The following is a 230,686-nucleotide window of genomic DNA, read 5'->3' on the forward strand; positions in this document are numbered from 1 at the left end:
GCCCGCTGTTCAGCTGAATGGTTTTGGTCCGGTTAAACGCTATATTAAAGTTGGTACGCCACACGAAGTCACTTTTCCGGATGTTCTGCGACTCAAAGGTAAATTCTATTCCCCGGTTGGAAACCTCCCCTACGTTTTGCTGCACACGGTCAAACCCGGTGCTGAGCGCCATATCTGCGCCAAGTAAGAGATCTTTTGTGTTTTTTTGGTAAACGTCAACGGTTAAATTGAATTTCCGCATCAGTTCAAGATCCAGACCAATATTGCTCTGGGCGGTTTTCTCCCAGCGCAGATCGGGTACTGCCATGTTACTTTGGAAAGCGCCCGGCGAATAAGTCTGGCCAGTCCCCAATATATAGCCACTATTGGCATTCACGCTGAATAGGTTATACGCAACGAAATCACCGATCCGATTATTACCTGTTACGCCCCAGCCGCCACGCAGCTTTAAGTCAGAAATCGCCTCAATCGGCTTGATAAACTGTTCCTCCGAAAGTCGCCATGCCAAAGAAAACGAGGGGAAATAACCCCACCTATTGGCTTTCCTGAACTTTGAAGAACCGTCCGTGCGGAAATTAATGGTAGCCAGATAACGGTTGTCATACGCATAATTCGCTCTTCCGAAGAAAGAAAGCAAAGCGCTTCTAGAATAATCGGTCCGAGAAATAGTGGGGGTCGTTGCGATGCCGAGGTTGTGGATACCGAACTCATCCGTCGGCAGGTTCGTATTTTGCAGGAAAGAATATTCGGAGGTATTGTACTGTGCCTCCACGCCCGCCAGCATACCATACGTATGCTTATTCTTCTGATCCTTAAACCGGAGGAGATTCGACGTGGACAGGATGTCCCACCGGTTGTCCGTAATCGACCCGTTTATTCCCCGGCTGGTCCGTGATGCTTCATACGTGTCCCTTTTATGGAATATCGTGGTCTCCCGAAGTGTGGTTCTATAATTGCCCATCGTGCTCCATTCAAACTTCTTCAGGAACTTGAAGTTGAATCCCAATGTCCCTGAAAGCACATCATCCACGCGCGTACGCTCCGTATTGTTCAGTATCTTGACCGGATCGAAAAGATAGGGATCCATATCTTCAACGCTACTTTCATCATCTGATGTCCAATTAACCGGATTTATCGGTCTGAACGAAATAGCATCGCGGATCACACTGTTTCTCGAATTGCCTGAAACAATGTGCCCATCGTGGTTATTCCGGCTGTACTCAACCTGTCCGTTTATTTCAAAATCAGGAGCTATTTTATGGGTGACCTTCAGCCTATTGTTGATTTTTCGGAAACCGGTATTAATCAACGTTCCGTCCTGGTTCAGGTAATTTCCGCTATACAGCAGGGTCGTCTTGACATTCCCGCCCCTCAGCGAAACGGTATGATTGGTCGACCGTGCGGTCCGGAAAATCTCCTCCTGCCAGTCGGTACCGGCCGCATTCCGGTACAGTTCAGGATCTACCCATCGGCGCAAAAAGAGCTGCACGTTTTCTCCGGGAACATAATTGTCATTGGCGTAGGCCAGTTTTTCCTGATATTTTACATATTCATAGGGACTGAGTACTTCCATCCTGTTGGGTATCGTTTCAAACCACGAAGACGAGCTTACATCAACATCGGTCCGGCCATCGCTCCGCCCCGAATGTGTGGTAATGACAACCACGCCGTTCGCTCCGCGCGAACCGTAGATGGCCGTCGCAGACGCGTCCTTCAAAATGTCAAAGCTCTTGATGTCCCGGGTGTTGATTGTCGAGGGGTCAAACCCTTCCAGGGGAACCCCATCTACGACATACAGCGGAGAATTGTCGCCCGTAATGGAGTTGCCTCCCCTGATCACGATATTAAGCGGAGCTCCCGGTGTCCCGTCCCGTGAGGTAACCTGCACTCCGGCTACACGGCCAGCCAACGCCTGGTCAAAATTCGCTGCGGGCGCCGCAGCCAGTTCCCTCGCATTAACGGTGCCCACAGCACCCGTGAGGTCTTCTTTCCTGACCACGTCGTACCCTACCACCACTTCTTCAAGCGTAATCTCGTCTGCGGTCAATATAATATCGATAATCTGCCGATCGGTTACCGGCTGTTCCTGACGCTGGAACCCTACGGCCGAAAACACCAGAATATCCGAAGGTCGGACACTATTGATCACATAGGCTCCCTCATCATTCGTCATTGTTCCCCTGGGTGCACCCTTCACGGCAACACTAACTCCCGAAATCGGTGTCCCGTCTGTTCCCCTCACGGTACCCTTGATGCTCCGCTGCGCGAACGTCGGCAATGCTGCTATACAAAGCAAAAACAATAATAGTAAGCTGATTGGTTTCATCTTTTTCTGTTAAGAGAGTGTCGTCCTCGGCACTCCGTTTAATATTGGTTATCCATGCTGTCGTCTCACTTCCGTTAACCGGGCTGTCAGACGGTTTCGGTGAGCCGGAGATGATTAGTCCGTCGGCTCCACCGCCTTGTAGTGAAAATCGGTCAGGAAATAGATCCCTCCTCTCCCCGGCGCACTGGCGTTGTTCTGCAGCGCCCCGTCAAAATAGGATGCTATCTTAAATGCAACCGTAACGTTGGGAGAAATTTGACTAACCGGGATATCATACGTGCACTTCACCCATATGTTATAAAATGTGCCTAACGACGGCCGCTTTCTGCCGTCCGGATCCGGCCCGCTCTGATTCCCCGGATAGGGCGTCCCGATAAACTCTGGACCCCAGGGAGCACCCGAAGACTGTCCTGTGCTTACGGTCCCCTGTGCACGCTGGCATCGCATAACGTCGTTGACCTGCGTCCAAGTGCCATTCAACCAGTTCCCTTCAGCATCCTGGATGTCCCCTCCTGTATAATCGGTCGAAATATAGACCTCCAGATCAGTGGGGGTGCGGCCATCCGCCATATAGGTTTGGAATGCCGGCATATAATAATAGTGGAATGACAGCTTATATCCATATTGAAAAGGCGTTAAATCCTGGGTCGTGGTCACCATCCATGAGGTTGTGGGCAGCGTTACCTGTGATGAATTGTGGGTTTCAGTCTCTAATACCGTTTGTGCCGTATTCTCCTTTGGTCTTTCTGGCGGAGCCGTGAAATACCTGCCGTTACTGTTATTCATCACTCCCCATATATCCGGCCCTACCCCGGGCTCAACAACCTGCACGGTGAAGCCTTCGCCGCCGGTCGGGCGCGACCCCGAGGTTCGCAAGGTCGGGTAAAAGAAATAGATAGTCTCTACCGGCATTTCCTCCGGTTTGTCCGTAACGATGGTCGTCAGCCTGTTCTCGAACAATGTAACTTCACCGCTGATGTTGCTAACCACTCGGATTACCGGCGTTAACGTATCATACCCCGAATATGCATAACCCGGCGCAAGAGAAACAGCACCAGTCTCTTGATCAATGACCAGCTTGTCGGAATGGGTGCCCAGCTCAAAGGAGACATCCGGATTGGCGTTTGGCATAAGCGGGGCCGTTGTCTTACTCCCCGGATTGCCGTACACCAGGTTCTGGTTCTTCGGTGTATAAACCAGGTTCGTCGGCAACCGCGGCCCGATATTCAGATGAAACGCATTTTCGAATACGGTTTCATTGCTCACACCTCCCGATTCGGTGCTGACTTTAATGTGGAAATAGTAATCGCCGGCCGTGAAATTGTGGCCACTGGCGATGGTGATGATGCCATTGCGAGCGGTATTGGTCGCACTCACAACAGTAAGCGGATCCCCGTTTTCGTCCACGTATCCCAAATCCGGGTCTATCGGAATATCCTGTATGCTGCTTCCGCCGATATTAACGTACGCCAGATAGGAAGCGTCCAACGGTGTGCCGTCACCCCTGTCAATGCCAATGAGCTCAAATTTCGGTACAAGTCCGCCCGTCTGAACTGTAGGCGGAGCCGTAACGACAGCGGCACCTTCCCTTGCGTTCGCAATACTGACGTACCTTAAGTCAGTAGGCTTGCCGGCAGTTAAATCGGGCTTCAGGGAATCCTTGCATGAAACGCCAGCCAGACAGCAAAACAGTAATAAAAGCGATGTTTTATTTTCCATGGCCTAGTCATTATAAAAAAAGCAAAAGTACGTGACTGAAGCTTTCTTGGTTTTATAATTGTATTTAACGGTTTTTAATAATTGCGCTGTGGCAAATATCTAAAGGCAGAGGCGTCCGGCAAGGGGGATAAGTGTCTTAATTACGGGGGCATTTTGGACAGCACGTAGATAAACGCGTCCACGTTTCTATCCCCCACCCAGAGAGCCTTCCCGTGCCAGCCTTGCAGCTTTTACTCACATACCTTATTCGCCTACTTTCAAAAAAAGCCATTTTATACCTCTTTTTAAGATAATGTGCCCCCGTTGTGAAAACCGCAAACGTAATACATTGCGACACGTTAAGGATACTTTTTTAACCTATTTTAAACGATTATATGAAACTTCTGGGCATAAGGTGTCTCTTGACCGGTTTTCCGGGGCTTGCACGCATTGAATGCCTGGGCTGGTAAGCGCCATATACGGCACTATAACCGCACTGTCTGGTGCCTCTGAGCAGCAAGAACAGCGAGATCACATCAATTCAGAAATAAATTATAGTATATCAAACATGAATCTTTTAAAAACCACATTCCTATTGCTCCTTTGTACCATTCTAAGCTGCACTACGCAAAACGAAACGGAAACGCGGCTTAAAAATATCGAACAGCAACTTGCCGGGTTACGCTCCCGGTCTTTACAAGAAAACAATATTCCGCGAAGCATTAACAAAGAGGGAGAAATCCGCTGGATAGAGAAACCCTATGATTGGACGGAAGGCTTTTGGCCGGGAACCTGCTGGATGATGTATGAGCGAACAAAAGATGAACAATGGAAGGAAGCGGCCATTGCAGCACAAAAAATGTTTGAACACCATAAGGATCTCACCACCGACCATGATCTTGGCTTCATATTCAATAATTCATTTGGAAAGGCCTATAGAATAACCGGTCAAGCACAATACAAACAAGTCTTGATAGATGCTGCGAATGCGTTGATTACACGGTTCAACGAAAATGTAGGGTGCATTCAAAGCTGGGATGTGGTAAATAACTGGCAAAGTGAGCGGGGATGGATGTTTCCTGTAATCATTGATAACCTGATGAACCTAGAACTACTGTTTGAAGTAGCCGAAATAACCGGCGACAGTACCTACAAAACCATTGCCATCACACACGCCAACACGACCATGAGAAACCACTTCAGACCCGATGGCAGCTCCTACCACGTGTTGGACTACAACCCTGAAACAGGGGAAATCAACAGCAAGGTTACCGCCCAGGGCTATGCCAACGAAAGCGCTTGGTCCCGTGGTCAAGCTTGGGCACTGTATGGATATACTATGTGCTATCGATACACCCAAGACATAAAATATCGCGACTTCGCAGAGAAAATCGCAAACTTTATCCTGAATCATCCCAACTATCCCGCAGATGGCGTGCCTTATTGGGATTTCAATGCACCCAATATTCCTAATGAACAACGCGATGCGTCTTCGGCAGCCATCATCGCATCGGCTTTGCTCGAACTCAGCAACTATACGGAAAACCGGTATTTGAAAAATGCCGAACACATCGTTAATTCATTGGCGAGCGATGCTTACACAGCGGAATTGGGAGAAAACGGACATTTTGTGCTGATGCACAGCGTAGGAAGCATTCCTCATGGCAACGAAATAGATGTACCGCTCAATTATGCCGACTATTATTACATTGAAGCATTGGCCCGCCAAAGCGAAAAACGTTTGTAATCGTGCTTTAAATCTGGCTGACATAACGCCTGAAAATATCCTCACCAAGGTACGGACGCTTTTTTATCCCCTCGTACAGGGGATAATTTTTGTTAATTTTGGTCGCTAACCGATTGACTGATGAAAGCGTGTTTTTCTGCTATTTTGCTGTTTTCTGGCCTGTATGCAAAGATTGCGCTCGCACAGCATTCGGAAGGTATACCCGATGACTTTAAATTCAAACACTTCACCTCCGCCAATGGACTCTCCCAGCGGTCGGTAATGGCCATTTTGCAAGATAAGAAGGGATATTTATGGTTTGGCACAAGAGACGGCCTAAATCGATTTGATGGCAACAAGTTCATCGTATACCGGCATTATTCAACCGATTCCACAAGTTTAAGCAACAATAACATCCACGTCATCTACGAAGACAGCTATGGAAACCTCTGGGTTGGCACCCACATCGGATTAAACAAATATAACCCTAAAACTGACAACTTCATTCGTTACGGAAACACTGACCTGCAGCCCCGCCCCGCGGATCACATCATACGTGGTATTGCACAGGTGAGTACAGACCTGCTGTGGGCCGCCACCGACAATGGCATCCTCCAGATTAACCTGAAAACAGATGAGACCAAACGGATCAAGAAACTGGACGATAATCCGCAGTCGTTGAGCGACAACAAAACACGCTATTTTCTGAAGACGGACAACGACAACGTCTGGATCTGCAACACGCGGTATATTGATGTTTATAACCTGAGGCAAAAGACTTTCCGGCGCATTGATTATCCCAAAAAGAATAGCAGCGAAATTCACCTGAACGACCTTCCAACGCTTTATGTCGACCAGAAAAAGACGATGTGGCTCGGCTACGAAAAAGGTTTGGCCGTTTTTGATTCCGAAACCGGGAGCTTTGTCGACTTTGAGTTTCAAAACAAAAAGCCGATTACCAGTGCCGTCCGGAGCATCTGCGAAGACCTCGACGGCAATTTGTGGATAGGTAGCTACTCCGGATTATATATTCTGAACGCCGAGCGCGCCGAGCTGAGGCATATCGTACACGATGAAGACAATTCAGCCAGCTTAAGCCAAAACTCTATTTATAAAATTATACGGGATTCCAGGGGCGACATGTGGCTCGGAACCTGGGCCGACGGCCTTAATTACTACAATAGGGATAACGGTGCGTTCAAACAGTTTTCGTTTGGCAATACCCACAACAAACTAAACTACCGGGTGGTAAGCGGCATCGCCGAGGACGCAAATGGAAATCTATGGATTGGCACCGAAGGCGGAGGGCTGAACTTCTATGACAAAAAGACAAAAAAATTTACCTATTACAAAAATGACCCCGCCGATAAATACAGCTTAAGTGCAAACAACGTAAAGTCGGTAATTATAGACCACAACCAGCACATCTGGATAGGAATCCATGATGGCGGGCTGAACTTCCTGGATCCCTCCCGAAAGCCTTTCAAATTCCAGCGAATAGATTTTTCCGATGAAAATAATCTCTCGCTTAAGGCTTACAAGGTCCTGACACTTTTGGAAGACCGACAGGGAAATATTTGGATAGGGACATTGACAGGAGGACTTATCTTTTACGATGTACATACCAAGCAATTGTCGAAAATTGATAAGGATATCAAAAGCATTATGAGCATTGAGCAGTCAGAAAATCCCGACGTATTGCTCCTTGGCGGCGACAATGGCCTCGAAACGATTAATATCCTAACCAAAGAACGGAATCAGCTTCCGCTTAAAACCGATCTGCACACCCCCCCACTTAATGTCAACTGTATCTTTGTCGATAACTTCAACAATTACTGGATAGGAACGGAAGGGCAAGGCGTGTTTATGTATGATCCCAAAAGAAAAAAAACCGTCGCCTATGGCGTTAAAGAAGGGTTGCCAAACGATATCATATATGGCATCTTATCGGATAACAACGGAAATATTTGGATGAGCACAAATAACGGGCTTAGCCGCTTGAACATCACGTCCAACGACATAAAAAACTACAACCAGGCAGATGGACTGCAAGGAAATGAGTTCAACTACGGCTCTTTTTATAAAACCAAAGACAACAGGCTGTTGTTCGGCGGAACCAACGGACTCACCTATTTTGATCCAAACGACATCCGGAAGAATAGTTTTACGCCGACCATCGACATCACCCGCATTGCGGTGAATAACGCACCCTATGCCAAAATCACGGATGCCGTATCCCGTATCGCTCTTAAACACAACGAAAATAATTTCAGCATAGACTTTACCGCATTAAGCTACATGCAACCCGAAAAAAACGAGTTCGCTTATATGCTGGAAGGCTATGACCGAAAATGGAACTATGTGGGTAATCAGCGGACAGCGATATACACAAACATTGAAGCCGGCAACTATGTATTCAGGGTACGGGGAGCAAACAATGATGGTGTATGGAATGAGACGGGCGACTCGATAGCCATCCGCGTATTACCCGCACCTTGGCGAACTTGGTGGGCATATTGTTTCTACTTGGTAACATTGGGCGGCGTATTTCTATATATCCGGAAGTTAATGCTACTGCGAATAAAAGAGCGTAAAGAAAAAGAAAAGTCAGATCAGATCAACCAACTGCGGCTAAGCCTGTTTACGGACGTTTCCCATGAATTTCGCACACCACTAACATTGATCGTCGGCCCCCTTGAAAAAATGGTGGGCCAACGCCTGGGCGACGGTTACATTCGCCAGCAGCATGAAATCATGCTGAAAAACGCCAAAATGCTGCTCCAGCTTATCAACCAGATCTTGGATTTCCGAAAAAGCGAAGTCGGAAAGCTTGCGCTCCGGGCGTCCAAAAACAACATTGTCCCTTTTGTCGCTGATATCAAAAAGTCCTTTGATGCATTAGCAGAAAAAAAGGGCATCAATTACCAGTTAATTACGGGCGACAGCGATATCCAGGTATGGTTTGACAAATCCAAATTAAAGAATATTCTGTTCAACCTGTTGGCTAATGCATTCAAGTTCAGCGACGACCACAGCGAAGTCACGATACACCTGTCAACGACTTCCAAGAAACGGGATTCGCATCCCGCAACTTATGTAGAAATCGGTGTCACCAATTTTGGCCCTGTTATCCCCGAAGGGCAGATCCGCCGTATTTTTGACCCGTTTCACCAGCTGGATCATGGCAAAATGAATCTGGGTTCAGGAATTGGATTGACTTTAACAAAAAGGCTGGTAGAACTCCATAAGGGCGAGATAACGGTGAAAAGCTCCATAACAGGAGGTACACGTTTTGATGTTTTGCTCCCGTTGGGTCGAGACCATCTTTCGAAAAATGAGTGTTTTGAGGATTCCGAAGACAGCTTCGACGGAGACAGCTTTATATTCGATGCACCAATCGAAAAGCCGGAAAATCCGCCAGCGGCAACAAGCCATGATGAGGCGCTACAAAATCTACTCATCGTAGAAGACAACGTAGACCTGCTCAATTTCATCAAGGAAATTTTCATCAACAAATACAACATCTTCATCGCCCAAAACGGAGAGCAGGCGATCGCCATCGCCCGGGAACAGGGCATTGATCTGATTATAAGCGACATTCAAATGCCCGTTATGAATGGCTTTGAACTATGCCACAACATCAAGACAACCTTGTTGACCAGCCACATTCCCGTTATTCTGCTTACCGCAAAAACATCTCCGGTACATCAGGAAAAAGGTTACCTCGTAGGAGCAGACGCCTATATTACCAAACCTTTCGATGCAAACATCTTGGCTATCAGGGCCACCAATTTATTAAACACACGGGCCAACCTGATTCGCAAGTTTAAACAAGACGTCATCCTGGAGCCCAAAAACCTGACCATAACATCCCCTGATGAACAATTTCTGAAAAATGCCATAGCTATCGTTGAACAGCACATAACAGACCCCGATTTCAATGCAAGCGTGTTTATCGATCAAATGAACATGAGCCGCACGGTAATCTATACCAAGCTAAAGGCCTTGACCGGGCAGAATATTTCAACCTTTATCAGAACCATCCGACTGAAGAAAGCGGGGCTGATGATTGTTCAAACGGATTTGAATATCTCCCAGATCGCCTATGAAGTAGGTTTCAATGACCTTAAGTATTTTAGAGACAGTTTTAAGGAATTATTCAAAATGACGCCCACTGAATATAAAAAAAGGAGTGTTAAGGAAAAACGTCCCTAACCTCCTCTATTACACTTGTGATAATTCAATGCTTACCGTCCCATCCATCCGCCGTCGACGGTCAGGATGGTTCCATGCACGTAGTTAGATGCATCAGACGCCAAAAACACCGCCGGCCCTTTGAAATCTTCCGGTTCGCCCCATCGTCCGGCGGGGATGCGCTCAAGAATCGATCGGCTTCGATCCGGATCATTGCGCAGCGCCTCGGTATTATCCGTGGAAATATAGCCCGGCGCAATGGCGTTAACATTTACCCCTTTAGACGCCCACTCATTGGCAAAGGCCTTGGTAAGCTGGCCCACGGCGCCTTTGGAAGCCGCGTAACCCGGCACATTGATACCCCCTTGGAAGGTAAGCAGCGATGCCGTGAAAACAATTTTCCCGTAGCCCCGGGCCACCATGTCTTTGCCGATTTCGCGCGTCAGTATAAACTGGGCATTTTGGTTGATTTCAATAACCTTGTCCCAATACTCGTCAGGATGTTCCACAGCCGGTTTACGCAATATCGTTCCCGCGTTGTTAAACAGGATATCTATCCGCGGATGGTCCGCCTTGACCTGTTCAATAAACGCGTATACCGCCCGGCGATCGCCGAAATCGGCTTGATAGGCATAAAATTTACGCCCTGTCGCCTCCACGGCCTTCGCCACCTCGCTACCCTCCAGTTCGAGGGAAGCCGACACACCGATAATATCTGCCCCTGCTGTTGCCAGCGCCTCCGCAATGGCCATGCCGATACCGCGTTTGCAACCGGTAACAAGGGCCACTTTTCCGCTCAAATCAAATAATTGTTCGTTTGCCATCTCTTATCTTAGTTTATCAGTTTATGGTTACCATTAACGGAGCTGCCAGCTTTTCCCTATGCGTTTTAAGATAATCAAACCATTCGTCCGCCGTCGAGAACCGGCCGGCCCGATTCCAGGCTCCACCATTATAGTAAACAATAGGCTGTTCATTTTCCGCGGTCAGCACCGCCAGGTATTGCGTCGGCTCGTCAATATCGCTTTCAAAGGTATCGTCTTCCAGTACTATCCCCACGCCCGTAACCCCGTGTTCAGGGTGTTCAGGCTCCCAATAGCCGCGCACTCCCGTTCCCGGATCCTTTAAAAGCGCTCCCTCGCCGTTACGGCGCGCGATACCGACAGCCACCGGCACCCTGCCATCCCCGTCAACCTTGTACGTCACCTCCACCCGGTTCAGCTGCGCGCCCGCATCCAAACTATACAACTTGCTTACAGACACCGTCTTGTCGCCAGCCTTCCAAGGCTCATAATCCAGCCGGAAGGTAGTACGCAACGGGCCATTGTCGAGAATTTCATATGTCCGGTAATGTTTAGCGTAAGCGAGTTGTCCGTCAACCAACGGAGCGATGTCGCCTGCCCCCAGCGTCTGTCCTACGGAGTAATAATCCATTCCCTCACCATGATCCGTATGATAATCGCCATGTGCATACCATTTATCAATGACCAAGTCTGCGGTGCGTTTCGACCAGAGATCCAGTCCCTGCGCATCATCGGGCCTCCCCTCCAAGGCCTTGCCATACATCCGGAAGGCAACCATGTCATTTTCCCAGGCGAAATCGTCAAACCGCTCCGGCACATACCGGGCAAACGTACGCGCCTTTACCGGAGCAGGTTCTCCCGGCTCCACGGCCAGGGTTACCTCACCAGACGCCGGAACGTGCACATACAGCAATACCGCCTGTGCTTCCCCTGAACCCCGCGTTTCCAGTTGATAAGGAATTTCCTCCCCGCTGGCCTGATCAACCACCCTAAAAGCACTGTCATTTCCAAACGCGTCGGTAAACTCGGCATAAGGAATGCTCACCAACTCCTCCCTATCGGCACCGGCCGGATTGCTGATGACGATCTTAGGTGCTTGTTGCTGGTTACCACATGCCAACCACAAAACGGTACATAAAAGAAAAAAAGCGTTTTTCCTGCTCATTATCCTTAAATTTCAGTGATTACTTCAATTCGGTAATGGCCCGTTTGTCCATGTCATCATAATCCAGGTTTTCGCCGGCCATGCCCCAGATAAACGTATAGTTGCTCGTCCCCGCCCCGGCATGGATAGACCACGGCGGGGATATCACCGCCTGTTCGTTATGCATCCAGATATGACGGGTTTCATCCGGCTGCCCCATAAAATGGCACACCGCCTGGCCCTCCGGTACCTCAAAGTAAAAATAAACCTCCATCCGCCTGTCATGCGTGTGGGCGGGCATGGTGTTCCACACGCTGCCGGTTTTCAGTTCGGTCATTCCCATTTGCAACTGGCAGGTTTCCACAACGCTGTTGACCAACAGTTTATTGATTGTCCGGTGATTAGCCGTCTCCAGACTACCCAGCACAACGATTTCCGCATCGGCCTTGGTCACTTTTTTGATCGGATATGCCCGGTGTGCCGGGGCAGAATTAAGGTAAAAACTGGCCGGCGCGGCCGCATCGTCGCTGGAAAACACCACCTCCCTATTGCCCTTCCCCACATACAAGGCTTCCTTGAAGCCAAGTTCAAATACCTGGCCGTCCACGGTCACCTTTCCAGCCCCGCCCACATTGATAATGCCCAGTTCGCGCCGCTCGAGGAAAAATTCCGCTTTCAGCGGATCGATGGCCTCCAACGTCAATGCCTTACCCACAGGTCTGGCCCCACCGGCGATATAGCGGTCATAATGCGTATATACCAACCGGATTTCATCGTCCGTAAAAACATCCGCTATTAAAAACTGTTCACGCAACGCCTCGGTATCCAGCGTCTTGGCCTCCCGCGGCCCGATGGCATAACGGGATTCGTAATGTACACTCATGATAAACTTTTTAAGTTAACTGATTGCTGTTACTGTTTTATATGATTGCTATTAATTAATCCGTTTACTATTGGAGCGCCTAAAGATAACCACATTCCCTAAACGATGCAAACGTTTACGCATTTACTCACCGATCACCCACCACCCATCACCCACCACAGACCACCGATCACCTCACCCACCACCGATCACAAATCAAACCGTATTCCCTGGGCCAGGGGCAGCTTCGTTGAATAATTGATGGTGTTCGTTTGCCGCCTCATATAAGCCTTCCAGGCGTCAGAGCCCGATTCCCTTCCCCCTCCGGTTTCCTTCTCACCGCCGAAAGCACCGCCGATTTCTGCACCCGAAGTACCGATATTCACGTTAGCGATGCCGCAGTCTGATCCGCTCGCCGAAAGGAACCGCTCCGCTTCCCGCAGGTTAAGCGTCATAATTGCCGATGAAAGCCCTTGCGGTACTTCGTTCTGGATACGGATGGCCTCGTCCAATGTACCATACTTCATGAGGTATAAAATCGGCGCGAACGTTTCCGTTTTAACAATAGTCATATCCGGCGATACCTCAGCGATACACGGATACACATAACATCCGGAGCCGTAGTCGGCCCCTTCCAGCACGCCGCCTTCCACGATAAACTGGCCGCCTTCGCGCTCGCACTGCTCAATGGCCGCCAGATAACCCGTTACGGCATCCCGGTCGATCAACGGTCCCACATGGTTTCGTTCGTCCAGCGGATTGCCGATACGCAATTGTTTATACGCCTTTACCAGCCGTTCTTTGAATGCTTCGTACACCGATTCATGGATGATCAGCCTCCGGGTACTGGTACACCGTTGCCCCGCCGTACCCACTGCGCCGAATACCGCTGCGGGCAATGCAATGTCAAGGTCGGCATGTTCCGTAATAATAATCGCATTGTTGCCACCCAGTTCGAGGATGCTTTTGCCCAGACGGGCCGCTACTGTCGCCGCCACCGATTTACCCATGCGCGTCGATCCGGTGGCCGACACAAGGGCTATCCGGTTATCGCCCGCCAGCCGCTCGCCAAGCGCCCGGCCCCCCTGCACCAAGCAGGAAATTCCTTCCGGCAGCTCGTTGGCCGCCAATACGTCGGCGATAATCGCTTGGCAAGCTGTTGCGGTAAGCGGTGTTTTCTCCGACGGCTTCCACACACACACGTTGCCGCACACCCACGCGATGGCCGCATTCCAGCTCCAAACAGCCACAGGAAAGTTAAAAGCCGAAATGATGCCCACCACGCCCAAGGGATGCCATTGCTCATACATCCGGTGCCCCGGCCGCTCAGACTGCATCGTCAGGCCGTAGAGCTGCCTGCTCAACCCCGTGGCAAAATCACAGATATCAATCATCTCCTGCACCTCGCCCAGTCCTTCCTGCAAACTTTTGCCCATTTCATACGACACCAGTGTGCCCAGATCTTGCTTATGCCTGCGGAGCGCCTCACCGAACTGCCGGACGATTTCGCCACGCAACGGCGCAGGCAGCTCCCGCCATACCGGAAAAGCTTCCTCCGCTTTAGCAACTACCCGGTCATAATCGACCGCCGCAGCCTCCCTCACCGCCGCTATCGGGCGGCCGTCTACCGGGGAGATACTCGTTATGGCAGTACCTGTATCCGTGCTTCCGTGGGTAACACCCGTGCTCCAACCCGGGTTTTCGGATTGTATGGCCAATCGGCCAAGAATAGCTGTTATATCCATAATCCCAAAGGTACGTTTTCCGTCACAAAAATCAGTCATTCCCCTTCTTTTATGGCCGGATCATACAGGTTTCGTCCATAATGCGTATCTTTGCAAACGATTTGATTAAAAAGAATGGGGCCACGTCGGGTGATTATCTACAATCGCAACTTTTATAATCCGTTGATTATCTAAAGGTTTTACTCATCCTTATCAAATTGTTGAAAACTTATGTTAAGAATATCTTCCAACAAGTCCTATTTTGTTATCATCAAAATCACGGAAGGTGAATGCAGTGGGGGTGGAAGCCTAAGTGTCAGTTCTTAAAAATAAAGGAGTATAGATGGAAGACGATTTCGAATATGGGCCTGCCGAAGATCCTAAGTTTTCGGTAGCACGTTACGAAGAAATGATTCGCAATAAGGATCAATACTTTTTTGATACACAGGCTTTTGAAGGGATTATTGACTACTATATGGACAAGAATGATCCCATCAAAGCCTTGCAGGTTGTAGACTATGCCGTCAGCCAACATCCGTTTGCTGCAATTTTTTATCTCAAGCAAGCCCAGTTGTTTGCCGTTACCAACCAGTTCTCGCGCGCGTTGGAGTCATTGGACAAAGCCGAAACACTGGAACCCTCTGAGGGCGATATATACCTGATCAAAGGGGGTATACTGGGCAACCTGGAGCGTTACGATGAGGCGTTCCAGAGCTTCAAAAAAGCACTGGATTTTGCCGAAAATCCAGACGAGATATACCTGCAGATAGCCTTGCTCTACCAGAACAAGGGCGACTATGAAAAGGCTGCCCAGTACCTTAAGCGGAGCCTGGAACTGAACATGGAAAATCAGGACGCCCTGTATGAACTGGCGTTCTGCTACGATGTGCTGGACAAACAAGAAGAAAGCATCACGTTTTACAAGCAGTATATCGACAACGACCCGTATTCCTATGCGGGTTGGTATAACCTCGGAAACGCCTACCACAAATTAGGGCGCTATGAAGAGGCTATAGACGCGTATGACTATGCCATCCTGATCAAGGATAACTTCGCTTCGGCCTACTTCAATAAAGGCAATGCCCTGGTAAACCTCGAAAAATACAGCGATGCCATCGAGGTGTACAAGCAAACGTTCGAATACGAGCCTCCCGGAGCCGAAACCTATTGCGCCATCGGCGAGTGCTATGAAAAACTGGAACAGATGGACGAGGCCCGGTCATACTATAAAAAGGCCGTGAAAATCGACGCCAACCTGGCAGACGCCTGGTTCGGCATCGGCGTTACGCTCGACTACGAGGAGCGCTACTTTGAGTCGCTGCATTTTTACAAGAAAGCCCTCGATATTGAGTCGGACAATCCTGATTACTGGTTCGCTATCGCCGACGCCCGGTACAAGCTCAAGCAGTGGGATGAGGCCGAGGCAGCCTACGAAAAGGTAGTCGAACTTAATCCTATCGATCAGGAGGCGTGGCTCGATTATTCATCTATTCTATATGAACGCAATAAGCTCGATCGCGCCATTGAAACGATTGCCGAAGCCATCAAAAACAACCCGGATGGTGCAGAGCTATATTACCGGATGGTAGCTTACCTGATCGCCGCCGGAAAATACAGCGAAGCGCTGAATTATCTGGAGCTTGGGCTGGCCACCGATCCGATTAAGCACACTGTTTTATTTGAATACCTCCCGCAATTGCGAAACAATACCGCTATTGCTGAAGTCATTAAACGGTACATGCCCTAACGCTTCATCCGGGCTGAGGCCGGCTGCTCGATTAGTCTTTAAATTTTAAATGCTGTTACTTCATCGATGAATTTTGAATTGGACAATGTCCCTGAGCGGACAAAAAAACCCCGCACCAATGGGTTAACCATGGTTATGGACAAAGGGTTAAGCGTGCGCCAAGCGGAAGATCTGGTGGCCGTGGGTGCGGATTATATGGATTTTATAAAACTGGGATGGACCACCGCCTATATCGTTCCTCAATTGAACGAAAAACTTGCGGTTTATCGCGACGCAGGCGTACACCCTTATTTCGGCGGAACGTTGTTTGAGGCGTTTGTCATCCGCAACCAGTTTGACGACTTCCTGCGCGTCATTGAAAAATACGGCCTGGAATACGCCGAAGTATCCGACGGGTCCATTGCCCTGCCCCATGAAGAAAAATGCCGCTACATCGAAAAAGTTGCCCAATATGCCACGGTAATCTCCGAAGTCGGCTCCAAAGACAATACCAAAATCATGGCGCCCTATAAGTGGATTTCGCTCATGAAAGCCGAACTGGAAGCCGGCACATGGCGATTGATCGCCGAGTCGCGCGAAAGCGGCAATGTGGGCCTTTATCGTGAATCGGGCGAAGTAAGGCAAGGGCTTGTAGATGAAATCCTCAACGAAATCCCGAGCGAAAAGATTATCTGGGAAGCCCCCCTCAAATCACAGCAAGTTTACTTCATCCACCTGATCGGCAGCAACGTCAACCTGGGGAACATCAACCCCAACGAGATCATTGCATTGGAAACCACCCGGCTGGGGTTGCGCGGAGATACTTTCCATAATTTTATTTAATGATGAAGCGATTCGGTCTGATCGGGTTTCCGCTTACGCACTCCTTCTCCAAGAAATATTATGATAGCAAAATAGCGGAAGAGCAGATTCCAGATGTGCAGTACGAACTGTTTCCTATCCCCGCGATCGAAGCATTTCCCCGTCTGGTGGCGGACGATTCGTTGCTGATGGGAGTCAATGTGACCATCCCCTACAAGATTGCCGTGATGGATTACCTCGACCATCTGTCGCCCGAGGCTCGTGCCATTGATGCCGTTAACTGCATCCGTATCGAACGGCCGCACCGCGGCAATACCGTGCTTACCGGTTACAATACCGACGTATTCGGTTTCATGGAGTCGCTTAAGCCCCTGCTCCGCTCGTCGCACCGCAAGGCCTTGGTGTTGGGCAACGGCGGCGCAGCCAAGGCGGTCACTTACGCACTTACCCTGCTGGGCATACCCTATACCACCGTTTCGCGCAAACCCGCAGAAGGGCAATACAGTTACAACCAGCTCGATAGTATCATCATGGCCAGTCATACGCTTATCATCAACACCACACCCCTGGGCACATACCCAGCCGTGGAAGGCTGCCCCGATATTCCCTACCAGCATATCGGTAGCGAACACCTGCTCTACGATCTCGTGTATAACCCGGCCGAAACAACGTTCCTCAAGCGTGGAGCTGCCCGTGGGGCCTCCGTGAAAAACGGCTTGGAAATGCTGGAGCTGCAAGCCGAAAGGAACTGGGAAATCTGGAACGGACACTGATGCGGAAATCACTCCATTTAACCGTTGCTTGCGGCTTCATCGCACTTATCGCGTGGACCTGTACATCGCATTACTCTCCCAAACCGCGAGGCTATCATCGCATCGTTTTTCCTGAAAAAACCTACCGGGCTTATACTTCAGCATGCCCTTTTACATTCGATATCCCGGTATATGCCGAAATGAAACCTGACCATACGGCAGACGCTCAGCCCTGCTGGATGGACTTGGTGTTCCCCCAGTTCAATGCCCGTATCCACCTAAGCTACATGCCGGTCAACGGAAAGGACAACTTCAATAACCTGGTGGAAGATGCCCGCACTTTCGCTTTTAACCACACCATTAAAGCCACAGCCATCGATCAATCGCGGATCCGCCGGTCCGATGACCGCGTGTATGGCCTGAAATATGAAATAAAGGGAAACGCTGCCTCGGGCGTCCAGTTTTTCGTCACCGACAGCACCAGCCACTACCTGCGGGGCGCCCTCTATTTCCATGAAAAGCCGCGGCTGGATTCCATTCAGCCCGTGCTGGACTTCCTCAAAGCGGATATAGACACGCTCATCCATTCCTTGCGCTGGAAATAAGCTGGCTAATTCAGCCCATCGGTTGTTCCGCCAAAAACCCTACCTTTGTAAGTATGATCCACGTGAAGTCTTTCGTTTGCAATCCGTATCAGGAAAACACTTACGTGCTGTATGACGATACAGGCAGCGCGGCCATCATCGACCCCGGGATGTACGGCCCCCAGGAGGAAGAGCTACTCAAGGCGTTTATTGATGCCGAAGGGCTCAAGCCTGAATTGCTGCTTAACACCCATTGCCATATCGACCACGTGTTGGGCAACCGCTATAGCTACGAAACATTCGGTCTGCTTCCCCAATTCCATGAGGGGGAGCTTCCCCTGCTGGTGGAAGTCCAGAATTACGCGCCCCAGATGGGCATCCGTTATGAAGTATCGCCCATTGCCGAAACGTTCTTGCCTGCCGAGGGCACCGTCGGTTTCGGGGAAAGCCAGCTCTCCCTCATCTTCGCACCCGGCCACTCCCCGGCACATCTGTGCTTTTACAGCCCGCAAGATGGCTTTCTGATCGGGGGTGATGTTCTTTTCCGCAACAGTATCGGACGTACCGATCTGCCCGGCGGAAACCACCAGCAACTGCTGGCCAGTATTGCCGGCAAACTCTATACACTTCCTGACAGCACCGTCGTCTATCCGGGCCATGGCCCGGAAACCAACATAGGCCATGAAAAAAAGACAAACCCATTTATCCGGGGCTAACGCATGAACATCGCGCTGTATTTCGCCAAACGCTACCTGTTCTCCAAAAAGACGGTCAACGCCATCAACATCATCTCAGGCATCAGCGTGGTGGGCGTTCTGGTAAGCAGCGCATCGCTCATCGTTATCCTTTCATTCTATAATGGGCTGGAAAACCTTATTTTTTCCCTTTACAGCACCTTCGCTCCCGAACTGCGGGTAGAACCCCGGCAGGGCAAGAGTTTCGTTATGGACTCCACCCTCACCGCGGCCCTGAGGAACCATCCGGGGGTAAGCACCTACCGGGAGGTGTTGCAAGAGCGGGTGTTGCTGCGCTATGGCGAAGCACAGCACATTGCCACCATCAAGGGTACCACCGGCGGAGAGAACGGGCAGCGCCCGATGGATTCCCTGCTTCAAGACGGGCGCTTTGTGCTGCGGCAAGGCAACGAACATTATGCCGTGCTCGGCGCCAGGGTACAGGGCATGCTGGGCGTGTCGCTCCCGGATGAGTCTCGCCGCATTGAGGTATTTTCACCCCGAAAAGGAGTGGTAAACAGCCTTAATCCAGCAGAAGAATTTATTATGCGGACCATCCGCCCCGCAGGTGTGCTGGAATACCAGCAGGAGTATGACGACTTTCTCATCGTGTCGATGGATTTTGCGCGCGATGTTCTCAGCGAGTATGAAGAGGTGTCCGCCGTAGAAATCGATCTAACGCCCGGAAACGCCGTGTCAAACGTACAGCGTGAACTCCAGGCACAGCTGGGTAGTTCTTTTGTCGTTAAAAACCGCGAGCAGCAAAACCCCTCGCTGTATAAGATCGTCCGCACGGAAAAATGGGCTGTATTCTTCATCATTGCTTTTACGGGAATCATTGCCATCTTCAACATCGTGGGGTCGCTCACTATGCTTGTTATCGACAAAAAGAAAGACATTTCCGTATTGATGGGGCTCGGTGCCGGAAACCGGCTAATCCGCCGCATTTTTTTCTACGAAGGCTTACTTATTTCCCTGATGGGGTGTGTGGCCGGCTTGATTCTCGGCCTGTTGTTCTGCCTCTCCCAGCAGGCGTTTGGGTGGATCCGCTTCGGCCAGCAGGAGAATATGATAACCGACATCTATCCCGTGGATATCCGCGTCGGCGATTTCATCCTGGTTTTCCTCACGGTATTCATTATTTCCGCACTTATTTCGTCTATGGCTTCCCGTCTTAGTGTCAAGCAGACCGTGAGGCTGTCGTGATAAGGTCGCCGGCGTTAACCACTATTGGTTGCTGCGGTTCCGGCTCTTATTTCCTTCTGTGATTTGGCGGATAAGATTACCCCATGCAAAGGGGCTTAGCAAGGGGTTGGCCATACGTTGGTTTACGGCCTTGTTCGTCAGTCCGATATGGCGTTGAGTCGCGTCAAAAGATTGGATTTCCGAGGCACTCCGGGGCGTCACCGCCGCCAATGCAGCCAGTGATTCCGGCGACAGGTTTTTCCTGGCAACCACGATATCGTCATCCGCTATTTCGAGCGACATGAAGGCAAGATTGAATTCATCGATGCTGGCCCACGGATAAGGGGTTACCAAAGGAAGCTCCTTAATCTCGGCTTTCATCTTTATCATCGCCGTGTATTTGTCTTCACTCACACGGGGGATAACCAATTGGGTCGAAAGATAGCCCACGGAGCTGAATGAGATGGTGTCGCCTTCATGGGCGACGAATGAAAAGTATCCCTGATGATTGGCGGTATATGTTTGTCCCTTGAACGATTCATTCTTCACCGTCACATAGGGCACCACCACGTTGGTATCCGCATTATGGATCACCCCGCTGAACTGTACCAGCTTCCGCTCTTGGGCAACAGCAGGCGCAACCGCTCCTGCAGCAAAGCAAAGTATCAATATGTAGCGGAATATCCTCATATCCAATTCAACAAAACTACGTGTTCGGAAGTTTAGCCGCCAGTTAAATAATGTTAAATCCTCGGTGGAGGCATAGTCGCGTTGGGATCATCCATATCCGTGATATTGATGGCCTCCACCGCCGTAATCTCCGGAACAGCCTTTTTGATAGCCTGTTCCAGCCCTGCCTTAAACGTCATGATGCTCATCGCGCATGAAGCACAGGACCCCAAAAGCTTCAGCCTCACCACATTGTCTGCCGTAATCTCATCGATACGCACATTGCCCCCATCTGTTTCGAGATACGGCCGGATCGAATCCAAAGCCTGTTCTACTCTTTCCTGTATATTCATAACCTACTATGATTATTCAAGGTGTAAAGTTACGGATTTTTTCGCAAATAAGCCAGCATCACCGCGGCGAACGACTGATTCGGTTCGTTCCAGCCATGTCACTGCCCCACCATAAACAACGCGTTGCTCATCACCAGCTTCCCGTATTCCCAAAATCCGCGGAATAAGGGGTTGTCTACCAAGTAAACCACCTGCCCCCGGCCCCGGTGCTCCACACCGAAAACCAGCGATGATGCCAGGCGCTCTTTGGCCTTTGCCCCCACGAACCCCGACCGGTGGTAGCTCATGTCAGGGATAATACCGGCGTTGATGCCGTCCTTGAGATAAGCAAAGCGCTGTCCGCTATTTTTGAGTGTGTAATACGTACCGCCCGTGCCAAATCCCAGTGGGTACGATGCGTCCATACGCACTTCAAATACGGCACCCAACACCGCGTCTGATATCCTCGCACGTTCCCTGCTTTTGAAATCTATTGTACGTTCCGCGGCCTTTTCTACCTCCTGCGCCTTCTCCGCTGCCTGTTTCTCCGTCTGGGTCAGGTATGGCGACACGCCGAATCCGCTTTTCCCCGAAAGGTATTCCACAGCCCCTTCAATGACAATCAGCTTGCCTCCGGCGGCTACCCACGCGCTCAGCTTGGCCAACGTTTCTTCGCCCCAATTCCGGTAGTTGCCCGGCGGAAGAATGATGACGGTATACCTGCTGAGGTCTGCTGACGCCACCATGTCCGGCTCCAATACCGACAGCGGATAGTCAAGCTCCTGCTCCAAAAAGTGCCACACCTCACCCACATGGAGGGAGGCTGTGCCATTTCCACCAATGAGCGCAATCTCCGGTGCGCGGATAGCCCTCACCTCGGCAGAACCGAAATCCTTGCCGCTATCCACAAAGCCGGTAGTCACCGGCTCCAACGGCACCTCATGCGCACCGGCCAGCGCCGCCACCCTGCCGTGAAAGTCGCCCTGCTCGTTACCCGCGCGGCCGATGATCAGCGACCCTGCCGGGTAAGTCCGTCCACTTACCGAAAACGGGCGTCCGGCAAAACGCACGCGGATACCGGCATTAAGCAACGCCGCCAGAAACCGCGCGTGCTGCACCGACGTCCACGGAACAATATAGGCCACAGGATTCGCTGTAACCGGTAGTTGCCGGAATACCGTATCGGGCACCGCATCGGCTTCCAGCCGGGTTTCCAGCGCATACGCCTGCAGCCCGTAGGTATAAGGCAGCGCCCAGCTGGTTATATCGTAGGTCAGGCTGTCGGAAAGTGCCGGGTTGGGCTCGAACAGCGCCTGCGCCAGCACTCCTTTGGGCTGGTAAGTGCTAACAATCAGGTCGCCCTCCTCCAGCGTGAATGCGGCAGCCTTGCCCGTAAAATAGTCGAACCCCCTTTGCTTGGTGTGGTTCCCCCCTGCTTGGCCATAACGGATACCGTTACGGTCAAGCAGGCGCTTAAGCGCCGACAGCCGTTCCGGACTCGCCCCGGGTTTAACCACAAATGACCGGTACTTTCCCCCGGGGTGAGCACCGCCCTCACCGAAATACCGGGTGAATTCATCCAGCAACCGATCGGCATGGCCCGCCACGGTTTCAATGGTGGCCATCCCCGAAGTATAGTGGTGCCGTATCCTATCGGCCAGTGTCAGCGTATCGCCCAGGGCGGTCAATATACCCAACCCCGCCCGGCCGGAGCCACCCTGCTCGTAGGTCATCCCGATAGCGCCATTGAACATAGGCCAGCTATCGCCATAGCTGGGATAAAACAGATCAAACACTTCCCGGGTGAAATATAGCCAAGCCTGCTCATCGAAGTAGCGTGCGTTGTTCCGCCCCACCACTTCCTGGAATTCACGCTGGAAATCCGAAACCAGCGCATGTACAGGTTCGGCTGCTGGAGCAAAATAGTACGGGGCATCCACACCCTGCTCATGGAAATCCACATGCACCTGTGGCATCCATCGGTGGTAAAGATTAACGCGCGCCCGCGACTCCTGCTGCACCTGCCACGCCCAGTCACGGTTAAGGTCAAACAGGTAATGGTTAGGCCGCCCACCCGGCCAGGGCTCGGCGTGTTCAGCCGATTGCGGATCAGGCTGCATCCGCTTATTAGCCTTCTGAGTATACCAGCTGACATAGCGCTCATGTCCATCAGGATTGAGGCAGGGGTCAATGATCACTACCGTATTTTCCAGCCATTTCCGGGCAGTGGCATTCGCCGGATTCACCAGCTCCCAAAGGGTCTTCAGGGCAACCTCCGAAGACACTGCCTCATTGCCGTGTACATTATAACTTAGCCAGATAATAGGAATGCGTGTAGTGGGATCCCCCGGTTCCAGGCCAGCACGCCGCAGGTTATCCCGCCGGATGTTTTCAAGGTTAGCCATGTTTTCCGGTGAAGAAACAACCGCAACAAGAAGCGGGCGCTGTTCATAGGTAGTACCGTAAGGCACCATCTCCACGTTGCCGTTCGTCGAAGCCACATGCGCTACATAACTCACCAACCGGTGGTGCGGCGTAAACCGCTCGCCCAACGCATAGCCGAGAAATTCATCAGGCGCCAGGGTCTGCGCCGCCAAGGGGGTCAGGTGGCATAAAAAAAACAGGGCCGATCCGCAGGCAAGTCTGCTAAAAAATGTGCTTTTCATCATCAGGAAGCGTTAGCATCAGACAAAGAACGTAAATATCTGTTAAACTCTGTTAAACCGTTTGCCCTTTGCACATTTTCACCCTATCTTGCCCCTAAAAATTTAATTGACAGGTATTTTAAATTCACTTATCTTTGCAAAATGTTTATAAATAGGCGAATAGTGGCATGGGCTGCCGGGATGTTTTTAGTGGTGGTGGTTGCGGGGTGCAAAAGCAAGTTCGAGAAGCTACGTGCCAGCAACAACGTCGCGCAGAAATATCAAGAGGCCATCAAGCTTTACAACAGCAAAAAATACAGCAAAGCCCTGATACTATTTGAAGACCTGACCAACCGCTACCGCGGGCAGGCAGAAGCGGAAGACCTCTATTACTATACCGCCTATACCAACTACTACCTGCGCGACTACACGTCGGCACGGTATCATTTCAAGCAATTTACAGATATTTATCCCAACAGCGCACGGGCAGAAGAATGCCGCTACATGGGCGCCTATTGTTATTTCCTTGAATCACCCAAGGTAGGCTTAGATCAAGACTATACGTACCGGGCCATCGAAGCGCTGCAATTGTTTATCAACCTGTATCCCAACAGCGAACGGGCAGAAGAAGCGGCGGGCCTTATCCAGCAACTTCGCGATAAGCTGGAGACCAAGGCCTTCAACAATGCCAAGCTCTACCTCGACATGGGGTTGCAAGACGATTACCGCGCTGCCGTCATTGCTTTTGACAACGTGCTTCGGGAGTTTCCGGACACCAAATATGCCGAAGAAATGGAATTCCTGAGCATCAAGGCCCAATACCTTTATGCCAACCAAAGCCGGCCACACAGGCAGGAGGAACGCTTCGACGAAATGATCGACATGTATAATAACTTTGTGACGGCTTATCCCGAGAGCAAATTCCGTAAAGACGCCGATCAATTGAAGCGGGATGCCGAAAAGGGCATCACCGAAGCAAAAAAATACATGGACGAAGTGAGCAGAATGGCAACTGCACAAGCGAGAGAAGAAGAATCATCGGATAAAACCACAATACAACAATAACACGTAATTCGCAGCAACTATGAGTATACAGATAAGCAAAACCGTTCCCAATAGCACGGTAACCCGTGATCTCCGGGAGTTGGACGGCAAAACGGACAATATCTATGAATCCATCGTGATCATCAGCAAACGGGCCAACCAGATCGCTGTGGACATGAAAGAGGAACTGAACGCCAAGCTGGCCGAGTTCGCTACCACAAATGACAACCTGGAAGAGGTGTTCGAAAACCGGGAACAGATTGAAATTTCAAAGCATTACGAGCGGCTGCCCAAACCTTCACTGGTGGCCATTGACGAGTTCCTGAACGACAAGGTTTATTTCAGGAATCCGGCCAGGGAAAATGATAATGAGTAGTGGCCATCCGTGGGAAGCATATCCTGCTGGGCGTCTGCGGCGGCATCGCCGCCTATAAGTCGGCCTACCTGACGCGCTTGCTGGTGAAAGCAGGAGCCCGGGTACAGGTAGTCATGACGCCCGATGCCACGCATTTCATCACACCACTTACGCTTTCCACCCTATCGGGAAACCCCGTATTGGTCGATTATTTCGACACCGCTACAGGCACATGGAACAACCATGTGCACCTCGCGCTCGGTGCCGACGCCATCGTAGTCGCCCCGGCAAGCGCCAATACGTTGGCCAAATTTGCACATGGCCTGTGCGACAACCTGCTATGTGCCATATACCTGTCGGCCAAAAGTCCTGTCTTCATCGCTCCCGCGATGGATCTAGACATGTGGGCCCATGGAAGCACGCAGTCCAATATCAAACAACTGCAATCCTTCGGCAACCGCATCATCCCTCCGGGAACGGGCGAACTGGCAAGTGGCCTGAGCGGCGAAGGCCGGCTGGCCGAGCCGGACGACATCCTCCAGGCGCTGACATCCTTTTTTTCCGCGGACCTTCCCCTGTCGGGCAAGAAAGCGCTCGTCACAGCCGGTCCCACGTGGGAAGCCATTGACCCGGTGAGGTATATCGGTAACCATTCCAGCGGCAAGATGGGCTATGCCCTCGCTGCGCAGCTCCACCGGTTGGGCGCCGACGTAACGCTGGTAAGCGGCCCCACGAACCTGGATGCACCCCATGGTGTTCACTTCGTAGGAGTCACTTCGGCCGCTGAAATGCTGGATGCCTGCCTGGCATATTTCGACCATTCAGACATCACGGTGATGAGTGCTGCCGTGGCTGACTATACTCCCAACGCCGTGGCTGACCGCAAAATCAAGAAAACCGGCGATGGCCTTACCTTGGAACTCGTGAAAACCAAGGATATCCTGGCAACCCTCGGATCACGCAAACGCGCGGGGCAGCTGCTCATCGGCTTTGCCCTGGAAACACATGACGAACAATCCCATGCCCGAGCCAAGCTCCAGCAGAAAAACTTGGATTTCATCGTCCTCAACTCCATGCGCGACGAAGGCGCCGGATTTGCGGGCGATACCAATAAAATAACGATTATCGACCGCCAGAATCAGGCGGAGACCTTCACCCTCAAATCAAAAACGGAAGTCGCTGCGGATATTTGCGACCGCATCATGCGGATGCTGAAGCCTTCCGGCGGCTAGACTCCCGCACATCCAGCCGTATAGGTAACATCACCGTTTCATAATGGTCGGGGTGCTCCTTTCCCGTAATCAAGCCGATGAGTTTCTCTGCCGCTATACGGCCGATTTCAAACGCCGGTTGATAAACCGTAGAGAGCGGCGGGGTGAGTATCGGCGCCAATTCGGTATTGCAGAATCCTATTAGTGCCATATCCTCCGGTATGCGGCAGCCCCGCTCATGGAGCGCCCGCAGGCTAAACGTAGAAAGCTGGTCCGTCGCCGTAAAAAGCGCATCCGGCGGTTCCGGCAACGCCAGCAGGGAGCGGATGGCATCCGTTACAGCTCCTTTCAGCGCCTCCCCGGCTAATGGTCCGCACACATGTACATATTCATCCCGGTAAGGGATTCCGTGTTCCTCCAGCGCGTCGGCATAACCGCGGCTGCGCTGCATGGCGAAATGGATGCCCGGGCCGATATTCAGCATAGCTATGCGCTTATACCCGTTGGCTATCAGGTGCTGGGTAGCCCGGAATGCCCCATCGCGGTTGTCTATGCCCACCTGATACGAACCGAACCGATCACCGATACGGTCGAATAACACGACGGGCATGCCCATGGCCCTGACGTCAGACAGGTGCGCAAAATCCACGGTTTCGGACGATGGCGAAATAAGCACTCCTTCCACGCCCCGGGCTTCCAGCTGTCTTATGCATGATTTTTCCTGACTCAAAGACTCCTTGCTCTGCATGATAATCAAATCATAGCCCGCCTTGGTACAGGCACTGTCAATGCCATCCAGCATACGGGACACGAAATTATTATCGATCGAGCAGATAACAACCCCTACCGAGCCGCTTTTGCCTTCCTTGAGGCTCTTAGCCATCCTGTTCGGGAAATAATGGTTTGCCTGCGCATAATCCAATACGCGTTTCTTCGTCTCGGCACCTATCTCGTAACTGTCGCGTAGCGCTTTGGAGACGGTGGAGACGGACAAACCCAATGCCTTGGCCATATCACGTAAAGTCAGATTGGGCATGACGTTTAAATAAATGCTAAAGATAAGCATTCCTGAGATATCTGCATCCATAACGAAACCTTATCTTTGTTTGATTGTCTTTATTCTTAAGATTACCACTATGAATAAATACTTGCGCAGAGGATTACTGTATACCATGGCAGGGCTGGCGCTGTGTGCCTTGGGATACTATTTCATGGACTTGGAGGCCGGCGTATACAAATGGTTTATGGTCGTTGGCGTGGTCTTCTTCGGCTTGGGCTTTTTAACCGTATTTTACAGTTTTATCCGGAAAATCGAACGCCAAAGCCTGCTGGAAGAGCGTAAGGGGCGGCAAAACCAATGAAAAAGCGCCCATCTAATCCATTTGCCCATGCCTTCCGGGGGTTGCAGGCAGCCTATCTCAGCGAACGCAATGTCAAAATCCACCTCGCTGCCGCCGCGCTGTCGGTGGCGCTGGGCGTATGGCTGGAGTTATCAATGTACGAGTGGCTATGGATTTCGTTATCCATTGCGCTTGTATTCCTTTCAGAGTTATTGAATACCGCCATGGAAGCATTGGTGGATATGGTATCGCCAACCTACCATCCGCTGGCCCGAAAGGCAAAGGATACCGCCGCGGCGGCGGTACTGGTTGCTGCCGCATTCTCCCTGTTGGTTGGCGGAATAATATTTATTCCGAAATTTTGGTCTATTTTTGCCCTGTAGGTTATCATCATGTTGCACAAAACCCGGGGTGTTGTACTCAAGGTAACCCCATATTCCGAAAGCAGTGTCGTAGCTCAGATCTTCACCGAAAAGTTCGGGTTGCAATCCTTTATCGTTAACGGTGCGCGCAAACCGAAGGCCAAAATCGGGATAACCCTTCTTCAGCCCCTGCACTTACTGGATATGGTGGTATACCACCGCGAACACGCCTCCTTGCAACGCATCGCCGAAGCGCGGCAGCAACCCCATTTCCAGACCATCCCCTACGATATCATGAAAAGCTCCGTCGTGCTGTTCCTTAATGAGATGCTCTACAAAAGCCTCCGCCAGCAATCCGCCGATGAGCCGTTGTTCAATTTCCTATTCAATGCCATTTCCTGGCTGGACTCCACCGCCAGCATGCCTCCGGATTTTCATTTGTTTTTTCTCCTCAAACTTTCTCGCTACCTGGGGTTCGGACCGGCGGCCGCCAGAGCAGGACAGGCCTTCTTTGACCTGAAAGATGGGGTCTTCTGCGATCGGCTGCCGGCCCATGCGCTGGTATTGCAGCATCCCCATACCACGCAATTGGCCGCGTTGATGGCTTCTTCCGTAGAAAACCTCGCCACGTTGCAAATACCCTTGGCCGATCGCCGTTTCCTGATCGGTAAAATCATTGACTTTTACCGCCTGCATATCGACGGCATGGGCGAGATCAAATCGCATGAAGTGCTCGAAGCGGTCATGGAATAAAGCCGGTTTTGCCAAACAAAATTGCTGCCCGCTTGTTTCACCACTAATCAAATCCCTATACAATGTGGCAGAAAAAAGATAACACCCTCTACCGCTCTTTTACCTTCGCTGATTTCGCCGAAGCGTTTGGTTTTATGGTCAAGGTAGCGCTGTTGGCAGAAAAACAAAACCACCACCCCACATGGTCCAATTCCTGGAACAAGGTCGAAATTTGGTTAAGCACGCACGATGCGGGCAACACGGTAACCGAAAAGGACCGTAAGCTCGCCGAAGCAATTGACAAGCTGGTCGGATAACCGTATACACCCACTTCCAGCAACCTACCGTTACGGTAATGTTCGACTAAGAAACTACCTTTATGCTTCGAAACGGAATCGCCGACTTGAAATTTATTTTCCCATTCCCCTTCAACTTCGAATATCCAAGACTCCGCTTTTAATGTCATTATATTATGATTACGTGTCTGCCTATAAATGGAATCGACAGTACCATGAAATTCTTCCTTCATCCGGCTTTCTAAAAAGTACTCTCTATTCCAATTCCCAAGGACGAAGCCAGGTTTGTATATTCACATCTCGGCGGCAATATTATCTTTCAGATCCGCTTGATTTCTTCTGTCCATTTGAAATACAGGACTGTAAGCATATCACAAATAAAGGGCATATTATAATCTACTCATCTTTTTAACCCAATAGGAATATTTATGGATGACTTGCAAAATATCGATATCAAACTGCGCCGTAGTCGTGCACTACATTCCATTATAAAAAATAAGGGCGCTTGTTACATCACCCTTTTTTTACCACGAAAAAAGCCGGCCATCAAAAGATAGCCGGCTACGCAATACAATAAATATAATTTTCAGGTATCCTTAGATAACCCTAACATTTACCGCATTTAGACCTTTTCTGCCTTGCTCAACCTCGTAAGAAACGTTGTCGTTCTCCCGGATTTTGTCGATAAGGCCCGATGAATGAACAAAAATGTCACGCTCACCGGAATTGGGAACGATAAAACCAAAACCTTTGGTTTCGTTGAAGAATTTAACTACTCCTTCTGCCATTGTAATAGAAATTAAAAATATAATAAAACTCAAAGGTATGGATAATTATTTGTAAACCAGTCAAAAAATTAATAAATTAATTGCCGTACAGCTGTGTCCGGAAATGAAATGGACAGCGCGGTTGATTTCTTTTTTCAAGGACAATCGGAAAAACATTATCTTATTTCAGGAGTATTATTATAAGGCACCTTTTTTATTTTGACCTTTTTATTACTTTTTTTACTTTGGAAAGGTTTTCTGTGGATGATGGATTTGTTTTAACTTTATCTGGCTACTAAATGCTGACAACTATGCAACATCAGATCGCTTCCTTGAGAAAATTGGAAAATGAAGGTAAACGGATAAGCAGGCTTCCGTTTTCCATCCGCATCCTACTGGAAAATGTGATGCGAAATCATGATAACTTCGCCATTACCGATGAGCACATGGATACGTTGGTCAACTGGAATCCAGCTGGCACCGATAGGGAGGTCCCTTTTAAACCTGCCCGCGTGCTCATGCAAGATTTTACCGGTGTACCTGCCGTGGTAGATATGGCTTCCATTCGCGCGGAAGTAATCCGCAAGGGTGGCGACGGCAGCAAAATCAATCCAGCCATTCCCGTCGATCTGGTTATCGACCACTCCGTACAGGTGGATTATTTCGGCACAAACTATGCCTATCAGAGCAACGTCAATCTGGAATACGAACGGAATGCAGAGCGTTATGAACTACTCAAATGGGGCCAACAGGCCCTTGACAATTTCACGGTGGTGCCGCCGGGCATGGGCATCTGCCATCAGGTAAACCTGGAGTACTTAGCCAAAGGGGTTATTTCCCGCGACGGTTGGATATTTCCTGATACGCTGGTAGGCACAGACTCACATACCCCGATGGTCAACGGTATCGGCGTGGTGGGCTGGGGTGTTGGCGGCATCGAGGCGGAAGCGGCTATGCTGGGCCAACCCATCTATTTCACCTGCCCGCAGGTAATCGGCTTGAAATTAACCGGAAAGATTCCCCCGGGATGCACAGCCACGGATATGGTGCTTACCATCACCAAACTGCTGCGTGACTACGGTGTGGTAGGTAAATTCGTGGAGGTATTCGGGGATGGACTGGACCACCTGAGTGTGACCGACCGCGCTACCATCTCCAACATGTCGCCAGAATTCGGCTGCACCATCACCTATTTTCCCATAGATGACCAAACGCTCGACTACATGCGGCGAACCAACCGCGCTGAATCGCATATTGCGATGGTCGAGGATTACTGCAAGAATAACCTGCTGTGGCGCACGGGTAAGGAAGAAATTGAATATACCCATGTGCTGGAGCTTGACCTGGATACGCTGGAACCCACCGTGTCCGGCCCGAAGCGGCCCCAGGATAAAATTCTGGTGAAGGATCTGCCTTCACAGTTCAGTTACCTGATGGAAAAGGAATACCAACGCAGTTATGTGCCCGTGAAGGACAGGCACGAGCAAGCGTGGCTTTCGGAAGGCGGCTCCGGTAGCGCATTTACGTTTGAAGAACGCAGTGTGGCCAAAGAAATCGCCGTGGAAACCGAAGAACTCCACTCCGTACGGATTAAAATCAAAAATCAGGAATACGTGCTCAGCGATGGCAGCATTGTAATTGCTGCCATTACCAGTTGTACCAACACTTCCAACCCGGCTGTTATGGTAGGCGCCGGTCTTGTGGCGCGCAAGGCGGTTGCCCGTGGATTACGCACTAAATCTTGGGTGAAAACCAGCCTGGCGCCAGGTTCCAAGGTGGTTACGGAATACCTGCACCGCGCCAACCTGCTGGAAGATCTGGAAGCGCTGCGGTTCCATACCGTGGGTTATGGCTGTACGTCATGCATCGGCAACAGCGGCCCGCTACCGCCCCATATTGCCGAAGCGGTAGACAAGGGAGAACTGGTGGTTGCCTCTGTGCTTTCCGGAAACCGGAATTTTGAGGCGCGTGTACATCCGCAGGTGCGGATGAATTTCCTGATGTCACCCATGCTCGTCGTGGTTTATGCCCTTGTGGGACGCGTGGATATCAACCTGCTGGAAGAACCGGTGGGCTACGACCCCAACGGCAGTCCGGTATACTTGCGGGATATCTGGCCTACCCAGGAAGAAATTGTAGAAACCATCAACGAGTGCCTTCGCGTCGAAGATTTTAAGAATGTTTATGATGTGATTTTTGATGGAGGAGACGACTGGAAACAGCTGGTGGCACCCGAAGGAAAAAATTTCGTGTGGAACGAACAGTCTACCTATGTTCAGGAAGCGCCGTTCTTCAAAAACATCTCTCCGGAACCGCTGCCCACGGAGGATATCCATGATGCCCGGGTATTGCTTTACCTGGGTGATTCGGTAACGACCGACCATATCTCCCCTGCCGGTTCCTTCAAAGCTGATTCGGCGGCAGGGCAATACCTGATGTCCAAAGGGGTTGAATCGAAAGACTTTAATTCCTACGGCTCGCGCCGCGGGAACCATGAAGTGATGATGCGCGGCACGTTTGCCAATGTGCGTATCCGGAATAGAATCACAGACAAAGAAGGAGGATATACCACTTATTTCCCCACGGGCGAAACGCTATCGGTATACGATGCGGCCATGGAATACGCCAAAGCGCATACGCCCCTTGTTATCCTCGCCGGCAAGGAGTACGGCAGCGGCTCCTCGCGCGACTGGGCGGCAAAGGGCACCAACCTGCTGGGTGTAAAGGCGGTAATCGCGGAAAGTTTTGAGCGTATTCACCGGAGCAATCTGGTGGGTATGGGCGTTATGCCGCTTGAATTTCCGGAAGGCCAAAATGCGGAAAGCCTGGGCCTGGACGGTACGGAAACGTTCACCATCACGGGTATCGCTGAAAACCTTACTCCTTATAAGCTGCTGGACGTGGTGGCCACCAGAAAGAATGGCGAAACCGTCACCTTTCAATGCAAAGCCCGTCTGGATTCGGCCATAGAAATAGAATATTACCGCCACGGCGGCATCCTGCACTATGTGCTGAGGGGGTTCCTGAACTAAATTAACGGCTTGTGAATGCATTCCATCCCTGCGCGGTGATGGGATGCACATTGCCTGATTTCGAGATAAGCTCATAGCCGCCGTCAGCATCGGTGACATGGCCGATAACGCTGATATCGGGCTGGCCTTTCACCTGTTCGTAATCTGCCTGCCGGATGGTGAACAGCAATTCGTAGTCCTCACCGCCATTGAGGGCGCAGACCGTAGGATCTATGCCAAACTCCCTTGCCGTTTCGTACGTCATTGGATCGATGGGGATTTTATCTTCATAAAGCTTGCACCCCTTGCCCGAAGCTCTGCAGATATGCAGGATTTCCGATGCCAGGCCGTCCGATATATCTATCATGGCCGTGGGTTTGATGCCCAACCGGGCAAGCAGTTCCACCACGTCTTTTCGGGCTTCCGGCTTCAGTTGCCGCTCCACGATATAATCTTTCCCTTCCAGGTCGGGCTGGATATTCGGGTTTTCCAGAAATATGCGCTTTTCACGTTCCAGCAGTTGGAGTCCCACATAAGCACCGCCCAAATCGCCTGAAACACATATCAGATCGCCCACCTGTGCGCCACTGCGGTACACAACAGCCTCACCGTCGGCATGGCCGATACTGGTAACGCTGATAACCAATCCCTGCACCGATGCAGACGTGTCTCCGCCCACGAGGTCAACGCCATACTTTTGGCAAGCCAGCAATGCCCCGGCATAGATTTCTTCTACGGCCTCCAGCGGAAATTTGCTGGATAGACCAATGGAAAAAGTAATCTGTGATGCGATGCCGTTCATCGCATAGATGTCACTCAGATTTACCTGAACCGCCTTATAGCCTAAATGCTTGAGCGGCACGTAGCGCAAATCGAAATGGATGCCCTCCAGCAACAGGTCTGTAGAAACCAGCATCTTCTTACCGGAAAAATCCAATACTGCCGCATCATCGCCAATCCCTTTCACGGTGGATGGTTCCTTCAGTTCCACCGCTTTGGTGATATGGTCTATCAATCCGAACTCACCCAATTGTTCAAGGTTCGTCCTCTCCGGGTTATCAAACATACGCCATTCCTCCTGTTCTGTTATCCGTTGTTCAAGTTACAAACCCAATCGCTCCGAAATTTCAAGCATCCGTTCAATCGGCTTCCTGGCGCGGGCTATGACGTCTGCCGGTAGATCCACCTCGGGCAGATCAAACCGCATGCAGTTGTATACTTTCTCCAGGGTATTGAGCTTCATATAGGGGCAGTCGTTGCACGCGCAAGCATTGTTCGGCGGCGCGGGTATGAACGTTTTATGCGGACTTGCCAGCTGCATCTGGTGAATAATGCCGCTTTCCGTGGCCACGATAAATGTATCCGCGGGATTTTCCTTGGTGTATTTCAGCAATCCCGAAGTGGAACCGATATAATCGGCCTGATCAAGGATCTCCCGTTCGCATTCAGGGTGTGCGATGAATTTCGCCTGAGGATGTTCCCGCCTTAGCTGGTCTATGCGCTCCTGTGAGAAAATTTCATGCACCATGCAGGCCCCGTTCCAAAGCACCAGGTCACGCCCTGTCTTCCTCCGCACGTAATCTCCCAGGTTTTTGTCGGGCCCGAAAATGATTTTTTCGTCGGCAGGCAAACTTTCCACTATCTGGACAGCGTTGCTGGATGTGCATACGATGTCGCTCAACGCTTTCAGCTCTGCCGTACAGTTGACGTAGGTGATGACGGTATGATTCGGATATTGTTCCTTGAACTTCGCGAACAGGTGGGGCGGACAGCTGTCTGAAAGCGAACAGCCCGCCTTCAGGTCGGGCAGCAGTACTTTCTTTTCCGGTGAAAGGATTTTGGCCGTCTCAGCCATGAAATGCACCCCGGCAAAGACTATCACATCTGCTTCCGTCCTGGCCGCCTGCTGTGAAAGGCCCAGGCTGTCGCCGATATAGTCGGCAATATCCTGTATCTCCGCTTCCTGGTAGTAGTGCGCCAGCAGCACCGCATTTTTTTCTTTCTTGAGCCGCTGGATTTCCGCAACTAAATCCAACTGCGGATCTATCGGCTCATCGATGTATCCTTTGTCGTTCAGTTCAGTCAGGTATGTGTTCATTCGTTTCAAGATTATACAAAGGTAACTAAAGAATTTGATTTGATTTCCACGGTTCCACCCCGGCAATAAGTAATAATCTTTTTTTTATAAAAAGAAGTCTTATTGTTTGTTAGCGTGTTGGTATTGTGAAAAAAATGCGTCCGCTTTTGTTTGGATATCTGGATAAGAGTTTTTTTTAACAGATTATTAACATTAATTTAATCGGTTTACCCTGGTTTACAGTCGCTTCAATTTATCCGGAATATGTTTTCCATAGCGGGGTGTATAGTATTTATTGGATGATATTTGTTAATATTGTGAGGTTTTTATGGGGATTTTTCGCCCCGTTGTTGTGTATAAATTAATCGTAGGCCGCGTTTGAACCTATTTTTAATTTTTATTCAACGGTAGTTTACACGTTATTCACAGGGTTAGGCACATGGGTGGTAGCCGGTTGTATTCAGCAAGTGTTTAGATGATGCATGATGTTGATTTTTTAGTCATCGGCTCGGGTATCGCCGGACTAAGTTTTGCGTTAAAAGCCGCGGAACACGGTAAAGTGATGATTATCACGAAAGCCAACGAGGATGAATCCAACACTAAATACGCGCAGGGTGGTGTGGCCGTGGTTGTGGATAAATCAGATTCCTTTGAGAAGCATATTGCTGATACACTGGTAGCTGGCGACGGGCTTTGCGATGTGAATATTGTGGAAAACGTCGTTCGGGAAGGGCCTTCGCGCATCCAGGAAATCATTGATTGGGGCACACATTTCGATAAAACAACCAACGGTATGTATGATCTGGCCAAGGAGGGCGGCCATTCCGAACACCGTGTACTTCATTATAAGGATATTACAGGGTTTGAAATAGAGCGTGCATTGTTAAAAAAGGTACACGAAAACCCGAATATAACGCTATTTACGCATTATTTCGCGGTTGACCTGATCACTCAGCATCACCTTGGGGAGTTTGTGGATAAAAGCACGCCAGACATTACTTGCTACGGTGTATACGTGTTGAATACCGTGGATAATCGTGTGGAAAAGGTGTTGAGTAAGGTTACCGTTATGGCTTCGGGCGGAGCAGGGCATATTTATTCAAGCACCACAAATCCTGTAATCGCCACGGGTGATGGCATCGCCATGGTTTACCGGGCGAAGGGGAAAGTGAGAAACATGGAGTTTATCCAATTCCATCCCACAGCGTTGTATAACCCCGGTGAGTATCCGGCATTCCTGATATCGGAAGCGGTCAGGGGCTTTGGAGGCGTATTGCGCAGACGGAATGGGGAGGCATTTATGGAGGAGTACGACCATCGGGGTTCCCTCGCTCCGCGGGATATCGTGGCCAGGGCCATCGATGCGGAGATGAAAAAGTCGGGCGATGATTTTGTGTTTCTTGACATTAGGCATCGTAGTAAAAGCGAATTGTTGAAACACTTTCCGAATATTTACGCCAAGTGCTTGTCCATCGGCATTGATATGGCGCGCGACTACATACCGGTAACTCCTGCGGCGCATTACCTTTGCGGCGGGATATTGGTGGATGCCCACGGACGGTCGTCTATTCGTAACCTTTATGCCTGCGGAGAATGTGCTTCTACCGGGCTTCACGGTGCTAACCGATTGGCATCCAACTCTTTGCTGGAGGCAACGGTATTTGCGCACCGGATTTATGAGGATGCGGTGAGGCAAGTTGGCCAGACAGTGTTACCGGCGGATATACCGGACTGGGATGACTCTGATACGGTGCTTTCCAACGAAGATATCCTGGTAACACATAACCTGCGGGAGACACAGAAGGTCATGAGCGACTATGTTGGCATTGTACGGTCCGATTTCCGGCTGGAGCGCGCAATGCGCCGGTTGGGCCTGCTGTATGACGAGACGGAAGCATTTTATAAGAATACCCGGCTGTCCGTAAAGCTCTGCGAATTGCGGAACGTCATCCAGGTGGCTTATTTGGTTATCAAATCGGCCATGGCCCGCAAGGAAAGCCGCGGATTGCATTATACCACTGACTATCCGGAGCGGTCGGACAAGTTGGTGGATACCGTTTTCTAACCCATTTTGATGTTAACAGACAAAGTATGGCATTGATTCTTCCCGTAAAAGGTATATCTCCCATAGTAGGTGATAACTGTTTCCTTGCAGCGAACGCTACACTGGCAGGAGATGTGGAAATCGGCGATCACAGTTCGGTTTGGTTCAACGCCGTGCTCCGCGGTGATGTAAACAGCATTAGAATAGGCAGGTATACCAATATTCAGGACGGTGCGGTGGTGCACTGTACTTACCAGACCGCGGCGACCCGGATAGGCAGTTATGTGAATATCGGTCACAACGCATTGGTGCACGGGTGTACGCTGAAAGACAGGGTACTGGTAGGCATGGGAGCCATCGTGATGGATCACGCCGTTGTAGAGGAGTATGTAATCATTGCCGCGGGAGCCGTCGTGCTGGAAAATACGGTGTGTGAGAGCGGCCACCTTTATGCAGGTGTTCCTGCGCGAAAAATCAAGCCGATTACCGCCGAGCAACGCCGGCTGCTCGATGAGCTTCCCGACCGCTATGTCATGTATTCCGGATGGTTTGACTGAGGTTATTCCGGCACATTGACAGTCTCTTCCTGCTCCCAGTTGGCCCGGATCATAAAGGTTTTGCCAATATACCAGATCCGTTCGGGCTGCCGTTTTTCATAGACATCTCCCGTATCCCATTTTCCGTTATTATTTGTATCGTAGACTACCCTTAGCGTGTACTTTCCTCCTGGAAATTGCCGGAAAGGAATGCTTTGCGACGCGGTTATCGGAACACTTCGATGCACCACGTCCATTTTTTCATTGATAAGCTGTACAAGGTATTGGTGGGAAGTATCCGGAAGGTTAACTTTCAGTATGATGTCGCCAAAGTTGGCCGCATCGTCCATCGTGAAGGTTTTCGATAGCTCTTTGTTTTTGTCGCCAAAGTATCCGGAAAATGCACCTTCTTCGATGGTGAGCTGGTAATCCCGCTTAGGGCGCCAGTTGTAACGAAGTACATAGCGGCGGTTGGCGGACGTGTCTTTTGCCAGCTGGTAATTGGTGCGGGGAACGGAATCTTCCATCAGCACGATTTTAGACCGGTCGATGGATTGTACCGGTGATCCGGCGGTCAGTTGGAGGTGGTTTACACGGGTAACCTTATTGCCGGTCAGGTTATCGGCGATATTGAAATCGCGGTCGTATTTGTCGTTTCTACCCCGGCGCAGGGTTACCGAATCCAGCAGGGTATCGGCGTTTAAAATAGAAACCTTGAGCGAGTCGAACGTGAGGTTGTTCAGCCAGACGGTTGCAGAATCCCTGGTGGCGGTATATTCCACTATTTTGTCTTCATCGAGCGCGGCCGGGTGGGTGATGGTAATTCCCGGGCGATCCAACGGCTTGTTGAATGCCAGGATTAGTTTTCCGTTCGGTTCAATTTTTCTGTCCATCAACCGGAATTCCCTGGGGATACCCACAAATGTTTCAAGAAGGATACCCGAGGTATCTTTGTTCAGCACGATGGAGTCGTTAAGAAATCCGATGGATTCGGTAGGTGAATTATAGATGCGATCGTTATTTTCTTCTTTAAGTGCGTAGATACGGTAAACGTCTTCGCGGAGGTTTCTCAGCATAAAAGTTCCGGCGGTATCCGTGCGGGTAAAGATATTGGCTTTCCGTTTGCCGAAGATGGAATCCTGGCGGGTGGGGATAAGCATAACGGTGATGTCCTTTTCAGGCAGTTTGGTCAACGCATTGATTACGCTGCCCGATACCGTGAGCGAATCGATGATGTCGCCCGTGGAGAACACATAGCTGTAATTGATAAGAGGATTCCCTTCATTGAAATCGCCGATGGCTTTTCCGAAATTGATGGTATATGTTGTGTTCTCTTCCAATGAATCCGGCACGGTAATTTCAATGGTCTTGCGTCTTACCCGTGGATTGACAGGTTGCTCCGTATCCGGGGATACGCTGATTTCTTTAAACTGATCTTTCAGCTTGATGTACTCGTCGAATTCGATGACAATTTTTTCCGCATCGAAATTGCGCGTCAGGTTTGGCGGAGTTTCCTTCAGTACTTTCGGCGGGATGCTATCTTTCGGTCCTCCCGTGGGCCGTTGTATGCTCGCACACTGCCAACTGAGCGAAAAAAGAACAGCAAAGGTCAGCAAAAACAGCCATTTTGTATTTAAGGCTATTTTTAAGCGATTTAAGCGATTTTTTGTTTTGGACGAGTCTTGCATCGGCGTTGAGCGAGAAAGTGTGTTACAGCTAATATATTGAAGTCGATGTTTAAAATATTTAATTGTTTGAAACACAATTAATTAGCCCATATGTATCATTAAAACCGATATATCTGAGGGCGAAACACCCGAAATACGTGACGCCTGGCCTAACGTGCGGGGTTTAACCTTGATTAGCTTTTCACGGGCTTCTTTTGACAACGATACCAAAGCAGTGTAGTCAAAATCCGGATTGATTTCCTGGTCTTCCATTTTACGCATCTTGTTTACGATTTCCATTTCCTTTTCAAAGTAGCTATCGTATTTTACCTTGATTTCCGCCTGTTCAACAACCTCCCTGTCAGACCGGTTAATCAAATCGGCTAAGGCAGTATCAGCCATAGCCAGGTCATAGATGCCTACCTGCGGCCGGGTGAGGATCTGGAACAGCCGGGTTTTCTGTGTAACCGGACTGGATTGCACTCGATGAAGAATTGGATTCAACGTATCCGGTCCGATGGCATTGTCGCGCATATATGCCACCAGTTTATCAGCCGCTTCCACCTTCTGTTTCACCCGGTCGAGCCGTTCGTCGGATACCAGCCCCAGCTTATGCGCGATGGGTGTAAGCCGGGCGTCCGCGTTATCCTGCCTTAGCAAGAGGCGGTGTTCTGCGCGGGATGTGAACATCCGGTAGGGCTCTTCCGTACCCTTGGTAACCAAGTCGTCAATAAGTACACCGATATACGATTCGGATCGTTTAAGGATAAGTTCATGTCCATCATTAATCCGCTGGTGGGCATTTATACCCGCGATGAGTCCCTGGCTTGCCGCTTCTTCATAACCGGTTGTCCCATTGATTTGCCCGGCAAAAAAGAGGTGCTTGATGCGGTGTGTCTCCAGCGTTAGATCCAGCTGCATCGGCGGGAAATAATCATACTCGATAGCGTATCCCGGACGGTACATCTTCGCATTCTCGAATCCGGGTATTTGGCGGAGTGCACGCTGCTGTACGTCTTCCGGTAGGGACGTCGAAAAACCGTTCACATAGATTTCCACGGTTTTCCATCCTTCGGGTTCAACGAATATCTGATGCCTGTCCCGTTCGGCAAAGCGGTTGATTTTGTCTTCTATGGAAGGACAGTAACGGGGCCCCAGCCCTTTTATGCGACCGGTGAACATCGGCGATTTCTCAAAGCCTTCTTTCAACGTTTCATGCACCTGTTCGTTGGTATAGGTAATCCAGCAGCACCGTTGTTCCGTAGGTAACGGCACATCGGTAAAGGAGAAACGCCCCCGTTCGCTATCACCCCATTGTTCCTCCATTTTGCTGTAGTCGAGCGACCGGCCATCCACCCTCGGCGGCGTACCCGTTTTCATGCGGCCCGCTTCAAATCCAAGGGTAATGAGTTGCTCGGTGAGGCCTGTGGCAGCCTTCTCCCCCGTCCGTCCGCCTCCGAACCGTTTTTCGCCGATATGGATAATTCCGTTAAGAAAAGTACCGTTGGTAAGCACTACCGCGTCGCTTTCGATGGACATTCCAAGCGAGGTTACCACGCCGGCGGCGCGGCCGTTTTTGACGATGATTTCCCTTACGGTGTCTTGCCACATGTCTACATTGGGCAGCGCCTCCAATTGCAGACGCCATTCCTCGGCGAAGCGCATACGGTCGTTCTGCGTACGTGGACTCCACATTGCCGGTCCTTTGGAACGGTTGAGCATGCGGAATTGGATGGTGGTCTTGTCCGCGATGATGCCCGAATAACCCCCCATGGCGTCAATTTCCCGCACAATCTGGCCTTTGGCAACACCCCCCATGGCAGGGTTGCAACTCATCTGAGCAATGGTGCCCATGTTCATGGTAACCAGTAAGACGGAAGAGCCCAAATTGGCCGCAGCCGCAGCCGCTTCGCAACCTGCATGCCCTCCCCCTACAACGATGATATTATATTTTTTAAACATGTTTCTTTTATAATATGTTCCACGTGGAACACGTAGATTCGATACTACGTTCCACGTGGAACGTTTAAGCGAATTCGCTTAATTCCATCCAGCGTTCTGTTTTACGATCGAGTTCGTCGTTTAATTTACTGATATCTGAAGCTATTTTAGCCAGCTCCATCTGGTCGGTGGTAGTGGAGAGGGCTTCGGTGCATTCCTGTATGCGTTGTTCGAGTTGGGGTATTTCCCTGTCCAAGGTTTCGTATTCTTGGAGTTCTTTATAGCTGAGTTTGTTTTTTTTCTCCGCTACTGGTTTAACCGGTGCTTTCTGACGCTCGGCAGGTTTTTCTTTACTTTGTTTTTCTTCCTGCTCTTGTTTGTAGGCGGCGTAGTTACCGTTGTATACGGTTATGGTTCCGCTTCCATCGAAAATAAAAAGCTGATCGGTAAGTCGGTCGAGTAAATACCGATCGTGTGAAACCAATATCAGTACACCGCTGTAATTCGCCAGAAAGGCTTCCAGCACATTTAGGGTATCGATGTCCAAATCATTGGCCGGCTCGTCCAGAATCAGAAAGTTCGGGTTCTGCATCAAGACGCGCATCAGCTGAAGGCGCTTGCGTTCGCCACCGCTCAGTTTGTCTACCAACCCGAACTGTTTCTCGGGCGGAAACAGAAACTGCGTAAGCAGTTGGGATGCCGATAGCGAATCCCCGTTGGCCATCTGGATGTATTCCGCTACGTCTTTAACCACATCAATAACACGCTCACTGCCCTGTAATGCTAATCCGCCCTGCCGGTTATAGCCGAATACGGTGGTTTCCCCTGCCGTGATGGTACCCTTATCGGGTTGTTCGGAACCGGTTATCAGGTTCAGAAACGTCGATTTTCCGGTACCGTTGCGTCCGGCAAGCCCGATGCGATCTCCTTTTTTGAATACATACGAGAAGCCGTTGATAAGCTGGCGCCCGTGATAGCCTTTAAATACCTGGTCAATTTCCAGGATTTTGCTGCCCTGACGGCTCACTTTGACGCTGAGCTGCACCGTTTGGTTTGCCTGGTACCCTTTGGTTTTTTCCTCCAGATCATAAAACGCATCGATGCGGGCTTTCGACTTCGTTCCCCGGGCCTGCGGTTGCCTGCGCATCCATTCCAGTTCCTTCCGTAGGAGGTTCCGGTTCCGTTCAAGCTCAACCCCAGCTATTGCTTCTGCTTCGGTTTTCCGTTCCAGGTAATAACCATAGTTTCCCATATAGGTGGTTAACTTTCCATGATCCAGTTCGCGTATCTGGGTACATACCGCATCCAGAAAGTACCGATCGTGCGTTACCAGCAATACGGTCTTCTGCCCTCCTGTGAGCAGCTTCTCCAACCACTCGATGGTTTCGATATCCAGGTGGTTTGTCGGCTCATCGAGGATATAGACATCCGGTTCGTCAATCAGCAGCTTAGCCAAGGCGAGGCGTTTTCGCTGTCCGCCGGACAAGTTAGCAATGGCTTGGGAAAAGTCGGTTATCTGCAGGCGTGTAAGGATGCTTTTGATGTGGTGTTCATATTCCCAGGCATTCAACGCACTGAGCTGTTCGGTCAGCGCCGATAACCGTGCCGTATCGGCATCCGGTTCGGCCAGCAACTCTTCGTAGGCCCGGATAAGCCGTTGCTGTTCATTATCGGCATGATAAATGAAATCATTGACCGTTGCGTATTCATGGAACGTAGGGTCCTGCGGAAGGAATCCGATGCGTATTCCCCGTTCGCGCACGACAGTGCCTTCCAGCGGATCCAGCTCCCCCGCCAAAATGCGTAGCAAGGACGACTTCCCCGTTCCATTGACACCCACAAGCGCCACCCGTTCGCCTTTCTGCAAGCCGAAGTGCAGGTTTCTGAATAACCACCGGTCGTGGTAGCTATGGCCCAATTGTTCAGTTGATAAAATACTCACACCAGTTGCTTGATATCCTTCCAATAATATACCCGTACACCCCCCTTGGTCTGCCCGGCCGCCCGGTTCATCGCCCTGGCCACCCATGCGGCCGGAACGCTCCGGTAGTTGGCTAATCCACCGACTAACAATGCATCAACCACAGTGAAAACACCCTTGGCGAAGGATTCTGCCCAACGCTTTTCAGACCGTTCGCCCCTAAGCAGCGACGGACGGAAGATGTGCGTGCGCTCCATTCCCACGGCCACGACATCGCGTTCGGTTTGGCCTTTCATCCGCAAGTAAAAGTTGCCCGAATCCGCATCGGCACCGACGGCCGAGACCAGGAAGAAAGCCTTGGCACCATTGGCTTTGGTAAGCCTTGCCGCATTCACCGGATAGTCGTGATCAATACGGTAATAGTCCTTCAAGTCGGGCGTTTTCTTCCTCGTCGTACCCAGACAGCAAAACACATCATCCGCTACAAGCTGATCTTTTATGTTTTCAACCGACTGTAAATCAGCCACTAACTGAATGAGTTTCGCATGCCTAACATCCATCTCCCGCCGTACTACAGCGATGACCTTCCCGTACTCCGGGTTGTCCAGCAGTTCCCGGAGGAGGTGCCCACCGATTAATCCGGTGGCTCCGAATATGATAGCCGATTTCTTCACTGCCATTTTATTTGTGCAAAAATACGGAAAATATATTGGTTCATTATTGATGACCTGTTCATGCGCCGTTTAATAATACCCCGCTTTAAATCGGTCGCGTAGCCGTTGTGGAGCTTTGGAGAACAAAAACAGAATAAAACTAATATAACGCCTATATATCTTTAACAATTTATCGTATTTCTATCGTATCTTCATCGTATTTCTATCGTATAAATACGATGAGAATACGATAATTTATGCAAAAACATACGTAGAATCGCTGAACTTGTATTGGTGTTGTTTTGGGTTATTCCAAATACTGTATCAGATAACTGCAGAAAAGGGTTACTACGGGGTGCTATACCCTACCGGATAGGAGCGCCTCTCAATACCAGCATCTGGCCCGAAGCCGAGGCCGGCAGCCATGAACGCATCGACAAAAAAAACAAAGCTAATTCAGGCGGTGGGGAGCAATCAAGTCAAACTTGGGGATTTCCACCTCAAAGATATAGCCATCAAACTCGCGCAGCATCTGGTAACTGCCCTTCATTGTACCCATGTCACTCTTGAGGTTGCAGCCCGAGACGTACTCATGCTGTTCGCCCGGCTCGATGACGGGTTGCTGGCCGACTACCCCTTCCCCTTCCACCTCCCGGCGGGTGCCGTTGGAGTCGAAGATATACCAATGCCTGCGCAGCAACTGCACGCTGTAATCGCCCAGATTTTCAATGGTGATTCGGTATGCAAACATGTAATGCTCATTTTCCGGATTCGAGTATTCCGGCTGGTACACCGTTTCGACAGAAACCTTTACGCCATCGGTAATTTGCGTAGCCATGTTTGCGTCCTAATTTCCGGCCAAATTAGTAAATGTGTTTCAATAAACGAAATCCTCCGCCCTGAAATGCCGGGCTTTTATTGGCGCGGAGACTTTGGTCGGCCAACATTCGGACGCGGGTTCTTCCATGCTCAGCGATCGATGTCACTAAAGAACGGCTATCGCGGGCGGCACAACTATTTTAATGCTGGGTACATTTCGTAGGCGTTTGTCTTCGATTGGGCGATTCATTCGGATCATTTACCGCGGGTCTCCTTTTTTACCTCCTATTATGTCAGAAATAGACCTTGCCGTGGCTACTCCCACAGGTAGGTAACCCCCGAACCGAACCGCAATAATTTCCTACCTTTGTGCATGCCCTACGGAACACTGTACCTCCTTCCGGTGCCATTGGCGGATGATGCCGCTCAGGCTTCCTATACGCCCTACCTCACGCAGGTGATCAACACGATTGACGAGTATATTGTGGAAAACGAAAAAACCGCGCGGAAATTCCTGAAACTGGCGGGACTTCAACGGCCTCAGGGAGAGCTGGTTTTGCACGATTACGGCAAACACGTGCGTGACACGACCGACATGGCGGGGTTTTTCGCGGGCTTGCTGGCGGGCAAGGACGTGGGCCTCATGAGTGAGGCGGGATGCCCGGGGGTGGCAGACCCGGGGGCAGCGATTGTGGCTGAGGCCCACCGCAGGGGTATCCGCGTGGTGCCGCTGGTGGGGCCGAGCGCCATCCTACTGGCGCTGATGGCCTCGGGTTTCAATGGCCAGAGTTTTGCCTTCCACGGCTACCTGCCTATAGATAAGGGCGCAAGGGCCAAGAAGATTAAGTTGCTGGAACAGGTGGCCCAACGCGAGAAGCAGACACAGGTTTTCATTGAAACGCCGTTCCGCAATAATCAGCTGCTGGCCGAAATTGTGCGCGTGGGCAGCCCGCAGACACGCTTGTGCGTGGCTTGCAACCTGACGGCAGCCGATGAGCGGATCATCTGCATGCCCTTGCGCCAATGGAAAACGGGTCAGTATGATTTCCACAAAAAGCCGGCGGTGTTCCTTATCTTCTGATGCCGTGGAGTCTACCAAACATAGGGATGTGCTCATCGTGGGCGCCGGACCTTCGGGCCTGATGATGGCGGCGCAATTGCTCCGCTTCGGCGTGCAACCGAAAATCATTGATGCGAAGCGGGGGCCCGACAGGGCGTCGAAGGCCATTGCGGTGCAGGCTCGCTCGTTGGAGCTGTTCCGGCAGATGGGCCTGGCCGACCGGCTGCTGGAGGCGGGGATGCCGTGTTATGGCATACAGGTGCAGGGACAGCGGCGGCCCCTGGGAAAGGTGGATTTCGCCCGGATGGAAAACCCGGACACGGCGTTCCCTTTTTTGCATATCGTGGGCCAAGATCGGACGGAAAAGCTGCTGCTGGCCAGACTTACCGAGAAGGCTTGTCCGGTTGATTGGGAAACGCGTTTGGTCTCGCTCCGCCAGGATGATAATGGGGTGCAGGTTGTGCTGGAGCATGAAGGGGCTGCCGAACGGTGGGCTTGCCGCTGGCTGATTGGTGCGGATGGTGCCGGCAGCATGGTGCGGGAATGCTTGGGGATACGGTTTGAAGGCAGGAGGTATGACGGGCGGTTTTTCTTGGCCGACGTGGTTATCCGTGACGGGCATCACCGCCACGTGCATTTCTTCGTGCGGGAAAGGGCGTTATTGGGGATTTTCCCGTTTAATGGGCAGGGCCGTTACCGGATTGTAGGTGAACTTCCGGATGATTTGGCGCAGCAACGGCAACTGGCGTATGGAGATGTCAAGCTGGTGGTTGACCGCGCGCTTGGGTTTGAGCTTCCGGTCACGCAATGCTTGTGGATAAGTGGTTTTTCCATGCACCGGCGCACGGCCGAGCAGTTTTCACGGCAACGGTGCTTTTTGGTCGGCGATGCGGCCCACGTGCACTCGCCTGTAGGCGGGCAGGGCATGAATACGGGGTTGCAGGATGCGGCAAACCTGGCGTGGAAGCTGGCGGGGGTGCTGCAGGGACGTATGGCGACCAAGGTGCTGCATTCTTACCAGCTGGAACGAATGCCGGTGGCCCGCGAGGTCAGTGAAACGACCGATAGGGCGCTGAGGCTACTTACAGGGGTACCGCGGTGGCTGCGGCCGCTGCGGGAGGTGCTGCTGGCCAAAGGCTTGGGCTTTTTGGCGGCGAAGACAGGGCGGCTGCGTAAAGTTTTCGGCCGGATGGCTCAATTGGATGTGCACTACCGCAGATCGGCATTGACCGTGCACCATGCGACGGACAGCGGTGTCCGGGCGGGCGACAGGTTGCCGTTCATCGCCGTGTTTGACGAAAAAACCAAGACGCATACCGACCTGCACCGCTGGTGTGAAAAGCCGGGGTTTATCCTGCTCGTGCTGGGCACCATAAGCCATCATCAACTGAACGTCATCGGGCAGTGGGTGCGGCAGCGGTATCCGCGGCAGATGCACTTGTATTACCTGCCTTTTTCTGCCAATAACCAGCGGGTATTTGATATTTTTGCGGTAAAGCCGACGGGTACCAAGACGGTGCTCATCCGGCCGGACATGTATATTGCTTACATTAATGATATGCTGAACATGGGCTTGATAGATACGTATATGGAGGGGGTGCTGGGATGGCAAGGGGGGCCGATGGATGGATAAACAGGAGCTGGTATGGGAAGTTAAGCCTTTTGAGGCACTTTCGTTGCAGGAACTTTATAAGGTTCTCCAGCTGCGGCAGGAAGTTTTCGTGCTGGAGCAGGCCTGCGTGTACAGTGATTTGGACAACAAAGATCAGGTGTCGTTTCATGTGATGGGGTGGCATGGCAGCACGCTGGCGGCATACACGAGACTGATTCCCTATGGGGTTTCGTATCCGGATGCCGTCAGTATCGGCCGCGTGGTTATTCCCAAGGGATTCCGCGGCAAAGGGCTCGGTGAGGAGCTTATGCAACGGAGCATTGCTGCAATACGCGAACGGTATGGCCTGCAAACCATAAAAATCAGTGCCCAGCATCACCTCAGGGAGTTTTATGGCCAACTGGGGTTTAGGCAAACCAGTGAACCGTATCTGGACGCGGGTATCCTCCATATCGAGATGACGCGCTGATAGTACAAGCCCAGCGAATTCTTTTAAGCCTGCTGCCCCCAAGCCTTGCCGAGACGCAAGCGGAGCGCACCGATCCCGCTTGCGGGCAGCAGGCAGCGATGGCCCATGCCAAAGGTAAATGCACCCCTGATTGGGTTTTGTGCGCAAATCGCCGTAATTTAGTGCCCGATGAATCGTACACAAAGAAAGCAAGAGTATAGCTGCGGATGAATATCGATTACGAAAATATTACGCCCCAAATGATACAGCTGGCCGTGGCCGTGCTGCTGGTGAGGCTGGTTGTCTGGGCATTCTACGCCAACACCATCCGGAAGACGCTGCTGCTTATTGCCCCCGAGAACCGGCTGATGACACCCCGGATGGCGTGGCTGGTCATCATCCCGATATTCAATATCTATTGGAATTTCGAAGTCGCTTCCCGTATGGCCGACTCGCTTACCAACGAGTTTTACGATCGCAAAATCGCGGAGGAGGAAAACCCCGGCAGGGCTACCGGCCGCTGGTATGCCTGGCTCTTCTTGGCGTCCAATATTCCGCTGTCGCCATTCATCGTCTTCCTCTCCGCCCTGGGAAGCTTGGCCTATTTTATCGTTTATTGGGTGAAGATTAATAATTTCAGAAACCTGTTGGTGGAACACAACAAGTTCAGAAGCCAACAACAAACAGATTGATTATGCTGCTCCGGGAACTGACGGCTTATCTTGAATCGGTGGCTCCCCCGGCCTACCAGGAATCTTATGATAATTCGGGCCTGCTGGTGGGCGACCCAAGCCGCGAGGTACACCGGGCGCTGATTTCGCTCGACTGTACGGAGGCGGTAGTGGATGAGGCGATCGCCCTGGGGTGCGATGTGATTGTCTCGCACCACCCCATCGTGTTTAAGGGCCTGAAGCGCTTCAATGGCAATACCTATGTGGAGCGTGTGGTGATGAAGGCCATCAAGCACGATATCGCGCTGTATGCCATCCATACCAACCTCGATAATGTGATGGGGGGCGTGAACGGCAAGATTGCCGAGCGGCTGGGCCTGCAACATACGGCCATCCTGAGCCCCAAGGAGGGCCTGCTGAATAAGCTGGTGGTCTTTGTGCCGGAAAGCCATGCCGAACAGGTGCGCGATGCGCTGTTTGCGGCGGGCGCGGGCCATATCGGCAATTACGATGAATGCAGCTTCAACGTGCAGGGCTTCGGCACGTTCCGGGCGGGCGACGGCGCGAACCCCTTTGTGGGCAGCCGCGGAGAACGGCACCGCGAACCGGAAGTACGCGTTGAGGTGGTTTATCCGGCGGCGCACGAACGGGCAGTGTTGCTGGGGCTTTTTGAGGCGCACCCGTATGAGGAAGTGGCGTATGACATCTTCCGGCTCCAGAACCCGTATGCGCAGGTGGGCAGCGGCCTTATCGGACAGTTGGAAACGCCGATGGCCGAAACGGATTTTCTGCGGCTGCTGAAGGAACGGCTGGGTGCCCGCGTTATCCGGCATACTGCATTCCGCGGCCGGGAGGTGGCCCGTGTGGCGGTGTGCGGCGGGGCGGGCGGCTTCCTGCTGGGGCAGGCTATCCGCTCGGGAGCGGATGTGTTCGTGACGGCCGATTATAAGTACCATGAGTTTTTTGATGCGGAAGGAAAAATAGTGATTGCGGATGTGGGACATTTTGAAAGCGAACAGTTTACGCAGCAATTATTGTTGGAGATTATTCAGAAAAAATTTCCTACCTTTGCAGTCCGTTTGACGGGAATAGACACAAACCCAATAAAATACTACAGTTAAATGGAACAGACGGTAGAACAAAAGCTGAGAGCCCTTTGGCGGCTGCAGACCATACACACGAAGATAGACCGGATTCGCCAGATAAGAGGCGAGCTGCCGATGGAGGTGAGCGACCTGGAGGATGAAATCGCCGGGTTGGAAACCCGCATCGAGAAGATCCGCAGCGAACTGGACGAACTGGAGGATGCTATCGTCACCCGCCGCAACATGATTAAGGATGCGCAGGCCGCAATCAAAAAATATGAGGGGCAGCTTAACGAGGTAAAGAACAACCGGGAATATGATGCCATCACCAAGGAGATTGAAATCCAGGGGCTGGATATCCAGGTAAGCGAAAAGAAAATCCGGGAGTTTGAGTTCGAGATCCGTAACAAGACCGATGTATACGAGAGCACTCAGGAAGCGCTGGAGACCGCAAGAAAGGATCTTGAAGTGAAGAAGGGTGAGCTGGACACCATCACCGCTGAAACGCAGAAAGAAGAAGACGAGCTGCTCAAGCAGACCGACGAAGCAGAACAGGATATCGAAGAACGGCTGATCAGGGTATACCGCAGGCTGCGGACGTCTTATAAGAACGGCTTGGCCGTGGTTTCCATCGATCGCGATAGCTGCTCGGGCTGCCATAATAAAATTCCGCCCCAGATGCAGCTGGAAATCCGCCAGCGGAAAAAAATCATCGTATGCGAACATTGCGGACGTGTATTGGTGGATGAAGGGCTGGTACAGGAAGCTGAAGTTCCGCCGGTGGCTTAACACCGAATGATTTAACGATATAAAAACGCCCGGCAACCGATTGCCGGGCGTTTTTTTGTCGAATATTTTTAGTATTTTTGCCTTTACCGCAGGTTATTATTATATCGTAAATGACGAAGCTCAAAACGCCCGATCCGGGCGAATCCCGCGAGGGCGGGCAGGTACAGGTGTTCGGCGCGCGTGTACACAACCTCAGAGATATTGACGTAAGTTTTCCCCGGAATGAACTGGTGGTCATCACCGGGCTGAGCGGCAGCGGCAAATCGTCGTTGGCCTTCGATACCATCTATGCCGAGGGACAGCGCCGCTATATGGAAACGTTCAGTGCCTATAGCCGCCAGTTTCTGGGAGGCATGGAACGGCCCGATGTGGATAAAATTTCGGGGCTTAGCCCGGTCATCTCCATTGAACAGAAAACCACAAGCAAGAACCCACGCTCTACCGTGGGCACCATTACGGAGATCTACGACTTCCTTCGCCTGCTCTATGCGCGGGCAGGAGAGGCATATTCGTATGTGACGGGCAAAAAGATGGAACGCATGTCGGAAGAACAGGTGGTCGACCGCATCATCCGGCAGTTCGACGGGCAGGCCATCAACGTGCTGGCCCCGGTGGTGAAGGGACGCAAGGGCCATTATCGCGAACTATTTGAGCAAATCCGTAAACAGGGCTATGTGAAGGTGCGGGTAGACGGGGAACTGCTGGACCTGGTGCCTAAGATGCAGGTGGATAGGTACAAAATCCACGACATCGAGATGGTTGTTGATCGGCTCATGGTGTCGGAAAAAGACCGTAAACGGCTCTACGCGTCGGTGATGCAGGCAATGAAGGCGGCCAAAGGCATCATCAAGATAAGCGACCGCGACAACCGGGAGTATTTCTACAGCCGCTACCTGATGGATGCCGAATCGGGTATCTCCTACGACGAACCCCAGCCCAACACGTTTTCATTCAACTCGCCCTATGGGGCCTGTGAGCAGTGCGACGGACTGGGCTATGTGTACGAGATTGACCGCCACGTGGTGATTCCCGACCCCCGCCTGAGCATCATGAAGGGCGGATTGGCGCCGCTGGGCGAATACCGGGATACCTGGAACTTCCAGGTGCTGAAGGCGGTGGCCAAGAAATTTGATTTTTCGCTCTCCTCCCCCATCGAGAAGCTTACGGAGAAGCAACTGGATATTCTGCTGAACGGTGCGGAAGAGGAAGTGGTGGTGCCTGTGACGTACAGCAGCTGGAATACGAAGGATTACCGGATTACGTTTGAAGGGTTGTTCAAGATGCTGGAAGACCAAAGTGAGCGGCTTGGCGGGCCGGGCCTCGATGAATACCGGACGCAGCGGGTATGTCCGGCTTGCGGGGGCGCCCGCCTCAAGCGGGAATCGCTCCACTTCAAAATAGACGGAAAAAACATCCATGAGTTGTCGGTGATGGACATTTCCGCGCTGGCTGCCTGGTTTGAAGGCATCGAACAACGGCTGGATGAACGACAGAACGTCATCGCCACGGAAATCCTGAAGGAAATCCGGGCTCGCTTGGGCTTTCTCCTCGACGTGGGCCTCAATTACCTGACGCTGGATCGCACCGCCAAGACGCTCTCCGGAGGCGAGGCACAGCGCATCCGCTTGGCCACACAGATTGGATCACAGCTGGTTAACGTGCTATATATCCTGGATGAGCCCAGCATTGGGCTGCACCAGCGCGACAATGAACGCTTGATACATGCACTCAAGAACCTCCGCGATATCGGCAATTCGGTATTGGTGGTAGAGCATGACAAGGATATGATTCTCCATGCCGATTATGTGATTGACATGGGGCCTGCGGCAGGTGCCCATGGCGGTCTGGTGGTGGCGCAGGGCCGGCCGGAAGAGTTGAGGCAGGCCGACACGTTGACGGCGGCGTACCTCAACGGCACTAAGGAAATCCGCGTGCCGGAAAAGCGGCGCGAGGGCAACGGCCACGTGTTGCGCCTGGAAGGGGCTTCGGGCAACAACTTGCGTAACGTGACGGCGGAACTTCCGTTGGGTAAACTGATTCTGGTTACCGGCGTGTCGGGCAGTGGCAAGTCCAGCCTGATTACCGAAACCCTCTACCCGATACTGAACCACCATTTCTTCCGCGCCAGGAAGCAGCCGCTCCCTTACAGGAAGATAACGGGGCTGGAGCATATCGACAAGGTTATCGAAATCGATCAAAGCCCCATCGGCCGCACGCCCCGGTCTAACCCGTCGACCTATACAGGGGTGTTTTCGGATATACGTGCACTGTTTGTGCAGCTGCCGGAGTCCAAAATCCGGGGATATAAGCCCGGCCGGTTTTCTTTCAACGTGAAAGGCGGGCGCTGCGAGACCTGCCAGGGCGCGGGAATGAAAGTTATTGAGATGAACTTCCTGCCGGATGTGCAGGTACCGTGCGAAACGTGCAATGGCAAGCGGTACAACCGAGAAACGCTGGAAGTGCGTTACCGGGGCAAATCGATTAGCGACGTGCTGGACATGCGTATCGATGATGCCGTAACCTTCTTTGAGAATATCCCCGCCATTTACCGCAAGATAAAAACCCTGCAAGACGTGGGGCTGGGATACCTCACGCTGGGACAGTCGTCCGTAACGTTATCGGGCGGCGAAGCACAGCGGGTGAAACTGGCCACGGAACTTTCCAAAAAGGATACGGGCAAGACGTTCTACATCCTGGATGAGCCCACCACGGGCCTTCATTTTGAGGATGTGAATGTATTGCTGGGGGTGCTTAACCGGCTGGTAGATCGGGGGAATACCGTGCTGGTGATTGAACATAACCTCGACGTCATTAAGGTGGCCGACTGGGTAATAGACCTGGGTCCTGAAGGTGGCGCCGGCGGAGGGGAAATTCTGTTCAGCGGCACGCCGGAAGATCTGGTAAAATGCACCAACAGCCAGACCGGCCGTTTCCTTGCTCTGGAAATGCCCGGTGTGGGGATGATTTCGTAACTTCGCAGACGTATGTCAGACATTATCCAACTGCTGCCGGATGCCGTGGCCAACCAGATTGCCGCGGGAGAGGTGGTACAGCGCCCGGCATCGGCGGTGAAGGAATTGATTGAAAATGCGATAGACGCGGGGGCCGACAGGATAAGGCTGATCGTAAGGGACGGCGGGAAATCATTGCTCCAGGTCATCGACAACGGCTGTGGCATGAGCGTGACGGATGCCCGGCTGTGTTTTGAACGCCATGCCACGTCGAAAATTCGGAAGGCGGACGACCTGTTTGCTATCCGGACGATGGGTTTCCGGGGGGAAGCGCTGGCTTCCATCGCGGCCATTGCACACGTGGAACTTAAAACCCGGCGCGTGGAAGACGAGCTGGGCACCCTGGTGGAAATCGAGGGATCGGAGGTGGTACGGCAGGAGCCGGCCGCCGTACCGGCCGGTACGAGCATCGCCGTAAAGAATCTGTTTTACAATATCCCGGCGCGGCGTAACTTTTTGAAAAGCAATGCTGTGGAGATGAGGCATATCGTCGATGAGTTCCAGCGGCTGGCGTTGGCCCACCCCGGCATCGCCTTCGGCCTCCATAGTGATGGGCAGGAATTGTTCCAGCTACCGGCAGAAAGCCTGAAGCAGCGCATTGTTCACCTCTTCGGTAATGCGTACAACCAGCGGTTGGTGCCGGTAGAAGAGGAAACCACCATCATCAACCTCAGCGGGTTTATCGGCAAACCCGAATATGCGAAAAAGACCAGAGGGGAGCAGTTTTTCTTTGTCAACAACCGCTTTGTGAAAGACCCCTACCTTAACCATGCGATCATCAAGGCTTATGAGGGCATACTGCAGCCGGAGAGCTTTCCACTCTATGTGCTGTTTATCGAGATTGATCCCGCAAAGATAGATATCAACGTACATCCAACGAAAACGGAGATCAAATATGAAGATGAACGGGCCATCTATGCTATCCTTCAGTCGGCCGTGAAGCGTTCGCTGGGCCGGTACAACATTACCCCCACGCTGGACTTCAATCAGGAAACGGGGTTCAGCCACATGATTAGCCCCAAGCCGCTGGAGGAGATAACCCCGCCGACTATCACGTTTAATCCGCACTTCAATCCGTTTGACAGCCCCAAGCCCGCGGCGGGGGGGCGGACAGTGCCCGAACGCGAAAAACGCCCGGAAGGGATCCCGCAGAACTGGGATACGCTCTACCGGATTACGCAGCAGGTGGAACCTGCGCAGCTGAATCTCCACGGAAATGGGGCCGATGAACAGCCACGGACAGCCAAGCAGGGAAACAAACAACCTTTCCAGCTGCATAACCGTTACATTGTGTCGCAGATACACTCGGGCTTCATGCTGATCGACCAGCAGGCGGCGCACGAACGCATCCTGTTTGAGCAGTTTTTGCAGCAGCTGGAAAGCCGCCAGGGAGCGAGCCAGCAGAGCCTTTTTCCGCAGACCGTAACCTTTAATGCGGCAGATTTCCAATTGGTGGAGGAACTATTGCCGGATATCCAGGCATTGGGGTTCCGTGTGCGGGAGTTCGGCAAACACACGTTCGTGGTGGAAGGTATACCGGCCGACCTGACGGCGGGGATCAGTGAACGGCAGGTGCTTGAGCAGCTCCTGGAAGATTACAAGAACAATCAGGCGGCACTGAAGCTGCCCAAGCGTGAGAAGCTGGCCAGGAGCCTGGCCCGCCATGCTGCCATCAAGCCGGGGATCGCCCTGGCTACTGAAGACATGACCGAATTGATTGATCGCCTGTTTGCCTGCGAGCAGCCCAATGTGTCGCTGAACGGCAAGCCCGTGGTCGTTACGTTTACTTTGCAAGAACTGTCTGAGCGGTTTGAGCGTTAACTACTATATACGAATAAATAATAAAAAGCAAGATGTACAGTAACACCTCCCCTTTTTCCGGAATGCCGCCCGTGGTTAAAAACCTATTGATTATCAATATTATCTGCTTCGTGGGCAGTGCGTTGATTTTCCCGGGGGCAAACCGCCTGTTTGGCGTGTATTACCCGGACTCCCCGTTCTTCAAGGTCTGGCAGGTGATTACTTACATGTTCATGCACGGTGGGTTCACGCACATTTTTTTCAATATGTTCGCCCTGTTTATGTTCGGCCCGGTGCTGGAGCAGATATTGGGATCCAAGCGGTTCCTGAATTTCTACCTGATTACCGGACTGGGCGCGTTGCTGCTGCAGTTTATCGTGCAGGGCATTGAGGTATATGAAATTACGGGAACGGTGGCGGCAAGCCAGTGGTTGCGGTTTGATATGTTAGCGGGGGTTGTGAAGGGAAACCACCCCGGCTTGTCGCAAGACGATTTTCGGAAGCTGGTTTCCATCTATAATACGCCCATGGTTGGTGCATCCGGAGCCATTTACGGGTTGCTCATCGCGTTTGGTTACTTGTTTCCGAATACACCGCTGATGCTGATTTTCTTTCCGGTGCCGATTAAAGCGAAGTACTTTATTCCGGTGATGATTGTCATTGAGCTGTTTCTGGGCGTGTCAAGGGCAGGTACGTCTATCGCGCATTTTGCTCATATCGGAGGCGCATTATTCGGGTTTTTGCTGATCAAGCTGTGGGGTATCCGGCGGCCGAATTATTGGTAAAGGGGTGGTTTCAAACCTGGGGCAGGTAAATGCACCGGCAAAGAAGGTGAAAAATGATTCAAAAATTTTTTTCATATATTAGCAACGGCTAACAGCAACTTATACAGGGGGCATGGCGATGAAAAGGTCATTAATGAGCGATTTGTGGCATAAAGCTTTCCGTTCAGGAAATGCACTGTACTTATTTATCGCCATCAATATCTTGGTGTTCATCGGGATAAATCTGCTTTCGTTGATCTCCGTGCTGGGCATTACTGCGATGCCGCTGTCCGGTTACGCACTGAGCTGGCTGCATCTTCCCGCCCCAGTCATGGAGTGGGTGTATAAACCGTGGACAGCCGTTACCTATATGTTTACGCAGGAAGGATTGTTCCACCTGCTGTTCAATATGCTTTGGCTGTTCTGGCTGGGCATGATTTTCCTTGACTTCCTCAAGAAAAGGCAGTTTGTTTTCGTATACCTGGCCGGTGGCCTGGTGGGGGCTGCATTGTTTCTGCTGGTCTACAATCTTGTGCCGGTATTCCGGGCGGCTGCACCGGGAACGGCTATGATTGGCTCTTCGGCCAGCGTTAGCGCAATCGTATTTTCAGCCGCAACGCTGTTGCCGGATTATACCATCAGGATGCTGTTTTTCGGCAATGTCCGGCTCAAATACCTGGCGCTCGCCTTTCTGGTCATTGACGTGCTGGCCATTGCAGGCCTGAACGCCGGAGGAAGCATCGCCCATATCGGCGGAGCACTGTTCGGATTTATTTACATCAAACAGCTGCAGAGCGGGCACGACTGGAGCCGCATTTTGGGCCGCAGCAGTAAGAAGCGCCGGTTGCGGGTAATCCGCAACGAAGTTACACCGCAGGAAGAACCGCTGGTGCCCAATCAGGAAGTAATCGACAGGATATTGGATAAGATTTCCCAATCGGGCTACGACAGCCTGACAAAGGCGGAAAAGGAAACCCTGTTCAAAGCCAGCAAGCAAGGGCAAAACGAATATTGATTGATGGCACGGAAATCCGGACGAATGAAACGGCTGGGCTTCATCAGTAAGGTAGTCCTGGCGGCGAATGTGTGTGTCGTTGCCGCGCTGCTCCTTAGCTACCTGGCTCCGGTTATCGATCCCAGGAAGTTTTGGCCCATCGCGTTTTTCGGCATTGCTTATCTGCCGCTTTTGGTTATAAATCTCCTGTTTGTTGTTTACTGGCTGCTGCGGGATGCACGCTTTGCTGCCATCTCGTTGCTGTCCATTCTGCTCGGCTGGGGCACCCTGAACAAGCACATCGGGTTTAGCGGTAAGGTTCCCGAAGGGATTGTGGGTTCGCCCGACACCAGCCACATCCGCCTGCTTACCTATAATGTGCATTTTTTCCGGGAATTTGAACAGGAGGATAATGAATTGACTATCCGGGCGGAGGCCATGCAGTTAATGGACAGCCTTTCACCGGATGTTATCTGTATCCAGGAGTATTACACCCGAAAAAAAGGACGGCATAAGATGGCCAAAGCGTTTGAGGAAAAGGTCGGCACGCGCTACCACGTGATTTCACCTACGGCCCAAAACGAATATGAGGCCTATGGCATGGCGATTTTTTCGCGTTATCCCATCGTCGCATCCGGTCGCCTGCCCGCCCATGAATACGGCGTGAACCGGGTAATCTATGCTGATATTGACAAAGGGGGAAAGCGGTTCAGGGTATACAACGTGCACCTGCGTTCCATAGGTTTCCAGAAAGAGGATTATGACTTTATTAAGAGCCCGGCCAAGACCATCGAGAAAGATGCTGCTTCTACAAGGCGCATCGGGTCGCGTCTGAAACAGGCGTTCGCGGCACGAAGTGCACAAGCCGCTGCCCTCCGTAAACACAGCGAGCAATGCAGCACGCCATACATCATTGCGGGCGACTTTAACGACACGCCGCTATCGTATGCGGTAAACAAGGTTGCCGCCGGGCTGCAGAATGCCTTCCGGGAAAAAGGCCGGGGCTGGGGCGTAACGTATAATGGCGACTTTCCCAATTTCCAGATAGATTATATACTGGCAACCAAGGATTTCAAGGTGCATCATTACCAGATCATCAAAGAAAAGCTGTCGGATCACTATCCGGTGTGGGCGGATTTGCAGCTGTAACGTGCAGCCATAAAAAAACGGAGATCCGCCTCTTTCGATTTGGTATCTCCGCTTTAACCTTAATTACAACCGTGGTTGTAATCAAGGCATCAAGTCCGTTTCTTTGTCGGCATTCGTTCAACGCTTTCACCATAAAGGTAAAGCCTTTTTCATGCATTTGGCGCTTGCCGTCTTCTGCCATAGCAGACGGATGGTAGCATCCAAATCCCATTTCGATGTTTTGATTGAGCCTACCCTTTCTGGGAGTTCTGCAACTCCCATTCGGTATTATACCTATGGAGCCAATCCATCGCTTTAAAAGCTATCCCGGAATACTGCCTTCAGGCATGTTTCCATTTGCGGATGCTTACTGGGACGAATCAAAGAAAGAACGATTACTTGATATATACTAAGTTAGTAACAAAAGCCTTCTTTGTCAAGTAGAAAATGATATATTTTATTAACAGGTTTTCCACTTTCAGATGTTGGTTTATTTGTTGCGCATTTGCCATTTGAATAAGGTTTTTAGGCATGTTCAAGGGTTGGGTTAGGCTTTTCCACACCTGGCCGTCAGCAGGTTATCCACAATTCCGAAGGAAATGGGTTGTTGCAGGGGCACTAACGGTATATGCCCAAAATGTGAATATGGGCTGAAGCGAATGAAAAAAATGGTAATTTTATGCCATGGCGTCATCCCGTAAAATTTTCGTTTTGGACACGTCGGTGATCTTATACGATCACAATGCGCTCCACAATTTCCAAGAGCATGACGTGGCTATTCCCATACAAGTACTGGAAGAATTGGACAACCTGAAGGGAGGTAACGAAACCCGGAATTTCGAAGCGCGTAGTTTTATCAGGCTGATTGACGGCCTTGCCCGGAAGAAGCTGATTAACCAGTGGGTGCACCTGAATGGCCGTACCAGCGGTAAGTTCAGGGTGATCCTCTCCGACAGGCCGCAGCGGGCTGACGCCGTGCGCATCTTCGGGAACGAGAAATACGACCATCACATTATCAATGCGGCGCTGGTGCTGATGGAGGAAAATCCCGACAAAAAAGTTATCCTGGTATCAAAAGATATCTGCCTACGCCTTAAAGCGAAGGCGCTGAACCTGCTGGCAGAAGATTACGAGACGGGCAAAATCAAGAATGTGGATGAGCTTTATACCGGAAAGACCACGCAACGCGATGTGCCCGCCGAACTGATGGACGCTCTGCGGGAAAAAAACACCGCGCCGGCGGAAAGCTTGGCCTTGAATCACACGGGTGCTAACCAGTTTTATGTGCTGAAACATCACCGGCGTATCGTCCATGCTTTTTACGATAAACGTTCGCATACACTGACCACGGTACCCACGGCCCCGGTTTTCCGTATCAAACCGCGGAATCCGGAGCAGGCGTTTGCGCTCCATGCCCTGTTGAATCCCGATATCCGTCTGGTGAGCATACAGGGCAATGCCGGCACCGGAAAAACGCTGCTTGCGTTGGCCAGTGCGCTGGAACAGCGGAAAAGCTACCGGCAGATTTACATCACTCGCCCCGTCATCCCGCTGAGCAACCGTGAAATCGGCTTTTTGCCGGGCGATGCCAAATCAAAGACAGATCCGTTTCTGGCTCCGATATGGGACAACATCCGGTTTATCAAGGAGCAGTATGCCGATGACGATAAAATGCTCGAAAAGATTGACGAGCTTATCGCAACGGAGAAAATTGCCATTGCTCCGCTTGCATTTATCCGGGGGCGTACGCTGACCAAGATTTTCTTTATCGTAGACGAGGCCCAGAACCTGACGCCCCATGAAATCAAAACCATCATTTCCCGGGCAGGCGAGCACACTAAGATCGTGTTTACGGGCGATATCTACCAGATTGACACCCCATATTTGGATGCGGAAAGCAACGGCCTCTCCTACCTGATTGAAAATGTGAAGAACCATCCCCTATATGCCCATATCACCCTGCAAAAAGGCGAACGCAGTGAGCTGGCCAACCTCGCCAATGACTTGCTGTAACCCCCGATCACCGTCCACCGATCACCGACCCCCGATCACCGTCCACCGACCCCCATCACATCGTAGCAATCCGCCACTCTTTGGGATAATAATTGTTAATGCGGTTAGGCAGCAGTTTCATCCAGCCCAGTGCCGCCCCCCGGTAGGTGGCCAGCGTCCAGCCGCTGAGCTTCTGTGTATTGACCGACGGTGGAACATTGCCCTTGCGCAGGTATTCCAGCGCCATTTCTTTGTCGAGCGCGACTGTGGGCAGCCCCTGATGCCGGGCGTTGCTCAGGGCCAGGTGATGACTTGGGATGATGTCGCCCTTGGCAAGCCGCCCTACTCGGGTGCCCGCGTTTCGCAGGTAGAGCACACGTTGCAGGATACGTAGATCGGCTTCCCGGCCTTTGGGCAGCACGCATAGTTCATCGCCCACGGAAAAGGTGAAGTAGCGATGGCTGTCGGCAACCCAGCGCTGCAGTTCTTTGGGAGGGCGTGGGATATCGGCCTTGATATGGCGATCAAAAGATGGCTGGTCAGCGGTTTTACGGAACGCTGCCAGGAAAAAACCTTCGCCCCGAAGCTTGTGTGGATAAAAGCGGTACCCGGGGCATGCATGTTTATCCGAGGCGGTCTGCTCGATTCCCCAGTCGGCATCGATGGGTATGGCCACAGGTTCCACCCCCTGCGTTTCGCAGAGCCAGTCGGCAATCTGCTCATTTTCTTCCACGGAATATGAACAGGTGGAATACAGCAGGAATCCTCCCGCGCGGAGGGCCGGAAGGCTATCGGCCAGAATTCGCCGCTGCCGTTCGCTGCATAGCTGCACGGCGGCTTCCGACCACTCATTGATCGACGCGGCATCCTTGCGGAACATCCCTGAGCCGGAGCAGGGGGCATCCACCAGCATAAGGTCGACATAGCCCGGCAGATGGCGGAAAGCAGACGGGTCGTTATTGGTAACGACGGTGTTGGCATGCCCCCAACGCACCATGTTGTCCACCAAAATGTTTACGCGGCTTTTAATAAGTTCATTGGCAATAAGCAGGCTGTCGGCATGTAGGTAAGTGCTGAGCAAGGTGCTTTTACCCCCCGGCGCGGCACACAGGTCGAGTGCCACCAACGGTTGTCCGTCCAGCGCCAGTGCTTTGACCGCATGGGCGATGAACATCGAAGAGGCTTCCTGCACGTAGTAACAGCCGGCATGGAAGAGCGGATCCAGCGTAAACACCGGGCGCTCCGGCAAGTAAAAGCCGGTATCGCACCACGGTACGTGCTCAAGGGCCGTTGTGTCCGGCCCTTGGTTTTTCGCTGGGTTTATACGGATGGAGGTGACGCCTTCTTCCTGCCTGTGGGCAGTTTCAAAGGCGGCGGTATCAAATCCGGCGAACGTACCCAGTCGGCGAACAAGTTCAGGGGGGATAATATTGCTCATAGATTACAAAGCTACGGATTTAATGGAAGCGCAATATAACCATTGTGTATGTGCGCGGAAAACGATATTTTCGGCGCGGAAAATAAACAATAATGGAAGAGCCGCTTTACCAGGTGCCCGCCCGTTTCCGTTTTTCGGAAAACCTACATATTGTATTTTGGCTGATTAAAGACATCAGTTGGGCGATGCTGTGGCAGCCATTGGGTATGGTAATGGTTATCCCTACCGTGGCGCTTGCTGTCAAAATCACCATCCAGACCCGTTACATCAAAAGTGAGCTGTACCACAACCTGGCCGTGTTATGCTGGATATGCGCTAACTGTACGTGGATGACGTTTGAGTTTTTCTGGCCGGAATACGATCACCTGCGGTACTTCACGGCGATACCGTTCTGCTGTGGTCTCGCCTTTATCATTTATTATTACACGGTGTTGTTGCCCGCCGCACGGAAGCGGATTCCGGCTACAACGGCGGCGGCTGACGGCGTTCCGCAGCATCCGCTTACGTAATAATAAAGGGGGAAAGCCACTAAGGGGCGTCAACATTGCGGGAGCCGGCCTATTCAACTCAATTAACTTAATCGTAACCTGTATTGCCAAAAGAACAGAAGCATCGGGATGATTCGTTACATTCGTGGGTACAAACAATTATAGGACCATGAAACCTTTATTTGCAAGTCTGTTAGCTTTTCTCATTGTGGCCGAGCTGGCGGCTCAGCCTTATCAGGCCAACTGGGAGTCGTTGGATCAGCGGGAGGTACCACAATGGTGGCGTGATGCCAAGTTCGGGATTTTCATCCACTGGGGCCCCTACTCCGTTCCGGCGTATGCGCCCGTGGATGAGGTTGAAGGGATTTACGAAAAGTATGCCGAACATTACGAAAACCGCCTTAAGGGGGGCAATAAGCTGTTTACGGATTATCACCGGGCAACCTATGGGGAGCACTTTACGTATAGTGATTTTGCGCCGATGTTCAATGCGGAACATTTTGATGCGGCGAAGTGGGCCGACCTATTCAAGCGTGCCGGCGCCAGGTATGTGGTGCTTACGTCTAAGCACCACGATGGCTTCTGCCTATGGCCCAGCCGGTACAGCCCCAAGTGGAACAGCATGGAGATAGGCGCCAACCGCGATTTGGCCGGAGAACTTACGCAGGCGGTGCGCGATGCAGGCCTGCACATGGGCTTTTATTATTCCCTGCTGGAATGGAGCCACCCGTTATACAAAAAAGAAACCATCGAACAATGGGTGGATACCTACATGATTCCGCAGATGAAGGAGCTGGTTAATGCTTACCGGCCGGAAGTGCTTTTTTCTGACGGTGAATGGGATTACACCAGCGAAACCTTGAAGAGCGCCGACTTTCTCGCGTGGCTGTATAATGAGTCGCCGGTAAAGGAAACCGTTGTGGTGAATGACCGATGGGGCAAGGAGACGCGCAGCAAGCACGGCGGGTATTATACGACGGAGTACGATTTGGTGCATAACGATAAAGGTATTGGCGATAAGGCCACACATCCCTGGGAAGAGAGCCGCGGTATCGGCACGTCGTATGGTTACAACCAGTTTGAAACCACGGCGCATTATTTCTCTTCCAAGCAGCTGGTGGATTTGCTGATCGACAAGGTAAGCAATGGCGGCAACCTGCTGCTCAATGTGGGCCCCAGGGCCAACGGGCTTATCCCCGTGATTATGGAACAGCGTTTGCTTGACATCGGGCGCTGGCTCCAGGTAAACGGCGAGGCAATTTATGGTACCCGGGCGTGGCTGGAACGACCGGCTGCTGAAGCGCAGCCGGATGTGTACTATACCCGTAAGGGCAACGACCTGTATGTCATCTGCAAGCAGTGGCCCACGGCTCCCCTGAGGGTGCCCGGCGTTAAGCGGCCCCTGTCTGTTTCCCTGCTGGGATCGCCCGTTGCGGTAAAGGCGAAGGCCGGCGGCGGTGGACTGACCATCACGCCTCCGGCGGTAACGCCGGCGACGATGCCCTGCGAACACGCGTGGGTGTTCAAGCTGGAAGCTGTATTGGAATGATAACATGAACGAAAAGAAACACCTTAACATCACGGTGCACGGCAAGGTGCAAGGGGTATTTTTCCGGTTGACCACCAAGGCGGTGGCCGACCAGCTGGGCGTAAAGGGCACGGCACAGAACCGGCCGGACGGCACGGTGTATATCGAAGCGGAGGGCGACGACTTTGCGCTGGAGGAGTTTCTGGACTGGTGCCGCGAAGGGCCTGAGAAGGCTGAGGTGGAAAAAGTAGACCACGTGGAGGGCGAAATGAAAAACTATCGTAACTTTGAGGTCATCAGGAAAACGCAGGGCTGACCTTAATGTTTTAACGCTTGTCTGTACTCAGGAACTTCGCCGGACAAACCGCCATATACGGGCTGAGCACCATCGTTGCCCGGTTAATCAACTTTGTGCTTACGCCATTGTTCGTGGACCGATTCTCGCCCGCTGTATACGGTATTTTCAACAATATGTACAGCTGGGCGGCGATGCTCAGCGCGGTGCTTGCTTTCGGCATGGAAACCACGTATTTCCGGTACCTGCAAAAGCATGAAGGAAACCGGGCTCAGGTATATAACAATAGTTTTGTCATTATCCTGTTTACCTCGGCGGTGTTTATCATTACGGTGCACCTGTTTTCAGGTGGCATCGCCACATGGCTAAATAATGGGTATTACGATGCGGACTATAACCGTTATGTCCGCTATTTTGCGTGGATTCTCGTGGCAGACGCGTTGGCTGTTATTCCGTTTGCCCGCCTGCGGGCTGAAGGGCGCCCGGTGCGCTTTGCTCTGCTTAAATTGGTTAATATCCTGACGTTCGTTGGCCTTAATCTGTTGTTCATTGTGGCTATTCCCTGGCTGTTGGAACAAGGAGCGGTCGGCTCGGCGGGCATAGCCACCTGGTACCGTGAGGGCTGGGTGGGGTATGTTTTTCTGTCAAACCTGGCAGCCAGCGGGCTGACGCTGTTGCTGCTGCTGCCGGAAATCGCCAAACTGAAACTGCGCCTCGACCGGAAGTTGGCCAAGGATATGATTACCTATAGTTTTCCGGTGCTGGTGGCCAATATCTCGTTCATCATCAATGAACACGTTGACAAAATATTGATTCCCAAGTTGCTTCCCGGAGGGGTGGGCGCCAGGGATCTGGGAATTTATGGTGCGGTGTCCAAAATTGCGGTTTTCCTCAGCATCGGCGTGCAGGCGTTCCGGCTGGGTGCCGAACCTTTTTTCTTTAGTTATGCAAAAAATGAAAACGCACGCACGATCTATGCGCTGATCATGGACTACTTTGTCATCGCCATGGTGCTGGTGATGGTGGGCATCACGGTCAATATCGAATGGCTGAAGTACTTCATCGAGGGCGGCAGCCCCGCTGAGCAGGCCGCATACTGGTCTGGCCTCCCAATCGTTCCGGTACTGCTGTTGAACTATGTGCTGCTGGGCATTTACATGAATCTGTCTATCTGGTACAAGCTGTCTGACCAGACGCGGTTTGCACTTTACATCTCGGGCATCGGAGCGGTTATTACATTGGTGTTGAATGTCGTTTTTATCCCGCAGTACAGTTATGTGGCTTCGGCGTGGGCGACCTTGCTGGCTTATGGTAGCATGGTGCTTATCTCTTACCTATGGGGACAGCGCCATTACCCCATCCCCTACCGCGTCGGCAAGAACGGTGGCTATATCCTCGCAGGCATAGTGGTTTGCTGGTTGGCGTTTGACGTGTTTGACCGCCACCTCATCATCGGCAACCTGTTGTTTGTGGTTTTTGCTGGGGCAACGCTGCTCATCGAGCGGAAAACCCTGTTGGCGTTGCTACGGAAGGATTAAGCGACTTCTTCCATGGCAAATTGTTCGCCGATCTCGTCGAGCACGGCGTGGATCTCGGCGACATCGGTGAGCGATACCAGCCGGGTGCGGTATTCCTTGAAATGGGGGATGCCCTTGAAGTAGTTGGCATAATGGCGGCGCATTTCAAAGACACCGGTTTTTTCCCCTTTCCATTGGATGGACTTTTCGAAATGCGTCCGGCAGACGGATACCCGTTCGGCGATGGTGGGGCCGGGCAGGTATTCGCCCGTTTGGAAGAAGTGCTTGATTTCGCGGAATATCCACGGGTAACCGATGGAGGCGCGCCCAATCATGATGCCGTCCACCTCGTATTCCATCCGCCATGCGGCGGCTTTTTCCACACTGTCCACGTCGCCATTGCCAAAAATGGGTATGCGGATGCGCGGATTGCGCCGGACCTCACGGATAAGCCGCCAGTCGGCCTGGCCTTTATACATCTGGGACCGTGTACGGCCGTGGATGCTCAATGCCTGGATGCCCACGTCCTGCAGGCGCTCGGCTACTTCATAAATGTTCTTGGTATTGTCGTCCCACCCGAGGCGGGTTTTCACGGTGACGGGCAGGTGGGTGGCTTCCACGACGGCTTTCGTCATGGCGGTCATTTTGTCAATGTCCTGTAACAAACTTGCACCTGCCCCGCGGCACGCTACATTCTTGACGGGGCAACCATAGTTGATATCGATCAGATCGGGCCCGGCCTGTGAGGCGATTTGCGTGGCCTCGCGCATGGTATCAATGTCGCTGCCGAAAATCTGGATGCCGATGGGCCGTTCATACTCAAAAATGTCCAGCTTTTGGCGGCTCTTGGCGGCATCACGGATGAGGCCTTCGGAGGATATAAATTCGGTATACATGAGATCCACTCCGTTTTGCTTGCACACAAAACGGAACGGTGGGTCGCTCACATCCTCCATCGGCGCGAGAAGCAGCGGGAATTCCCCTAAATCGATATTTCCAATGCGTACGGCCATATCCGATTATCAATATCCGCCGCAAAGATACGGAAAATCAACCATATGGATTTATTGCAGTTTCTGGTGGGTCTTCCACCATAGATCGGGCATCTCGCCCGACACGGCGGTCTGATAGTCTTCGTAGCGGCAGGGAACCAGGTAATAGCGTTCGTTAACGGATTTGGACCCCCAATAGGGTACTTGCATCCACCAGCGATCGGATTTCTTGCTCTTGATGAACACCAGCTCGTAAGCATCGTCATGCAATGTGGTTCGGTAGGTGATGTAGGCCGACTTGGGCACCAGCGGCGCATCGTGCTTGCGGTTATAGAATCCGTCGATGAAGTACCAAACCATTTCGGCCATAAGCAGGGCGGTTTGCCCGCGTTGATCAAGCGAAGGGTTGTATTCGTAAAAGCCGATGGAGGTGAGCTTGTCACTCATGCCGGCATAGCGGCAAATCTGGCAGGCCTCATGGCCGAACAGACCATTCGGTGTGGTGTGGGCACTTCCAGGGGCATCGGAAAAACGCAGGGCACCCATGTCGAAACTCACCATATCGGCCGCCCGGATAATGGGTTCGATGTGATCGAGCTTGCCAGCAATAGCCCCCAGCCGCATCGTGTTGAAATACAGCTTATCATACATGGCGATGGATTCTTTGCTGACGAAATAGGTTTGATAAGCGAGGCTGTTTAAGTTGAACAGGTAGTCCGGTTGGTGCAGGATAATATGGTTGAGATAGGTCTGCGAATTAAGCGGAGCGCTTTCGGTTTGCTCCTGATCCAAGTCAAACCGGGAATCTATAACGGATACTTCTACCTTTTGCTCCAGCGGCTCGTATCCAAGGTATTGGGCATAAGTAATGTCTTGCCCGCCCCCCAGGATGATGGGCACGATGCCGTCCCTGATCAGTTCGCTGACGACCGTCTTTACCGCGGCATAGGTATCTGTTACCGTTTCTCCGGCCCGGATATTGCCCAAATCGGCAAGGCGCACGTTGTAATCGCCCTGGTATAGGGTATATAGATAGTTACGCACGGCGTGGGCCGCTTCGGCACACCCCCTATTGCCAATCGCCATGCGGTCGTCCAGCACCCCAAAGATGGCCAAATCCGGCTTGTCGTCTTCCAAATCCGGAAAGTTCTGCTCATAGGCGCGTACTACGGCACCCAGCTGTGAGCGGAAAAACCCAGTATCGGGCGTAAAGTCCGCCAGGGAAACAGGCGAAAAGAAAACGGATAGGGACATGGTGCAAATATCCATTTATTACCTTACTTTTGAAAGCGTTATTGTCAACTATTCTACGGCGGTGGTTTTAGTAACTGGAGGAACAGGTTTTCTGGGTTCGATATTGATTAAGCGGCTGATAGCGTCAGGCGTGCGGGTACGTGCCACGAAACGGGAATCATCGTTGGTGCCGGCCGATTTGGTGGGGGCAGCGGGGCTGGAGTGGGTAAACGCGGATATCAATGACTTTTTTGCCTTGGAGGATGTGTTTGAGGGCATCACCAAGGTATACCACTGCGCGGCCAAAATCTCCTACCATGCGGCTGATCGGGAACTGCTGATGAAGGTAAATGTAGAGGGGACGGCCAACGTGGTGACGCTCGCGCTGGAGCGCGGTGCACGGCTGCTGCACGTGAGCTCCATTGCTGCGCTGGGCAGGGCCAAGGACGGTCAGGAAACCACGGAAAGCGACCTTTGGGAATTCCATGCAAGGCAACCGGGCTATGCCATATCGAAATACGAGGCCGAGATGGAAGTTTGGCGCGGCATTGCCGAGGGACTGGATGCCGTTATCGTCAATCCCTCATTGGTGATCGGCGCTTCGGCACGGATGGAGGGTGGTGACAGCGGCGGCGCGATCTTTTCCTTGCTTCACAGGGGCCTTAGGTTTTACGCGACCGGCTGGGTGGGGCTCATCGATGTGGAGGATGTGGCCAAGGCCATGGTGCTGCTGATGGAAAATCCGTCGGTCAGTGGAGAGCGTTTTCTGCTGAACAACGTTAATATGAGCAGCAAAGAGCTGCTGGAGCGATGCAGCAGGTACCTTGGACGACCGGCGCCGCAATACCGGGCGACACCTTTTCTGTTGGGTATTGCGTGGCGTGCCGCCTACCTGGCATCACTCCTTTCGGGCAAGCGTCCCCTGCTGACCCGTGAGACGGCTCATTCAGCCAGTAGCAGGGTCCGTTTTTCGAACAAAAAGCTGATTGAGGTAACCGGCATGGCGCTCAAACCGATAGACGAAACGCTGCGCGAAATCTGTATTACACTGAAAAAAACAGCATAAATTGAAGAACTATTACATCATTGACTTTGACAGTACCTTCACGCAGGTGGAGGCGCTGGATGAGCTGGCCCGCATTTCGCTGGCCGACCATCCGGCAAAAGAATTGATTTATGAAGAGATCAGCAAGCTTACCGACTTGTCGATGAACGGAGAGCTCTCGTTCCGCGAAAGCCTATCCAGGCGGGTACGGCTGCTGGAGGCCAACCGTGAGCACCTGAAAAAGCTGGTGTCTATCCTGCGGAGGAGGGTTTCCACTTCGTTTTCGCGTAACCGGGAGTTTTTCAAGAAGCATAGCGACAGTGCGCTGATTGTTTCCGGGGGGTTCAAGGAGTTCATCGTGCCCGTGGTAAGCCGTTATCACATTAAACCGGAAAACGTGTATGCCAACACCTTCACGTTTGATGAAGCGGGTAACATCACCGGCTATGACGAGGGCAACCCGCTGTCAGAAGAAGGCGGGAAGGTGAAGCTGCTCCGGCAGCTGCAGCTGCCGGGAAGGATATATGGCATCGGCGATGGTTACTCTGACTTCCAGCTAAAGGAATCGGGGCTAATAGCGCGTTTTTTTGCGTTTACGGAGAACATTGAGCGAAAGAGCGTGTCAGAGAAAGCCGACCACGTGACGCCCAGCTTCGATGAATTTCTGTATGTAAACGACCTGCCGCGTGCCATCTCCTATCCGAAGAACCGCATCCTGTGCCTGATTGTAGGCGATGTACCGGAAATAGCCGCGCATATCCTTAAGCGCGACGGGTTCTCTATCCGCGTGAAAGCCACTTTTGAAGAGAAGTACGTGAAAGACGTGGGCATGCTGCTGCTCGGCAAAGGGGAGCAGCTGGCCGATGAGCAGCTGGCGCGGGCGGATAAACTGAAAACCATCGGCTACCTCGGCGATAGCAAACACCGCGTAAACCGGGAAATCTGCAATGAGAAGGGCATCGTGCTGTTTGACGACAAGAAAGAGAAAAAACGGAACAGCGAGTTCATTCCCCGGCGGATGGCCGACTTCATCAATAAGGGGGATACGTATATGAGCCGTAATTTCCCGAACCTGCAGCTGCCGAAAATTGAAAAAGCCCACCGCCTGCTCCACATACACAGGAATGTGCCCGGCGTGATGGCGCAGATTAACCAGGTGTTTGCCGACAACAGCATCAATATTGTGGCTCAATTCCTGATGACGAAGGGGAACATTGGCTATGCGGTGACCGACGTTGACACGCAATACGACAAACAGCTGCTCAAACAGCTCCGGCAAATCGATAATACGGTTAAATTCAGGGTGCTGTATTAGCGTCGAATTGCCAGATGCGATAAGGGGTGACGCAGCGGTCGAGGCGGACGTCAAATGCGTTCACGTCGCTGATGCGGGGTGTCGCATCGAACAGCGAAAGGCCGATTTTTTGTGTATCGGCCCGGCAGGCCCGGAGGAAGCGGTCGTAAAACCCTTTGCCATAGCCTACGCGGTTGCCATGGGTATCAAAAGCCAGGAGCGGCACCAGCACGGCGTCTATCGCTGCCGGCTCAATGGGCGTGCCGTTTTGCGGCTCGGGGATACCCCATCGGTTAGGTGTCAAAACCGTAGCCTCATCCCACAGAACATGTTGCATCCCGGCAGTGGCGCTATCGCTCCTCGATATGGCCAGACGGATTGCCGGATATTGCTGTTTTAACCAGGCGGCAACGGCAAAAGTGTCCGGCTCACGGTTACCCAGTATGGGCAGGAAGAGGTGAACGAGGGCATATCCGGAGAAATCCAGCTGCTTCAATTGTGTTAATAACTGCCCGTTCAGTCGTACAAACTCGGTGTCTGACAAGTTTATCCGCTTTTCGCGATACTGTTTGCGGAGCTCAGACTTGGTTGCTGGGAGCGTCATGTACTGCAAATGTACACAACGGGTGTTATACAAAAAAATCGGCCTCGAGGCGGGGAGCCCCAAGACCGAATAATCAACCTAAACCTAAAAATTTGAACTCTTATTTCACGCGCTCGATGTAGTCACCGGAGCGGGTATCAACTTTTACTTTATCTCCCTGGTTGACAAACAGCGGAACCTTGATTTCCACGCCTGTCTCCACGGTAGCACTTTTCAGTGCATTGGTGGATGTGTCACCTTTCACGGCCGGTTCGGTATACGTCACTTCCAGCTCCACCGTCGTTGGCGCCTGCGCCATGATGGGTTCTTCACTTTCCATGGCTACCAGCACCTGCATACCTTCTTTCAAAAAGCGTGCCGAATCCCCAAAAAGATGTTTCGGTATGTTAAATTGATCAAAGGTATTGTTGTCCATTACCACAAAGAAATCTCCGTCTTCATAGAGGTATTGGTAGTCGTTGGTTTCTACACGTGCAATTTCGACTTCTTCGTCGGTACGGAAGCGGTATTCCACGAGCTTCCCGGTTTTTACGTTGCGCATTTTGGCTTGGTAAAACGCCCGCAGGTTTCCGGGAGTGCGGTGTATGTATTCCTCTACAGCTACCAGTTCACCGTTGAAGCGCAAGATGTTACCGGTTTTTACGTCTGAAGCTTTGGCCATATTAGTACGATAATTTAATTGGCCACAAAGATACGAAAGCGGCGGTCAATCACCAAATGCGGCTGGGCACATTTACCTGCTTACTTTTCGGCAAGGCTCGCTGTGCAACAGGCGTGAAACCATGCAGCGAAGCGCTTTTGGGCGCCAATAAACAGCCACGTGGCGCACCGAAAGGTGTTACGCCGCGGGCGCTTTCGCATTTGGCTAGGTTTTATAGTCTGTTATGTACAAATGATGATCGCAAAAACTGTATTCCCTTTCCTGATTAGAACAGATGATCAGCAGCCGGCCGTGCGCAGTACGTTCCACCAGGCGCAGGTACCAATTCACGCCCGGCTCATCGAGGTTGCTGGTAGGCTCATCAAGCAGAATCAGGGGAGTGTCTGCACAGCAGGCCAGCACCAGTTTAACCCGCTGTTTCATTCCGGAAGAAAAATGCCTTAGCTGTTTGTCTTTTGCGGCGTGCAGCTCCAAAAAGTCAATAATCGCCTGTTCGTTGAACCCTGCAAGGTAGTTTTTGTGGCTGAAATGGAAGCGGAGCTGCTCCCGGAGCGAAAACTCTTCGATGAGTTCGATGTATGGTGCGGCCAATGCAAGATAACGGTACATCTCATCCGGTTCAACGGCCTTACCTGCCAGCCGGTAGGTGATATGCCCGGCTGAGGGGGTAAGGCTGGATGCGACGACCTGGAGCAGCGTAGACTTTCCTGAGCCGTTCGGCCCAAGGATGGCATAGCGCTGCCCAGCCGTAAAGCGGTAGTCCAGGTGCCGGAAAATCCAGTCCCGGTTGAAGCGCCTGCCGATGCCCTCGAGGATGATTTCCATCGTCTAAAGCAGCCCCTTGCTTTGACCGAACCCTTTCATGACGCCCCGGTTGGAGTTGCGTACGAAATCCAGTATTTCATCACGTATTTCCGTAGGTTTGTATTCAGCCTCGATAACATCGAGTGCTTTGGCCAGGTTGTTATTTTTTACGAACAGCACCCGGTAAATGTCTTGAATCTCGTTGATCTGGCCGGACGAGAATCCCCGCCGCCGTAAGCCTACGGAGTTGATGCCTGCATAGGACAAAGGTTCACGGGCGGCTTTAACGAAGGGGGGCACGTCTTTGCGAACCAGCGATCCGCCGGCAATGAAGGCGTGCGAGCCGATATGGCAGAACTGGTGAACAGCCACGAGGCCTGCCAGTACGACATAGTCGCCCACGGTAATGTGGCCCGCCAGCGTGCTGCTGTTGGAAAAAATACAGTTATCGCCTACGATGCAATCGTGGGCGATATGGCTATAGGCTTGGATAAGGCAATTTTTACCGATAACGGTTTTCCAACGGTCCTTGGTGCCCCGGTTTACGGTAACGCATTCCCTGATGGTGGTATTATCGCCGATTTCTGCGGTGGTGTCTTCCCCTTCAAACTTGAGATCCTGCGGAATGCCTGAAATGACAGCCCCCGGGAATATGCGGCAGTTTTTGCCGATGCGTGCACCGTTCATGATGGTGACGTTAGAGCCAATCCACGTGCCTTCTTCGATAATGACGTCTTTGTGGATGGTTACAAACGGCTCGATGACCACATTGCCGGCAATTTTTGCTTGAGGATGTATATATGCTAAGGGCTGTATCATGCTTGACCTTCTTTACCTTCTTTAACTTTTACGATTTGTGCCATCAGCTCGGCCTCAACAACAATTTTTTCACCGACCATTCCCACGCCTTTCATCTGTGCGATGCCCCGGCGTATTGGCTCCAGCAGGTCACAGCGGAAGATGATGGTATCTCCCGGGTTTACCTGCGCTTTGAACCTTGCGTTTTCGATTTTGAGGAACAGGGTGAGGTAATTCTCCGGGTCGGGCACGGTGCTGAGTACCAGGATGCCGCCGGTTTGGGCCATGGCTTCGATTTGCAATACTCCGGGGAATACGGGTGCACCGGGGAAGTGGCCCATGAACAAATCTTCGTTCATGGTTACGTTTTTCAGGCCCACCACATGGGATTTGGTGAGTTCCAGGATTTTGTCGATCATGAGGAAAGGTTGCCTGTGCGGCAATATTTTCATGATCTGCACCGTATCGTACAGGGGAGGCATGTTTGGGTCGTAAACCTTCACGTACTTGCGGCTTTTCTCGCGTTTGATCTGTGCGCGGATTTTTTTGGCGAAAGCAACGTTGGCGGCGTGTCCCGGCCTTGCGGCCATAATATGACCCTTGATGGGGCGCCCCACGAGCGCCAAGTCGCCGATCATGTCCAGCAGTTTATGCCGCGCGGGCTCGTTTTGGTGGCGGAGTTCGATATTGTCCAATATCCCTTCTTTGGCCACGTCAATGTCTTCGCGGTTGAACAGCTTGGCAAGGTGCCGCAGCTGTTCTTTGCTCACTTCTTTATCGACCACAACAATGGCATTATTGAGGTCGCCCCCTTTGATGAGGTTGTGCTGGAGCAGCATCTCCAGTTCGTGCAAAAAGCAGAACGTGCGGGAAGAAGCAATGTCTTTCGAAAACTCGTCAATGTTGCTGATGGAGGCATGCTGGCTGCCCAATACGGGCGAATTGAAGTCGATCATGCAGGTAAAGCGGTATCCATCCAGCGGCATGGCCACCATTTCCACTTTTCTTTCGGGTTCGGTATGGTGGATGTTATGGGGTATTTCGTAATAGTCACGATCAGCCCCCTGGTCGACATAGCCGGTTTGCTCGAGGGCTTTGACGAAGGGTGCCGAGCTGCCGTCCATGATGGGCACTTCGGGGCCGTCAATATCGATAAGCACATTGTCGATTTGCAGGCCTACCAAAGCGGCCATGAGGTGCTCAATGGTGCTCACGCTGGCTCCGTTTTGGGAAATGGTTGTGCCGCGGGATGTGTCTGAAACGTTGTCGGCATCTACCAATACGGTGGGTTGATCGGGCAGGTCAATGCGCCGGAATTTGTACCAATGGTGTTCCGGCGCTGGTTTCAAGGTCATGGTTACGGGCTTGCCGGTATGTAGCCCTACTCCCGAGATGGTAATTTCTGATTTGATGGTTCGTTGTTTTACATTCATTAGCGCGATAGCTTATCCTATTTCAAGAGTTCTTTGGTTAATAATAGTTGTTCGAGTTCTTCAAGGCGGCGTTCGAGTTCGGGCAGGCGGGAGTATACGACCTGTGAGCGCATCTGTGCGCTGTAAGGCGCTGCGGGGGTGCCCGACCATTTTTTGCCGGTTTCGGCGATGGTACGGTTTACGCCCGACTGGGCCTGAATCTGGCTGCCATTGGCGATGGAAATGTGTCCGACAATGCCTACTTGCCCGCCGATAACCGCATGTTCGCCGATTTTGGTGCTGCCTGAAATACCGGATTGGGCAGCGATGACCGTATTCTTGCCGATTTCGACGTTGTGGGCTACCTGGATGAGGTTGTCCAGCTTCACCCCTTTGCGAATAATGGTTGAGCCCATGGTGGCACGGTCAATAACCGTATTGGCGCCGATTTCGACATCGTCTTCAATCAGCACGTTGCCGATCTGGCTGATTTTGGTGTAGGTACCGTCTTCCTGGGGCGCAAACCCGAAGCCGTCACTGCCGATAACGGTTCCGGAGTGGATGACCGCTCGCTGGCCAATGACACAATCAAAATAAACGGTCACCCCCGAAAACAGGGTGGTATCATCGCCGATTTGGGCATTTTCGCCGATGTATACATGGGGATAGATTTTGCAGTTATCGCCGATGACGACGTCCTTATCGATGTAAGCAAAGGCGCCGATATAAGCGTTTTTGCCAATTTTAGCGCTCGGATGGATGAATACAGGCTCCTCAATGCCGACCCGTTGAAGGCGCATTTGGTTATAAAGCTCCAGCAATGTGGAAAATGCGGTATACGCATTCTTGGCACGGATGATGGTGGCCTGTACCGGCCGATCTATTTTTAGATCCTCATTGACAATGACAATAGATGCCTTTGTGGTGTAAAGGTATTGTTCGTATTTCGGGTTGGATAAAAAAGAAAGGCTGCCACTTGAGGCTTCCTCGATTTTAGCAAGCTGGTCGACCATCACATCGGGATCCCCTTCTACGGAACCGTTGACGAGCGTTGCTATTTGATGTGCGGAAAATTGCATCTGCAAATGTATAAGTTTATAAAAGTATATTCAAATTTTTTGCTCTTGGCTATCAATCGATTGAGGATCCGGCAGAAGCCAGTAGCTCCTTGGGGAAGGAAATGGCAAATTTCTGCACTTTCCTGGACAATGTTTCCAAGTTGGAAAGGTCTGATGCCTCGGCGATATCCTGTATGCTCCCGTTTTTCATGAGTATTTTGATGGTACTGGTGTTGGGCTCGTAAGCACTGTTCTCAATCGATTGCGTCCATACATAATAATCCACGTCGGCTGCGCTGATACCGAAGTATGCGATCGCCCGTTGTTTCAGTTCCTGGAGCAACGTATCGTCCGGCACCGAGTTATGCAGCTCCGTGCGGTATAGCGACCGGGCCATCAGCCGTGAGCATAACATCGAAAGGATGGGATCATCATGGTGAGCCCATGTCTTTACCGCCGACAGGATGTCTGTATCGTCAAGACGTGAAAAGTGCATCAAATGCGACCCGCTTTCTGTGAAATTTTCGCGTGTGATGGTGTTTCGCAAAAAATGTTCCAACGATGGGGAGGCGAAGAGCGATACGCCCGACTCATAGAGGGCTTTTGCGCGTTGGAGGATTTTGAGCAGCATCTGTTCGGCGCTGAGCACGGTTTTATGGAGGTATACCTGCCAATACATCAGCCGACGAGCAATCAAAAATTTTTCTACCGAATAAATGCCTTTTTGCTCAACCACAAGTTCATTGTCGACCACGTGGAGCATCTTAATGATGCGATCAAAGCTGATAACGCCTTCGGCAACTCCGGTGAAGAAGCTGTCGCGGCTGAGGTAATCCATGCGGTCGATATCCAGTTGCCCGGAAACCAGCTGGTGCAGGAACCTGCGGGGGTAGCGATCATTGAAAATCGTGATGGCCAGCTCGAGCTTCCCCTCGAATGTCCGGTTTAGCTCATCCATCATAAGCGCGGAAAGCATTTCGTGAGAAACGCCCTCAACAAGGGTATGCTCCAGTGAATGGGAGAACGGGCCATGACCGATATCGTGCAGCAGGATGGCAGCCAACACGGCCTCTTCCTCTTCCGCCGTGATGGGCACGCCTTTACTGCGCAACGTTTCTATGGCCAGTACCATAAGGTGCATGGCTCCCAGGGCATGCTGGAAACGGGTGTGCAATGCACCGGGGTAAACCAGGTGGGTCATGCTCACCTGCTTGATGTACCGGAGCCGTTGGAAATACGGATGCTGTACCAGGTCGAAAATGAAACCCGATGGGATGGCTATGAATCCGTAAACGGGGTCGTTGATGATCTTCTTTTTATTCAATTTCAGTAGCTGTTCATGCAAAGGGCAACACCCTTGTATGCCACGTTGCAAAGATACGGCTCTGCCCTGTTAATTTTTGTTAAAAATGACATCTTCAGCCAAACTTTTCGCTATGTTCGCACTTAATCTGATTAAAGAAGCATGCAAGAAACCAACATATTATGGGCAGATGATGAGATCGATTTGCTGAAACCGCACATCATGCTGCTGAATGAAAAAGGGTATGGCGTGAAAACGGTGACCAACGGGAATGATGCCGTGGAGGCTTTCAAAAAGGGTTTTTATGACCTGGTGTTCCTGGATGAGAACATGCCGGGCCTTACGGGACTTGAAACACTGTTCGAGCTGAAAAACATCAACCCTGCCGTTCCGATGGTGTTGGTAACCAAAAATGAAGAAGAACACCTCATGGAGGACGCCATCGGCTCAAAGATAGACGATTACCTGATAAAGCCCGTTAACCCCAAGCAGATCCTGCTCACGATCAAGAAGCTCACCGAAAATAAGCGGCTGATCAGCGAAAAGACCTCTATGGCTTATCAACAGGATTTCCGTAACCTGGGCATGATCCTGAATGACAACCTGGATTATGAGCAGTGGGCGGATGTTTACAAAAAGCTGATATACTGGGAGCTTTCGTTGGAAAAGTTGGAAGATGCGGGCATGCATGAGGTGCTGACGCTGCAGAAAGCGGAGGCGAACATGCAGTTTTCCAAATTTATGGAAAAGCAGTACCTGACTTGGGTGAAGGAGCCGGACAAAGGGCCTATCATGTCACATCAGTTATTCCGAAAGAAGGTGTTTCCGGCTTTGCAGGATAACAGGCCCACGTTTTTTTTCCTCATCGATAACCTGCGTTACGACCAATGGAAGGTTATCAATGATGTAATTACCAACTACTTCCGGCTGGAAGAGGAAGACAGCTATTACAGCATCCTGCCCACGGCGACGCAATATGCCCGTAATGCGATATTCAGTGGGCTAATGCCCTTGGAGATGGAACGGCGCTACCCGGATCTCTGGCAGAACGATGAAGATGAGGGAGGCAAGAACCTGCATGAAGACGCATTTTTAGCTGACCAAATTAAGCGTCTTTACCGAAAGGAATGCAAACATACCTATACCAAGGTACTGACGCTTGAACAGGGACGCGATGTGGCTGACAACCTGAGCAACCTGATGGGCAATGATTTGAATGTGCTGGTGTACAACTTCGTGGATATGCTTTCCCATGCGCGCACCGATATGGCCATGATTCGCGAGCTGGCTAATGATGAAGCGGCTTACCGCTCCCTCACCCTTTCATGGTTTGAGCATTCGCCGTTGCTGGATGCGCTGAAATGGTTATCGCAGAAGCAAGTGCGCGTGGTGATTACCACCGATCACGGCACCATCCGCGTGAAGCATGCCAGCAAGGTCATTGGCGATCGGAATACCAATACCAACCTGCGTTATAAGCAGGGTAAAAATTTGAACTTCATCGCTAAAGACGTGCTGCACATCAAGAATCCGCATGACGCCATGCTGCCGAAGCTGCATGTGAGTTCCAGCTTCATCTTCGCAAAAGAAGATACTTATTTTGTTTACCCGAACAATTACAACCACTTCGTTAACTATTTCAATGAAACATTCCAGCATGGCGGCATATCGCTGGAGGAAGTGATAATCCCCTACGCAACCTATACCACCAAATAAGGAAAAACGTATTTTTGCCGCTATGGACATAGCGATAGCAGACATAGCGGCATTGCCGTCGGCTGCGGCGCAGGTGCTGGCTGCAGCCGGCGAACGCCGCGTTTTCCTGTTCTATGGAGAGATGGGCGCCGGAAAGACCACCTTCATCAAGGCGATTTGCAAGGAGTTGGGGGTGACGGACGCCGTTTCAAGTCCCACCTTTGCTATCGTGAACGAGTATGTTTCGCCACATGGGCCGGTGTACCATTTCGATTTCTACCGTATCAAGTCTGAACAGGAGGCCATGGATATGGGCTATGAGGAGTATTTTTACTCCGGCCGGTATTGCTTGGTAGAGTGGCCCGAGAAAATCGCCGGCCTCCTTCCTTCCGGTGCCGTAGCGCTCCACCTTACGGTTTCGGCCGACGGGGGGCGGAACGTCAAGCTGGATATCCGGTAAAAAAAAATTTCCATACTCATGCAACCTTTCGGCGATGAGAATCATCATAGCCATAAATACACGCAAAATTGGAGCGAACGGTTACCATTGATAAACTGTATGAGGGCTGCAGGGCGGGCAGCCGCCAAGCGCAGGAGGAGCTATACCGTGCCCTGGCCCCCAAGATGATGGGCGTGTGCATGCGCTATGCCAAAAGTACGTTTGAAGCGGAAGACATGCTGCAAGCCGGATTTATCAAAGTGTTCACCCACGTGGGGAGCTACCGGGGCGAGGGCTCGTTTGAAGGCTGGATACACCGGATTATGGTTAATACGGCGATAGAAGCTTATCGGCGGAATGTGCGTGGCGGGCCGCACATTGCCATCGACGAAGTGTATGATGATGTCCAGCATACGTTTTCTATGGACAGGCTGGAATGCGAGGATTTGATTCAGGTTATACGGGAATTACCCGATGGCTACCGCATGGTGTTTAACATGTATGCCCTGGAAGGGTATTCGCACAAAGAGATTGCCGAGGCCCTGAACATCAGCGAAGGGGCATCCAAGTCGCAATTGTCGCGGGCGCGGGCTTGGCTTAAGGAAAAGATAAAACAACTGGAAGGAGGAGCGTATGAAACGAGATAAAGAAGACAAGTTTGACCGCCAGCTGCGGGAGAAATTTGACGGCTTCACGCCAGAAGTTCCGCCGGGGCTCTGGGGTAAGATCGCGGAGCAGTTGGGGGAGGAAAAACAACAGCCGTTAAGGGGAAAGAAGCGCCGGATATCCACGTGGTGGATGGCGGTGGCAGCCACACTGGTGGTGGTCTGCGGATTGACCTATTGGTTCAACCGCCCGGTGGAGGTTACCTACCTGCACGGCGGGGCCGCGTTGCCGGAGATGGAGGGCCCGAAACCCGCGCCGGTGAGCGAGCCGGAGAAGGAAATTTCCCCCGCACCCGAACCCTTGGACGCGGAGCGGGTAAAGCGGCTGTTTGCCAAACGCACGGATAAGGCAGGCAATAGGCTTGCGAAAATAACTGCTGCCAACACTGACGAAGGAACAGCCGCGCGGGGAGTGGCGGTAACGGCATCCGCGGGGTCTGGCAGCGCCAAGGAAGAGGAGATCCTGCCCGTGGAACAGCCAGCCGGGAGATCGGCCCGCCTGGAGGAGGCCGCGGTGGCGTTGGAAGAACCTGTATTGGCAGGTGTTCCCGATATACAGCCGCCCGTGGTGCTGGACGACGTGGAGGATACGATGCTGGCGGTGGCGCCCAGCGAAAAGCCGTCGTTTGGTGTGAGCAGTATACTCAACTACGTGGTGGGGGCGGTAGACCAGCGCGAGGAAAAACTGGTTACCTTCTCCAATGACGAAGAGGGTTCACTGAAGCTGGATTTCAACTTTAGCTTGGCGAGAAACAAAAAGAAAAAAATAAAATAACGACTAAATAAACAAGCAGAAATGAAACAGATAAGCCTTACCTTATTATGCTGTGCCGCCACGTTGGCAGCAGCGGCACAGGAAGTCCGCACGATTACCGCAGACACGGTGATTATGGAGGATGTAAAAACAGGAGAAAAGCGGAAAGTACGTATCATCATCCCCGGCAAGGATGAAGGCGTTATCACCATTGAGACGGATAAAACTTACCGGATTGACAGTACGGAAGCCAAAACGGAGAAGCGCGAGGAGGCCGCTGAACGGAAAGGAGGGCGCCCCATTTATGGTATCACGTTTTCACGGATAGATCTTGGCTTGGCTAAACTGATGGACAACGGCAGCTTTACGTTATCGGACAATAACCGGGATTTTAGGTACCGCCCCGGGAAGACGGTAAATTTTGGGTTTGACGTACTGCAGGCAGGCTACCGTTTCAACAACCATTTCCGTGTTTTCCTTTCGGGCGGCTTTGACTGGACGTATATCCGTTTGCGGGAAGACATCGACTTTCTGGAAAACACCACGCCGCTAACGTGGGAGCGCTCTGGCGTGGATTACGACAAAAACCGGCTCACATCTACCTATCTGCGCCTGCCGCTGACGTTTGAATGGCGCAGCAAGCGTTATAGCGGTTTGGGCCGCGTTCGGTTTGCCGCGGGGCCGGAAGGAGGCTTTCTGCTGAAGGGCACCCAGCGGTTCAAAAGCGACGAGCTGGGTAAGCAGAAGTTTAAAGATGACTATAACTTCACGCAGTTCCGCTATGGGGCCTTTGCACGGTTCGGTGTGGGGGGATTGGGCATCTACGCCAAATATTATTTCAACGATATCTTTGAAAACAGTCCTGCTCAGGCAGGGCTGCAGAACTTTACCTTCGGGCTCATGCTGGGCTTTTAATCGCCATACCGATATATTTTTTGTAATTTCGCACCGTCCCGATACTTCCGGGACGGTTTTTTATGGCATTAACCCATACCCATCCGCCGTCATGCTCGGTGCCCCACGACGTGCATCGGGAAGGCCTGCCCTTAATCCATGGGGAGGGCCTGAGCCGTGCGTTTGGTGAGGGGAAAGAACCGGTTGCGGCGGTCAGCGACCTCACCTTTGGCATCAATGAGGGGAAAATTACGGCCATTATCGGTGAAAGCGGCAGCGGGAAAAGCACGTTGCTGCGCCTTATCTATGGCCTGCTGGAACCCGACAGCGGAGCCGTACGTTACCGGGGGTGGCGGGTGCCGACCCCCCGGGAGAAACTGATTCCCGGCCATGATGCCATGCGCATGGTATCACAAGGGTTTGACGACCTGAATACCTATGCCAATGTATGGGACAATGTAGCGTCACAGCTGCCCAATACGGATTTGGACTCCAAATACGGCAAAACGACGGAAACCTTACAGCGTTTGCGGATTGACCACTTGGCGAAGCAGCGTATTGCCGATTTGAGTGGCGGGGAAAAGCAGCGGGTGGCGATATCGCGGGCGCTGGTGAACGAGCCGGAGGTATTGCTGCTGGACGAGCCGTTCAATCAGGTAGACGCTTCGTTTAGGGAGGCGTTGCAGGAAGACATCCGCGGCATCGTGGAAAAAACCGGACTGACGGTAGTGCTGGTTTCGCATGATCCGGCAGAGGTACTTTCCATGGCCGATGAATTGATTGTGTTGAAACAGGGACGCCTGGTGGCCTCGGCAAAACCCACCCTGCTTTACCGGTTTCCTCCTAATGCCTATACCGCCCGACTCTTAGCCAAGAGTAATATCTTCAGTGCCGCTGATGCGGGTACGTTGGGCATCAACAGCCGTGTCGCTTTGGCCGTGCATCCCGAGTGGCTGGAGCTCAATGCCCGTCCGGAGGCCGGGTTTATGGTGCAGGACGTGCGGTTTAAAGGTTTTTACGAAGAATTGCTGGTTAGCAACGGCACGTTGCGGGTGATTGCCATCAACCCGCAACCCGGCGCATTTCCCATGGGTACGCGCGTGGATGTGAAGGTCAGGCAGTATCATCCGTTGCGCTAACATCAAGGCTATAAGCGGATTGTAAGATGCCGGACAGCTACCGAGCCACCCGGTGTTTAAGCGTATCGGCATAAGAGGCCCCGATGGGCAGAAAACTTCCGTTGACGGTCAGTTGATGCCGCTCCATCTTCTCGATTTTGGCGATGGATACAATAAATGAGCGATGAATGCGCGCGAAACGCTCGGCGGGCAGGAGCGTTTCGCATTCGGTAATCGTCATCCGGCTGAGGATATGGCGATGACCCAAAACAAAGTTTACGTAGTTGCCCGTGGCTTCAAGGTAATCGATATCGTCGAAAACCACTTTTACCTGTTCATATCCCGTTTTGATGAATACGTATTGGGGTTTCGTTTCGCTGCTGCGTAACTGGAGCCATTCTTGCGCTTTATTGCAAGCCTTGAGGAAGCGGGCTAACGAAAACGGTTTAAGTAGGTAATCCACGGCATCAAGCTCAAAACCGGCTACGGCGTGTTCGGAATAGGCGGTGGTAAAAATAACCAGCGGCTTTTTGCTGAGACTCCGGAAAAATTCGATGCCCGAAATGTCGGGCATCTTGATATCAAGGAATAATAAATCCACCGGATGCTGCCGCAAGTAGTCCATCGCTTCAAATGCATTAGTGAAGGTAGCCTTTAATTCCAAAAAAGGCACTTTGGCCGCGTGGTTTGCTACTACATCAAGCGCTATGGGTTCGTCGTCTATGGCTATGGCGGTAATCATCTCCCTAAGGTACCAAGTTTACAGGAGTTGGTCAAGTAGTTGGCGTACCTCATCGGCAGTGGGGTTGATTGCCAGAATTTCACCCTGTTGGTCAATCAGCAACATCAGACCCGCCGCGTTGCTCATGCCATACTTCTTCCAGATGCCCTGTTGATCATCCAACTCGACCAGATTAACCCACGTAAATGCCTCCTGCTCCAAACGCGCACGCAGTGCATGAGTATCTCCAAATTCCCTTGCAATGCCAACGATGCCGAAACCCTTGCCGTGATATGCTTCGTACACGGGTACCATCGTCCGGGTTTTGGCAATGCATGGGCCACACCATGAACCCCAGAAATCGATCAGCAGCACTTTCTCGGTCAGCAAGTCGGAAAGCCGATGATATGCGTCTGCCAAATCGGGTGCTTCGAAGTCAATGATGTGACCACCTACGACGACGCCCAGCACACCCCTCAACATCTCTTCCAGCGCTGACGTATAGGGATGGTTTGGAAAATGTGCCGCATAATCGGGATAAATGGCGGCGATAGCCTGTACGATGGCAGGATTCTCTCGTTGGTAATAAAGGTCGGTCACCAAAAGAAATAGCGATACCGGCGATGGTCTTTCGGCGATATAATCATATCTCCAGGTAACCGTTTCCTGCTGCAAGGCCGCTATCACATCACGCAACCGGTTGCCATCCTCGGTAAGATCGAGCTTTGCGTTCTCCAGGGAATCCCGCTGGCGAAACAGCACCACCCGCCGGTCGCTATCCGCACTGTTCAGCTCTTCCATCATTGCGCTGTATCGCTCAGTGTAGAAGTTGCCTGCTTTATAGAGTGAATCCCGGGTAGCGTACAATAAGCTGAAACGAGCGTCAAATGCGTTGACAAAAGACGTATTGAACGCCCACAATTCGTCATTCAATTGTCCTCCCGAAATGCGGTTTTCATTAAACCGTTCTGTCGGATAAAGCAGAAAGTCTATGGTGTCCCGGTCAAGGAAAAAGTCAATCGACCGGAACGCACCCCGCGCCAACTCACTTCCAAAGATTAGTTTACGAACGGATTCGGGTTCTCCTTCAAACGTATGCTCAAAAGCCCCATCCCTAATTCGGACGGAGTCGTGTTGCTTGTCGAAGCGCCCGAAAGGTTCCGCCAATAGCAGTTCGCTATCATCGCGGTCAATAACTTGCCCTCTAATCACGAACTGTCGATGCTGCTGGGCATGAGCAGCGTGCTGAAAAACAAGGGCAATAACAAAAAGCAATGTCTTCTGTATGATCTTCTTCATATATGAAATGTTAATGTTAGTCGAACTTTTTGTAATACCATCACCAAGCCTACAGATATTCCTCCAGTTGTTTCACCAAATCCTTCCCGTCACTTGGTCGTTTGATCTCGCCAGCCACTAAACTTCCGTGCCTGTCGAATATAAAATAGGTCGGATAACGGCCGTGTTTGGAAGGGTCATCGGGCAGCAATTCGTTCCAGATGGCTTGTATATCTTCATTGTTTTTCCTCAGGTGCACACCGGTAACCGCATTTGCCTGGATATATTCCCGCCACTTACCGTCATCGGCATCGTCGTCCATATCCAGGTACAGGAATACGATATCCTGTCCCTCCATTTGTTCTTTGATCGCCGGTACATATTGCATCTCTACTTTGCACGGACCACACCACGTGCCCCAGATATCCAGGTATATTACTTTGCCTTTAAATTGCTGTATGAATGCTTTAATGCTGGTAAAAGTCCGGTAGTCTTCAGGAACAATGATATCGTTATTCACGGTTGCCATTCGCTTCATCAGCGATGCGCGCATACTTGCCAACGTGTCCAGGTAGGCACTGTTCCGATTATGCCGTTCAAGAGCGTCAAGCAGACGGTTACCGGTAGAAACTTCCCCGTCGCGGTATTTTACCTTGACCTGCTGAGCCAGATAACGCTCGGTTGTGCTCGCATCAAATGCCCGCTTCACCGCCATGCAGTTGAGGAATGTTTCACCATGTGCACGAGCTATAGCCATCAGGCTATCAAAACTGCCCACACCGTATACCGATTCCAATGATTCGGCAAATTTTGTCGGGTCATCGCGGTTGGAAAACGCACGGCTTGCTAAAAAACCAACGTATGCATCGATAAATGCATAGTACATCGGCCCCTGTAATGCCGATTTGGGTTGAGGGGATTCCCTTTGCATAAATGCGATGATAAAATTTGACCACACATCCCGCGGCCAACGGGCGGTACGCACATACAGGTCAACGTAGGCAACGAAATGATAGTGGAGCTCGGCTTTCAGAAATTCCTTTTCCGAAGGTGTGAGCGGGCTGGCATCAATCTGGGCCATTTTAGCGGCCAGCTGTTTCAGGCAGGGTTGGATAATAGCGGCTTCCATTTCGTTGGCTGCTACCCGCTTGCTGTCGGTAAAGAACGGCGGGGCTTTCCGCAATTCCAGTTTGTGAAGCAGCGCATTCGCTTCAGCCATACCACCGCCGAAAGCGATTTGGCCGTAGGAGCCGTCCAGTTCCACGGTCAAGTCCGTGCGGGGCCTCATCCATAGGAAAGCCTCGTGATCTCCCCAACGCAGGTAGCCAATCTTCTCTTCGTCCAAAGCTAATGTAATGCTGAAATTCCCGTATTCGTCGGTGGTCAATGACGTATTCATGTCATCAAAATACCCATATACAAAAGGCACATTCACCATCACGGCCTCCCCTGTGGGGAGGTTTTTGATATGCCCCTTCAGGTCAAATTGCGCGCACGAAAATAAGTAGCCACACACGGCCACAACGGTCAGTATGATTCTTTTCATATCGGTTAGCATACGATGGTCAAATGCACAAAATACTCCTGCGTGGTTTCCCGGATCACCAAGTCATATTTGCCGGGATACAGCATCGCCAGGCGCTGCTTCACATTTTCCAGGCCGACGCCCGGATGGCCGCGCTCCGGATCGGCTTCGGGCTTCCGGTGTATGCTGTTATGAACATCGAAATACACCTTCCCTTCCGATTCGTAAAGGCTGACATTTATCCATGATTTTTCCCGCAGGCTGATGCCGTGTTTGAACGCGTTCTCCACAAATGGGATGAGGAGCATCGGCGCAATGTAGGTGCTTTCCAACGCGTCCGCGATATCGCATTCCACAATAATCCCTTTGGAAGTAGCGGTTCGCAACAGCTGCAGGTCGATGTAATTGCGGAGATACTCGATTTCGCGAGCCAGCAGAATGCGATCCTGGTTATTTTCATGCAGCATGAAACGCATCATATCCCCCAATTTTTGGATGCCGGAAGCTGTGCGCTCAGCATGTTCCTGCAGCGCCGTACCATAAAGCGTGTTGAGGATATTGAACAGGAAATGGGGGTTGATCTGCGACCGGAGGAAACTTAAATTCGCTGACGCTTGGCCTAGTTCCATCTTAAGGTTGACCAATTGCGCTATGCGCTCTTTTTGGCGTTGATATATATAGTGAGACAAGGGTAAGATGACCAATGTGATAGCGAACCAGATGATGAAGAACACCAGTCCATCGGATTTGGTGACACCCAGGAAAAGAGCACCGAAAGGAATAAATGCTACAAAGGAAACGGGAATAGCCATCAGGAGATATTTTCCCAAATCGTCGTGGCGTTTCTCTGAAAAAGGTGTGAGCCAATAAGTGTTTAATGCAAATAGCAAATAAGCGTAAGGAATGGAGACCAACCAAAGGGCTGACAGGTCCCGATCAACACTTAGTAAGGGAAGTAATATAAGCAAACCGACGCCCAACACAATGAGGCTCTCTTGAAAGATGCGGGACGCAAGGCCGTTGTTTTTGGCCTGTACGTAGCGGACAAGACGCTTGATTCCCTCATAGGCAAAGATGAGCAGAAATACCAAAGCGGTTACACCCAGCGCCTGCCCGTGGGTGAGATAATGCTGGAAATCGTTGCCCCTATAGGAATGATAGCCTTGTATCCAAAGGCAGGCTGCCAATCCCATCCAAGCAGCAAAAAACAGCAGCAAGGTCAGCGCTATGCCAGTATCTACTTTTCGCTTGATAAAAAATGCAGGTGATATCCATTGTATAAACACCAAAACGGTGCCGTAAATGACGGTGCTGTAAGCCATCCAGGACGCCAATGCGCGTTTGCTTTCATGCGGTGCGCCAGTGCTATACAAGACTATCAAGATAAAAATGAAAATGGCTGTCGCCAAGATAAATTCGATACGTCTGAACTTCATAACCGTTTATTTTGTCGTGGCAATGTTAGGCAATCCACGACCATAGTCCAACCGTACGGGACGAAAACAGGAATATATGTGATGAACAAGTATTGAGTCTTTATTCGCTATAAAGCAGTGCCTTTTGCCTTTCGATGCCCTGCCGCACCTTAGTGTCGCTTATGCCGTCCATGATGGCTATTTCTGCATCGCGGTCTTTACCGGAGCGGTGATTATCAACTGTTTGCTGATTTTGCAGGGCAATGTCATAAGCATCCCTGGCACTCATCAGCTTCACGAACACCGGCAGGCATTCAAAGAAAATAAACAGGAGCATAATAAACATGATGGACCAATAGTTGGCCTCATTTACGGTGCCGTCGGGATGATACTTCAGGTCACCGAGCGCGGCGTTCCGGTCGGCAAAACCGGCATTGTTTACGGCACTGTCGAGCTGCGCACCGGTTAGTAATTGTTCATCCAGCAGGCCTTCAAATTGCTTGCGTTGCGCAATAAAGGCTTCCTGTTGCCGGATAGATGCCCTGAGTGTATCCAAATACCGCTCCTGCTTTTCCAGATCGGCTTGCCGCTGCTTGGCGTAAGGGCCATAACCGACGATGCCGGAGGTTTCGACGGTTTTTTCGCCGAAGGTTTCCATCTTCAGCTTGATGCGGTCGGTCTTGATGGACGCTTCCAAGGAGTCCCGCTCCGATTTCAATTCGGCCAGCTTTCCGAGTTCGATTGCATACTTGCTGTCAAATGCTTTGTTAAGTGTGTCGATATTGGCCCGTTGGCGGTCGAGGTACGTAACCCGCAGTTGGTCGCGGATTTCCTTATCAAACACCTTAAGTTCCAGGGGGCGGGCAATAACAATGCCGATGAGAACGGCCAGCAGGATACGGGGCGTTGCCTGGAGGAATTGCCTGAAGCCCGGTGCATTTTTATTGATGCTGGATACGATATACCTATCCATGTTGAAGATGGCCAGGCCCCACAGCAGGCCGAACAGCACCGCATATAAAGGCGCGAAAAGGCTGCCGCTGAAGACGAAATAAAGGGCATATCCGCCTGATAACGCCGCAAAAAGGCCGGTGAAAAAGATGGTTGCACCAATGCCCACATATTTGCTATGCTCAGCGGGGTATTTTTCCAAGGTTTCCCGGTGTGCCCCGCTGCACCACCAAAAGAACCGCGTAAGTTGCTCCATCACGTTTGATATCCATGGATAAGACGGACTGTGTCCCAATTTGTTACATGCTTTCTTGTTCGTCGCTGGCAAAAGTAATGCTTGTGTGATTAATAGAATGATGGTTGGGATGAAACTGCTGAAATATGGGATGAAACCATTGTTCGATCCATAGTGCGGCATTGCGCCCAGCAGGGATATCCGGTTCTCACCAGCAGCGCAAGCAGGAGGTAAAAGACGGTGTTCACGCTTTTCATGCCGCAAAGATGAACACCGCGGATAGCCCGTTAAAGGAATCTCCGACGAGTGGTAGGAATTGTCGGACGAATGGGGTATTTTAGCCGGATACATGAACGAGTACACCCAACCACCGATTATCAGCATGTCGGGCCTGGAGAAATGGTACGGCAGCAAGCACATCCTGAAAGGCATTGATCTGGATATCTATCCGGGGCAGATCATCGGCTACATCGGCCCGAATGGAGCAGGCAAATCCACGACGGTAAAAATCCTCTGCGGGCTTGTGGGCGACTTCAAGGGGGCGGTAACGGTAGACGGGATCGATCTGCGCCAAAATCCATTGGCCGTAAAGGCCAAGATAGGCTACGTGCCCGAGAATGCCGAACTGTACGATGTACTGACCCCTATGGAGTACCTTGACTTTGTCGGCAAACTTTATGGCATGCAAGAGGAAACCATCCGCACAAGGGCTGAACGGCTGCTCACCAGCTTTGGGTTGGGTGACAATAAGAACAAACGCATGGACACCTTTTCCAAAGGTATGCGGCAAAAGGTATTGCTGATAGCCGGCATTATCCACAACCCCAGCATTATCGTATTGGACGAGCCGTTGTCGGGACTGGACGCCAATGCTGTCATCACCGTCAAAGAACTGATTTCCCTGCTGGCCCAAGAGGGCAAAACCATCTTCTATTGCTCGCATATGATGGACGTGGTGGAGAAAATTTCGGACCGTATCCTCCTGATCAACGAAGGCAGTATCGTAGCGGATGGCACATTCGAATCGCTGAAGAATGAACATGGCGACACATTGGAGCGTATTTTCGCGCGGCTTACCGGAGGGACTGACGCAGGAACGGGTGCAGCGCAGATCTTATCGGCCCTGGATTGATACCATCGCACATGAACCGACTCATTCTCAAACTGCTGCTCGCGCCCACCTTTCTCTGGAAGCGCATGGGCGTTGATCCGGAAAAGCTACGCCTCATCCTTAGTGTCAAGTTGACCATCGACGACCGCAGGCCGCTTACCGCTTTTCGCAATAGCCAAAAGAAGAAGGAGTCCTCCGGAAGCAACATTTGGCAATTCATCATTATGGCCATCATGGGCTCGGTTTTCCTGATCTACTTCCTGTTTTTGAACGACCCGTATGTAGCGTATTCCTTCTATTTTTTTTCGTTAATGTGCGTGCTTGGCCTGATGCTTATCGCAGATTTGTCGACCATTCTTATCGATACCCGGGACCACTACATTATTCTTCCCCGCCCGGTGGATGACCGCACGTTTGCAGTAAGCCGTGTCTTGCATATCGGGATATTGCTGTTGGGATTGCTGGTGGCTCTTGCGCTGCCGGGATTGATCTATACCGGCATTAAGTATGGTATCGGCTTGGCCATCCTTTTTCTGTTACAGGCGTTGATAACGGGTATATTGACCCTGTTGCTGGTCAACCAGTTTTACCTGATGATGATCAGGTGGCTGCCTGCACAGCGGTTGAAAGACCTGATAGCGATGGTCCAGGTTGTATTTTCTGTCGCGGTTTTCGCCTCTTACTACTTCGGCCCGGTTGTATTGCGTACCTCTTGGGCGCAGCAGCTTCACATCGAAAGCGCCCCTTGGTCATGGGTATTTCCCCCGGTCTGGGTAGCGTCGCTTCAGCAGCTTGCTACACAATCATTGACGTGGCTGGTCATCGTCTTGAGCCTTTTGGGGCTTATCGCACCCTTGGTGGCGCTGTGGCTGGTCATCCGCATCTTTTCAGCGGGATTCAACGATAAACTGGCTGCCTTGGCTGGTGGGGATGAGTCTACTTCAACCCGGAATTCCGCGGCCGGCATTAAACGGACCTGGGGCGACCGCCTGTCTTCCGCACTCACACGCCATCCATTGGAAAGCGCGGGGTTCCGTATTGTATGGCTGATCACCGGACGCTCGCGCGAGTTTAAGCAAAAGCTGTACCCCACGATGGCTTATATTCCGGTGTATTTCGTGTTTTTCTTTTTTTTCGGGTTCGGCAACCGTGAGTCGCCCAGGTCATTTGGCGACAGGTTGGAGCAAATGCGGGAAGGCGGAGCATTTATCGTTCTGTTTTACCTGTCTTTGTTTACGCTCATGACCGTCTTTCAGTTCATTGCGCAAAACGATCGGTTTAAAGCAGCCTGGATATATAAAGCAGCGCCCATAGCCGCTCCGGGGATGTTGATGGCCGGTGTATTGAAGGCTGCACTGACCAAATTTTTCTTTCCGTTTATCATCGTGCTGGCTTTGGTGGGGATTCCCGTCGTCGGCCCGGAGGTTGTCAATGACGCCTTGCTGGCTGCGGCCATCGGTAGTATTGAAGCTGTGCTGATTGCGCTATTCATGATGAAAGCCTACCCATTTTCACAGCCGGTGAAACAGACCGGCGGCAACTTGGTCACCACGCTGTTGGTTATGAGTTTTGTCGGCTTACTGGGATACGGCCACTACTTCATCATGTCGTATGAGCTTTTCGTGTGGGCAGCATGCCTGGCGGCCTGGGGTGCTTTTGCCGTCATGCTCCACTATTTCCGCAAGGATAGCTGGCAAGTGCTGCAAACCCAAGACTAAAAATCGGAATAGGCCGTGGGCTACAATAACACTCATATTTCAACAGTTATTGCCATAAACATAATGAATGCCTTACTTTGTAGGGCGATGCTAAAAAGAATCAAAAGCGGTTACAAATAAACGTTGACACTATGCGATATAGAACATTAGCAGGAACCGACTTAAGCCTACCGGTCATCACGTTTGGGGCATGGGCTGCCGGTGGATGGATGTGGGGCGGAACCGAACGTAAAGACGCGGTGGAGGCCATGCGGGCATCCTTTGATTTAGGGGTAAATGCGATTGATACGGCTCCTATCTACGGACAGGGAACCAGTGAGGAACTGGTGGGCGAAGCCATCCGCGGTATTCCACGCGACAAGGTGTACATTTTGACCAAGTTTGGTATGCGGTGGGACTTGGCAAAGGGGGATTTCGCTTTCCATAGTAAAGACAATATGGGCAAGGCTATTGATATTTATCGGTATGCCGGTAAGGAAAGCATCATAAAGGAGTGCGAAGATAGCCTACGCCGTTTGGGCACCGATTACATCGACCTTTATCAAATTCACTGGCCTGATAGTACCACACCCATTCAGGAATCTATGGAAGCGGTTGCCCAGCTTATTCAGCAGGGTAAGGTGCGGTATGCCGGGGTATGCAATTACAGCGCGGCCCAGTTGGAAGAAGCCAACAGGTACGTAGACGTAGTCTCCAACCAGGTGCCGTATAGCATGGTGAAACGGGGCATAGAGGCGGAATTGGTGCCCTATTGCCTGGAGCAGGGAAAATCCATTCTCGCATACAGCCCTATGGAGCGCGGACTGCTCACCGGAAAGCTAAAGCCCGGACACCGGTTTGGGGAGGGTGACCATCGGGCCAATCTTTATTTTTTCAGTGATGAAAATTTGCGGCGGACGAATGCCTTTCTGGAAAAGGTTAAACCCATCGCCGATGGAAAAGGGATTTCGTTAGGGCAGCTGGTGTTGCTATGGACATTGGAGCAGCCGGGCATCACCGTTGCCTTGGCGGGTGCACGGAATACGGAGCAGGCCATACAGAACGCCAAAGCGACCGATGCTGAACTGAGTTCAGAAGAGGTTGCTTTCATTACGGCTGAGCTGAATGAGCTGGAGCTGGTCAAGTAAGATTACTGCTTACGGTACAGGTTATATAGCACCCGAAGGTCATGCTCCGTCAGCTCGGGTGTGATGTCCTGCTGGATGTAATGCAACTTGAACGCCCTGATGGCTGCTTGCAGGTTACTTGTGTCATAGCCGATGATGCGCAAAGCATCCTCCGGGTTGAAGTTCTCCGGCGGATCGACCAGTACTTCGTCCGGCCAAAGGCCGAAACCGTGTTCGGCCAGCCGTTTCCAAGGGAAGAGCGCACTCGGATCCACTTTGCGGGCAGGAGCGATATCTGCATGGGCAATGAAATTGGCCGTGGGGATGTTGTATTTCTTTTTAAGGGAGTCCAGTAGTTTCAGCAGGCTGTGGAGCTGTGCTTCGGGAAACGGTTCACGGCCGTTATTGTCCAGCTCAATGCCTAACGACACGGAGTTGAGGTCGGTAATACTCCCCCACTTGCCTGCACCGGCATGCCATCCACGGAGATAGTCGTTCAGCATCTGGTACACTTCGCCATCCCGGCCGATGACATAGTGGGCGCTTACCTGTGCATGTGGTACGGTGAAGGTACGCAGCGTTTGCTCCACGCTGTCCTGCGCGGTATGGTGGATGATAACGTAGTTGGGCTTGCGGAGGTTGAAATGGATAGCGCCTACCCAATGGGCGTCTCGGCTGGTTTGCGGGATCTCCGACACGATGGCATTGCCGGCCGTATCATAGGTGGTGACCAAACGTGGCGTAGCGTAGGGTAACGGTTGGCGGATTTCGTCTGTAACGGCTTTTACCTGCCGTTTATACTGTTTATTGGTCTTCGCATAGCGGTTCGTGGAACACCCTCCGCCAATGAAGGAAGCCAATATCAGCAGGACTGTGGTATGCCTTAGCGAAATGTTGACACTTGCCATGTTATTTTGGAAGTTGGTAACGGAGGCCCAATGCCAGTGTTTGGCTGATCTGAACATCGTCGTGCTGACGGCTATCGTACAATAGGATGCCGCTCAACGTGACGTTCACTAAGCGGGTGACCGAAGCGGTGAGGGTAGCATCCAGCCGGTGGGCAGGGTCGCTAAGCTCTTCGTAATTGGCAAATAGGTTATACCGGCTTTTCAGGTTGAGGTTCGGCGCAAGGTTACGATCCAGATTGGCCGTGAGCTGGAACGCCAGATCATTGCGGAAATGCTTCCCATCGTCCACGCCGAACCGCTGGCCATCCCGATTGAGGGGAATGCGGTCGTCAAAGACCAATGTTTGCCGGGCGGTGCCGGTACCGAAGCGCACGGAGAAGGTGTTATCCGGCTTATACTCGATACCGAGGGATTCCGTCAGGTAGCCCGGGGCCATAAAGTTGGAGATGATGCCGGTAATGCTGTCTCTCCCTTCGCTGTCTCTGCCATAGCTGTAGCCGACATCGAATTGGCTTTCAAAGGTAAACGACGTAAACAGCGACCAGTTCTTTGATATTTTCAAGGACAGCTTGTTATCCCAGAAAATCCGGTCGCGGTTTTTGCGCGGCAATTGTTCCTTGTTTTTGACCTTGCCGTATTCTAAGCCGACCTCTGTGACGAAATTGAAATTATTGCGTGTATAGTCTGATTTATGGGTGATAAGAGCGCTCCCGGAAATGGAATTCACCCCCCCGCCCTGCCAGTTCTCGCTAAAAGAGGCCTGATTGGCATTGATGCCGAATGACGACCAGTGCCGCCAGTAAATTACCCGTAAATCCAATGCCGACAGGGGGATGGTGACCGGCCGTATGTCGGCCTCAGGTTTTTCGACCTTCAGGCTGTTGGGGTCCGGCTTCCGGCGTAATTCATCCAAGTCATAGATTTGGGCTTGTGCGATGGAAACCCCGCATAGCAGGGTGGCAAGCAAAAAGTAAAACCGTTGTCTCATATCTGCGGCTAAATTAGCAAATATCGTGCTGTTTTTCTATTTCTCTGTTGTGGGGAAGGGCGGTTGCCTTCGCGCACCGGGGTTTTGCCTGTACTGGATAAGCGCCGAACGGATGTAAAAGGCCAGGTTATAGTCGTTGGCGCCGAGGATAAAATAATAAGACGGGCGGTACTGGCGCATAAAGTCTACCAGCGTGGGGCCAGTGAGCCCGGTTACCCTGCTGACCAGTTCGGGGGTGAAGCGGTAATCGATGACCGATTCACGGTAATCCCGTTCGATGATTTCCTGTAGTTTACGGGCGTTTTTACCTTCGCGGCTGATGAGTTTGTATAGGGCATCGATACTGAGTCCTGCGCCTGATGGCCCTACGGAAAAGATGGATCCTGCGTTGCCCTTGGTGTAGGCGGTGCTGTATTCCTTTTTGTTTTCCAGCAGTTGCTCTTCAGGGCTGCGCCGGGCAATGACAGAGACCTCGTCCAGCCATATGGTGGATCGCTCCATGTTGAATAACACTACTTTTTGGTTGGATACGATCAGCGTATCGGGGTGATACCCTTTGGCGGCTGCTATCAGGATGTCGCCCGGACTGGCCTGGATACTGAATTCGCCCCGTGTATTGTTGTAGCCGCCCTGATCATTGGCGGTGTTATAGACATATACCTGAGAAATGCGCTGCTTGGTGTGGTTGTCAAATACGATGCCCTGGATGGCCGTTTGAGCCACCGCGAAACCGACGGTCAGGCTGCCGGAAAACAGCCACAGAAAAAAACGGCCAACTTGTTTCACTGTCGTAAAACTACGGTTAAGTTTGCAGTTGGCGAAAAATTTAACATCATTTTACAGTTATTTCGGGACCAGGATAAGCTGTCCGATAAAAAGCGATTCTGTCTTCAGGCCGTTTAAATCTTTCAATTCTGTGGTAGAGAGGCCGTATTTCCGGGCGATGGCGGATAGCGTTTCTCCCTGCCGTACTTCGTGGATATCAATGCTGACGGGTGCCTTGGCCTGGGCGATCTGCTGCTCCTGCGGTTTGTTTTCAACAATCTCTTCCTGCACAACCGCTTCGCGCCGGATTTTGGCTTGCCGGCTTTCGGGGCGGTCATATTGATGCAGTTCATACCGTTCAATCAGATCGATCAACAGATCGGCATACCGCGGATTGGTGGCATATCCCGCAGCCTTCAGACCCCTCGCCCACCCTTTATAATCGTCTTTATCCAGCTCAAAGAGTGCGGCGTAACGTTTACGCAACAAGAATTGCGAGTGATCTTTGAAGGAGTCTTCCGGCTGTGCGTAAACCCGGAAGCAGTCGTCGCGCCGATCGTCGTCTTTGTATGTTTTGCCCCCTACCCACTCGGGCGTACATTTGATGCCGAAGTGGTTGTTTGCCTCGCGGGCGAGCGAGCTGTTGCCGTTTCCAGACTCCAGTAGGGCTTGGGCGAGCTTAATGCTTGCAGGAATGCCGTACCGCTCCATCTCGGTGATGGCAATGTCTTTATAACGTTCGATATACTGATGGCCCGAAAGGCTGGTAGCGGCCGGGCGCTTGTTTTCGCCGGTTGAGGACGGCGGCACGGATGAAGGTGTACGTACCGGGCCGGGTCGTGTGTGAACACGCGGATTTTGCAGCACCTCGTGTTTAGAGAGGCAGGAAGCACATGTGAAGAGCGCGATTAGCGCGTATAGCGTTCTCATCTACAGGATAAGTTGTTGTCCGATGCGTAACCGGGCATCGGTAAGTCCGTTGATACGTTGTATGGCCTTAACCGTGGTGCCGTGTTTGCGGGCCAGGTCGTATAATGTGTCGCCCTTTTTTACCGTGTACTGGGTGGCCGGTGCGGACTCGGATTCCGCCGCTGCCGCCGCGGTGACCTCGGGTTGTTTATCCAGCTCGTGCAGGCTGTATTTTTCAATCGTACCGATTACTTTCGATGCCCAGGATGTACTATGTGCGTAGCCCGAACGTGCAATACCCTGCACCCATCGTTTATATTCGTGGGGTTGACAGAGATCAAACAACCGCTGCGTACTTTTGCGCCGCTTTAACAGGGCAATAAAATCTTCATATGATTGTTCTACGGAAGCATATCCCTTATATGCCGAACGGATTTCCTTGCTGTTGTTCGGGCCTTTGATGCCGAAATGGTTGTTAAGGTAGCGGGCCACCTTGCTGCTTCCGTATGCGCTCTCGTGGATGGCAACGGCCAGGATAAGGCTCGCCGGGCATCCATGAGTTTCCATGTACTGGACGGCCATGTCTTTATACGTTTCGATATAGTGTTGGGGGGAACTGTATTGAGCGAAAACTTGTCCCACTGGGGTCAACGTGAAGCTTAGGCATGAAACGATTAACCAAGTTCTTTTCATGATGTTACAGTTGGGGGTGATGTCGCTTGCGGAGCAGGAATAGTCCGTCGCGGACGGGAAGGATTAATTTGTCTACGCGTTCATCAGCGGCGAGCCGCTCGTTCAATGCGGCCACTTGCTGCGTTTGCGCGTCAGTAGCTCCTGCTACGACTTTACCTTTCCATAATACATTATCTATCAGAATCAAGCTCCCGGCGCGGCTCTTCTCCAGCGCCAGTTCGTAATAGCGTAGGTTGCTCTTTTTGTCGGCGTCAATAAAAACAAGGTCAAACGGGCCGGGCAAATCCGGCATAATGGCAGCTGCATCGCCGATATGGCAATGAATGCTTCCTGCCAGTCCGGCCTCTTGGAAATATTGGCGAACGCGGTCTTCCCGCTCGGCATTGTTGTCGATGGTGTGGATTTCCCCGCCAGGCTGCAGTCCCTCGGCAAGGCACAGTGTGGCATAACCGGTAAATGTGCCCACTTCGAGGATCTTCTGTGGGCCAACCAGCTTGCTCAGCATAGCCAACAGCCTTCCCTGATAGTGGCCCGACAGCATGTGGGGCATCGTTTCTTTCAGGTAAGTCTCCCTGTTGATGTGCCGCAGCAATGGCGGCTCAGTATCACAGGCCTTTTCCAGATAGCTCGTCAGCATGTCATCGAACATATCCATTGCACGCAAATGTAAGGAAGATGGTTGAAAGTGCAAAAATGTCGCGGATTTTCAATACCTTTGCGCCCTTAAATTACACAAAATATCCTGAAGGGATGCAGAAAATCAGAAACATAGCAATCATTGCGCACGTAGACCATGGCAAAACCACCTTGGTAGACAAAATCCTTCACTTCACCAATCTTTTCCGTGACCATGAAGAGGTGGGTGAGTTGATATTGGACAACAACGATCTGGAACGTGAGCGGGGTATTACCATTGTCTCCAAGAACGTTTCAGTACGGTATAAAGACGTTAAAATCAATATTATCGATACCCCGGGGCACGCCGATTTCGGCGGAGAGGTGGAGCGGGTGCTTAAAATGGCTGACGGCGTAATCTTGTTGGTAGACGCTTTTGAAGGGCCTATGCCGCAGACCCGCTTTGTTACCCAAAAGGCGCTTGGTCTGGGGCTTAAGCCGATTGTGGTGGTTAATAAGGTGGATAAGGAAAACTGTCGACCGGATGAGGTTTACGAAGCAGTGTTCGAGTTGTTTTTCAACCTTGATGCGACCGAGGAACAACTGGATTTTCCGGTGCTGTACGGCTCATCCAAACAGGGATGGATGTCGACCGACTGGAAACAGCCGGCCCAGGATTTCACGGCCCTGCTGGATGCTATATTGGAACATATCCCTGCTGCGCCGTATGTGGATGGCACGTTACAGATGCAGGTAACATCATTAGACTATTCTTCTTTTGTGGGCCGTATCGCCATCGGCCGCGTAGCACGAGGCACCATCAAGGAGAGCCAGCCCGTATCCCTGGTGAAGCGCGACGGCAAAGTGGTGAAAGCGCGGGTGAAAGAACTCCATACCTTCGAAGGGCTGGGCCGCGTGAAGGTACAAGAAGTAAAGGCTGGCGACATCTGCGCCGTGGTGGGCATCGATGGGTTCGACATCGGCGATACGATTGCCGATTTTGATAATCCGGAACAGCTGGAGGTCATCAAAATCGATGAACCGACGATGAACATGCTGTTTACGATCAACAACTCTCCATTCTTCGGCAAGGAAGGTAAATTCGTAACGTCGCGTCACCTGCACGACCGCCTGCATAAGGAGATGGAGAAAAACCTGGCATTGAAGGTCGTTCCCACGGAGTCGCCTGACGCATTCCTTGTGTATGGCCGGGGCATCCTTCACCTGTCGGTTCTTATTGAAACCATGCGGCGGGAAGGTTATGAATTGCAGGTGGGCCAGCCGCAGGTTATCATCAAAGAGATAGATGGCGTGAAGTGCGAGCCTATTGAGACGCTGGTGGTAGACGTACCAGCAGAAGTATCGGGCAAGGTTATTGAACTGGTGACCCAGCGGAAAGGCGAATTGTTGGTGATGGAAACCAAGGGCGATATGCAGCACCTGGAGTTTGACATCCCATCGCGCGGGATCATCGGCCTACGAAACAACGTGCTCACCGCCACGGCCGGCGAAGCGGTGATGGCCCACCGGTTCAAGGCCTATGAGCCTTGGAAAGGAACCATACCGGGCCGTTTGGCTGGTGTGCTGGTGTCTATGGAAAAAGGCCAGACGACGGCCTATGCCATCGACAAGTTACAGGACCGGGGCCGTTTCTTCGTGGAACCCGGCGTGGAGATTTACGAAGGGCAGATCGTGGGCGAACATATCCGCGATAACGACTTGGTGGTTAATCTGGTGAAGGGCAAGCAGCTGACCAACATGCGGGCATCGGGCAGTGATGACAACATGCGTATCGCACCGGCGATTAAGTTTTCACTGGAGGAATCCATGGAGTATATCCAGGCGGATGAATATATTGAGGTGACGCCCAAAAGCATCCGTTTACGTAAGATTTACCTTACGGAAAACGAGCGGAAAATTAACGCCAAGAAGTTCCAGTAGGCATCTGCCTGCTGGCTCAGTAGCCAGGGTTCGGCTCCAGCATCGGGTTGGTTCTCCGTTCGCTTTCGGGGATGGGCATCAATAAGTACTTGGTATCGAACCTCAAAGCACCTCCGCCCTCTTCGGGGCGGGCCAGAAAGGTGTTCATGATTGCCGTTGCCTTTTCGGGTCCCTGGCGTACAATATCAAACCAACGCAACGCTTCGCAGGCAAATTCCAGCCTGCGTTCGGTGAACAGCGCCTCGCGGAACGCGGCCTGGTCTGGCGCGTCTGCGGCCTTCAGGCTGTCCACCCCGGCGCGTGTGCGCACCGCATTGAGCAAATCAAACGCTTCGCCATCGGCGACATAACCTTGTTCGTTGAGTACTTCGGCATACATGAGCTGTACGTCTGTGATGCGCACGATCGGGAAGTTTACATCGTTGTCCACGGCATTGGCCGGCACGGTGCCGTGCGAAAACTTAACGAAGAGCAGTGTAAGGCTGTCTACCACATTGTTGCTGGTGGTAAATCCTTTCTGGACGGCGACATCGCGGCGTAGATCGCCCTCTTCATAGGCTTCATATAAGTCGTTAGACACCGCGACCCAAGTGGAGCGTCCGCCCTGCGGAAACTGTTCGGAACGTAGGTTTTCTGGCACAAGTGAATAAACTAAGGGGTTGCCTTGGCTGTTCAACCCCGAGGTATACTGGATTTGGAAAACGTGTTCGGAGCCATTATCCCTGGTGTTCAGGAAGCAGTCGGCAAACGTTTCGTAAGGCCGGAACCCCTCATAGGCCAATATTTCTTCCAGCAGCGGACTGGCCGCTTCGAAGTCTTTCATGAACAGGTGCAGGCGTGCCAGGATGGCCAGCGCGGCATACCGCGTGGCACGGCCCAGGTTATCGCCTCCATGCTGGTCGGGCAGTGCGGTTGCAGCGGCATGCAGGTCGGTCATGGCAAAGGCGAACGTCTCCTGTTGGGTACTTCGGGGTATCGTAACCAGTTCCTCGGCGCTCATTACCCGGTCTATCAGCGGCATACCGCCGAATATCCATCCCAGCTGGAAATAGCAATAACCCCGGATGAACTGCGCTTCGCCCCGCATGATGTTCCGGGTTTCCTCGCTGGGAAATTCGCCGGCATCGATTTGGTCAAGGATGTTGTTAGTCCGGTTAATCACGCTCCAGTACGCGGCCCAAACCCCCAGTATGCGGTCGTCGCCGGGCGTAAACCCGAAGCGGGCCAAAGGGTTGTTGGTGGTATTCTGTAAGGTGTTGACATTGTCACTCAGGCTTTCCATCATCATGGGATAGTCAAAGCCATGCACCGCGCGGAGCCCCCCATAAGCACCGAACAAAGCCTGACGGAAGTCGTTTACCGACTTATAAAAATCTTCGGTATTGTATGCCGACTCCGGCGTGAGCTCCAGATTTTTATTGCAGGCCGAGCAAAGCAAAGCGACAGCTGTGCCGAGGATGTGTAGAAAAGGGTATGTTTTCATCGTTTTTGCAAGTTTTGTCCCATTAAAAAGAAGCCATCACCCCCATGGTAAATCGCTTAGACAGCGGGTAACCACCATAGTCGGTGCCCGGCTGCGTGTTTTCTCCCGTTCCTGATCCGCCTGCGTTGTTAGCTTCGGGGTTCGCTCCCGGATACCGCGTGAAGGTATGTAGGTTATCGGCCATGACGTACAGCCGGACAGTGCTTACCCCCCACCGCTTCAGCGCCGCGTGGGCGAAATTATAGCCCAGCGTTACGTTGCGAATGCGCACGAAGGTGGCGTCGTATATCCAGGTGTCGTTATAGACCGGGTTGACGCCCACTACGCTTGGTGTTTCGCCGTCCCAGTCCATCGCTATACCTTCAGGGATATTGGCCGCAAACCGCGCTGGCTTATAGGCATGCAGCCAATCGCGGTATTGATTGGTGCCTTCGCCCAATCCATTGTTGAAGCCCCGCCTGCCCAGGTAAAACAACTGGCCCCCTTGCTGTCCTTGGATATCAAAGCTGAAATCGAATCCGCTATACGTCAGCCTGTTGGACAGTCCCCAGAGAAAGTTGGGCTGCGCATTGCCAACAACGGTGTGATCCTGTTCGTTGATTTCTCCGTCGTTGTTGAGGTCGACGATTTTTACATTACCCTCCAGTTGCCCATTGATGACAGGCACCAGCGGGTTGCCCGCGGCATCGAAGTCTTCCGGCATGAGCAGGCCATCGGTTTTGTACATGTAGAAGCTGCCGATGGGCTCGCCCACGATGGTGGCGTATGCATTGAAGTCATTCAGCGTGGTGAGCATGATCAGTTGGTTAATGCCGGGTGCGAGAGCTGACACCTTGTTGCGGTTTCTGGAGAAGTTCACGGAGGTGGTCCAACTAAAAGATTCCGTCTGAATGTTCTGTGTGGTGAGCTCCAGCTCTATCCCTCTGTTTTCCACCTCACCCACGTTCCGCCTGATGGACGAGAAGCCGCTTACCCGCGTTACGGGCACATTGAGCAGCAGGTCGGTTGTTTTATTGAAATATACATCGGCGGTAAGCCGGATACGGTCGTCCAGCAGCCAGAAGTCCAGTCCGATATCCCGCGACAGCGTGGTTTCCCAGCTCAGGTTCCGGTTAGCGATATTGGTGGGGACAAGCCCGTTGACTAGCTTACCGTTCAGGTTGTAGTCTTGCCTGCCTAACAGCGAGATATGCTCGTAGTTTCCGATCCGGTCGTTACCCGCCTTACCGATGGCTGCCCGTATTTTCAGCAGTGATAGCCACTCAACATCCCGGAGGAACGGCTCTTCATTCAGTTTCCATCCCGCCGAAACCGCCGGAAACAGGCCCCACTTATTGTTCGGGCCGAAACGGGAAGACCCGTCATACCGTGCGCTGACGGACAGCAGGTATTTATCGCGGAACTGATATTGCGCCCTACCGAAGAAGGAGGTAACGGCACTCTCACCGATGGTGGTGCTTGCGAGCGTGGGGTTGTTGGCGTTGTTTAACGTGGGTAGCAGGTCATTGGGATAACCATCCCCAGCCGCCGCGAGGATTTCTTGCCGCGTATGCTCATAGCTTTGGCCCAGTAACAGTTCCAACGCATGATCCTCACCCAGAATCGGCCGGTATGTGGCTGTATTCTGCAAGCTGAAGACGTAGTTGTCTGTACTGGATGCATAGCCGTTGGCTTGTGCGCCCCGGTTTACGTTGGCGGGAGTAAATTCGTTGTAAGCAGCATGGGCTGATATATACCCCAGTTGGGTGCGCAATGTTAACCCCTCTGTAGGAACATACTCGGCGAAACTATTGATTTGCAATTCACTCGCTTTGGCGCGGGCGGTCATTTCGCGGAGGCGGGCCAAGGGATTCACATACGTCTGGGCCGGTGAATAGCCGGTGGCTTCGGTATTCTGGTCGATGCCGACCACCGGCGGCATCGCTAATGCATAGTGTGCATTGCTCTCCTTGCCATCGGTTTCGGGGTCGTCCATGCGATTGAATGATGCGGCCACATTGGTACCCAGCCTTATCCTTTCACCGACATTGAAGCTGGTGTTGGCCCGCAGGTTATATCGCTCAAAGCCTGTATAACGCATGACTCCGTCCTGCTTGAGGTAGGAGCCGGACAGCAGGAAGGTGCCCACGTCGCCACCCCCCGATACGGTGAGCGCATAATTCTGCATGGGGGCCCGTTGGTAAACCACGTCCTGCCAGTTGTTGTTGGGTAAGGAGGCCGGATTAAGGTAGCTTTCGGGGTACTGGTATTCCGCCGGGCGACTGGATAAGGGGGCCGACAGGTCGCCTCCGATTTGTTGGAACCGCGAATCGCGCAGATAGCGGATGTAAGCGGTGTACTCATAAGTATCCATCATCGGCAGGAAGCGATCCACCTGCTGGAAACCGGCATAACTGCTGAAATCGACTTTGGTGGTACCGGCCGTTCCGGATTTGGTGGTGATGACGATTACGCCGTTACCGCCCCGTGCGCCGTAGATAGCGGCGGAAGAAGCGTCTTTCAACACCTCGATTGACGCAATATCGCGAGGGTTTACATTGCGCATGTGGTCTTGTGGAATACCGTCGATGACGTACAGCGGATTGCTTGAGGCGGTGATGGAATTGAGCCCGCGGATTTTGATGTTTGCTGCCCTGCCCGGGGCGCCGGAGGTCTGGCTTACGCGTACCCCCGCAATTTTGCCGGCAATGCCCTCTTCGGTATTGGTGATGGCATTGTTCTGAAAGGCACTGCCCTGCAACGAGCTTACAGCGCCCGTAAGGTTTTCGCGCTGCACCGTACCATAACCGATAACCACTACCTCGTCAAGCGTTTGTGCCGCCGCAGGGGTTAATACGATGGTCTGCCCGTTGGCAATACTCACGGGGATTTCAAAAGGTTCGAACCCCAGCATGGAGAACTCCAGCATGGCCGATGTGTCTGCCGGCACCTGAACTTCAAATCCGCCGTCGCTACCCGTCTGCGTAAGGGGCTGCTGCCCTTTTAATTGGACGGTGACACCGGTAAGCGGCCGTTCTTGCGGGTCGGTTACTTTCCCACGGATGACTTTCAGGCTATCCTGTTGGTTAGATGGAGCCTGCTGGGGGTCGGCCGCTTGCGTGGTGGTGTCCTGTTGGAAAGATGACCCATATGCGTATAAAGGAGCGCCGGCTGGCGGGAGCAGAACATAGAGGCCAATGCTGATGAGTGTGAAGAGCAGCTGCTTTTTTGGGGTGTCCATGATGATGATCCTTAAAGACAGTTATGTGAAATGGCGATATAAAACCTGCTTATTTTTTTAAGGTATCCGGACATCGTTATATACACACCATCTGACGATTTGTTTGCTATACTGTTTTGTTCTGCAAAAGATAGTGGGTTAGCGATTTCCTGCATGCTCGGGCGACCAAGCCTCTGGATAGCGGCATATAGCCAGCGCCCGGGATCAGTTGTTTTTTGCTGAAATTAGTTGTAGGTTTGAGTTCGGGACTTTAAAATCATGCAACGCTTTTGGGGAATATCGTTGGTTATGTGCTGTTGGCTGCGGTGTATTCCGTTGCCGGCCCAGTCCATACAATTTCAGCAATTGAGCATCGCCGAAGGATTGTCTCACAACCATGTAACGGCAATTGTGAAAGATTTTCAGGGGTTTATGTGGTTTGGAACCCCGGCGGGCCTTAATCGCTATGACGGGCACGAAATCAAAATTTACCGGCACGCCCGCGGGGATGAAAACAGCCTGATGGATAACAGTATCAACCAGCTCTTCCTCGGGCCGGGCGGCAGGCTATGGGTGGGCACCGGATCGGGTTTCTGCGTTTATGACCCGAACACCGATCAATTTATCCGGCAGGCAGACAGCTTATTATCCGCAATGGGGATACCGGGGGGCGAGTTGCTGTCAATAGCACATGACGAAGCGGGTAGGTTTTATTTTTTGCATCATAACGGAACGTTATATCAGTATGATACGCGCCGGAAAAAACTGAGTGGATATACGGACAGCCTGTCGGCTCCGTTTAGCGGAATGGCGCTGGACAAGAACGGAGAAGTGTGGTTGGCCAATGCGTCTGGACACGTCAGACGGATTGAACCGGAAGGACTTACGATCCGATGGTCGGCGTCCATTCATGCGCCCGGCGAGGAGGTGTTGGCGCACTATCAGATTTTTGTTGACGGGGCTTTCCGGCCGTGGGTGTATGCCAAAAACCTGCCGATCGGAGTATATTGGTGGGCAGATACGCTAAAACGTCCTCGGCATATACACACGGGGTCCGGTAATATGAGGCTTAACAATAATCTTGTGTTCAATATTGCGGAAGACCAAGAAGGCCGCGTTTGGCTGGCCACAGACCACGGAGGCATAAACCTGCTTGTGCCTGATACGGATGGTGCCGATTACTTGGTAAACGATGAATTTAACGACCGTAGTTTGGCGCACAACAGTGTGACGGCGCTTTATCATGACCGCGAAGGAGGGATGTGGGTTGGCACGTTTAAGGGCGGCTTAAGCTATCATCACCCGCATCAGATCCAGTTTGCGTTGTACAAACATCAACGGGGGGCTCCAAGGAGCATTCCCTTTGATGACATTAATCGCTTTGTTGAAGACGAGAAAGGCAATATCTGGATAGGTACCAATGGCGGCGGGTTGATTTACTTTGACCGGGCGGCAAACCAGTTTTCGCAGTACCGCCATAATCCGGCGGATCCGCGTAGCCTAGGCAGCGATGTGATAGTTAGTCTTTACATTGACCGTGAGCACACGTTGTGGGTGGGCACCTACCATGGCGGGCTCAACCGCTTTGACGGGAAGGGGTTTGTCCGGTATACATACCAACCGCATGATTCGGGAAGTATCAGTGATAACAGTGTCTGGGAAATCTATGAAGACAGCGAGGGCCGGTTTTGGGTGGGGACGTTGGCCGGCGGACTTAACTTGCTGGATAGGCAACGGGGAATATTCACCCGGTTAGCTTACGGGCCGGACCAACGGTTCCGTTCTTCTTATATCTCTGCCATCATGGAAGATCATCTCGGGCATATCTGGATAGGTACGGCAACGGGGATTGAAGTCTGGGAACCTAAATCGGGCCGCTGCCGTTATTACTCCTACGACCGAAACAATCCAAATAGCCTGAGTAATGACTATGTGACGGCCATCTGCCAGGATAGGCAACAACGGATATGGGTGGCCACACGGGAAGGGCTTAACCGCTATTTGCCAGATACAGACAGTTTTGAGGTATTCACGGAGGAAGACGGCCTGCCCGAAAATACCGTGCTTACCATTGTGGAAGACTTGGAGGGAACCCTTTGGTTGAGTACATCGCGGGGGCTTTCAGCACTCACGGAAAAAGCGGGAAAGGTGCCGGCATGGCGTATTCGGAATTATAACCGGAATAACGGCTTGCAGCATGCAGTGTTCAATGAGAATGCGGCGCTTTGTCTTTCCAGCGGAGAGGTGGTCTTCGGAGGGCCAACCGGGTTCAATATCATTAACCCTTACCATATTGTTGAGGCCGCGTTGACTGCGAGACCCAAGTTGACAGACTTTCAACTGTTTAACAGCAGTACGCCAAGCGCCTTATGGGTAGGAAAAGACGAGATAGCCCTTTCGCATGATCAGGACGTGCTCAGTTTTGTGGTGGCTTCCTTGCAGTTCGTGCAGACCGACAGGGTGTATTTCCAGTATAAGCTGGAGGGGTTTGACGAACAGTGGCTGGTGATGGACAGGCATACCCGGAAAGCCACCTACACCAACCTGGATCCCGGGGGCTATCGTTTTCAAATGCGTGTATCGCTGGATAATGAAACGTGGAGCGAGCCCTATGCATTGGCCAATATAACCATAGCGCCACCTTTTTGGAAAACAACATGGGCATATTCTCTTTACTGTGGCTTGTTTCTGCTGGTTCTTTGGTCCGTTCGGCATATCGAGCGGAGACGTGAGAAAACCCGGTTTGCGCTGCAACGCGAACGGGAAGAGGCCCGCCGCATCCGGGAGCTGGACCAGTTGAAAACGCGGTTTTTTACCAATGTGAGCCATGAATTCCGCACCCCGATAAACCTGATACTGACGCCCTTGGACAAACTGGAACAGTGTTTACCGGACCTGGCCATGAAAAGGCACCTTGACGTGGTGCGGCGCAATACGAAGCGGTTGCTTAACCTGGTTAATCAGCTGCTGGATTTCCGGAAGATGGATACCGGGGCGCTGAAGCCGAACATGGCTGCGGGCGATGTCGCCGAGGCGATCCGTGAGCATTTCAACTCGTTTATCGATCTGGCCGAGAGCAAGCAAATAGCCTATCACCTCACGATGACGGAAGACCGGGTGGACGCCTGGTTTGATCCGGATAAGCTGGAACGTATCCTGTTCAACTTGCTTTCGAACGCCTTTAAATTCACGCCGGTAAGTGGCGCGGTTTATTTGGATGTTTCATTTATGCCCGCGAACGGGAACCCCAAGCGGGAGGTAACCATCGTGGTGCGGGATACCGGTATAGGCATACCTGCTGAAGACCAGTCCAGGATATTTGCCCCGTACTTCCAGCATTCAACACCAACGGATCTGCTCAATCAGGGCAGCGGTATCGGGCTAGCTATTGTGAAGGAATATGTGCAGTTGTTAGGGGGACGCATCGCTGTGGCCAGTGCTGCGGGCTCGGGCAGTACCTTTACCGTGGTGCTGCCCCTGGATTCGCCGGCCCAGGGCCAGCCTGCAGAGGATGTGCCCAAGCAACCGGAGCGAAAGATTGTGGCAGCGCACCAGCGCAAACGCGTATTGCTGGTGGAAGACGATTGCGATTTCCGGTTTTACCTCAAAGACAACCTGCGTGAGTTTGCCACGATACAGGAAGCCTCGGATGCCCGGGAGGGGTGGGCGCAGGCATTGGCCTTCCGCCCGGATATTATTATCGCGGATGTGAGCATGCCCGGTGATGACGGCGTTTCCCTGTGCCGGCGGCTGAAAGGCGACAGCCGGACCAAGCATATACCGGTGATACTGGTTACGGCTATGGTTGATGAAAGCACGCAGTTAGCGGGCATCAATGCTGGTGCTGCCGATTGCATAACCAAACCGTTCAGCTTTGAATTGCTGCGCTCAAAAATAGACAGCCTGCTCCGGCAGAAGGATACCATGGAACAGACGTTCAAAAAGCGCCTGGAGGTACGGCCGGCAGATGTCGCAACGGAATCTATGGACGAGCGGTTCATGCGTAAAGCCCTTGATTTGGTGGAGCAGCATATGGGCGATCCGGATTTCTCCGTGGAGCGCCTATCATCGTTGCTGAACATGAGCCGGGTAGCATTGTATAAAAAAATATTAGCCCTTACGGGACATACTCCTTCTGAATTTATCCGGAATGTGCGGCTGCGGCGGGCTGCAACTTTGCTGGAGCACTCGGGCATGAATGTGGCCGAAGCGGCTTATGAAGTAGGCTTTAGCAGTCCCAAGCAGTTTAGCCGTTATTTTAAGGCGCTTTACAACACGCTTCCATCTAATTTTCGCAAAGAGGCATAGCAAAATTGGGCTTGTTGTTAACGAAACAACCCGATATTGTAAACATAACACACCCCCGTGAGGAAGGGCGGGTCGCTACTTTTGTGCTTAAGCTAACCGTTGCCGGTATCAATGACGCCGGACGGATGGACCAATTGTTACCGCGGATACAAGCCGAGACTATATTGATTAGAAACCATGAAGCTGACACTTATTGCATTATTATTGCTTTTCAATGTCGTTATGCCATCGTTGGCAAACGATGAAATCGCCGCGTTCAGGCGCACGGACACTGGGGTGTCTATCGTATATCAGGGATTACCAACATCGATTGACCAGCGCGTATCGCTTGAAGTTATTGCCGACGGCATTATCCACGTTGCTTCGGCACCACTGAACAGCCAAGCCCCTGTCCGGAAGTCGCTGATTACGGTAGACACACTACGCAGCATGGCCAGCGACTGGACCATGGAAGCAATCGGCGATACGCTCATATTGCGTACGGCAACACTGCTGGCGAAGGTGTCTTTGCGTACGGGCGTCGTGGATTTCCGCGACCGGCATGACCGCCCGATAGTGGCCGAACAACGGCGCGACAGCCGGACGTTTGCAGCGGATGCTTATGACGGTGATGCCTTTTACCGGATCCGCCAGGGATTCCGCGTATCGGAAAACGAAGGGCTGTACGGGCTGGGCCAGCACCAGAACGGCGTGATGAACTATCAGGGGCGCCAGGTAACCCTGCTCCAGTACAATACCATGATAGCCATTCCGTTTTTGCTATCTACCAAAAACTACGGTATTCTGTGGCATAATTATTCAATTACGAAAGCCGGCGACATCCGGCCTCTAATGCCGCTTTCGGCATTTAAACTGCACGCCGCCGATGGGCAGCAGGGCTGGTTAACCGCTACATACCGTGACAGGCGCGAGCCGGAGAAGCTGTGGTTAACCCGTCCGGAATCGGATATTGCATACCTGTATCTGAGCGACCAGCATAAGTTACCCCAGGAGGTAGACTTGGCGAATGCGCTGGTTGAATACGAAGGCAAAATCGAATCACCTTATACCGGTTTGCATCGCCTGCATTTTACATACTCGGGATATGTCAGCGTGTGGGTGAACGGCGAACTCAAGGAAGATCGCTGGCGCGAATCCTGGAACGCGGGCTCTTTTGAAATCGATATGCCCATGGTTGCGGGCGAACAACACTCCGTGCGCATTGAATGGCGGCCGGATGGCGGACAGGCCTATTTGGGCGTCCAATGGCAACGGCCCATCAGTGAGTCCGATAAGACGCTGTTTTCATTCGGTTCAGAGGCGGGGGATGCCGTGGATTATTATTTCATAGCAGGCAATGACATGGATGAGGTGATTGGTGGATACCGTCAACTTACCGGCCGTGCGCCCATCATGCCCCGGTGGTCGTTCGGGTTTTGGCAGAGCCGTGAGCGCTATAAGACCCAGCAAGAACTGGAAGACGTGGCCGCGGAGTTCCGTAAGCGGCGCATCCCTATTGATAACATGGTTCAGGATTGGTCGTACTGGCGCGAACACGATTGGGGAAGCCACGACTTCGATCCCGAGCGTTTCCCCGATCCGGAAGGCATGGTAAAGCGCCTACACCGCAATAATTTCAGGGTAATGATTTCGGTATGGCCTAAAATCAACGAAGCGTCCAGTGTATACCAGCGGTTCAAAGATAAGGGGTGGCTGTATATGCGAAACATTTATGACGGGCGCAAAGACTGGATAGGCAAGGGATATACATCCACGTTTTATGATCCGTTCAACCCCGAAGCGCGGCAGGGATTTTGGGAACTGATGAATGAGAAATTGTATAAGAAAGGCTTCGATGCCTGGTGGATGGATGCGAGCGAGCCGGATATCCATTCTAACATCAACATCAACGAGCGCAAATCGGTGATGCAGCCGGCCATCGGCTCGTCGGTTCGGTACTACAATGCCTACCCCCTGGAGAATGCGCGAAGTATTTATGAGGGCCAGCGGCAGACGGATCCTAACAGGCGGGTATTCATTCTCACTCGTTCGTATTTTGCCGGTCAGCAGCGTTATGCCGCTGCGGCGTGGAGCGGTGATATTTCTTCCCGTTGGCACGATATGAGCGATCAGATTGCGGCCGGTGTCAATTTTTCAATGTCTGGCGCGCCGTACTGGACAATGGATGCTGGCGGATTTTTGGTTGAAAAGCGGTTTCACCGGCCGAACACGGACGATCTGGAGGAGTGGCGTGAGCTGAACGCGCGATGGTACCAATTCGGAGCGTTCTTGCCTGTGTTCAGGGCGCATGGGCAGTTTCCGTTCCGTGAACCGTTCAACATTGCTCCTGAAGGGCATCCCGCTTATAACAGCATGCTGTACTATATCAGCCTGCGCTACCGTTTGCTGCCCTATATTTATTCCCTGGCGGGGAAAACATACGTTGACAATTATACCATGATCAGGGGGTTGGCCATGGATTTTGGCGATGACGAGCGCGTCTTGGATATCAATGACCAATATCTGTTCGGCGCTTCGTTACTCGTCAACCCGGTTACCGAAAAAGGGGCTACATCCCGGACGGTGTATCTGCCTAAAGGGCCGGGCTGGTATGATTTCCATGGCGGCGGTTATCATGCCGGGGGCCAAACAATAACTGCCGCTGCACCGTATGAGCGTATGCCGCTTTTTGTAAAGGCCGGCAGCATTATTCCGGTGGGTCCTCCGTTGCAGTATACCGATGAGAAGCCGCCCAAAGAAATTACGCTGCTGGTTTATGCAGGAGCCGACGCCTCCTTTACGCTTTATGAAGATGAAGGCACCAATTACGATTATGAGCGTGGGCAGTACAGCACCATATCGTTTACTTACGACGATGAGGGACGGCAGCTCGTGATTAGCGACCGCAAGGGAAACTATAAGGGCATGTTGAAGAACCGGAGGTTCAATGTGGTATATGTGGATGCGCGGCAAGCGCAAGGGTTTGACAATGCCCCCCGGAAGGCCAAAGCCATCACATACAGTGGAAAGGAGAAACGAATAGCATTATAAACCGTAATAAACCATTACCCGGAGCCACCGGCGGCAACGGACAAATAACCAATATTAACTGATAATGATATGATAACAAAAGAACGACTAAAAAGGAAGCTATGGCTTGCTGTATTGCTTTCTGTTGCCGGCACCGCTGTATTCGCTCAGTCGATTACCGGCAGCGTATTATCCTCGGACGATGGCAGCCCCATTGCGGGGGCGAGTGTGCAGGTGAAGGAGGGGGCAGACGCGGCAATGACCGATGAGCGCGGGCGGTTCATCATCACCGCACAGCCCGGTGACCCGCTTATCGTAAGTTTTGTAGGCTACATCACACAGGAGCTGGCTGCGCGGGACGGGATGGTTGTTCGCCTGGAGCCATCGGTGTCAGACCTGGAGGAAGTGGTGGTGGTTGGTTATGGTGTGCAGAAGAAGAAGTTGCTTACCGGAGCCAACTTTCAGGTGTCTGGCGAAGACATCCAGCAACGAAACCAGTTGAATCCGCTACAGGCGCTGCAAGGGCAGTCGCCGGGTGTAACCATCCTCTCCACCTCCGGTCAGCCCGGAGCCGATATGAAGGTTACCATCCGCGGGCTGGGGACCATCGGAGACGCTAGTCCGCTTTACATCATTGACGGGGTGCCCGGTGATATCAACATTCTGAACCCGGCGGATATTGAATCCATCGACGTATTGAAAGATGCAGCGTCGGCGGCGATTTACGGTGCCCAAGCCGCCAATGGCGTGGTGTTGGTTACCACCAAATCCGGTGCAAGCGGCCGTGGGCAGGTTTCGTTTGATGCCTTCAAAGGGGCGCAACAGATAGCCCGGTATGCCCGGCTGTTGAATGCTGAGCAATATAAGGTCATCATGAACGAGCAGGCGGTCAATTCCGGCGTGGCGCCATACGACTTCAACGCGATGGAAGGGCTTGGCGACACTGACTGGCTGAGCCATATGTTTAAAGACAACGCCAATATGGAAAACTATTCATTGAACATTGGTGGTGGATCTGAAACGTCAACCTATGCCCTGTCATTGAACTATATTACCCAGGAAGGGATTGTGGGTGGCAAAGATGTATCGAACTACGATCGCTACGGTTTTCGTATCAACAGCGAACATAAGTTGTATAAAGACGTGCTGAAGGTTGGCCAGCACCTGAACCTCAACTTTATCCGGAATACAGGCATTGCCGTGGGCAACCAATATAACAACACGTTGAGAGGTGCATTTTCTACTTCGCCACTTACCCCCGTTTATGGCGATAATAACCGCTTCGGCAGCCCCTATTATGATTCCAGTTTTTCACCGTGGTACAAGTCTGATGGCAACCCTTACGGCATGATGATGACCACCACGAACAACATCAACGATGCTCAACGGCTAATGGCCGACGTGTACGCCGAATTGCAGCCTATTGAAAGGCTTCGTATCCGATCAGTGCTGGGCATTAATTATTACGCCAATGAGTACCGGAACTTTACGCCGTTGTATCAGTTTTCTGAACTTAGTTATAATGTAGACCACACCACCGCTTTGCAGAACATAGGCAAAGGCCATACCATTACTGCCATCAATACGGCAAGTTATGATTTCCTTTTGGATGGTGGGCATACTTTCGGCGCATTGATAGGTATGGAAGCACAGCGCTACCAGGGCACGTTTCTACAAGGGTCGAATTGGAACCTGCTCTCACAGTTCAATGATTTTGCCCACGCTTACCTGGATAACACCACGGGGCAGGCTCATTTAGACGATGAGGGTAATATTGTGGAGACCCGGCAGGTAAGCGGTCGGCCGGAAAACCTTTACCGCAGGGTATCCTATTTCGGGCGTCTGGATTACAATTATCAGGAAAAATACCTGTTCAATGCAACGTTACGGGCCGACGGCTCATCCCGGTTTTCCAGGGGCAACCGGTGGGGATACTTCCCTTCGTTTGCCGTGGGCTGGGTGGTCACCAACGAGGCGTTTTTCAATGAAGCGGGATTAGGGTGGCTTGATTTCCTGAAATTCCGCGGAAGTTGGGGGCAGGTAGGTAATCAAAACGTGGGAGATTTCCAGTTTGCCGCGCCCATCAATACCTCAACGGGCTATTCCGCAGATAATCCGGCGGCATTCTATGTCTTTGGTACGGGCAATGTCAATGTGCCTGGGGCATACCCCAGCCGCCTCTCCAATCCGGGACTACGGTGGGAAACATCTGAACAGACCAACGTGGGCCTGGATGCTCGTTTGTTCAATAACCGGTTAGGTGTGGTGGCCGATTACTACGTGAAGCACACCAAGGATTGGCTCGTACAGGCTCCCGTCTTGGCCACTGCCGGGGCGCTGCCTCCTTTCATCAACGGCGGAAGCGTGAAGAACACGGGCGTGGAACTCGCACTGAATTGGAACGACCGGCAGGGTGAGGTGGGATACAGCCTGGGTATCAATGGCGCTTATAATAAGAATACTGTGGGCCAGATACCTACCCAGGACGGGATCATCCATGGGCAGACCAATATGCTTTATGCGAATGCTGATGAATTTTACCGTGCAGAAAACGGCCATCCCATTGGCTATTTCTGGGGCTTCAAGACCGACGGTATCTTCCAGAATCAGGCAGAAATTGATGCATGGCGTGATGCAGGCTATGGCATCCTGCAGAGCGATGTGCGGCCGGGCGATGTCAGGTATGTAGACGTAAACCACGATGGGGTGATCAACCAGTACGACAAAGTGAATTTGGGCAAGGGAATGCCGGATTTTACCTATGGCATCAACTTGGGGTTGAGTTACAAAGGAGCGGATTTTTCGGTCAATGCCTACGGTGTGGCCGGCAATGAACTGGTACAAGCCTATCGGGATCCGGGAACGCGGCAGGCCAATTATACTACTGCCATCCTGGAGCGGTGGACCGGCGAGGGAACCTCGAACCGGATACCGCGCGTGACTGAAACCAACATCAATTGGCGCTTTTCTGACCTGTATCTTCAGGACGGCAGTTTCCTGCGGGTGAGCAACATCACCCTCGGATATGATATTTCAAAGCTCGTTCGGTGGTCTTATCTCGGACAAGCCAGGATTTATTTCCAGGCCCAGAATCCGTTTACGTTTACCAAATACGACGGTATGGATCCCGAAATCGGATATGGCACGGATGGCTGGGCGCCGGGCATCGATCTGGGCTACTACCCGCGGCCACGGGTGCTGATGATAGGGACAAACATCAAATTCTAACCGAAAACAATGAAGATTATGAAACCTTTATTTTTCCATATAGCCGCATTTTTCGGGCTTGCCTTTGGGTCGGGCTGTTCAGGCAGCTTTCTGGACATCGATCCGATGACGAGCATCCTTGACCAGAATTTCTATAAAGATATCAACGATGCCGAAATGGCCCTGATAGGGTGTTACGACGGCTATCAACGGACCGCTTCAAATGGGAGTTTTGCCTTTCCTGTGGTTTCTGAGGTGCTGTCTGACAACTGTTTCGGGGGCACTGGCCATGGCGACGGTCGCAATTATCAAGTGTTGGATCGCTTTGACCAAGCACAGTCTTCGGCAGATGAGAACATTTTCAATGGCACATGGACCGATTACTACGCCGGTATCTTCCGATGCAACACGCTGCTATCGAAATTGGACGGTACGGACTTCAGTGGCAATCAGGCCGCGCGCAACCGTATTGAGGGGGAAACCAGGTTTTTGCGGGCCTTGATGTATTTCGATATGGTGCGTCTTTTTGAACGTATTCCGCTGCTCACCGAGCCTACCACGGAAAACCTGCCGCAAGCTGACCCTACAGATACGTATAAGCTCATTGTGGAGGATTTGCTGTTTGCTGCGGACAATATTCCGGCGGACGCTTATCCAAAGGCCAGTGCGGCGCAAAATGACGGACGCGTAACACCTTACGCCGCCAAAGCACTGCTGGCGAGGGTATACCTGTTTTACACTGGCTATTACGGGCGGGATGACCTGGGCGTTAGCAAGGCTCAGGTGTTGCAGGGCGTTGAAGATATCATTACCAGCAACGAATATAGGCTGGTGGACGACTTTAAGTCGCTCTGGCCGGCAGCCAGCTATGTGCCGGAGCCAGAAACGAACACCCTAGATCGTTCTGGCTATGCCGGCAAGGGAAACAGTGAAGTGGTGTTTGCCCAAAAATTCAACAACACCCAGAATTACAGCGGCATGGTAGACGGAAATGCGTGGCTCGTTTTGCTGGGGCTGCGGCAGACCCGCTTTTCGCCCTATGGGATTGGCTGGGGGGCCTGCACGGTCAATCCCCGGTTGGTCAACGCGTTTTCTGCCAACGATCCTCGCCGGAACGCTTCCATCTTGGATATCGTTGCGGAAGGGGTGCCTACACGGGATTTGTTGCCTGAGCAGCGGGAATATACCGGTTATATGAACAAAAAATATATGCCCACGGCCTTGCCGGACGGCACCGACGATGTGGGCGGCGAAGGCGACTTCATGATTTCACAGGATCAAGACTACATCGTAATCCGCTATGCCGATGTGCTGCTGATGGCCGCGGAATTGGGGTCACACAATGCCCAGGAGTATTTTGACCAAGTGCGTGGACGCTTGGGGCTGGGAAGCAGGCCCGTATCGCAGGAAGCGATTATGGAAGAGCGGCGGCTGGAGTTTGCGTTTGAAGGTATCCGGTACTGGGATTTGTTAAGACAGGGGCTGAACACCGCCGCGGCCACCATTGCGCAAACTCAGCATGTGTTGAGCGGCAATGCTCCTGATCAGGTGGTTATAGAGGGCGCGAAAATCCAGCAAAAGCGCGGATTTATGCAGATTCCGATGACGCAGATTACGCTGTCTAAAGGCGTGCTGACACAAAACGAAGGATGGAATTAATCATAAATGGACATACATTATGAAAAAGTTAATAAAGAGATCTGCCGGGTTGCTACTTCTGGCGATGGCAGTTTTTGGCTGTTCGCCCGAGGACTTCGACCTCGGTGCGGTGGACGTGAAGCCCGAAGATCTGGTGCCGGGCCTCGCCTTTACCATAGAGCACGATTCGGAAAACCCGAATATCGTATACTTGACCTCGTTGATGGACAAACGGTATACGCCACTGTGGGAACATCCGCAAGGACGGAGCCAGGATGCCCGGGTAACCCTGCGCATTCCATTCGAAGGTATTTATGAAGTGAGGTTTGGTGTGCAAACGCGGGGAGGTGCCGTTTACGGCGAGCCGGTGACGTTTACGATAGATGAGTTTTATGCTGGGTTTGTGGAGCATGAACTATGGACCCTACTCACCGGGGGCATCGGGCAATCCAAAACGTGGATACATGACAATGGGCAGTATGGCCTCGCCAGCGGAGAATTGGATTATGCCGATCCATCTACCACGGTGGAGTGGAACAACTTTACCCCAAACTGGTCGCCCGGCCGCGGCCATACCGGCGATCCCAACATCTGGGAAAGCTCGATGACCTTTTCGCTGAAGGACGGCGCTTTTTACAATGTAACCAATAAAACGGCCGATGGCGCCGTAGAACAGTCGGGCACGTTCATGCTGGATATGGATAACCATACGCTCACCATTACCGGAGCGGACCTTATGCATACACAGGGGTGGCACAACAAAACGACGAATTGGTCCAGAGGCCTGAAGCTGCTGACGTTGACCGAAAACCAACTGCGGGTAGCTGTGCTCCGGGAAGAGATATCCGGTGAAAGCGAGTGGTGGTTAATCTGGAATTTTGTAGCCAAGGAGTACGCCGATAATTATGTGCCGGAGGAACGGCCGGATCCTGTGCCCCCCATTGATGGCAACGGGCAGGATGTTATTTCAACCACCCGGACGAAAACATGGGTGCTCTCTCCGGAAACGCCCTATGACTGGGCGGATCTGGAGGGCAACCTGCTGAATAATTTCTCTGGGCCGGAAGCTTACCTCTCTTCCGAATGGGCAGCTTACAACTTAGACATGATAAACGCCACCAAGCTCACGTTTAGTGCGCTGTCTGCCACCACCGGTAGATTCGTGTTCACGTCGTATGACGGTGAGCCGGTGGAAGGCGAATATACCGTCGACCAGAATAACGATATCGATTTTGGCCAGCCATTGAATGCGGTGATCAGCGAATCCGATTTTGGCTGGATAAGCACGATGAGACTGGGAACCTCTGCCGAGAACAAATTACGTATCGTTAAGACGAAGGCCGATGCATTTGGCAACGTTACCGACATGTGGCTGGGGCAGCGGTCGGCTGAAAAAGAGGAATACATGGTTTTTCACTTTGTGATAGGCAGCGGCGGCGGATCTACGGATCCCTTGCAGGGCTGGAAGAGCGCGCTGGCAGGAAAAACCTTTAAGCCAGACGTCAACTGGTTTGTGGATTGGGTGGGATTCCCCCCCGGCTTTGAAGGCGGGTGGACATCCGCTAGCACGTTCGGCAACGACTTTACGTCGAATTCCTGGGTCTGGGATGCTAATGTCCGGGCCGTAGCTGAAAGCGCGTCTCTACGCTTTTTCATGGCAGGTGACCAGATGAAAGTAGAGCTGATACAGACCAAGGCGGGTCAGCCGCATAGCGCTGTTGGCAGCGTTAACATTGATACGGAAAACAATATACTGAACATCGATATCCCGTTGGTAGACTATGCCGGCACGGTGGCCGGCTGGTTGGGTACGACCAATGATAAATCGATTACCGGGAGCACGAACGACTGGTATTTTGTGCCGCACGGTGGGTCTAACCTGAGTAATATTGCCACCAATGGTTTTTGGTTGGGACGTGTGGCCAACTCCACAGCAGCGGGGGATGATAACGACGAAATTTTAATTTTCCATTATGTGCTGGTCAATTAAACAAACCGGCCTGTCGGTCTGGCGCCCCCGCTATCCGGCATGGGCGCCGGCCTGGATTTTCGGATTGGTGTTTATACTTCTTAGTGCGAGCTGCTCCAAAAAGGCGGATGTTCCCGAGCCGGAGCTTAAAGTTTCTACGGATGCCCTCCATCTGGATGCCGACGGAGGCGAAACTTTCTTTCATGTAGCGGTCAATATGAACTGGAGCGCTTCCAGTTCGGACCTTTGGTGCATATTACCTGTCACGGCGGGCGATGCGGGGACCACGAAGGTGGCGGTGCAGATTGCCCCGAACGCCGGCGTGGAGCCACGGAATGCGACCATCACCGTGAATGCCGGCGCGCTCAGCCAGCAGATTAAGGTTACGCAGGAGGGCGCGATTACGCTGGATGTTGAGCAAGATGAATATGAAATAGGAGCAGCCGGCGGAGCGATAGCCGTTGGTGTAATGGCTTCGGAGGCTTTTCAAGTGGAAGCGGATTCCGACTGGATTGAGAAGGCGGCCGAGCCGGATGCTGCCGGCACGGCGAAATTCATCATTAAACCGAATCCCTCCGTGCTGGAGCGCCAAGGTCTAATCCGCTTTGTACTGGCAGGGCTTATTCGAAATGTAACGGTACGTCAATCGGGACAGGAAGCCGAAATTCCTGCAGACAAAAGCGGGGTGGAGCGTGACGCCCCGGCGCTGGTGCGACAGATGACGGTAGGCTGGAACCTCGGCAACGCGCTGGAGGCTGGCAGCAGCCCCCTTGTGGCCGATGAAACGCTCTGGGGTAACCCCAGGACTACCAAAGCCCTGATTGACGCGGTTAAGCACGCCGGATTCAATGCCGTGCGCATCCCCTGCGCTTGGAGCGGTTACATGGAAGACCAGGCCAGCTACCGGATAAGAGAGGACTGGCTGGCGCGGGTTAAGGAAGTGGTGGATTATTGCCTGGATAACGACATGTATGCCATTATCAACACCCATTGGGACGGTGGGTGGCTGGAAGAACACCCGCTGTATGCGCACCAGGAAGCGGTGAACCGAAAGTTCGGTGCCCTGTGGAAGCAGGTTGCGGTTTACTTCAGGGATTACGACGAGCGACTGCTTTTTGCCGGAACGAACGAAGTGCGAGCTAATTATGACGCGCCTACGGCCGAGCACATCGCCGTGCAGCTTTCTTATAACCAGACGTTTGTGAATACGGTGCGGGCCACCGGCGGAAGAAACGCCTACCGCAACCTCGTTGTACAGGCATACAACACGAATATTGAACACGCTGTTAACCACCTGCGGTTGCCTGACGATAGCGAACCCGACCGGCTGATTGTGGAAGTGCACTATTACGATCCCTACGACTTCACATTAGACCAGAATAGTGACAAGTACCTTTGGGGCAGCGAATACCGGGGGCATGCACAGGTTTCGTCCTGGGGCCAGGAAGAGTGGGTGGATCAGACGTTCGCTAAGATGAAAACTCACTTTATCGACAAAGGTGTCCCGGTTATTCTCGGCGAATACGGTGTGATGCGGCGCGCGGCGCCTGCGGGCATACTGGCGGACCATGTGCGGTCCAGAAACAGTTATCTGCGGTATGTGACGAGGGCGGCCCGGCTAAGCGGAATGGTTCCGTTTTACTGGGATAGTGGCCATACCGGCAACAACGCCTCGGGACTGTTTAACCGTGGTGCAGCTACCCCTGTTCATCAGGATGCCATTTCGGCCATTGTGGGCGCGGTACCTTAGGCGGTTGGTGTCCCGCCTACTTTTCGCCAGATGGGTTTGTTTTTATAGCCTACTTTGGCTAAGTTTGCGCTAAATGCATAGAAAGACAACCGCATGATTCAGCGCATCCAAAGTATCTGGCTTTTTTTAGCGTCGGCAACGATTTTTGCCTTGTTCCTCTTCCCCTATCTGCAATATGCCGATTTCGGAGGTATGGGTAAGGCATTGAAGGTTACGGGCGTGTACTATGGCCTGGAAGGGCAGGCCATCCGCGAAAAGTTTTTTATCCTGCAAACGGTAGCGACGGTACTGCTCGGCGCTTTTCCACTCTTTATCCTCTTCAGGTTCCGTAACCGCAAGCAGCAGATCCAGTTGGTTCTATTGGAAATTGTGCTTTTGCTGCTGTTTGGCGTATGGCTTTATGTTACAGCGAGCACGGTCTTGACGGGAGCTAACCAGTTCCTTTCGGCGAGGAACATCGGGGTAGGCTTTTTCTTGCTGCCCATCAGCATCATTTTCTTGTTGATGGCCCTGGGTGGTATCCGTAAAGATGAACGGCTTATCAAGTCGGCAGACCGGCTGCGATAATTTTTTACCGATACCTGATCTGTTGGCGATCCATCAGGCCCATCTGGTCTTTCATCAGCTTGATTTGGTCAGCCAATAATTTGTTTTTATCCGCCCGTTTCGCCTCCTGCAAATATTTGGTAGCCTCCCGTTTGTTCCGTTTTGCCATGGCGATGCCGGCAAGGCTGAGCTTCGCCAGCGCTACGTTATGGCTCATGTGCAGGCCGAGAGAAAGGGCTTTCTTGAAGTATTTTTCCGATTGCATGGGCGACTTCTGCGATTCCATAAGCCCCAGGAGCAGGTGGTAATACCCGTGCTGGGCCCGGATAAGTTGCTTTTCATAATTCGTGATCCGCGCTAACCACTGGGCCGCTTTGGCCATGTTTTCTTTGCGGAGATAGAACTGCGCAATCAGCATATTTTCGTTGAAGAAAACGGTCAGAAACGCGATGAGTGTAAGTAGAATCCCAAGAATGCCCCAGCCCCATTCACCATAGAAAAACAGGGCGACAGTGCCGATAAGGATTAGCGAAGATATGATGATTCGAACCAGGTTAGACATGCGATATGATTTAATTCCCGATGTGTTAAATAACCGTGCAAATATCCGTTAATTTGAGCGCTTTAACAACTGGTAAGGCTATATTTTACAATAAAGTGTACTTTTGTGATATGAGCATACAAATGGAAAGCGGCTGGAAGACGATTCTGGAACCTGAATTTGAAAAACCCTATATGCAGGCGCTCAAACGTTTTCTCCAGACTGAAAAAAAACAACATGCTGTATTTCCTCCGGGAAGCCTCATTTTCAATGCCTTTAATCATACCCCTTTTGATCAGGTGAAGGTGGTAATCCTGGGGCAGGATCCCTACCATAACGTGGGGCAGGCACACGGGCTGTCCTTTTCGGTGCCCCGGGGCGTAGCCATTCCGCCGTCGCTGCGTAATATGTATGTTGAATTGCACGCGGACATTCCCCGATTCCGGATTCCGGACCATGGCGATCTGACCGAGTGGGCGAACCGTGGGGTGTTATTGCTTAACGCGACGCTAACGGTGAGGGCACATGAGGCGGGTTCGCATCAGGGCAAAGGCTGGGAAGTGTTTACCGACAAGGCTATCGCGGAGCTATCTGCTCGAAGAACCGGCATAGTATTCTTGCTTTGGGGCCGGTATGCTAAAAACAAGGCGGCCCTTATCGACCATCGTAAGCATCACATTCTTACCGCTGCGCATCCCTCGCCCCTCTCGGCACACAATGGCTTTTTCGGGTGCAAGCACTTTTCCAGGGCCAATGGCTTTCTGGAGGCACAGCGGCAGAACCCGATTGACTGGCAGGTATAGGGTCAGTATTCCATCGGAACGATGGGTTCCTTTTTGCTGGTAGACATGATCATCATGGTCTGGAATGTTTTCACGTAAGGGATTTTACTGATTTTCTCCATGATGACAGCCTCATAGGCTTTGATGTCTTTCACATATACTTTCAGGATAAAATCACATTGCCCCGTTACATGGTGGCATTCCGTTACCTCTTTGATGTTTTTTACCGCTTCTACAAACGCCGGGATGGCGTTGTGTGTGTGGAAATCGAGCGATACCTGAATAAACGACTTGATGCCCAAACCGAGCTTCTCTTCATCAACAAATGCATGATAGCTTTTGATATAGCCCGAGTTTTCGAGCTTTCGCACCCGCTCTAATGTGGGTGCAGGCGAAAGTCCGATACTGGACGCCAGTTGCAGATTGGTAATTCGACCATTTTCCTGCAATAACTTAAGGATTTTAAAGTCTGTCTTGTCGGGTTGGAACGGCATGTGTTATCGTATTTTAACCAAATTATATTTGGCAATAATACGATTTATTTTCCAAATAATTTGTGCCAAGGCGTTGTTTGGCGGACCGCTTTTGGCGGGTATTTGCATTGCAGACCGCAGCGACCTCATTATCACTACTTTGTAAAAATATGAAAGGAAATACCTTTCAACCAAAGGAATAGCCGAAATATGCGAGGTTTATTGCCACTTAAATCGTACCTTTGCAGTTCTAAAGTTCGAAGGTAGCTTGTCTACTTGGTTTTACACGTTGTGAAGGTGTGTTATGAGTACAAAAGACGATGAATTGCTAAGAGAGCTGGCGCTCGAAGAATATAAATACGGATTCACCACGGATATTGAAATGGATATAGCCCCAAAGGGGCTTACTGAAGATACCGTGCGGTTGATTTCGGCCAAGAAAAATGAACCGGAGTGGTTGCTGGAATGGCGGTTGAAAGCCCTGCGGCACTTTTTCAAGATGGAGATGCCTGCCTGGCAGAATTTTGAGCATCCTGAAGTGGATTTCCAGGACATTTCCTATTACGCCGCGCCGAAGGCTAAGCCAAAGCTGAACAGCCTTGATGAAGTGGATCCTGAATTGCTTTCTACTTTTGAGAAGCTGGGCATTCCGTTGGATGAGCAGAAAGTGTTGGCCGGTGTGGTGGCAGTAGATGCGGTGTTTGATAGTGTGTCGGTAAAAACCACATTCAGAGAAAAGCTGAAAGAGCAAGGTGTTATTTTCTGCTCGTTCGGCGAAGCTGTACAAGAGCACCCGGAGTTGGTAAAGCAGTACCTGGGCACGGTGGTGCCGCAGACCGATAATATTTATGCGGCACTGAATTCGGCGGTGTTTTCAGACGGTTCGTTTGTGTATATACCGAAGGGAGTGCGCTGCCCGATGGAGCTTTCGACCTATTTCCGCATCAATGCAGAAAATACCGGGCAGTTTGAGCGCACACTGATTATTGCCGATGAAGGCGCTTATGTAAGTTATCTTGAGGGGTGTACCGCGCCCATGCGTGACGAGAACCAGCTACACGCCGCCGTGGTGGAACTGGTGGCGCTTAAAGATGCTGAAATCAAATACTCTACCGTACAGAACTGGTATCCCGGCGACAAAGATGGCAAAGGCGGTATTTATAATTTCGTGACCAAGCGCGGCTTGTGCAAAGGCGATAACAGCAAGATATCCTGGACACAGGTAGAAACCGGTTCGGCCATTACGTGGAAGTATCCGGGCGTTATCCTGAAGGGTGATCACTCCGTCGGCGAGTTTTATTCGGTAGCGCTTACCCGCAACCGGCAGTTGGCCGATACGGGCACCAAGATGGTTCACCTGGGAAAAAACACACGCAGCAAAATCGTGTCCAAAGGGATTTCAGCCGGGGTAAGCCACAACAGTTACCGGGGGCTGGTCAAAATCGGGCCGGGTGCAGAAAATGCACGTAATTTCACGCAGTGCGATTCATTGCTGATTGGCGATCGCTGCGGCGCCCATACGTTTCCGTATATCGAGAGCCGGAACAAGACCGCCACGTTGGAGCATGAAGCGACCACGTCCAAAATCGGTGAAGACCAACTGTTTTACCTGACGCAGCGCGGCATTGACCCAGAAAAAGCGGTAGGTCTTATTGTCAATGGCTACGCGAAGGAAGTATTGAATCAACTGCCCATGGAGTTTGCCGTGGAAGCACAGAAACTATTGGCCATATCCCTCGAAGGCAGCGTGGGGTAACGGATAAGTATATAAAAGAGTAAAGTAACCATGTTAAGTATACGGAATTTACACGCATCAGTAGAAGATAAAGCAATATTAAAAGGCTTAGACCTGGAGGTGAAGGCGGGCGAAGTGCACGCCATCATGGGGCCCAATGGCTCCGGAAAAAGCACGTTGGGAAACGTGCTGGCTGGCAGGGAATCGTACGAGGTTACCGAAGGAGAGGTACTGCTGGATGGGAAAGATCTGTTGGATTTGGCACCCGAAGACCGGGCACGGGAAGGTGTTTTCTTGGCGTTCCAGTATCCGGTGGAAATACCGGGGGTGTCCAACATCAACTTCCTTAAAACGGCGCTGAATGAAATACGGGAATATAAAGGTTTGCCGCCTATGGAAGCCCGGGATTTTCTGAATAGGGTCAAGGAAAAGCAGAAATTAGTGGAGTTTGATGCTAAGCTGGCTAACCGTTCGTTGAACGAAGGCTTTTCCGGCGGTGAGAAGAAGCGTAACGAGATTTTTCAGCTGGCTATGCTGGATCCTAAGTTGGCTATTCTTGACGAGACGGATTCAGGGCTGGATATCGATGCGCTGCGCATTGTAGCCCGGGGCGTCAACCAATTGCGGTCCAAAGACAACGCGTTTATCGTGATTACCCACTACCAACGGCTACTGGAGTATATCGTGCCCGATTTCGTGCATGTCTTGTACAACGGCCGTATCGTGCGGTCCGGTACCAAAGAGCTGGCATTGGAGCTGGAAGAGAAGGGATACGATTGGATTAAGGAAACGGTTGATGCCGAAGGAGCGGTTTGAACAACCAAACAGACATCATGATTACACAAGTAAGCGACTCACTATATACTCAGTTAGTAAAAACCTACGAAGGAAACCTGCCTACATCGGAGCCGCATTCGCTCGATGAAATCCGTCGGCAGGCTTTTGATCGGTTCAAAAGCCAGGGATTCCCCACAGTGAAGCGAGAAGACTGGAAATACACCAACGTGCAGCCGCTGGTAGGGCGGGGTTACGCCTTTGAAGCTGAGCCTGCTGCGCTTGATGAAGCAACCATCGAAGCGGCGGCAATTCCCGGTCTCGACGCCTACCGCGTGGTGCTGGTGGACGGTATATACCGGGCCGATCTGTCTACCGCGAAAGACGTGCCGGGCTTATCCGTTATGCCTATCACGGAAGCGTTTGAGCGGCTCTGTTTTGCCAAGTATTTCTCAGAATACGCCGATAAAACAGACAACCCTTTCGTAGCGCTTAACACAGCGCTGTTCACCCAAGGTTTATTTATTGAAGTGGGCAAGAACCAGCAGCTGGACAAGCCCATACACATCATACACGTGGCGGTTACTGATCGACCGCTGTTTACCCAGGTGCGCAACCTGTATGTGATGAGTACGTTTGCAGAAGCAGAGATTATTGAGTCATTCGTCACCCAAACCGGGGCCGATCATAATCTCAACAACGTGGTCAGCGAGCTGGTGGTGCGTGAGAATGCCAAATTGCAGCATTACTACCTTCAACTTGGTAGCGCACAGAGCCACTACCTGACACATACGGAAATTTATCAGGAAAAGCACAGTTTATATAACCATTACAACTGCACATTTCCCGGGGCCACTTTTGTGCGCAACAATATCAATGTGCGTTTAGGCGATAGCGAGGTGGAGAGCCATCTGTATGGTGTGACGCTGACAGCCGAAAACCAGTTTGTAGACAACCATACCATCGTTGACCACCTTAAACCCCATTGCGAGAGCTACGAATGGTATAAAAACATTACACAGGATACCTCTACCGCTGTGTTCAACGGTAAGATCTTCGTGCGCCAAGATGCACAGAAGACCAATGCCTTTCAGCAGAACAATAATATGCTTATCGGCGAGAAATCGGCGGTGTACACCAAGCCGCAGTTGGAGATTTTCGCTGACGATGTAAAATGCAGTCATGGATGTACCATTGGCCAGTTTGACAACGAAGCGCTGTTCTACTTGCGCGCCCGGGGTATCAGCGAAGCCCAGGCACGTGTACTGCTGGTGCATGCATTTGCGTTTGACGTTACAAGCCGCTTCGCCAATACCACGGTGAGGGCATACGTAGAGCACCTTGTTGAAAAGGGGTTGAAGGTCGGTTAAAAAAACAGAGCGAAAGACGAGGCTCGAACTCGCGACCCTCAGCTTGGGAAGCTGATGCTCTACCAACTGAGCTACTTTCGCTTGGTAAACACAAAGTAAAGTGATCCTTTTGAATTTTCAAAGCGGTATTGCGTCGGCGCAATTCATCCCATCAATGGCGGCCGATACGATGCCTCCGGCATATCCAGCCCCTTCGCCACAGGGATAAAGGCCTGTTAGTTGGGGGTGCTGCAGGGTCAGCTTATCGCGGGGAATGCGGATGGGCGACGACGTGCGCGACTCCACCCCTACCAGGATAGCTTCATTGGTAAAATACCCTTTCATCTTTTTACCGAACAACGGCAACGCCTGTTTCAGGGCGTCGTGTATAAACGGGGGCAAGACCTCTGAAAGCGGTGCGCTGCGGGTGCCCGGCTTATAGGAGTTGATGGGCAGGGTGTCTGACAGCTTGCCGTGGACGAAATCTACCATCCGCTGGGCCGGAGCCACCAAGCGCCCCCCGCCTATCACATCAGCGCGCTCCTCCACTTCATGCTGAAAGTCTAACATGGCAAAGGGATAACGGGCGGTTTGCGGTACATCGGAAAGATTAACCTGCACCACTGTTCCGGAATTGGCAAACGGGTTATTGCGCTTGGAGGGAGACCAGCCATTGACCACCACTTCGCCTTTATCTGTGGCACAGGGGGCAATGATGCCGCCGGGGCACATGCAGAATGAGAATACACCCCGGGCGCCTACCTGTTCTACCAGGCTGTAATAAGCTGGCGGAAGGTGCGGATCCCGCACGGCACAGTGGTATTGGGCCTGGTCGATGATTTCCTGTGGATGCTCAATGCGTACACCCAGCGCAAAAGGCTTTGGCTCCACCAGCCAGCCTTTGCGGTGAAACAGCTCAAAGAGATCCCGGGCAGAATGCCCCGTAGCGAGGATCACATCATCCGCGGTGATAGAGGCGCCGTTGGCCAGTTTAACGCCGCGGACACGCCCGAAGCTTTCGAGGATATCTATTACCCGGCTGTTAAAATGGATTTCACCGCCCTGATTAAGAATGGTGTGGCGGATGGCCTGGATGATATGCGGTAGTTTGTTGGTGCCGATGTGTGGCCTTGCATCCACGAGGATATCTTCCGTGGCACCGTGAGCAACCAGTACCTGCAGCACGTGCTGTACATCACCCCGCTTGTTGGAGCGGGTATATAACTTGCCATCGGAATAGGTGCCTGCTCCACCTTCACCAAAGCAATAGTTGGAGTCCGGATTTACGATGCCTTCTTTATTCAGCCGGGCCAGGTCGCGGCGCCTTTCCTGCACGTTTTTTCCGCGCTCCACGATGATGGGGCGCAGTCCTTTTTCGAGGCAGCGTAGTGCGGCAAAGAGACCTGCCGGGCCGGCGCCAACGATAACGACGGGCTTGCCGCCTGCAACATTGGCATAGCGTACATTGTAGATATCAGGCGTTGGAGCTTCATCGATGAAGAAGATGACACGAATACGGAACACCACCTGTTTCTTGCTCCGCGCATCGATAGATCGCTTGCGTATTTTCAGTCCTTTGACGCGGGAGGGCGCGATTTTCAGCTGCTCGGCTCCCTTATGGATAATATGGGCTTCATCGGCAATGTGCTCGGGAAGGACGCTTAATTCAATCTCGTGTTGCATGAAATTATGTCGGGTTTTTATCCCGAAGTGTAACAAAGGTATGAATTTTGCCATCAAAGTGCTACATTAGTCGCAACAATGCATTTAAACTCAATCATCATGAAAAGAAGATTATTCGTTGCAGTGGTGGGCCTGCTTGCCGCCTTTTCGTTCAGTTCGTGCGGTTACAACACCATGGTTGACCTCGAGGAAAACGTTAAAAGCAAATGGGCGCAGGTAGAAAATGCCTACCAACGGCGTGCGGATTTGATACCTAACTTGGTCAATACGGTGAAAGGCGCTGCCAATTTCGAGCAGGAGACGCTTACGCAGGTTATCGAGGCCAGGGCCAAAGCAACGTCGGTGACGGTCGACCCGGAAAATTTAACACCGGAAGCTATACAGCAGTTCCAGCAGTCGCAAGATGCTTTGTCGCAATCGCTGGGCCGCTTGTTGGTCAGTGTTGAGCGTTACCCTGAGCTGAAAGCCAATCAGAATTTCCTGGAACTGCAAGCGCAATTGGAAGGTACGGAAAACCGTATCAGCACAGAACGGCGGGCTTTCAATGAGGCTACGCAGCAATACAATTCGGCGGTTCGGCGGTTCCCGAACAACATTATGGCTGGCATCTTCGGATTCAAGCAAAAGGGATACTTTACGGCCGAAGCAGGAGCAGAGCGCGCGCCTGAAGTGCAGTTTTAATAAGAGGTGAATGGTATCAGGTATGCGTGAGAGACGGTAACTATGGAGCAATTTACAGAAGAACAACAGGAGCGGATTGTGCTGGCTATCCAGGCGGCGGAAGCCCGTACTTCGGGCGAGATCCGCTTGGTAGTGGAGCTACGGTGTAAGGGTGAACCGCTGGACAGGGCGGCGGAGTATTTCCGGCAGTTGGGCATGGATCAAACTGCTCAGCATAATGGCGTGCTCATTTATATCGCAACGGAAGATCATCAATTCGCTATCATCGGCGACCAAGGCATCAATGCCCGAGTTCCCGGCGATTTTTGGGAAGAAACCAAGGAACTGATGGTGCAGCATTTTAAGCGGGGCGATCTGGTGCAAGGGCTCATAGAAGGGATAAACCATGCCGGAGAACAACTTCATCAGCTTTTCCCGAGGGAAGCGGATGATGTGAATGAATTACCCAATGATATTGTCTTCGGTAATGATAAAGACTAAATTTTCACTCCTGATAACCTTTTTGTTGCTGTGCGTGTCGTTTGGGCGGGCACAGGATTTCCCACCTACACCGAACCGATTGGTCAACGACTATACCAACACGCTGACAACCGCGGAGGTGGAACGCCTGGAGCGAAAGCTGGTGGCCTTTGATGACAGTACCTCCACTCAGATTGCGGTGGTACTGATGCAATCGACCGGCTCCTATGACATTGCGGACTACGGCGTGCGGCTGGCACAGCGATGGGGCATCGGCGGCAAGGAAAACGACAACGGCATCTTACTGCTCGTGGCGCTGGGCGACAGGGCAGTGACCATCCAAACCGGCTATGGGGTGGAAGGCGCCGTGCCCGACGCTATTGCGTACCGTATCATTGAGAATGAAATAAAACCGCCTTTCCGGCAGGGCGACTACTTTTCCGGCATTGACAGGGCTACGGACGCGCTGATAGCTTATACCAAAGGGGAGTATAAAGCTGCCCCGAGGAGAAAGGGCGAAGGTGGCGGTGGTATTGTGCTGCTCATTATCATCATCTTCATTATTATAGCCCTCTTCAGCCGTGGAGGGGGGCGCGGCGGCGGTAAGGTGCTGGGTGGCCGGGGTGCTTCCGACGTGTTTTGGTGGACGCTTCTCAGCGGTATGGGCCGAGGTGGCCGTGGCGGCGGTTTTGGTGGTGGCTTTGGCGGCGGCAGCGGCGGTTTCGGTGGTGGTTTCGGCGGTTTCGGCGGTTTCGGCGGAGGCGGTTTCGGTGGCGGGGGTGCCAGCGGCCGGTGGTAATGGCATAGAAAATTAGACCGTCTGGCTGGCGGGTACGTTGCCCGGGCTGTGTTTACCGCAACGGCGCTGGTCTGCTGCGACTTCCGTAAAAATGTGTTTATAAATGACCCCGTTCCATAAAAATATGGCATATTTGCGGTTACAGCAAATTTGCACAAACCGGATGTGAACCCGTCGTAAGTGACGGTTTCATGCCGGCAAATAAATTACAGATGAAGAAAGCGGTTTTGATAGTGATGGCGGCGTTGCCTGTTGTGGGTTTCGGCCAAGAGGATTTTACGATTACAGGCAAGGTTGGGGCACTCAATGCGCCGGCCATGGCTTACCTGAGTTATCGCACGGAGGCGGGGGCGGTATTGGACTCTGCAACGGTATCCCGCGGGGCGTTTAAGTTTAATGGCAGTGTGGCCACGCCATCCCGCGCGCTGGTACTGCTCGCCCATAAAGGCGAAGACGTGCGGGGGATGGAAGATCCCGACCGGGTGGAGATTTACCTGGAGAAAGGAGCTATCCGGATTTCGGCGAAGGATTCTTTAGTGAACGCTACCGTAAAGGGAAGAAAGGTGAATAAAGACTTTGCCGTTTACCAGAAGCAACGGAGCGCCCCGCTCGCAAAGATGGAACAGCTCATGTCCCGCTATGCCGGTGCTACCGATGAGCAAAAGCAGGATCCGGATTTTATAGGGGGCCTGCAAACCGAAGCCATGGCAATACAGAGCGAACAGAAAGCTATTGATTTTGCCTTTATCCGAGACAATCCCGGCAGTGTGGTGAGCCTTGATCTGCTTATGCCTTATGTTGGATCGGAACCCACGGCAGACGTGGTGGAACCTGCGTTTAACCGTTTGTCAGCTGCCCTGAAGAATTCAGAAAAAGGGAAAGCCATCAGTGCGCAGCTGGAGCAGCTTAAGCGAATCGATATCGGCGCCGTAGCCCCTGATTTTACACAGCCTGACACGGCGGGCAATCCAATAGCGTTGTCGTCGTTGCGAGGCAAATATGTATTGATCGATTTCTGGGCAAGCTGGTGTGGTCCATGCCGGCAAGAAAACCCTAATGTCGTAGCGGCTTACCATACGTTCAAAGACAAGAATTTTACGGTTTTCGGTGTGTCGCTGGACCGTCCGGGGCAGAAAGAGAATTGGTTGAAGGCTATTTACAACGACGGCCTGGAAGATTGGCCGCATGTGTCCGAACTGAAGTGGTGGCAGTCTGATGTGGTTAAGCTCTACGCCATCCAGGGCATTCCGGCAAATTTCCTGTTGGATCCGGAGGGGCGCATCATTGCCAAAAACCTCCGTGGCGAGGAACTGCATGCCAAATTAGCCGAAGTACTGGATTAGCGCCCACTAAGTGCGCACAAAAAGGCAGGAGCCTACTTGTGACCCAGTAGTAGGCTCCTGTTGTATTTCAGGGATTATAACGATAGGATATCCACTATCCGGAGCAGGTTTTCATTGATGGCACCGATGTGTTTGATGGCCTTGTTGAAAGGCGTGAATGTCACTTCGCCGTGGATTAAGCCCAGCATTTCGCCGCGACGTCCTTTCAGCAGCGCTTCCACGGCGGCTACGCCGAGGCGGCTGGCCAGCACCCGATCCATACACGTGGGGCTGCCCCCCCGCTGAATATGGCCCAGAATAGACACACGCATATCATAGTGCGGGAAACGCTCCTTGATGCGTTCGGCCACGGCGAAGGCGCCTCCTGCATCGTCCCCTTCAGCTACGATGATAACCCGCGACGCTTTGTTTTTACGGGTGCGGTCAAGCCTGTCCATCATGGCTTCGTAATCTACCTTGATTTCGGGAATGAGCACACACTCTGCGCCCACGCTGATGCCCGAACGCAGGGCAATCAAACCTGAGTCGCGCCCCATCACTTCCACAACAAATACCCGGTCGTGCGACTCCGCTGTGTCGCGTATCTTATCCACCGCGTCGATAACAGTATTGATGGCAGTATCGTAGCCGATGGTAAAGTCGGTTCCCGCCAAGTCGTTGTCGATGGTTCCCGGGAGGCCTACCACGGGAATATTATGTTCTTCGATGAATTTGGCTGCCCCTGTGAACGTGCCGTCGCCACCGATGGCTACCAGCCCTTCTATGCCATGCTTCCGTAAGTTTTCGAATGCACGCTGCCGGCCTTCTACCGTACGGAACTCTTCGCTGCGTGCGGTTTTGAGGATAGTGCCACCGCGTTGGATGATGTTGGCTACGGATTTAGCGTCCATAGGGAAGATATCGCCCTGCACCATGCCGTCGTAGCCCCGGCCTATGCCGAACACGTTCAGGTTGTAGTACAGTCCGGTACGCACTACCGCACGTATAGCTGCATTCATGCCCGGGGCGTCGCCACCGGAAGTAAATACTGCGATGTTTTTGATGTTGCTCATTATATTATAAATGTTTTGCGCTAATTTGCTGATTTTTTTCCGTGGAACACGGTCAATCCGCTATCCAGGAAATCGACATAGTTTTGGATATCCTCGTTATAGGCTTGCGCCGGAACCAGCTGCCGCCCATCCCCGTCAACAATAACATAGTAGGGCTGTGCATTGACGCCGAACCGTGATTGTTGGAGATCAGACCATTTCTGGCCCACCCGGCGGATCTTCTTGCCGCTGAATTCCGAAACGTATTGTTCGTGTGGCTCAAGTGCTGTTCGGTCGTCTACATACAAGGATGCCAGGATATAGTCTTCTTTGAGGCGTTTCAGCACCCGGGGGTCCGGCCAAACGGACTCTTCCATTTTTCTGCAATTTACGCAGCTCCAACCGGTGAAGTCGAGCAGCACCGGCTTGTTTACCTGCCGGGAATAGGCCAAGGCTTGATCATAGTCGTAAAAAGCATCGATGCCATGGGGAGCGTGGAACACATCGGCATATTTCTTGACGATATCTGCGCTGGCTTGCGGTACGGCGGTCGAGTAGCTGGCTTGGTGCAAATTGAAATCCTGTGTAGGCGAGGGCGGCAACCAAGCACTGAGTGCTTTGAGCGGCGCCCCCCACATTCCCGGAACCATGTATACAGTGAAAGACAGCACGGCTATGGCGAAAAACAACCGCGGGATGGAAAGGTAGGGCACATCGCTGTCGTGCGCGAACCGGAGCTTACCCAACAGATATAAGCCAAATAGCCCGAAAATCACAATCCAGATAGCAAGGAACACCTCCCGATCAAGAAGGCCCCAATGGTAGGCCAAATCCACGTTAGAGAGGAATTTAAATGCAAGCGCCAGCTCCAGGAAGCCCAGCGATACTTTTACGGTATTCAGCCATCCGCCTGACTTTGGCATTTCTTTAAGCCACGAAGGGAAAAAGGCAAACAGCATAAAAGGGACGGCAAGTGCCGCTGAAAACCCGAGCATGCCCATTGCGGGACCCATAAGCGTTCCTTTGGATACCGCCTCCACCAGCAGGTAGCCGATGATGGGGCCGGTACACGAAAACGACACAAGGGCCAATGTAAATGCCATGAAAAACAACCCAACCAGTCCGCCCCTATTGGATTTTGCGTCCATTTTGTTGACAAACCGGGAAGGAAGGGTAATTTCGAAGGCACCCAGAAAAGAAATGGCAAAGATGACGATAATGGCAAAGAACAACAGGTTGAACCAGGCGCTGCTTGCCGCCTCGTTGAGCGCAGACGCCCCGAAGACGAGCGTAACCAACATGCCCAGGGCCACATAAATGACGATGATGAACAAGCCGTATAGGAGTGCGTTGATTATCCCTTTGGTCCGTGTGCCGCTTTGCTTGGTAAAAAAGGAAACGGTAAGCGGCACCATCGGATAAATACAGGGCATCAGAAAGGCAGCGAAACCACCGATAAGGCCCGCGATGAAAATTCCCCACAGCGTTCGCTCTTCTTCCGGCGGCATTGTATCGCCTTCCGAGCGTGTTGCGGAATCTTGCGTTACGGAGGTGTCCTGCCCATCGGTGAACACGACGTCGTCGGGCACTTCTATATATTCAGCGGTGGATGTATCCTGCCCGTCGGTAAATTCAACATCATCAAAGCTGAACAAGGTGTCTTGTCCAAAGGCGGTCGGTTCCGCGGCCAAGAATATACCCGTCAATACAAAAACGGCAAGAAAAATGTGCTTCATTGAATCCAATGAGTTAAGGCGAAGCGGCGGTTATTTTATCGCCACCGCAAATGGAACTTCATCCGGTGGCAAACACTGCGTGGCGTCACAGGCCATGAATTCCACCGCGCCCCTAACGGTGGTTGTCCCTTTTTTCAGCTTCACTTTTTGCTGGAATACCACTTCTTTGTCGAAATAAGCCACATCCATGTCAAAAACATCTTCGCGCTTGACTTTGGGTTTCGGTTCGGCGGGTTTACCCACCAAGGCATAGTCAGCCGAAGGGCTGAAGGTAAAGGAGGTCTTTATCGGCCCCCCCTCCTCAACGTGCTGGGAATAAATATGCCAGCCATTGGCAATGGTGGCTTTCATAAATATTACGGCTTCTTCGTTGTTGATTTTCTTGGCTCCGAACTGCCACGTCACAGGCTTTAGAATCTGCGCTGAAACACCGGTGGCTGCCAGAAACAGCATGATTAATGCTAAGGTGATTTTCTTCATGATCATTCTATGTGTTAAGATTAAGACTTTCTGTACGGGCGGGGGTTTAATTCCGGCCGTGCTTGCTCGGTGTTTGCGCAGCAAAGGTACGGAAAAGCGGGTTAAATAACAAACGCCACTTCCTTGATGTCAAAGTCGGCAACATGCCCGCCGAAGTCGATTTGCAGCCTGCCCGTCTCTGTAATATCGAGCAATATGCCGTCTACCTTTACCCCTGATACCAGGAAGGGGTGCCGTTCGCCCAGGCGGTAAAGGCGCTGTTTATAACTTGCCAGCTGCGCCTCGGTTTGCCCCTGTTTGAGGGCAAGGTACTCGCGCTCGATTGACCGGCAAAGAGCGGTGAGTAACTCGCCGATATCGCTGTCTTCCCGCAGGTAATCTTTTATGGAAGTGATACGCCGGCGGATGGCCGCAGGAAAATCCGTTTGGTTAACGTTTATGCCAATGCCCACGATGGCTGATTTCCAAGCCTTTCCCTTTAGGATGTTTTCAATAAGTACGCCGCCTATTTTCCGGTCGCCCACGTAAATGTCATTTGGCCATTTTATCTTTACCCCAACGCTGAGCAGTTGTTCCAGCCAGCGGGCAATGGCCAGACTAATGGCCACCGTGAGCCGGAATTGGTGTTTCGGGTTCAGGAAAGTGGGCATCAGCAACAAACTGAAGGTAAGGTTTCTGCCGGGTTCGCTAAACCATGTGGCGCCCTGCTGCCCCCTGCCAGCAAACTGATGAACTGCCAATATTACAGTACCTTCTGTCAATGGCCTGGATTTTGACAATTCTTTTTTAAGGTATTCATTGGTAGAATCTACCTGCTGTAATGTAATAACATTTTGTCCTTCGAATAATCCCGAAAATGTGTTACTTTGCAATATGATTAATTTAAGGGGTAATATTGCCCAAAACTATAACTATTTTTAATGGTAAAAAATAAAAAATCAGGCTTATCTGCTCACTTATCCGAGATTGTGGTGCAGGGAATGATAGAGAAAAAAGGGAATGAAATTGTGCGGCTTGATTTAAGGAACATTCACAGTTCAGTATCCGATTATTTCGTAATTTGCCACGCAGACTCTTCCATACAGGTCAACGCATTGGCCAAAAGCGTGGAAGAAGAGGTTTACAAAGCATTAAAGCAAGAGCCTTGGCGGAAAGAGGGGTTGGAACATGGGGAGTGGGTATTGCTGGACTTCATAGACGTGGTTGTCCACATATTTAAAACTGATAAACGAAGATTTTACGGCATCGAAGACCTTTGGGGCGATGCCGAGCTAGAATACTATCAAAGTGCGTAATTTAAGAGAAACTAAACAAAAGCATAGTAAAGGTATGCCGAATGGACCCGATAGCATGAAGAGAGTACCCAGTAAGAAAGTGACACCGAAACCGCCGCGATTTAACATCATGTGGCTTTGGGTGGCCATGATCTTTGGATTTTTTGCGTTGCAATACCTATTCAGCGACAGTCGCCCAAAGCAGATAACATACCAGGAGTTTGAACAGAATATGCTCAAGGCGGGCGATGTTGACCGGCTGGTGGCCTATAAACAGAACGATCTGTTTTTTGTAGAAGTGTTTATCAAGAAAGACCGGCTGACAGATCCGAAATACAAGAATGTGAGGCCCAACGATAACAGCCTTACGCTTACGCCAGCGGCTGGTCCGCAGTATATGTTTACAGACGGTTCTTACGATGCACTGGAACGCAAACTGACGGAGGCACAAGCGGAGATGGATCCGAATGATCGCGTATCGCTCCGGTTGGAAGACCGCACCAATGCATGGACGGGCTGGATCTTTTCCCTCATGTTGCCCTTGGTGTTGATTATCGTGTTCTGGATTTTCATCATGCGGCGTATGGGCGGCGGCGGAGCCGGTCCGGGCGGGCAGATTTTCAATATCGGAAAGTCGAAGGCTACGTTGTTTGACAAGGAGTCGCAGGTGGCCGTTACGTTCAGCGACGTGGCAGGGTTGGAAGAAGCCAAGCAGGAAGTGATGGAAATCGTGGATTTTCTGAAGAATCCGAAGAAATATACGAACCTCGGCGGAAAGATTCCGAAGGGAGCCCTTTTGGTGGGGTCACCCGGAACGGGTAAAACGTTGCTGGCTAAAGCAGTGGCGGGAGAAGCACAGGTGCCCTTCTTCTCGCTTTCCGGTTCTGATTTCGTAGAAATGTTCGTTGGGGTGGGCGCTTCCCGTGTGCGCGACCTGTTCCGCCAGGCCAAAGATAAGGCACCCTGCATCATCTTTATTGACGAGATTGACGCCATCGGGCGCGCACGCGGTAAAAACAGTGTCATGGGCGGCAATGACGAACGGGAGAACACATTAAACCAGCTGCTGGTAGAGATGGATGGCTTCGGTACGGATTCGGGCATCATCATCATGGCTGCCACCAACCGGCCGGATGTGCTGGATTCCGCCTTGTTGAGGCCGGGCCGGTTCGACAGGCAGATTTCCATAGATAAGCCAGACCTGGTGGGCCGTGAACAGATTTTCAAGGTGCACCTTAAGCCACTGAAGCTGGCTGCTGAGGTAGACGCCAAAAAGCTTTCGGCACAGACTCCCGGTTTTGCCGGAGCCGAAATTGCTAACGTCTGTAACGAGGCGGCGCTCATTGCCGCAAGGCGCAATAAATCGTCGATCGATATGCATGACTTCCAGGATGCTATTGATCGGGTAATCGGTGGTCTGGAGAAGAAAAATAAAATCATTTCACCCGAAGAGAAACGTATTGTAGCGTACCACGAAGCGGGCCACGCCATTGCAGGGTGGTTCTTGGAGCATGCCGACCCCTTGGTTAAGGTTTCTATCGTGCCACGCGGCGTAGCGGCGCTGGGCTATGCGCAATACTTGCCTAAAGAGCAGTTTCTGTACACCACGGAGCAGCTGCTGGATGGCCTGTGTATGACTATGGGTGGGCGTGTGGCAGAAGACATCACATTCGGCAAAATTTCAACAGGCGCGCAGAATGACCTGGAGCGCATCACGAAACTGGCTTATGCCATGGTGGCGGTGTACGGCATGAACCCGCGTATCGGCAATGTGTCGTTCAACGACAGCCAGGAAAACCAGTTCCATAAGCCGTACTCTGAAAAGACAGCAGAACTTATCGACGAAGAAGTACGGTCGCTGATTGCTGACATCTACCAGAAGACTAAGCAACTCCTCCTTGAAAAACAGGAGGGCCTGGTGGCCCTGGCCGAAAAATTGCTCGAAAGGGAAATTTTGTTCCAGGCGGATCTGGAAGAGATATTAGGAAAGCGCCCGTTTGACCACCGCACCACGTATGATGAGTTTGTAAACGGTAATCAGGAGGGCGACCAGGGCAAAGCTGCCGAGGGATTGGTGCATGACGGTGTAGGTGATAACTCTGGTACGTTCGATAATAAGCCCGCAGAAGAAGATACGCGCCGGCGCTCGGAGGACTGATGCAGAAAAACGTCAAGATGACCACGGCCAAGGAGCGGATGCTGAAGAAGATAAGGCATGCCCTGCTGCAGAAGCGTGAACATCCATATCCTGCCTTTGAGGAGACACCGTTATTCGGCGATGAGCACGACCCCTTGGATGTGCTTTTCGCCCAGCGGCTTACAGCGGTGGCCGGCAAGTTCGTCTACTGTGAGGATGAGGTGGCTTTTGTAGAGGGCCTGCTTGCCTTGGCGGAGCAGGAAAAGTTGCATCGCATGTATGTATGGGAACCGGCATTACAGCAGCTGCTTGACCATTACGGCTTTCCCTTTTTCCGGACGGATCAGGATTTTGCACAGGCCGATGCGGGTATAACCTCTTGTGAGGCGCTTATCGCACGCTCCGGGAGTATTCTGGTAAGCAACGGGAGTGCAGCCGGAAGGAGGCTTAGCATTTATCCGCACACGCATGTGGTGGTGGCCCGCACTTCACAACTGGTCATGGATATCAAAGACGGGCTTGACCTGATGCGGAAGCGGTACGGTACGGCGCTGCCTTCCTTAATCAGCCTTATCACGGGGCCCAGCCGGACGGCGGATATCGAAAAAACCCTTGTGCTGGGGGCTCACGGCCCTAAAGAGGTTTACGTGTTTCTGCTCGAAGACCGGTTGGGGTAATCGTAGCGTTCTCTGGCGTCGGCAAATCCGAATCATACGGTGAAAGTGCATCGCAAACACATCATGGCCAAGTCGGATTGCGCCAACGTGGCTGAACTAGCGGCACGGAGTGTCAGCGAAGGATGGGTTTAGTGGATTTTTTACAGTCCGCGCATTAAACTTACTAATTATTTTAGTAAGTTTGTGGTGTGGACACCATACAGCATAACGAATACTTCAAAGGCCGGGGCGCGCAGGTCAATACCCATAATAAATTCGCCGCACAACGTTATGTGGCGGAACACGTTGAAGGGTTGGACGAGGAATTCCTGGAAAATTCAGGAACCCAACTCATTGACGAGCATCCCAAAAAGATTATCAGCACCAACGACAGTCCGGATTTATCGATGGGCTATTCAGCAAACCCTTACCAAGGGTGTGAGCATGGTTGTATTTATTGCTATGCACGCAATGCACATGAATACTGGGGGTACAGCGCCGGGCTTGACTTCGAGCGTAAAATCATCGTAAAGCGGAATGCTGCTGAACTGCTTGAACGCCAGTTCAACGCCAAGGGATATAAACCGCAGGTGATTATGCTCTCCGGCAATACAGACTGCTACCAGCCGGTGGAGCGGAAGCTTAAAATTACACGGGCGATGCTGGAGGTCATGCGTGTTTACCGCCATCCGGTATCGATTATCAGTAAAAACTCCTTGATACTTCGGGACCTGGACATTCTATCGGAGATGGCACCGTTGGGGCTCGTGCAGGTGGCCATCTCCATCAATTGCCTGAACGAGGAATTGCGGCAGAAGATGGAGCCGCGCACGGTAACCGCAAAAGGCCGGCTAAAGGTTATCCAGCAGCTTACCGAAGCAGGTATCCCGGTAATGGTGATGTGCGCCCCCATCATTCCCGGCCTCAACAGCGATGAGGTGCCGGAGGTTATCAAGGCTGCGGCAGCGCACGGTGCCAAAGGGGCTGGCTATACCATCGTCCGCCTGAATGGGGCAATAGGCGAGCTGTTTACCGACTGGGTGCATAAGGCATTTCCCGACCGCGCCGAAAAGGTATTGCACAGCATTGCCGCATGCCATGGCGGAAAATTGAACGACAGCCGCTGGGGGGTGCGGATGCGGGGCGAGGGTAAGCTGGCCGAAAGTATCCACCAGCTCTTTAAGGTAAGTGTAAAGCGGTATATGGGAGAGCGTAAGCTCCCCGAGCTGCGGCTGGATCTATTCGCCCCTAAACGGGGAAGGCAGCTGGATTTATTTTGACAGCAGATAATTTTTCTTACTTTAGGCCAATTAACCACATAACATGAAAGAATACCTCACCCAAACACCGGTAGCCAGTATCATTTTCGCCTTTACCATCGTGACCAGTATTTATACTTTTTCAAACCACTATCTCTTCGGCAAGTTCATGCTACACCCCTATAGCGTAAGCCGGGGCCAGCGTCTGCATACACTGCTGACCAGCGGGCTTATCCACCGGGACTGGGGCCACCTGCTGTTCAACATGCTTACCTTTTACTTTTTTGGTTTTTCGTTAGAAGCATTGCTTGTACAGTTAAGCTCTTGGGGGCATGTGCAGTTCGCCATGATTTATGTGCTCGGTTTGATATTGAGCGACGTGGGCACTGTGTTTAAGCAGAAGAATAACCTGTCGTATTATAGCTTGGGGGCTTCCGGGGCCATCTGCGCCGTGCTTTTCAGTTTTATCCTTTTTGATCCGAAGATGATGCTGGGTATTTTCTTCATCATTCCGATGCCTGCATGGTTATTCGGTATGCTTTTCCTGGGCTACTGTGTCTGGGCTTCCAAAAACGCCCGCGATGGAATCAACCACGATGCCCATTTTTACGGCGCTATTTTGGGCGTCATCCTCACCATCGTATTTTATCCCTGGGTTATCCCACATTTTATCCAACAGTTTACAGGTTGATGCTTAGTGTTTTTTGAACACTATTTTAACACGCTTATTGCCATGCAGATAAGCTTTGTTTTGCGTTGTTCAGCCGTAAATGTAATTGCCGGGTATTGATATGTTACGATTAATTTTTACTTTAGCTGCATTATAAACTTAATCGTATACAGGCAACAAACAAAGCATGGAGTTCGCATTACTTGATAAACTGATTTTCATTGGGTATGGCCTACTGATCATCGGTATTGGGCTGTGGGTGTCAAGAGGAAAAGGGAAGTCTTCTGAAGATTATTTCTTGGCGAGCAAGTCGTTGCCTTGGTGGGCTATCGGCGCATCGCTGATTGCGGCTAACATTTCTGCCGAGCAGTTCATCGGGATGTCCGGATCAGGGTTTGCCATCGGGCTGGCTATCGCATCGTATGAATGGATGGCGGCGCTTACCCTATTGATCGTGGGTAAATTCTTCCTCCCTATTTTTATCGAGAAAAAGCTGTATACGATTCCCCAATTTATCGAAGTCCGGTATGGAACGAATTTAAAAACCATTTTAGCGGTATTTTGGGTTTGCTTGTTTGTGTTCGTAAACCTGACCTCGGTTTTATACTTGGGGGCTACCGCGCTTGACACCATCCTCGGCACCGGCGATGGTTCGATCTTTATGTATGCCATATTTGGGCTGGCCTTGTTTGCGGCCGCTTATTCCTTATACGGCGGCTTGTCAGCCGTGGCGTGGACAGACGTGGTGCAGGTGGTGCTGCTTGTGGTGGGCGGGCTTATCACTACGTTCATGGCGTTGTCCCATATTTCGGACGATGGCGGAGTCATTTCGGGCATGGTGAAGGTATATGAGGCGGTGCCCGAAAAATTTTCGATGATCCTTGAAAAAGGCGAAGTGATTTCGCCGGGGGGGCGTGATGCGTGGTGGGATTTGCCGGGTTTGGCCGTGATTGTCGGAGGGATGTGGGTGGCTAACCTGTACTATTGGGGCTTTAACCAATACATTATCCAGCGCACCTTGGCCGCCAAGAGCCTGAAGGAATCGCAGAAAGGAATTATCCTGGCCGGATTTATAAAGTTGCTGATGCCTTTGTTGGTGGTGGTGCCGGGTATCGTGGCGTATGTAATGAACATGGATCCCAATGGGCAGATCACGGCTGGGCATGCCGATCCTTCCTTTTTTTCGCGGGCGGGCAATGTCATCAATGACAACGCTTCGCCGTGGCTTATCAAAGAATTTGTGCCTACCGGGGCAAAGGGCCTGGTGGTGTCGGCACTGGCGGCGGCCATTGTGTCATCATTGGCGTCAATGCTGAATTCCACTGCCACCATTTTTACGATGGATATCTATAAGCCCTATTTCCAGAAAAAGGCATCTGAGCGGGGCTTGGTGCGTGTGGGCCGTGTTTCCGCATCCCTTGCGCTGGTAGTGGCTATTCTGCTGGCTCCGCAGCTGGCTAATCTTGGCCAGGTGTTCCAGTATATACAGGAATACACGGGCGTGGTGAGCCCGGGTATCCTCGCGGTATTCATGCTGGGATTGTTCTGGAAGAAAACGACGAACAACGCTGCGATATGGGGAATACTGGCCTCTATTCCCATTGCTTTTTACTTTAAAGTGGCCCCTAACGGCTGGTCTACCAGTCCCATGTTCTTAAACCTGCCGTTCATGCACCAAATGATGATCACCTGGATCCTGGTCATGCTCGTTATGGTAGTCATCAGCTACGTAGAAGGCAAAGGCAGGGATTACGATAAAGGAATCGTGCTGGAAAAATCCATGTTCCGGACATCTCCGGCATTCAACATCGGCGGCTTTCTCATCTGCTTAATTCTGGTGGCCCTCTACGCCATATTTTGGTAGAAAAACCGGTATTTACTTCAGTAGCTGCCGGAAAGATAGTAGATTAGCCGTCGGTTTGACAGCCACATGTAAACAGCAAGCCGATGCATAAGATATTGTTTACCCTCGCTTTTATTGGCGTTCACCTGCTCTATGCGCAGCAACCTGTACTGACAGTTGAACAAATCATGCGCGATCCCAAGTGGATGGGTACACCGCCTGATGGAATCCGCTGGGGCGCCGACGGCAACCTCTATTTCTCCTGGAACCCTGATGCGCAGCCGAGTGCATCGCTGTACCGTATCACTACATCAGACTATACCCCGCAAAAGGTAGACGAGGCGGATGAAGAGACCGTTGTGAGCCACTATGTATTTGATAGCGCGCGGCGCCGTATTGTCTTTGAACGGCAGGGAGATATTTACGTGCGCGAATGGAGATCGGGCAAAGAAACACGGCTTACCCATACGGCGGCGCAGGAGCGCAATCCACGGTTCAGCCGCGATGGGCAGAGCGTTATTTTCCAACAAGGCGATGATTTGTTCAAATTATCGCTGTTGGGGCATGAGTGGGTACAGCTCACCCACTTCAGCCGAGAAGGGGGGCGTAGCGAAAAACGGCAAGGGACCACGGCAGCACAGGAACGTTGGCTGGAAAACGATCAGCTGCAACTCTTTCAGGTATTGCGGGAGCGTAAGCAGCAAGACTCGCTCCGCAAGGTACGGCAGGATAAAGCGGGGCCGTCTTCCCTCAAAACCATCGCTATTGGCGATGCGATATTGTCCATGCAGCAGCTGAGCCCTGATGAACGTTTCGTCACCTACCGGCTTACCCGGCGCGTTAACGGCAATAGAAACACCGCCGTACCCAACTACGTGACGGAATCGGGTTACACGGAGCATATTCCAGCCCGCACAAAGGTCGGCAACCCGTTGCCGGTATCGCATACGTACATTTACGACCGCCACCGCGATACGGTGTACGAGGTGGTTACGGCCAACATTCCCGGAATCAAAGACCTCCCTGATTTCTGGGATGATTATCCCGAAGAGAGGGCCAAGCGGCTGGAAGCGGACGCCGATAGGCAAGTGCAGGTAGGGCAGGTGGCTTGGAATGATGCCGGTACTGCGGCCTGCGTGGTGGTTACCGCCACGGATAATAAAGATCGCTGGATTATGCGGCTTGACGCCGAAACAGGTGGACTCCATTTGATCAATCGCCAGCGTGACGAAGCGTGGATTGCGGGCCCGGGTATTGGCGGGTCATGGGGTGGAGGCAGCTTGGGCTGGGTAGACCAGAAGACCGTGTACTTCCAGAGCGAAGCTTCGGGGTATTCGCATATTTATGTGGCCGATGTCTACAGCGGCGAAACGAGGCAGCTTACCACCGGGCGCTGGGAGGTGAGCAATCTGCAGCTGGCTGCCGACGGGCGGCATTTTTACTTCACGGCAAACAAGGTTCATCCCGGCATCACGCATTTCTACGGAATGCCGGTTACCGGCGGCGATCCGGTGCAGCTTACCCAGCTGGATGGGGGCAATGAGGTGGCGCTGTCGCCTGACGAGCAATGGCTGGCCATCCGTTACGCTTATTCCAACAAACCTTGGGAACTGTACATGCAGCCCAACAAACCAGGAGCAAAGGCCATACAGGTTACCGAGTCGGTTACGGCTGCGTTCAAAGCGTATCCATGGCGCGAACCGGAAGTGATTTCATTCAGCAATCGGTCCGGCGACGAGGTATACGCTCGGTTGTACCGGCCAACTGCCCCAAAGGCCGGCAGGCCGGCGGTCATCTTTGTGCATGGAGCCGGTTACCTGCAGAACGCGCATTACTGGTGGAGCCAGTATTTCCGCGAATATTTTTTCCATAACCTGCTGGCTGACCTCGGCTATACGGTGCTGGATATCGACTATACCGGAAGCGCCGGCTATGGACGTGATCACCGGACGGGTATTTACCGCCACATGGGGGGCAAAGATTTGAGCGATCAGGTAGACGGGGCCCGGTTGCTGGTGGAGCAATATGGCGTGAATCCCAAGAATATCGGTATCTATGGCGGATCCTATGGCGGCTTCATCACGCTCATGGCCATGTTTAACGAACCAGATGTTTTTTCTGCGGGGGCGGCGTTGCGGTCGGTTACCGACTGGGCGCACTATAATCACGGCTACACTTCCAATATCCTTAACGAACCGTTTACGGATCCGATAGCATATAAGCGTTCTTCACCGATTTACTTTGCCGAGGGGTTGCGGGGCCACTTGCTCATGTGCCACGGTATGGTTGATGTAAACGTGCATTTCCAGGATATTGTGCGCCTGAGCCAGCGGCTTATTGAGCTGGGCAAAGAAAACTGGGAGCTGGCCGTATACCCCGTGGAAGATCACGGTTTCGTGGAGCCGAGCAGCTGGACGGATGAATATAAGCGTATTCTGAAATTGTTTGAGCAACATCTCGACAACTGACGCGTTTATCCCGCCCAGTTGCTGCGGTCAAGGCTACGGAACTGGATGGCCTCGGCCAGGTGTTCGGTCCGGATAGTGGCGCTGCCATCCAGATCAGCGATGGTCCTGGAGACCTTGAGGATGCGGTCATACGCCCTTGCCGAAAGCCCAAGGCGGGCCATGGCAGCTTTGAGCAGCGCCCGGCCGGTCTCATCTGTGGTGCAAATCTCACGCAGTCCGCGGGTGTTCATCTGTGCGTTGCAATGGATGCCGGTGTGTTTGCTGAACCGTTGTGCCTGCATGTTCCGGGCAGCGGCCACGCGCCTCCGGATGTCGGCGCTCCGCTCGGTAGCCCGTACTGCGGTCAGCTCGTCTGAGGTAACAGGGGTAACCTCCACGTGCAGATCAATGCGGTCCAGCAGCGGTCCGGATATTTTGCTCAGGTATTTTTGCACTTTCCCGGGGTTACACTGGCACTCCTGCTGCGGGTGGTTATAAAATCCACACGGGCAAGGGTTCATGGCTGCCACTAAAATGAAACTGGCCGGATATTGTACCGAAAAACGGGCACGCGCTATCATGATGTGGCGCGACTCCAACGGTTGCCGCATCACTTCCAGCACTGATCGTTTAAACTCCGGCAGTTCATCCAAAAACAACACCCCGTTGTGCGCCAGCGAAATTTCGCCGGGCTGCGGGTAGCTGCCACCGCCCACGAGGGCTACATCGCTGATGGTATGATGCGGAGCCCGGAATGGGCGAGACGTGATAAGCGATGCCGTTACCCCCAGCTTACCCGCTACAGAGTGTATTTTGGTTGTTTCCAACGATTCTTCGAGCGTTAACGGTGGCAGTATGGTGGGCAGCCGTTTGGCCAGCATCGTCTTGCCCGCCCCCGGAGGGCCTATCAACAACACGTTGTGCCCCCCAGCAGCGGCAATTTCCATCGCCCGTTTAATGTTTTCCTGGCCATGCACATCGGCAAAGTCCAAGACTTCGTCCGGACCCGCCTCTTTTAATTCTGTTTCTACAGACACCTGTGTCCTATCGAGCCGTACAGTACCGTTCAGAAAACTTGTCACCTCGCCCAGATGTTTCACGCCGTACACTTGTATATCAGACACCACGGCTGCTTCCCTGGCGTTCGCTTGCGGTAGAATCATCCCTTTAAATCCATCGCGCGCAGCCTGCACGGCGATGGGCAATGCGCCTTTGATGGGCTGTATACTCCCATCGAGCGAAAGCTCGCCCAGAATTAGGAAATCGTTCAATGACTGTTCGCTGATTTGCTTTGACGAAGCCAGGATGCCCACGGCGATGGCCAGGTCATATGCCGACCCTTCTTTGCGGATATCTGCCGGGGCCAGGTTTACTACAATTTTTTGACGTGGCATACGGAATCCTGATGCCGTAAGCGCGCTTTCAATGCGCCGGAGGCTTTCCTTTACCGCGTTGTCCGGCAGGCCGACGATATAGTATTTCGTTCCGCCGGAAATATTGACTTCAATGGTGATCGTGGTTGCGTCAATGCCGTAAACGGCACTTCCGTAGGTTTTGACCAGCATAAGGCAGTATATTTCCGTTAAAGATAGGAAATATCCGGGAGGGCAGGTTAATTTTGGTGTTGTTTTTCTTCGTATTGCGGTAGCGCTTCTGCCGTTTCCGGGGTGTGGTCGCGCAGCTGGTATATCCGGTCATCGTCCTCGGCCGGGACCGGCTGCTGCGGAATTTCCGGCCGTACATCATATAACCACAGCATGGTGTTCATCAGCAACACAATCAAAGCCATCAAGATAAGAAGTTCCACGGTGCCGATATGCTGGAAAGACAGCGCCGTGCCAATCATCAGCATGTTGAAACCGGAGAGCGACAGCGTTGCCTGGGTATGCGTCATGCCGGTCTCCAAGAGCCTATGATGCAGGTGGTTGCGGTCGGCAGTGAAAGGCGATCGGCCCTGCGTTAAGCGTATCACAATAACCCGCAGGGTATCGAATATCGGGATAATCAGTATGGCAATTGCTACGGCAGGTACCGACTGGATGGCGAAACCGGTTACCGGATACGGCCCCGCGTTTTTACTGAGTTCTATAAATTGGATGGTAAATATCGATACGATGAAGCCGATGGTATACGCCCCCGCGTCGCCCATGAAGATCTGGGCATTGCCGGCATTGAAGCGGAGAAACCCGAGCACCGATCCGGCCATGCTGATGGCCAGTATGGCTAACCCGTATTCTTGCATTTGGAAGAAGATATAACCGAAGGTCAGGCCCACGATAAGACTTACGCTGCCAAGCAGCCCGTTGATGCCGTCAATCAGGTTGAAGGCGTTAATGATAAACACGATAAACAGGCAGGTAAACAAGTAACCCACCACGGGGTTGATCTCATAAATGCCGAAAATCCCGTAAAAACTGGTCAACCGGATATCGGCAAAGTGCACCATAATCAATGCGGAGACAGACTGTGCAAAAAACTTTTTGTAAGGATTCAGTGCTGCTAAGTCGTCCTTCAGGCCTACCAAGAAGATAAGCAGTCCGGAGGCTAAGATATAGTTTCCGTACGGCAATGTGCTGCTGGAAATGCACAGACAGGCCGTAAAAACCAAAGCGGTTAACACGGCTATACCACCGAGATTCGGCGTACGATGTTTGTGAATCTTCCGTTCCTCCAGCGTCGGGTCATCAAATAATGCTTTGTGGTAGGCCAGCTTAATAAGGGAAGGGACGGCATACGAGGCGATGACGCACGAGAACAAAAATGAAAAAAACGCCAAGTAAATGTCTGTCATAAGTAGCGTGTTTAACACGGCTTAAAGCAAAGAGGCGGTAGCTGACGGCACGCACGTCGTTGACACAGTTTGTTCCTCTGCTCTAATCACTTAACGAAGCGCAATTTCTGTGCCACGTGTACTGCGTGGTAGCATTTGCTTTTTTCCGCTGTTTTTTGCCTTTTTGGCAAACGATTTGCAGGAATGTTTGTATCTTTAAGAAGAACGTAGGTAGTTTTTAATTAAATAATCATAACTATTATGGACAGTAACGCGAAAGTTGTAGCAGCATTATTGGCGGGGTTGGCAGCAGGCGCTGCATTGGGAATCTTATTTGCACCGGAAAAAGGAACCGAAACCCGTGAAAAACTGAATGACTCATTGAGGGATTTAGGTGAGGCGCTTAAAGAGCGTACCGCTGAGCAGATGGAGCACCTGAATGACTTCAAAGATAAAGTGCTGGCTGCCGTGAAGACGAAAGTCAACAAAGGCGAGCGCATGGTAGAAGAAGGACTGGAAGAGCACGCCTGAATATAGGAAAGGGCCGTGGCCCTTGGCCATGACATGGCATCGCACCTGATTAGCGACATCCATTCACCGAAGTGGATAAGGTTTCTTATTATCATAAACGCGCACTATTATACCTTTGGCTGAACCCATGGAGGAACAAAAGTTTTCATTTAAAGGGGTATTCCAGAAGAGCAAAGAGTACATCGATACCCGCTTTAAGCTGTTTAAGCTCAAGCTTGTCGAACGGTCGTCGCGGCTGATTGCGAGCCTTATCGTAGACGTCGTCAGGGCTGTCTTTGCCGTCTTTGTGGTGTTTTTCCTCAGTTTAGCCTTGGGGTTTTACCTGAGCGAGCTGCTGGGCAGTTCTTCACTGGGTTTTTTGGCAACGGGAGGAATATTCGTGTTGTTGATAGTGTTGGTATCGCTCTGTGAGAATCCATTGGAGCGCTTATTCATGAACCTTTCCATTAAGCGGTTTCTGCAAAAGTGGAACGACGAAATAGACGACGATGAGGAAGGAAAGCAAGATTAAAAATCTACATGATCTACGGGCCGAAATTACCCGTTTAAAGGCACTTGCCCGGGAGCAGGAGCGTTACCTCGACGATCAATATCTCCTCCTACAGGCTAAAATCGAAGCCCCTTATCGTTTTTTGAAGTCTGCCCTTTCATGGGTTCCCGGTGCCAATACTGCGAAGGGGCTGTTTGCTAAGCGCCGTGAAGGCGAAGATTGGCTGAGCCGGGCACTGCGCATCGGGTTGCCCGTGGTATTGAACCGGCTGTTTCTCCGTAAGGCCGGGTTTTTCAAACGTGCGTTGGTGACCCTGCTGTCGCAGCAGGCTGCCGGCGCGCTGAATAAAGACCGGCTGAGTGCCTTCATCAACAAAGTGACCGATTTGATCAGGCCATCCGGCAAAAAGCGCAGGCCAAGGCACGTAGACTACGGCATTCCGCCCGACAGTGAGACCTACTGAGCCGCGTGCTGTGCCAAAAAATCGTCATAAGCCATTTTAATGCCCGCTTCCAGCGCTGTAGTATGGTGCCAGCCTAAGGCATGAAGCTTACTCACGTCCATCAGTTTACGCGGAGTGCCGTCGGGTTTAGTCGTGTCAAACCGCACGGTTCCCTGATAATCTACAATCGTCTTGATGAGGTGGGCAAGGTCTGCGATGCTTAAATCCGTTCCTGTACCGATGTTGATCAACTGTGGGTTATCATAGGTCTCCATAAGAAATACACAGGCGTCCGCCAAATCATCTGCGAAGAGGAATTCGCGTTTCGGTGTGCCCGTTCCCCAGATGGTTACTTCCGGCAGCCCCGCGGTTTTCGCCTCATGGAAGCGGCGTATGAGCGCGGGCAGTACATGGGAATGCTCGGGGTGATAATTGTCGTTATACCCATATAAATTCGTGGGCATTACCGATATGAAGTTGCAGCCATATTGGTCATGATAGGCCTGGCAAAGCTTAATGCCAGCGATTTTCGCTATGGCGTACGGCTCGTTTGTCGGCTCCAGCAATCCGGTAAGCAGGTATTCCTCTTTGATGGGTTGCGGGGCGTGTTTCGGATAGATGCAGCTCGAACCCAAAAACAGCAGCTTTTTTACACCATGCTGGTAGGCTTGGTGGATCACATTATTTTGTATCGCCAGGTTTTCGTAGAGAAAATCCGCCCGGAAGGTGTTGTTCGCTAATATTCCCCCAACCTTTGCGGCGGCGAGGAATACATAGTCAGGCCGCTCTGCCGCAAAGAAATCGGCTACGGCCTGTTGGTCGCGCAGGTCCAGCTCGGCAGAGGTGCGCAGCAGCAGTCTGTCATACCCCAAGGCCCTTAGTTTGCGGTATATGGCCGAACCCACCATCCCCCGGTGGCCGGCAACGTATATCTTGGCATCTTTATTCACGGTCAGAAAAGCTATTGTACAAAGATAACTATTTTCGGCTATCCGCACCGGCATGCCGTGCGGCGCAATGGTCATTACTTGCCTTTTGTTCGTAAGATGCCTATGTTTGCAGCCACATAAATACCATATGGGAAAAGACAAGCTACGGAAGTTTGCCGAGATTGAAACATTTGCCAACGTGCTGCAGCTCGATGAGGGAAAAGTCATGAAAGGGCAATGGGCGGCTGCGCATTTCGGCAACCGGCAGCCCGTCGTGCTGGAGCTGGCCTGCGGCAAGGGCGAATACACCGTCAATATGGCCAGGATGTTCCCGGGCAGAAACTTCATCGGCATCGACTATAAAGGCAACCGTCTCTGGCGGGGTGCTAAAACCGCGTTGGAAGACGGCATTGCCAATGTAGCGTTCCTGCGCATCCAGATAGAAGACATTCTGGAGTATTTCGCACCCGGCGAGGTAGCCGAAATCTGGATTACCTTTCCCGACCCGCAGCCGCAGAAAAGCCGTGAAAAGAAGCGGCTTACAAATCCGGTTTTTCTGGAGAAATATGCCCGTATTATGGCGTCCGGAGGGCTTATACACCTCAAGACCGACAACGACGGACTGTATGCCTACACGATGGAAAAGCTCGCTGAGGCCGGTTTAGCCGTTGAAGCCAACACGGCAGACCTGTACCATTCGGCGTTGGTGGACGATGTGCTGGCCATTAAGACCTATTACGAGCGCAAATACCTGGCGCACGGCAAAAACATCAATTACGTGAAGTGGCGCTGGCCACAGTGAGCTGCTTGTGCTTCCGTTTGCTGATTTTTTCTGCATTTACCGGCTGCGGCACCTTTACATAATAACCCGTGCCATCGTAGGGGCGCCTGCGCGGGTGCTGCATGCAGGTGTCCGAGCAGCAGCCTTCCATCTTCCAGCCGCAAGCCTCACATTGCGTAAAGTGCTCATTGCATTCGGGGTTGGCACAGTTAATCATCCGGCTCGTGGTGGTGCCGCAGTTAAAACACGTAGACACTACCGTCGGATTTATTGAATTCACGTCTACGGTAACCCGGTTGTCAAACACGTAGCATTTGCCTTCAAAATCTTTGCCGCCCACCGCTTTGCCATATTTGATGATACCGCCGTGTAACTGGTAAACCTCCTTGAATCCTTCTTTGAGCAGCAGGGCGGAAGCCTTTTCGCATTTGATGCCACCGGTGCAGTAGGTGAGTATCTTTTTGTCTTTATACTGGGCCAGCTCGTTTATCTTTTCCGGAAATTCCCTGAAGTTCTCAATATTCAGCGTTACGGCATTTTTGAAACGGCCCACGCTGTGCTCATAGGTGGAGCGCACGTCCAGTATCACCACATCGTCACGGTCTTTCATTTCGAGGAACTCCTGGGGTTCCAGGTGTTTTCCCGTTTCGCGGGTGGGGTCAATCACCTTGGGGTCGCGCAGTCCGGAATGCACGATTTCGGGCTTATAGCGGCAGTGCATTTTGATGAACGAGGGCTGGTCTACCTCATCGATTTTAAAGTCGGTTTTGGCAAACCGCGGGTCGGCATGCACGGCATCCATATACGCTTTGCAGGCTTCAGGTGTGCCCGATACGGTACCGTTGAGGCCCTCATCGGCCACGATGATGCGGCCTACCAGGCCAAGCGATTTACAGAAAGCAAGATGATCGGCGGCAAACTGTTCCGCATTGTCGATGTGGCTGTAGCAATAGTACAGCAGGGTGTGGTATGTCTTCATATGTCCATTGATACCGCTGCAAACGGCGTTTAATGATTTAGCTGCAAAGATAACAAAAAAAATCGGGCGTAAACCCATAGGGATACGCCCGACTTGCTCTTGTCTCGCTTCGGCTATTGGGCCGACAGGAAGAATGAAATCCGCTTCAGCAGGTAGTCATAGTGGTCGCGGTCGGTGCCCTTGGCTTTGCGCCGTAGCTGTTCCACCTGGGCCTGTACGCTGCGCAGTTCTGCAAGGGTGAGCCGCTCAATGAGGAACCACTTATCGCCCATTTGCATGTCCTTATACTGGAAATAGAGCTCATCGTGCCCCATGAGTGAAAAAGCACCGTCATCACCGGCCTGGAGGCAGCACTGTTCGTGCCGTGCACCATGAGGAATGAGCATTTCACCGTTCACCCCATCCGCAAGCGCCTTGCTGCCGGCATCGAGGTCTTTCCGTATGCCAGACATGGCGATGAGCCGGTCCACATACTGCGCCTGCAGCACTTGCCGGTAGTAAGCCGTGGCGTCATCGGCGCTTGTAAAGAGGCCGCTGCGCAGATCGTTCAGCAGGTCTTCCGGGCCATAGGCATCCGGGCCGTTGCGCAGCTGATTGTCCCATAAATAGGCGAGCTTGCCGTTATTCAGTATTTCGCTTTGCAGCATTTTTTTATACAGGCGTTCAAAATACGAAGCCACCGGTACAATGCGCTTTACCCCATTGGTTTGCACGGTTAGCTGCAGGTTCCCCTGCACGGCCTCGCCGAGCCACACCGGGGCTTCCAGCAATTGCTCCAGCAAAAAAGCTACAGCCCGTTGCTGTGTTTCACGGTCGGCATACCGGTACATGGGCTGCTCCTGCCCCTGCACGGGGTAGTATTGTTCTACGCCCGCTATTGCCGTGCTCACATGCAGCAGGTAACGTTCGTATTGTTTAAGCAAGGCCAGCAGTGCCTCCTCTTGTTTTTGGTAGTCTTCTCCCGGCTTAGCAAACCATTCCGGCAGGTGGGCAAGGATGTATCTGATGTTTGCAGCACCGTATTCGCTGGCTTTCACCACATCGTCACCGAGGCTTTCCCGCTGCGAGGTGGGGTCCGTACCGTTTACATCGCCTTCCCCGAAACGGAAGCGCGGGTCATCGGCATGCTTGGCTATCCATTGGTTCAGCGTTTTGGCTTCATCTTCCGGGCGCTGGGCGCCGGGTATGGGCCGGTAGCCCCAATGGATAGCGTACGTATCATACATGCCCAGCCGGGGCGGGGTCAGTTTTACGCCCTTATCGCCGGGTTGGGCCACGTAGTTGAACCGCGCATAATCCATAATGGATGGGGTGGTGCCGTATTTTTGGGTAAACGTAGCGGAACGGAGCGAATCAACCGGAAAAGCCGCAGAAGCAGCCATGTTGTGGCGCAAGCCCAGCGAGTGCCCGATTTCGTGCGCCGTTACGTACCGCAATGCATCGCCGAGCATTTCATCGGCGATATCGGTTGTCCGCGCAGCCGGGTCCACCGCCGCCGTCTGGCTGAAACGCCATTCGGCCAGTAGCTTCAACACGTTGTGGTAGAGGATAACGTCTGACTCGAGGATTTCACCTGAGCGTGGATCAAATACAGACGGTCCTTTGGCATTTGCGATGGGCGACGCGGTGTACCGGATTACCGAGTAGCGCACATCCTCCGGATTGAACGCCGGATCATCCACCGGTGCGTCTTTGGCTTGGATGGCATTTTTGAAACCTGCGGCTTCAAAAGCCGGAATCCAGTCTTCCACACCTTTACGGATGTATTCGCGCCATTTGGCTGGCGTGGAGGCATCAATGTAAAAGACGATGGGTTGCTGCGGTTCCACCAGTTCGCCGCGTTCCATCTTGGTCCGGTCTTCCGGCTTTGGCTCCAGCCGCCAGCGATTGATGAAAAACCGTTGTTTTACGGGCTGGCTTTCGTCGAACGAATGGAACGAGCGGACGAAGTAGCCCACCCGGTTATCGGCATACCGTGGCATCATGGGCTGCTCGGGGAGAAGCACCAGCGACCGGTTTACCGAAATCGTGTACAGGTTGGTGCCTTCCGTTACGGTGAGCAAGCTGCGCACTTCAATATTCTTTTCAAAACTTTGGGTGGAGGTGATGTAGGATCGGTTTTCTTCAACTTTGTACTTACGCGTTTTTCCGGTAAGCAGTTCCATTAAGCTTTTTCCGAAGAAGCCGAGCTCTTCGATATAAGGGACATACAGGCTATGGATGTCTATAATGGCGTTGCCGCTTTCCGCAGTGGCTTTGATGGGAAAGGCCAGCAAGATAGGGTCTACCGTCTGTAATGCCACGGCGTTGCGGAACGCGGTGTCGGTGCCGGTAAACCGCAGCACGTTGCGGGAGGTTACCTTGCGGAGCAGGATCTGCTTGTCGTCGGGCGACTTCTCCCAGCGCAACATCAACCCCGGTTCGGTGCGTTCACCCGCCACGGTCTGGTCAAAATCGCTGCTGCTCATGGCCATGCGCGTAGAAACCATCAGCATGTCCCGGTGCAGCATGCTGTCGGGTATCTCAAAATAGTAGCGGTGATCGGCTTGGTGGACGATGAACATGCCCGAGTCTGACACGACCGGCTTGTCTTTGAAGAAGGCATCGAACGCTTTAATGGGCGACGCCTTGGCCGCATCGCTCTTAGCCGTGTCGGTCTGCGCAGCAACCGTAACGGCAAACATAACGGTGAGCGCGGCGGCGAGTATCGGCTTTAAAAAGAACGTATGGATATGTTGAATATACATGATAGTGATGAAATAAAACGGTTAATAATCTGGGTTTTGGCGGCCAAACAAGATATTGTTGTGCACTTCGCTCTCGGGTACGGGCAGGATGTACTGCGATTCACTGATAACCGTAGGCTTCACTTCGCGGATTTTTCCAAACCGCAGCGAGGCAAACCAGTCGCTACCGTTTTCAAAGCAGAGTTCGCGGATGATTTCTTCATAGATTTCATCCAGCAATGCGCCGGCGTCGGCAGCGGGCGAAGTATACGGCGTTCCAAGGGCTCGTGACACCAGCGTTTCAAGCGGAGCCTTTGCCTCTTCCAGGGGTGCGCCGCTGCGTGCCAGTCCTTCGGCTTGGATGAGGTACATTTCCGCCAGGCGTATGAAGTACGTGGGGCGGTGAAATGTTTGGTTATCCACCTTGAGGATTTGGTTATTGGCTTGGTTGTAGGTAACTGCCTGCCTTGGGTCGCCTTCCAGCAGGTCTTTTGATAAGTCACCCGCAATGGCTGCCAGGTTGGTATACGTAAACCGTTTGCGGTCGGTTGTCGCCGCAGCGGTTACCGCGTCTGTGGCCCGCATCAAGATCATTTCTGTCGAATTGAACCCCGTGCTGAATACTTCGGCAAACGTAGGACTCAGCGACCGCGTTTCCTCGCGGATCACCTCACCGGCAAGGGCAGCAGCCCCGGCATATTCTCCGCGATACAACAGCACTCGTGCTTTCAGCGCTTTGGCGGCGGTCTTGGAAAACAGCACGGGTTTTTCAAAATCCGGGCCGTTCAGGATTGCCTCATCCAGATCATCCAAAATCAATCGGTAAACTTCCGCTACTGTACCGCGTCTTTTGAAGCGGTTGGTGTAGTCAGACGGTTCGTCGCGCACCACCACGCCATAGGTGCTGTTCAGGTCATAGAACTGGCCGAAGAAACGCAGCGCATCGAAATGGGCCATGGCTCTCAGGCCGTGTGCTTGGGCAATGAGTTCCGCCTTTTCCGTGCCAGGCAGTTCGCTGTCGGGCAGCTCTCCCACCAATTTGATAGCCCAGTTGGCATGGTTGGCCAGGCTGTAAAATGCGGTCCACATGTTTGCGACGTCAGTCAGCGTTGGCGACACTTCATTCGTTATGAATTGCAGGTTTACGGCAGCCGTGCCCCGGTCCATGGTCCCCGTTAACAGGGCGGGCACCATTTCGGTATGCATGTGGTAATACTGGTTGTGAAACTGCGCGTACACACCGTTGACCAACGCCCGCGCGCCCGCGGCGTCTTTTACCACGTTATCCTGGTCAAGGTTATTGGGTGGTTCCACATGGAGTACATCGGTCAGCTTCGAGCAGCTGGCCAGGCATAAAATGCATATAATCGCTAATGAATATTTCATGGTGTTATTTTCGTTAAAATCCGGCCCTGATGCCGAAGGTAAATGTTTTAGCCACCGGGAAGTAGCCCAAATCCCGGCCAGCGTTAAGGTCGTTGTTAAACATATGGCTCACTTCGGGGTCTGCGCCCGGATATTTGGTAATGGTAAGCAGGTTACGCGCACTGCCGAACAGTTGTATATTGTTGAAGAAATTGGTTCTGCTCAGCAGATTTTGGGGCAGGTTGTATTCGAGATACAGGTTGTTCAGCCGAAGGAATGATCCGTCATGCACATAATAAGAAGACGTCAGGTAATTACGGTTGGGGTCGCCATATACGGCGCGGGGCTGATCGGTTGGCCGTTCCGGTGTCCATCGGTCCATAACCATGGCGAGCTTGTTTTCACCATAGGAAGGGAGGGTTGTGCCTACGAAGTTGATAGATTGGCTTTGGCTTACCCACAAAATGTCGTTGCCTACGGTATAATTGAACATCGCGGTGAGCCGTAATCCTTTGTATCGGAAGGTGCTGGAAAATCCGCCCCAGATATTCGGCATCGGGTTGCCGATAACGGTTTGGTCAAGCGACGTAATCTTGCCATCCGGCACCCCGTTTGGACCGGTGATATCCCGGAATAAGATGTCGCCCGGCGCTGTGCCGGGTTGGTGATAGATGCCATCGTGCGCTTGTGCGTTTAGCTGGTCGAGTTGTTCCTGCGATTGGATAATGCCATCGGCTACATAGCCGAAGTGCAGGCCGAGGGGCTGGTTCAGCCGCAGTGACCCTCCGCCGGGAGGCGATATGATACCAGTTGTGGAGTTCAGGAAATCTTCGTTGAGCGTTTCCAAGCGGTTCCTGTTGCGCGATGCATTTACCATCATGCTCCAGGTGAAGTCGCCCCTGCGGATAAGGTCTCCTTCAATGGTCAGCTCGATGCCCCGGTTGCGCACGGAGCCGAGGTTGGCAATCGTTGTGGTAAAGCCAGTGCTGAGCGGGGTTTGCATGTGAAACAGGGCATCACGTGTTAGCCGGTCGTAGTAGTCAACCGCGCCGCTCAGGCGACCGTTAAATAGAGAGAAGTCCAGGCCGATGTCGGTTTGCGGGGTTACCTCCCAGCGCAATCCGGCATTGCCCAGCTGCAGCTGGCTGTAGCCCGGCCGGCCATCGTAGTTGTTCGCCTCGTAGAGGGCCCGCCATTGATAGGGCCCGAAGTTCTGCTGGCCCGTCAGGCCCCAGCTGGCCCGCAGCTTCAGTTCCTGCACAAATCCGGCCCACTGCATAAACGGTTCCTCAGAGATACGCCAGCCCGCGGCAAAGGTTGGGAAAAAAGCCCACTGGTTGTTGGTGCCGAATTTAGATGACCCGTCTGTCCGGGCCGAAGCGGTAAACAGATACCTGTCCAGCAGGGTGTAGTTGGCCCTGCCGAAAAATGATATCAAGCCCCATTGGGTCTCGTGAGAACCTATCCACAGGTCGCGTGTTGCGCTGGAGAGGTTGGTTAAGATTTCATCTTGTGCAAACCCTCTTCCGGATGCCTTTAGGTAGCTGTTGCTATCGCCCTGCCAAGACGCTCCCACAACGCCATCCACGTGGTGGATGTCTGAAAAACGCTGGTTGTAATTCAGGGTATTTTCCCATAGCCGTGATATCCCACGGCTGCTACTTTCCTGAGCGTAGCCATCCCCCGGGCCATTGGTCATGTGATAACCGCCCAGGTTGGTATAACCGGGGTAATAACTGCGCTGGTTGCCATTGTTGTAATTGATGGACAGGGCAGACCGTAGCACGAAGTAGCGCGCGAAGTTTGCCTCGGCGAAGATCGAGCCCACCAACAGGTTGGTTTGGTTGGTGTTCAATATATTGGTTCTCGCCACGGGGTTTTCCTGTGAAGAGAAAGGCGAGTAAGTAAAGCTGCCATCCGGGTTATATACCGGAATGTCCGGCCGGTAGGTATAAATGTTAGACAGGCTGGCACCCGGTGTGCTCAGCTGGTCGCTCGTAGACAGGTTGATGTTAGCCCCTATCTTCAGGAAATCGGTCGCTGAAATTTCAATCTTCGAAAGTAAGTTATACCGGTCAAAAGCCGAATTGCGGATAACGCCGTCGTTCCCGGTATAACCCAGGCTTGTAAAATAGCGCAAGCGCTCATTACCCCCGCTCGCAGAAAAATTGACCTGCCGGGTCACCGCGTTGTTTACCCCCGCTTCTTTTGCCCAGTCGGTGTTGGCCGTGCCGAAATAGCTGCCGTCGCGGACGGAATTAATAAACGGGTTGTTCAGCGTGCTGTTGTTGGCCGCTTCGGTCCAGATATCCCGGAACTGGTTGGCGTTCAGCGCATCCGCCACCTGGGCCTGTTGGATGGCCAGCGATGAATTGAACTGGAAAACCGGTTTGCCGGCCGCCGAGCCCGACTTGGTGGTGATGATCACCACACCTCCCGCCGCCCGGGAGCCATAGATGGCCGTGGCCGACGCATCTTTCAGCACGCTGATTGATTCGATATCTGCGGGGTTGAGGTTGTTCAGCGGGCTGTTGAGCCCCAGGTTAAGCATTTCCGTATTGCGGGCGCTGCCATCGTCCGGTATATTGCTTTCTGCAAGCACGGGCACGCCGTCAACCACATACAGCGGTTGGTTTGAGCCCAGCAGAGACGCCGAGCCCCGTATACGCACACGGGTGGCCGCACCGGGCTGCCCGTTTTCCTGCTGCACCATCACGCCCGCAGCGAATCCTTTCAACGATTCTTCCAGGTTCACCACCGGCGGCAAGTCCTGCAACTGGTCGGCAGAAATGGTGGCTACGGAGCCCGTGATGTTTTTGCGGCGTTGGCTGCCATAGGCAATCACCACGGTTTCATCCAGCTCGTTGGAACGCTCTTGCAGGCTGATGTTAATCTGTGCGCGCCCGTTTATTGGCACTTCCGCGGTGGTAAAGGCCAGGTGCGAAAACACAAGGATGGCGTTTTCGGCGGGCACCCGGATGCTATAGCTGCCGTTTTCAGCGGTAAACGCCTGTTGCTGCACGCCGATGGTTTTGCCGCCTGTTTTCACGGCTATCGATACCCCGTTTATCGGATTTCCGGCGGCGTCAGTTACTTGGCCGGTTACGGTCGTTTGCAACCGTACCGTGGTTTTGCTGATTTCGCGTGCCTTGATGACAACGGTATTGTCGTGTATGGTATACGTCAAGGGCTGGTCGCTCAGCAGCTTATCCAGTGCTTCTGTTACGGTAACGTCAACCAAATGTACATCTACCGGGTGCCCCTTCCGCAGCAGTTGACCGTCCACAATAAAATCATAGCCACTTTGTTTGCGCATTTCCGCAAAAACTTCCTCCAGCGAGGCATTCTTTTTCGATAAGGTGAACCGCTGTGCGAATCCGGGTAGCGCAATAGCCTGCGATACCACCAATAGAAAACCAATTATGGTTAATTGCAGCCGCATAAATAATGGAAAATAATGTCCTCCGGCAGAAGCCCGGAGCCTTTTCATAACATAATTAAAATACATAAATTTGAACCTCAAGGTTACCTGTTTTGTTTGGTTATAACTTCAATTAACCTGCTCCTGACGCAGGTGTCGATGGGTAGCTACTTTTTTTGGCCGGGCGTGTTGGCGCACGCCCGGCTTTGTTGTTTACCCGCGTTCGGTAAGTCTATATGATCACCACAACCCTCCTTTCATCGCGGTTAGCACCCTCCTCAATTCTGAATTTAACGTTGCCGGTCATTTCCATGACGCGCAGCACAGACCGGATGTTTTTATTGCGTGACACCATGCCGTAAAACGTGATGCCGGTGGGGTCACCCTCGTATACGACCTCCACATCATACCAGCGTTCGAGCTTTTTCATGATGGTCTCCAGGGGTTCATTTTCGAAAACGAAATCCCCCGCTTTCCAACTTGTTGCGGCGGCAACAGCGGCTTTGGCTACGGTAGTGGTGGCACCTGCTACCGTGCTCTGCTCCCCGGGCGAGAGCGTGTTCACGCTGTTGGATTGCAGGTTAACGATTTGCAAGGCCCCTTCGGTCAAGGTTGTCCGGGTCTCATGTTCGTCCGGGTAGGCGGCTATATTGAACGAGGTGCCCAGCACCTGCGCACGCTGCGCTGCGCTCTTGACGATAAACGGCCTTTCAGGGTCGCTGGCTACCTCAAAATAAGCTTCTCCGGTGACATGGACGATGCGCTGCTGTCTGCCGAATGTGCTGGGGTATTGCAGTGTCGACGCCGCATTCAGCCAAACGGTCGTTCCATCAGACAGCGCTATGCGGAACGTCTGACCGTTGGCAGTAGCCAGTGTGTGGATGCGGTTCGGATCGCCCGTTTGCCGTGGGGCGTCGTAGAACAGCCTTCCGTCCGGTGCTTTACTGACGACTATACCTCCCTCATCGGCTATCGTTCCCGTTGCCGCATCAGCCAGCACAATTTTCCTGCCGTCTGCCAGCGTCAGTGTCGCGCCCGTCTGCCCGGGGGGCACATCCATCGCCTGGGCCATCGGCGCTGCCGCTTGCCGCTGCTGCCGCATGAAAAACCCGAACCCCAATAACAGAATCGCCGCCGCGCCCAGCCAGGCCGCTAAGCGTTGTTGCCGGGCATATCTACGGATAGGGCGCACGTTCACCGGATGGGCTTGCCGGATTTGTCCCAGCATATCGTCCCATTCGGTTTCGTCATATCTGTCCAACGGTTCGGCAGCCGCCATACGGTCGGCCAGCAGGTTACTAATCGCCTCATCATGGGTGCCAGCAGCAAGCAGGGCATAAAGTTCGGCCGTCTCTGCCGGAGTGGCGGTTTTATCGGCATACCGGTCCAATAGTATCGCCAAGCGGTTGCTTTGGCCGTCATTTCCGTTGTTGTTCGTCTCCACGTGGGTTGTTTTTATGGGATGTGACACCCCTCCGCAGCCAAAGGGGTATCCGGCATGAAAAAAATTATTATGACATTGCCATGAACACCGCCAGCGACAGCATGCTGCCCCGGTCGGCAAGGAAGCGGCGGATGTACCGCTTAGCGTGGGTGATTTGTTTTTTAACCGTCTCCCGCGAGATGCCCAGCCGTTTGGCAATCTCCTCGTGCGACAACCCTTCTTGGCGGCTTAGCTCCCAGATGCGTTTCCGTTGGGTAGGCAGTTGGTCCACGGCAGTGTCAATCAATGCGGCGGTTTCCCGGAAGGCCAGGCGTTCTTCCGTGGGGTACGACAGCTCGGTGGCCCCTGCAGCAAGCTGCGCCATCAATTGAGCGTTGCGGCTCACCTGCTTCATGAAATTCAGTGTGCGGTTCGAAGCAACGTGAAAGAGATAAGACGTGGGGTGTTCAATATCGGCGAGCAGTTCGCGTTTGAGCCATAAGTGCACGAAAATATCCTGTACGAGTTCCCTGGCGGCCTCTTCGGCGCGAACCATCTTCAGTATAAAGGGGTAAAGCCGCCGGTTATAATGGTGGAAGATAATTTCAAACGCACGCTCATCGCCCCGGGCCAATCGCGCAAAGAGTTCCGAGTCGTCAATCAAGTTGTGTATCCGTTTTGCCATCCACCACACTCCATCCAGCGTATCGCGGCAAATTTACGGATTTTACGTCATTTTCAGGTGTTGTCACAGGGTATTTACGGTTTTTTGCAGTTCCGGGTCATCCGCCTTCACGGCATAATATTTGGCAATCCGGCCGTCGGGCGCGATAATGAGGTACCGCGGTATCCAGTTCAGGTCAATGGCGTTGGTGAAGGCATTTTTCCAGCCCGTCTTAAACCAGTAGTGTTCGCCCTTCAAATTAAATTTCTGGATGCCGTCTCGCCATTGCTGCTCCTCGCGGTCAAGCGAAAAATATACCGTGCGCACATCGGGGTTGGCCTGTTGGAAGGCGTAAAGTTCGGGAAATCCTTTCAGGCAGTCGGGGCACCACGTGGCCCAGATGTACAGCAACACGGTTTGGCCCTTATTCGCTTCCAATACTGAGCCCGCCGTTGTTTCCTGCCCGTCCAGCGCAAACAGCGGCTGTAGCAGTGCACTATCCGGAAATGCCGTTTTGGAAACCGCCGGGGGTTGTTGTGCCACAGCGGCTTGCGCCATTAAGACGCCGAATATGATGGTGTGGATAAATTTCATGCCCCAAAGGTACGGTTTTCCGAAGTTGCAGGGAAATTTCAGCATGCGGCCGGCCAATGTATCATGTGCATTTTGCGCAGCTTTCCTTTTTGCCTATGTTTGCGAACCAGTTTTAGCCTTTGTTGTTGGAGTTAGCGTAAAAGCCTTAATTTAAAGCCATGAAGAAAACGATATATGTTACCGCTGCGGCCTTTGTCCTTTCTACGGGAGCATTAGCGCAGCGAAGAGACGTCAATTACGATGAGTCAAAAGTGCCGGCCTATACCTTGCCGGATCTGTTGGTTACCCAGCGTGGCCAGCGGGTTACCACTGCCGAACAATGGGAGCGGCAACGGCGACCCGAGATTTTGGAACTTTTCGCCGCCCAGATGTACGGCCGTACGCCTACGCATGCTATTCCGGTACGCTATGAAGTGCTTACCGAGAATCCCCAGGCCCTGGGGGGCAAGGCTACCAGCCGGCAGGTTAAGTTTATTTTCAGCAACGGGAAGAAGACGCTGGAAGCCCTCCTGCTGCTGTATTTGCCAAACCAGGTGACAGGTAAGGTGCCGGTGTTTGTAGGTTACAATTTCAAGGGCAATCACAGCACCACGTTAGACACCACCATCCTTTATTCAAAAAACTTTGCCCTGGTGAAAGAACCCGGCCACCCCGATTGGGAGCGGGGCTGTCAGACCAACCGGTGGCCGTTTGACGATATTATTGCCCGCGGTTACGGCGTGGCCACCATGTGTTACCACGATATCTTCCCCGATAAACCGGGCTTGAAAGACCACAGCGCCGTGTCGCTCTTTCCCGGCTATGGCGAGGGCGAGGAAGCCCCAGATGAGTGGCAGGCTATCGGCGCATGGGCGTGGGGTTCCAGCCGTATTTTGGATTACCTGGCTACAGAACCCCGCATAGCGATGGAGCGCATTGCCATCATGGGCCACTCCCGGCAGGGCAAAGCTGCGCTGTGGGCAGGGGCGCAAGATACCCGCTTCAAAATCGTTATATCCAACGATTCCGGTGCGGGCGGCGCGGCCCTATCCCGGCGTAAGTATGGAGAAACCATTGCCATCGTGAGCGGCATTAAGCCCGCCTGGTTCTGTCCTGCACTTAACCAATACCACGGCCGCGAAGAGGCCATGCCGTTTGACCAGCACCAGCTCATCGCGCTGATGGCGCCACGGCCCGTATACGTGGCCAGTGCCGAGGAAGATCGCTGGGCAGACCCTAAGGGCGAGTACCTGTCTGCTTACCATGCCGGCCCGGCGTATGCGCTATACGGATTGAAAGGCTTGCCCTCGGCTACGCCGCTCCCTGTTCATCAGCCCATCCACAACCACATTGGCTATCATATACGTGCGGGCAAGCACGATGTTACTGACTATGATTGGCAGGCCTTCCTTGATTTCGCCGATAGGCATTTCGGGAAGCCGAACGCCCGATAGGCCCGCATGTTGTGCTGTTACCAGCGCTTTCTCGCGAGGGAGCTGGTAACGGCCTTTCGGGCAGTAAACTTCACAATAAGCTAATCTTAGGTCAATGCCGGCTTGATGTTGCTGCTGTATCCTTGCCCGGTGTAATGGAGCGACATACAGACGCCGATTTGCTGGCGTTGATTCGGCAAGACGATCATCAGGCATTCAGCCGGCTGATGGGAAAATACCGCGCAGCGCTGGTAGGCTATATACGCAAGCGGGTGGGGAGCGGTCAGGAGGCCGAAGACCACGTGCAGGACATTTTTCTCTCCTTATGGCAAAACAGGCATCAGGTCGGCCCCGACCCTTCGGGCAGCCTGGCGGGTTACCTTTATACCGCTGCCAAATATACCGTCATTGACTGCTATGCCAAGCGCAGGGCTGAAGTTCCCTATGGCGATATGCTCGGCGAGATTCTCGATATTGCGGCGCATGAGCGGGTCGATACGGATTACCTGGTCGCCGAGTTGCAGGCCATCATCGGCCATGAAGTTGCACAGATGCCCGGTCGGCTCCGGCAAGTCTATCAGCTGAGCCGTGAAGAAAACCTTTCCATCAAAGAAATCGCCCTTCAGCTCATGCTGTCCGAGCAGACGATAAAGAACAACATTTCGGCCGCGCTGTACCAGCTGCGCAGCGCCATCCGCCGGTATAAGGAGGGCGTTTTGGCCGCCGTGATCCTCCTCCGGTTTGCCATCCAGTTATTTAACGATTGTTTAACCTTGCTTTAAAGTACTTCCTGCCCACTTGCGAGATATAGAGGGCAATGGAAGACAACAAACCAAACGACCAGCAGATCCGGGATCTGCTGCGGCGCTACGTAGCCGGCGAGGCCAGCGATGCCGAGCGCCGGGCAGTAGATGCCTGGTACCGCCTTTTTGTCGATCAGGCCCCGGCGCCGCAGGCAGAAGAGGCGGAGGGGCCGCGCGCCACGGGGGCCGCAACGGCTACGCCTCCAGCCCGGCCGGGTGTTTTCCGGCGCTACCGCTGGTGGGCGGTGGCCGCATCGCTGCTGGTTGCCGTATGGTGGGGCGGCACGCTGCTGTTGCGGAGTGGCCACGAGCCGCAGGGCAACGATAGCGCCACCGTGCGCCTTTTCAGCAGCGCCGAACACCGCAAACGGATCGAGCTGCCGGACGGCACCGTGGTGATGCTCAATGTACACAGCCAGCTCGAAGTGCCCGAAGACTTTAACGCCGGCCATCGGCATGTGGCGCTTACCGGCGAGGCATTCTTCGATGTCGCCAGGATGCCGGAAAGCCCCTTTTCTGTGCGGTCCGGCCTGCTTACCACGCGGGTGCTGGGCACGTCCTTCAATGTAGAGGGGTATGCCGAAGATAAAACGGTGAAGGTCGCCGTGGTAAGCGGGCTTGTCGAGGTGTCGAAAGCCACGGCCGGCAAACCCGATTCGCTGTTGTCCGGGGGCATCGCCAGAAACCAGACCCTTACCTTCCGGAAAGACGACGGTTCGGTAGCCATCCGGACCGAAGACAGCCGCCTCATCAGCGCCTGGCAAACGGGCGAGCTGGATATTAACAGGCTCACCCTGCCCGAGCTGGGCCACAAGCTGGCCCGCCATTTCAACCGCACGCTCGTCATCGACCCGCGGTTGACCGATGATACACGGTATACGATACATTTCGCCAACGAAAATCTACGGGAAATCATGGACGTGCTTGCCGAAATGACCCATGCAAATTTTGAAGAGAAAGGAGGTAAATTGTTGATACAGCCCAACTAAAAAAAACCGGGCGAAGTGCCGCTCGCCCGGAATCTTTCAAAGATGTACTTTAATGAAATTGCGAATCCACTAAAGACAATCAAAAATGCAAAAAACTTTAAGTTATACCAATATTTTATTCAGGATGAAACTTACACTTGCCATGGTGTTGGTGTCCTCCGCGGTGCTGCTGGCCAACCCACTTACGGGGCAGACGCTCAACGAGGTGACCTTGTCCATCCATGTAAAGCAAAAGGCTTTAAACGAAGTCATATCGCTTATCGAACAGAAAACGCCCTTCATCATCGGCTACAGCAGCGACGTGCTGGACGGCGACGAAAAAATCTCCGTGCAGGCAAACAACCTCAGCGTGGCCGACGTGCTGGCGATGATTACCGGGCCGCGCAACGTATCGTTCCGGCAGGTGTCTGAAAGGTATGTGCTTATCGAGCCGGCCGCAGGCCCCGGCGGTGAAGCCCAGCAGCCGGGGCCCGTACGGGGGCAGGTCACCGACAAGCACACCGGGCGCACCCTTCCCGGCATTACGGTGAAAGCGAAGGGCAGCTCCGCGGCCGCGCAGACCGATGCCAACGGCGTGTTTTCCATTGCCTTGCCCGCGGGCGAGCGGCAGCCGGTGCTGCTGTTTAGCCATGTGGGGTACCGCAGCCAAGAAGTGCCCGTCGAAGGCGATCGCCAGCAGCCGCTGCACGTACAGCTGGAGGCCGACCTGCTTGGGTTGGAAGAGGTCGTCGTCACCGGGCAGGGACTGAGCGTCTCCAAGCGGCGCCTTTCTACCAATGCCGCCGTGGTCAGCGAACGCCAGATCCGGGATGTGCCCGCCACCCGTATCGACCAGCTGCTGCAAAGCCAGCTGCCCAATGCGATGATCAAGCTGTCGGGCGGGCAGAGCGGCGCTACATCCATCATCCAGACCCGGGGGTTCAACTCGGCATTTGCCAACTCCACGCCCATCATCTACGTGGATGGCGTACGTGTAGACAACCTCAATACCGCCCCCACGCTGGGCATGAACCTCTCCGGCGGTATCTCGCAGGGAGCTTCTACCAGCGCACTGTCCGACCTGCCGGTGGAAAACATCGAGCGTATCGAATTTATCAACGGCGGTGCCGCCACCACACTGTACGGTTCTGACGCTGCAAACGGCGTACTGCAGATTTTCACCAAGAAAAACGGCACCGGCAGGGCTTCCTTCTCCGTTGGGGCGGATATGGGCGTGGAGACCCCCACGGCCGATTTCCATTATTTCGATCGCACCAAAGACGTACTCTACCAAAACGGCTTTTACAACCGCTATACCCTCGGGCTCAACGGTAGCACGGCGGGCTTCGGATACAGCCTGACCGGTTCATTCAGCGACGCCAACGGGGTGCTCATCCACGATCAGAACCGCCAGCGTAAATTCAATTTCCGCCTGGGCATGAATGCCCAGTTGCTGGAGGGGCTTACCTACGAGAGTTCGTTTTCTTACAGCAACCAGGGGCTGTCGCGCGTGCGCAACGGCAACTCGGGCGGGTACTCGGGGCTTTGGTTTGTAGAAGACGGTGCTTCAAAAATCATCGGGCCGGGTTTCAATCCCGTGCTGGACGAGCTGTCCGATGCCGATTTTGCAGTGTATAAGTCATTCGTCGACTCGGCCGAGCGGCTGCAAGACAACCGCTCCATGGTCAATCGTTTCCAGACCTCGCAGTCGGTCAGCTACCGCTCGCCATCGGGCATCGTGCTCAAGGGCACGGCCGGCGTAGACTTCCGCCAGCAGCGCGAGCGATCTGCCGTGACCATGGCCTACAACCGGCACATCCGCTCGAACAACACGGGGTCGCTGTCCAACTTCATGCGCAGCTTCCTGGGGCTCACCTTTGACCTCAATGCCCAGTATGACTGGCAGGTAGGCGACTTTTCGTTGCTCACCACGGTGGGTGGCCAGCTCTTCCGCACCGAAGACCGCCAGGTGGCCTACATCGGCCAGGATATCCGTGATGGCGCCCAGACCATCGGCCAGGCGGCCACCCGTACCAGCAACGAGTTTTATGCCGAGGTGGCCAACTACGGGGTGTTCGTGCAGGAAAACATCGGCTACCGCAACCGCTATTTCATTGATTTCGGTGTGCGGGGCGATGGCAACTCCGCGTTCGGTTCGTCCGTGGGCATCCAGTATTACCCCAAGGTGGGGCTGTCTTACATCCTGAGTGCCGAACCGTTTTTCGCCGCCATGGGCCAACAGGTGCTCAACACGGTGAAGATACGGGCCAACTACGGCGTTTCCGGCAATTTCCCCACGCCCTTTGCGCATGAGCGCACCATCGCCTTCTCCGGTTTCGGCGGCGGCCAGTCGGCCACGTTTGGCCATCCCGGCAATCCCGACCTGCGGCCGGAGAAAACCTACGCCCTGGAGATTGGCCTGGATATGGGCTTCTTCCGCGACCGGCTTTCGCTCTCGGCAAACTATTTCAACAACGAAACGCGCGACGCACTCTTCAACGTACCACCCGCCGCCTCGTCAGGCGTAGGCAGCTCGCTGCGCAACATCGGCCGCATCGAAAACAAAGGGTTTGAAATTGCGGCCAACGCGCAGGTGGTCGACAGCGAAAAGTGGGGGCTCAATGTCCGTGCGTCGGCCAATACGGTAGACAACATCGTTGCCAGCACGGGCGGTGCCCCGGCGTTCAACATCAACGGACTCACCTCGCGTACGGTGCAGATTGTCGTGCGCGAAGGCTATCCGGTGGGGTACATCTCCGGCAACTACGGGGTGTTTGACGAAAGCGGGTTGATGGTCGAGACCATACCGCTGTCTTTCCTCGGGTCTACGATACCCACCCTCACGGGAAGTTTCGGTTTCAACCTCCGCTACCGGCAGCTTTCGCTGTTTGCCAACGCCGACTACCAGCATGGCGGGTACCTCCACAACTGGGATAAGCAGTTCCGCATCAACTACGGCGCTTCCACCGCAGGCGTTCCGGCGGCCGAAATCGAGCAGAACGGGTCCATGAATTGGCTGAATTACTCGCAGCTCTTCGTGGAGCGCAGCGATTTCATCAAGGTGCGGACCATCGGGCTGGTGTATAACCTCAAGGCCGGAGCACTTCTCCGCCGCATAAACAATGCAAGTATTGGTTTTACGGCCGTAAATCCGCTGAATTTCACCGCATCGGCCTCCGATCCCGAAGCCGTAATGCCCGGCGGGGCGCAGGGGCAAGGCTCAGCAACCACCGGCGGCATCAACTATGCCGCACATTCGGCGGCGCGCCAGTTTCTCCTTTCGCTCAAGTTCAGTTTGTAACCACCTCAAAAAAATACGATGAAAACGACCCTCACATGGATAACACTAGCACTTGCCGCGACGGTTTCGTCGTGCTCGCTGGTGGAAGTCGAAAACCCCAATATTACCGACGAGACATTCCTCGGCACGCCCGAGTCGGCCGAAGTATGGTTGAACGGCTTGCAGAAGCAGCTTGCCCAGACGCTCAACCAGACCGTGGTGTTTGCCGAGATGGTGTCTGACAATTATTACAACAACAGCTCGTTGTCCAACCAAGTGTTTGACATCCCCACGTTGCTGCCCGAAGACCTGGATATAGACAACGTGCAGCGCGAGCTTGCCCGGCTGCGCGCCATGGCCGTGTACGGCGTGGAAAGGGTGGTACCCGCCGCCGCGGACGGCACCCGCGAACAGCTGGCCGAGATGTACTTCTATGCGGCCTATGCCAGCCTGCTGAGCGGTGAGCTGTTTGCCTCGCTGCCGGCCGTAGAAGCGGGCCCCGTGTTGCCGGCTACGGCCCACCTTGAAAACGCGGTCGGCTACCTGCAGCAGGGCCTGTCGCTGACCGCCGATGCAGGCCGGCGTACGGTCTATACGCTCGCGCTGGCGCGGGCCTACCATGGGCTGGGCGACCGGCAGCGCGCGGCACAGCTGGCACAGGAGGTCATTGCGGCCGATCCGCTGGTGCTGCGCAACGCCGTCTTTGACGGGCTCAACGGTGCATCGAACCTGATGCAGACCTATACCTTCAGCAGCTCCACGAATACGCTGGCGCCCCTGCCGAGGCTTGATTTTCTTGATCCCAAGTACTTCCACGTCGGCAACGCCAGTGCCGACCAGAAGCCGATAGCTTTGCTGAAAGGCGAGGAAGCCTTCCTCATCGCCGCGGAGGCCGCCATCGGCAACGGCGACCTGCCCGGAGCGAAGGCGCTGCTGACCCGGTTAGTCGGCGAGGTCGTGTCGGCGCGGCCGGTGGCGTCTGTCGATGGCCGCCATGCCGAGCGCAAGGGTACGCGCAGCGACTACCCCCTGTCGGCCGCCACCAAGGTGCGGTTTGCGCCGGGCGGCCCGTTGCGGGAAGGGCTGGTGCTGGGCCGGGGCGATGGCAACATTACCGTGCACCGCGTATCGGGCACCTCCGTGACGGAAGCGGAGATTGCCGCTGCCGGCGATGCCGATGCGCTGCTGTACCTGCTGTGCCTGCTCCGGCAGGAGATCTTCATGTCCGAGGGGCGGCGCATGACCGATCTGGGCATCCGGTTTCCGATATCAACCATCGAGCAGCAGAACAATCCCAACGTCAGCGCCCAGGACACGCGGGCCACGATACCGCCCTTTATCCCCGGCCAGTTGGGCATGGACGACTTTGAGCACGACGAGGCTGCGGGCGTTGTGACCATCCTGCACGATATAAACCGGGTGTTGGTAGCAAATAAGGCCAGTGCCGGCATACTGCCGCTGGTAAAATAATCCACCTGAAGAAGACGAAGATGAAACATGCATTCCTATTTTTGCTGGTGATGGCTACCACATTGGCAAATGCCGTGGCAGACGATGGCGCCCGGCTCAAAGCGACTTATTTGGAGATATTAAAGCCTTACGGGGCCGATGAGGCGCTGCTGGATCGGTGCTGGGAGGAAGTGGTGGAGGCCTATACCGGCCCCCGGCGGCATTACCACAACCTGGAGCACCTGGCCAACTTTGAGCGGCATCTGCACAGCTGCAAGGACAGCCTCGAAGATTTCGAAACGGCCTACCTGGCGATGATCTACCACGATGTGGTATACTTCACCACCGACGGCACGAACGAAGACCAAAGCGCGGCCTTTGCCGACCGCCACCTGGCGCTGTTGGGCTATCCCGCAGATAAGGTAGCGCGCTGCCACGCCTTGATTATGGCTACCAAGACCCATGCCGGCAGCACCGATAGCGACACGAATTACTTCGTGGATGCGGATATGGCCATTCTTGGCGCGGATCCCGCCGCATACCAGCGGTACGTAGCCAATATCCGGCAAGAATACGGGGCGTCGCCCCAGTTTGACCGGGGCAGGCAGCGTGTGCTGCAGCACTTCCTTGATATGGACCGGCTCTTTAAGACCGATTTGTTTTTTGATCGGTTTGAAAAGCAAGCCCGCAAAAACATTGCGGCAGAGCTCCGGTCATTGCAAGCAAACTAATCACCATACAGCAGCGGGCCATTACGGCCCGCTGCTGTTTTTAGTCCATAACAGCAGTTTTCCGATTCATCAGGACAACTGGATAAATTTTGCCTTTTCGGGCTGAATTTTATCTTTGTAACCCCAAGAACGGATTTACGCCATGAGAAAACCGATTGTAGTCTTAATAGCCGTTGCAGGTTTGGTGCTGTTTGCCATTGCGCCGCTGATAGCCCAAGAAAAGCTGAAACTTTTTTATGATAAACCGGCGTCGGAGTGGAATGAGGCGTTGCCCATTGGAAACGGCAGGCTGGGCGGCATGGTCTTTGGCGGGCCGTTAAAAGAGCAAATCCAGCTCAATGAAGAAACCATATGGGCCGGCGAACCGGGAAACAATGTACCTAAAAACGTTGCGCATAAAATCCAAGAGATCCGGGAGCTGCTTGCTGCGGGTAAACCGGCGGAAGCCCAGCGGTTAGCTAATGAGGTGTTCCCACGCACTGCACCTGAAGGGCTGGACTACGGAATGCCTTATCAGACGCTTGGGAGCCTCTGGCTGGATTTCCCGGGGCATGACCAGTATACGGACTTTTATCGCGAACTGGATATCGAAAATGCCGTGGCGCGCACCTCGTATACGGTGGGCGGAACCCGATTTAGCAGGGAGATGTTTGCTTCGTTTACGGACGACGTGATTATCCTTCGCCTCACGGCTTCGAAAAAAAAGAGCTTATCGTTTCGTATCACCATGACAAGCCCGCATAAAACCCACCGGGTAGCCGTGGAAAACGGACAGCTGGCCTTGGCCGGAACCAGCGGCGATTTTGAGGGCAAAGTGGGTAAAGTAGGCTTCAAAGGCATCGTGCGGCCGGTCGTGAAAGGCGGGCGCCTGATGGCAGGTGAGGATGCCATAACCGTGGAAGGTGCCGATGAGGTGGTGCTCTATATTTCCATCGGAACCAATTTTAAAAAGTATAACGACCTTACCGGCCATCCCGAACAGCGGGCAGAAAGCATCCTGAACAAAGCGGTAACGGTCAGGTACAAAAAGGCCCTTGCCGCCCATAGCAAGAAATATAAAGAGCAATTCGGCCGGGTAAAGCTAACTCTGGGCCGCTCTGCGCAGGCCGACAAGACAACGGATGTGCGTGTACAGGAGTTTGCCCATTCGCATGATCCCCATCTGGTGGCGTTGTATTTCCAGTTCGGGAGGTATTTGCTCATCAGTGCTTCACAGCCCGGGGGGCAACCGGCCAATCTACAGGGCATTTGGAACGACAAGCTGGCACCGCCCTGGGATAGCAAGTATACCGTTAATATCAATACGGAGATGAATTATTGGCCTGCGGAAGTGACCAACCTCAGTGAAACCCATGAGCCGCTTTTCGCGATGCTGGAAGATCTGGCCATTACCGGCCAGGAAAGCGCCAGTGAAATGTACAAGGCACGGGGCTGGGTGATGCATCATAATACCGATCTGTGGCGTATTACCGGTATCGTGGATGGGGGCTTCTACGGGATGTGGCCCATGGGAGGCGCCTGGCTGTCGCAACACATCTGGCAGCATTACCTGTACAACGGGGATGCGAATTTCCTGGAAAAACACTACCCTATCCTCAAAGGCAAAGCGCTGTATTACCTGGATGTGCTACACAAAGATCGTTCCGGCAGGTGGCTGGTGGTCAGTCCCTCGATATCGCCAGAGAATTCCTATATGGACGGAGGGGTGGGCGTCTCGGCCGGGACGACCATGGACAACCAGTTGATTTTTGACGTATTTAATAATTTCATTGATGCGGCAAAACGGCTCGGTGTCGATAGCCCGTTGGCTGATTCGGTCAAAACAGCGCTCAGCCAGCTGCCGCCGATGCAGATTGGGCAGCACAGTCAGCTGCAGGAATGGCTGGATGATTTAGACCGGACCACAGACAAGCATCGCCATATCTCGCATTTGTATGGCTTGTACCCTTCGGGGCAAATTTCGCCTTTCCGGCATCCGGATCTAACGGAAGCTGCCCTTAACTCGTTGATATACCGGGGCGATAAATCCACCGGCTGGTCTATGGGCTGGAAGGTAAATTGGTGGGCGAGATTGTTAAACGGTAACCAGGCTTACAAACTGATTCAGGAGCAGCTGAGCCCGCCTATCGGAGAATCCGGTCAGGGCGGGGGCACCTACCCCAACCTACTGGATGCACATCCGCCGTTTCAGATAGACGGCAACTTTGGCTGCACGGCGGGTATAGCCGAAATGCTCGTGCAGTGTTACGACGGCAATATCTTTATCTTGCCGGCATTGCCGGATGCGCTGCCGTCAGGAAGCGTGAGCGGGTTAAAGGTGCGCGGTGGTTTTGTGGTAGATTTGGCGTGGGATGGAGGCCGGCTAACCCGGTTGACCATCAAATCGAACCTTGGCGGCAATTGCCGGCTGCGTATTGCCGAAGGGATTAATTTAACGGGTAAAAGCGGGCTTTCCATAGCGGAGGGCGAAAATTCAAACCCTTTTTACAAGGTGCATGATATCAAGGCGCCATTGAAATCGGCAAAAGCTAACCTGAAAGGTTTTGATGTGCCTGCTACGAAATTGGTTGAGTTTGAAACCAAAGCAGGTAAAACATACCGCTTCCGCGCTAATACCATGTAATGGCTGTTGTTGCGCCCATATGGAGTACGGTGCTCATGCCCTCCCTATAGTTTCCCTTTACGGTCGCCCCTGTTAAAACAGGTTAGTAGGATAAAGCCCGTGATATATAGCAATTGTACCCACGTCGCGATGCGTGTGCTCGGCGATATACACGAGGAGACTACGCCCCCCGGCTTGGCCGCCTTAATCAGCGACAACCGGCAAAAGAGGCTGTTCGTCCCAGAAACGGCCATCCGTCCCAGCGGATTTGGCTTTTGTTTAGATCAGGTATTCGTGCGCAGGTAACACCGTGATTCGTTTACCAGCCTTTTCGAATTCATCCCGCTGCGCGTGGGTAACCAGCAACCCCTCCGCACAATTGAAAAAATCAAGCGCCTCTACCATCCCGTTCAGCTCCCGGTCGAGGTTATCTGCATTTAGGTGATAGCATACCTGTATGGCCACCTGCATATTGCCTTTATGGAAAGCAACAAAGTCACATTCACCTTTACCGGAGAAATAAAAAATATCCTTGTATTGCCTGCGCAGATGGAGGTAAACCATGTTTTCGAGCAATCGCCCACTATCATCCGTAAAAGACGCCGAATTTACATTGACCAGCCCGGTATCGATGGCATAAACCTTCCTTGGGTTTACCAATTGTTTCCTTTGCGAATAGTCAAACTTCGGGACGAAGTGCAGCAAATGGCTATCTTCCAAATACGATAGGTATTCCATAATGGTCAAACAGCAGCATGTCCGTCCCTGCATCAGTGATGATCCGGTCCAGCCGGGCGAAATCTTTCAGGTCAAACCCGTATAGCCTTGGGTCTTCAAAATTAAGGTATACGCATCGGGGTATCGCTGCTGGAGTAATTGGTAAAGCAGCGTACTTTTTCCACACCTTCTCACCCCTGATACAATCAATGCCAGCGCAGAAAGGTCTGGCAAAGTATCTCGCGCCGCCCTTTTCAACCCCATTCCCTTGGCTAGTAAATTGCTTTTTTGGGCCGTAATAACCCGATTGAGCGTTTCCTGTGTTATCATTGATGAATCTTGTGCATTATAAATGTACAAAATTATGCATTAGTAATATAAACTTTTAAACAACGGCAGTGTATAGGATTGCTCGTCCCAGAAAACGGCCGCTCGTCCCAACGGATTGGCTTAAGGGCATGCCATTGACTAGTTTCGAGGCATGCGGCTATCCCTCCATATCGACCGGCCCGATGCCCGCGTGCACAGCGAGGCCGCCATACGCGCGGCCGTGGCGCGCAGCGCCTATCCGCTGGCCGGTGCCGAGGCGCGGTATTGGGCAGCGCCGGGATGGCAGGTGCTGGAGCAGGGGTATGACCTGCCTGATGTGTATGTATGCAGTGTAGAGGTGGAGGCCAGCGGCGATACCGTCATCCCCATCCGTTGCCCCCTGCACGATTTGTATGGGTTTTACATGGTAGCCGGCGGCATCCGCATCGGCACCACGGATGCGCGCGCCGTTGTGCTGCATACCAACGCGGGGCACTACCGGCTCAGCTACCTCCCTGCAGCCACCTATACCTGCTCCTTTGCCGCCGGTATACACCATATTTTTTACTTCGTAGCCAAAGACAGCGTGCTGTTCCGCGAACCCAGCCCCGAGCTGGCCGACAGCATAGCGCCGGTGGAGGCCCTGCGGGCCAGGCTGGCCACACCAGCGGTGAGTGCAAACCTCTCCATGGCCGGTGTGGCGGGCGATAGCATCCAGCGGTTTCTGCGCCATCCCGGCAGCACCTACCTGCGGCGCTACCTCGCCATCCAGACCCTCGTTATCACGCTGTTATTGCAGGCCTGCGAGGCGTTGCGTGTGCAGTTTGCTGCCGGGCAGGTAGGGGCGGCACTCGCCACGCGCATGCGCGCATACATTGATGAGCAGGTGGTTGACGGGCAGGATGTAGGCGTGGCATCCGTAGCCCGGCGGTTTGCCGTATCCTACGCCTATGCCAAGGTGATTTTCCGCAGGCATGTAGGCCGGCCCATCGGCGGCTACATCCGCGGGTGCAAACTGGAGCAGGCCCGCCGCATGCTCGAAGCGGGGGATAGCCCCGCGCAGGTGGCGCGGTATGTCTGCTGGACGCCCGCTTATTTTAGCCGGGCTTTCCGGGCAAAATACGGACATCCGCCAGGGCAGCATGGAAACTTTATTTCTTCTTAAACAGAAAGATGATATGCTTCAATCCGCTGGTCGTACTCAACGCGACGCCAAGTTTTAACCGGGTTTCGTTCAGCTCATATACCTGCACGGTTGCGCTGTCATCCCCGGTGCCTATGGTCAATTTCTTTGACGCTTCATCATAAACATACGGCTGGTTTGCCAGCCCCAGGATGAGGTCCATCCCGTCCGGACACACCGTTTTGTTGTCATCCACGTTAAACCGCCCGTTTTTGAACGTAAATGTGTCATCCATATGGCAGTCCTGCCAAAGGTAATATTGGTGGTGCTTCAGGTTATTATAGTCAACATCATTGACGTCGCCGAACTCGCCGGGCGGGTTTGTCGCCGGGTTCTCATCCGTAAGTGTGGCCCGCCAGTGTGTACTTGCCAATATGTGGGCAGGGTCGTTGTTATCACCGCTACTGCTTTTTTCACATGAAATGGCAGCGCAGCCGCAAAGCGCCAGTAGTAGAAAGCGAATCGATTTCATCTTTTAGTGAGCTTATAGTACGCTTCGTTAAGCATGCTAAAATAGTCATTTTCAGTATTCTATCAAATAAATCAATAAACTTCGTGTCGGATAAGTCAATACCTGCCTTCACGTCAGCTATAATTTTGAATGCGGAGTTTACGAGTGGTTCTATGTTGAACCACCATACGATAATCACTGCCGGAAGAAACAGCATTTCTAACGGCTAAACAGAAAGGGGGTAAGAATATGGGGCCTTGAAAATACGATGTCTGAACATTGCCGAGGGTAATGTGAGGGAAACTTATGCAGCATCATATGAAATATTCAGTTCTTAACTTAAGTAAAAAATAACATGAAAAAGATAATTTCTATCAGCGGAATAGCTGCGGTTATGATCACGTTAGGTGTGATAAGCTATCAAGTACTCGCAGGTGAAAAGGGGTCGGATGAAACTACTATGCTTCAACCCACTTGGTGGGTATTCAATATGCCTGCCGAGGGGAATTATGCCGAGGAGGCATTGAAGGCCGAAAACTACAGCCCATATACGGGAGCCGGTGATCCTGAATGTCTGATTGGCAATCGCGTTTGTGCGGTGAAGCTTATTGAGGGCGATGTGGAGGGACAACCGGATCAGGATGCACTGGATGCATTGGCGGCGGATATTGCCAATAACACTCACGATGAGGATTTGCTCAGGTTCGAACAAATCTAACAGAGGTTGCAACAACCAGCTATGCCAAAGCATGGCCGGTTGTTGCTTTTTTGTTATTTATTTTGGTCTATACCGCTCCTTTCGATTACCTGCATCGGGATTAGATAGGCAAATGCACCAATTTCTTCCGGTGAGAGCGTGTATAAATCCTTGTCGATTCGGCGGGTCAGTGTTACTGCAATGCTTCCTTCATGAGTTAGTCGCCTCAAATCCGACCATCGTATTCCTCGAAACACCAATTCCTTTCTCCGTTCGTTAAGGACCAGTGCCATGATCTCGGCCTGTTCCATATTGAAAATTTCATCCGATCGGTCAGTCGAATACCGAGCCTTCATCAACTTACTTAAATCATTCTTGGCTGATTCCAATGAACCCTTTCTGGCATGTACTTCTGCCCTAATTAACAACACTTCAGCGGTAGTCAGCCCGTTGAATTTTTCCATGTTTGTTTTTTGACTAAAGTCTCCGGTGAATGCCTGATAGCCATCGGGCATCTGCTTGAAGTATGCAAGTTTCCGTAGGTCGTCTGCCGCATACGACGCAAAAAGCGCGGTGTCTATACGCGCCGTATTTTCCGATAGCATCCCTCCGGAACCTCCTTGCTGCGAATAGAATATCACCTCTCTATTGAACCGCTCAAAAGGATAGGACTGTTGAACGTCTATTTCATTGAAATCCATCAATTCGTTTTGCAGTGCCAGGCAGGAATCGGCATATGCCAACGCCCGGTCATACGCTCCGATAGAAAGAAAGCACCTCGCCAACGCCGCATATGCCGACGCCTTGTATGGTCTTGTCGGATAGCGGGGTTTTGTGGCGGGAAGCAACCGGGCGGATTCGGATAAATCAGCTATGATTTGGTCATACGTTTCCCGCAACGTTGAGCGCACAGATGGGATATTGATATCCGAACTCAGCCTCAAAACGATACCCAGTTTGTCATCGGCCGAACTGTCGTCGTAGAACGCACAGAAAACCTGGGTGAGTTCATAGAAGACATATCCCCTGAAGAATTTTGCCATCCCGGTTATTTCCGATATTTGGCTGGTATTGTCGAAATGAACGTCTTCGATTAAATCCAAAACGGTGTTTGCCACGGCTATTTTCATGTATGGCCAGTTCCAGTAGACATTTTCAACCGGGATTTTACCCCATACATAGGTCGAGCGGTTTTCTTCGGATGTAATCGAATTCCACGCTGGACCGGGGATGAACAGGTTGTCCGATCCAACTTCGGAGAGTGCCGCAGCGGAGAAATTATAATTCATTACCGGAACGTAGTCGAGCATCGCATACAGATCGTCTGCATGAGCGGGCACGGCCAGTTTCTTATCCGGTTTGATAGAGAGGTATTTCTCGCAAGAGACGCCTGTAAACACGGAGAGAAGGCAGATCAGGCAAGTTTTCTTTATGTTGTATCTATTGCTGTGATTCATGATGGTTATGATTGCATTTTAGAAATTAAGGTTCACTCCCATTGCGAAGTTGGCAGGCATCGGGATGTTCCCGTTCACTTGTGGATCTAGCCGCAATTTGTTGGCCCTCCAGATAATGCCGAGGTTATTGGCATAGAGGTAGACCTGTCCGCTCTTAAGCCAGCTTCCCATGGATGGCAATGTGTAGGCGAAGCGGCAGTCTTGAAGCCGTATGTGGTCTCCTTTTTCCACCAATGGCTCGGTATTCTGATAGAACGAATTGCCAGCACTAATGGGGTATTGGAAAGCCGGTACGTGTGTTGTTTTTTCGTCTCCCGGCTTCTGCCACCGCGCGTAGTAATCGATGTGGCCATCGCCGTTGTTAATCAACTGCGCATAGTCCATTCCCCGCCGCCGGAAGTAGTAGCCGAAATATCCGCTGATATTGACCGAAAGGGAGAAGCCCCTGAAGCTAAAATCATTTCGCAGTGAACCAAAATAAAGGGGCCTTGTCGACCCGTGGAAGACGAGGTCTTCCAGTTTCGTATTGGCAGAAGTGATGCTCCGGTAGTCCTGGCTCACGTCGCCACCCAGGTAGCCCATCGGCTCGCCGGTTTCTGGATTCAGGCCTGCCCACCTGTAGCTGTATATGGGGAAAGCAAGCGTACCGGGAATCTGCGACATCCCCCTGCCCCTGACATAGGTGGTCGGCCCGGTGTACTCGACAAATGAATGCGTTATCCAATTGTTGTTGTAGGAGAAAAGCCAATGCGTAGCCCACGCCAGTTTCCCCGACAGGTTTTGCGTGTTGATGTTTACATTGAGTCCCCTACTCTTAGTGTTTGCTACATTCATCGTCATGGACGTGACCCCCACGGTTGGGTCTATCGGATAGAAGTGCAGGAGGTCTTCGGTATGTTTCCAGTAGTAATCGACGCTGCCCCGCATCCGATTGCCTGAAATGGCGAAATCCACACCGAGGTTGGTGTTCCTGACCTTTTCCCACCGCAGGGAAGGATTTGGAGGGTTCCGCAGCCCCGCGCCGGGCAGGTCTACACCTGTGGACGATTGGTTGCTGTAGTTGATTGTGGTAAGCGCGCTCATGCTGTTATCCACGTTTCCGCTGTAGCCGTACGTTGCCCTTATTTTCAACCTTGGCAACCATTGGGCGGTGAAGAACGGTTCGCGATGCACTGACCAGCTTAATCCGGCTGACCAAAGCGGCGTCCACTTGTCGTTGGTATTGACGCCGAAAAGGTTTGAAGCATCGCGCCGTGCACTGAAAGAAGCCGTATACCGATCGCGATAGCTATATGAGGCATTGGAGAAGAAGGAGACAAACCTGTTCGTGGTTTCGGTGAAATCCATCACGGCGAAAGGCATCGATTCGGAGGATGCCAGATTTCCATAAACCGGATACCAATAGGTAAAGTCAATCTGTCCGGCGTAGGTAAGCAGTTCGTCGTTATATCCATAAGCAATGAACCCATCGCCCCGGTTGTTGCTCTCCTGCACTTCCGCGCCAAGGATAGCGTGCAGTTGATGCGACGCGTCTAACCATTGTTTGTTGAGGTTGAACTGCCCACGGAATCGATGGCCGCTGGAGGTCTGCCGCGATGTATTAAGTATTCCGCCGAACGGAAAATGGTATTTGACACCTGCTTCGCTGATTGCCGACCCTCTATTGATGCGGTTTCTTGCGTAGTAGCTGTCTATATTATGGTGTGTTTCGTTTTTCGTGCCAAATTGGCTGAACTGGTATTTAACGTCCAGGTCTAGCCATGGGAGCAGCTTATAGTTAAGCCCCAAGTTGAGCAGCAATTCCTCGCTGGAAACCAAGGTAGGTGGATTCTTTATTTCGTCGAGTGGCCTATAATGCCAATCAAGCAACCGACCATTTCCCGCGGTGTCCAGGAAGCCCATGCGGTAGTCTTTGGGTACCGGAATTGGTCGGCCATTTTCATCGGCCAATGCAATATAGGGAAACGGATAACCTGAGTTTTGGTAGGTCTCCGCCGCCGATGCCTCTTGATACCGATTTGCCGCCCATCTTACTCCCAAAGCCAGTTCAAGGTTACGTGTCGGTTTGAGGTTATTTTCTGCCCGCAGTGTGATGCGGCTGTTTTGGCTGCCGACTCGTGAAGGCAGCGATTGGTCGTATCCTCCTCCGATAATCAGCTTTTGCCTGTTTGTTCCGCTGCTTATCTGCAATGAGTGCTGCTGTTGCAGCCCTTCGCGGTACATATACCGCAGCATGTCATTTCGCACATCATTTTGCCGGTACGCATCGATGGCTTGTTGGGCCTCGGTTGCCGAAAGCAGGCCGTCACGCTGTTTGATTAGAATTTCCACCACAGGAGATAGTGCTGGTTTGGCCCGGCTGTTTTCCTTGTTGTTGTAAAAACCCTGTTGGAAGAGCAGCTGCTCAACGTCAATGTAATCGGAGGTGCTTATGATGCGGTGCTGGTAGAGGTCGGGCTTTTCGATGACATTGATGTTGGATGTGACGCTCACGCGTACCGGCTGTTCGTAGGTTGCTTTTTTGCTCGTTAAGACGATGACACCGTTTCCGGCCTTTGCCCCCCAGATGGAAGCCGCTGCCGCATCCTTCAATACGGTGACGCTTTCGATATCATTAGGGTTGATGCTGTTGATATCCCCTTCGTACGGGAAGTTGTCTAACACGATCAACGGCGCATTTCCTCCAAGGGTGCCAGCGTTAAGCGTGCTGATGCCGTGGATATAGATATCGTGGTTTGGACGGCGGCCAGCAGTGTTGAAATTGGCATCGCCTTTTTCGAAGTGTATTCCGGTTGCGAGGTTTTCTATCCGGCTCAGCACATCCATGCTCACGCTCCTGTTGAGCAAGGCGTTGTCTATCTTTTCAAAAGAACCGGTTGCCCTTTCCTTGGATAGCGTCTCATATCCGGTAGATACGACCGCTTCATCGAGTTGATGCATGGCAACGGGCAGGGTAATCACCAATGGTTGTTGCTGCGGAAACGTGACGGAGACCTCTCGCGACAGGTGACCGATATGCGATACTTTCAGGGTTGCCCCTTTCCCTTGCAACCGCAGCTGGAAGCTGCCCGAAGCATCCGTGCGTACGGAGGTCTCTTGCTGCGCGGCATAGACGCTCGCGTTCGGTATGGGCGTGCTGTCTTGCTCTGCCACGACCCGGCCGGCGACCGTGTATGTTTGGCTGAAGGCCGCTTGGAGGGCCGTAAAACAAAAAATCAAGCTGATGTAGGTTTTCATTTTCGTGTTTTATGTGACGTTTAAGTTGTGGTTTCCGGTTATTACCGTTCGGTTATTACTAAGAACGTTTCTTCCCGCTGCTGCTCCACGAGGTCAAGTCCATAGGGAGAGAGCGCCTTTTTAAGCGATCGGAGGTCGGTTATGTCGTTCAATCTTAAGGTTAGAGAAACCTTTTCACTATAACCGGTCCCATCCACAACCAGCTTATCCCGATATGCCGTGTTGAGTACATGCACCAGGCTCGACAATGTAGCGCCCCTCAGTATTTTTACGGGGTTTGAAGTTGTGAGCGTACTCGTCCGCTCCCCATGTTCTTCCCGATACGCGATGTCCGGCGCATTTTCAACTTGGGTTAGTACCAGGCATGTGGTGTCGCGTGTTTCAATCCTGCCGTTGAGGCTAAGGAAGTGATTGAGGTCAGCCAGCATACGGGCTTTCCAGTTTTCCGTTTTCCCTAATGGAAATGTAGCTTCGTAGCACTTGCCATATTGCTGATACCAGCTATCCATTGCAATGTGCTGATTGGAAGCGGTAGGAGCCGTGTATGCCGCTGGGTCTGCAACCTCCAATATCACATGCGTTGGTGCGATCCTGTTGTTCGTGGCTATTCGGTACAAATCCAATATTGCCTTGTTTCGAAAAGAAACCCGCTCAATGCCCATCAAGCTATCCGATTCAGTCGCAACGTATGGGCCAACGCCCTCTGTGTAACCGATAACGGCGGAATAGTAAAGCGACCGCTTGGCATTATTGGGCAAAACGTTGGCCTCCGCATCCAAGGTAATCAGGGGAGCATTGAAAAAACGGGTGTTTTCTGTTTTAATGGGCCAGTCAAGCGGGCCACCATGTTGAAATTCGCGGATCGTGCGGGAAGTGATCTGCCCCGTGCTGGTGGCTGCCCGAACGATGCCATATGCATCTATCCATACCACATGCGAGATATATGTATGCGGGAAGTGCTGTTTCAAAACACTGTCCGCCACAATGAACGGCAGTTTGGTGTCATTGATAAAATTATTCTTAGGGATGAAAGCAGCTACCCTGCTCCGTTTTTCGGCGGTAACGGGTATGACGACGATATCGCCACCGGCACTGCGGGTAACTGATTCTATTTTCGGCAACGCTTTTATACATCCGCCGCATCCGGTGGATAGGAAGTCAAGGAGAATGGGCTTTCCTCTGTATTCGCCAAGCGTAATCATCTCCTTCCCTTCCGGATGGTTGGCCACCTGCAATGGCAGGTGCCATAGGTATTCGGGGATTGTATCGCCTATCTGCAGGGGGGCGATGGAGTCTGGTAAAAAACCCGGCATCGCAGCCCCGAGTTTTTGCGGGGACTGCGCGCGGGTATACAAACACATGAAACCTAAAATGGCCAATAGGCCATATCTTATCCTTGGGCATCTAAAGGTACTAAAAAATTGATAAAAGTAAACCCATAAGCAAAAAAATTTCTTCATTTTGTTGCTGGCTATAAGTGATTTAAGAAATTTTTGTTTCAAAAACCGACCGCTGGGCCAACAAAAACGAGTACAAAAATTTGCAAAAGTGGGGTTAAGCGCTTACCTTTAGGGTGCAAGTTATTAACCGAAGGCAAACAACCGATCCCACCTAAGCAAACCATGCAGTTTCCTTATGGCACAGGGTCGGTACTACCGGGCAGCGGCCAGTGGCTTTTTGTGCCGTTGGCAAGCATGGCTTAGTGCCTTGCTTTTAGCTATCCGATGTTTCTTTCGGTTGCCCCTATTCGGGGGCACATATGATATTTTTTGTACGTGCCTTGAAAGTGACAATGCTCAGCCGTGAGGTGGAGCGCAGTCGTGTAGCTTCGGCAACAGTGCTGCTGAGGAATGTGGTTAGTTGGTTTGGTGTTTTCGTTTTCATAATTTGTTTGTTTTTTATGAAAACGATGCCTAGAGAGTGTTCAAGCTGAAAACCAGCAGGAACGGCCTTGCTCCTTCTAATTCGGAGGAAAATCCGCCTGGAAACCTCTCAACAGAGAACTGTTGGCCCTTAGAAGTACGAACGCAAATGCCGCCCTTACTGGTGTATATGCAAAGATATAACTTCCAGTAATAGATGGGCGACTTTACGGTACTCTCTCGGGCAAATTTGGCGGATTTTTCCGAAAAGAGAGACATCGTTACGGATGTACCAAAGGCACATACGTTGTTGTCGCTTACAATATAAGACAAAGGTAAACAATAATTTCGATATATACAAATTTTATTAATCGACTAAATGAATAAAATCGAGGATATAGACGAAGCGAAATTATTTGTTCAAAATTTGACCAACATAATTGAAAGGCTTCATTTAAGTAAAGCCAAATTAAACAGCAAGTTAAAATGGCCAACAAACAAATTGAGAAACATTTTAGGCTATAACCAAGCACCCCTTATTGACGACGCTAAAAGTGTGAGAAAATTATTGGGGTTACAAATAGCCGATCTGTTAACTAAAATTCTCGATAATGCGGAAATAGACGATTTATCTGAAAGATTGGCTGATGTAAAATTGACAAAAAATACGGATACAAGTGTCGGGAGCCCAAAGCATAACCCGGTATCGTATATTACAGTTTTGCTTTACCGAAAATACACATTAGAGGATGAGTTCACTAAAAAAGATATTATCAAATCAATCCCCGCCGAATTTGCCAACTACTCGATTGAATGGAATAAAAATAGATTGAGGAAGTACGTTAAAAAGGTCAAAGAAGTAACCAATTCAGAGAACAAATCAGAACACGTTTTTAAACTAACTCAGGACATACCATCAGGAATAGCAGGAAAGGCGATATCGGAAGTTGGCGAAGATTGGTTAGAATAGGATTGATAAAAATTTACTACAGAATGAGTCTTAAAGCTGAATACAACACCTATCTCCAGACTGCATGAGGAGGCTCATTTGACGATGTCGTTAGTGAGGTGCGCAAGGTCATAATGCAGCTGCAAAGTAGGGGTGATGAGCAAGGTGCCTTTTTGGGCAGGTATGGCAGAAGATGAAGAGTTTGTATTGGAATGTGATAAAGATTTGAAGGCAGTCGTAGTGCTTCCGGGAATTTCACCAACGGAGATTAGCTATTACGCGAAGTCATGGGCGGAACTGGATGAACTGTACAAGATGTTTATAGCTGATAGGTTTGAGAAGCAAAGGTAAGCAGTTTTATTGAATATTACAAATTTGTAATAAATCTTTATGTCATTAGAGAAAGCAAGCCCTAAACAATACATAGATCCGGTAGCGTTATCTGCATTCAGAGAGATATTTTGGAGAAAATGTAAGGAAAAGGATATAACGTTAGAAGATTTAGCGGATAGAACAGGGTTAAGCTACATTCAGATCTATCGTATAGTCCGAGGCAAAAAGAATACCTCGTTTAGTAATGTGATTGCAGTGATTAGAGCAGCCGAGTTTCAACCAGTTGAAATCTTGGACTTCGAAATAGAAATTCCAGTATATCCTCCTTTGAGAGGTAAAAAAGTGAATGAGGATGGGAAGAAGTTGCGTAAATCTCCAGGTCCAAGTTTTTTTATTAATGAATATATTGAAAACGGAATTTTTGATGATAATGGGCTAACTGCAGCAGAGTTGACAAAATTAGTTAACGATGATTTGGGAAAGGGATTTGATGAGTCTGATTTTTCTACGGAGATGGGTAGATTTTGTGATAAAGGTGCATTAACAAGAGAAAAGGAAGGGAGTGCGTATCGTTATTTTGTGCCGAGTGCAAAATGAATGTTGAGCAGTTCTGAGGACAAATGAAAGAGGGGTGATCGTGGGTTATCACAGATTGTGATAACCTGTCAACAACTTTTGAGGTCGCAATTTGTGACTCAAAAGACGCAAAGAAGGAAAAGAACGTCACTGGACATCACAGTGTGTGATCTCCAATGACTATTAGTGGCTGAATATTTAAAGATTTATTTGAGCCGAACGGTGTGGGGAAGGTTTAGTGACGAATTGAGGCAACAATAAAGAGTAACATAATGCAGGAGTTTGTCGAAGAAATCAAACAGCTATTAGATCAAGCGAGAAGAAAAGCGTACACCGCTACGGCTCAGGCTATGATTGAATGCTACTGGCAAATAGGAAAGCGTATCGTAGAAAGGGAACAATTAGGACAGAATAGAGCTGCTTATGGTAAAGAAATCCTGCAAAATTTGTCCATTGGTCTCGGCAGGGGATATAGCCCAAGAACATTACGGGATTTTAGAAAGTGTTACTTGACTTTCCCCGATTGGGAAGATTTGGCACACGCGTGTGCCAAATTGGAATGGTCTCATATACGGGCGGTTACACGTGTTTCTGATCCAAAAGCAAGGCAATATTATCTCAAAGAAGCAGCAGACCAGAATTGGGGTACCCGACAGTTAGAAAGAAACATCAACACCTTGTATTACCAGCGCCTCCTTTCTTCACAGGACGAACAACCAGTAGAGGAAGAAATGGTAGAGAAAACAAAAGAATACCAGATGGGCACGCGCGATTTCATCCGAAATCCAGCTGTACTTGAGTTTTTGAATATACCAGCTAATTACGGATATACTGAAAAGCAACTCGAACAATCGCTGATCGATAACCTCCAGCAGTTTTTGCTTGAGCTGGGCAAGGGGTTCGCTTTCGTTGCTCGACAGAAATACATCCGTACCGAGACGGCTGATTTTTTCATTGACTTGGTGTTTTACAACTACATCCTGAAATGTTTCGTGATCGTAGAGCTGAAAACGGATAAAATCACGCATCAAGATATCGGGCAGCTGGACATGTATGTCAGAATGTTTGATGATTTGGAGCGGAAAGAAGGCGACAATCCTACAATTGGAATACTGCTTTGCACTGAAACAGACAGGACTATTGCAAAGTATTCCGTGTTGAATGAGAGCAAGCAATTATTCGCCAGTAAGTATTTGCCCTATCTTCCTACCGAAGAAGAGTTGGTAGCGGAAATAGAACGGGAGAAGCAGGTTTTCAGGGAACAGGCTGCGGTTTATGGTCAAGAGGATGAATAGTGTATATAGGTGTCATAATTTGTGATACGATTGGGGCAGGAATTTTCATTGTGCAAGGGATGCTTGCATAATTTTGGGGGCTATAAAAACGGGGAGTTGAATTTGTGCAACCAGCGGTTGCATAAATAGTAAGCACTGATAAAAACTGAATGAGTATGATGACACTTTTTTGAATTTGGGTATAGCGGAACTAATAATCGTGCTGCCCGGACTTGCCTTTATTTTATATACGTTGTTTCATACACTGACTAATAATGGCCTTCCCGGTTTGCATCGATTAGTTTGGTTCTTGATTGTGATGAGCTTTCCAGTGCTTGGCGGGGTAGCGTACTGGGTAGTCAGGAGGAAGTGGGGTGATGAAGTGATTAGGAAGGAATTTTAGAATTTTAAAAAATCAAACGATTATGGCCTGTAGTAAAAATCACAGTAAAACAGATAATATAGTCAAAAACTTGCCTATTGGACAGGAAGGAGTAGGTAGACATAAATGTGCATCTTGTGCTTATGAAATTGGTTATCAGCACGGATTACAAAAAGCTGAAAATATAAATTTAGGAAATATTTTAGAGGGCTTAGAGGAAAGTCAAAAAGGAGAAAGAAGACACCGAAGCCCACACGCTGCATATTCTCTGGGATACTTTAATGGTGTTAAAGATAGTTATAAGTGATTAGTACTTTTTCAATATGTGTAAGGCAACTATGATGTAGAGCGGTTGCTGTATTTACAATTCTTTGACGGCTAAAACTCACCAAGACTGGGACAGTAGCTTGCTAATTCACGGAAATAATCAAGATTGAAAACTTTCTTAATCTGGGGTAAACGGTTGTTGAATGTGGTTGATTATGGCGACGAAATTCAGCTGATGAGTATCCTTAAACCTTGTCTCAATCTTAAGGCCAGCCACAAAGACGAATATGGAGTGGTATACTATCCTTCCCCAGATAAAAAAGCCGCCTCAAATAAATGAAGCGGCCAATATCTTATAAACCACCAGCTACGACCCATTCGGGTTTTCACTGGTTCGATACAAATGTACAATATTTGTTATACAAATGCAATGCTAAGTCTTGAAAATGTGCTTTCGATGCCAAGTCAACTTATCAGATTGAGGAAAGTATTTGGCAGACTGCGGCCCATTGATTCTCTTTCCCTGTAATTTTCGTAGACTGTAATCGTGAGTTTCATCCTCCATAAAATGCGGTGACACAATAATCCGGTAGTCTTCATCCACGCTAAGTAACCCGCAGTCAAATGCCCTATGCATATTGGGACATAAAGCAATGCCGTTGCCAATGCGGTCATCATGGCTTACGCTGAACGGCACAATATGGCCCACGTCAACGAAACTATGGCCATGCCGTGATACCAAACGCATACCGTGAACGCGCAGGTGCTTTGGTAGAAGTAGGCTTTTTGCTCGGGATAGTAAGTATCGAGTATGGCTGTTTGCAGGAGGGTGCGGGGTACCGGGGCTTGGAAATTGAATATAAAAACGTACTAGCGTTGGTCACAAAATTAACCGTAGTTACGATTGTTCAATTTCCTCGTAGCACTACGGAAAACACCGAGTGCTGTGTGGTACGGAGAAATGCGCACTAACCGCACGCTGCCTTTGTGGCGATGAAAACACTGCTATTACTTTATGCCGCTTTGCTGACAAGCGGAAAAACAACTCCTGAAGTGACCTTGCCGACCGCTGACACCTATTTTTACGGTACGCTCAACGGAAAAAAATTCACCGGCAGGCCCGGCGAATTCCACTACTGGTTTGCAGGCGAAGATTTGTTTCTGTCTTGCAATTTTTCGGAAAGCGAAATGTTTTACGCATGGATAAACGGCATGGGACCCACCGCCCGGACGGGTACTTTTGCATGGCACGACGGATCTTCCTATACAGGGCAGAAAGGTAAAGCCATCCTGCAGCAAATTATTCATGGCAATTCTTATTCTCGCCCAGATACGTGGCGGAAAGTATGTGAACCCGGCGGGCACACTAGATAGCAGGCATCGAAAGGAGGCATCACGATCTCCAAGATTGAGACGGCCAACGGTGAGACCTTCCTCGAAGGCACGATGACAGCGACTTTGTGGGATAACCGGACTCGGTGCAATGCCGCGAAGACTGCTGATGTATCGATTGCCTTCCGCATCGCTGAATCCAAATTATAGCGTCGCGGGCTTCGAGTAGGAGCCCGTTCATGTCGCTAAATTACCTACAGACAGCTTCGTTTGCGTGATACGCCCGCTGGCCATGCCCTTATCTTTGTTTGAAGATAGCTGTGTACCACGTCACCGTTTACTTTCGAGTTTCTTGGGTTAAGTGTTACTTTTGTTCGGATTCGTTAAGGTATATAATAAACGCTTACTTTAGAGGCGATAACAAAATGTATTAATATGCAACACAAGAATTAAGAAATATGAGCTTACTTTTTTTAAACTTGGGAACCACGGAACTGGTCATCGTATTGCCGCTTTTGGCATTCATGTTTTACAGCCTTTTCCATGCGGCTACAAATACAAATATCCCCGGCTTGCACCGCTTGATTTGGGGGCTGGTAATCTTGGCTATTCCTGTGCTTGGCAGCGTGGCGTATTTGGTAATGGGCAGGAAGGCGGCGAAAAACTCGGTACGGATAACAATGTGTCTGCATAATTAGAAAGAAATACGGGCGAGATTTTTAGGTGTGCGGAGCATGATTTAAACCCGTCAGATGTGGAAATCAGTCCGGTTTTTCATCCTATTGATAGATACAAGTATAAACCTTAATATCATGGCGGAACTGAACACCGGACGGAGGCTGCAACCCAGGGTTGACCTCACGGCAATGGTAGACCTGGCATTTTTGTTGATTACCTTCTTTATGCTTACCACGACCCTCAACAAAGAGCAAGCGCTCGATGTAGCCATGCCAGACATCTCAGACTCCACGGACTTCGCTCCGCTGGCAGACAACCGCACCGTAACACTTTTGCTGGGAGAGGATGGCCGTGTAGACTGGTATTGGGGTGTGTTGACGGAACCGCTGGCTGGCCCGCACTCGACGGTAATGGGCAAAGATGGTATCCGGGAGGTGCTACTGCAGAAAAAAGACGAGGTGCCGAAACTGACCGAAGACGGTAAGGGGCTCATCGTAGTGATACGGCCAAGTGCACGTGCGGCTTACGCCAGCTTGGTGGACGCGTTGGACGAAATGCGTATCTGCGGCATCAACCAGTACATGATCGGCGAGATTAGCCCGGAAGAGGAGGCCCTGCTTTGAAATGCGCTGCTCGGCACGGGATAACCCGGGGGGCGTCACAGGCCACGAACCAATACACAGTTCATGATCTGTAAATCCCAAAAAACGACTACAACAATCTTAGATTTGGCTACACCTATTTGGTGAAGTTGCCTGAACTTTGTTTTGACAAAAACAACGTTATGAAAGCACACGCTGTAACCGTAAGCGCGATGGCGTCTTTAGATTCACAAGTAAAAGTCTAGCATCATGAACACAGAAAACAAAGTAGCAGTAATAACGGGCGGAAGCCGCGGGCTTGGAAAGAACATGGCCATCGCTGTTGCCAAAAAAGGAATAGACGTGGTGATAACGTACAACAGCAGCAAAGAAAAGGCTGACGAGGTGGTTAGCGAAATCGGGTCGTTGGGGCAAAAGGCTTTTGCCTTTCAGCTTGACACGAGAAATGTAAGCGCCTTTGATGCATTTATCAACGAGGTGACCGGCCAACTGCAAGAAAAAACAGGTAGTCCGAATTTCGATTTTCTTATCAACAACGCCGGAACGGCGCTGTATGCGCCCATTGCTGAGGTTAGCGAGAGCCAAGTGGATGAGATATTCGATATACACTATAAGGGGGTGTTTTTCTTGACGCAGAAAGCGCTGCCCTTTATCAATAACGGCGGGGGAATTATCAACGTTTCGTCAGGATTGACCCGGATGACCTTACCGGGTTCGTCAGTTTATGCTTCTGCCAAAACTGCCGTGGAAACCTTTACGCGCTATCTGGCGAAAGAATTGGGCGAACGGAAAATCCGAGCCAACGTGGTTGCTCCGGGGGCAATTGAGACGGACTTTGGCGGTGGAAGAACGCGTGATAATAAAGAAATTAATGCGATGATTGCGGGGTATACAGCCCTCGGCCGGGTGGGTCTGCCCGATGACATCGGTGGCGTGGTGGCCTTTCTCTGTACCGAAGAGGCGTATTGGATAAATGCACAGCGCATTGAAGTTTCGGGCGGGCAATCGCTGTGATTTTTTTACTTTAGTGAGATGAAGCCGTTAACGATTAAAACCATCAGCGAATTTCATCAGCTGCACCGGCTGGCGCCACCCGAGCATCCGCTCATCAGCGTTGTGGATTATGCGGAGGTGGCGTTGGCTAAAAGAAATAACGCGATGCCTCCCACGGTTGCGGAGTACTATTCTATTTCGGTAAAACGGGGGTTGAGCGGAAAAATGCGTTATGGCCAGCAAGCATATGATTTCGATGAAGGGGTGATGTATTTTTTGGCGCCTAAGCAGGTATTACAGGCTTCTCCGGCTCCTGATGAAAACGCCCATCCTTCTGGTTGGATTCTGCTGGTTCATCCTGATTTTTTGTGGGGAACATCACTTGCGAAAAGCATGAAGCAATACGAGTTTTTCGATTATTCGGTAAGTGAGGCTTTATTTCTTTCGGAAAGGGAAGAAGCAACCGTCAACGGGATAATTGCCAACATCAAGCAGGAATATCAGGCCATTATTGATAAATTCAGCCAGCGTATTATTATTTCGCAGATTGAAACCTTATTGAATTATGCTGAGCGTTTTTACGAACGGCAATTCATTACGCGGAAAATAACCAATCACCAAATGTTAAATCGGTTGGAGGATTTGCTGGATGATTATTTTAACAGCCGTGATCTCATGCAGAAAGGGGCGCCGACGGTTCAATCGGTGGCGGATGAACTGCATGTGTCGCCGAATTACCTTAGTGGTCTGTTAAAAGTGCTAACGGGGCAAAGTACCCAACAGCACATTCACGAAAAACTGATTGAAAAAGCGAAAGAGAAATTATCAACGACCAATTTATCGGTCAGCGAAATTGCTTATGAACTCGGGTTTGAACACTCGCAATCATTCAGCAAACTGTTTAAAGCAAAAACAAACCAATCGCCTTTGGAGTTCAGGCAGGCGTTTAATTAGGCTCCTCACTTGATGAAACATGCAACTGCCATAAGCCTGAATGGTATCGAACGGGATTTTGTGATCGAGAGAAGAGACTTCGAAAGCAACGCCTTGTAAAGGCCAGCTTTATGGTCGTCATTTGATTGTCTTTGGCGATGAGCTTTCAAAAGATTTTAATCGGTTTTTGGAGATGCAATTTGCGATCTTTGAGAAATATGGTTAAAATAGCGGAAATTATTGAACTGACTTAACCAAGGTAACTTCCATGTTCTAAAAATTATGCATTTTTCAAAAAAGGATTTTTTCCGTTTATTTCTTGCCATCGCTGCGTTTGCGCTGGGTTCTCCCGCTTTTGCCCAGGAACTGGGCTATGGTTTTCGTGCAGGCGTTAATTTTCCGAGTTATTCACTTTCCAATAATTTTTCCGCTGGTTCCACGGTCAACTTCCAGGTAGGAGCATTCGTAGACGTTCCGTTGGTCGGCGATTTCCTGTCGCTCCAGCCGGGCTTATCACTGCAGGGTAAAGGAGCTGCGGGAGGCGAGTGGTTTTTCAATGCAGGGGAACCAAATGATCCGGCGCTTGATGATTTCAAGCAAAATACCATGTGGCTGGATATTCCGGTTAATGTTGTCGGGAAGCTGCAAATACCCGCAGGGGGCTTTGTGTTTGCAGGGCTTGGACCTTATCTTGGTTTTGGCCTCAGTGGCAAAAATACGATTGACGGCGAGGAAATAACCGAACAGGGATCGGGCTTCAAGTTCGGGAGGGACGACTCGCTCCGTGGACTGGATTATGGCGTTAACTTCTCGTTGGGCTATCAGTTGCCGCTTGGTGTTCACCTCGTTGGCGGTTACGGCTTAGGGTTGGCCAACCTCGCGCCGCGCAACGAATTCAATTACAACCATACGCAAAAGAATAGCGTTTGGTCAATCAGCTTGGGGTATTCGCTGTAATGCGTATTTATGTTTCCAACGGATAGAAGACAGTTATACGGTAGTCACCTATACAGCGTCGGACTACCTTGGAGAAACACAACCGCCAAAGAAGGATAAGCCGACGAAAGAAAATCTCAGGAAATTGATCGAGCGGTGCCGGGCGAATATGGCAGCGTGTGACATGGCCGTTTTATCCAATCGGCCATATATATACCAATATTTTAAGGCAAGTGCAGCCAACAGATAAGGCAATATTGGTGATTTATGGGCAGGGGCATATTCCCTTGCTCAAGCATTTTTTTGAATCGAATCCTGATTTTGAAGTGATTGATATAAAATCCGTCTTAGAATAGGTGTCGATACCGAAAAACCGAAATCCATTCATTTAGCCGTACCCCGCCTCGTTGAACGGCATCACTGCAACGACAATGCTTGGCTATATACGCGCAGAGCTCTTTCGCGGGCAAATCGATGCTCGACAAACGTATTGCAGTGATTTATCCAATTTCGGCGCCTGAACGGTGGGATCGTTAATAGCCGCTCAGGGCAAGGAACTTATGGGGGCTGTATCCGGCGAACGCTTTGAAATCGTTTATAAAGTGGGCTTGGTCATAATAGCCATTGGCATAGGCCGCGTGGGTGAGACTCGTATAGTTGGAATAGGTGTTCAGAACCGCTTCAAAACGGACGATTCTGGCAAACAGCTTGGGGTTAAACCCTGAAGCTGCTTTGAACCTTCGCTCAAACTGCTTCTGCGAAAGGCAGAAATGACCGGACAGGGCTTCAATATTGACATTGCCCTTGCGCTGCCGTATGAATTGCACCGCGTGTTTGATGAGGGGATCGCTGAGGCGTTGCCGCCGTAGGCATGAAACGAAATAGTCCGATAGGATGCGGATACGCTCTGGTGTTGAACGGGCTAAAGCAATTTTTTCGATGAGCGTTTTTCCATCATTGCCCAGCAGTGTTTCAAGCGAAAAAAAATGCCCGTTGACTTCCGGGGCGGGCATATGGAATAGGAACGGGACGGCGTGCGAATACAGCGAAACGCCGAACAACTGGCAAAAGCCACCGGCAGGGAACTGGCCATGGCGATGGGTGTGCCCCTGAACGGAAGAAAAGACCAGATCCGAACCGCGGAAGGCAAACGCGATTTCCGTAAGGCTATTTGCGGTCATGTAATACGTTGAGCTTGCCGCCAGGGATTGCGGGGCCCACTCGCCCGACCAAAAATGGCTGACCACATCGCGAAGTGCTTCGCAGGGGGCGATGGTGATATAGTTCATTCGTATCCGATTTCCGTGCAGGCGTTATTCCTTATTCGGTGTAAAACTCGATGAGTGACGCTGCGTATACCGTTTGCCAGCCGTCCACAATTTCATCATACGCTTCATCAGGTATGTTGGTTTGCCGTACTTCCATGGAGGTTCCCCGCTTATGGGCGTGCAGTTTAATGGTGACAATGGAAGGCGTTTCTTGGTCGCCGAAGTACCATTGCTGCTCGATTTTCTTTCCGGGTTCGAATGACAGGTTCTTGCCGGTTATCGCACCATCCCAAAGGGAAAACTCCGTTTCCGGCTCGGCCACCATCACCACCTCGTCGCCGGTCCACAGCCGTATGGTCTCTGCGGTGGTGAGCGCCAAGTACACCATTTCCGGCTCTGCCGGGATAATAAAATACGCTTTGTAGTCCCTCATGCCGCTTATTTGCAGCAAAGCTACTCCTTTTTTCTGACAACCATCACACCAAGGCACAGTGTCGCTATTCCGGTGGCCAGCCAAGGTGCATTTATCTAAAAAGTTGCGTATATTTCCTGTCAGAAAACAAACGACGCTGTTATGCTTGATTTAGTTATCGAATCCCGCCCCGCTGCGATAAGCGCCGAAATGAAGGTGAAGCGCATACTACCCTTCCGGCTACGCAGGATGATTGGCCCCTTTATCTTTATGGATCATGCCGGGCCCATTGAAAACCGGATTGGCAATCCATCGGATATGGATGTATTGCCGCACCCCCATATTGGCCTTTCTACGGTCAGTTACCTGTTCGGTGGTGAGGTCACACACCGGGATAGCTTGGGCGTACAACAGGTGATCCGCCCGGGTGAAGTGAACTGGATGACCGCGGGTAGCGGCATAGCGCATTCAGAGCGGTTTGAAAGTCCGTCGGCATTGGCGGGCGGACTGGAAATGGTGCAGACCTGGGTGGCCCTCCCCGAAAAGGATGAGGAAGCGGCGCCTACGTTTGCCAACTATAAACCCGAGCAGTTGCCGGTTTTTACCGATAAAGGCCTCTGGATGCGCCTTATCGCGGGCGACGCTTATGGGTTGAAAAGCGATGTAACAACCAACTCGCCGTTGTTTTACCTGCATGTTATGTTGCAGGAAGGAGCGCATTTTGGTCTGCCGCAAGAGCATTCGGAGCGTGGCTTTTACATTGTCAAAGGGGCGGTGGAAATCGGGGGAACTACCTATGACAGCGGCAAGATGCTGGTATTCACAAAAGGGGTGGATCCGCGCATAGTAGCCAAGGAAGATACGACATTGATGCTCCTTGGGGGTGAACCCTTGGGTGAACGCTTCATTTGGTGGAACTTTGTTTCTTCGCGGAGGGAACGCATTGAACAGGCCAAAGAGGATTGGAAGCAAGGCCGGTTTATCCTGCCCCCGAACGATAACGAGGTCTTCATCCCGCTTCCGGAAGACCGTTCGAGGCCGACAGGTACACCGCCTAACCCTGAACCGCTTTCGTAAAGGCTACTCCGCGATGAAAGATCATGAAAAACTGTATGCAGCCACCCGGGAAGAATGGAGAAGGTGGTTAAGCGAAAACCACCGCGAAAAACAAGGGGTATGGCTGGTTACGTACAGCAAAAAGTCAGGCAAGCCGACGTTGACCTGGAGCGAAGCGGTGGATGAAGCCTTGTGCTTTGGCTGGATAGATAGTATTAAAAAGAAATTGGACGAAGAGCGTGCGATGCAGTTTTTCGGCAAACGGAAGCCAACGAGCACGTGGTCTAAAATTAACAAAGAAAAGGTAAGCCGGTTAATTGAGGAAGGACGGATGACACCCGCTGGCTTGGCGTGTGTGGAGGTAGCGCAGCAAAATGGCTGCTGGACCATACTGGATGAGGTGGAGGCGTTAACGATTCCGGAAGATTTGGAAGCGGCATTCTTGCTGCATGACGGTGCAAAGAATTATTTTGACAGCTTAAGTAGGTCTGCCCGGAAGGCTATCTTGACGTGGGTGGTATTGGCTAAACGCCCTGATACCCGGCAAAAACGTGTAAACGAAATAGCGGTGTTGGCAGCGCAAAACAAAAAGCCGAAGCAGTTTTGATGGCTGAAAGTGCTGAAGTCTTGCCTTTCTGGTAAAAAACGAAAGGTTTCCAAACGGGGAGAATGGAAACCTTTACTAACCAATTATAAACCTAAATTATGATGCTGCAAATATCCGGATATTATTTTAATTAACCATGCTGGACTATGCTGGTCGCTGAATTCTGGATCCATCTTTGTATTATGGCAGCAAAGAGATAAGAACATGACGATACAAGTAAATTCAGACAAGAACATTCAGGTAACCGAAAGTTATGCTAACCGGATTACCGAGCAATTGAACGATTCCCTGGCCCGGTTTGAGGAATTCATTACACGGCTGGAAGTATTTTTGGCCGATGAAAATAGTGAAAGGCAAGGCAGCAACGATAAGCGCTGCACGATAGAAGTGCGAATAAAGGGCGTTGCGCCGGAGGCCGTAACCGCGACAGCGGATAATATTGACGTGGCATTCAAACAAGCGGTGGACAAAGTGGCCCAACTGCTGAGGACCCGTACCGATAAAATGAAAAGCCATTCTTAGCGGTATGCCGCTAAGGTTGATCGGCCAACCGGAAGCCACGCACTAACCGGGACAGTCCGTCGTTGAGCAGCGAACGGGGGCAGGCAATATTGATGCGCAGGAAACCTTCGCCCGCCTGGCCATATAGCGTGCCCGGGTTAAGCCACAGCTTTTCTTGACGCCGCAGTTTATCGGCGAAAGCCGCCGTCGAGGTGATGACGGCGCGGCAATCTAACCAAACCAGGTAGGTGGCTTGCAAGGGAACGACCGCAATGTGCGGAAGGTGCGTTGCGCAGAAGGCCGTTAAATGGGCCAGGTTGCCTGTGAGGTAGGTTTTGAGTGCTTCCAACCAATCGTCGCCCTGCTCGTAAGCGGCGATAAGGGCCTCGATGGCGAACGGGGTCAACAGGGCCATCTCCCGGGTGTTGAATACCTCTTGGATGCGTTTCCTGAAATCCTCGCGTTCAGAAAACAGGTACGCCACCTGGAGCCCCGCTAAGTTGAAGGTCTTACTGGGCGAACTTATCGTAACCGTACGCAGGCTATGCTCCTGCTCTAAGGACGCAAACGGGGTGTGTTTGTGATTGCCGAAAACCAGATCGGAATGGATTTCATCGGACACGACGACCACCCCGTGCCGCGCGCAAATGTCGCCGATGCGACGAAGTTCTTCGGCCGTCCAGACGCGGCCCACGGGATTGTGCGGATTGCTGAGCAGGAGCAGTGTCACAGCGGGGTCTGCCGCCTTGGCTTCCAAATCATCAAAGGCTATCTGATAATGCCCCCCCTGGAAATGCAAAGGGTTTTCTACCACCTGGCGCCCGCTGTTGCTGATGCTCATAAAGAAATGGTTGTATACCGGGGGCTGCACCAAGATCTTGTCGCCCGGGGCGGTAAGTGCCTGGATGGTGGCCGACAGGGCGGGGATGACGCCCGTAACCGGAAGTAGCCAATGGGGCTGGAGGGTAAAACCGTGCCGCTTGTGCCACCAGGAGACGATGGCGTCGTAAAAACGCTGCGGGGTTTGCGTGTACCCAAACACGCCATGGGCAACCCTGTTTTGCAAGGCTTCTACAATGGCAGGGGCGGCTTTGAAGTCCATATCGGCCACCCACATGGGCAGCACGTCTGCTTCCGCGGCATCCCATTTAATGCTATCGGTGTTTTTACGGTCAACGGGTTCGTCAAAGTGATAATCCATGGTTCCTTCTTTCAACGGTAGCTAAGATAACGTTTTGCCGGAAATTATTATCTTTAACACGCAGCTAACCGTCTAAATTGACATGGCATCTGAACGGATAAGCTCGTTGAAATGACTTACGAAGAAGGTGTACGTTACATGATTCAACTTTGCACGGAGCGGCGGGGACGCGGCCCCTGCTCGTTCTGGGTGGGCAAGTTGCTGATAGAATATCCGGGGTATAAAGCCGTAGGCGACTATCGGCTGTCTATTGACGGAAAGGCCTACACCCATGAGGAAATGGTATGGCGGTTGTACCACAAAACTACCGGAGCAAATGCACCTAGTGCAATGGCCGCGTTGGAAGACCTGTTTCTGCGGGGCCTGACCAGCCGGTATTCGTTTTTCGGGCAGGACGAAAAAGAGCTGATTTACTGGATAACCTTGCAGGAGGATATCAATTATCCGCCTGATAGGGGTTATCAGGGCCGGAAACTGGCGTACCAGCGGTTTTATGAGGCGATGTTGGCGAAGTTAGGCCACATCGATATCAGGGAAGTAGTTAGGCGGACCAATAACCATTTCGGTCCCCGGCCGCCGCTGCTTCGTATTGAAGGGGTTAACCACCCAATTTTCTACCGGTAAACCGCAGCAAGCCACGCGGCCGCGGCAATAGTAGGGCTTAATTGGTATTTTGATGGAAAATGACGAGCTTTGGAGCTAACTATTTTAGTTAAGTTTTTGTGGCCAAAAATCAGTTAGTATCCCCATTCTTGAAATGGGTGGGCGGCAAGCGGCAGCTCATCTACGAAATCATGGCGTTAAAGCCTGCCCGATTTGGCACTTATTACGAACCGTTTGTGGGCGGTGGGGCGGTGCTGTTTCACCTGCAGCCGCGCCGTGCGGTAATCAACGATGCAAACGGGGAGTTAATTAATGTCTACAATGTTATCAAGACTCAACTGAACGATTTGGTGGCCGATCTGAAAACGCACGAAAACAATGCGGATTATTTTTATGCACTGCGGGCATTGGACCGCCAGCCTGCATATGCTGATTTGCCCGACCTGAGAAGGGCATCGCGGTTCATTTACTTAAATAAGACCTGTTACAATGGGTTATACCGGGTGAACAGCGCGGGGGAATTTAATACGCCGTTTGGGCGGTATAAAAAACCTAACATTGTGAATGAACCCACGCTGAAGGCGGTAAGCGACTACCTTAACGATGCGGAGATTACGGTGTTGAACACCGACTATGAAACCGCGCTGGCCGGCGCGGCGCGGAATGATTTTGTTTACCTGGATCCACCATACCACCCCGTATCGCCGACGTCGAATTTTACGGGCTATGTGCAAGGTGGGTGGAATGCAGACGACCAGGTGCGCCTCCGGGATGTTTGCGATAGGTTGCACGCGCGTGGCGTGAAATTTTTGCTTTCCAACTCGGCGGTACCGCTCATCAAGGAGCTGTATGCGGCTTATGATGTCCGTACGGTGAAAGCAACCCGCGCGGTGAATTCTGCGGCAGATAAGCGGGGCGTGGTAGACGAATACCTGATACGCAATTATGACGACTGATATGGTTTGGGGCTTGTTGGAACAGCTTTTGACACAGGGCGAAAAATTGCCGAACCCTAACTGCGATTAAATTGACTACCTTCGTATTGGTTAAATGTAAACATGTTTATGGCGCAGGAGGTAGATTTAAAAATTGCGGTGCTGATTGATGCAGACAATGTGTCAAGCTCGAAGATAGCAAGCATCCTGGACGAAGTGAAGCGGTACGGGATACCGTCTGTTAAGCGGATATATGCAGATTGGACGAAATCGCACGTGGTGGGATGGAAGGAACCGCTGCTTACGCATGCGATAACGCCCATCCAACAGTATAGTTATACGAGCGGAAAGAACTCTTCGGATTCAGCGCTCATCATCGATGCGATGGACATTCTCCATAGTCAACAGGTGGATGGGTTTACTATTGTTTCGAGCGACAGTGACTTTACGAGGCTGGCCATCCGGCTGCGCGAGTCTGGCAAATTGGTGATTGGTGTGGGTGAAAAGAAAACGCCCAAACCTTTTATTGCGGCATGTGATAAATTCATTTACATCGAAATACTGGATAAGGAAGATGCTAAACCTGCGCCTAAAACCAAGGTGCCTGCGGAAACGGTGGATACGGCTACTAAGGTGCTGAAGCCTGCAAGCCAAGGTACGCCGGAATATGAACCCATTGGCCGTGAGTTGCTTGACCTGCTGAAAGCTTCGGTAAATGATGTGGCGGACGAAGGGGGATGGGCGCCGTTATCGGCCATTGGTGGCCTGCTTAATAAACGGAAGCCCGACTTTGACCCCAGGGTGTATGGGTTTTCCAAGCTTACACCGCTGTTTAAGTCGCTGGACGAACATTTTGAGGTGGAAGAAAAAAGTACCGAGAAAACCAAAATCAAACACGTATACATTAGAATCAAGGAAGCGCAGAAAGCCATCAGGCGAAGGGCGAAGAAGTGACGACAGTGGTACAGTACAGGCCTTTCTTATGGTTACACCAGCAGGGCGGCAGGATTTTCGGGCTCAAGGCCTTGCGATAGCCGTGATAGATTTTGCAGGGTGGTGGTAGCGATTTCTTCCATCGCTTCCATGGTAAAAAAGGCTTGATGGCCGGTAACGAGCACATTAGGGAAGCTCATCAGCAACTGGATGGTGTCGTCGTTGAGTATGGTCTGGGAAAGGTCGCGGAAGAACAGTTTGTCTTCTTGCTCGTAAACGTCAATGCCTAAATAGCCGATATGCTTGGAACGTAGGCCTTCCAATATGGCTGCCGTGTCGATGAGTCCGCCACGACTGGTGTTGATGATCATAACGCCGGGCTTCATCTGCCGGAGGGATGCACTGTTGATAAGGTGGCGGGTACTTTCCAGCAATGGGCAATGCAAGGAAACGATGTCTGCCTGGGCGAACAAATCGGATAAGGGCCGGTAACTAACGCCGATTGCACTGAGGGTGTCGTCTTCATGGATGTCATGCGCAATCAGTTTGCAACCGAAGCCACTCATGATACGGGCAAATGCCTTGCCGATGTTACCGGTGCCAACGATGCCGATGGTTTTCCCGTGCAGGTTGAAGCCCATCAGTCCATTGAGCGAAAAGTTCTGCTCCCGCACCCGGTTGTAGGCTTTGTGCGTTTTACGGTTGAGGGTGAGGATCATGGCCAGCGCATGTTCGGCCACGGCTTCGGGCGAGTAGGCTGGAACCCTGCATACGCGTAAACCCAGCGCTTTGGCGGCGTCAAGATCCAAGTTGTTGAAACCGGCACTGCGCAAGGCGATGTATTTCACGCCCTTTTCTGCCAAAACCTGCAGTACCTCGGCGTTTAGTTTATCATTGACAAAGGCGCATATGGCCGTGGAGTCTTCAACGGCATTGACGATATGCGGCCCAAGGTGGGTTTCGTAATACACCAGTTCAAACCGAAAGTTGGCATTGAGCCTGTCGAAGAATGCCTTATCATAGGGCTTGGCGGAAAAAAAGGTGACTTTCATGAAGTAAAGATAAATAGCCGCACCTACAAATGCAATGCCGCGGTTATTATCCTGCTTGGTAAGGCACAGCCTCAATGACGTAGACCCGGCGCAGCATGAGGTATAGCGCAAGACAGGGTTGGTCTTCTTCGGGCTTCAGCGGACGTATGGTAACCCGTACTTTTTGGCCGGCCTGAAACGAATCGGTAAGATTGCGCGTGCCGAACCACCCGTCGTGGATTTCCGGATTGTCCAGTACCGCGCGCAGCCGCGCGAAGTCGCGCTCTTCAAACCGTATCTGCTGTTCTGTGCAGGGGTTTGAGGCTCCTAAATAGGTAACGATGAATTGGTTGGACGTGAATGCTTCCTGCCGGTCGCAGCGGATGAAAAACGTGGCACACAACAATAAGGCTAACCAGATCCTGTTCATAGCGGGTTATAAGCTTTCGGGGAAGACGGATATTTCGGTGCTATCGCTACAAGGGCTTTCATTAACTGCGCCGCGGCGGGTTGACCACCGCATGATAGGCGGATAACAGGGCTTCGAATACCAGTTCGCGGGCGACATTATCAAGGGCAAAGGTGGTGGCTCCTTTATCGCCCCATTTGTTTGGTACGGGATAGATGTTAGCCGAATCCATGGCACAAAACAAGGCTTGTTCTTCGGGCGTGAGGAAAATGTTGGCGGTATTGTCTGCAGCTAAGTATGAGGCAAACATCCGCTTGCCTGCAACGCGGTACCCTTGCCGGTCGAAATGCGGACGCTGTTCGGTGCCCGGGAACGACAGTGCCATTTCTGTAAAAGTGTCTCCGTTGATCATCACTCACCTCATTTGGTACGTTCCATCATCGTTGCGGTATTCGATACGGACCCAGGTTGCCGGCCGGGTTGCGGAGCGTGCAGCATTTTGGTGGCTGCGCGATAATAATTTTCCTGTCGGGCGGTATCTGCATTAAGAAAGAGGTAAGGCTCGATCAGTTCGAGTTCCATGAGGTAAAATTGACCGTCTTTCATGAGGCCGTCTACACGGGCATATAACGTTCCTTCGGCAAAACGCTTGACGTATTCGTGGGCTTGCATCACAAGTGCTGGATCAACCTCGGGATAGACGGTGGTGCCCCCGAATTGATGCTGTACCCTGAAATCACCGGCCTTAGGCACCTTCAGTACGCAATGGCTATATGCTCCGCCGAAAAAGAGGAATGACCACTCTCCCTGAGCGACCTCGTCCACGAACGGTTGTGCCAAAAAGCCTTCGTTTGCAAGAAGCTGGTTGATATGCGCGGCTTGGTCGCCGATGGTTTCCGGAGTGAGGATAAACGTATGCTTCGCCCCTGCGCTGATACAGGGCTTCACTACGAGGCGAAGTGCCGCTAAGGTTTCAAAAAGGGTATCGTCGACAGGCAGGGTAGTGCCTTTTGAGAGGTAAGTGGTGGGGATTACGGGAAGGCCCGCCTCGGCTATATCTTGCAGATAACGCTTATTGCTATTCCATTTTACGATGTTTACCGGATTGAGTAGGTGTATGCCCAGGTGGGTGATGGAATCAAGCCATTGGTAAAAGGCCGCTATATGATCATGGTAATCCCAGGGCGATTTAATGATGGCGGCGTCAAATACGGTCCAATCGACGGTGGCATCGTTCCAGATGGCTGGAACAATGTCTAAACCTTTGCCTTGTAAAAAATAGAGTAATTCACGGTCTTCGTCGTTGCTGACTCCGATGGTATACCGTTCTTGGGATTGATAAATAATATATGCGATTTTCATGGCTCAGCGCAATGCTGTTTTTTATTTGAGCATTATCGCAAAGCTACGAAATATTAGGTTTAGGGAGGGGCAGGTAACTGCGCACACAGCGTACTTTATTTCTCGTCATCCGGAAGGTCGTCTTCTTCCAGATTGCCAGACGCTGTGCCCGCGAGGTCACTTGCCCCGGTATCGGTTTTTTGGGCATCATCGGTTTCGCGGATATCAGACGGATTGCGTCTTGCTGTCTCTTTCTCTTCGTCAGGCGGATAAGCGCTATAGTTCGCCCGTTCATGTTCTTCGATGCCACGCTCCCGTTTTTCTTCGTCCGTAAGGGGCTTTTTGTTTGCAGGTATTTCCATGTTAACTCCTATTCGTGTTTAAGATAAACACCCCGCGAAGCGAAAAGTTTGCCGGTAATACCGAGGGCAAGCGCAGGCCCCTTGTGCTTCTTATTTGGTGCGTAAGTAAACGTTTTTGTATGTGGATTTAAGGATCAAATCAAGGCCACCGCCGTTGATGGTTCCTTCAATATTTTCCTTATTGCCGCCATGGCTTAACCAGTTTACCGTGATGGTTCTCGCTGGTTCCGGTGCTGCCGGGGCAGCCGGAGGTACTACGCCTGCTACGGTATACCGGCGCGTTGGACGGGGTTCGATTTCCACTGTGGCCGTCTCGCTGGAATCGTCGGTTCCGGTGGCCGTATGTTTTGGAGGGGAGACCGCAATGTCAAAATCATTGGCTGCATACAGCTTACCGTACCCCGTAGACAGGGTGAGGTTTGCTTTGACCGCTGTGGGCAACGCTACATCGACATGCCCGTATACCGAGACGATAGATATAGGGCCCTTGATGTCATTGCCGAATCGGGCTTCCACATCGCGATAAAGTGCTTTGACACTCATGGGGCCGCTGTTATTTTCCAGGGTAACGGTATTATATGAGGTGGATACCTCGATTTCGCCCTTCATGTTTTTGATAGCGAGGCTATCGGCAAAGACCGATTGGTTATTGCTAAATACCAGCGAAAGTTGCTCGGGAACCCGAATTTTCAACAGGTCGCCGACCGAACGGTTACCCACCATATTGACGATTATATCCTGACCGTTTTGCGTGACGTTGATGCCTAAGCCCGTATTGTCTCGGTAACCTGAACTGCTGAGCGCTTGCAGGCCTTTGGCCCGCTCATCTTCTTCTTCAGGCGCACGCTGACTGGTAAAAATTATTTCATTGCCTTTATAGCCTTCAATGATGGCGCCGTGCAGGTTGAGGTGGAGCTTCCCTGAACTTTTCGCGATTTTATATTCCTTTTGTGCCCACGCGGACGTGCATAGGAATAGGATAATGGCCGTAGTGATTGTTTGCTTTTTCATATGATTTCTCTATATCGTTTTATTACAGTTTGTCTTGTTATTACAGTTTGTCTTGGTTCAACAATATGGCATAGGCTTCGTCTTTTACAGCCGAAAAGGTATACGGGCTGCGTGCCAACGCAAAAAGGGCTTCTTCTACTGCTACGTGATTTAATTGGGCGGCAATTTTGACCAGACCGAGTTGTACCACTGGGTCACTTTGCACGGCCAATGCATCTGCGAACCTGTCTGCAACCTGCGGACGGTGCAGCTGCCGGCTTAGCACGTCTAAGGCGGCTAAGCGTACATTGGTATTGGCATCGTGGTTCATGGTACTGAACAGCTTGGTCAGGGTGTGATCATCCAGCTTGTTTGACTGCTCGATTTCCAAGATGGCAGCCAGCCGGATGCTGGCCGAAGTGCTGTCTGCAAGCCTTGAAAAAAGCGAGGGTGTATGCGGCTGGGCGGAAGCCGGACGTACGGCTTTTTTGCTCGGGCTTGGCTGAGGGCGCTGCGCAATAGCTACCTGAGGGGACGGCTCATTGGACAGGGAAGAATCTGCGGCTGACGGCATGCCCTTAGCCGACCGCGGCGCCACCACTTCGGTATCGGCCTGCTGGGCAATTCGAGGTTCAGCCCCGCCACCTTGCGGCATATCGGGCCGGCTAAGCAGTACGTAAGTGCACACAATACCCACAAGCGAAGATGCTGCAACGAGCCATATCGCTTTTCCATGTCGCTGCATGAACGGTTTCTTTACCACGGGCGGCGGCACCAACTGAGCTTTCAACCTTTGAAGCACATCTGTGGGTGGCACCAAGTGATCAAAGGCCTCGCGGTTCTCCTGCACAAATTTCTTTAACGGATCATTCATGATGGCATCTTGTCTTTTAACGATTGAATTACTCTTTTTCGGGCTCGGTGATACTGCGTACGGACAGTTGCATGCGAAATGCCCAGCATCTTGCCGATCTCCTCTTGCGGGAGTTCTTCGAATAGGTACAAGTTTAATACGGTCTTGTAACCCGGCGGCAGCCGATCGATGGCATTCCGCACGTCGTCTACTTTGCAATCAAACAATTCATGCTCTTCGGGGTCATAGCCCACATCGTCGGCAACATCCAGATCGGCTACCTCGGCAAACTGGATTTTACGCTTACGCAAATGGGTGATGGAACGGTTTAATGCAATACGCTTTACCCAGGCGCCGAAACTTGCGGCGTTCTTAAGACGATGGATGTCTGCAAAGGCATGGTAAAATGCTTCTTGCAGGATATCTTCCGCCTCGGCCGTATGCGAAATGATACGGCAGATGGAATTGTAAACCGCCTTGGCGTATTTGTTGTACAATCCGGTATAACCTGTATCATGCCCTGCCCGGCATAAGGCAATTAATTCCGTTTCGTCAATTTTTTCCGTAGGTCGCAAGTCCTTTTAAACTGTGATTCATCTTTTAGTCGGCATCTCTACGATAATGTTGCACGCAAAACAGCATTAAAATAAAAAAATATTAGGATACTTTGCCTATCTTCGATCGCAAATCCATTAGCACACAGACCGATGAAGCTGCCTACTTTTAATCATCTATCTAAGAACGCTGGAGCCATATTCGTGCGGTTCCCCACGCTTGCAGTAACGGCAATCGTTGCCACCGCGTTGTGTTGTTTCCTTATCGACGACCCTACCATCGACCAGCAATGGCAAAATGACCTATGGCTGGCTGTTGCCGTGTGTAATCTCCTGTTTACCCTCGGGCTTTCAGCCGATTTATTTTCAGAATCGCGAGGGTATACGCCAGCGCGTAAATGGCTGATGCGGCTGGCCGCGATAGGGGTTTGCGTAGGCTTGTATTGCCTGCTCAAACCGGATTATCGGGGGGCGGATATTGTGCGGCTTGGACTGTTCGCTTTTGCATTCCATCAATTGGTGGCGTTTGCACCGTTTATAAACCGGGCAGGCAGCGTGGAGTTCTGGCACTTCAATAAGGTGATTTTCTTACATTTTCTTACGGCGGTATTCTATTCCGCTGCACTGTTTGCAGGTTTGGCAGTTGCTGTTTTTGGTGTGGAACAGTTATTTAACCTGAACCTGAGCTCAGCGATTTACGGGCAGTTGTTTGCAGTGCTGGGCATTGGCTTCAACACATTGTTTTTTTTGGCTGGGGTGCCTAAAGCGTTTGATGCGGGCTCACTGGATATGCGATACCCAAAAGGGCTCCAGGTGTTTACGCAGTATGTGCTGGTGCCGTTGATGACCATTTACCTCTGCATTTTGCTGGTCTATGAAATCAAAATTCTGGTTGAATGGCAACTCCCTAAAGGAATGGTGGCGACCTTGATATTGGGTTATGCGGTATTCGGAATCCTCTCGCTGTTACTGATATGGCCTATCAAGGACGACAAGGGCAACCGCTGGGTGCAGCTATTTTCCCGTTTTTTCTACCTCACAATGATTCCCCTTATTATTCTATTGGGTTTTGCCATCTACAAACGTGTTTCTGATTATGGCGTTACCGAAGAGCGATACATCCTTATCATACTGGGGGTCTGGCTGACGGGTGTAAGTATATATTTCTTGGTGTTTCGGAAAGACAATATCAAAATTATTCCTGTGAGTTTGTTTATATGTGTGTTGCTGGGTACATACGGACCGCAGGGGGCGGCAAGTGTCTCACGGCAGTCTCAGTTGCGCCGCCTTGCCAAACTGATGGATGCCGAACCAGGCGAGGGTGCATCCGGTGAGAAAGCAAGCATTGTCAGCTACTTGGTGGAGGTGCATGGGCTACCGACCTTGCAGCGGTTTACGGAGGTGGATCTCACCGCCGTGGAACAGTCGATATTACAAAGTCATACCGATGAACCGCGGTATAAAATCATTGAACTTAAACGGGATACCGCATTTAAGCTATTGCACGTGTCGCCCGCGGCGGCACAGCGGCAGTATTTTTACGTCAACCGCGAGCACCGGAACGTGATACCGCTAACGGGGTATGATTATGGATATAAAATCGAATCGCATCAAGCGATTTCCACGGTGGTCGACCTGGGAGGCCAGCAGTGCGACATCCAAATCGATGGTGAGACCAAGCAGGTAAAAATCGAATTTGAAGGGGATAGTACCATTGCTTTTGACCTGAAACCACTGACACTGGAAATTCTCGCGGCACACAAAGCAGGAACGCTGGAACGGGATACCAGCCGGGGCAAGAGCACCTATAGCTATTCTTCTGAGCGCATGCGCTTAACGGGTGCGAACAGGCGATTTGACGTGGTGTTTCTCATAGATGAACTCAACGGTGACCTGTATTCGGTTGACAAGCAACCCTCCCGCGGGTTGGGCTATAGTGGCATGCTGTTGTTCAGGAAAAGGTAGCTTAACGCCGGCTAAAAATAACACTTGACGCGGTTGAGCGGACTGCCAAGGGTAAGGCCAAGGGTAACTTCATGCGAGCCGTTTTGCAGGCCGTTGAGCCGGCTAATCATATAGTCATACGAATATCCAACGCGTAACCTATCCGTCGCAAAGACCTGCATGACAAACGAGATAGCGTTTAGTCCGCTCAGGCGATCTCCGGTATAACGCTGGTAGTCGCGGCGAAATGCCGACACTCCTGTGCGGATGCCGCCGCCAAGCCACAACTGATCGCTTATGATGGCCATCGCATTGAAATCCATGCTGGGCGGTCCCATAAGATCGTCTTTATACAGCAAACTGGGCCTCAGCTTTACCGATTCGCTTAAATCTATCAGCATGCCGCCTATAACATAAATATGCCGTTTCCGACGGATGCGATCGACGGTAGTATGATCCCACCGGAAGAGATTATCGGCACCCGTACCTGAAAGCAGATCCATGATGGAAACACCGGCATACCATTTGGCATTATGGTAGTAGACGCCAAAGCGAATATCCGGCACAAAGTTGCTGATTTTACCGGGCGGCAGTACCTGATCGCCGTCGTCCAACACATGGATTAAGCGTCCGTCCAGGCTGTACTGCGTTACTCCTGCACCGACGCCAAAGCTGAGCCGTTCGGTATCCTCCCTGTTAAGCTGGATACGGTACGCGTAGTTGAGGTAAGCCGACGTAGCGGTTTGCGGACCGAGCTGATCTGCCGTAATCTGCACTCCCGCACCATGGCGCCGTGCACCATGGAGGTCAAGGAGCCCATCCACCGACAACAGTCCTGTTTGCGGAGCCCCTTCCAAATCGACCCACTGGCTTCTTAGGCCCAGCTGGGCGAAAAGTTCTTCCTTATAGCCCGCATACGCTGGATTTACACTCATGGCGTTAAAGATGTATTGCGTAAACTGGATATTTTGCTGGCCTTGTGCGGTAAAAACCATCAACCAAGCCGTCAGCGTAAACAATAACTTTTTTATCTTTTCCATTTGATAGGGTTATTTAACATCAATCAAGCTTTTCATCTGCCATTACAGCCTTTTTACCAATATCCATCCCTTATGGATGGTTTCTATGCCGTCTTTTCTGAGTACCAGCCGATAATAATAAGTGCCATCGCTAACCCCGGCGCCATCCCAATTTTGCTGGTAGCGGCGGGAGCGGTAGACTTCGTTGCCCCAGCGATTAAAAACGGTGAGATCTGCGTGCTCGTAATTTTCCAGCCCTTGGATAACAAACAGGTCGTTTTTGCCGTCTCCGTTAGGGGTGAGCGCATTGGGGATGACCAGTTCCGCATAATTGACCGTTATACGGACAGTAGCGATGTCTTTAAGGTCGTTTTGGTCTACAATTTCATAGACAAGCGAGTCTTCGCCAACAAATGTTTGGTTCGACCGGTAAGTAATGCTTCCATCGAGGTTGACAGACGCTAAACCGTTGCGCGGTTGGACAGCTACTCGTACGCGATTTACCAGGATAGGGCTATTTCCGGGCAAGTCGTTTTCAAGAACGAGTACGGTAATGGGCCTTCCGGAAGGGCCGCTTCCCCAGTCGTCCAATGCCGTTGGCCCCAGATTGGCTGATACCAGCTTGGTCAGCCAACTATCGTCGGCAGCAGCAGTTGCGGCCGTGACCCAGTCGCGGGCATGTATCCCCTCGGCAAGCCGCTGCGTATTGCCGCCCATCCAGTTGCCGCTGCCCGCATATTGGGCAATTTGCGCCTGCTCGTCTACGTAAGCGCTGCCGTTGGTAATGCTGTTGTGTTGCAACGTATAAGCGGTATGGACGGCCTCGTCTGCATAGACATGCCACATGCGATCCATGCCACCATCTTTAAGGAGAGCGATGCTGGGTTCAGCGGCGTCATAATCCTGCACGCTGACGTATAACCGGGTGGGGCCTGCGGGCGATAAGGTGGCAGGTGTATAATCGCCCTCTGCGATACCTATGGGGAATGTAAAAGGGCGGGCCGAGGCATATGTTTTGACAACATGGCCGTCAATGCGGTTGCCCGTGACGATCATCCGGTGGCGATTGTAACCGGCAAAACGCCCTTGCGGGCCTAAATAGAGGTTGTGGCCATTAAGCAGGATGTCGCCGCTGTCTACAGCGAATTCGAAAAGACCGTTAAGGTGTAACGCTGCGGACTGTGGTCCCTTATTTTGTGGCGTATCAATATCATAGCCGGGATTGTCTATATCCTCCAATATCAAGTTAGCCGGATTGCGTAGTTCCACGGCAACGCCGATGGGATTACCGTTGTTGCCGTCGACACGGGTAGGACCGGAGGGCATATCTTCATGAAATGGGTTCGTACTTGGATCGTGGACGATAATCCGCCCCGTGCCGCTGAATGTGGCCGTTGGCGCAATCCAGATATTCGGACTCCAGATTTCAAGTGTGCCGTTGATGATCCAATGGGAATTGGGACCGAAATAGCAAGTTTCTGCAAAGCGCAGTTCCACGGTTTCCGGTTCGATGAGTACCGTGGAATTGTCTGCAGTGGTGCTCCCTTCGCCGGTTTGGGCGAATGTGGTACATGGCCCTGTTAGCAACATACCAAGCACACCCCCGACATACGCCACAATTTTCTTTACAGCTATTTTTGTTGACCGGTTCATCTTATGTTACCATTTCGCCCGCTGGCGAATCATCGGGTTAGCGGTGACGGTGCAGTTGTGAAGTGGCGCCGTACTGGTGTTGTTTTCGTTATTGTTGTGCTCACCGTCTTTCTGTTGCGTTACTGTTGCACTTACTGTATAGGTAGAGCGGGTAGGTATGTCCGTTAGTTCCGGGCTTAAGCGGAAACGGATGGCATCTGGGTGCGTAAAGCCTCTTCGTAATGTCTCCAGTGATGGATTGGTGAGTCGATAGGTATGGCTCGTGGGGCTATTAGATTCAACAGTCCACCGTGACGCAGTGGGGGGCAATAGCAAAAAGGTAATACCTGCTGGATGGTTAATCTCAACGGTGATGTTGTTCGAGCGAACATTGACATCGTCTGTCCCCATGTTAGATACTTGCACAGTAAATGTATTGCCATTCACGTAGTCGATGCACCTTCCATCAGCAATAATGTCGCCCAAGATAAGGTCTACGCCTTGCGCGTATACCGGCGTCCGTACGGAAGAAATGTTATTGAGCGTGTCTTGATCGGTTCCAGCGGGCACATGCAATTTAACCGTGTTGACAATGTGGTTGCCGGGCGGAGTCTGGAGGAGCGTACCCTTCACTTCTATGCGACCTGTGCTGTTGGAAATAATGGATAGGGTTCCGCGCAATACGTTCGGGGACACCTGATGGATCGGTTCCGTAGCGGTTAACACATTGGTGTCAAGAACTTGGATGGAGTCAATCCTAAACGTTGACGGAGTCAACGTGTTTCCATAAGCATCTTTGATGGTATCCCTTAATTCAATACTTTCAATGGGCGCATCGGTATCGTTGACTACCTCAATGGTATAGGTGATTTCCTTGTTATTTTCCCCTCCGGTTGCGTTTTCGGGGATTAGGTAATCCCTGTTTGCTAATTTTACGGTTCGCAGGTTACCCAGTGTAGTGACAAGAATATTGCGGATTTCATGGTAATTGAAACCACCCCCGGAGGAGGCCGCAAAACCTACCTTCATTGTCGGAGGGGGCGGCTCAGTGGTTTGATAGGTGATCAGGTCGGTAAACGTTCCACCTGGCTTTTTAGTCCAACGCACGGTAATGTCGTATAATCTCTCCGCATTATTATACATGATGGTAATCTGGACCCGCCGGTAAAATTCGTCGCTGGAAGGGCGTGTGGTAGTTGTGATATCATAATCGACCTCGTTAGACATACGGTCCGGACTTAGTTGTGCGCCGGCGAGGTATTCGTTGGTTGTATTCGCGTTGTTGGTTGTCGGCCCCCGGAGGACAACCGAATTTGGCAGCTCTCCAAGTCCACCATTACGACCTTCGCTTGGATTTGAAAAGTTTCCGTAAGCATCGAAACCTACGCCCACATATCCCCCGGCTAAACCTTCATTGATATAGGCTGCTGTATTTGGTGCATAGCCAAGCGATCCTCCGTATCCGCCTAAACGAAAGTCGGCTTCAGCATCAAAGAGGAATACGCATAGCCCATCCGCGCCGCCATAGCTGTCGTTGCGGGTTCTCCACATTTTATACTCGAAATCAACCAACACCCCCATGCCGGACGGAAAAGAGCGGTCGATATAAGCAAAGCCCCGTTGATTGGTGAGATCCTTTGTTAGCCGCAACCATCCGCTACCGACGGGATCGTCAATACCGGAGGTAAAATAGGCTTCGCCCTGCGCTTGAACATCTCCCCCTCCTACTTTAATGTGAGGATAGTTGTTACCCCGCAAGTCATCGACGATGGTGAATTGGGCTCGGCTGGTGTGGCAAACAATCAAGCTGGTTATGATGAGTGCGGTGAACCGGCAGAAAACCTTTAAATCAAGTATGGTGGTACGTATATTCATTGCTTTTCCTACTTGTTTGCTTACTCCTCTCCCTTGATGACAAACACAATGTTCATGAATGATGTAGGGGTACCGGGCCCTTTGACGTCATAGGTGAGGATGCCCTCTGCACTGATGTTTTGTATGTTAAATACATCGGTGTCATAATAGGTGACATAATAGTAGAGATCGGTGGCCCTGGGAAGATAAGGGATTTGTTCCGGAGCTCCGGCGCTTGCTACCAGAGTTGGATTACCTGATCCTGTGAACTGTTTGATGTATTCTTCGTAGAGATTTTTGGTGCGCCCTGTGCCGTTGGTAGAAGTATCAAAGATGACGGAGGGCATATAAAAGAACCGTACAAACTTGTTGGCGGATACCGTCTTGAGTACACCTGTTGAGTCGGCCACTATAATGCGGTCGTTTTCTGGATTGCCGGGCTGTAGACCGGTGACGGCTATGGTATTGTCGGCATTTGTAGCGATTTGGGTGGGCTTGGTGAGTTCGCCGCCGAGTTGCACTTGGCCACTGGTGTGTTCATCGCCGATATGTAGGCCATTGGAGGCCGTGATATCTACTCGCACCCATTTCGTGCCGTCATTACTATAAAATCCTGGTCTGACTGCTGTGGCACCAGTGCCATCTGTGGCCGTATTGTATACCAGCATCCCCGCTACGTGTTCGCCTAAGGGAGTGGCCAGATTAGTAGCTTGGAGGGCAAGCCGCGGCAGGAGCAGTCCTTTATCCGTGGCCGTTAGGTCGATGACCGAGTTGGGGTTGGGGTTCGCTGTACCAAACCCTTGTTGGGCGTGGACGGCATGGAATAATCCCATAAAGAACAGGAGTATACTAAAACACTTGATTTTTGCTTTCATGGTATGTCTATTTGCATTCATCCTATCTCAGCCATGTTAGATTCTATTGATGACCCACCAATTTTCACCGTCGAATTGCACGGTCCAACCTTGATAGGGAAGTGTGCCGGTAATGGTTTCTTGCCCGTCGATATCGCTGCCATTTCCGTCAAGGACAACCTTATTGCTGGAGGTGTCGATTTTCTTGATGGTGTATTTTTTTCCTGTTTGTACATCATTGGGCAAGGTGATGGTAACGGCATCTCCTGAAGCATCTACCAATATGGTTTCATCGGTCGCTACGGCGGTGTAGTTTGCGTCTTTCTTTACAATGGCGCTTGGGATAATAGCCGGAATGGTTTTCAGCACGCCGTCTCTATCTACTACGACGATGCGGTCTTCCGTTTCATCGCCTTCTTGTAGGCCGGTGATGGCGAGGGTGTTGGTGGCGGTTGTTATGATTTCTGTTTCTTCATATACTAAGGCTCCACCGAGTTTTATCGCACCGGAAGTACCATCGATATGGAGGCCGTTGGTGGCGGCGATGTCTATTTCCGTCTTCTCGTCGCCCTCGTCGGTGTAGGTTATACGGTAAACGGCTGGTCCATCGCCATCCTCCCCTAAATGAGTAACCTCGCCCACGATGGCGGTCAGGGTCTCCAGGTTCTGTACGAGCGAGTCGAGTTGCAGCGTGGTGGTCTTCCCGTGCTCGTCGGTGTAGAGGATGGCCGTGGTATCCGCATTGAGTTGGATGGCGGTCAGGGTCTCCAGGTTCTGTACGAGCGAGTCGAGTTGCAGCGTGGTGGTCTTCCCGTGCTCGTCGGTGTAGAGGATGGCCGTGGTATCCGCATTGAGTTGGATGGCGGTCAGGGTCTCCAGGTTCTGTACGAGCGAGTCGAGTTGCAGCGTGGTGGTCTTCCCGTGCTCGTCGGTGTAGAGGATGGCCGTGGTATCCGCATTGAGTTGGATGGCGGTCAGGGTCTCCAGGTTCTGTACGAGCGAGTCGAGTTGCAGCGTGGTGGTCTTCCCGTGCTCGTCGGTGTAGAGGATGGCCGTGGTATCCGCATTGAGTTGGATGGCGGTCAGGGTCTCCGTTGCCTTCACCACTTCCTCTAAATTAATCACCTGCGTTTCGTCATTCCCATCAACAAAAGTGAGTTCATATGTAACCGAATCGTAGTTTATGGGTTTGATATCATCCATCGCTGCAACAAGCACCCATCGGCTACCGTTATTGTAGTAAATACCAGGTACAATATCATTGACAGTAGCCGTATTGTATACCATCATGCCAGCGCGATGCTGCGACAACGGAGCAGCATCATCCGCGCGGCGCAATTGCACCCGTGCATGCAAGAGGCCTTTGCTGTTGCTTTCCAGTTCCAGCAATGCATCTTTATTGGGTAACACTGTACCTTGAATGGTATTGTCCCTTACTTTTTGCTGGGCAAAGATGGGGGTATAAAATACGGAAGTTATTAATACTACGAATAGTAAGTTGACTTTCATAGGCTGTGTTGATTACCGTTTGGAATTGCGATAGCGGCTGGGTATTACCTTTTTTCCAAATCAGGCATTGCATTTGTACTAAAAACGCTGTATAGGTATACTGGATGGCCAGGTGTAATACTTGTCGGCACTTGGCCTAAGTTTAAGTAGTTGTATAAAGTCATGATACGGGTAGATGTATGCGGATAAAGATGCAAAGTTTTTCAGTTGATGGCAACAATAACGGGCAAAAAAATGGTTTTTTCTTAAAACAATTCGCCGTTAACTAAAATATTACCGTTCTTAGCAGAAGATTACCTAAAATGCAGACAGGTAGCGATCAGTTAAGAGTATAATGGTGCGTACTCGGTTTGAAGATTGACGATTGTTTGCCTCTGAAAGTTTGATTATTTTCGCACGATATACTGGCGCACCGTTCATCCAATGATAGACACTTGAAAACAACCATTGCAAAACTAATTTCTACGCTCGGTCATCCATTTTTGACAGTTCCGGTATTTGTTGTTTTTTTGTTATTCAGCATCGAACCGGCACGGCAGGCAACTTATCTTTCTTTTTTAATCATCGGCGGGATTTTCGTGCCTATTGGGATAAAGACCATTTTGGGAGTAAGAAAGGGAACATACACAAACCTTGATGTATCGGATCAGGGGCAGCGCCAGGAATGGTTTATTGCTACCTCGGTTTTGCTGTTGATAGTCACGGCAATTATTTGGTTAACAAACCAAGGCTGGACGCTGCGTCTGGCGCTATCGTGTGCCTTAATGCTGCTGCTCGTTGCACAAGCGGTTAATATTCGGGTAAAAGCGTCCATGCACTTGGCCTTCCACACGTTTTTAGGCTTCCTTATCTTATATTTCAATTGGTATGCAGGGTTGTGCTTTTTGTTGTTCGCGCCGTTGCTGGCTTGGTCGCGGCTACATCTAAAGCGCCATGTAAATAAGGAAATCGTAGTGGGAATCGCCTTGGGCGTTGTTTTTGGTATGGTATTTTGGCTGTTGAGTTAAGGCCTTAGCGAGGTGTCGCCGCTAATTTTCTCCACGATAGGCCAGTCTGCCGCTGCCCAATCCAGCTCACGGAGCTGTGCTGGATACAGCCATTGGTGATGGATATGTTCAGTAAGTTTCAATGTTTCAATGTGGGCGGCGCGGCAAAGATAGGCTGTTAAGGTAATACGGAAATCGGGATAATCATGCAAGAGTACATGATAACGATTGCCAATCTGGACCTCCAGCCGCGTTTCTTCTTTGATTTCCCGATACAGAGCCGAGTCGGCGGTTTCGCCGGGCTCTACTTTGCCTCCGGGAAATTCGTATTTGAAGCTCGTATATACGTGTTTTCCCAGGCCTTTTTGGGTGCACAGGATTTTTCCTTCATGCTGGATGATTCCGGCAACAACGTCGTAATGGGGTATGGGCATGGCCAAAGGTACTAAATCAGCCGCACTACCTCGGTGTAGGGCGTAATAGATAGCCCGTCGGTGTTTTTTAGGAGGTTCAATCCTGGCCTTTTGCCTCTTTCGAGAGAACCGTATCGTTCGGAAATACCCAAAAAAGAAGCTCCGTTAATGGTAGCCCATTTTATGGTTTCGGTGAAGGGCAGTTCTGGAAAATGCCGGTGAATGGCTTTTAGCTCTGACAATACACACAACCGATTATTGGAGGCCAGGCTGTCTGTGCCGATAGTAATGCGGTGGTGGTAGCGGACGAAGTTCGGAATCTTAGGTAGTGAACCCTCGATATATAAATTAGCATTGGGGCAGAAACACCAGCTGACATTCCTTCCTTGCCGTTCGATAAAATAAATGTCTTTGGACGATGTATAGGTGTTATGTACCAATAATACCGGCGTGTCTTTCGATAGGTAGGACATGAACGTTTGCAGTGAATTCCTTGCCTGCGCCTTAAAACCGGAGATATCTCTGCCTAATACTTGGTAAAAGTTTAAAAACCGGCCGCTTTTGTAGCGGAAGAGCTTGTTCTCTTCTTCGCTTTCCTGGTTATGGATACTCAAAGGCATCTGATGCTCGGTTGCATTGTCATTGAGCAGTTTAAATAGTTCTTTAGATACTGAATATGGGGCATGAGGCGTAACTGACGTCGTATGGGGGTTAAACTGCTCAGCGATAGCCAACGCTTCGGAAAATTTCTGCTCGGCCGATTCGGGTTCAAATCCCAGGGTTTCTACAAACGTATGGTAATGGATGCTGCTGCTGGCTTTGACAGGAGCGGAGGCTGCTGTATTGGCGTGGTCGCCTACAGCTACGATGCCGTTGTCATACAACTGCTTATCGGCTGCTTCCATGGCTTGCAGCATATGGTTTTCGGACGCCGCTCTTTGAAATATAACCTGTTGCAAGAAAGGCACCAGTCCGGTGAGCCGGGGAATAACACCGGCCATGTGGGATAATTCTAAATGGCAGTGGGTGTTGACAAAGCCGGGGGTGATAATACCGGTGTGCTTGACGATTTTCTTGCCGTTAAGAATTGGATTGTCAGGAGCATGGACGCCGGCAATGACGCCCTTTTCGGTTATTTCAATAACACCATTCCTGACGGCTTCACCGACAACGGGTAGTATGTAATCTGCCGAGAAAAAAGTGTTCATCGTATTATTGGTTATGCCTGGTTGATGCCTTGGCTTAATTGAAACCGCCTGAACTGACGGATAGCATGCCGGTCAGTTTAGGGCTCGTTTCTGAGCATAAGCAAAGATGTGTTTTTTTTTTGTGTTTGACCAAACTTGCGGCAAAAATACGTTTAAAAAAGCTGTATCTTTGCAACGTGGTGAGTACCAAGGCTAAAATCGATATTCGTAAATTGTCGCTGGATGAACTCCAGAGCCATTTAATGGCTATGGGAGAGCAACCGTTCAGGGCTAAACAGATTTATGCCTGGCTCTGGCAGAAATCGTGTACGGATTTCGATGAGATGAGCAATCTCAGTAAACAGCTGCGTGATAAACTGAAGGAGGTGTTCGCTATCTATGCTGCTAAAGTAAAGCAGGCGCAGCGCAGTGCCGACAGCACGATCAAAAGTAGTTTTGTACTTTTCGATGGTAATATCATCGAAGGGGTGTTGATTCCTGCGCCGGATCGCATGACGGCCTGTGTGAGTTCGCAGGTGGGTTGCAGTCTGACCTGTAAGTTCTGTGCCACGGGTTATATGGAACGGAAACGGAACCTGAATGCCGACGAAATTTATGACCAGGTGGTGCTTATCAGTAAACAAGCACAGGACAATTATGGGCAGCCGCTTACCAATATCGTGTATATGGGGATGGGCGAACCTTTGCTCAATTATGCTAACGTGATGCAGTCAATACAACGCATCACGGCACCCGATGGATTGAATATGGCAGCAAAGCGTATAACGGTGTCTACGGCCGGAATCGCCAAAATGATCAAGCGGCTGGGTGATGATCGCGTTCGGTTTAATCTGGCCCTGTCATTGCATGCTGCGAACGACGAGAAACGCAACGAGATTATGCCCATTAACGAGCAGAATTCGCTGCGGGCTTTGGCAGAATCACTTAAATATTATTATGCCAAGACCAAAAATCCGGTAACGTATGAATACATCGTTTTCAATGGGTTTAATGACGAGCTCAGCGACGCGCATGAACTGGCGGCTTTCTGCAAACACCTGCCCTGTAAGGTGAATATTATTGAGTATAATCCTATAGCGTTTGCTGACTTTCAGAATGCGGAGGAGGATAAAATAGACCGGTTTGCTGATTTCTTACGCCACCGCGGGATAGTTACCAATATCCGCAGGAGCAGAGGAAAGGATATCGACGCGGCATGTGGGCAATTGGCCATCAAGGAAACGGCAAGCCCTGCTGTTTGACGCGCATGATTATCAGACAATATTTTGACGATTTGATTTCCCTGTTTTTCCCGCCGACATGTGCCGGGTGTGACATGCCTTTGACGTATGGCGAGCACTTAATCTGTACGGTTTGCTGGTTTCATCTGCCTTATACCAATGGGCACCGCGATTCCTGCAACGGCAGTGCACGGTTATTCTGGGGGCGCGTGCAATTGGCGGCTGTAGCTTCTTACCTTTATTTCATGGATGATTCGCGGGTGCAACGGATATTGCACCGGTATAAATACCGCGGCTGCCCCGAGATCGGTACCCTTATGGGTTTGCGGTATGGCGAACTGCTCATCGCCACGCCTCCTTTCAACCAGATAGACGTAATTGTTCCTGTCCCCCTGCACCGCGCAAAATTGCGGAAGCGTGGGTATAATCAAAGTGCTTTTTTTGCCCGAGGGCTTTCGCAGGTCATGCAGAAGCCGGTGGTAATCGACGGACTGGTAAGAAATCGCGCTGCGGATACCCAAACCCGGAAAACCCGGTATGAGCGACATGAAAATGTCTTAAATACTTTCGCAATGAATAACTCCCGCGGTTTAGCCGGCAGGCATGTCCTGCTGGTAGATGATGTGCTGACCACCGGCGCTACTATAGAGGCTTGCGCAAGCGTATTATTGGCGGGCGGTGTGGCCGATGTAAGCGCTGTCACCATCGCTAAGACCGTATGAATGACCATGCATATGCTGGACCGAATGCCGGTGTACCCGAGGGCATTTGCATCCGTTGCGAAACAGGCCGCAGGCCGACAAATGCGCTATAAGCGCGAGTCCTAAAATGAGAAGGGATGTTTTTCTGAAGGTATTACGGCGTTTCATCCGGGTATTCGCTGTTGTTATCATGGCGTTGCCTGTTCCCGGCATAACGTCCATTTTACGGCAGTTGTCAATACGAGGTAGGCAAAAACGCCCATGCCGGTACCGGCGATGTCAGCAAATAAGTCCCAAGCCTCGGCAGACCGATAGGTGAATATCTTCCATTGGATGTATTCCGTAAATAGGGCAAACAATGTTGAAAAGCTGACTACCCGGAACGTAATGGACCACGAAGGTTCAGTGTTTGCAGATCTTCTGATAGCACCATAATACAGCAAGATGGTAAACACGAAAAAGAAACCGGTGTGTACGAGTTTATCTATGCCAGGGAATTGAGGAACATTGTTGGTCGTTTCTGACGGTAAGCTACACAATACCAGAATAATCGTTGCCCATAGTATAGCCCAAATGTAATGCTTCATCGTGTTTATCCGTTATGGAGCGATTATAATGCCAAAATACGGCGTCCCGCGCAGGGGCGCCGTACTCCGTTATGCGATGGCTTTAGGCCGATACCTGCGCTTCATAATCAGCTGCTGAAAGTAGCTCCGCTACTTCTGCCGCGTTGCTTAGTTTCACACGTACTAACCAACCGTCTCCGTAAGGGTCTTGATTGACCAGTTCGGGCGATGCGTCTATTTTATCGTTCACCGCCAATACGGTGGCCGTAACCGGCATAAATAGGTCAGATACGGTTTTTACGGCTTCTACCGTGCCAAACACTTCGTTTTGCGGTACTTCATCGCCAATGGTATTGATGTCGATAAAGACGATATCGCCTAATTCACGCTGTGCGAAATCGGTAATGCCGATGACGGCTTCTTCGCCTTCTACACGAATCCATTCATGATCTTTCGTGTACTTTAAATCTGTAGGAAAAGTCATTAAACTATTGTTTTAATATGACCATGTGCTGACATGGTGAAATTTCCTCAAAAATAGGATTATATGATGAAATCGCAAAATAGCATTACCTTTATCCGCCATGAATAAATATGTCGAAAAACTGTATGCCATTGCAGGCAAGGAGACTCGATTGATTATTGGATTGATGTCGGGTACGTCGCTGGATGGTCTCGACGTAGCGCTCTGTAGGATTACCGGCTATGGAAAGGAAACGGCTTTGGAGCTTCTGCAGTTCGATACCACACCCTATACGGATGAATTTCGCAACCGCATCCGGGAGGTTTTCGCTAAACGGGAGGTAGATCAGCAGTTACTCACCGGGTTGCATGCGGTGGTGGGGCGTACCCATGGTGGTTTGGTGAATGAAATGCTTGCCGCTTGGGGAGTGCCAAACCATGAGGTTGACTTGCTGGCCAGCCATGGGCAAACAGTTTATCATGCGCCGCAGTCGCTTACGGGCAATCTCGAGTATCCCAATAGTACGCTGCAAATAGGGGATGGCGATCATGTGGCCGTCACAACGGGTATAATTACCGTCTCGGATTTTAGGCAAAAACATGTTGCGGCGGGTGGCGAAGGGGCGCCTTTGGCTGCCTATGGCGACCATCTATTATTTACCGATGGGCTGGAAACCCGGATTTTGCTTAACATCGGCGGTATAGCCAACTTTACCTGTCTTCCGGCAGGCAACATAGGGATGCCGTGTTTCGCCACTGACGTAGGGCCGGGCAATACCTTAATGGATCAATATATGCAGGCGGTTATGGGGCAGGCGATGGACAAAGATGCGGCCATAGCGTCTGCGGGCGTTGTGAATCGTCCACTGCTTGACACCCTGCTGAGTCATGATTTTTTTGCTTTGCCTTTTCCTAAAACGACGGGGCCTGAACTTTTTAATCTGCAGTACTTGGCTGATGCTCAGCATAAAGCGGGAACGGTTGGTCTTTCCAAGCACGATGTGATGGCTACGTTGTGTGCTTTTTCGGCCTCTGCAATTGTACAGGCTGTCAACCGGGTTATGGAGCCGCATAGGCAGGTCAAAGTTTATATCAGTGGCGGCGGGCTGCATAATCCGTTGTTGGTACGGTTCATTAAAGAAGGGCTTCCCGGCGTCAGCGTGTTGTCTTTTGATGAGTTGGGGCTGGTGCCGGATGCCAAGGAAGCGGCATTGTTTGCGCTGCTCGCCAATGAAACCGTGGCGGGAGATGCCATTCATGTGAACGGTATCATGAACTCCCCGGCGGTGTGCATGGGAAAAATCAGTTTTCCGGAATAGTTTATTAATCGTCGCCTAATGCCCGGTGTAGGAACAGTTTGAAATCATACATCCGGCGGAACGCTCCTAATACACGATCCAGCCCGTCGGGCTGTGCCAATTCTTCGTCCGTAAAGGCCTGAAAGGCCGTAAAGCTTTTCAGTTTCAGGTATTCAATATAGGGGTTATCACTATCGAAGCCGGCGGGTGGACGTTTTAACTGATCCTGCATGTCTAGTTGGCAGTGCTGCTTAAATTCGGGGTCGGCTAACAACTCCAATAACTGGTCTCCGTTGTAGTCGATTTCTTGCCGGATGGCCGCCAGATGATCTTTTTCGGGCCGCCAATATCCGCCGGCGGCAAAACTATTTCCCGGCTGTATATGCAGATAATATTCCGGCCCGTTCAGCTTGCGGCCTGCCGTGGATATTCCCGCGCCGAGCCACGTTTTATACGGTGCTTTATCTTTGCTGAACCGGGTGTCGCGGTATATCCGAAATAAGCATTTTGTTACGGGGATGTCTTCGGTAATATACCGATCGGTCTGCGCGAGGCCGTGGATTATGGCCGCGGTAAATTCCTTCATGTTTAGCCAGGCTTGTTCGTAGGCATCGCGGTTGGCTTGGAACCAGGTTCTGTCGTTGTTTTCTTTGATTGCCGAAAGGAAATCAAAGGTAGTGGGATGTATGGATAATTGCATAACGCTTAACGTTCGTTTAGTTTAATACGGTATGGAGAAAGGCTAATACAATGGGGGCGGCAAGCAGCAACCCGTCAAAACGATCGAGCAAGCCTCCATGGCCGGGTAATAGTGCGCCTGAATCTTTGACACGCTGACTGCGTTTGAGCATCGATTCGACCAGATCCCCGAAAGTGCCGAATATGGCAATAATTAGCGCGATGGTTATCCATTGCCAAGGAGCAATTACGGGAAAATAATGGGCTATGGCCATGGCGGTAACCAGCGCTAATAAAACCCCTCCTGCAAAACCTTCCCAAGTTTTTTTGGGCGAAATGCGTTCAAAAAGTAAGTGCTTGCCAAGGCGCCTCCCCGCCAGGTAGGCACCGGTATCATTGCTCCATAGAATAAGCATGAATCCTAAGGGTAAGCGGTAGTCATACACCCCACCCATAATGCCCAATGTAAAGAACGAGGCAAATGGTAAGACTACATATAGCACCCCCAGTAGGGTGTAGGCGATGCCGGCGAATGGTTTTTCCTGTTTTTTGTAAAGGGCGGTAATAAATACGGAGGCTATTAAGGGGGCAATAAGCCCCAGATAATGTGCAGTGAATATGTCAAGCCGGAGCGCTGCATAGGCTGCAAACAGTACACCGCCCACGAGCAAACCCAACGGCCGGCTGGGCTTAGCTGCGTCGTCTGCGATGATGCGATAGAATTCATCGAGGCAACAGATACTCAGCACTATGAAAAAAACTGCAAACACATATTGGCCTAAAAACATGGCGCTTAGTAGGACGATCACAAAAAAAAGGCCGGTAATCGCACGGGTTCTCATGGCAGTTCAGGCTTAGTTATCTTCCGATTCGTTTTCTGCGATTAAACGTTGTGCGAAGGCTTCATCTGACTCATGCACATATACCTCCACTTGCCCGAAGCGGTAAGACGAATCCTGTTTGTTGATTACTATTGCCGGTACCCCGTGTTCTTCAAGCATCTGTTTCGTGATTTCTGCCTGAAAGGGATTGGTGGTGGTAAGTAGCTTAATCCAATGTTTCTCCATTATATCGTATGTTTTGTGCCGTGGCGGTTTTATGGTATTGGTACAACAGCACTGCGGTAAGCACAAAGCTAATAAAATAAAAATAAGCTGGAATCTGCAATCCGGCATCCATTTCTTCAAATGAACGACCCCGCCGGAGAAGGAAAAATGCGGACAATGCTACCGTTGCGTTATTGATGAAGTGAGCCAGCACCGGCAACCAGATGTTTTTGCCCCACAGCAAAAGGTAGCCGAACAGCGCTCCCATCAGCATGCGGGGCAAAAAACCATAAAATTGGAGGTGGATGGCACTGAAGATGACGGCGGTAACCCAAATGCCGGTATGCGGGTTGTTAAACCAACGGGATAGAAGGCGTTGAAGACAACCCCGGAAGAAAAACTCTTCACCGATAGCGGCTATTACGGCTACTACGATCAGGCTGGTGGCCATACCCCAGTAGGAGGTATCTGAAAGTAACAACTTGGTCAACCGCTCTTGTTCGGCTTCCTTAGCTTTCATCCAGTTTTCAAGCCCAGACAGGGCTTCCGGAAGTTGCAGGCGTTCATTCAGCAAAATGGCTTGTTCGAACAACGGTCCTGCAAAGAACATAATCCCCAGTACCATTGGCCATAATAAGGGATTTACTGAAGTGGTAAAAGCGAGATAGCGCTGCCGCGGCTTATCAAACACTTCCATAAGGAGTGGTGGAAGGATGAACATACCGATACTGAAACCTGCCTGCAAGATTTTTAAGAAACCGGTATGGGTGGTTGCAGACGCGAGATCTTCCAATCCGGTGAGGCTGCCTGCGCGATTTAAAGTGATAAAACCGATGAACGCAGAAAGTGTACCCATGATAACGGCTCCGGCAAACGCCAAGGCGAGAAGCAAGATCAACGACGTTGCTGGGTGTTTTTCACCTTGGAAGCCGTGGGAAACAGGGCGTGAGGCCATAGGGTTACTTAATTTGGGGATGAAGATACGGATTGCAGCCGAAATCGAGAAACATCCATTGTTATCAATGCTGGGAAAGTACCTGCCGTTTGTTTTTGTAAACGAGTTTAGCTAAGTTTGGAAATACTAAAGGCGCTGTGATGAAAGCCCTGCCAATTATATTCCTTTTGACGATCGCCTGCTTATTTCCGGTAGCGAAGGTGCAAGCGCAGGAAGAATATATTGCACCGCCTTCCGAGACGCTTACCGTTGTTCCCTTCTCATTGGTGGCGGAAAGCGTTGTCTTGATAAATGGCGTTTTGGTGGGCTATCCGGATACCCTTACTTTTATCTTGGATACGGGAAGCAGCGGCATTTCATTGGATTCTACAACAGTCAGTTCGTTAGGGCTTGTGCCTGAGTTGTCTGACATCAATATACGGGGAATCGCGGGGGTACGGCGTGCGGAATTTCTTTATAACATGTCGCTCAAACTGAACGGACTCGTGGTAGATAGCCTGAATTTTCATGTGAATAATTACGAATTTCTATCGTATGTTTATGGCAAAAAGATAGATGGTGTAATCGGGTATTCACTATTCAGCCGGTATATCATTAAAATCAACTATGACCTTAATGAAGTGCAGATCTGCTCGCAAGGTGCCATCAAATACCCGAGGGGCGGGTATCTGCTGAAGCCGTTTATCCGGACGTTGCCGGTATTGCCGGCAAAGGTGACCGATCATCGCTCGGTAACCTCCCGCTACCTTTTTGATATCGGGGCCGGAATGTCGCTGATGTTTTCACGGGATTTTGATCAGGACAGCGCCTTTATTCGAAAGAAGCGGAAGCGCTTTCCCCTGCAGGCACATGGAGTGGGGGGCAAACTGGAAATGGAAATGACCTTGGTACGGAATTTCCGGCTGGGGCCGTACCGTTTCCGGAAAGTGCCTGCTATGGTGTTTGATGATGAGCATAATGTGACTTCCTATCCGTACTTGGGCGGACTTATAGGAAACCAGCTCCTGAAACGCTTTAATGCAATTTTTAATTACGAACAACGGGAGATTTACCTCGAACCCAATACGCTTTACCGGGAGCCTTTCTATTACTCTTATTCTGGCATGGAGCTTTATTATATCGACGGTTCGGTTATTATCGGTTCAATCATAAGCGGTTCTCCGGCAGATCGTTCGGGGCTTAAGGTAGGGGATGTTGTCGTTGCCATTGACAACGTGGCCAATGGGGATTTCGTTCAGTATAAGCGGGTATTGATGATGGCAAAAAAACGGGTGAAACTGATTGTCAGCCGAGGCGACGAGTTGCTGGAAATTCCGTTGAAGTTACATAGTCTGCTTTAGTATTGCTATCTTAGCTTATTAGTAAAAGCCATTCCTGTGAGAAAATTGGACGTAAGTAGGCAAGAGAAGGAAACGTTGGATGACGCAATCGACCATTGGCTCAAGCTGGATATACTGGATGCCCGACTGGCTGAACGGCTGCGTGATTCTTATGAAGTTAAAGGCTTTGATTGGAAACGGTTGGCGCAATACGCTTTTTGGATAGCGCTTTCCTGTGTGGTACTTGCTTTCCTTTCATTGTTTGCGGATAAAATGGTGCTCCGGTGGATTGAGCGACTGTATGACACCCCGGATACCGTGATTTGTATATTTTGCATGGTATCAGCCGTGGTTTTTTACGCTTGGGGGTTTAGGCATAAACGAAGATATCCGGATAAAACGTTCAGCAACGAGGCGTTGATGGCACTAGGGGTGTTTGCAACCGCGGCTTTTATCGGGTATCTCGGAAAAATTATTGATAAAGGATCCGGCCATTTTTCGCTGTTGTTTCTGGCGTCGGTGATCATTTATGGTGTTTTAGCGGTTAAGCTTTCATCTAAGTTGATCTGGGTATTTACGCTGGTGAGCTTTGGGATATGGTTTGCTACGGAAACAGCTTATCATAGTAATTGGGGGTTCCGCTTCTGGGGGATGAATTATCCGCTGCGATTTACGATCTTTGGGGCTATCATCACTGCTTTTTCCGTCTTTTGGCAACACCGTTTTAAACCCCTCAAGCCGTTCCGGCAGTTGAGTTACGTCATTGGGCTTACTTATTTGATGGTCGCTTTATGGCTGCTGTCGATTTTTGGCAATTACAGCGACTTGGATAAATGGTCTCAGGTGCGGCAATGGCATATTTTCTATTGGGGTTTATTGTCGGTAGCCGTGTCCTTTGGGCTGGCTTGGTATGGCCTTAAACGACGGGACAATATTGCCCGGGAATTTGGCATTGTCTTTTTTGTGCTTAATATCTATACACGGTTTTTCGAATACCTGTGGGATAACATCAACCGTGCAGTGTTCTTCTTGCTGCTGGCCGCTTCGTTCTGGTACATCGGAAGATGGGCAGAGCGGGTTTGGGGCAGTGGCACAAAGCAAAAGACCCCATAGAAGTTAAGTGCTATGGGGTATTCTGCCGGAAAAGTGTCTGGTTAGGACTGTTTTACGAATTGAACGCTTGCCTGGATTTTTACATCGTCACTTACGACCACGGCACCGGCTTCGGTAACGGCGCTCCAGGTCAGGCCGAATTCTTTTCGGCTGATTTTGCCCGTAACTTCAAAACCGGCCTTGAAATTGCCGTAGGGGTCGGTTACCGTGCCGCCGAATTCGACGTCGAGCTTGATGGGTTTGGTGGTTTCTCCGATGGTTAAGTCGCCATGGAGCACAAATTCCTGAGCGCCTTTTTCTTCAACGGAGGTGGATACGAACGTGATGGTCGGATATTTGCCGGCGTCGAAAAAGTCAGCGGACTTCAGGTGCTCGTCCCGTTGCGACTGATTGGTGTCTATGCTCCCGGTGTCAATGGTAAAATTGACTTTGCCAGTGGTGAAATCCGACTCGTTTTCTGTAACGACCGTGCCATCAAAGGAACGGAAATAACCGGTAACGGTCGTGATAACCAAGTGTTTTACCTTAAACGCCACCTCAGAGTGGGTGGGATCTAATTTCCATGTAGTTGCCATAGTTATATTGTTTTGTCTTACAAAAATAGTAGATTCATGTTTAAACAAACATTGAACTACATTAATTTTTTATGTAAAACAATCAAAGGCGGAAAAAGATTAGCTGATGTGAAGACTGTAGGTGATAGACACACCTCCTGTGGCCAGCATGTCATGTACAGAGCAGTATTTCTTCACGGCCAGTTCGGCTGCTTTTTCTGCTTTGGCCTGGTCAATTGTGCCCTTAAGAAAAAAAGAAATATGCACCGACGTAAAGACCCGCGGAATTTCGTCTCTGCGTTGCGCTTCAACGTCGATTTTCATGTCGTCAATTTGCTGGCGCTGCTTCTTGAGTATGTTCACTAAATCCAATGCGCTGCAAGATCCTAAGGCCATGAGTACCAATTCCATGGGGCGTGCTCCAAGGCCTTCACCACCGATATCGGGAGAGCCGTCTATATGTACGGTAACATCGGTGCTGCTGCTGATGGCTTCAAAATGGACGGCATCGTTAAGCCTATTCAGTGTTACTTTCATTTGATATTATTTAGTTTTTTGGGAACGGTGGCTTACGCGGCCGGCCGTCTAACTGTTGTTCAATGCCTGGACAATATCGGCTATGATGTCTTCCGCGTCTTCCAACCCCACGGATATACGGATGCTTCCGGGCTGTATACCCAGCTGTTGCCGCTCCTCTTCCGTGAGCTTCGAATGGGTCGTTGACGCCGGGTGGGTGGCGATACTGCGCGAGTCGCCTAAATTGGACGTAATCCGTATCATTTGTAAGGCGTCAAGGAACCGTTTGGCTTGTTCGAACCCGTCTTTGACCACGAAGGTGACAATACCGCCACCCGCTTTCATTTGCTTTTTTGCCAGATGGTATTGCGGATGCGACGGAAGGAACGGATAACGTACCTGCATTACTTGAGGGTGTTGCTCGAGTTCCTCGGCTACCCGCAGTGCGTTGCTGCAATGGCGATCCATCCGCAGGCCTAAGGTTTCTATACTCTTCGAGAGTACCCACGCGTTGAATGGCGAGAGAGCGGGGCCGGTATGGCGGATAAAAAACATCAGCTCATCAATGAGGGCCTTTTTGCCCACTACCACCCCGCCTAATACGCGGCCTTGTCCGTCCATGTATTTTGTAGCGGAATGGCTCACCAGGTCAAACCCATAACGCATCGGTTTTTGAAGGTAAGGCGTGGCAAAGCAATTGTCTACGTTGAGAATGATGTTGGGATATTTTTCCTTGAATCTTCCCAGCCATTCCAAATCGACCAGCTCCAGCCCCGGGTTGGAAGGGGTTTCCAAAAAAATCATCCGTGTGTTGGGTTGGATGGCTTTTTCCCACGCTTCTGGTTCAGATGCATCTACATAAGTAGACGTGATACCCCAACGTGGAAATAGTTTGGTGATTAACTGGTGCGTGGAGCCGAAGATCGCGCGGCAGGCTACCACGTGGTCACCGCTTCTGAGCAGGGCGGCAAAGGATGCGAACACAGCGGCCATTCCCGATGAAAAAGCCAAACCCGCTTCTGCACCTTCCAGGTCACACACCTTATTGATAAACTCGGTGGTGTTAGGGTTCGAATACCGGGAATATACGTTGCCCTCTTCCTCTTCTGCGAAAATCGCCCGTCCTTGCTCGGCGCTGTCAAAGATGAAGCTGGAAGTTAAGTACAGGGGCACAGCATGCTCACGGTAGAGGGAGCGGTCGGCCTGCTCCCGGATGGCCTTCGTTTGTTCGTTCATGTCAAAATTGAGTCGCACAAACTTAGCCAAAGTTGGAGTGATATGCAAACAGCGGTTTATCCCTTTCTTTCCTTCATTTGGTGGTCAAGCGAATAAGGGCCGGATCCCGCCACCAGGAAAAAGAGCAGCAAAAGAAGCACCACAATGGAAATCCATAATTCAGAATTGAGAAAAGTAAGCCCGCGGGTGACATTCACAAAAAATACGGCACCGAATAATATCGGCAATTGGACCGCCACTGCAACGCGTGTGATAAGACCAATCGCAATGAGTATACCGCCCACCAGATGGGCAAAGGCTACATAGTGGACGGCTCCCCATGTATAGATTTGGATATGCGTTTCCTCGATAAGTTGCCTCAGGGCAGCGGTATCTGCCAGGAATGTGGCCCCTTTGAGAAAAATAACGATGCCCAATCCGATGCGGAGAATGTCCAACCACCGGGGATGATGGGTGTCGCCCCAATGTTCGATTCGTTGGATAAGATTCATCATTAACCTCCTTTCAGGTTACTATTAATACAGCAACAAAAAAGCCCGCTCTTTGTTTTAAGAACAGGCTTTTATATGAAAGGGTAATTAACAGCTTATTTGTTGATGTACATCACCTCTTTGGTTGCTTTAACCACGCGTTCAACGTTAGGCAACGCTGCCTGGAGCAACGTCGGCGCGTAAGGTAAGGGAACATCTGCTGATGTCAGCCGTATCACAGGCGCATCGAGGTAGTCAAAGGCATCCCGTTGCACCTTATAGGCAATTTCAGACGAGATGGATGCCAACGGCCATGCTTCTTCAACCACTACTAAGCGGTTAGTCTTTTTTACTGAATTGATAATGGCTCCATAGTCTATGGGGCGCACGGTCCGCAGGTTGATCACTTCGGCATCGATACCTTCTTTAGTGAGTTCTTCAATGGCGGGCAATACTACCCTCGGCAACATTTTACCGAAGGTTACAATGGTAACGTCACTGCCTTCCTTTTCGGTGTGAGCCTTGCCCAATTCCAGGTAATACTCTTCTTCGGGTACCTGGCCTTTATCGCCATACATCACCTCCGACTCCATGAATATGACCGGATCAGGGTCAATGATGGATTGTTTCAGCAAACCTTTCGCATCATAAGGATTGGCCGGCACCACTACTTTAAGGCCGGGGGTGTTCGCATACCAGTTTTCGAAATTTTGCGAGTGCTGCGCCGCCAATTGGCCGGCATTGCCCGTTGGCCCCCGGAATACAATAGGTATAGGGAACTGGCCGCCGCTCATCGAATACATTTTTGCTGCTGAGTTGATAACTTGATCAATGGCAACTAATGAAAAGTTAAATGTCATAAATTCGATAATCGGCTTAAGGCCGTTCATGGCTGCGCCGATGCCGATGCCTGCAAAGCCCAGTTCGGCGATGGGAGTGTCAATAACACGTTTGGGGCCGAATTCATCAAGCATGCCTTGGCTTACTTTATAAGCGCCGTTATACTCGGCAACTTCTTCGCCCATCAAGAAAATCGTAGCATCTTTGCGCATTTCTTCGCTCATGGCCTCGCGAAGCGCTTCTCTGAATTGTATTTCTCTCATCAGTTGTATGTCGTGTCAAAAAAATTTCAGCACGCAAACCTACTATAAATTATTGATATTTCTGACTCTTGGTTGTCAAAATTTTGTGTGTTAATGGTTCGTCAGCCGGTTGTTCCTGCAAAATTTTTCAGCCAGTGGTTCAGGTTGTCGATAGCCAGCCCAATCTGCCAGCTTGCTTTGTTACGGCGTTCTACATAGTTGGAAATGGCACGTACTTGCGCTGCTGGAATTCCTGCCTGCTGCGCCGCATATAATGCAGCGGCACCTTCCATACTTTCTGTTTGCGGGGCCAAACGCTTAAGGGTTATTTCTATGTGCTGTTCATGGCCATGCACGGTGTTTACCGTAATGCCCCGGCACTTCCGCAACGCTGAAACTGCGGTTTCTGCCGTGCTGTGGAACGTATGGGCTGCCAGTCCCATGGCTTCACTATCCAGAAAATGCTCCCCATCTTCGGCTCCTAATTCGGCAATGGTGTCCTGATATACATAAACGACCTCACCGAGCGCTATCGACCGGTCGAAACTTCCTGCTATGCCCACATTGAGCAACAGTTTATACGGTTTGGAGGCAAGTTGCCGCCCCAAGGCAAATGCTGTGGCAACCATCCCCACCCCCGTTATTATTGCTTCAAAACCTTGTCGCTGCTCCTCAGGTAATTGGAGGAAAGGCAAAATCTCCGCTTTTGTCGCTGCTGCAACCAATATATCCATCCAACGAATGTACGTAAAATGTATGGATTTGCTACTTTTGTTGTCCATGGCTTATCTCAGACTGCTTTTGCTGCCTTTTTCCGTTTTATACGGCTTTGCCGTTTGGGTTCGCAACCGATGCTACGATTGGGGTTGGTTCAGAAGCAGGTCATTTAATCACCCGGTTATTGTGGTGGGCAACTTAGCCGTAGGGGGGACAGGGAAGAGTCCGATGACAGAATACCTGCTCCGCCTGTTGCATGAGCACTATACGGTGGCTACGCTAAGCCGAGGGTATGGTCGCAAAACACGTGGTTTTTTCGAAGTAAGCCCACTTGACACGGCTGCTGATTGCGGGGATGAACCGCTCCAGTTCAAACGGAAATTCCCGCATGTTACCGTAACGGTGGGCGAAGATCGGGTAAACGGGGTGAGGCGGTTAATCCAAAGCGGTAAGGAAGTGGTTGTCTTGGATGATGCGTTCCAGCACCGGGCCTTGAAACCCGGGTTGGCAATTCTGCTC

At 51.6% G+C, this 230,686-nt stretch carries 202 protein-coding genes and 1 tRNA gene (2 of these 203 only partly in view); 107 read left to right on the top strand and 96 right to left on the bottom strand.

The window, feature by feature from the left end; translation table 11 throughout:
* Positions 1-2,326, bottom strand: the 5' portion of a protein-coding gene (locus BM030_RS05020; protein ID WP_090971819.1) for a SusC/RagA family TonB-linked outer membrane protein. The gene continues 797 nt to the left of window position 1, outside the view; 2,326 of the gene's 3,123 nt are visible here — the first part of the coding sequence; it begins with the start codon at positions 2,324-2,326; its stop codon lies beyond the left edge, outside the window.
* 114 nt (positions 2,327-2,440) lie between these two features.
* Positions 2,441-4,045 (bottom strand): hypothetical protein, encoded by a 1,605-nt coding sequence (locus tag BM030_RS05025; RefSeq protein WP_090971821.1) that lies wholly within the window; start codon positions 4,043-4,045, stop codon positions 2,441-2,443.
* Between the two features lie 547 nt (positions 4,046-4,592).
* Here BM030_RS05025 and BM030_RS05030 point away from each other — a divergent pair.
* Together BM030_RS05030 and BM030_RS05035 are read left to right on the top strand one after the other, a co-directional pair.
* The gene (locus BM030_RS05030) at positions 4,593-5,771 is read left to right on the top strand and encodes a glycoside hydrolase family 88 protein (RefSeq protein WP_090972213.1); all 1,179 of its coding nucleotides are present in this window, start codon (positions 4,593-4,595) and stop codon (positions 5,769-5,771) included.
* Between the two features lie 120 nt (positions 5,772-5,891).
* Positions 5,892-9,965, top strand: coding sequence for a hybrid sensor histidine kinase/response regulator transcription factor (locus BM030_RS05035; protein WP_090971822.1), 4,074 nt, complete (start codon positions 5,892-5,894; stop codon positions 9,963-9,965).
* Positions 9,966-9,997: 32 nt separating this feature from the next.
* On the opposite strand, the gene BM030_RS05040 is transcribed toward BM030_RS05035, so the two are convergent.
* From BM030_RS05040 to amaB, 4 genes are all read right to left on the bottom strand, one after another.
* Complete coding sequence (locus BM030_RS05040) at positions 9,998-10,768, bottom strand: SDR family oxidoreductase (RefSeq protein ID WP_090971824.1); 771 nt, start codon at positions 10,766-10,768, stop codon at positions 9,998-10,000.
* Positions 10,769-10,784: 16 nt separating this feature from the next.
* A complete protein-coding gene (locus BM030_RS05045; RefSeq protein ID WP_090971826.1) occupies positions 10,785-11,912 on the bottom strand; it encodes a DUF4861 family protein in 1,128 nt (375 codons plus the stop codon).
* 19 nt (positions 11,913-11,931) lie between these two features.
* Positions 11,932-12,774 carry a 5-dehydro-4-deoxy-D-glucuronate isomerase gene (gene kduI, locus BM030_RS05050; RefSeq protein WP_090971828.1) on the bottom strand — a complete coding sequence of 281 codons (843 nt, stop codon included), beginning with the start codon at positions 12,772-12,774 and terminating at the stop codon, positions 11,932-11,934.
* 188 nt (positions 12,775-12,962) lie between these two features.
* Positions 12,963-14,498, bottom strand: a complete 1,536-nt coding sequence (gene amaB, locus BM030_RS05055) for an L-piperidine-6-carboxylate dehydrogenase (RefSeq protein ID WP_090971830.1) — start codon at positions 14,496-14,498, stop codon at positions 12,963-12,965.
* Positions 14,499-14,820: 322 nt separating this feature from the next.
* Here amaB and BM030_RS05060 point away from each other — a divergent pair, with 322 nt between their 5' ends.
* From BM030_RS05060 to BM030_RS05085, 6 genes are all read left to right on the top strand, one after another.
* Entirely contained in the window at positions 14,821-16,224 is a 1,404-nt protein-coding gene (locus tag BM030_RS05060; RefSeq protein WP_090971832.1) for a tetratricopeptide repeat protein, read from the top strand.
* A 66-nt stretch (positions 16,225-16,290) separates the two neighbouring features.
* Positions 16,291-17,046, top strand: coding sequence for a phosphosulfolactate synthase (locus tag BM030_RS05065; protein WP_090971834.1), 756 nt, complete (start codon positions 16,291-16,293; stop codon positions 17,044-17,046).
* On the top strand, positions 17,046-17,798 hold the full coding sequence (locus BM030_RS05070; RefSeq protein WP_317615094.1) for a shikimate dehydrogenase family protein: 753 nt from the start codon (positions 17,046-17,048) through the stop codon (positions 17,796-17,798). Before BM030_RS05065 ends, BM030_RS05070 begins: the two co-directional genes overlap by 1 nt.
* The gene (gene gldD / locus BM030_RS05075) at positions 17,798-18,382 is read left to right on the top strand and encodes a gliding motility lipoprotein GldD (RefSeq protein ID WP_090971836.1); all 585 of its coding nucleotides are present in this window, start codon (positions 17,798-17,800) and stop codon (positions 18,380-18,382) included. The genes BM030_RS05070 and gldD overlap by 1 nt, the downstream gene beginning before the upstream one ends.
* A gap of 53 nt (positions 18,383-18,435) precedes the next feature.
* Complete coding sequence (locus BM030_RS05080; protein ID WP_090971838.1) at positions 18,436-19,077, top strand: MBL fold metallo-hydrolase; 642 nt, start codon at positions 18,436-18,438, stop codon at positions 19,075-19,077.
* A gap of 3 nt (positions 19,078-19,080) precedes the next feature.
* Positions 19,081-20,301: an ABC transporter permease gene (locus tag BM030_RS05085; protein WP_090971840.1), complete on the top strand. Its 1,221-nt coding sequence runs from the start codon at positions 19,081-19,083 to the stop codon at positions 20,299-20,301.
* 21 nt (positions 20,302-20,322) lie between these two features.
* On the opposite strand, the gene BM030_RS05090 is transcribed toward BM030_RS05085, so the two are convergent.
* The 3 genes from BM030_RS05090 to BM030_RS05100 form a co-directional block, all read right to left on the bottom strand.
* On the bottom strand, positions 20,323-20,970 hold the full coding sequence (locus BM030_RS05090; RefSeq protein ID WP_090971842.1) for a peptidase associated/transthyretin-like domain-containing protein: 648 nt from the start codon (positions 20,968-20,970) through the stop codon (positions 20,323-20,325).
* Positions 20,971-21,023: 53 nt separating this feature from the next.
* The gene (locus BM030_RS05095; protein WP_090971844.1) at positions 21,024-21,302 is read right to left on the bottom strand and encodes a NifU family protein; all 279 of its coding nucleotides are present in this window, start codon (positions 21,300-21,302) and stop codon (positions 21,024-21,026) included.
* 98 nt (positions 21,303-21,400) lie between these two features.
* Complete coding sequence (locus BM030_RS05100; protein WP_211657534.1) at positions 21,401-23,950, bottom strand: M14 family metallopeptidase; 2,550 nt, start codon at positions 23,948-23,950, stop codon at positions 21,401-21,403.
* A gap of 138 nt (positions 23,951-24,088) precedes the next feature.
* On the opposite strand from BM030_RS05100, the gene BM030_RS05105 reads away from it, so the two are divergent.
* From BM030_RS05105 to coaBC, 3 genes are read left to right on the top strand one after another with little or no spacing between them, the layout of a single operon-like run.
* Positions 24,089-24,991: an outer membrane protein assembly factor BamD gene (locus tag BM030_RS05105; protein ID WP_090971846.1), complete on the top strand. Its 903-nt coding sequence runs from the start codon at positions 24,089-24,091 to the stop codon at positions 24,989-24,991.
* 19 nt (positions 24,992-25,010) lie between these two features.
* A complete protein-coding gene (locus tag BM030_RS05110) occupies positions 25,011-25,346 on the top strand; it encodes a DNA-directed RNA polymerase subunit omega (protein ID WP_090971848.1) in 336 nt (111 codons plus the stop codon).
* The gene (gene coaBC / locus BM030_RS05115; protein ID WP_090971851.1) at positions 25,346-26,557 is read left to right on the top strand and encodes a bifunctional phosphopantothenoylcysteine decarboxylase/phosphopantothenate--cysteine ligase CoaBC; all 1,212 of its coding nucleotides are present in this window, start codon (positions 25,346-25,348) and stop codon (positions 26,555-26,557) included. Before BM030_RS05110 ends, coaBC begins: the two co-directional genes overlap by 1 nt.
* Here coaBC and BM030_RS05120 read toward each other — a convergent pair.
* A complete protein-coding gene (locus BM030_RS05120; RefSeq protein ID WP_244518693.1) occupies positions 26,526-27,572 on the bottom strand; it encodes a LacI family DNA-binding transcriptional regulator in 1,047 nt (348 codons plus the stop codon). The two genes, coaBC and BM030_RS05120, sit on opposite strands and share 32 nt — an antisense overlap.
* A gap of 100 nt (positions 27,573-27,672) precedes the next feature.
* Between BM030_RS05120 and BM030_RS05125 the strand changes: the two genes are divergently transcribed.
* From BM030_RS05125 to BM030_RS05140, 4 genes are all read left to right on the top strand, one after another.
* Complete coding sequence (locus BM030_RS05125) at positions 27,673-27,897, top strand: hypothetical protein (RefSeq protein WP_090971853.1); 225 nt, start codon at positions 27,673-27,675, stop codon at positions 27,895-27,897.
* On the top strand, positions 27,894-28,259 hold the full coding sequence (locus tag BM030_RS05130; RefSeq protein ID WP_090971855.1) for a diacylglycerol kinase family protein: 366 nt from the start codon (positions 27,894-27,896) through the stop codon (positions 28,257-28,259). Before BM030_RS05125 ends, BM030_RS05130 begins: the two co-directional genes overlap by 4 nt.
* A 9-nt stretch (positions 28,260-28,268) precedes the next feature.
* A complete protein-coding gene (gene recO, locus BM030_RS05135) occupies positions 28,269-28,991 on the top strand; it encodes a DNA repair protein RecO (protein WP_090971857.1) in 723 nt (240 codons plus the stop codon).
* Between the two features lie 62 nt (positions 28,992-29,053).
* Complete coding sequence (locus BM030_RS05140; protein WP_090971859.1) at positions 29,054-29,287, top strand: 4a-hydroxytetrahydrobiopterin dehydratase; 234 nt, start codon at positions 29,054-29,056, stop codon at positions 29,285-29,287.
* A 575-nt stretch (positions 29,288-29,862) separates the two neighbouring features.
* On the opposite strand, the gene BM030_RS05145 is transcribed toward BM030_RS05140, so the two are convergent.
* Positions 29,863-30,054: a cold-shock protein gene (locus BM030_RS05145; protein WP_090971861.1), complete on the bottom strand. Its 192-nt coding sequence runs from the start codon at positions 30,052-30,054 to the stop codon at positions 29,863-29,865.
* 290 nt (positions 30,055-30,344) lie between these two features.
* Between BM030_RS05145 and acnA the strand changes: the two genes are divergently transcribed.
* Positions 30,345-33,065 (top strand): aconitate hydratase AcnA, encoded by a 2,721-nt coding sequence (acnA, locus tag BM030_RS05150; RefSeq protein ID WP_090971863.1) that lies wholly within the window; start codon positions 30,345-30,347, stop codon positions 33,063-33,065.
* A gap of 1 nt (position 33,066) precedes the next feature.
* Here the strand turns inward: acnA and thiL are convergent, their stop codons facing one another.
* Positions 33,067-34,110 carry a thiamine-phosphate kinase gene (thiL, locus tag BM030_RS05155; protein ID WP_090971865.1) on the bottom strand — a complete coding sequence of 348 codons (1,044 nt, stop codon included), beginning with the start codon at positions 34,108-34,110 and terminating at the stop codon, positions 33,067-33,069.
* A gap of 36 nt (positions 34,111-34,146) precedes the next feature.
* The gene (nadA, locus tag BM030_RS05160; protein WP_090971867.1) at positions 34,147-35,142 is read right to left on the bottom strand and encodes a quinolinate synthase NadA; all 996 of its coding nucleotides are present in this window, start codon (positions 35,140-35,142) and stop codon (positions 34,147-34,149) included.
* A 457-nt stretch (positions 35,143-35,599) separates the two neighbouring features.
* On the opposite strand from nadA, the gene nadB reads away from it, so the two are divergent.
* Positions 35,600-37,186 carry an L-aspartate oxidase gene (gene nadB / locus BM030_RS05165; RefSeq protein ID WP_090972221.1) on the top strand — a complete coding sequence of 529 codons (1,587 nt, stop codon included), beginning with the start codon at positions 35,600-35,602 and terminating at the stop codon, positions 37,184-37,186.
* 26 nt (positions 37,187-37,212) lie between these two features.
* Positions 37,213-37,722 carry a gamma carbonic anhydrase family protein gene (locus BM030_RS05170; protein WP_090971869.1) on the top strand — a complete coding sequence of 170 codons (510 nt, stop codon included), beginning with the start codon at positions 37,213-37,215 and terminating at the stop codon, positions 37,720-37,722.
* Between the two features lie 2 nt (positions 37,723-37,724).
* On the opposite strand, the gene BM030_RS05175 is transcribed toward BM030_RS05170, so the two are convergent.
* The 5 genes from BM030_RS05175 to apaG form a co-directional block, all read right to left on the bottom strand.
* Positions 37,725-39,317: an Ig-like domain-containing domain gene (locus tag BM030_RS05175; RefSeq protein WP_244518695.1), complete on the bottom strand. Its 1,593-nt coding sequence runs from the start codon at positions 39,315-39,317 to the stop codon at positions 37,725-37,727.
* 153 nt (positions 39,318-39,470) lie between these two features.
* A complete protein-coding gene (gene mnmG, locus BM030_RS05180; protein ID WP_090971873.1) occupies positions 39,471-41,330 on the bottom strand; it encodes a tRNA uridine-5-carboxymethylaminomethyl(34) synthesis enzyme MnmG in 1,860 nt (619 codons plus the stop codon).
* A 64-nt stretch (positions 41,331-41,394) separates the two neighbouring features.
* Positions 41,395-43,251, bottom strand: a complete 1,857-nt coding sequence (locus BM030_RS05185) for an ABC-F family ATP-binding cassette domain-containing protein (RefSeq protein WP_090971875.1) — start codon at positions 43,249-43,251, stop codon at positions 41,395-41,397.
* Entirely contained in the window at positions 43,248-43,910 is a 663-nt protein-coding gene (locus tag BM030_RS05190; protein WP_090971878.1) for an oxidoreductase, read from the bottom strand. The genes BM030_RS05185 and BM030_RS05190 overlap by 4 nt, the downstream gene beginning before the upstream one ends.
* Before the next feature lie 424 nt (positions 43,911-44,334).
* Positions 44,335-44,721 carry a Co2+/Mg2+ efflux protein ApaG gene (apaG, locus tag BM030_RS05195; protein WP_090971880.1) on the bottom strand — a complete coding sequence of 129 codons (387 nt, stop codon included), beginning with the start codon at positions 44,719-44,721 and terminating at the stop codon, positions 44,335-44,337.
* A gap of 354 nt (positions 44,722-45,075) precedes the next feature.
* Between apaG and BM030_RS05200 the strand changes: the two genes are divergently transcribed.
* From BM030_RS05200 to BM030_RS05255, 12 genes are all read left to right on the top strand, one after another.
* Positions 45,076-45,783: an SAM-dependent methyltransferase gene (locus BM030_RS05200; RefSeq protein WP_090971882.1), complete on the top strand. Its 708-nt coding sequence runs from the start codon at positions 45,076-45,078 to the stop codon at positions 45,781-45,783.
* Positions 45,743-47,395, top strand: coding sequence for an FAD-dependent monooxygenase (locus tag BM030_RS05205; protein WP_170845636.1), 1,653 nt, complete (start codon positions 45,743-45,745; stop codon positions 47,393-47,395). The genes BM030_RS05200 and BM030_RS05205 overlap by 41 nt, the downstream gene beginning before the upstream one ends.
* Positions 47,388-47,843 carry a GNAT family N-acetyltransferase gene (locus BM030_RS05210; RefSeq protein WP_211657535.1) on the top strand — a complete coding sequence of 152 codons (456 nt, stop codon included), beginning with the start codon at positions 47,388-47,390 and terminating at the stop codon, positions 47,841-47,843. The genes BM030_RS05205 and BM030_RS05210 overlap by 8 nt, the downstream gene beginning before the upstream one ends.
* 206 nt (positions 47,844-48,049) lie before the next feature.
* Positions 48,050-48,514 (top strand): hypothetical protein, encoded by a 465-nt coding sequence (locus BM030_RS05215; RefSeq protein ID WP_090971886.1) that lies wholly within the window; start codon positions 48,050-48,052, stop codon positions 48,512-48,514.
* A 2-nt stretch (positions 48,515-48,516) separates the two neighbouring features.
* Positions 48,517-49,614 carry a Nif3-like dinuclear metal center hexameric protein gene (locus BM030_RS05220; RefSeq protein WP_090971888.1) on the top strand — a complete coding sequence of 366 codons (1,098 nt, stop codon included), beginning with the start codon at positions 48,517-48,519 and terminating at the stop codon, positions 49,612-49,614.
* Positions 49,615-50,367 (top strand): zinc ribbon domain-containing protein, encoded by a 753-nt coding sequence (locus tag BM030_RS05225; RefSeq protein WP_090971891.1) that lies wholly within the window; start codon positions 49,615-49,617, stop codon positions 50,365-50,367.
* Between the two features lie 110 nt (positions 50,368-50,477).
* Positions 50,478-53,339: an excinuclease ABC subunit UvrA gene (gene uvrA, locus BM030_RS05230; RefSeq protein ID WP_090971893.1), complete on the top strand. Its 2,862-nt coding sequence runs from the start codon at positions 50,478-50,480 to the stop codon at positions 53,337-53,339.
* A gap of 12 nt (positions 53,340-53,351) precedes the next feature.
* Positions 53,352-55,199, top strand: coding sequence for a DNA mismatch repair endonuclease MutL (mutL, locus tag BM030_RS05235; protein ID WP_090971895.1), 1,848 nt, complete (start codon positions 53,352-53,354; stop codon positions 55,197-55,199).
* A 32-nt stretch (positions 55,200-55,231) separates the two neighbouring features.
* Positions 55,232-55,963: a rhomboid family intramembrane serine protease gene (locus BM030_RS05240; protein WP_090971897.1), complete on the top strand. Its 732-nt coding sequence runs from the start codon at positions 55,232-55,234 to the stop codon at positions 55,961-55,963.
* 118 nt (positions 55,964-56,081) lie between these two features.
* Entirely contained in the window at positions 56,082-56,957 is an 876-nt protein-coding gene (locus BM030_RS05245; protein WP_090972225.1) for a rhomboid family intramembrane serine protease, read from the top strand.
* Positions 56,958-56,960: 3 nt separating this feature from the next.
* Positions 56,961-58,085: an endonuclease/exonuclease/phosphatase family protein gene (locus tag BM030_RS05250; protein ID WP_090971899.1), complete on the top strand. Its 1,125-nt coding sequence runs from the start codon at positions 56,961-56,963 to the stop codon at positions 58,083-58,085.
* 663 nt (positions 58,086-58,748) lie between these two features.
* A complete protein-coding gene (locus BM030_RS05255; protein WP_090971901.1) occupies positions 58,749-60,077 on the top strand; it encodes a PhoH family protein in 1,329 nt (442 codons plus the stop codon).
* Positions 60,078-60,132: 55 nt separating this feature from the next.
* Here the strand turns inward: BM030_RS05255 and BM030_RS05260 are convergent, their stop codons facing one another.
* Positions 60,133-61,494, bottom strand: a complete 1,362-nt coding sequence (locus BM030_RS05260) for a methyltransferase RsmF C-terminal domain-like protein (RefSeq protein ID WP_090971903.1) — start codon at positions 61,492-61,494, stop codon at positions 60,133-60,135.
* A gap of 92 nt (positions 61,495-61,586) precedes the next feature.
* Between BM030_RS05260 and BM030_RS05265 the strand changes: the two genes are divergently transcribed.
* The 4 genes from BM030_RS05265 (at position 61,587) to BM030_RS05280 (ending at position 65,343) form a co-directional block, all read left to right on the top strand.
* On the top strand, positions 61,587-62,003 hold the full coding sequence (locus BM030_RS05265; protein ID WP_090971905.1) for a hypothetical protein: 417 nt from the start codon (positions 61,587-61,589) through the stop codon (positions 62,001-62,003).
* A gap of 148 nt (positions 62,004-62,151) precedes the next feature.
* On the top strand, positions 62,152-63,531 hold the full coding sequence (locus BM030_RS05270; RefSeq protein ID WP_090971908.1) for an alpha-L-fucosidase: 1,380 nt from the start codon (positions 62,152-62,154) through the stop codon (positions 63,529-63,531).
* A 4-nt stretch (positions 63,532-63,535) separates the two neighbouring features.
* Complete coding sequence (locus BM030_RS05275; protein WP_090971910.1) at positions 63,536-63,826, top strand: acylphosphatase; 291 nt, start codon at positions 63,536-63,538, stop codon at positions 63,824-63,826.
* Positions 63,827-63,843: 17 nt separating this feature from the next.
* Positions 63,844-65,343 carry an oligosaccharide flippase family protein gene (locus BM030_RS05280; RefSeq protein WP_090971912.1) on the top strand — a complete coding sequence of 500 codons (1,500 nt, stop codon included), beginning with the start codon at positions 63,844-63,846 and terminating at the stop codon, positions 65,341-65,343.
* Here the strand turns inward: BM030_RS05280 and dusB are convergent.
* The gene (gene dusB, locus BM030_RS05285; protein WP_090971914.1) at positions 65,340-66,335 is read right to left on the bottom strand and encodes a tRNA dihydrouridine synthase DusB; all 996 of its coding nucleotides are present in this window, start codon (positions 66,333-66,335) and stop codon (positions 65,340-65,342) included. The genes BM030_RS05280 and dusB overlap by 4 nt on opposite strands.
* A 51-nt stretch (positions 66,336-66,386) precedes the next feature.
* Positions 66,387-67,568, bottom strand: a complete 1,182-nt coding sequence (locus BM030_RS05290; protein WP_090971916.1) for a formimidoylglutamase — start codon at positions 67,566-67,568, stop codon at positions 66,387-66,389.
* On the opposite strand from BM030_RS05290, the gene BM030_RS05295 reads away from it, so the two are divergent.
* Positions 67,567-68,613, top strand: a complete 1,047-nt coding sequence (locus BM030_RS05295; RefSeq protein WP_244518697.1) for an NAD-dependent epimerase/dehydratase family protein — start codon at positions 67,567-67,569, stop codon at positions 68,611-68,613. The two genes, BM030_RS05290 and BM030_RS05295, sit on opposite strands and share 2 nt — an antisense overlap.
* Before the next feature lies 1 nt (position 68,614).
* Positions 68,615-69,907, top strand: a complete 1,293-nt coding sequence (locus BM030_RS05300; RefSeq protein ID WP_090971918.1) for an HAD-IB family phosphatase — start codon at positions 68,615-68,617, stop codon at positions 69,905-69,907.
* Here the strand turns inward: BM030_RS05300 and BM030_RS05305 are convergent.
* From BM030_RS05305 to BM030_RS05335, 7 genes are all read right to left on the bottom strand, one after another.
* Positions 69,891-70,490, bottom strand: a complete 600-nt coding sequence (locus BM030_RS05305; RefSeq protein ID WP_090971920.1) for a 5-formyltetrahydrofolate cyclo-ligase — start codon at positions 70,488-70,490, stop codon at positions 69,891-69,893. The two genes, BM030_RS05300 and BM030_RS05305, sit on opposite strands and share 17 nt — an antisense overlap.
* Positions 70,491-70,590: 100 nt before the next feature.
* Entirely contained in the window at positions 70,591-71,151 is a 561-nt protein-coding gene (efp, locus tag BM030_RS05310) for an elongation factor P (RefSeq protein ID WP_090971922.1), read from the bottom strand.
* Positions 71,152-71,355: 204 nt separating this feature from the next.
* A complete protein-coding gene (locus BM030_RS05315) occupies positions 71,356-71,976 on the bottom strand; it encodes an ABC transporter ATP-binding protein (RefSeq protein WP_090971924.1) in 621 nt (206 codons plus the stop codon).
* A 3-nt stretch (positions 71,977-71,979) separates the two neighbouring features.
* Positions 71,980-72,774, bottom strand: a complete 795-nt coding sequence (gene lpxA, locus BM030_RS05320; protein WP_090971925.1) for an acyl-ACP--UDP-N-acetylglucosamine O-acyltransferase — start codon at positions 72,772-72,774, stop codon at positions 71,980-71,982.
* Complete coding sequence (locus BM030_RS05325) at positions 72,771-74,186, bottom strand: bifunctional UDP-3-O-[3-hydroxymyristoyl] N-acetylglucosamine deacetylase/3-hydroxyacyl-ACP dehydratase (protein WP_170845637.1); 1,416 nt, start codon at positions 74,184-74,186, stop codon at positions 72,771-72,773. Before BM030_RS05325 ends, lpxA begins: the two co-directional genes overlap by 4 nt.
* Before the next feature lie 17 nt (positions 74,187-74,203).
* Positions 74,204-75,244 (bottom strand): UDP-3-O-(3-hydroxymyristoyl)glucosamine N-acyltransferase, encoded by a 1,041-nt coding sequence (gene lpxD, locus BM030_RS05330; protein ID WP_090971929.1) that lies wholly within the window; start codon positions 75,242-75,244, stop codon positions 74,204-74,206.
* 52 nt (positions 75,245-75,296) lie between these two features.
* The gene (locus BM030_RS05335) at positions 75,297-76,547 is read right to left on the bottom strand and encodes an HD domain-containing protein (RefSeq protein ID WP_090972229.1); all 1,251 of its coding nucleotides are present in this window, start codon (positions 76,545-76,547) and stop codon (positions 75,297-75,299) included.
* Positions 76,548-76,688: 141 nt separating this feature from the next.
* On the opposite strand from BM030_RS05335, the gene porX reads away from it, so the two are divergent.
* From porX to BM030_RS05365, 6 genes are all read left to right on the top strand, one after another.
* Positions 76,689-78,242: a T9SS response regulator signal transducer PorX gene (gene porX, locus BM030_RS05340; protein ID WP_090971932.1), complete on the top strand. Its 1,554-nt coding sequence runs from the start codon at positions 76,689-76,691 to the stop codon at positions 78,240-78,242.
* Positions 78,243-78,264: 22 nt separating this feature from the next.
* Positions 78,265-78,681, top strand: a complete 417-nt coding sequence (tsaE, locus tag BM030_RS05345; RefSeq protein WP_090971934.1) for a tRNA (adenosine(37)-N6)-threonylcarbamoyltransferase complex ATPase subunit type 1 TsaE — start codon at positions 78,265-78,267, stop codon at positions 78,679-78,681.
* Between the two features lie 68 nt (positions 78,682-78,749).
* Positions 78,750-79,307 (top strand): RNA polymerase sigma factor, encoded by a 558-nt coding sequence (locus tag BM030_RS05350; protein WP_090971936.1) that lies wholly within the window; start codon positions 78,750-78,752, stop codon positions 79,305-79,307.
* The gene (locus tag BM030_RS05355) at positions 79,294-80,100 is read left to right on the top strand and encodes a hypothetical protein (RefSeq protein ID WP_090971939.1); all 807 of its coding nucleotides are present in this window, start codon (positions 79,294-79,296) and stop codon (positions 80,098-80,100) included. The genes BM030_RS05350 and BM030_RS05355 overlap by 14 nt, the downstream gene beginning before the upstream one ends.
* A 21-nt stretch (positions 80,101-80,121) precedes the next feature.
* A complete protein-coding gene (locus BM030_RS05360; protein WP_244518700.1) occupies positions 80,122-80,994 on the top strand; it encodes an outer membrane beta-barrel protein in 873 nt (290 codons plus the stop codon).
* Between the two features lie 62 nt (positions 80,995-81,056).
* Entirely contained in the window at positions 81,057-82,112 is a 1,056-nt protein-coding gene (locus tag BM030_RS05365; RefSeq protein ID WP_090971941.1) for an ABC transporter ATP-binding protein, read from the top strand.
* A gap of 37 nt (positions 82,113-82,149) precedes the next feature.
* On the opposite strand, the gene BM030_RS05370 is transcribed toward BM030_RS05365, so the two are convergent.
* From BM030_RS05370 to BM030_RS05390, 5 genes are all read right to left on the bottom strand, one after another.
* Positions 82,150-82,833, bottom strand: a complete 684-nt coding sequence (locus tag BM030_RS05370) for a LytR/AlgR family response regulator transcription factor (protein ID WP_090971943.1) — start codon at positions 82,831-82,833, stop codon at positions 82,150-82,152.
* A gap of 18 nt (positions 82,834-82,851) precedes the next feature.
* On the bottom strand, positions 82,852-84,111 hold the full coding sequence (locus BM030_RS05375) for a TlpA disulfide reductase family protein (protein ID WP_090971946.1): 1,260 nt from the start codon (positions 84,109-84,111) through the stop codon (positions 82,852-82,854).
* Between the two features lie 49 nt (positions 84,112-84,160).
* Positions 84,161-85,636, bottom strand: coding sequence for a TlpA family protein disulfide reductase (locus BM030_RS05380; protein ID WP_170845638.1), 1,476 nt, complete (start codon positions 85,634-85,636; stop codon positions 84,161-84,163).
* Between the two features lie 5 nt (positions 85,637-85,641).
* The gene (locus tag BM030_RS05385) at positions 85,642-87,051 is read right to left on the bottom strand and encodes a sensor histidine kinase (protein WP_090971950.1); all 1,410 of its coding nucleotides are present in this window, start codon (positions 87,049-87,051) and stop codon (positions 85,642-85,644) included.
* Between the two features lie 100 nt (positions 87,052-87,151).
* Complete coding sequence (locus BM030_RS05390) at positions 87,152-88,237, bottom strand: DUF4407 domain-containing protein (RefSeq protein ID WP_090971951.1); 1,086 nt, start codon at positions 88,235-88,237, stop codon at positions 87,152-87,154.
* 328 nt (positions 88,238-88,565) lie between these two features.
* On the opposite strand from BM030_RS05390, the gene BM030_RS05395 reads away from it, so the two are divergent.
* From BM030_RS05395 to BM030_RS05405, 3 genes are all read left to right on the top strand, one after another.
* The gene (locus tag BM030_RS05395; RefSeq protein WP_090971953.1) at positions 88,566-89,348 is read left to right on the top strand and encodes an ABC transporter ATP-binding protein; all 783 of its coding nucleotides are present in this window, start codon (positions 88,566-88,568) and stop codon (positions 89,346-89,348) included.
* A gap of 11 nt (positions 89,349-89,359) precedes the next feature.
* Positions 89,360-91,045 carry a hypothetical protein gene (locus tag BM030_RS05400; RefSeq protein ID WP_090971955.1) on the top strand — a complete coding sequence of 562 codons (1,686 nt, stop codon included), beginning with the start codon at positions 89,360-89,362 and terminating at the stop codon, positions 91,043-91,045.
* 131 nt (positions 91,046-91,176) lie between these two features.
* Positions 91,177-92,172, top strand: coding sequence for an aldo/keto reductase (locus BM030_RS05405; protein ID WP_090971957.1), 996 nt, complete (start codon positions 91,177-91,179; stop codon positions 92,170-92,172).
* 2 nt (positions 92,173-92,174) lie between these two features.
* On the opposite strand, the gene BM030_RS05410 is transcribed toward BM030_RS05405, so the two are convergent.
* From BM030_RS05410 to BM030_RS05435, 6 genes are read right to left on the bottom strand one after another with little or no spacing between them, the layout of a single operon-like run.
* Positions 92,175-93,059, bottom strand: a complete 885-nt coding sequence (locus tag BM030_RS05410) for an N-acetylmuramoyl-L-alanine amidase (protein WP_090971959.1) — start codon at positions 93,057-93,059, stop codon at positions 92,175-92,177.
* A gap of 1 nt (position 93,060) precedes the next feature.
* Positions 93,061-94,047, bottom strand: a complete 987-nt coding sequence (locus tag BM030_RS05415; RefSeq protein ID WP_090971961.1) for a DUF3078 domain-containing protein — start codon at positions 94,045-94,047, stop codon at positions 93,061-93,063.
* Positions 94,048-94,083: 36 nt separating this feature from the next.
* Positions 94,084-94,833, bottom strand: coding sequence for a peptidase associated/transthyretin-like domain-containing protein (locus tag BM030_RS05420; protein ID WP_090971963.1), 750 nt, complete (start codon positions 94,831-94,833; stop codon positions 94,084-94,086).
* 57 nt (positions 94,834-94,890) lie between these two features.
* The gene (locus tag BM030_RS05425; protein WP_090971965.1) at positions 94,891-95,742 is read right to left on the bottom strand and encodes a glucosaminidase domain-containing protein; all 852 of its coding nucleotides are present in this window, start codon (positions 95,740-95,742) and stop codon (positions 94,891-94,893) included.
* Positions 95,743-96,414, bottom strand: coding sequence for a glucosaminidase domain and LysM peptidoglycan-binding domain-containing protein (locus tag BM030_RS05430; protein WP_090971967.1), 672 nt, complete (start codon positions 96,412-96,414; stop codon positions 95,743-95,745). It abuts the gene before it with no gap.
* 4 nt (positions 96,415-96,418) lie between these two features.
* The gene (locus BM030_RS05435; RefSeq protein WP_090971969.1) at positions 96,419-97,069 is read right to left on the bottom strand and encodes an O-methyltransferase; all 651 of its coding nucleotides are present in this window, start codon (positions 97,067-97,069) and stop codon (positions 96,419-96,421) included.
* A gap of 95 nt (positions 97,070-97,164) precedes the next feature.
* On the opposite strand from BM030_RS05435, the gene typA reads away from it, so the two are divergent.
* A complete protein-coding gene (gene typA / locus BM030_RS05440; RefSeq protein WP_090972233.1) occupies positions 97,165-98,970 on the top strand; it encodes a translational GTPase TypA in 1,806 nt (601 codons plus the stop codon).
* A gap of 16 nt (positions 98,971-98,986) precedes the next feature.
* Here the strand turns inward: typA and BM030_RS05445 are convergent, their stop codons facing one another.
* Both BM030_RS05445 and BM030_RS05450 read right to left on the bottom strand, forming a co-directional pair.
* Positions 98,987-100,453: a RagB/SusD family nutrient uptake outer membrane protein gene (locus BM030_RS05445; RefSeq protein WP_090971970.1), complete on the bottom strand. Its 1,467-nt coding sequence runs from the start codon at positions 100,451-100,453 to the stop codon at positions 98,987-98,989.
* A 22-nt stretch (positions 100,454-100,475) separates the two neighbouring features.
* Positions 100,476-103,673: a SusC/RagA family TonB-linked outer membrane protein gene (locus BM030_RS05450; protein WP_090971972.1), complete on the bottom strand. Its 3,198-nt coding sequence runs from the start codon at positions 103,671-103,673 to the stop codon at positions 100,476-100,478.
* A gap of 258 nt (positions 103,674-103,931) precedes the next feature.
* On the opposite strand from BM030_RS05450, the gene BM030_RS05455 reads away from it, so the two are divergent.
* The 7 genes from BM030_RS05455 to BM030_RS05490 all read left to right on the top strand — a co-directional run bounded on the left by BM030_RS05455 (position 103,932) and on the right by BM030_RS05490 (position 120,100).
* A complete protein-coding gene (locus BM030_RS05455; RefSeq protein ID WP_090971974.1) occupies positions 103,932-107,960 on the top strand; it encodes a hybrid sensor histidine kinase/response regulator transcription factor in 4,029 nt (1,342 codons plus the stop codon).
* A 177-nt stretch (positions 107,961-108,137) separates the two neighbouring features.
* Entirely contained in the window at positions 108,138-110,990 is a 2,853-nt protein-coding gene (locus BM030_RS05465) for a glycoside hydrolase family 31 protein (RefSeq protein ID WP_244518702.1), read from the top strand.
* A gap of 69 nt (positions 110,991-111,059) precedes the next feature.
* Complete coding sequence (locus BM030_RS05470; protein ID WP_090971980.1) at positions 111,060-114,197, top strand: SusC/RagA family TonB-linked outer membrane protein; 3,138 nt, start codon at positions 111,060-111,062, stop codon at positions 114,195-114,197.
* 18 nt (positions 114,198-114,215) lie between these two features.
* Complete coding sequence (locus BM030_RS05475) at positions 114,216-115,835, top strand: RagB/SusD family nutrient uptake outer membrane protein (RefSeq protein WP_211657536.1); 1,620 nt, start codon at positions 114,216-114,218, stop codon at positions 115,833-115,835.
* 19 nt (positions 115,836-115,854) lie between these two features.
* Entirely contained in the window at positions 115,855-117,804 is a 1,950-nt protein-coding gene (locus BM030_RS05480) for a hypothetical protein (protein ID WP_090971984.1), read from the top strand.
* On the top strand, positions 117,788-119,533 hold the full coding sequence (locus tag BM030_RS05485) for a cellulase family glycosylhydrolase (RefSeq protein WP_090971986.1): 1,746 nt from the start codon (positions 117,788-117,790) through the stop codon (positions 119,531-119,533). Before BM030_RS05480 ends, BM030_RS05485 begins: the two co-directional genes overlap by 17 nt.
* 93 nt (positions 119,534-119,626) lie before the next feature.
* Complete coding sequence (locus BM030_RS05490) at positions 119,627-120,100, top strand: DUF4293 domain-containing protein (protein WP_090971988.1); 474 nt, start codon at positions 119,627-119,629, stop codon at positions 120,098-120,100.
* A gap of 4 nt (positions 120,101-120,104) precedes the next feature.
* Here BM030_RS05490 and BM030_RS05495 read toward each other — a convergent pair whose 3' ends face one another.
* A complete protein-coding gene (locus BM030_RS05495) occupies positions 120,105-120,641 on the bottom strand; it encodes a tetratricopeptide repeat protein (protein WP_090971989.1) in 537 nt (178 codons plus the stop codon).
* A gap of 110 nt (positions 120,642-120,751) precedes the next feature.
* Between BM030_RS05495 and ung the strand changes: the two genes are divergently transcribed.
* Positions 120,752-121,423 carry a uracil-DNA glycosylase gene (ung, locus tag BM030_RS05500; protein WP_090971991.1) on the top strand — a complete coding sequence of 224 codons (672 nt, stop codon included), beginning with the start codon at positions 120,752-120,754 and terminating at the stop codon, positions 121,421-121,423.
* A 2-nt stretch (positions 121,424-121,425) separates the two neighbouring features.
* On the opposite strand, the gene BM030_RS05505 is transcribed toward ung, so the two are convergent.
* Positions 121,426-121,896, bottom strand: a complete 471-nt coding sequence (locus tag BM030_RS05505) for an Lrp/AsnC family transcriptional regulator (RefSeq protein ID WP_090971993.1) — start codon at positions 121,894-121,896, stop codon at positions 121,426-121,428.
* 283 nt (positions 121,897-122,179) lie between these two features.
* On the opposite strand from BM030_RS05505, the gene sufB reads away from it, so the two are divergent.
* Genes sufB through sufD form a run of 3 tightly spaced genes read left to right on the top strand, consistent with a single transcriptional unit; the run spans position 122,180 to position 125,754 of the window.
* The gene (gene sufB / locus BM030_RS05510; RefSeq protein WP_090971996.1) at positions 122,180-123,631 is read left to right on the top strand and encodes a Fe-S cluster assembly protein SufB; all 1,452 of its coding nucleotides are present in this window, start codon (positions 122,180-122,182) and stop codon (positions 123,629-123,631) included.
* A gap of 30 nt (positions 123,632-123,661) precedes the next feature.
* A complete protein-coding gene (gene sufC / locus BM030_RS05515) occupies positions 123,662-124,426 on the top strand; it encodes a Fe-S cluster assembly ATPase SufC (RefSeq protein ID WP_090971999.1) in 765 nt (254 codons plus the stop codon).
* A 17-nt stretch (positions 124,427-124,443) separates the two neighbouring features.
* Positions 124,444-125,754 carry a Fe-S cluster assembly protein SufD gene (gene sufD / locus BM030_RS05520; RefSeq protein WP_090972235.1) on the top strand — a complete coding sequence of 437 codons (1,311 nt, stop codon included), beginning with the start codon at positions 124,444-124,446 and terminating at the stop codon, positions 125,752-125,754.
* A gap of 8 nt (positions 125,755-125,762) precedes the next feature.
* On the opposite strand, the gene BM030_RS05525 is transcribed toward sufD, so the two are convergent.
* A tRNA-Gly gene (locus BM030_RS05525) sits at positions 125,763-125,835 on the bottom strand.
* Positions 125,836-125,871: 36 nt separating this feature from the next.
* Positions 125,872-127,416, bottom strand: a complete 1,545-nt coding sequence (locus BM030_RS05530) for an NAD(P)/FAD-dependent oxidoreductase (protein WP_090972001.1) — start codon at positions 127,414-127,416, stop codon at positions 125,872-125,874.
* 99 nt (positions 127,417-127,515) lie between these two features.
* Between BM030_RS05530 and BM030_RS05535 the strand changes: the two genes are divergently transcribed.
* The 4 genes from BM030_RS05535 to BM030_RS05550 all read left to right on the top strand — a co-directional run bounded on the left by BM030_RS05535 (position 127,516) and on the right by BM030_RS05550 (position 130,698).
* The gene (locus BM030_RS05535) at positions 127,516-128,097 is read left to right on the top strand and encodes a LemA family protein (RefSeq protein ID WP_090972237.1); all 582 of its coding nucleotides are present in this window, start codon (positions 127,516-127,518) and stop codon (positions 128,095-128,097) included.
* A gap of 42 nt (positions 128,098-128,139) precedes the next feature.
* Positions 128,140-128,577: a TPM domain-containing protein gene (locus BM030_RS05540; RefSeq protein WP_090972004.1), complete on the top strand. Its 438-nt coding sequence runs from the start codon at positions 128,140-128,142 to the stop codon at positions 128,575-128,577.
* The gene (locus tag BM030_RS05545; protein WP_090972007.1) at positions 128,564-129,355 is read left to right on the top strand and encodes a TPM domain-containing protein; all 792 of its coding nucleotides are present in this window, start codon (positions 128,564-128,566) and stop codon (positions 129,353-129,355) included. Before BM030_RS05540 ends, BM030_RS05545 begins: the two co-directional genes overlap by 14 nt.
* Positions 129,356-129,567: 212 nt before the next feature.
* Positions 129,568-130,698, top strand: a complete 1,131-nt coding sequence (locus BM030_RS05550; protein WP_170845639.1) for a TlpA disulfide reductase family protein — start codon at positions 129,568-129,570, stop codon at positions 130,696-130,698.
* Between the two features lie 74 nt (positions 130,699-130,772).
* Here BM030_RS05550 and pfkA read toward each other — a convergent pair whose 3' ends face one another.
* The 4 genes from pfkA to BM030_RS05565 all read right to left on the bottom strand — a co-directional run bounded on the left by pfkA (position 130,773) and on the right by BM030_RS05565 (position 134,817).
* Positions 130,773-131,750 (bottom strand): 6-phosphofructokinase, encoded by a 978-nt coding sequence (pfkA, locus tag BM030_RS05555; RefSeq protein ID WP_090972011.1) that lies wholly within the window; start codon positions 131,748-131,750, stop codon positions 130,773-130,775.
* A gap of 20 nt (positions 131,751-131,770) precedes the next feature.
* Positions 131,771-133,465 carry a protein-disulfide reductase DsbD family protein gene (locus BM030_RS05560; RefSeq protein ID WP_170845640.1) on the bottom strand — a complete coding sequence of 565 codons (1,695 nt, stop codon included), beginning with the start codon at positions 133,463-133,465 and terminating at the stop codon, positions 131,771-131,773.
* A 30-nt stretch (positions 133,466-133,495) separates the two neighbouring features.
* Complete coding sequence (locus BM030_RS19815; RefSeq protein ID WP_170845641.1) at positions 133,496-133,945, bottom strand: protein-disulfide reductase DsbD domain-containing protein; 450 nt, start codon at positions 133,943-133,945, stop codon at positions 133,496-133,498.
* Positions 133,946-134,046: 101 nt separating this feature from the next.
* Positions 134,047-134,817, bottom strand: coding sequence for a biotin--[acetyl-CoA-carboxylase] ligase (locus tag BM030_RS05565; protein ID WP_170845642.1), 771 nt, complete (start codon positions 134,815-134,817; stop codon positions 134,047-134,049).
* A gap of 48 nt (positions 134,818-134,865) precedes the next feature.
* Between BM030_RS05565 and rsfS the strand changes: the two genes are divergently transcribed.
* From rsfS to BM030_RS05600, 7 genes are all read left to right on the top strand, one after another.
* Positions 134,866-135,240, top strand: a complete 375-nt coding sequence (gene rsfS, locus BM030_RS05570; RefSeq protein WP_090972015.1) for a ribosome silencing factor — start codon at positions 134,866-134,868, stop codon at positions 135,238-135,240.
* A gap of 55 nt (positions 135,241-135,295) precedes the next feature.
* Positions 135,296-137,377: an ATP-dependent zinc metalloprotease FtsH gene (ftsH, locus tag BM030_RS05575; protein WP_090972017.1), complete on the top strand. Its 2,082-nt coding sequence runs from the start codon at positions 135,296-135,298 to the stop codon at positions 137,375-137,377.
* A 17-nt stretch (positions 137,378-137,394) separates the two neighbouring features.
* Positions 137,395-138,033, top strand: coding sequence for a LutC/YkgG family protein (locus BM030_RS05580; protein WP_244518704.1), 639 nt, complete (start codon positions 137,395-137,397; stop codon positions 138,031-138,033).
* Between the two features lie 188 nt (positions 138,034-138,221).
* The gene (locus tag BM030_RS05585) at positions 138,222-139,292 is read left to right on the top strand and encodes a PA0069 family radical SAM protein (RefSeq protein ID WP_139215816.1); all 1,071 of its coding nucleotides are present in this window, start codon (positions 138,222-138,224) and stop codon (positions 139,290-139,292) included.
* Between the two features lie 43 nt (positions 139,293-139,335).
* Entirely contained in the window at positions 139,336-139,962 is a 627-nt protein-coding gene (locus BM030_RS05590) for a rhomboid family intramembrane serine protease (protein ID WP_090972022.1), read from the top strand.
* A 166-nt stretch (positions 139,963-140,128) separates the two neighbouring features.
* On the top strand, positions 140,129-141,805 hold the full coding sequence (locus BM030_RS05595; protein ID WP_090972024.1) for a sodium/sugar symporter: 1,677 nt from the start codon (positions 140,129-140,131) through the stop codon (positions 141,803-141,805).
* Positions 141,806-141,888: 83 nt separating this feature from the next.
* Positions 141,889-144,252, top strand: coding sequence for a prolyl oligopeptidase family serine peptidase (locus BM030_RS05600; protein ID WP_090972026.1), 2,364 nt, complete (start codon positions 141,889-141,891; stop codon positions 144,250-144,252).
* 5 nt (positions 144,253-144,257) lie between these two features.
* Here the strand turns inward: BM030_RS05600 and BM030_RS05605 are convergent, their stop codons facing one another.
* Together BM030_RS05605 and BM030_RS05610 are read right to left on the bottom strand one after the other, a co-directional pair.
* Positions 144,258-145,796, bottom strand: a complete 1,539-nt coding sequence (locus tag BM030_RS05605) for a YifB family Mg chelatase-like AAA ATPase (RefSeq protein ID WP_090972028.1) — start codon at positions 145,794-145,796, stop codon at positions 144,258-144,260.
* 47 nt (positions 145,797-145,843) lie between these two features.
* Complete coding sequence (locus tag BM030_RS05610; protein ID WP_090972030.1) at positions 145,844-147,022, bottom strand: MraY family glycosyltransferase; 1,179 nt, start codon at positions 147,020-147,022, stop codon at positions 145,844-145,846.
* Between the two features lie 240 nt (positions 147,023-147,262).
* Here BM030_RS05610 and BM030_RS05615 point away from each other — a divergent pair, with 240 nt between their 5' ends.
* The 3 genes from BM030_RS05615 (at position 147,263) to BM030_RS05625 (ending at position 148,485) form a co-directional block, all read left to right on the top strand.
* Positions 147,263-147,532: a YtxH domain-containing protein gene (locus BM030_RS05615; RefSeq protein WP_090972032.1), complete on the top strand. Its 270-nt coding sequence runs from the start codon at positions 147,263-147,265 to the stop codon at positions 147,530-147,532.
* Between the two features lie 127 nt (positions 147,533-147,659).
* Entirely contained in the window at positions 147,660-148,043 is a 384-nt protein-coding gene (locus tag BM030_RS05620; RefSeq protein WP_090972033.1) for a phage holin family protein, read from the top strand.
* The gene (locus BM030_RS05625; protein ID WP_090972035.1) at positions 148,021-148,485 is read left to right on the top strand and encodes a hypothetical protein; all 465 of its coding nucleotides are present in this window, start codon (positions 148,021-148,023) and stop codon (positions 148,483-148,485) included. Before BM030_RS05620 ends, BM030_RS05625 begins: the two co-directional genes overlap by 23 nt.
* On the opposite strand, the gene fcl is transcribed toward BM030_RS05625, so the two are convergent.
* On the bottom strand, positions 148,479-149,414 hold the full coding sequence (gene fcl, locus BM030_RS05630; protein ID WP_090972241.1) for a GDP-L-fucose synthase: 936 nt from the start codon (positions 149,412-149,414) through the stop codon (positions 148,479-148,481). The genes BM030_RS05625 and fcl overlap by 7 nt on opposite strands.
* A 127-nt stretch (positions 149,415-149,541) precedes the next feature.
* Here fcl and trmB point away from each other — a divergent pair, with 127 nt between their 5' ends.
* Positions 149,542-150,195 (top strand): tRNA (guanosine(46)-N7)-methyltransferase TrmB, encoded by a 654-nt coding sequence (gene trmB, locus BM030_RS05635; protein WP_090972038.1) that lies wholly within the window; start codon positions 149,542-149,544, stop codon positions 150,193-150,195.
* Here trmB and trhO read toward each other — a convergent pair.
* From trhO to BM030_RS05670, 7 genes are all read right to left on the bottom strand, one after another.
* Positions 150,164-151,153: an oxygen-dependent tRNA uridine(34) hydroxylase TrhO gene (trhO, locus tag BM030_RS05640; protein ID WP_090972040.1), complete on the bottom strand. Its 990-nt coding sequence runs from the start codon at positions 151,151-151,153 to the stop codon at positions 150,164-150,166. The two genes, trmB and trhO, sit on opposite strands and share 32 nt — an antisense overlap.
* Before the next feature lie 113 nt (positions 151,154-151,266).
* Positions 151,267-153,900: a zinc-dependent metalloprotease gene (locus tag BM030_RS05645; RefSeq protein ID WP_090972042.1), complete on the bottom strand. Its 2,634-nt coding sequence runs from the start codon at positions 153,898-153,900 to the stop codon at positions 151,267-151,269.
* A 21-nt stretch (positions 153,901-153,921) separates the two neighbouring features.
* The gene (locus tag BM030_RS05650) at positions 153,922-155,265 is read right to left on the bottom strand and encodes a RagB/SusD family nutrient uptake outer membrane protein (RefSeq protein WP_090972044.1); all 1,344 of its coding nucleotides are present in this window, start codon (positions 155,263-155,265) and stop codon (positions 153,922-153,924) included.
* Between the two features lie 13 nt (positions 155,266-155,278).
* Positions 155,279-158,734, bottom strand: coding sequence for a TonB-dependent receptor (locus BM030_RS05655; RefSeq protein ID WP_170845643.1), 3,456 nt, complete (start codon positions 158,732-158,734; stop codon positions 155,279-155,281).
* A gap of 163 nt (positions 158,735-158,897) precedes the next feature.
* Positions 158,898-160,109, bottom strand: a complete 1,212-nt coding sequence (locus BM030_RS05660) for a FecR family protein (protein ID WP_139215817.1) — start codon at positions 160,107-160,109, stop codon at positions 158,898-158,900.
* Between the two features lie 67 nt (positions 160,110-160,176).
* Complete coding sequence (locus BM030_RS05665) at positions 160,177-160,773, bottom strand: RNA polymerase sigma factor (protein WP_090972051.1); 597 nt, start codon at positions 160,771-160,773, stop codon at positions 160,177-160,179.
* 63 nt (positions 160,774-160,836) lie between these two features.
* The gene (locus BM030_RS05670) at positions 160,837-161,346 is read right to left on the bottom strand and encodes a TlpA family protein disulfide reductase (RefSeq protein WP_170845644.1); all 510 of its coding nucleotides are present in this window, start codon (positions 161,344-161,346) and stop codon (positions 160,837-160,839) included.
* A gap of 158 nt (positions 161,347-161,504) precedes the next feature.
* On the opposite strand from BM030_RS05670, the gene BM030_RS05675 reads away from it, so the two are divergent.
* The 7 genes from BM030_RS05675 to BM030_RS05705 all read left to right on the top strand — a co-directional run bounded on the left by BM030_RS05675 (position 161,505) and on the right by BM030_RS05705 (position 172,612).
* The gene (locus BM030_RS05675) at positions 161,505-162,779 is read left to right on the top strand and encodes an alpha/beta hydrolase (protein WP_090972057.1); all 1,275 of its coding nucleotides are present in this window, start codon (positions 161,505-161,507) and stop codon (positions 162,777-162,779) included.
* A 134-nt stretch (positions 162,780-162,913) separates the two neighbouring features.
* Positions 162,914-163,540 carry an RNA polymerase sigma factor gene (locus BM030_RS05680; RefSeq protein WP_090972059.1) on the top strand — a complete coding sequence of 209 codons (627 nt, stop codon included), beginning with the start codon at positions 162,914-162,916 and terminating at the stop codon, positions 163,538-163,540.
* A 35-nt stretch (positions 163,541-163,575) separates the two neighbouring features.
* A complete protein-coding gene (locus tag BM030_RS05685; protein WP_090972062.1) occupies positions 163,576-164,550 on the top strand; it encodes a FecR family protein in 975 nt (324 codons plus the stop codon).
* A 124-nt stretch (positions 164,551-164,674) separates the two neighbouring features.
* A complete protein-coding gene (locus tag BM030_RS05690; protein ID WP_090972243.1) occupies positions 164,675-167,830 on the top strand; it encodes a SusC/RagA family TonB-linked outer membrane protein in 3,156 nt (1,051 codons plus the stop codon).
* Between the two features lie 18 nt (positions 167,831-167,848).
* Positions 167,849-169,279 carry a hypothetical protein gene (locus tag BM030_RS05695; protein ID WP_090972064.1) on the top strand — a complete coding sequence of 477 codons (1,431 nt, stop codon included), beginning with the start codon at positions 167,849-167,851 and terminating at the stop codon, positions 169,277-169,279.
* A 20-nt stretch (positions 169,280-169,299) separates the two neighbouring features.
* The gene (locus BM030_RS05700) at positions 169,300-169,989 is read left to right on the top strand and encodes an HD domain-containing protein (RefSeq protein ID WP_090972066.1); all 690 of its coding nucleotides are present in this window, start codon (positions 169,300-169,302) and stop codon (positions 169,987-169,989) included.
* Positions 169,990-170,131: 142 nt separating this feature from the next.
* On the top strand, positions 170,132-172,612 hold the full coding sequence (locus BM030_RS05705) for a glycoside hydrolase family 95 protein (protein WP_090972068.1): 2,481 nt from the start codon (positions 170,132-170,134) through the stop codon (positions 172,610-172,612).
* Between the two features lie 258 nt (positions 172,613-172,870).
* On the opposite strand, the gene BM030_RS20160 is transcribed toward BM030_RS05705, so the two are convergent.
* Positions 172,871-173,329 carry an ATP-binding protein gene (locus BM030_RS20160; protein WP_244518707.1) on the bottom strand — a complete coding sequence of 153 codons (459 nt, stop codon included), beginning with the start codon at positions 173,327-173,329 and terminating at the stop codon, positions 172,871-172,873.
* A 66-nt stretch (positions 173,330-173,395) separates the two neighbouring features.
* On the bottom strand, positions 173,396-173,638 hold the full coding sequence (locus BM030_RS20165) for an AAA family ATPase (RefSeq protein ID WP_244518709.1): 243 nt from the start codon (positions 173,636-173,638) through the stop codon (positions 173,396-173,398).
* Between the two features lie 151 nt (positions 173,639-173,789).
* Here BM030_RS20165 and BM030_RS05715 point away from each other — a divergent pair, with 151 nt between their 5' ends.
* Positions 173,790-174,782 carry a helix-turn-helix transcriptional regulator gene (locus BM030_RS05715; RefSeq protein ID WP_090972070.1) on the top strand — a complete coding sequence of 331 codons (993 nt, stop codon included), beginning with the start codon at positions 173,790-173,792 and terminating at the stop codon, positions 174,780-174,782.
* Here the strand turns inward: BM030_RS05715 and BM030_RS05720 are convergent.
* Positions 174,769-175,272: a hypothetical protein gene (locus tag BM030_RS05720; protein WP_139215818.1), complete on the bottom strand. Its 504-nt coding sequence runs from the start codon at positions 175,270-175,272 to the stop codon at positions 174,769-174,771. The two genes, BM030_RS05715 and BM030_RS05720, sit on opposite strands and share 14 nt — an antisense overlap.
* Before the next feature lie 334 nt (positions 175,273-175,606).
* On the opposite strand from BM030_RS05720, the gene BM030_RS05730 reads away from it, so the two are divergent.
* Positions 175,607-175,969: a hypothetical protein gene (locus BM030_RS05730; RefSeq protein WP_090972076.1), complete on the top strand. Its 363-nt coding sequence runs from the start codon at positions 175,607-175,609 to the stop codon at positions 175,967-175,969.
* Positions 175,970-176,022: 53 nt separating this feature from the next.
* On the opposite strand, the gene BM030_RS05735 is transcribed toward BM030_RS05730, so the two are convergent.
* From BM030_RS05735 to BM030_RS05745, 3 genes are read right to left on the bottom strand one after another with little or no spacing between them, the layout of a single operon-like run.
* Positions 176,023-177,405, bottom strand: a complete 1,383-nt coding sequence (locus tag BM030_RS05735) for a RagB/SusD family nutrient uptake outer membrane protein (protein WP_090972078.1) — start codon at positions 177,403-177,405, stop codon at positions 176,023-176,025.
* A gap of 18 nt (positions 177,406-177,423) precedes the next feature.
* On the bottom strand, positions 177,424-180,642 hold the full coding sequence (locus BM030_RS05740) for a SusC/RagA family TonB-linked outer membrane protein (RefSeq protein WP_090972080.1): 3,219 nt from the start codon (positions 180,640-180,642) through the stop codon (positions 177,424-177,426).
* A gap of 41 nt (positions 180,643-180,683) precedes the next feature.
* On the bottom strand, positions 180,684-181,955 hold the full coding sequence (locus BM030_RS05745; RefSeq protein WP_170845645.1) for a TlpA family protein disulfide reductase: 1,272 nt from the start codon (positions 181,953-181,955) through the stop codon (positions 180,684-180,686).
* A 928-nt stretch (positions 181,956-182,883) separates the two neighbouring features.
* Here BM030_RS05745 and BM030_RS05750 point away from each other — a divergent pair.
* The 5 genes from BM030_RS05750 (at position 182,884) to BM030_RS05770 (ending at position 186,325) form a co-directional block, all read left to right on the top strand.
* Positions 182,884-183,474, top strand: coding sequence for a hypothetical protein (locus BM030_RS05750; protein WP_090972084.1), 591 nt, complete (start codon positions 182,884-182,886; stop codon positions 183,472-183,474).
* Positions 183,475-183,609: 135 nt separating this feature from the next.
* Positions 183,610-183,804, top strand: coding sequence for a hypothetical protein (locus BM030_RS19625; protein ID WP_139215820.1), 195 nt, complete (start codon positions 183,610-183,612; stop codon positions 183,802-183,804).
* 39 nt (positions 183,805-183,843) lie between these two features.
* Positions 183,844-184,383: a helix-turn-helix domain-containing protein gene (locus tag BM030_RS05755; RefSeq protein ID WP_090972086.1), complete on the top strand. Its 540-nt coding sequence runs from the start codon at positions 183,844-183,846 to the stop codon at positions 184,381-184,383.
* Positions 184,384-184,634: 251 nt separating this feature from the next.
* Positions 184,635-185,657 (top strand): PDDEXK nuclease domain-containing protein, encoded by a 1,023-nt coding sequence (locus tag BM030_RS05760; RefSeq protein WP_090972088.1) that lies wholly within the window; start codon positions 184,635-184,637, stop codon positions 185,655-185,657.
* Between the two features lie 404 nt (positions 185,658-186,061).
* Positions 186,062-186,325, top strand: coding sequence for a hypothetical protein (locus tag BM030_RS05770; protein ID WP_090972092.1), 264 nt, complete (start codon positions 186,062-186,064; stop codon positions 186,323-186,325).
* Between the two features lie 393 nt (positions 186,326-186,718).
* Here BM030_RS05770 and BM030_RS20440 read toward each other — a convergent pair whose 3' ends face one another.
* Positions 186,719-187,033: an HNH endonuclease gene (locus tag BM030_RS20440; RefSeq protein WP_090972095.1), complete on the bottom strand. Its 315-nt coding sequence runs from the start codon at positions 187,031-187,033 to the stop codon at positions 186,719-186,721.
* 245 nt (positions 187,034-187,278) lie between these two features.
* Between BM030_RS20440 and BM030_RS05780 the strand changes: the two genes are divergently transcribed.
* The 7 genes from BM030_RS05780 (at position 187,279) to BM030_RS20445 (ending at position 192,115) form a co-directional block, all read left to right on the top strand.
* Positions 187,279-187,659, top strand: coding sequence for a hypothetical protein (locus BM030_RS05780; RefSeq protein ID WP_090972097.1), 381 nt, complete (start codon positions 187,279-187,281; stop codon positions 187,657-187,659).
* A 416-nt stretch (positions 187,660-188,075) separates the two neighbouring features.
* Positions 188,076-188,315 carry a PLDc N-terminal domain-containing protein gene (locus BM030_RS05785; protein ID WP_090972099.1) on the top strand — a complete coding sequence of 80 codons (240 nt, stop codon included), beginning with the start codon at positions 188,076-188,078 and terminating at the stop codon, positions 188,313-188,315.
* Positions 188,316-188,429: 114 nt separating this feature from the next.
* The gene (locus tag BM030_RS05790) at positions 188,430-188,918 is read left to right on the top strand and encodes an ExbD/TolR family protein (RefSeq protein WP_090972244.1); all 489 of its coding nucleotides are present in this window, start codon (positions 188,430-188,432) and stop codon (positions 188,916-188,918) included.
* A gap of 228 nt (positions 188,919-189,146) precedes the next feature.
* On the top strand, positions 189,147-189,911 hold the full coding sequence (locus BM030_RS05795; protein WP_090972101.1) for an SDR family oxidoreductase: 765 nt from the start codon (positions 189,147-189,149) through the stop codon (positions 189,909-189,911).
* An 18-nt stretch (positions 189,912-189,929) separates the two neighbouring features.
* The gene (locus tag BM030_RS05800) at positions 189,930-190,844 is read left to right on the top strand and encodes a helix-turn-helix domain-containing protein (RefSeq protein ID WP_090972103.1); all 915 of its coding nucleotides are present in this window, start codon (positions 189,930-189,932) and stop codon (positions 190,842-190,844) included.
* Between the two features lie 261 nt (positions 190,845-191,105).
* On the top strand, positions 191,106-191,780 hold the full coding sequence (locus tag BM030_RS05805) for a porin family protein (protein ID WP_090972105.1): 675 nt from the start codon (positions 191,106-191,108) through the stop codon (positions 191,778-191,780).
* A gap of 158 nt (positions 191,781-191,938) precedes the next feature.
* Positions 191,939-192,115: a DUF5694 domain-containing protein gene (locus BM030_RS20445; RefSeq protein WP_397235262.1), complete on the top strand. Its 177-nt coding sequence runs from the start codon at positions 191,939-191,941 to the stop codon at positions 192,113-192,115.
* Between the two features lie 177 nt (positions 192,116-192,292).
* Here BM030_RS20445 and BM030_RS05810 read toward each other — a convergent pair whose 3' ends face one another.
* Both BM030_RS05810 and BM030_RS05815 read right to left on the bottom strand, forming a co-directional pair.
* The gene (locus tag BM030_RS05810; RefSeq protein ID WP_090972107.1) at positions 192,293-193,048 is read right to left on the bottom strand and encodes a helix-turn-helix domain-containing protein; all 756 of its coding nucleotides are present in this window, start codon (positions 193,046-193,048) and stop codon (positions 192,293-192,295) included.
* 31 nt (positions 193,049-193,079) lie between these two features.
* Positions 193,080-193,460 (bottom strand): SRPBCC domain-containing protein, encoded by a 381-nt coding sequence (locus BM030_RS05815; RefSeq protein WP_090972109.1) that lies wholly within the window; start codon positions 193,458-193,460, stop codon positions 193,080-193,082.
* 141 nt (positions 193,461-193,601) lie between these two features.
* On the opposite strand from BM030_RS05815, the gene BM030_RS05820 reads away from it, so the two are divergent.
* The 3 genes from BM030_RS05820 (at position 193,602) to BM030_RS05830 (ending at position 195,624) form a co-directional block, all read left to right on the top strand.
* Complete coding sequence (locus tag BM030_RS05820; protein WP_090972111.1) at positions 193,602-194,516, top strand: pirin family protein; 915 nt, start codon at positions 193,602-193,604, stop codon at positions 194,514-194,516.
* A 13-nt stretch (positions 194,517-194,529) separates the two neighbouring features.
* Complete coding sequence (locus tag BM030_RS05825; RefSeq protein WP_090972113.1) at positions 194,530-195,102, top strand: YdeI/OmpD-associated family protein; 573 nt, start codon at positions 194,530-194,532, stop codon at positions 195,100-195,102.
* A 204-nt stretch (positions 195,103-195,306) separates the two neighbouring features.
* Positions 195,307-195,624: an HPF/RaiA family ribosome-associated protein gene (locus tag BM030_RS05830; RefSeq protein ID WP_090972116.1), complete on the top strand. Its 318-nt coding sequence runs from the start codon at positions 195,307-195,309 to the stop codon at positions 195,622-195,624.
* Between the two features lie 10 nt (positions 195,625-195,634).
* Here BM030_RS05830 and BM030_RS05835 read toward each other — a convergent pair whose 3' ends face one another.
* On the bottom strand, positions 195,635-196,804 hold the full coding sequence (locus BM030_RS05835) for a MalY/PatB family protein (protein WP_090972246.1): 1,170 nt from the start codon (positions 196,802-196,804) through the stop codon (positions 195,635-195,637).
* Positions 196,805-196,915: 111 nt separating this feature from the next.
* Here BM030_RS05835 and BM030_RS05840 point away from each other — a divergent pair, with 111 nt between their 5' ends.
* The 3 genes from BM030_RS05840 (at position 196,916) to BM030_RS05850 (ending at position 199,296) form a co-directional block, all read left to right on the top strand.
* Complete coding sequence (locus BM030_RS05840) at positions 196,916-197,428, top strand: hypothetical protein (protein WP_090972118.1); 513 nt, start codon at positions 196,916-196,918, stop codon at positions 197,426-197,428.
* A 98-nt stretch (positions 197,429-197,526) separates the two neighbouring features.
* Positions 197,527-198,363 (top strand): DNA adenine methylase, encoded by an 837-nt coding sequence (locus tag BM030_RS05845; RefSeq protein ID WP_090972120.1) that lies wholly within the window; start codon positions 197,527-197,529, stop codon positions 198,361-198,363.
* A gap of 108 nt (positions 198,364-198,471) precedes the next feature.
* Positions 198,472-199,296 carry an NYN domain-containing protein gene (locus BM030_RS05850; protein ID WP_090972249.1) on the top strand — a complete coding sequence of 275 codons (825 nt, stop codon included), beginning with the start codon at positions 198,472-198,474 and terminating at the stop codon, positions 199,294-199,296.
* A 32-nt stretch (positions 199,297-199,328) separates the two neighbouring features.
* Here the strand turns inward: BM030_RS05850 and BM030_RS05855 are convergent, their stop codons facing one another.
* The 8 genes from BM030_RS05855 to BM030_RS05890 all read right to left on the bottom strand — a co-directional run bounded on the left by BM030_RS05855 (position 199,329) and on the right by BM030_RS05890 (position 204,836).
* Complete coding sequence (locus BM030_RS05855; protein ID WP_090972122.1) at positions 199,329-200,327, bottom strand: 2-hydroxyacid dehydrogenase; 999 nt, start codon at positions 200,325-200,327, stop codon at positions 199,329-199,331.
* Positions 200,328-200,373: 46 nt separating this feature from the next.
* On the bottom strand, positions 200,374-200,736 hold the full coding sequence (locus tag BM030_RS05860) for a hypothetical protein (protein ID WP_090972124.1): 363 nt from the start codon (positions 200,734-200,736) through the stop codon (positions 200,374-200,376).
* A 61-nt stretch (positions 200,737-200,797) separates the two neighbouring features.
* A complete protein-coding gene (locus tag BM030_RS05865; RefSeq protein WP_090972126.1) occupies positions 200,798-201,127 on the bottom strand; it encodes an MmcQ/YjbR family DNA-binding protein in 330 nt (109 codons plus the stop codon).
* A gap of 8 nt (positions 201,128-201,135) precedes the next feature.
* Positions 201,136-202,077 (bottom strand): ATP-grasp domain-containing protein, encoded by a 942-nt coding sequence (locus BM030_RS05870; RefSeq protein WP_090972128.1) that lies wholly within the window; start codon positions 202,075-202,077, stop codon positions 201,136-201,138.
* A gap of 95 nt (positions 202,078-202,172) precedes the next feature.
* Positions 202,173-202,418, bottom strand: coding sequence for a hypothetical protein (locus BM030_RS05875; RefSeq protein WP_090972130.1), 246 nt, complete (start codon positions 202,416-202,418; stop codon positions 202,173-202,175).
* A 90-nt stretch (positions 202,419-202,508) separates the two neighbouring features.
* The gene (locus BM030_RS05880; RefSeq protein ID WP_090972132.1) at positions 202,509-203,429 is read right to left on the bottom strand and encodes a DUF4097 family beta strand repeat-containing protein; all 921 of its coding nucleotides are present in this window, start codon (positions 203,427-203,429) and stop codon (positions 202,509-202,511) included.
* A 40-nt stretch (positions 203,430-203,469) separates the two neighbouring features.
* Positions 203,470-204,282: a hypothetical protein gene (locus tag BM030_RS05885; protein WP_090972134.1), complete on the bottom strand. Its 813-nt coding sequence runs from the start codon at positions 204,280-204,282 to the stop codon at positions 203,470-203,472.
* Entirely contained in the window at positions 204,279-204,836 is a 558-nt protein-coding gene (locus BM030_RS05890; protein WP_090972136.1) for an RNA polymerase sigma factor, read from the bottom strand. The genes BM030_RS05885 and BM030_RS05890 overlap by 4 nt, the downstream gene beginning before the upstream one ends.
* A gap of 132 nt (positions 204,837-204,968) precedes the next feature.
* Between BM030_RS05890 and BM030_RS05895 the strand changes: the two genes are divergently transcribed.
* Entirely contained in the window at positions 204,969-206,780 is a 1,812-nt protein-coding gene (locus tag BM030_RS05895; RefSeq protein WP_090972138.1) for a DUF4153 domain-containing protein, read from the top strand.
* An 11-nt stretch (positions 206,781-206,791) separates the two neighbouring features.
* Here the strand turns inward: BM030_RS05895 and BM030_RS05900 are convergent, their stop codons facing one another.
* From BM030_RS05900 to BM030_RS05920, 5 genes are read right to left on the bottom strand one after another with little or no spacing between them, the layout of a single operon-like run.
* Entirely contained in the window at positions 206,792-207,799 is a 1,008-nt protein-coding gene (locus BM030_RS05900) for a PorP/SprF family type IX secretion system membrane protein (RefSeq protein WP_090972140.1), read from the bottom strand.
* Positions 207,800-207,841: 42 nt separating this feature from the next.
* Positions 207,842-209,431: a T9SS type B sorting domain-containing protein gene (locus tag BM030_RS05905; RefSeq protein ID WP_090972142.1), complete on the bottom strand. Its 1,590-nt coding sequence runs from the start codon at positions 209,429-209,431 to the stop codon at positions 207,842-207,844.
* A 6-nt stretch (positions 209,432-209,437) separates the two neighbouring features.
* Positions 209,438-211,285, bottom strand: a complete 1,848-nt coding sequence (locus BM030_RS05910; protein ID WP_090972144.1) for an L-type lectin family protein — start codon at positions 211,283-211,285, stop codon at positions 209,438-209,440.
* A gap of 20 nt (positions 211,286-211,305) precedes the next feature.
* Entirely contained in the window at positions 211,306-212,139 is an 834-nt protein-coding gene (locus tag BM030_RS05915; RefSeq protein WP_139215821.1) for a hypothetical protein, read from the bottom strand.
* 36 nt (positions 212,140-212,175) lie between these two features.
* A complete protein-coding gene (locus tag BM030_RS05920; protein WP_090972148.1) occupies positions 212,176-213,627 on the bottom strand; it encodes a hypothetical protein in 1,452 nt (483 codons plus the stop codon).
* A gap of 434 nt (positions 213,628-214,061) precedes the next feature.
* Between BM030_RS05920 and BM030_RS05925 the strand changes: the two genes are divergently transcribed.
* Positions 214,062-214,634, top strand: a complete 573-nt coding sequence (locus BM030_RS05925; protein ID WP_139215822.1) for a hypothetical protein — start codon at positions 214,062-214,064, stop codon at positions 214,632-214,634.
* On the opposite strand, the gene BM030_RS05930 is transcribed toward BM030_RS05925, so the two are convergent.
* Together BM030_RS05930 and BM030_RS05935 are read right to left on the bottom strand one after the other, a co-directional pair.
* Positions 214,631-215,047 (bottom strand): (deoxy)nucleoside triphosphate pyrophosphohydrolase, encoded by a 417-nt coding sequence (locus tag BM030_RS05930; protein ID WP_244518711.1) that lies wholly within the window; start codon positions 215,045-215,047, stop codon positions 214,631-214,633. The two genes, BM030_RS05925 and BM030_RS05930, sit on opposite strands and share 4 nt — an antisense overlap.
* Positions 215,048-215,058: 11 nt before the next feature.
* On the bottom strand, positions 215,059-216,234 hold the full coding sequence (locus tag BM030_RS05935; protein ID WP_090972152.1) for an amidohydrolase family protein: 1,176 nt from the start codon (positions 216,232-216,234) through the stop codon (positions 215,059-215,061).
* Between the two features lie 179 nt (positions 216,235-216,413).
* Here BM030_RS05935 and rlmN point away from each other — a divergent pair, with 179 nt between their 5' ends.
* Both rlmN and BM030_RS05945 read left to right on the top strand, forming a co-directional pair.
* Positions 216,414-217,475, top strand: a complete 1,062-nt coding sequence (rlmN, locus tag BM030_RS05940; protein WP_090972253.1) for a dual-specificity RNA methyltransferase RlmN — start codon at positions 216,414-216,416, stop codon at positions 217,473-217,475.
* A 5-nt stretch (positions 217,476-217,480) separates the two neighbouring features.
* Positions 217,481-218,176 (top strand): ComF family protein, encoded by a 696-nt coding sequence (locus BM030_RS05945; RefSeq protein ID WP_244518713.1) that lies wholly within the window; start codon positions 217,481-217,483, stop codon positions 218,174-218,176.
* Positions 218,177-218,343: 167 nt separating this feature from the next.
* Here BM030_RS05945 and BM030_RS05950 read toward each other — a convergent pair whose 3' ends face one another.
* Together BM030_RS05950 and gcvH are read right to left on the bottom strand one after the other, a co-directional pair.
* On the bottom strand, positions 218,344-218,742 hold the full coding sequence (locus BM030_RS05950; RefSeq protein ID WP_139215823.1) for a VanZ family protein: 399 nt from the start codon (positions 218,740-218,742) through the stop codon (positions 218,344-218,346).
* Between the two features lie 82 nt (positions 218,743-218,824).
* Positions 218,825-219,205, bottom strand: coding sequence for a glycine cleavage system protein GcvH (gcvH, locus tag BM030_RS05955; protein ID WP_090972154.1), 381 nt, complete (start codon positions 219,203-219,205; stop codon positions 218,825-218,827).
* Positions 219,206-219,305: 100 nt separating this feature from the next.
* Here gcvH and BM030_RS05960 point away from each other — a divergent pair, with 100 nt between their 5' ends.
* Entirely contained in the window at positions 219,306-220,502 is a 1,197-nt protein-coding gene (locus BM030_RS05960; protein WP_090972157.1) for an anhydro-N-acetylmuramic acid kinase, read from the top strand.
* A 4-nt stretch (positions 220,503-220,506) separates the two neighbouring features.
* On the opposite strand, the gene BM030_RS05965 is transcribed toward BM030_RS05960, so the two are convergent.
* Genes BM030_RS05965 through BM030_RS05980 form a run of 4 tightly spaced genes read right to left on the bottom strand, consistent with a single transcriptional unit; the run spans position 220,507 to position 223,160 of the window.
* Positions 220,507-221,181, bottom strand: coding sequence for a DUF2461 domain-containing protein (locus BM030_RS05965; RefSeq protein ID WP_090972159.1), 675 nt, complete (start codon positions 221,179-221,181; stop codon positions 220,507-220,509).
* A 16-nt stretch (positions 221,182-221,197) separates the two neighbouring features.
* Positions 221,198-222,001: a phosphatidate cytidylyltransferase gene (locus BM030_RS05970; RefSeq protein ID WP_090972161.1), complete on the bottom strand. Its 804-nt coding sequence runs from the start codon at positions 221,999-222,001 to the stop codon at positions 221,198-221,200.
* Between the two features lie 12 nt (positions 222,002-222,013).
* Positions 222,014-222,226 carry a putative signal transducing protein gene (locus BM030_RS05975; protein WP_170845647.1) on the bottom strand — a complete coding sequence of 71 codons (213 nt, stop codon included), beginning with the start codon at positions 222,224-222,226 and terminating at the stop codon, positions 222,014-222,016.
* Positions 222,207-223,160: a CPBP family intramembrane glutamic endopeptidase gene (locus BM030_RS05980; RefSeq protein WP_090972165.1), complete on the bottom strand. Its 954-nt coding sequence runs from the start codon at positions 223,158-223,160 to the stop codon at positions 222,207-222,209. Before BM030_RS05980 ends, BM030_RS05975 begins: the two co-directional genes overlap by 20 nt.
* 140 nt (positions 223,161-223,300) lie before the next feature.
* Here BM030_RS05980 and BM030_RS05985 point away from each other — a divergent pair, with 140 nt between their 5' ends.
* Entirely contained in the window at positions 223,301-224,500 is a 1,200-nt protein-coding gene (locus BM030_RS05985) for an aspartyl protease family protein (RefSeq protein WP_090972167.1), read from the top strand.
* Positions 224,501-224,536: 36 nt separating this feature from the next.
* Positions 224,537-225,592 (top strand): DUF2157 domain-containing protein, encoded by a 1,056-nt coding sequence (locus BM030_RS05990; protein WP_090972169.1) that lies wholly within the window; start codon positions 224,537-224,539, stop codon positions 225,590-225,592.
* A 41-nt stretch (positions 225,593-225,633) separates the two neighbouring features.
* Here BM030_RS05990 and BM030_RS05995 read toward each other — a convergent pair whose 3' ends face one another.
* The 6 genes from BM030_RS05995 to mqnB all read right to left on the bottom strand — a co-directional run bounded on the left by BM030_RS05995 (position 225,634) and on the right by mqnB (position 230,232).
* The gene (locus tag BM030_RS05995) at positions 225,634-226,167 is read right to left on the bottom strand and encodes a YceI family protein (RefSeq protein WP_090972170.1); all 534 of its coding nucleotides are present in this window, start codon (positions 226,165-226,167) and stop codon (positions 225,634-225,636) included.
* A 99-nt stretch (positions 226,168-226,266) separates the two neighbouring features.
* Positions 226,267-226,683, bottom strand: a complete 417-nt coding sequence (locus BM030_RS06000; protein WP_090972172.1) for an OsmC family protein — start codon at positions 226,681-226,683, stop codon at positions 226,267-226,269.
* A gap of 48 nt (positions 226,684-226,731) precedes the next feature.
* Positions 226,732-227,898 (bottom strand): trans-sulfuration enzyme family protein, encoded by a 1,167-nt coding sequence (locus BM030_RS06005; protein ID WP_090972174.1) that lies wholly within the window; start codon positions 227,896-227,898, stop codon positions 226,732-226,734.
* Positions 227,899-227,954: 56 nt separating this feature from the next.
* Complete coding sequence (locus BM030_RS06010) at positions 227,955-228,389, bottom strand: DoxX family protein (RefSeq protein WP_090972258.1); 435 nt, start codon at positions 228,387-228,389, stop codon at positions 227,955-227,957.
* A 95-nt stretch (positions 228,390-228,484) separates the two neighbouring features.
* On the bottom strand, positions 228,485-229,471 hold the full coding sequence (locus BM030_RS06015) for a pyruvate dehydrogenase complex E1 component subunit beta (RefSeq protein WP_090972176.1): 987 nt from the start codon (positions 229,469-229,471) through the stop codon (positions 228,485-228,487).
* Between the two features lie 101 nt (positions 229,472-229,572).
* A complete protein-coding gene (gene mqnB / locus BM030_RS06020; protein WP_244518715.1) occupies positions 229,573-230,232 on the bottom strand; it encodes a futalosine hydrolase in 660 nt (219 codons plus the stop codon).
* Between mqnB and lpxK the strand changes: the two genes are divergently transcribed.
* Positions 230,231-230,686 carry the 5' portion of a tetraacyldisaccharide 4'-kinase gene (gene lpxK / locus BM030_RS06025; protein ID WP_170845648.1) on the top strand. It continues 609 nt past the right edge of the window, so the window shows 456 of its 1,065 coding nt (coding positions 1-456); it begins with the start codon at positions 230,231-230,233; the stop codon falls past the right edge of the window. The two genes, mqnB and lpxK, sit on opposite strands and share 2 nt — an antisense overlap.

It is taken from the genome of Parapedobacter composti (genome assembly GCF_900112315.1).
Classification (GTDB): Bacteria; Bacteroidota; Bacteroidia; order Sphingobacteriales; family Sphingobacteriaceae; genus Parapedobacter; species Parapedobacter composti.

Bases quoted from the DNA above. Each gene is read 5' to 3' on its own strand.
- BM030_RS05620 (WP_090972033.1), top strand. From the start codon at position 147,660: ATGGAGGAACAAAAGTTTTCATTTAAAGGGGTATTCCAGAAGAGCAAA.
- amaB (WP_090971830.1), bottom strand. From the start codon at position 14,498: ATGGATATAACAGCTATTCTTGGCCGATTGGCCATACAATCCGAAAAC.
- BM030_RS05825 (WP_090972113.1), top strand. From the start codon at position 194,530: ATGAAAGATCATGAAAAACTGTATGCAGCCACCCGGGAAGAATGGAGA.
- BM030_RS05540 (WP_090972004.1), top strand. From the start codon at position 128,140: ATGGAGCAATTTACAGAAGAACAACAGGAGCGGATTGTGCTGGCTATC.
- BM030_RS05930 (WP_244518711.1), bottom strand. From the start codon at position 215,047: ATGCCCATACCCCATTACGACGTTGTTGCCGGAATCATCCAGCATGAA.
- BM030_RS05810 (WP_090972107.1), bottom strand. From the start codon at position 193,048: ATGAACTATATCACCATCGCCCCCTGCGAAGCACTTCGCGATGTGGTC.
- BM030_RS05865 (WP_090972126.1), bottom strand. From the start codon at position 201,127: ATGATCAACGGAGACACTTTTACAGAAATGGCACTGTCGTTCCCGGGC.
- BM030_RS05705 (WP_090972068.1), top strand. From the start codon at position 170,132: ATGAGAAAACCGATTGTAGTCTTAATAGCCGTTGCAGGTTTGGTGCTG.
- BM030_RS05315 (WP_090971924.1), bottom strand. From the start codon at position 71,976: ATGGAAATCATCCTCGAGGGCATCGGCAGGCGCTTCAACCGGGACTGG.
- BM030_RS05790 (WP_090972244.1), top strand. From the start codon at position 188,430: ATGGCGGAACTGAACACCGGACGGAGGCTGCAACCCAGGGTTGACCTC.
- apaG (WP_090971880.1), bottom strand. From the start codon at position 44,721: ATGGCTACGCAAATTACCGATGGCGTAAAGGTTTCTGTCGAAACGGTG.
- BM030_RS06000 (WP_090972172.1), bottom strand. From the start codon at position 226,683: ATGAAAGTAACACTGAATAGGCTTAACGATGCCGTCCATTTTGAAGCC.
- trmB (WP_090972038.1), top strand. From the start codon at position 149,542: ATGGGAAAAGACAAGCTACGGAAGTTTGCCGAGATTGAAACATTTGCC.
- BM030_RS05625 (WP_090972035.1), top strand. From the start codon at position 148,021: ATGAGGAAGGAAAGCAAGATTAAAAATCTACATGATCTACGGGCCGAA.
- BM030_RS06010 (WP_090972258.1), bottom strand. From the start codon at position 228,389: ATGAATCTTATCCAACGAATCGAACATTGGGGCGACACCCATCATCCC.
- BM030_RS05400 (WP_090971955.1), top strand. From the start codon at position 89,360: ATGAACCGACTCATTCTCAAACTGCTGCTCGCGCCCACCTTTCTCTGG.
- BM030_RS05325 (WP_170845637.1), bottom strand. From the start codon at position 74,186: ATGAATGTAAAACAACGAACCATCAAATCAGAAATTACCATCTCGGGA.
- BM030_RS05900 (WP_090972140.1), bottom strand. From the start codon at position 207,799: ATGGAAAAGATAAAAAAGTTATTGTTTACGCTGACGGCTTGGTTGATG.
- BM030_RS05755 (WP_090972086.1), top strand. From the start codon at position 183,844: ATGTCATTAGAGAAAGCAAGCCCTAAACAATACATAGATCCGGTAGCG.
- BM030_RS05410 (WP_090971959.1), bottom strand. From the start codon at position 93,059: ATGGCAAGTGTCAACATTTCGCTAAGGCATACCACAGTCCTGCTGATA.
- BM030_RS05370 (WP_090971943.1), bottom strand. From the start codon at position 82,833: ATGATTACCGCCATAGCCATAGACGACGAACCCATAGCGCTTGATGTA.
- BM030_RS05945 (WP_244518713.1), top strand. From the start codon at position 217,481: ATGATTATCAGACAATATTTTGACGATTTGATTTCCCTGTTTTTCCCG.
- BM030_RS05690 (WP_090972243.1), top strand. From the start codon at position 164,675: ATGAAACTTACACTTGCCATGGTGTTGGTGTCCTCCGCGGTGCTGCTG.
- BM030_RS05260 (WP_090971903.1), bottom strand. From the start codon at position 61,494: ATGAGCAATATTATCCCCCCTGAACTTGTTCGCCGACTGGGTACGTTC.
- BM030_RS05805 (WP_090972105.1), top strand. From the start codon at position 191,106: ATGCATTTTTCAAAAAAGGATTTTTTCCGTTTATTTCTTGCCATCGCT.
- BM030_RS05385 (WP_090971950.1), bottom strand. From the start codon at position 87,051: ATGAAGTTCAGACGTATCGAATTTATCTTGGCGACAGCCATTTTCATT.
- BM030_RS05985 (WP_090972167.1), top strand. From the start codon at position 223,301: ATGAAAGCCCTGCCAATTATATTCCTTTTGACGATCGCCTGCTTATTT.
- BM030_RS05040 (WP_090971824.1), bottom strand. From the start codon at position 10,768: ATGGCAAACGAACAATTATTTGATTTGAGCGGAAAAGTGGCCCTTGTT.
- BM030_RS05580 (WP_244518704.1), top strand. From the start codon at position 137,395: ATGACCACGGCCAAGGAGCGGATGCTGAAGAAGATAAGGCATGCCCTG.
- BM030_RS05395 (WP_090971953.1), top strand. From the start codon at position 88,566: ATGAACGAGTACACCCAACCACCGATTATCAGCATGTCGGGCCTGGAG.
- BM030_RS05730 (WP_090972076.1), top strand. From the start codon at position 175,607: ATGAAAAAGATAATTTCTATCAGCGGAATAGCTGCGGTTATGATCACG.
- BM030_RS05270 (WP_090971908.1), top strand. From the start codon at position 62,152: ATGAAACCTTTATTTGCAAGTCTGTTAGCTTTTCTCATTGTGGCCGAG.
- gcvH (WP_090972154.1), bottom strand. From the start codon at position 219,205: ATGACTTTTCCTACAGATTTAAAGTACACGAAAGATCATGAATGGATT.
- BM030_RS05390 (WP_090971951.1), bottom strand. From the start codon at position 88,237: ATGGAGCAACTTACGCGGTTCTTTTGGTGGTGCAGCGGGGCACACCGG.
- mqnB (WP_244518715.1), bottom strand. From the start codon at position 230,232: ATGGACAACAAAAGTAGCAAATCCATACATTTTACGTACATTCGTTGG.
- BM030_RS05895 (WP_090972138.1), top strand. From the start codon at position 204,969: ATGAAGCTGCCTACTTTTAATCATCTATCTAAGAACGCTGGAGCCATA.
- BM030_RS05815 (WP_090972109.1), bottom strand. From the start codon at position 193,460: ATGAGGGACTACAAAGCGTATTTTATTATCCCGGCAGAGCCGGAAATG.
- BM030_RS05670 (WP_170845644.1), bottom strand. From the start codon at position 161,346: ATGAAATTTATCCACACCATCATATTCGGCGTCTTAATGGCGCAAGCC.
- mnmG (WP_090971873.1), bottom strand. From the start codon at position 41,330: ATGTTTAAAAAATATAATATCATCGTTGTAGGGGGAGGGCATGCAGGT.
- BM030_RS05275 (WP_090971910.1), top strand. From the start codon at position 63,536: ATGAACGAAAAGAAACACCTTAACATCACGGTGCACGGCAAGGTGCAA.
- BM030_RS05820 (WP_090972111.1), top strand. From the start codon at position 193,602: ATGCTTGATTTAGTTATCGAATCCCGCCCCGCTGCGATAAGCGCCGAA.
- BM030_RS05995 (WP_090972170.1), bottom strand. From the start codon at position 226,167: ATGGCAACTACATGGAAATTAGATCCCACCCACTCTGAGGTGGCGTTT.
- BM030_RS05600 (WP_090972026.1), top strand. From the start codon at position 141,889: ATGCATAAGATATTGTTTACCCTCGCTTTTATTGGCGTTCACCTGCTC.
- BM030_RS05875 (WP_090972130.1), bottom strand. From the start codon at position 202,418: ATGGAAATACCTGCAAACAAAAAGCCCCTTACGGACGAAGAAAAACGG.
- lpxA (WP_090971925.1), bottom strand. From the start codon at position 72,774: ATGATACAGCCCTTAGCATATATACATCCTCAAGCAAAAATTGCCGGC.
- BM030_RS05200 (WP_090971882.1), top strand. From the start codon at position 45,076: ATGCCCTACGGAACACTGTACCTCCTTCCGGTGCCATTGGCGGATGAT.
- BM030_RS05105 (WP_090971846.1), top strand. From the start codon at position 24,089: ATGTTTATAAATAGGCGAATAGTGGCATGGGCTGCCGGGATGTTTTTA.
- BM030_RS05305 (WP_090971920.1), bottom strand. From the start codon at position 70,490: ATGACGCTCCCAGCAACCAAGTCTGAGCTCCGCAAACAGTATCGCGAA.
- BM030_RS05610 (WP_090972030.1), bottom strand. From the start codon at position 147,022: ATGACAGACATTTACTTGGCGTTTTTTTCATTTTTGTTCTCGTGCGTC.
- BM030_RS05405 (WP_090971957.1), top strand. From the start codon at position 91,177: ATGCGATATAGAACATTAGCAGGAACCGACTTAAGCCTACCGGTCATC.
- BM030_RS05430 (WP_090971967.1), bottom strand. From the start codon at position 96,414: ATGAAAAGAACTTGGTTAATCGTTTCATGCCTAAGCTTCACGTTGACC.
- BM030_RS05935 (WP_090972152.1), bottom strand. From the start codon at position 216,234: ATGAACACTTTTTTCTCGGCAGATTACATACTACCCGTTGTCGGTGAA.
- BM030_RS05970 (WP_090972161.1), bottom strand. From the start codon at position 222,001: ATGAGAACCCGTGCGATTACCGGCCTTTTTTTTGTGATCGTCCTACTA.
- gldD (WP_090971836.1), top strand. From the start codon at position 17,798: ATGCGGAAATCACTCCATTTAACCGTTGCTTGCGGCTTCATCGCACTT.
- BM030_RS05140 (WP_090971859.1), top strand. From the start codon at position 29,054: ATGTGGCAGAAAAAAGATAACACCCTCTACCGCTCTTTTACCTTCGCT.
- BM030_RS05680 (WP_090972059.1), top strand. From the start codon at position 162,914: ATGGAGCGACATACAGACGCCGATTTGCTGGCGTTGATTCGGCAAGAC.
- BM030_RS05760 (WP_090972088.1), top strand. From the start codon at position 184,635: ATGCAGGAGTTTGTCGAAGAAATCAAACAGCTATTAGATCAAGCGAGA.
- BM030_RS05530 (WP_090972001.1), bottom strand. From the start codon at position 127,416: ATGCAACACGAGATTGAATTAAGCGTCCTTCCCGAGCACATTGCCGAT.
- BM030_RS05495 (WP_090971989.1), bottom strand. From the start codon at position 120,641: ATGTCTAACCTGGTTCGAATCATCATATCTTCGCTAATCCTTATCGGC.
- BM030_RS05120 (WP_244518693.1), bottom strand. From the start codon at position 27,572: ATGCCCAATCTGACTTTACGTGATATGGCCAAGGCATTGGGTTTGTCC.
- BM030_RS05365 (WP_090971941.1), top strand. From the start codon at position 81,057: ATGGCATTAACCCATACCCATCCGCCGTCATGCTCGGTGCCCCACGAC.
- BM030_RS05780 (WP_090972097.1), top strand. From the start codon at position 187,279: ATGAAAACACTGCTATTACTTTATGCCGCTTTGCTGACAAGCGGAAAA.
- BM030_RS05850 (WP_090972249.1), top strand. From the start codon at position 198,472: ATGGCGCAGGAGGTAGATTTAAAAATTGCGGTGCTGATTGATGCAGAC.
- tsaE (WP_090971934.1), top strand. From the start codon at position 78,265: ATGGACATAGCGATAGCAGACATAGCGGCATTGCCGTCGGCTGCGGCG.
- BM030_RS05505 (WP_090971993.1), bottom strand. From the start codon at position 121,896: ATGCCGTTCCAACCCGACAAGACAGACTTTAAAATCCTTAAGTTATTG.
- kduI (WP_090971828.1), bottom strand. From the start codon at position 12,774: ATGAGTGTACATTACGAATCCCGTTATGCCATCGGGCCGCGGGAGGCC.
- BM030_RS05360 (WP_244518700.1), top strand. From the start codon at position 80,122: ATGAAACAGATAAGCCTTACCTTATTATGCTGTGCCGCCACGTTGGCA.
- BM030_RS05975 (WP_170845647.1), bottom strand. From the start codon at position 222,226: ATGGAGAAACATTGGATTAAGCTACTTACCACCACCAATCCCTTTCAG.
- BM030_RS05130 (WP_090971855.1), top strand. From the start codon at position 27,894: ATGAAAAAGCGCCCATCTAATCCATTTGCCCATGCCTTCCGGGGGTTG.
- BM030_RS06015 (WP_090972176.1), bottom strand. From the start codon at position 229,471: ATGAGAGAAATACAATTCAGAGAAGCGCTTCGCGAGGCCATGAGCGAA.
- BM030_RS05110 (WP_090971848.1), top strand. From the start codon at position 25,011: ATGAGTATACAGATAAGCAAAACCGTTCCCAATAGCACGGTAACCCGT.
- BM030_RS19815 (WP_170845641.1), bottom strand. From the start codon at position 133,945: ATGAAGAAAATCACCTTAGCATTAATCATGCTGTTTCTGGCAGCCACC.
- BM030_RS05265 (WP_090971905.1), top strand. From the start codon at position 61,587: ATGGAAGAGCCGCTTTACCAGGTGCCCGCCCGTTTCCGTTTTTCGGAA.
- BM030_RS05960 (WP_090972157.1), top strand. From the start codon at position 219,306: ATGAATAAATATGTCGAAAAACTGTATGCCATTGCAGGCAAGGAGACT.
- BM030_RS05435 (WP_090971969.1), bottom strand. From the start codon at position 97,069: ATGGATATGTTCGATGACATGCTGACGAGCTATCTGGAAAAGGCCTGT.
- BM030_RS05860 (WP_090972124.1), bottom strand. From the start codon at position 200,736: ATGAACAGGATCTGGTTAGCCTTATTGTTGTGTGCCACGTTTTTCATC.
- BM030_RS05535 (WP_090972237.1), top strand. From the start codon at position 127,516: ATGAAAAGAAGATTATTCGTTGCAGTGGTGGGCCTGCTTGCCGCCTTT.
- BM030_RS05885 (WP_090972134.1), bottom strand. From the start codon at position 204,282: ATGAATGATCCGTTAAAGAAATTTGTGCAGGAGAACCGCGAGGCCTTT.
- sufC (WP_090971999.1), top strand. From the start codon at position 123,662: ATGTTAAGTATACGGAATTTACACGCATCAGTAGAAGATAAAGCAATA.
- BM030_RS05170 (WP_090971869.1), top strand. From the start codon at position 37,213: ATGGCATTGATTCTTCCCGTAAAAGGTATATCTCCCATAGTAGGTGAT.
- BM030_RS05645 (WP_090972042.1), bottom strand. From the start codon at position 153,900: ATGTATATTCAACATATCCATACGTTCTTTTTAAAGCCGATACTCGCC.
- BM030_RS05920 (WP_090972148.1), bottom strand. From the start codon at position 213,627: ATGAAAGTCAACTTACTATTCGTAGTATTAATAACTTCCGTATTTTAT.
- BM030_RS05905 (WP_090972142.1), bottom strand. From the start codon at position 209,431: ATGAACCGGTCAACAAAAATAGCTGTAAAGAAAATTGTGGCGTATGTC.
- ung (WP_090971991.1), top strand. From the start codon at position 120,752: ATGAGCATACAAATGGAAAGCGGCTGGAAGACGATTCTGGAACCTGAA.
- rsfS (WP_090972015.1), top strand. From the start codon at position 134,866: ATGGTAAAAAATAAAAAATCAGGCTTATCTGCTCACTTATCCGAGATT.
- BM030_RS05060 (WP_090971832.1), top strand. From the start codon at position 14,821: ATGGAAGACGATTTCGAATATGGGCCTGCCGAAGATCCTAAGTTTTCG.
- BM030_RS05950 (WP_139215823.1), bottom strand. From the start codon at position 218,742: ATGAAGCATTACATTTGGGCTATACTATGGGCAACGATTATTCTGGTA.
- BM030_RS05355 (WP_090971939.1), top strand. From the start codon at position 79,294: ATGAAACGAGATAAAGAAGACAAGTTTGACCGCCAGCTGCGGGAGAAA.
- BM030_RS05090 (WP_090971842.1), bottom strand. From the start codon at position 20,970: ATGAGGATATTCCGCTACATATTGATACTTTGCTTTGCTGCAGGAGCG.
- BM030_RS05065 (WP_090971834.1), top strand. From the start codon at position 16,291: ATGAATTTTGAATTGGACAATGTCCCTGAGCGGACAAAAAAACCCCGC.
- BM030_RS05590 (WP_090972022.1), top strand. From the start codon at position 139,336: ATGAAAGAATACCTCACCCAAACACCGGTAGCCAGTATCATTTTCGCC.
- BM030_RS05375 (WP_090971946.1), bottom strand. From the start codon at position 84,111: ATGAAGAAGATCATACAGAAGACATTGCTTTTTGTTATTGCCCTTGTT.
- BM030_RS05295 (WP_244518697.1), top strand. From the start codon at position 67,567: ATGGTGCAAATATCCATTTATTACCTTACTTTTGAAAGCGTTATTGTC.
- BM030_RS05595 (WP_090972024.1), top strand. From the start codon at position 140,129: ATGGAGTTCGCATTACTTGATAAACTGATTTTCATTGGGTATGGCCTA.
- BM030_RS05445 (WP_090971970.1), bottom strand. From the start codon at position 100,453: ATGAAAACATACCCTTTTCTACACATCCTCGGCACAGCTGTCGCTTTG.
- BM030_RS05045 (WP_090971826.1), bottom strand. From the start codon at position 11,912: ATGAGCAGGAAAAACGCTTTTTTTCTTTTATGTACCGTTTTGTGGTTG.
- BM030_RS20160 (WP_244518707.1), bottom strand. From the start codon at position 173,329: ATGGAATACCTATCGTATTTGGAAGATAGCCATTTGCTGCACTTCGTC.
- BM030_RS05910 (WP_090972144.1), bottom strand. From the start codon at position 211,285: ATGAATATACGTACCACCATACTTGATTTAAAGGTTTTCTGCCGGTTC.
- BM030_RS05095 (WP_090971844.1), bottom strand. From the start codon at position 21,302: ATGAATATACAGGAAAGAGTAGAACAGGCTTTGGATTCGATCCGGCCG.
- BM030_RS05085 (WP_090971840.1), top strand. From the start codon at position 19,081: ATGAACATCGCGCTGTATTTCGCCAAACGCTACCTGTTCTCCAAAAAG.
- BM030_RS05225 (WP_090971891.1), top strand. From the start codon at position 49,615: ATGGAACAGACGGTAGAACAAAAGCTGAGAGCCCTTTGGCGGCTGCAG.
- BM030_RS05415 (WP_090971961.1), bottom strand. From the start codon at position 94,047: ATGAGACAACGGTTTTACTTTTTGCTTGCCACCCTGCTATGCGGGGTT.
- BM030_RS05965 (WP_090972159.1), bottom strand. From the start codon at position 221,181: ATGCAATTATCCATACATCCCACTACCTTTGATTTCCTTTCGGCAATC.
- acnA (WP_090971863.1), top strand. From the start codon at position 30,345: ATGCAACATCAGATCGCTTCCTTGAGAAAATTGGAAAATGAAGGTAAA.
- BM030_RS20165 (WP_244518709.1), bottom strand. From the start codon at position 173,638: ATGATAACACAGGAAACGCTCAATCGGGTTATTACGGCCCAAAAAAGC.
- BM030_RS05560 (WP_170845640.1), bottom strand. From the start codon at position 133,465: ATGAAGCACATTTTTCTTGCCGTTTTTGTATTGACGGGTATATTCTTG.
- BM030_RS05465 (WP_244518702.1), top strand. From the start codon at position 108,138: ATGAAGCTGACACTTATTGCATTATTATTGCTTTTCAATGTCGTTATG.
- BM030_RS05650 (WP_090972044.1), bottom strand. From the start codon at position 155,265: ATGAAATATTCATTAGCGATTATATGCATTTTATGCCTGGCCAGCTGC.
- BM030_RS05840 (WP_090972118.1), top strand. From the start codon at position 196,916: ATGACTTACGAAGAAGGTGTACGTTACATGATTCAACTTTGCACGGAG.
- BM030_RS05830 (WP_090972116.1), top strand. From the start codon at position 195,307: ATGACGATACAAGTAAATTCAGACAAGAACATTCAGGTAACCGAAAGT.
- typA (WP_090972233.1), top strand. From the start codon at position 97,165: ATGCAGAAAATCAGAAACATAGCAATCATTGCGCACGTAGACCATGGC.
- BM030_RS05455 (WP_090971974.1), top strand. From the start codon at position 103,932: ATGCAACGCTTTTGGGGAATATCGTTGGTTATGTGCTGTTGGCTGCGG.
- sufB (WP_090971996.1), top strand. From the start codon at position 122,180: ATGAGTACAAAAGACGATGAATTGCTAAGAGAGCTGGCGCTCGAAGAA.
- BM030_RS05145 (WP_090971861.1), bottom strand. From the start codon at position 30,054: ATGGCAGAAGGAGTAGTTAAATTCTTCAACGAAACCAAAGGTTTTGGT.
- BM030_RS20440 (WP_090972095.1), bottom strand. From the start codon at position 187,033: ATGCGTTTGGTATCACGGCATGGCCATAGTTTCGTTGACGTGGGCCAT.
- BM030_RS05080 (WP_090971838.1), top strand. From the start codon at position 18,436: ATGATCCACGTGAAGTCTTTCGTTTGCAATCCGTATCAGGAAAACACT.
- BM030_RS05490 (WP_090971988.1), top strand. From the start codon at position 119,627: ATGATTCAGCGCATCCAAAGTATCTGGCTTTTTTTAGCGTCGGCAACG.
- sufD (WP_090972235.1), top strand. From the start codon at position 124,444: ATGATTACACAAGTAAGCGACTCACTATATACTCAGTTAGTAAAAACC.
- BM030_RS05835 (WP_090972246.1), bottom strand. From the start codon at position 196,804: ATGGATTATCACTTTGACGAACCCGTTGACCGTAAAAACACCGATAGC.
- BM030_RS05615 (WP_090972032.1), top strand. From the start codon at position 147,263: ATGGACAGTAACGCGAAAGTTGTAGCAGCATTATTGGCGGGGTTGGCA.
- BM030_RS05190 (WP_090971878.1), bottom strand. From the start codon at position 43,910: ATGGCAGTGAAGAAATCGGCTATCATATTCGGAGCCACCGGATTAATC.
- BM030_RS05785 (WP_090972099.1), top strand. From the start codon at position 188,076: ATGAGCTTACTTTTTTTAAACTTGGGAACCACGGAACTGGTCATCGTA.
- BM030_RS05475 (WP_211657536.1), top strand. From the start codon at position 114,216: ATGAAACCTTTATTTTTCCATATAGCCGCATTTTTCGGGCTTGCCTTT.
- BM030_RS05980 (WP_090972165.1), bottom strand. From the start codon at position 223,160: ATGGCCTCACGCCCTGTTTCCCACGGCTTCCAAGGTGAAAAACACCCA.
- ftsH (WP_090972017.1), top strand. From the start codon at position 135,296: ATGAAGAGAGTACCCAGTAAGAAAGTGACACCGAAACCGCCGCGATTT.
- BM030_RS05855 (WP_090972122.1), bottom strand. From the start codon at position 200,327: ATGAAAGTCACCTTTTTTTCCGCCAAGCCCTATGATAAGGCATTCTTC.
- BM030_RS05695 (WP_090972064.1), top strand. From the start codon at position 167,849: ATGAAAACGACCCTCACATGGATAACACTAGCACTTGCCGCGACGGTT.
- BM030_RS05250 (WP_090971899.1), top strand. From the start codon at position 56,961: ATGGCACGGAAATCCGGACGAATGAAACGGCTGGGCTTCATCAGTAAG.
- uvrA (WP_090971893.1), top strand. From the start codon at position 50,478: ATGACGAAGCTCAAAACGCCCGATCCGGGCGAATCCCGCGAGGGCGGG.
- BM030_RS05675 (WP_090972057.1), top strand. From the start codon at position 161,505: ATGAAGAAAACGATATATGTTACCGCTGCGGCCTTTGTCCTTTCTACG.
- BM030_RS05550 (WP_170845639.1), top strand. From the start codon at position 129,568: ATGAAGAAAGCGGTTTTGATAGTGATGGCGGCGTTGCCTGTTGTGGGT.
- BM030_RS05720 (WP_139215818.1), bottom strand. From the start codon at position 175,272: ATGAAATCGATTCGCTTTCTACTACTGGCGCTTTGCGGCTGCGCTGCC.
- BM030_RS05740 (WP_090972080.1), bottom strand. From the start codon at position 180,642: ATGAAAACCTACATCAGCTTGATTTTTTGTTTTACGGCCCTCCAAGCG.
- BM030_RS05605 (WP_090972028.1), bottom strand. From the start codon at position 145,796: ATGCTGGTCAAAACCTACGGAAGTGCCGTTTACGGCATTGACGCAACC.
- BM030_RS05220 (WP_090971888.1), top strand. From the start codon at position 48,517: ATGCTGCTCCGGGAACTGACGGCTTATCTTGAATCGGTGGCTCCCCCG.
- trhO (WP_090972040.1), bottom strand. From the start codon at position 151,153: ATGAAGACATACCACACCCTGCTGTACTATTGCTACAGCCACATCGAC.
- BM030_RS05735 (WP_090972078.1), bottom strand. From the start codon at position 177,405: ATGAATCACAGCAATAGATACAACATAAAGAAAACTTGCCTGATCTGC.
- BM030_RS05545 (WP_090972007.1), top strand. From the start codon at position 128,564: ATGATAAAGACTAAATTTTCACTCCTGATAACCTTTTTGTTGCTGTGC.
- BM030_RS05030 (WP_090972213.1), top strand. From the start codon at position 4,593: ATGAATCTTTTAAAAACCACATTCCTATTGCTCCTTTGTACCATTCTA.
- BM030_RS05215 (WP_090971886.1), top strand. From the start codon at position 48,050: ATGAATATCGATTACGAAAATATTACGCCCCAAATGATACAGCTGGCC.
- dusB (WP_090971914.1), bottom strand. From the start codon at position 66,335: ATGGCCGTACGCATTGGAAATATCGATTTAGGGGAATTCCCGCTGCTT.
- nadB (WP_090972221.1), top strand. From the start codon at position 35,600: ATGCATGATGTTGATTTTTTAGTCATCGGCTCGGGTATCGCCGGACTA.
- BM030_RS05205 (WP_170845636.1), top strand. From the start codon at position 45,743: ATGATTTCCACAAAAAGCCGGCGGTGTTCCTTATCTTCTGATGCCGTG.
- BM030_RS05125 (WP_090971853.1), top strand. From the start codon at position 27,673: ATGAATAAATACTTGCGCAGAGGATTACTGTATACCATGGCAGGGCTG.
- thiL (WP_090971865.1), bottom strand. From the start codon at position 34,110: ATGTTTGATAACCCGGAGAGGACGAACCTTGAACAATTGGGTGAGTTC.
- BM030_RS05655 (WP_170845643.1), bottom strand. From the start codon at position 158,734: ATGAAAAGGCTCCGGGCTTCTGCCGGAGGACATTATTTTCCATTATTT.
- BM030_RS05255 (WP_090971901.1), top strand. From the start codon at position 58,749: ATGGCGTCATCCCGTAAAATTTTCGTTTTGGACACGTCGGTGATCTTA.
- BM030_RS05715 (WP_090972070.1), top strand. From the start codon at position 173,790: ATGCGGCTATCCCTCCATATCGACCGGCCCGATGCCCGCGTGCACAGC.
- BM030_RS05750 (WP_090972084.1), top strand. From the start codon at position 182,884: ATGAATAAAATCGAGGATATAGACGAAGCGAAATTATTTGTTCAAAAT.
- BM030_RS05210 (WP_211657535.1), top strand. From the start codon at position 47,388: ATGGATAAACAGGAGCTGGTATGGGAAGTTAAGCCTTTTGAGGCACTT.
- BM030_RS05100 (WP_211657534.1), bottom strand. From the start codon at position 23,950: ATGATGAAAAGCACATTTTTTAGCAGACTTGCCTGCGGATCGGCCCTG.
- BM030_RS05425 (WP_090971965.1), bottom strand. From the start codon at position 95,742: ATGAGAACGCTATACGCGCTAATCGCGCTCTTCACATGTGCTTCCTGC.
- BM030_RS19625 (WP_139215820.1), top strand. From the start codon at position 183,610: ATGAGCAAGGTGCCTTTTTGGGCAGGTATGGCAGAAGATGAAGAGTTT.
- BM030_RS05665 (WP_090972051.1), bottom strand. From the start codon at position 160,773: ATGGCAAAACGGATACACAACTTGATTGACGACTCGGAACTCTTTGCG.
- BM030_RS05485 (WP_090971986.1), top strand. From the start codon at position 117,788: ATGTGCTGGTCAATTAAACAAACCGGCCTGTCGGTCTGGCGCCCCCGC.
- porX (WP_090971932.1), top strand. From the start codon at position 76,689: ATGCAAGAAACCAACATATTATGGGCAGATGATGAGATCGATTTGCTG.
- BM030_RS05915 (WP_139215821.1), bottom strand. From the start codon at position 212,139: ATGAAAGCAAAAATCAAGTGTTTTAGTATACTCCTGTTCTTTATGGGA.
- recO (WP_090971857.1), top strand. From the start codon at position 28,269: ATGTTGCACAAAACCCGGGGTGTTGTACTCAAGGTAACCCCATATTCC.
- lpxD (WP_090971929.1), bottom strand. From the start codon at position 75,244: ATGCAATTTTCCGCACATCAAATAGCAACGCTCGTCAACGGTTCCGTA.
- BM030_RS05770 (WP_090972092.1), top strand. From the start codon at position 186,062: ATGGCCTGTAGTAAAAATCACAGTAAAACAGATAATATAGTCAAAAAC.
- BM030_RS05035 (WP_090971822.1), top strand. From the start codon at position 5,892: ATGAAAGCGTGTTTTTCTGCTATTTTGCTGTTTTCTGGCCTGTATGCA.
- BM030_RS05795 (WP_090972101.1), top strand. From the start codon at position 189,147: ATGAACACAGAAAACAAAGTAGCAGTAATAACGGGCGGAAGCCGCGGG.
- BM030_RS05470 (WP_090971980.1), top strand. From the start codon at position 111,060: ATGATAACAAAAGAACGACTAAAAAGGAAGCTATGGCTTGCTGTATTG.
- mutL (WP_090971895.1), top strand. From the start codon at position 53,352: ATGTCAGACATTATCCAACTGCTGCCGGATGCCGTGGCCAACCAGATT.
- efp (WP_090971922.1), bottom strand. From the start codon at position 71,151: ATGGCCAAAGCTTCAGACGTAAAAACCGGTAACATCTTGCGCTTCAAC.
- BM030_RS05290 (WP_090971916.1), bottom strand. From the start codon at position 67,568: ATGTCCCTATCCGTTTTCTTTTCGCCTGTTTCCCTGGCGGACTTTACG.
- BM030_RS05685 (WP_090972062.1), top strand. From the start codon at position 163,576: ATGGAAGACAACAAACCAAACGACCAGCAGATCCGGGATCTGCTGCGG.
- BM030_RS05880 (WP_090972132.1), bottom strand. From the start codon at position 203,429: ATGAAAAAGCAAACAATCACTACGGCCATTATCCTATTCCTATGCACG.
- BM030_RS06005 (WP_090972174.1), bottom strand. From the start codon at position 227,898: ATGAACGAACAAACGAAGGCCATCCGGGAGCAGGCCGACCGCTCCCTC.
- nadA (WP_090971867.1), bottom strand. From the start codon at position 35,142: ATGAACACATACCTGACTGAACTGAACGACAAAGGATACATCGATGAG.
- pfkA (WP_090972011.1), bottom strand. From the start codon at position 131,750: ATGAGCAACATCAAAAACATCGCAGTATTTACTTCCGGTGGCGACGCC.
- BM030_RS05745 (WP_170845645.1), bottom strand. From the start codon at position 181,955: ATGCCGGGTTTTTTACCAGACTCCATCGCCCCCCTGCAGATAGGCGAT.
- BM030_RS05380 (WP_170845638.1), bottom strand. From the start codon at position 85,636: ATGAAAAGAATCATACTGACCGTTGTGGCCGTGTGTGGCTACTTATTT.
- BM030_RS05480 (WP_090971984.1), top strand. From the start codon at position 115,855: ATGAAAAAGTTAATAAAGAGATCTGCCGGGTTGCTACTTCTGGCGATG.
- BM030_RS05800 (WP_090972103.1), top strand. From the start codon at position 189,930: ATGAAGCCGTTAACGATTAAAACCATCAGCGAATTTCATCAGCTGCAC.
- BM030_RS05450 (WP_090971972.1), bottom strand. From the start codon at position 103,673: ATGGACACCCCAAAAAAGCAGCTGCTCTTCACACTCATCAGCATTGGC.
- BM030_RS05870 (WP_090972128.1), bottom strand. From the start codon at position 202,077: ATGAAAATCGCATATATTATTTATCAATCCCAAGAACGGTATACCATC.
- BM030_RS05070 (WP_317615094.1), top strand. From the start codon at position 17,046: ATGATGAAGCGATTCGGTCTGATCGGGTTTCCGCTTACGCACTCCTTC.
- BM030_RS05700 (WP_090972066.1), top strand. From the start codon at position 169,300: ATGAAACATGCATTCCTATTTTTGCTGGTGATGGCTACCACATTGGCA.
- BM030_RS05245 (WP_090972225.1), top strand. From the start codon at position 56,082: ATGAAAAGGTCATTAATGAGCGATTTGTGGCATAAAGCTTTCCGTTCA.
- BM030_RS05240 (WP_090971897.1), top strand. From the start codon at position 55,232: ATGTACAGTAACACCTCCCCTTTTTCCGGAATGCCGCCCGTGGTTAAA.
- BM030_RS05025 (WP_090971821.1), bottom strand. From the start codon at position 4,045: ATGGAAAATAAAACATCGCTTTTATTACTGTTTTGCTGTCTGGCTGGC.